This window comes from Ideonella flava (genome assembly GCF_051857595.1).
In the GTDB taxonomy this organism is placed as follows: Bacteria; Pseudomonadota; Gammaproteobacteria; order Burkholderiales; family Burkholderiaceae_C; genus Ideonella.
Genome location: NZ_JBPZHD010000017.1, coordinates 1 through 199,043 on the forward strand (window position 1 = coordinate 1; position 199,043 = coordinate 199,043).

The 199,043-nt window shown below is 69.5% G+C and carries 186 protein-coding genes, 14 tRNA genes, 3 pseudogenes and 1 riboswitch; of the genes and pseudogenes, 109 read left to right on the forward strand and 94 right to left on the reverse strand.

Annotated features, from left to right (window positions below):
- The 37 genes from ACS5PM_RS29705 to ACS5PM_RS29885 form a co-directional block, all read left to right on the forward strand.
- Positions 1 to 127 (forward strand): EF-Tu C-terminal domain-related protein (locus ACS5PM_RS29705; RefSeq protein WP_445683271.1); only part of this gene is annotated, 127 nt, incomplete at its 5' end.
- Positions 128 to 140: 13 nt separating this feature from the next.
- Positions 141 to 452: a 30S ribosomal protein S10 gene (rpsJ, locus tag ACS5PM_RS29710; protein ID WP_019561663.1), complete on the forward strand. Its 312-nt coding sequence runs from the start codon at positions 141 to 143 to the stop codon at positions 450 to 452.
- 170 nt (positions 453 to 622) lie between these two features.
- The gene (rplC, locus tag ACS5PM_RS29715) at positions 623 to 1,318 is read left to right on the forward strand and encodes a 50S ribosomal protein L3 (RefSeq protein ID WP_439391613.1); all 696 of its coding nucleotides are present in this window, start codon (positions 623 to 625) and stop codon (positions 1,316 to 1,318) included.
- 5 nt (positions 1,319 to 1,323) lie between these two features.
- Positions 1,324 to 1,944: a 50S ribosomal protein L4 gene (gene rplD / locus ACS5PM_RS29720; RefSeq protein ID WP_439391614.1), complete on the forward strand. Its 621-nt coding sequence runs from the start codon at positions 1,324 to 1,326 to the stop codon at positions 1,942 to 1,944.
- On the forward strand, positions 1,941 to 2,273 hold the full coding sequence (gene rplW / locus ACS5PM_RS29725; RefSeq protein ID WP_439391616.1) for a 50S ribosomal protein L23: 333 nt from the start codon (positions 1,941 to 1,943) through the stop codon (positions 2,271 to 2,273). The genes rplD and rplW overlap by 4 nt, the downstream gene beginning before the upstream one ends.
- A gap of 3 nt (positions 2,274 to 2,276) precedes the next feature.
- Entirely contained in the window at positions 2,277 to 3,101 is an 825-nt protein-coding gene (gene rplB / locus ACS5PM_RS29730; protein ID WP_439391617.1) for a 50S ribosomal protein L2, read from the forward strand.
- A gap of 11 nt (positions 3,102 to 3,112) precedes the next feature.
- Positions 3,113 to 3,388 carry a 30S ribosomal protein S19 gene (gene rpsS, locus ACS5PM_RS29735; RefSeq protein WP_329718949.1) on the forward strand — a complete coding sequence of 92 codons (276 nt, stop codon included), beginning with the start codon at positions 3,113 to 3,115 and terminating at the stop codon, positions 3,386 to 3,388.
- 12 nt (positions 3,389 to 3,400) lie between these two features.
- Entirely contained in the window at positions 3,401 to 3,730 is a 330-nt protein-coding gene (gene rplV / locus ACS5PM_RS29740; RefSeq protein WP_439391618.1) for a 50S ribosomal protein L22, read from the forward strand.
- A 9-nt stretch (positions 3,731 to 3,739) separates the two neighbouring features.
- Complete coding sequence (gene rpsC / locus ACS5PM_RS29745) at positions 3,740 to 4,609, forward strand: 30S ribosomal protein S3 (protein ID WP_439391619.1); 870 nt, start codon at positions 3,740 to 3,742, stop codon at positions 4,607 to 4,609.
- Positions 4,610 to 4,611: 2 nt separating this feature from the next.
- A complete protein-coding gene (gene rplP, locus ACS5PM_RS29750; RefSeq protein WP_374674020.1) occupies positions 4,612 to 5,028 on the forward strand; it encodes a 50S ribosomal protein L16 in 417 nt (138 codons plus the stop codon).
- A gap of 15 nt (positions 5,029 to 5,043) precedes the next feature.
- Entirely contained in the window at positions 5,044 to 5,244 is a 201-nt protein-coding gene (gene rpmC, locus ACS5PM_RS29755; RefSeq protein ID WP_439391620.1) for a 50S ribosomal protein L29, read from the forward strand.
- Positions 5,241 to 5,516, forward strand: a complete 276-nt coding sequence (gene rpsQ, locus ACS5PM_RS29760) for a 30S ribosomal protein S17 (protein WP_439391621.1) — start codon at positions 5,241 to 5,243, stop codon at positions 5,514 to 5,516. The genes rpmC and rpsQ overlap by 4 nt, the downstream gene beginning before the upstream one ends.
- Positions 5,517 to 5,644: 128 nt before the next feature.
- Complete coding sequence (locus ACS5PM_RS29765; RefSeq protein WP_439391622.1) at positions 5,645 to 6,157, forward strand: peroxiredoxin; 513 nt, start codon at positions 5,645 to 5,647, stop codon at positions 6,155 to 6,157.
- A gap of 222 nt (positions 6,158 to 6,379) precedes the next feature.
- Positions 6,380 to 6,748 carry a 50S ribosomal protein L14 gene (gene rplN, locus ACS5PM_RS29770; protein WP_439391623.1) on the forward strand — a complete coding sequence of 123 codons (369 nt, stop codon included), beginning with the start codon at positions 6,380 to 6,382 and terminating at the stop codon, positions 6,746 to 6,748.
- A gap of 29 nt (positions 6,749 to 6,777) precedes the next feature.
- Positions 6,778 to 7,095 (forward strand): 50S ribosomal protein L24, encoded by a 318-nt coding sequence (gene rplX / locus ACS5PM_RS29775; RefSeq protein WP_439391624.1) that lies wholly within the window; start codon positions 6,778 to 6,780, stop codon positions 7,093 to 7,095.
- An 11-nt stretch (positions 7,096 to 7,106) separates the two neighbouring features.
- Complete coding sequence (gene rplE / locus ACS5PM_RS29780; RefSeq protein ID WP_439391625.1) at positions 7,107 to 7,673, forward strand: 50S ribosomal protein L5; 567 nt, start codon at positions 7,107 to 7,109, stop codon at positions 7,671 to 7,673.
- A gap of 8 nt (positions 7,674 to 7,681) precedes the next feature.
- Positions 7,682 to 7,987 carry a 30S ribosomal protein S14 gene (gene rpsN, locus ACS5PM_RS29785; RefSeq protein ID WP_439391626.1) on the forward strand — a complete coding sequence of 102 codons (306 nt, stop codon included), beginning with the start codon at positions 7,682 to 7,684 and terminating at the stop codon, positions 7,985 to 7,987.
- Positions 7,988 to 8,011: 24 nt separating this feature from the next.
- Complete coding sequence (gene rpsH, locus ACS5PM_RS29790; protein ID WP_329718967.1) at positions 8,012 to 8,407, forward strand: 30S ribosomal protein S8; 396 nt, start codon at positions 8,012 to 8,014, stop codon at positions 8,405 to 8,407.
- 26 nt (positions 8,408 to 8,433) lie between these two features.
- Positions 8,434 to 8,967, forward strand: a complete 534-nt coding sequence (gene rplF / locus ACS5PM_RS29795) for a 50S ribosomal protein L6 (RefSeq protein ID WP_439391627.1) — start codon at positions 8,434 to 8,436, stop codon at positions 8,965 to 8,967.
- Between the two features lie 11 nt (positions 8,968 to 8,978).
- On the forward strand, positions 8,979 to 9,338 hold the full coding sequence (rplR, locus tag ACS5PM_RS29800) for a 50S ribosomal protein L18 (RefSeq protein ID WP_439391628.1): 360 nt from the start codon (positions 8,979 to 8,981) through the stop codon (positions 9,336 to 9,338).
- A gap of 25 nt (positions 9,339 to 9,363) precedes the next feature.
- The gene (rpsE, locus tag ACS5PM_RS29805; protein ID WP_439391629.1) at positions 9,364 to 9,882 is read left to right on the forward strand and encodes a 30S ribosomal protein S5; all 519 of its coding nucleotides are present in this window, start codon (positions 9,364 to 9,366) and stop codon (positions 9,880 to 9,882) included.
- Positions 9,883 to 9,905: 23 nt separating this feature from the next.
- On the forward strand, positions 9,906 to 10,091 hold the full coding sequence (gene rpmD / locus ACS5PM_RS29810; protein WP_324157748.1) for a 50S ribosomal protein L30: 186 nt from the start codon (positions 9,906 to 9,908) through the stop codon (positions 10,089 to 10,091).
- A 25-nt stretch (positions 10,092 to 10,116) separates the two neighbouring features.
- Positions 10,117 to 10,548 carry a 50S ribosomal protein L15 gene (rplO, locus tag ACS5PM_RS29815; protein WP_439391630.1) on the forward strand — a complete coding sequence of 144 codons (432 nt, stop codon included), beginning with the start codon at positions 10,117 to 10,119 and terminating at the stop codon, positions 10,546 to 10,548.
- A gap of 42 nt (positions 10,549 to 10,590) precedes the next feature.
- Positions 10,591 to 11,901: a preprotein translocase subunit SecY gene (gene secY, locus ACS5PM_RS29820; RefSeq protein WP_439391631.1), complete on the forward strand. Its 1,311-nt coding sequence runs from the start codon at positions 10,591 to 10,593 to the stop codon at positions 11,899 to 11,901.
- 33 nt (positions 11,902 to 11,934) lie between these two features.
- A complete protein-coding gene (gene infA, locus ACS5PM_RS29825; RefSeq protein WP_439391632.1) occupies positions 11,935 to 12,153 on the forward strand; it encodes a translation initiation factor IF-1 in 219 nt (72 codons plus the stop codon).
- A gap of 38 nt (positions 12,154 to 12,191) precedes the next feature.
- A complete protein-coding gene (gene rpmJ / locus ACS5PM_RS29830; protein ID WP_058933616.1) occupies positions 12,192 to 12,305 on the forward strand; it encodes a 50S ribosomal protein L36 in 114 nt (37 codons plus the stop codon).
- Positions 12,306 to 12,340: 35 nt separating this feature from the next.
- On the forward strand, positions 12,341 to 12,706 hold the full coding sequence (rpsM, locus tag ACS5PM_RS29835) for a 30S ribosomal protein S13 (protein WP_439391634.1): 366 nt from the start codon (positions 12,341 to 12,343) through the stop codon (positions 12,704 to 12,706).
- 34 nt (positions 12,707 to 12,740) lie between these two features.
- The gene (gene rpsK / locus ACS5PM_RS29840) at positions 12,741 to 13,145 is read left to right on the forward strand and encodes a 30S ribosomal protein S11 (protein ID WP_341426776.1); all 405 of its coding nucleotides are present in this window, start codon (positions 12,741 to 12,743) and stop codon (positions 13,143 to 13,145) included.
- Between the two features lie 198 nt (positions 13,146 to 13,343).
- Positions 13,344 to 13,967 carry a 30S ribosomal protein S4 gene (rpsD, locus tag ACS5PM_RS29845; RefSeq protein ID WP_439391636.1) on the forward strand — a complete coding sequence of 208 codons (624 nt, stop codon included), beginning with the start codon at positions 13,344 to 13,346 and terminating at the stop codon, positions 13,965 to 13,967.
- A gap of 150 nt (positions 13,968 to 14,117) precedes the next feature.
- Positions 14,118 to 15,104: a DNA-directed RNA polymerase subunit alpha gene (locus ACS5PM_RS29850; RefSeq protein ID WP_439391637.1), complete on the forward strand. Its 987-nt coding sequence runs from the start codon at positions 14,118 to 14,120 to the stop codon at positions 15,102 to 15,104.
- Between the two features lie 117 nt (positions 15,105 to 15,221).
- On the forward strand, positions 15,222 to 15,617 hold the full coding sequence (gene rplQ / locus ACS5PM_RS29855; RefSeq protein WP_439391638.1) for a 50S ribosomal protein L17: 396 nt from the start codon (positions 15,222 to 15,224) through the stop codon (positions 15,615 to 15,617).
- A gap of 58 nt (positions 15,618 to 15,675) precedes the next feature.
- Positions 15,676 to 17,688, forward strand: coding sequence for a protein-disulfide reductase DsbD (gene dsbD, locus ACS5PM_RS29860; RefSeq protein ID WP_439391640.1), 2,013 nt, complete (start codon positions 15,676 to 15,678; stop codon positions 17,686 to 17,688).
- Positions 17,689 to 17,718: 30 nt separating this feature from the next.
- A tRNA-Met gene (locus tag ACS5PM_RS29865) sits at positions 17,719 to 17,795 on the forward strand.
- Between the two features lie 206 nt (positions 17,796 to 18,001).
- Positions 18,002 to 18,328, forward strand: a complete 327-nt coding sequence (gene yajC / locus ACS5PM_RS29870; protein ID WP_439391641.1) for a preprotein translocase subunit YajC — start codon at positions 18,002 to 18,004, stop codon at positions 18,326 to 18,328.
- An 80-nt stretch (positions 18,329 to 18,408) separates the two neighbouring features.
- Entirely contained in the window at positions 18,409 to 20,301 is a 1,893-nt protein-coding gene (gene secD / locus ACS5PM_RS29875) for a protein translocase subunit SecD (RefSeq protein ID WP_439391642.1), read from the forward strand.
- A 36-nt stretch (positions 20,302 to 20,337) separates the two neighbouring features.
- Entirely contained in the window at positions 20,338 to 21,378 is a 1,041-nt protein-coding gene (gene secF, locus ACS5PM_RS29880) for a protein translocase subunit SecF (RefSeq protein WP_439391643.1), read from the forward strand.
- A gap of 40 nt (positions 21,379 to 21,418) precedes the next feature.
- Entirely contained in the window at positions 21,419 to 23,905 is a 2,487-nt protein-coding gene (locus ACS5PM_RS29885) for a DUF1631 family protein (RefSeq protein WP_439391644.1), read from the forward strand.
- Positions 23,906 to 23,921: 16 nt separating this feature from the next.
- Here ACS5PM_RS29885 and ACS5PM_RS29890 read toward each other — a convergent pair whose 3' ends face one another.
- The 3 genes from ACS5PM_RS29890 to ACS5PM_RS29900 all read right to left on the reverse strand — a co-directional run bounded on the left by ACS5PM_RS29890 (position 23,922) and on the right by ACS5PM_RS29900 (position 26,865).
- The gene (locus tag ACS5PM_RS29890; protein ID WP_439391843.1) at positions 23,922 to 24,401 is read right to left on the reverse strand and encodes a Smg family protein; all 480 of its coding nucleotides are present in this window, start codon (positions 24,399 to 24,401) and stop codon (positions 23,922 to 23,924) included.
- Positions 24,402 to 24,492: 91 nt separating this feature from the next.
- Positions 24,493 to 25,629, reverse strand: coding sequence for a DNA-processing protein DprA (gene dprA, locus ACS5PM_RS29895; protein WP_439391646.1), 1,137 nt, complete (start codon positions 25,627 to 25,629; stop codon positions 24,493 to 24,495).
- 75 nt (positions 25,630 to 25,704) lie between these two features.
- Positions 25,705 to 26,865, reverse strand: a complete 1,161-nt coding sequence (locus ACS5PM_RS29900) for a LysM peptidoglycan-binding domain-containing protein (protein WP_439391844.1) — start codon at positions 26,863 to 26,865, stop codon at positions 25,705 to 25,707.
- A gap of 279 nt (positions 26,866 to 27,144) precedes the next feature.
- On the opposite strand from ACS5PM_RS29900, the gene def reads away from it, so the two are divergent.
- The 10 genes from def (at position 27,145) to pyk (ending at position 37,562) form a co-directional block, all read left to right on the forward strand.
- Positions 27,145 to 27,660 (forward strand): peptide deformylase, encoded by a 516-nt coding sequence (gene def / locus ACS5PM_RS29905; RefSeq protein WP_439391648.1) that lies wholly within the window; start codon positions 27,145 to 27,147, stop codon positions 27,658 to 27,660.
- Positions 27,661 to 27,674: 14 nt separating this feature from the next.
- Positions 27,675 to 28,631: a methionyl-tRNA formyltransferase gene (fmt, locus tag ACS5PM_RS29910; RefSeq protein ID WP_439391845.1), complete on the forward strand. Its 957-nt coding sequence runs from the start codon at positions 27,675 to 27,677 to the stop codon at positions 28,629 to 28,631.
- A gap of 76 nt (positions 28,632 to 28,707) precedes the next feature.
- A complete protein-coding gene (htpX, locus tag ACS5PM_RS29915; RefSeq protein ID WP_439391649.1) occupies positions 28,708 to 29,568 on the forward strand; it encodes a zinc metalloprotease HtpX in 861 nt (286 codons plus the stop codon).
- A gap of 74 nt (positions 29,569 to 29,642) precedes the next feature.
- Positions 29,643 to 30,056: a hypothetical protein gene (locus ACS5PM_RS29920; RefSeq protein ID WP_439391651.1), complete on the forward strand. Its 414-nt coding sequence runs from the start codon at positions 29,643 to 29,645 to the stop codon at positions 30,054 to 30,056.
- 83 nt (positions 30,057 to 30,139) lie between these two features.
- Positions 30,140 to 30,886 carry an AzlC family ABC transporter permease gene (locus tag ACS5PM_RS29925; protein WP_439391652.1) on the forward strand — a complete coding sequence of 249 codons (747 nt, stop codon included), beginning with the start codon at positions 30,140 to 30,142 and terminating at the stop codon, positions 30,884 to 30,886.
- Between the two features lie 19 nt (positions 30,887 to 30,905).
- Positions 30,906 to 31,235: an AzlD domain-containing protein gene (locus ACS5PM_RS29930; RefSeq protein ID WP_439391653.1), complete on the forward strand. Its 330-nt coding sequence runs from the start codon at positions 30,906 to 30,908 to the stop codon at positions 31,233 to 31,235.
- Between the two features lie 59 nt (positions 31,236 to 31,294).
- A complete protein-coding gene (locus ACS5PM_RS29935; protein WP_439391846.1) occupies positions 31,295 to 32,491 on the forward strand; it encodes a phosphoglycerate kinase in 1,197 nt (398 codons plus the stop codon).
- A gap of 13 nt (positions 32,492 to 32,504) precedes the next feature.
- Positions 32,505 to 33,614, forward strand: a complete 1,110-nt coding sequence (locus tag ACS5PM_RS29940) for a glycoside hydrolase family 5 protein (protein ID WP_439391654.1) — start codon at positions 32,505 to 32,507, stop codon at positions 33,612 to 33,614.
- Between the two features lie 132 nt (positions 33,615 to 33,746).
- Entirely contained in the window at positions 33,747 to 36,050 is a 2,304-nt protein-coding gene (locus ACS5PM_RS29945; RefSeq protein ID WP_439391655.1) for an NADP-dependent malic enzyme, read from the forward strand.
- Between the two features lie 81 nt (positions 36,051 to 36,131).
- The gene (gene pyk / locus ACS5PM_RS29950; RefSeq protein WP_439391656.1) at positions 36,132 to 37,562 is read left to right on the forward strand and encodes a pyruvate kinase; all 1,431 of its coding nucleotides are present in this window, start codon (positions 36,132 to 36,134) and stop codon (positions 37,560 to 37,562) included.
- 166 nt (positions 37,563 to 37,728) lie between these two features.
- Here pyk and ACS5PM_RS29955 read toward each other — a convergent pair whose 3' ends face one another.
- Positions 37,729 to 38,748 (reverse strand): STAS-like domain-containing protein, encoded by a 1,020-nt coding sequence (locus ACS5PM_RS29955; RefSeq protein WP_439391657.1) that lies wholly within the window; start codon positions 38,746 to 38,748, stop codon positions 37,729 to 37,731.
- Positions 38,749 to 38,987: 239 nt separating this feature from the next.
- Here ACS5PM_RS29955 and fba point away from each other — a divergent pair, with 239 nt between their 5' ends.
- From fba to ACS5PM_RS29970, 3 genes are all read left to right on the forward strand, one after another.
- Positions 38,988 to 40,052: a class II fructose-bisphosphate aldolase gene (gene fba / locus ACS5PM_RS29960; RefSeq protein ID WP_439391659.1), complete on the forward strand. Its 1,065-nt coding sequence runs from the start codon at positions 38,988 to 38,990 to the stop codon at positions 40,050 to 40,052.
- A gap of 62 nt (positions 40,053 to 40,114) precedes the next feature.
- Positions 40,115 to 41,026 (forward strand): phosphoribosylaminoimidazolesuccinocarboxamide synthase, encoded by a 912-nt coding sequence (locus tag ACS5PM_RS29965; protein ID WP_439391660.1) that lies wholly within the window; start codon positions 40,115 to 40,117, stop codon positions 41,024 to 41,026.
- 14 nt (positions 41,027 to 41,040) lie between these two features.
- Positions 41,041 to 42,147 carry a hypothetical protein gene (locus tag ACS5PM_RS29970; protein WP_439391662.1) on the forward strand — a complete coding sequence of 369 codons (1,107 nt, stop codon included), beginning with the start codon at positions 41,041 to 41,043 and terminating at the stop codon, positions 42,145 to 42,147.
- 324 nt (positions 42,148 to 42,471) lie between these two features.
- Here the strand turns inward: ACS5PM_RS29970 and ACS5PM_RS29975 are convergent, their stop codons facing one another.
- The gene (locus ACS5PM_RS29975; protein ID WP_439391663.1) at positions 42,472 to 43,440 is read right to left on the reverse strand and encodes a tetratricopeptide repeat protein; all 969 of its coding nucleotides are present in this window, start codon (positions 43,438 to 43,440) and stop codon (positions 42,472 to 42,474) included.
- Between the two features lie 117 nt (positions 43,441 to 43,557).
- Between ACS5PM_RS29975 and purE the strand changes: the two genes are divergently transcribed.
- From purE to ACS5PM_RS30005, 6 genes are all read left to right on the forward strand, one after another.
- Entirely contained in the window at positions 43,558 to 44,022 is a 465-nt protein-coding gene (gene purE / locus ACS5PM_RS29980; protein ID WP_439391847.1) for a 5-(carboxyamino)imidazole ribonucleotide mutase, read from the forward strand.
- Complete coding sequence (locus ACS5PM_RS29985) at positions 44,019 to 45,200, forward strand: 5-(carboxyamino)imidazole ribonucleotide synthase (protein WP_439391664.1); 1,182 nt, start codon at positions 44,019 to 44,021, stop codon at positions 45,198 to 45,200. The genes purE and ACS5PM_RS29985 overlap by 4 nt, the downstream gene beginning before the upstream one ends.
- 7 nt (positions 45,201 to 45,207) lie before the next feature.
- Positions 45,208 to 46,206: an L-threonylcarbamoyladenylate synthase gene (locus ACS5PM_RS29990; protein WP_439391666.1), complete on the forward strand. Its 999-nt coding sequence runs from the start codon at positions 45,208 to 45,210 to the stop codon at positions 46,204 to 46,206.
- Between the two features lie 41 nt (positions 46,207 to 46,247).
- Complete coding sequence (locus ACS5PM_RS29995) at positions 46,248 to 47,225, forward strand: SGNH/GDSL hydrolase family protein (protein WP_439391668.1); 978 nt, start codon at positions 46,248 to 46,250, stop codon at positions 47,223 to 47,225.
- 131 nt (positions 47,226 to 47,356) lie between these two features.
- Positions 47,357 to 48,448, forward strand: a complete 1,092-nt coding sequence (locus tag ACS5PM_RS30000; RefSeq protein WP_439391669.1) for an SGNH/GDSL hydrolase family protein — start codon at positions 47,357 to 47,359, stop codon at positions 48,446 to 48,448.
- A 32-nt stretch (positions 48,449 to 48,480) separates the two neighbouring features.
- On the forward strand, positions 48,481 to 49,152 hold the full coding sequence (locus ACS5PM_RS30005; RefSeq protein ID WP_439391671.1) for an OmpW/AlkL family protein: 672 nt from the start codon (positions 48,481 to 48,483) through the stop codon (positions 49,150 to 49,152).
- A 67-nt stretch (positions 49,153 to 49,219) separates the two neighbouring features.
- Here ACS5PM_RS30005 and ACS5PM_RS30010 read toward each other — a convergent pair whose 3' ends face one another.
- Positions 49,220 to 50,755 (reverse strand): D-alanyl-D-alanine carboxypeptidase/D-alanyl-D-alanine-endopeptidase, encoded by a 1,536-nt coding sequence (locus tag ACS5PM_RS30010; RefSeq protein ID WP_439391673.1) that lies wholly within the window; start codon positions 50,753 to 50,755, stop codon positions 49,220 to 49,222.
- Between the two features lie 105 nt (positions 50,756 to 50,860).
- On the opposite strand from ACS5PM_RS30010, the gene tsaB reads away from it, so the two are divergent.
- Genes tsaB through ACS5PM_RS30025 form a run of 3 tightly spaced genes read left to right on the forward strand, consistent with a single transcriptional unit; the run spans position 50,861 to position 52,907 of the window.
- Positions 50,861 to 51,598 carry a tRNA (adenosine(37)-N6)-threonylcarbamoyltransferase complex dimerization subunit type 1 TsaB gene (gene tsaB, locus ACS5PM_RS30015; RefSeq protein ID WP_439391675.1) on the forward strand — a complete coding sequence of 246 codons (738 nt, stop codon included), beginning with the start codon at positions 50,861 to 50,863 and terminating at the stop codon, positions 51,596 to 51,598.
- Positions 51,595 to 52,107 (forward strand): ribosomal protein S18-alanine N-acetyltransferase, encoded by a 513-nt coding sequence (rimI, locus tag ACS5PM_RS30020; RefSeq protein WP_439391677.1) that lies wholly within the window; start codon positions 51,595 to 51,597, stop codon positions 52,105 to 52,107. Before tsaB ends, rimI begins: the two co-directional genes overlap by 4 nt.
- Positions 52,104 to 52,907, forward strand: a complete 804-nt coding sequence (locus tag ACS5PM_RS30025) for a uracil-DNA glycosylase (protein ID WP_439391678.1) — start codon at positions 52,104 to 52,106, stop codon at positions 52,905 to 52,907. Before rimI ends, ACS5PM_RS30025 begins: the two co-directional genes overlap by 4 nt.
- Before the next feature lie 134 nt (positions 52,908 to 53,041).
- Here ACS5PM_RS30025 and ACS5PM_RS30030 read toward each other — a convergent pair whose 3' ends face one another.
- Together ACS5PM_RS30030 and ACS5PM_RS30035 are read right to left on the reverse strand one after the other, a co-directional pair.
- A complete protein-coding gene (locus tag ACS5PM_RS30030) occupies positions 53,042 to 53,551 on the reverse strand; it encodes a GNAT family N-acetyltransferase (RefSeq protein WP_439391680.1) in 510 nt (169 codons plus the stop codon).
- 49 nt (positions 53,552 to 53,600) lie between these two features.
- Positions 53,601 to 54,305: a cytochrome b/b6 domain-containing protein gene (locus tag ACS5PM_RS30035; RefSeq protein ID WP_439391682.1), complete on the reverse strand. Its 705-nt coding sequence runs from the start codon at positions 54,303 to 54,305 to the stop codon at positions 53,601 to 53,603.
- Between the two features lie 130 nt (positions 54,306 to 54,435).
- On the opposite strand from ACS5PM_RS30035, the gene ACS5PM_RS30040 reads away from it, so the two are divergent.
- Complete coding sequence (locus tag ACS5PM_RS30040) at positions 54,436 to 54,900, forward strand: c-type cytochrome (protein ID WP_439391684.1); 465 nt, start codon at positions 54,436 to 54,438, stop codon at positions 54,898 to 54,900.
- A 60-nt stretch (positions 54,901 to 54,960) separates the two neighbouring features.
- Here the strand turns inward: ACS5PM_RS30040 and ACS5PM_RS30045 are convergent, their stop codons facing one another.
- The 9 genes from ACS5PM_RS30045 to ACS5PM_RS30085 all read right to left on the reverse strand — a co-directional run bounded on the left by ACS5PM_RS30045 (position 54,961) and on the right by ACS5PM_RS30085 (position 63,466).
- Positions 54,961 to 55,629 (reverse strand): DUF1223 domain-containing protein, encoded by a 669-nt coding sequence (locus ACS5PM_RS30045; RefSeq protein ID WP_439391686.1) that lies wholly within the window; start codon positions 55,627 to 55,629, stop codon positions 54,961 to 54,963.
- A gap of 119 nt (positions 55,630 to 55,748) precedes the next feature.
- Positions 55,749 to 56,684, reverse strand: a complete 936-nt coding sequence (gene egtD, locus ACS5PM_RS30050; RefSeq protein ID WP_439391688.1) for an L-histidine N(alpha)-methyltransferase — start codon at positions 56,682 to 56,684, stop codon at positions 55,749 to 55,751.
- Positions 56,681 to 57,958: an ergothioneine biosynthesis protein EgtB gene (egtB, locus tag ACS5PM_RS30055; RefSeq protein WP_439391689.1), complete on the reverse strand. Its 1,278-nt coding sequence runs from the start codon at positions 57,956 to 57,958 to the stop codon at positions 56,681 to 56,683. The genes egtD and egtB overlap by 4 nt, the downstream gene beginning before the upstream one ends.
- 378 nt (positions 57,959 to 58,336) lie before the next feature.
- Positions 58,337 to 59,062, reverse strand: a complete 726-nt coding sequence (locus tag ACS5PM_RS30060; RefSeq protein ID WP_439391690.1) for an alanyl-tRNA editing protein — start codon at positions 59,060 to 59,062, stop codon at positions 58,337 to 58,339.
- Positions 59,063 to 59,076: 14 nt separating this feature from the next.
- A complete protein-coding gene (locus ACS5PM_RS30065; RefSeq protein ID WP_439391692.1) occupies positions 59,077 to 59,673 on the reverse strand; it encodes a superoxide dismutase family protein in 597 nt (198 codons plus the stop codon).
- A 64-nt stretch (positions 59,674 to 59,737) separates the two neighbouring features.
- Positions 59,738 to 60,583, reverse strand: coding sequence for a PhzF family phenazine biosynthesis protein (locus tag ACS5PM_RS30070; RefSeq protein WP_439391694.1), 846 nt, complete (start codon positions 60,581 to 60,583; stop codon positions 59,738 to 59,740).
- Complete coding sequence (locus ACS5PM_RS30075; protein WP_439391696.1) at positions 60,583 to 61,818, reverse strand: aminotransferase-like domain-containing protein; 1,236 nt, start codon at positions 61,816 to 61,818, stop codon at positions 60,583 to 60,585. The genes ACS5PM_RS30070 and ACS5PM_RS30075 overlap by 1 nt, the downstream gene beginning before the upstream one ends.
- The gene (locus ACS5PM_RS30080) at positions 61,815 to 62,537 is read right to left on the reverse strand and encodes an aspartate/glutamate racemase family protein (protein WP_439391698.1); all 723 of its coding nucleotides are present in this window, start codon (positions 62,535 to 62,537) and stop codon (positions 61,815 to 61,817) included. The genes ACS5PM_RS30075 and ACS5PM_RS30080 overlap by 4 nt, the downstream gene beginning before the upstream one ends.
- On the reverse strand, positions 62,534 to 63,466 hold the full coding sequence (locus ACS5PM_RS30085; protein WP_439391700.1) for a DMT family transporter: 933 nt from the start codon (positions 63,464 to 63,466) through the stop codon (positions 62,534 to 62,536). The genes ACS5PM_RS30080 and ACS5PM_RS30085 overlap by 4 nt, the downstream gene beginning before the upstream one ends.
- Positions 63,467 to 63,562: 96 nt before the next feature.
- Between ACS5PM_RS30085 and ACS5PM_RS30090 the strand changes: the two genes are divergently transcribed.
- The 3 genes from ACS5PM_RS30090 (at position 63,563) to ACS5PM_RS30100 (ending at position 66,611) form a co-directional block, all read left to right on the forward strand.
- Complete coding sequence (locus tag ACS5PM_RS30090; RefSeq protein WP_439391701.1) at positions 63,563 to 64,987, forward strand: aminotransferase-like domain-containing protein; 1,425 nt, start codon at positions 63,563 to 63,565, stop codon at positions 64,985 to 64,987.
- A gap of 25 nt (positions 64,988 to 65,012) precedes the next feature.
- Positions 65,013 to 65,783 (forward strand): hypothetical protein, encoded by a 771-nt coding sequence (locus tag ACS5PM_RS30095; RefSeq protein ID WP_439391702.1) that lies wholly within the window; start codon positions 65,013 to 65,015, stop codon positions 65,781 to 65,783.
- 144 nt (positions 65,784 to 65,927) lie between these two features.
- Entirely contained in the window at positions 65,928 to 66,611 is a 684-nt protein-coding gene (locus ACS5PM_RS30100) for a hypothetical protein (RefSeq protein WP_439391704.1), read from the forward strand.
- Here ACS5PM_RS30100 and ACS5PM_RS30105 read toward each other — a convergent pair.
- Both ACS5PM_RS30105 and ACS5PM_RS30110 read right to left on the reverse strand, forming a co-directional pair.
- Positions 66,608 to 68,569, reverse strand: coding sequence for an aminotransferase class I/II-fold pyridoxal phosphate-dependent enzyme (locus ACS5PM_RS30105; protein ID WP_439391705.1), 1,962 nt, complete (start codon positions 68,567 to 68,569; stop codon positions 66,608 to 66,610). The two genes, ACS5PM_RS30100 and ACS5PM_RS30105, sit on opposite strands and share 4 nt — an antisense overlap.
- A gap of 130 nt (positions 68,570 to 68,699) precedes the next feature.
- Positions 68,700 to 69,860: a benzoate/H(+) symporter BenE family transporter gene (locus tag ACS5PM_RS30110; protein ID WP_439391708.1), complete on the reverse strand. Its 1,161-nt coding sequence runs from the start codon at positions 69,858 to 69,860 to the stop codon at positions 68,700 to 68,702.
- A gap of 49 nt (positions 69,861 to 69,909) precedes the next feature.
- Between ACS5PM_RS30110 and ACS5PM_RS30115 the strand changes: the two genes are divergently transcribed.
- Positions 69,910 to 71,184 carry a M16 family metallopeptidase gene (locus tag ACS5PM_RS30115; RefSeq protein WP_439391710.1) on the forward strand — a complete coding sequence of 425 codons (1,275 nt, stop codon included), beginning with the start codon at positions 69,910 to 69,912 and terminating at the stop codon, positions 71,182 to 71,184.
- On the opposite strand, the gene ACS5PM_RS30120 is transcribed toward ACS5PM_RS30115, so the two are convergent.
- Positions 71,181 to 73,070 carry a potassium transporter Kup gene (locus ACS5PM_RS30120; protein WP_439391713.1) on the reverse strand — a complete coding sequence of 630 codons (1,890 nt, stop codon included), beginning with the start codon at positions 73,068 to 73,070 and terminating at the stop codon, positions 71,181 to 71,183. The genes ACS5PM_RS30115 and ACS5PM_RS30120 overlap by 4 nt on opposite strands.
- A 153-nt stretch (positions 73,071 to 73,223) precedes the next feature.
- Here ACS5PM_RS30120 and ACS5PM_RS30125 point away from each other — a divergent pair, with 153 nt between their 5' ends.
- On the forward strand, positions 73,224 to 77,009 hold the full coding sequence (locus ACS5PM_RS30125) for a glycosyltransferase (RefSeq protein WP_439391714.1): 3,786 nt from the start codon (positions 73,224 to 73,226) through the stop codon (positions 77,007 to 77,009).
- Here ACS5PM_RS30125 and glmU read toward each other — a convergent pair.
- The 6 genes and pseudogenes from glmU to ACS5PM_RS30155 form a co-directional block, all read right to left on the reverse strand.
- Positions 76,966 to 78,342: a bifunctional UDP-N-acetylglucosamine diphosphorylase/glucosamine-1-phosphate N-acetyltransferase GlmU gene (gene glmU, locus ACS5PM_RS30130; RefSeq protein WP_439391715.1), complete on the reverse strand. Its 1,377-nt coding sequence runs from the start codon at positions 78,340 to 78,342 to the stop codon at positions 76,966 to 76,968. The genes ACS5PM_RS30125 and glmU overlap by 44 nt on opposite strands.
- A 59-nt stretch (positions 78,343 to 78,401) precedes the next feature.
- The gene (locus ACS5PM_RS30135) at positions 78,402 to 79,898 is read right to left on the reverse strand and encodes a cytochrome ubiquinol oxidase subunit I (protein ID WP_439391716.1); all 1,497 of its coding nucleotides are present in this window, start codon (positions 79,896 to 79,898) and stop codon (positions 78,402 to 78,404) included.
- Between the two features lie 149 nt (positions 79,899 to 80,047).
- Positions 80,048 to 80,674: a DUF4136 domain-containing protein gene (locus ACS5PM_RS30140; protein ID WP_439391718.1), complete on the reverse strand. Its 627-nt coding sequence runs from the start codon at positions 80,672 to 80,674 to the stop codon at positions 80,048 to 80,050.
- A gap of 31 nt (positions 80,675 to 80,705) precedes the next feature.
- Positions 80,706 to 81,665 (reverse strand): tRNA 2-thiocytidine(32) synthetase TtcA, encoded by a 960-nt coding sequence (gene ttcA / locus ACS5PM_RS30145; RefSeq protein WP_439391719.1) that lies wholly within the window; start codon positions 81,663 to 81,665, stop codon positions 80,706 to 80,708.
- Positions 81,666 to 81,673: 8 nt separating this feature from the next.
- Positions 81,674 to 82,066, reverse strand: coding sequence for a dihydroneopterin aldolase (locus tag ACS5PM_RS30150; protein WP_439391849.1), 393 nt, complete (start codon positions 82,064 to 82,066; stop codon positions 81,674 to 81,676).
- A gap of 72 nt (positions 82,067 to 82,138) precedes the next feature.
- A pseudogene (locus tag ACS5PM_RS30155) lies at positions 82,139 to 83,005 on the reverse strand (NAD(P)/FAD-dependent oxidoreductase); the annotation flags it as partial.
- A 34-nt stretch (positions 83,006 to 83,039) separates the two neighbouring features.
- Between ACS5PM_RS30155 and ACS5PM_RS30160 the strand changes: the two are divergent.
- Positions 83,040 to 84,152, forward strand: a complete 1,113-nt coding sequence (locus ACS5PM_RS30160; protein WP_439391720.1) for a class I SAM-dependent methyltransferase — start codon at positions 83,040 to 83,042, stop codon at positions 84,150 to 84,152.
- On the opposite strand, the gene ACS5PM_RS30165 is transcribed toward ACS5PM_RS30160, so the two are convergent.
- The 6 genes from ACS5PM_RS30165 to ACS5PM_RS30190 form a co-directional block, all read right to left on the reverse strand.
- The gene (locus tag ACS5PM_RS30165; RefSeq protein WP_439391721.1) at positions 84,153 to 85,382 is read right to left on the reverse strand and encodes a multifunctional CCA addition/repair protein; all 1,230 of its coding nucleotides are present in this window, start codon (positions 85,380 to 85,382) and stop codon (positions 84,153 to 84,155) included.
- Positions 85,379 to 86,380, reverse strand: a complete 1,002-nt coding sequence (locus ACS5PM_RS30170) for a complex I NDUFA9 subunit family protein (protein ID WP_439391722.1) — start codon at positions 86,378 to 86,380, stop codon at positions 85,379 to 85,381. Before ACS5PM_RS30170 ends, ACS5PM_RS30165 begins: the two co-directional genes overlap by 4 nt.
- Before the next feature lie 42 nt (positions 86,381 to 86,422).
- A complete protein-coding gene (locus ACS5PM_RS30175) occupies positions 86,423 to 88,477 on the reverse strand; it encodes a lytic transglycosylase domain-containing protein (protein WP_439391724.1) in 2,055 nt (684 codons plus the stop codon).
- Positions 88,478 to 88,539: 62 nt separating this feature from the next.
- On the reverse strand, positions 88,540 to 89,220 hold the full coding sequence (locus tag ACS5PM_RS30180; RefSeq protein WP_439391726.1) for a glutathione S-transferase family protein: 681 nt from the start codon (positions 89,218 to 89,220) through the stop codon (positions 88,540 to 88,542).
- A gap of 27 nt (positions 89,221 to 89,247) precedes the next feature.
- A complete protein-coding gene (locus ACS5PM_RS30185) occupies positions 89,248 to 89,928 on the reverse strand; it encodes a glutathione S-transferase family protein (RefSeq protein WP_439391728.1) in 681 nt (226 codons plus the stop codon).
- 96 nt (positions 89,929 to 90,024) lie between these two features.
- A complete protein-coding gene (locus tag ACS5PM_RS30190) occupies positions 90,025 to 90,996 on the reverse strand; it encodes a LysR family transcriptional regulator (protein WP_439391729.1) in 972 nt (323 codons plus the stop codon).
- Between the two features lie 106 nt (positions 90,997 to 91,102).
- On the opposite strand from ACS5PM_RS30190, the gene ACS5PM_RS30195 reads away from it, so the two are divergent.
- Positions 91,103 to 91,546 carry a DUF2917 domain-containing protein gene (locus ACS5PM_RS30195; RefSeq protein WP_439391730.1) on the forward strand — a complete coding sequence of 148 codons (444 nt, stop codon included), beginning with the start codon at positions 91,103 to 91,105 and terminating at the stop codon, positions 91,544 to 91,546.
- Here the strand turns inward: ACS5PM_RS30195 and ACS5PM_RS30200 are convergent.
- A pseudogene (locus ACS5PM_RS30200) lies at positions 91,531 to 91,791 on the reverse strand (TfoX/Sxy family protein); the annotation flags it as partial. The gene ACS5PM_RS30195 and the pseudogene ACS5PM_RS30200 overlap by 16 nt on opposite strands.
- A 200-nt stretch (positions 91,792 to 91,991) precedes the next feature.
- Positions 91,992 to 92,951 carry a porin gene (locus tag ACS5PM_RS30205; RefSeq protein ID WP_439391731.1) on the reverse strand — a complete coding sequence of 320 codons (960 nt, stop codon included), beginning with the start codon at positions 92,949 to 92,951 and terminating at the stop codon, positions 91,992 to 91,994.
- Between the two features lie 241 nt (positions 92,952 to 93,192).
- On the opposite strand from ACS5PM_RS30205, the gene ACS5PM_RS30210 reads away from it, so the two are divergent.
- From ACS5PM_RS30210 to ACS5PM_RS30235, 6 genes are all read left to right on the forward strand, one after another.
- Positions 93,193 to 93,783: a 5-formyltetrahydrofolate cyclo-ligase gene (locus ACS5PM_RS30210; RefSeq protein ID WP_439391851.1), complete on the forward strand. Its 591-nt coding sequence runs from the start codon at positions 93,193 to 93,195 to the stop codon at positions 93,781 to 93,783.
- 117 nt (positions 93,784 to 93,900) lie between these two features.
- Positions 93,901 to 95,049 carry a galactonate dehydratase gene (dgoD, locus tag ACS5PM_RS30215; protein ID WP_439391732.1) on the forward strand — a complete coding sequence of 383 codons (1,149 nt, stop codon included), beginning with the start codon at positions 93,901 to 93,903 and terminating at the stop codon, positions 95,047 to 95,049.
- Positions 95,049 to 95,987 (forward strand): 2-dehydro-3-deoxygalactonokinase, encoded by a 939-nt coding sequence (locus ACS5PM_RS30220; protein ID WP_439391734.1) that lies wholly within the window; start codon positions 95,049 to 95,051, stop codon positions 95,985 to 95,987. The genes dgoD and ACS5PM_RS30220 overlap by 1 nt, the downstream gene beginning before the upstream one ends.
- A gap of 15 nt (positions 95,988 to 96,002) precedes the next feature.
- Positions 96,003 to 96,671, forward strand: a complete 669-nt coding sequence (locus ACS5PM_RS30225; RefSeq protein ID WP_439391735.1) for a 2-dehydro-3-deoxy-6-phosphogalactonate aldolase — start codon at positions 96,003 to 96,005, stop codon at positions 96,669 to 96,671.
- A 20-nt stretch (positions 96,672 to 96,691) separates the two neighbouring features.
- A complete protein-coding gene (locus ACS5PM_RS30230) occupies positions 96,692 to 97,594 on the forward strand; it encodes an SMP-30/gluconolactonase/LRE family protein (RefSeq protein ID WP_439391736.1) in 903 nt (300 codons plus the stop codon).
- Positions 97,595 to 97,754: 160 nt separating this feature from the next.
- A complete protein-coding gene (locus ACS5PM_RS30235) occupies positions 97,755 to 98,711 on the forward strand; it encodes a LysR substrate-binding domain-containing protein (RefSeq protein ID WP_439391737.1) in 957 nt (318 codons plus the stop codon).
- Between the two features lie 63 nt (positions 98,712 to 98,774).
- On the opposite strand, the gene ACS5PM_RS30240 is transcribed toward ACS5PM_RS30235, so the two are convergent.
- The 5 genes from ACS5PM_RS30240 to ACS5PM_RS30260 form a co-directional block, all read right to left on the reverse strand.
- Positions 98,775 to 99,386, reverse strand: a complete 612-nt coding sequence (locus ACS5PM_RS30240; RefSeq protein ID WP_439391738.1) for an OmpW/AlkL family protein — start codon at positions 99,384 to 99,386, stop codon at positions 98,775 to 98,777.
- 209 nt (positions 99,387 to 99,595) lie between these two features.
- Complete coding sequence (gene metF / locus ACS5PM_RS30245) at positions 99,596 to 100,450, reverse strand: methylenetetrahydrofolate reductase [NAD(P)H] (RefSeq protein WP_439391739.1); 855 nt, start codon at positions 100,448 to 100,450, stop codon at positions 99,596 to 99,598.
- Between the two features lie 7 nt (positions 100,451 to 100,457).
- Entirely contained in the window at positions 100,458 to 101,234 is a 777-nt protein-coding gene (locus tag ACS5PM_RS30250) for a TlyA family RNA methyltransferase (protein WP_439391740.1), read from the reverse strand.
- A 110-nt stretch (positions 101,235 to 101,344) separates the two neighbouring features.
- A complete protein-coding gene (gene ahcY, locus ACS5PM_RS30255) occupies positions 101,345 to 102,778 on the reverse strand; it encodes an adenosylhomocysteinase (RefSeq protein WP_439391741.1) in 1,434 nt (477 codons plus the stop codon).
- Between the two features lie 89 nt (positions 102,779 to 102,867).
- Positions 102,868 to 102,943, reverse strand: a riboswitch (S-adenosyl-L-homocysteine riboswitch).
- Positions 102,944 to 102,954: 11 nt separating this feature from the next.
- Entirely contained in the window at positions 102,955 to 104,181 is a 1,227-nt protein-coding gene (locus tag ACS5PM_RS30260) for an aminotransferase class V-fold PLP-dependent enzyme (protein WP_439391742.1), read from the reverse strand.
- A gap of 37 nt (positions 104,182 to 104,218) precedes the next feature.
- On the opposite strand from ACS5PM_RS30260, the gene ACS5PM_RS30265 reads away from it, so the two are divergent.
- Complete coding sequence (locus tag ACS5PM_RS30265; protein WP_439391743.1) at positions 104,219 to 105,034, forward strand: HAD-IIB family hydrolase; 816 nt, start codon at positions 104,219 to 104,221, stop codon at positions 105,032 to 105,034.
- 4 nt (positions 105,035 to 105,038) lie between these two features.
- Here the strand turns inward: ACS5PM_RS30265 and ACS5PM_RS30270 are convergent, their stop codons facing one another.
- Entirely contained in the window at positions 105,039 to 106,139 is a 1,101-nt protein-coding gene (locus tag ACS5PM_RS30270; protein WP_439391744.1) for a DNA glycosylase AlkZ-like family protein, read from the reverse strand.
- Positions 106,140 to 106,220: 81 nt separating this feature from the next.
- On the opposite strand from ACS5PM_RS30270, the gene purT reads away from it, so the two are divergent.
- Positions 106,221 to 107,423: a formate-dependent phosphoribosylglycinamide formyltransferase gene (purT, locus tag ACS5PM_RS30275; protein WP_439391745.1), complete on the forward strand. Its 1,203-nt coding sequence runs from the start codon at positions 106,221 to 106,223 to the stop codon at positions 107,421 to 107,423.
- Between the two features lie 10 nt (positions 107,424 to 107,433).
- Here the strand turns inward: purT and ACS5PM_RS30280 are convergent, their stop codons facing one another.
- Together ACS5PM_RS30280 and metK are read right to left on the reverse strand one after the other, a co-directional pair.
- Positions 107,434 to 108,084 (reverse strand): c-type cytochrome, encoded by a 651-nt coding sequence (locus ACS5PM_RS30280; protein ID WP_439391747.1) that lies wholly within the window; start codon positions 108,082 to 108,084, stop codon positions 107,434 to 107,436.
- 277 nt (positions 108,085 to 108,361) lie between these two features.
- A complete protein-coding gene (gene metK / locus ACS5PM_RS30285; protein WP_439391749.1) occupies positions 108,362 to 109,540 on the reverse strand; it encodes a methionine adenosyltransferase in 1,179 nt (392 codons plus the stop codon).
- 228 nt (positions 109,541 to 109,768) lie between these two features.
- Between metK and ACS5PM_RS30290 the strand changes: the two genes are divergently transcribed.
- Both ACS5PM_RS30290 and ACS5PM_RS30295 read left to right on the forward strand, forming a co-directional pair.
- The gene (locus tag ACS5PM_RS30290) at positions 109,769 to 110,629 is read left to right on the forward strand and encodes a lysophospholipid acyltransferase family protein (RefSeq protein WP_439391751.1); all 861 of its coding nucleotides are present in this window, start codon (positions 109,769 to 109,771) and stop codon (positions 110,627 to 110,629) included.
- Positions 110,630 to 110,642: 13 nt separating this feature from the next.
- Positions 110,643 to 111,539 (forward strand): LpxL/LpxP family acyltransferase, encoded by an 897-nt coding sequence (locus tag ACS5PM_RS30295; protein ID WP_439391752.1) that lies wholly within the window; start codon positions 110,643 to 110,645, stop codon positions 111,537 to 111,539.
- A gap of 302 nt (positions 111,540 to 111,841) precedes the next feature.
- Here ACS5PM_RS30295 and ACS5PM_RS30300 read toward each other — a convergent pair whose 3' ends face one another.
- On the reverse strand, positions 111,842 to 112,486 hold the full coding sequence (locus tag ACS5PM_RS30300) for a YdeI/OmpD-associated family protein (RefSeq protein WP_439391753.1): 645 nt from the start codon (positions 112,484 to 112,486) through the stop codon (positions 111,842 to 111,844).
- Between the two features lie 68 nt (positions 112,487 to 112,554).
- On the opposite strand from ACS5PM_RS30300, the gene dapF reads away from it, so the two are divergent.
- Genes dapF through ACS5PM_RS30315 form a run of 3 tightly spaced genes read left to right on the forward strand, consistent with a single transcriptional unit; the run spans position 112,555 to position 115,083 of the window.
- Positions 112,555 to 113,442 (forward strand): diaminopimelate epimerase, encoded by an 888-nt coding sequence (dapF, locus tag ACS5PM_RS30305; RefSeq protein WP_439391754.1) that lies wholly within the window; start codon positions 112,555 to 112,557, stop codon positions 113,440 to 113,442.
- Entirely contained in the window at positions 113,439 to 114,134 is a 696-nt protein-coding gene (locus ACS5PM_RS30310; RefSeq protein WP_439391755.1) for a DUF484 family protein, read from the forward strand. The genes dapF and ACS5PM_RS30310 overlap by 4 nt, the downstream gene beginning before the upstream one ends.
- A gap of 7 nt (positions 114,135 to 114,141) precedes the next feature.
- Positions 114,142 to 115,083, forward strand: coding sequence for a tyrosine recombinase XerC (locus ACS5PM_RS30315; RefSeq protein ID WP_439391756.1), 942 nt, complete (start codon positions 114,142 to 114,144; stop codon positions 115,081 to 115,083).
- Between the two features lie 82 nt (positions 115,084 to 115,165).
- On the opposite strand, the gene ACS5PM_RS30320 is transcribed toward ACS5PM_RS30315, so the two are convergent.
- Complete coding sequence (locus ACS5PM_RS30320) at positions 115,166 to 115,738, reverse strand: hypothetical protein (RefSeq protein WP_439391757.1); 573 nt, start codon at positions 115,736 to 115,738, stop codon at positions 115,166 to 115,168.
- 149 nt (positions 115,739 to 115,887) lie between these two features.
- On the opposite strand from ACS5PM_RS30320, the gene ACS5PM_RS30325 reads away from it, so the two are divergent.
- The 6 genes from ACS5PM_RS30325 to cfa all read left to right on the forward strand — a co-directional run bounded on the left by ACS5PM_RS30325 (position 115,888) and on the right by cfa (position 122,159).
- The gene (locus ACS5PM_RS30325; protein WP_439391759.1) at positions 115,888 to 117,225 is read left to right on the forward strand and encodes a M48 family metallopeptidase; all 1,338 of its coding nucleotides are present in this window, start codon (positions 115,888 to 115,890) and stop codon (positions 117,223 to 117,225) included.
- Positions 117,226 to 117,361: 136 nt separating this feature from the next.
- Positions 117,362 to 117,709, forward strand: coding sequence for a GntR family transcriptional regulator (locus ACS5PM_RS30330; RefSeq protein WP_439391761.1), 348 nt, complete (start codon positions 117,362 to 117,364; stop codon positions 117,707 to 117,709).
- A 95-nt stretch (positions 117,710 to 117,804) separates the two neighbouring features.
- On the forward strand, positions 117,805 to 118,683 hold the full coding sequence (locus tag ACS5PM_RS30335) for an ABC transporter ATP-binding protein (protein WP_439391763.1): 879 nt from the start codon (positions 117,805 to 117,807) through the stop codon (positions 118,681 to 118,683).
- Between the two features lie 10 nt (positions 118,684 to 118,693).
- Positions 118,694 to 119,557, forward strand: coding sequence for a hypothetical protein (locus ACS5PM_RS30340; RefSeq protein WP_439391764.1), 864 nt, complete (start codon positions 118,694 to 118,696; stop codon positions 119,555 to 119,557).
- 58 nt (positions 119,558 to 119,615) lie between these two features.
- Positions 119,616 to 120,797 (forward strand): class I SAM-dependent rRNA methyltransferase, encoded by a 1,182-nt coding sequence (locus ACS5PM_RS30345; protein WP_439391765.1) that lies wholly within the window; start codon positions 119,616 to 119,618, stop codon positions 120,795 to 120,797.
- A 153-nt stretch (positions 120,798 to 120,950) separates the two neighbouring features.
- Positions 120,951 to 122,159 (forward strand): cyclopropane fatty acyl phospholipid synthase, encoded by a 1,209-nt coding sequence (gene cfa / locus ACS5PM_RS30350; protein ID WP_439391767.1) that lies wholly within the window; start codon positions 120,951 to 120,953, stop codon positions 122,157 to 122,159.
- A 16-nt stretch (positions 122,160 to 122,175) separates the two neighbouring features.
- On the opposite strand, the gene ACS5PM_RS30355 is transcribed toward cfa, so the two are convergent.
- Positions 122,176 to 123,636, reverse strand: a complete 1,461-nt coding sequence (locus tag ACS5PM_RS30355; RefSeq protein WP_439391768.1) for a hypothetical protein — start codon at positions 123,634 to 123,636, stop codon at positions 122,176 to 122,178.
- The gene (locus tag ACS5PM_RS30360; RefSeq protein WP_439391770.1) at positions 123,636 to 124,928 is read right to left on the reverse strand and encodes a prohibitin family protein; all 1,293 of its coding nucleotides are present in this window, start codon (positions 124,926 to 124,928) and stop codon (positions 123,636 to 123,638) included. The genes ACS5PM_RS30355 and ACS5PM_RS30360 overlap by 1 nt, the downstream gene beginning before the upstream one ends.
- 192 nt (positions 124,929 to 125,120) lie before the next feature.
- Here ACS5PM_RS30360 and ACS5PM_RS30365 point away from each other — a divergent pair, with 192 nt between their 5' ends.
- Together ACS5PM_RS30365 and ACS5PM_RS30370 are read left to right on the forward strand one after the other, a co-directional pair.
- Positions 125,121 to 125,813 (forward strand): response regulator transcription factor, encoded by a 693-nt coding sequence (locus tag ACS5PM_RS30365; RefSeq protein WP_439391771.1) that lies wholly within the window; start codon positions 125,121 to 125,123, stop codon positions 125,811 to 125,813.
- Entirely contained in the window at positions 125,813 to 127,924 is a 2,112-nt protein-coding gene (locus tag ACS5PM_RS30370; RefSeq protein ID WP_439391772.1) for a sensor histidine kinase, read from the forward strand. Before ACS5PM_RS30365 ends, ACS5PM_RS30370 begins: the two co-directional genes overlap by 1 nt.
- Here the strand turns inward: ACS5PM_RS30370 and ACS5PM_RS30375 are convergent.
- Positions 127,921 to 128,418, reverse strand: a complete 498-nt coding sequence (locus ACS5PM_RS30375) for an Lrp/AsnC family transcriptional regulator (RefSeq protein ID WP_439391774.1) — start codon at positions 128,416 to 128,418, stop codon at positions 127,921 to 127,923. The two genes, ACS5PM_RS30370 and ACS5PM_RS30375, sit on opposite strands and share 4 nt — an antisense overlap.
- Before the next feature lie 127 nt (positions 128,419 to 128,545).
- Here ACS5PM_RS30375 and glmS point away from each other — a divergent pair, with 127 nt between their 5' ends.
- The 6 genes from glmS (at position 128,546) to ACS5PM_RS30405 (ending at position 133,375) form a co-directional block, all read left to right on the forward strand.
- Positions 128,546 to 130,381 (forward strand): glutamine--fructose-6-phosphate transaminase (isomerizing), encoded by a 1,836-nt coding sequence (gene glmS / locus ACS5PM_RS30380; protein ID WP_439391775.1) that lies wholly within the window; start codon positions 128,546 to 128,548, stop codon positions 130,379 to 130,381.
- Positions 130,382 to 130,461: 80 nt separating this feature from the next.
- Positions 130,462 to 130,857 (forward strand): YybH family protein, encoded by a 396-nt coding sequence (locus ACS5PM_RS30385; RefSeq protein ID WP_439391777.1) that lies wholly within the window; start codon positions 130,462 to 130,464, stop codon positions 130,855 to 130,857.
- A gap of 132 nt (positions 130,858 to 130,989) precedes the next feature.
- A complete protein-coding gene (locus tag ACS5PM_RS30390) occupies positions 130,990 to 131,412 on the forward strand; it encodes a VOC family protein (protein ID WP_439391779.1) in 423 nt (140 codons plus the stop codon).
- Between the two features lie 103 nt (positions 131,413 to 131,515).
- Complete coding sequence (locus ACS5PM_RS30395) at positions 131,516 to 131,761, forward strand: hypothetical protein (RefSeq protein ID WP_439391781.1); 246 nt, start codon at positions 131,516 to 131,518, stop codon at positions 131,759 to 131,761.
- A 182-nt stretch (positions 131,762 to 131,943) separates the two neighbouring features.
- Complete coding sequence (locus ACS5PM_RS30400; protein WP_439391782.1) at positions 131,944 to 132,315, forward strand: VOC family protein; 372 nt, start codon at positions 131,944 to 131,946, stop codon at positions 132,313 to 132,315.
- Positions 132,316 to 132,439: 124 nt separating this feature from the next.
- The gene (locus ACS5PM_RS30405; protein ID WP_439391783.1) at positions 132,440 to 133,375 is read left to right on the forward strand and encodes a Tim44 domain-containing protein; all 936 of its coding nucleotides are present in this window, start codon (positions 132,440 to 132,442) and stop codon (positions 133,373 to 133,375) included.
- Positions 133,376 to 133,402: 27 nt separating this feature from the next.
- Here ACS5PM_RS30405 and ACS5PM_RS30410 read toward each other — a convergent pair whose 3' ends face one another.
- Positions 133,403 to 134,308, reverse strand: coding sequence for a LysR family transcriptional regulator (locus tag ACS5PM_RS30410; RefSeq protein ID WP_439391785.1), 906 nt, complete (start codon positions 134,306 to 134,308; stop codon positions 133,403 to 133,405).
- Between the two features lie 125 nt (positions 134,309 to 134,433).
- Here ACS5PM_RS30410 and aspA point away from each other — a divergent pair, with 125 nt between their 5' ends.
- From aspA to ACS5PM_RS30430, 4 genes are all read left to right on the forward strand, one after another.
- Positions 134,434 to 135,846, forward strand: coding sequence for an aspartate ammonia-lyase (aspA, locus tag ACS5PM_RS30415; RefSeq protein WP_439391786.1), 1,413 nt, complete (start codon positions 134,434 to 134,436; stop codon positions 135,844 to 135,846).
- 91 nt (positions 135,847 to 135,937) lie between these two features.
- Entirely contained in the window at positions 135,938 to 137,251 is a 1,314-nt protein-coding gene (locus ACS5PM_RS30420) for a dicarboxylate/amino acid:cation symporter (RefSeq protein ID WP_439391787.1), read from the forward strand.
- Between the two features lie 34 nt (positions 137,252 to 137,285).
- Positions 137,286 to 138,743, forward strand: coding sequence for a cysteate racemase (gene cuyB / locus ACS5PM_RS30425; protein ID WP_439391788.1), 1,458 nt, complete (start codon positions 137,286 to 137,288; stop codon positions 138,741 to 138,743).
- Between the two features lie 126 nt (positions 138,744 to 138,869).
- Positions 138,870 to 140,117 carry an MFS transporter gene (locus ACS5PM_RS30430; protein ID WP_439391789.1) on the forward strand — a complete coding sequence of 416 codons (1,248 nt, stop codon included), beginning with the start codon at positions 138,870 to 138,872 and terminating at the stop codon, positions 140,115 to 140,117.
- Positions 140,118 to 140,124: 7 nt separating this feature from the next.
- Here ACS5PM_RS30430 and ACS5PM_RS30435 read toward each other — a convergent pair whose 3' ends face one another.
- The 44 genes and pseudogenes from ACS5PM_RS30435 to rtcR form a co-directional block, all read right to left on the reverse strand.
- A complete protein-coding gene (locus ACS5PM_RS30435) occupies positions 140,125 to 141,312 on the reverse strand; it encodes a hypothetical protein (protein ID WP_439391790.1) in 1,188 nt (395 codons plus the stop codon).
- Between the two features lie 72 nt (positions 141,313 to 141,384).
- Positions 141,385 to 142,644, reverse strand: coding sequence for a DEAD/DEAH box helicase (locus ACS5PM_RS30440; RefSeq protein ID WP_439391791.1), 1,260 nt, complete (start codon positions 142,642 to 142,644; stop codon positions 141,385 to 141,387).
- A complete protein-coding gene (dbpA, locus tag ACS5PM_RS30445) occupies positions 142,641 to 144,071 on the reverse strand; it encodes an ATP-dependent RNA helicase DbpA (protein WP_439391792.1) in 1,431 nt (476 codons plus the stop codon). The genes ACS5PM_RS30440 and dbpA overlap by 4 nt, the downstream gene beginning before the upstream one ends.
- A gap of 40 nt (positions 144,072 to 144,111) precedes the next feature.
- Positions 144,112 to 146,859 (reverse strand): response regulator, encoded by a 2,748-nt coding sequence (locus ACS5PM_RS30450; RefSeq protein WP_439391794.1) that lies wholly within the window; start codon positions 146,857 to 146,859, stop codon positions 144,112 to 144,114.
- A gap of 1 nt (position 146,860) precedes the next feature.
- Positions 146,861 to 147,850: a substrate-binding domain-containing protein gene (locus ACS5PM_RS30455; RefSeq protein WP_439391796.1), complete on the reverse strand. Its 990-nt coding sequence runs from the start codon at positions 147,848 to 147,850 to the stop codon at positions 146,861 to 146,863.
- Positions 147,851 to 147,952: 102 nt separating this feature from the next.
- Positions 147,953 to 149,461, reverse strand: a complete 1,509-nt coding sequence (locus tag ACS5PM_RS30460) for a DUF6519 domain-containing protein (protein WP_439391797.1) — start codon at positions 149,459 to 149,461, stop codon at positions 147,953 to 147,955.
- 25 nt (positions 149,462 to 149,486) lie between these two features.
- Entirely contained in the window at positions 149,487 to 151,685 is a 2,199-nt protein-coding gene (locus tag ACS5PM_RS30465; protein ID WP_439391798.1) for a hypothetical protein, read from the reverse strand.
- Entirely contained in the window at positions 151,682 to 154,882 is a 3,201-nt protein-coding gene (locus ACS5PM_RS30470; protein ID WP_439391800.1) for a putative baseplate assembly protein, read from the reverse strand. Before ACS5PM_RS30470 ends, ACS5PM_RS30465 begins: the two co-directional genes overlap by 4 nt.
- A complete protein-coding gene (locus tag ACS5PM_RS30475; RefSeq protein WP_439391802.1) occupies positions 154,882 to 157,389 on the reverse strand; it encodes a putative baseplate assembly protein in 2,508 nt (835 codons plus the stop codon). Before ACS5PM_RS30475 ends, ACS5PM_RS30470 begins: the two co-directional genes overlap by 1 nt.
- Before the next feature lie 17 nt (positions 157,390 to 157,406).
- Complete coding sequence (locus ACS5PM_RS30480) at positions 157,407 to 157,763, reverse strand: GPW/gp25 family protein (protein WP_439391803.1); 357 nt, start codon at positions 157,761 to 157,763, stop codon at positions 157,407 to 157,409.
- A gap of 9 nt (positions 157,764 to 157,772) precedes the next feature.
- Positions 157,773 to 158,120 carry a hypothetical protein gene (locus ACS5PM_RS30485; protein ID WP_439391804.1) on the reverse strand — a complete coding sequence of 116 codons (348 nt, stop codon included), beginning with the start codon at positions 158,118 to 158,120 and terminating at the stop codon, positions 157,773 to 157,775.
- Positions 158,121 to 158,128: 8 nt separating this feature from the next.
- Complete coding sequence (locus ACS5PM_RS30490) at positions 158,129 to 158,665, reverse strand: phage baseplate assembly protein V (protein WP_439391805.1); 537 nt, start codon at positions 158,663 to 158,665, stop codon at positions 158,129 to 158,131.
- A gap of 70 nt (positions 158,666 to 158,735) precedes the next feature.
- Positions 158,736 to 159,863: a hypothetical protein gene (locus ACS5PM_RS30495; protein ID WP_439391806.1), complete on the reverse strand. Its 1,128-nt coding sequence runs from the start codon at positions 159,861 to 159,863 to the stop codon at positions 158,736 to 158,738.
- A gap of 21 nt (positions 159,864 to 159,884) precedes the next feature.
- Positions 159,885 to 160,208: a LysM peptidoglycan-binding domain-containing protein gene (locus tag ACS5PM_RS30500; protein WP_439391808.1), complete on the reverse strand. Its 324-nt coding sequence runs from the start codon at positions 160,206 to 160,208 to the stop codon at positions 159,885 to 159,887.
- A 15-nt stretch (positions 160,209 to 160,223) separates the two neighbouring features.
- The gene (locus ACS5PM_RS30505) at positions 160,224 to 160,877 is read right to left on the reverse strand and encodes a hypothetical protein (protein ID WP_439391809.1); all 654 of its coding nucleotides are present in this window, start codon (positions 160,875 to 160,877) and stop codon (positions 160,224 to 160,226) included.
- Between the two features lie 221 nt (positions 160,878 to 161,098).
- On the reverse strand, positions 161,099 to 161,917 hold the full coding sequence (locus ACS5PM_RS30510) for an eCIS core domain-containing protein (protein ID WP_439391810.1): 819 nt from the start codon (positions 161,915 to 161,917) through the stop codon (positions 161,099 to 161,101).
- Positions 161,918 to 161,921: 4 nt separating this feature from the next.
- Positions 161,922 to 164,906 carry an eCIS core domain-containing protein gene (locus tag ACS5PM_RS30515; protein ID WP_439391811.1) on the reverse strand — a complete coding sequence of 995 codons (2,985 nt, stop codon included), beginning with the start codon at positions 164,904 to 164,906 and terminating at the stop codon, positions 161,922 to 161,924.
- Positions 164,903 to 165,190 carry a hypothetical protein gene (locus ACS5PM_RS30520; RefSeq protein WP_439391812.1) on the reverse strand — a complete coding sequence of 96 codons (288 nt, stop codon included), beginning with the start codon at positions 165,188 to 165,190 and terminating at the stop codon, positions 164,903 to 164,905. The genes ACS5PM_RS30515 and ACS5PM_RS30520 overlap by 4 nt, the downstream gene beginning before the upstream one ends.
- Positions 165,187 to 167,316 (reverse strand): ATP-binding protein, encoded by a 2,130-nt coding sequence (locus ACS5PM_RS30525; protein WP_439391813.1) that lies wholly within the window; start codon positions 167,314 to 167,316, stop codon positions 165,187 to 165,189. The genes ACS5PM_RS30520 and ACS5PM_RS30525 overlap by 4 nt, the downstream gene beginning before the upstream one ends.
- A gap of 73 nt (positions 167,317 to 167,389) precedes the next feature.
- Entirely contained in the window at positions 167,390 to 168,709 is a 1,320-nt protein-coding gene (locus ACS5PM_RS30530) for a Pvc16 family protein (RefSeq protein ID WP_439391814.1), read from the reverse strand.
- A gap of 813 nt (positions 168,710 to 169,522) precedes the next feature.
- Positions 169,523 to 170,278: a T4 family baseplate hub assembly chaperone gene (locus ACS5PM_RS30535; protein ID WP_439391815.1), complete on the reverse strand. Its 756-nt coding sequence runs from the start codon at positions 170,276 to 170,278 to the stop codon at positions 169,523 to 169,525.
- 30 nt (positions 170,279 to 170,308) lie between these two features.
- Entirely contained in the window at positions 170,309 to 170,833 is a 525-nt protein-coding gene (locus ACS5PM_RS30540; RefSeq protein ID WP_439391816.1) for a phage tail protein, read from the reverse strand.
- Positions 170,834 to 170,847: 14 nt separating this feature from the next.
- On the reverse strand, positions 170,848 to 172,437 hold the full coding sequence (locus tag ACS5PM_RS30545) for a phage tail sheath family protein (RefSeq protein WP_439391817.1): 1,590 nt from the start codon (positions 172,435 to 172,437) through the stop codon (positions 170,848 to 170,850).
- Between the two features lie 210 nt (positions 172,438 to 172,647).
- Entirely contained in the window at positions 172,648 to 173,784 is a 1,137-nt protein-coding gene (locus tag ACS5PM_RS30550; RefSeq protein WP_439391853.1) for a slipin family protein, read from the reverse strand.
- A 275-nt stretch (positions 173,785 to 174,059) separates the two neighbouring features.
- Positions 174,060 to 174,125, reverse strand: a tRNA-Lys gene (locus tag ACS5PM_RS30555).
- 192 nt (positions 174,126 to 174,317) lie between these two features.
- Positions 174,318 to 174,881: an HNH endonuclease gene (locus ACS5PM_RS30560; RefSeq protein WP_439391819.1), complete on the reverse strand. Its 564-nt coding sequence runs from the start codon at positions 174,879 to 174,881 to the stop codon at positions 174,318 to 174,320.
- A gap of 58 nt (positions 174,882 to 174,939) precedes the next feature.
- The gene (locus ACS5PM_RS30565; RefSeq protein ID WP_439391820.1) at positions 174,940 to 176,142 is read right to left on the reverse strand and encodes an RtcB family protein; all 1,203 of its coding nucleotides are present in this window, start codon (positions 176,140 to 176,142) and stop codon (positions 174,940 to 174,942) included.
- Between the two features lie 53 nt (positions 176,143 to 176,195).
- A tRNA-Glu gene (locus ACS5PM_RS30570) sits at positions 176,196 to 176,270 on the reverse strand.
- A 79-nt stretch (positions 176,271 to 176,349) separates the two neighbouring features.
- A pseudogene (locus ACS5PM_RS30575) lies at positions 176,350 to 176,436 on the reverse strand (SEC-C metal-binding domain-containing protein); the annotation flags it as partial.
- Between the two features lie 116 nt (positions 176,437 to 176,552).
- A tRNA-Leu gene (locus tag ACS5PM_RS30580) sits at positions 176,553 to 176,637 on the reverse strand.
- 27 nt (positions 176,638 to 176,664) lie between these two features.
- Positions 176,665 to 176,735: transfer RNA gene (locus tag ACS5PM_RS30585), tRNA-His, on the reverse strand.
- Positions 176,736 to 176,758: 23 nt separating this feature from the next.
- Positions 176,759 to 176,834: transfer RNA gene (locus tag ACS5PM_RS30590), tRNA-Pro, on the reverse strand.
- A 161-nt stretch (positions 176,835 to 176,995) separates the two neighbouring features.
- A tRNA-Asn gene (locus tag ACS5PM_RS30595) sits at positions 176,996 to 177,072 on the reverse strand.
- A 1-nt stretch (position 177,073) separates the two neighbouring features.
- Positions 177,074 to 177,159: transfer RNA gene (locus ACS5PM_RS30600), tRNA-Cys, on the reverse strand.
- 9 nt (positions 177,160 to 177,168) lie between these two features.
- A tRNA-Ser gene (locus tag ACS5PM_RS30605) sits at positions 177,169 to 177,244 on the reverse strand.
- 6 nt (positions 177,245 to 177,250) lie between these two features.
- A tRNA-Arg gene (locus tag ACS5PM_RS30610) sits at positions 177,251 to 177,330 on the reverse strand.
- Positions 177,331 to 177,336: 6 nt separating this feature from the next.
- Positions 177,337 to 177,411, reverse strand: a tRNA-Phe gene (locus tag ACS5PM_RS30615).
- A 5-nt stretch (positions 177,412 to 177,416) separates the two neighbouring features.
- Positions 177,417 to 177,506, reverse strand: a tRNA-Ser gene (locus ACS5PM_RS30620).
- A 19-nt stretch (positions 177,507 to 177,525) separates the two neighbouring features.
- Positions 177,526 to 177,601, reverse strand: a tRNA-Asp gene (locus ACS5PM_RS30625).
- 269 nt (positions 177,602 to 177,870) lie between these two features.
- Positions 177,871 to 177,945: transfer RNA gene (locus ACS5PM_RS30630), tRNA-Gly, on the reverse strand.
- 202 nt (positions 177,946 to 178,147) lie between these two features.
- A complete protein-coding gene (locus ACS5PM_RS30635; RefSeq protein WP_439391821.1) occupies positions 178,148 to 178,501 on the reverse strand; it encodes a hypothetical protein in 354 nt (117 codons plus the stop codon).
- Between the two features lie 3 nt (positions 178,502 to 178,504).
- A complete protein-coding gene (locus ACS5PM_RS30640; protein WP_439391822.1) occupies positions 178,505 to 180,322 on the reverse strand; it encodes a vWA domain-containing protein in 1,818 nt (605 codons plus the stop codon).
- The gene (locus ACS5PM_RS30645) at positions 180,309 to 181,385 is read right to left on the reverse strand and encodes an AAA family ATPase (RefSeq protein WP_439391823.1); all 1,077 of its coding nucleotides are present in this window, start codon (positions 181,383 to 181,385) and stop codon (positions 180,309 to 180,311) included. Before ACS5PM_RS30645 ends, ACS5PM_RS30640 begins: the two co-directional genes overlap by 14 nt.
- Positions 181,386 to 181,520: 135 nt before the next feature.
- Positions 181,521 to 183,125, reverse strand: a complete 1,605-nt coding sequence (rtcR, locus tag ACS5PM_RS30650; protein WP_439391824.1) for an RNA repair transcriptional activator RtcR — start codon at positions 183,123 to 183,125, stop codon at positions 181,521 to 181,523.
- A gap of 187 nt (positions 183,126 to 183,312) precedes the next feature.
- Between rtcR and ACS5PM_RS30655 the strand changes: the two genes are divergently transcribed.
- The 3 genes from ACS5PM_RS30655 to rtcA all read left to right on the forward strand — a co-directional run bounded on the left by ACS5PM_RS30655 (position 183,313) and on the right by rtcA (position 187,661).
- Positions 183,313 to 184,911, forward strand: coding sequence for a vWA domain-containing protein (locus ACS5PM_RS30655; protein WP_439391826.1), 1,599 nt, complete (start codon positions 183,313 to 183,315; stop codon positions 184,909 to 184,911).
- 437 nt (positions 184,912 to 185,348) lie between these two features.
- On the forward strand, positions 185,349 to 186,569 hold the full coding sequence (locus ACS5PM_RS30660; protein ID WP_439391827.1) for an RtcB family protein: 1,221 nt from the start codon (positions 185,349 to 185,351) through the stop codon (positions 186,567 to 186,569).
- A 51-nt stretch (positions 186,570 to 186,620) separates the two neighbouring features.
- Positions 186,621 to 187,661 carry an RNA 3'-terminal phosphate cyclase gene (gene rtcA, locus ACS5PM_RS30665; protein WP_439391828.1) on the forward strand — a complete coding sequence of 347 codons (1,041 nt, stop codon included), beginning with the start codon at positions 186,621 to 186,623 and terminating at the stop codon, positions 187,659 to 187,661.
- Between the two features lie 6 nt (positions 187,662 to 187,667).
- Here rtcA and ACS5PM_RS30670 read toward each other — a convergent pair whose 3' ends face one another.
- Positions 187,668 to 188,135, reverse strand: coding sequence for an Lrp/AsnC family transcriptional regulator (locus ACS5PM_RS30670; RefSeq protein ID WP_439391830.1), 468 nt, complete (start codon positions 188,133 to 188,135; stop codon positions 187,668 to 187,670).
- A gap of 192 nt (positions 188,136 to 188,327) precedes the next feature.
- Between ACS5PM_RS30670 and ACS5PM_RS30675 the strand changes: the two genes are divergently transcribed.
- From ACS5PM_RS30675 to ACS5PM_RS30690, 4 genes are all read left to right on the forward strand, one after another.
- Entirely contained in the window at positions 188,328 to 190,367 is a 2,040-nt protein-coding gene (locus tag ACS5PM_RS30675; RefSeq protein ID WP_439391831.1) for an aminotransferase class V-fold PLP-dependent enzyme, read from the forward strand.
- Between the two features lie 15 nt (positions 190,368 to 190,382).
- Positions 190,383 to 191,567: a pyridoxal phosphate-dependent aminotransferase gene (locus tag ACS5PM_RS30680; protein WP_439391832.1), complete on the forward strand. Its 1,185-nt coding sequence runs from the start codon at positions 190,383 to 190,385 to the stop codon at positions 191,565 to 191,567.
- A gap of 24 nt (positions 191,568 to 191,591) precedes the next feature.
- Positions 191,592 to 192,155 carry a DUF6647 family protein gene (locus ACS5PM_RS30685; RefSeq protein WP_439391834.1) on the forward strand — a complete coding sequence of 188 codons (564 nt, stop codon included), beginning with the start codon at positions 191,592 to 191,594 and terminating at the stop codon, positions 192,153 to 192,155.
- A 106-nt stretch (positions 192,156 to 192,261) separates the two neighbouring features.
- The gene (locus ACS5PM_RS30690) at positions 192,262 to 192,579 is read left to right on the forward strand and encodes a hypothetical protein (RefSeq protein WP_439391835.1); all 318 of its coding nucleotides are present in this window, start codon (positions 192,262 to 192,264) and stop codon (positions 192,577 to 192,579) included.
- A 6-nt stretch (positions 192,580 to 192,585) separates the two neighbouring features.
- Here ACS5PM_RS30690 and ACS5PM_RS30695 read toward each other — a convergent pair whose 3' ends face one another.
- Positions 192,586 to 193,545, reverse strand: coding sequence for a GlxA family transcriptional regulator (locus ACS5PM_RS30695; protein WP_439391836.1), 960 nt, complete (start codon positions 193,543 to 193,545; stop codon positions 192,586 to 192,588).
- A gap of 112 nt (positions 193,546 to 193,657) precedes the next feature.
- Here ACS5PM_RS30695 and ACS5PM_RS30700 point away from each other — a divergent pair, with 112 nt between their 5' ends.
- The 4 genes from ACS5PM_RS30700 to ACS5PM_RS30715 are packed head-to-tail and all read left to right on the forward strand — an operon-like array spanning position 193,658 to position 198,271.
- Positions 193,658 to 193,966, forward strand: coding sequence for a putative quinol monooxygenase (locus ACS5PM_RS30700; protein ID WP_439391838.1), 309 nt, complete (start codon positions 193,658 to 193,660; stop codon positions 193,964 to 193,966).
- A 32-nt stretch (positions 193,967 to 193,998) separates the two neighbouring features.
- Entirely contained in the window at positions 193,999 to 195,699 is a 1,701-nt protein-coding gene (locus ACS5PM_RS30705; RefSeq protein WP_439391840.1) for a RecQ family ATP-dependent DNA helicase, read from the forward strand.
- A gap of 43 nt (positions 195,700 to 195,742) precedes the next feature.
- Positions 195,743 to 197,596 carry a type IV pili methyl-accepting chemotaxis transducer N-terminal domain-containing protein gene (locus ACS5PM_RS30710; protein WP_439391841.1) on the forward strand — a complete coding sequence of 618 codons (1,854 nt, stop codon included), beginning with the start codon at positions 195,743 to 195,745 and terminating at the stop codon, positions 197,594 to 197,596.
- 9 nt (positions 197,597 to 197,605) lie between these two features.
- Positions 197,606 to 198,271, forward strand: coding sequence for a response regulator (locus ACS5PM_RS30715; protein ID WP_439391842.1), 666 nt, complete (start codon positions 197,606 to 197,608; stop codon positions 198,269 to 198,271).
- The last annotated feature ends 772 nt before the right edge of the window (positions 198,272 to 199,043 follow it).

A 199,043-nucleotide genomic window follows, 5' to 3' on the forward strand; every position in this document is an offset into this window, starting at 1 on the left:
CGGCGACAACGTCAGCATCACCGTCAAGCTGATCGCCCCGATCGCGATGGAAGAAGGCCTGCGCTTCGCCATCCGTGAAGGCGGCCGCACCGTCGGCGCCGGCGTCGTGGCCAAGATCATCGCGTAAGGCGGGCTGCACCATGCAAAAGCAAAAGATCCGCATCCGCCTGAAGGCTTTCGACTACAAGCTGATCGACCAGTCCGCGCTGGAGATCGTCGACACCGCCAAGCGCACCGGCGCGATCGTCAAGGGCCCAGTGCCCCTGCCGACCCGCATGCAGCGTTTCGACATCCTGCGTTCGCCGCACGTCAACAAGACCTCGCGCGACCAGTTCGAGATCCGCACGCACCAGCGCCTGATGGACATCGTCGACCCCACCGACAAGACCGTCGACGCGCTGATGAAGCTGGACCTGCCGGCAGGCGTGGACGTCGAGATCAAGCTGCAGTAAGCAAAGCTGCGCCGCGAGGGCGGCGGTTGTGGGGCAGCCCGCATCTGCTATACTCGCGAGCTTTCCTGGAAGCCGGGTGACGATCTCGTTACCCGGCTTTCCATTCGTCAGCCCGGCCAATCGATGTCGGGTCGTGTAAACCGGCCCTCCCCATGAGGGCGGAGAAAACCATGAGTCTTAGCAATCGCCTCGGATTGCTGGGCCGCAAGGTGGGCATGATGCGCGTGTTCACGGACGACGGCGACGCCGTTCCCGTGACCGTGCTCGATGTGTCCAACAACCGCGTGACCCAGGTCAAGACCGTTGAGACCGACGGCTACAGCGCCGTCCAGGTGGCGTTCGGTGCGCGCAAAGCCTCGCGCGTGTCCAAGCCTGAAGCTGGCCACCTCGCCAAGGCGGGTGTCGAAGCCGGCGAAATCCTGAAGGAATTCCGCGTCGACGCCGACGTCGCAGGGCAGTACCAGGCCGGTGCGACCGTTCCCGTCACGCTGTTCGCCGCGGGCCAGAAGGTCGACGTGCAGGGCACCTCGATCGGCAAGGGCTACGCCGGCACCATCAAGCGCCACAACTTCAGCTCGCAGCGCGCGTCGCACGGCAACAGCCGTTCGCACAACGTGCCCGGCTCGATCTCGATGGCGCAGGATCCGGGCCGCGTGTTCCCGGGCAAGAAGATGACCGGCCACATGGGCGACGAGACCGTCACCACCCAGAACCTCGACGTGATCCGCATCGACGAAGCCCGCCAGCTGCTGCTGGTGCGCGGCGCGGTGCCGGGCGCCAAGAACGGCCATGTGGTCGTGCGCCCCGCCGTCAAGGCCCGCGCCGCCAAGGGCGGCGCTGACGCGGCCGTCAAGAAGGGAGCCTAAGCGCTATGCAACTCGAGCTCCTGAACGAACAAGGTCAGGCCACCGCCAAGGTGGATGCGCCCGACACCGTGTTCGCACGCGATTACAACGAAGCGCTGGTTCACCAGATCGTGGTGGCCTACCAGGCCAACGCGCGCCAAGGCACGCGCAAGCAGCTGACCCGCGCCGAAGTCCATCACTCGACCAAGAAGCCGTTCCGCCAGAAGGGCACCGGCCGCGCTCGCGCCGGCATGACCTCGTCGCCGCTGTGGCGCGGGGGCGGTCGCATCTTCCCGAACACGCCTGACGAGAACTTCTCGCACAAGGTCAACAAGAAGATGTATCGCGCCGGCATGGCCGCGATCCTGTCTCAGCTGGCCCGTGACGGCCGCCTGGCGGTGGTCGATTCGCTGACCGTCGAGGCGCCCAAGACCAAGCTGCTGGCCCAGAAGTTCAAGGCGATGGGCCTCGACTCGGTCATGGTCATCGCCGACCAGGTCGACGACAACCTGATCCTGGCTTCGCGCAACCTGGCCAACGTGCTGGTCGTCGAGCCGCGCTACGCCGATCCCCTGTCGCTGGTCTTCTACAAGAAGGTGCTGGTGACCAAGGCCGCGATCGAGCAGCTCAAGGAGATGTTCGCATGAGCACCCGTATCAATCCCGGCCCGGTGAAGGCCAGCGAGGGTCGCCTCGCCCAGGTGCTCGTGGCCCCGATCGTGTCCGAGAAGGCCACGCAGGTCGCCGAGAAGCACAACCAGGTGCTGTTCAAGGTCCTGCGCGATGCCACCAAGCCCGAGATCAAGGCCGCTGTCGAGCTGCTGTTCAAGGTCGAGGTCGAGGCGGTGTCGGTCGTCAACGTGAAGGGCAAGGTCAAGCGCTTTGGTCGATCCATCGGCCGTCGCGACCATGTCAAGAAGGCTTATGTCTCGCTGAAGGCGGGCCAGGAGCTGAACTTCTCCGGGGAGGCTGCGTAAGCCATGCCAGTCGTCAAAGTCAAGCCAACTTCCGCCGGCCGTCGCGCCGTCGTGAAGGTGGTGCACCCGCATCTGCACAAGGGTGATCCGGAAGCCTCGCTGCTGGAGCCTCAGAAGCAGAACGCCGGCCGCAACAACAACGGTCACATCACCACCCGCCACAAGGGCGGTGGTCACAAGCACCACTATCGCGTGGTCGACTTCAAGCGCAACAAGGACGGGATTCCCGCCAAGGTCGAGCGCATCGAGTACGACCCGAACCGCACGGCGCACATCGCGCTGGTGTGCTACGCCGATGGCGAGCGCCGCTACATCATCGCCCCGCGCGGTCTTGAAGTGGGGTCCACCATCCTGAGTGGCTCGGAAGCTCCGATCAAGGCGGGCAACACGCTGCCGATCCGCAACATCCCGGTGGGTTCGACCATCCACTGCATCGAGATGCTGCCGGGCAAGGGTGCCCAGATCGCCCGCTCGGCCGGCGCATCGGTCACGCTGATGGCCCGCGAAGGCACGTACGCGCAGGTCCGCCTGCGTTCCGGTGAGGTGCGCAAGATCCACATCGACTGCCGCGCCACCATCGGCGAGGTGTCGAACGAAGAGCACAACCTGCGCCAGTACGGCAAGGCCGGCGCCATCCGCTGGAAGGGCATCCGCCCGACCGTGCGCGGCGTGGCGATGAACCCGGTGGATCACCCGCACGGCGGCGGCGAAGGCCGTACCGGCGAGGGCCAGGCCCCGGTGTCGCCGTGGAACACGCTGACCAAGGGTTACCGTACGCGCAACAACAAGCGCACGCAGACGTTCATCGTCTCGCGCCGCAAGAAGTGAGGCCGTAGAACATGGCACGTTCACTCAAGAAGGGTCCGTTCGTGGACCACCACCTCCTGGCCAAGGCCGACAAGGCCGTGACCACGAAGGACAAGAAGCCGATCAAGACCTGGTCGCGTCGCTCGACCATCCTGCCCGACTTCATCGGCCTGACCATTGCCGTGCACAACGGCAAGCAGCACGTGCCGGTGTATGTGACGGACCAGATGGTCGGCCACAAGCTCGGCGAGTTCGCCCTGACCCGTACTTTCAAGGGTCACCCGGCGGACAAGAAGGCCAAGAAGTAAAGGAACACGACGATGGAAACCAAGGCAATCGTTCGTGGTGTTCGCCTGTCAGTCGACAAGGGCCGTCTGGTGGCGGATCTGGTCCGCGGCAAGAAGGTCGACCAGGCGCTCAACATCCTGAACTTCACTCAGAAAAAGGCCGCCGGCATCGTCAAGAAGGCGCTGGAGTCCGCGATCGCGAACGCCGAGCACAACGACGGCGCCGACATCGACGAGCTGAAGGTCACGTCGATCTACGTGGAGCAAGGCACCACGCTGAAGCGTTTCTCGGCCCGAGCCAAGGGCCGCGGCAACCGCATCAGCAAGGGCACCTGCCACATCTACGTGACCGTGGGGAACTGAAGGAAGACCATGGGACAGAAAATCCATCCGACCGGCTTCCGACTGCCCGTCACGCGCGCCTGGGCGTCGCGCTGGTACGCGTCGAGCCGCAACTTCGCCACGATGCTGGCCGAAGACCTGCAGGTGCGCGATTACCTGAAGACGCGCCTGAAGAATGCCGCGGTCTCGCGCATCCTGATCGAGCGCCCCGCCAAGAACGCCCGCATCACGATCTTCTCGGCTCGCCCGGGCGTCGTGATCGGCAAGAAGGGCGAGGACATCGAGAACCTGAAGGCCGAACTGACCCGCCGCCTGGGCGTGCCGGTGGCCGTGAACATCGAGGAAGTGCGCAAGCCTGAAATCGATGCTCAGCTGATCGCCGACTCGATCACCCAGCAGCTGGAAAAGCGCATCATGTTCCGCCGCGCCATGAAGCGTGCGATGCAGAACGCGATGCGCCTGGGCGCCCAGGGCATCAAGATCATGTCCGCCGGCCGCCTGAACGGCATCGAGATCGCCCGTACCGAGTGGTATCGCGAAGGCCGCGTGCCGCTGCACACCCTGAAGGCCGACATCGACTACGGCTTCTCGGAAGCCAAGACCACCTACGGCGTCATCGGCGTCAAGGTCTGGGTCTACCGTGGCGATCGCCTGGGTGCCGGCGAAGCCCCCGTGGCCAAGCCCGAGGGCCAGGAAGAAGAGCGTCGCCCGCGTCGTCCGGCCCGTCCGGGCGCCCCGACCGGCCGTGGCCGTCCGGGCGGCGACCGTGGTGACCGTGGCGCGCCGCGCCTGGGAGCCGACAAGCCTGCCGAGGGCGCTGCCCCCGGCGCTCCGGCGGTCAAGCGCGTGCGCAAGGTCGCCGCGCCTCCGGCTGCCGGCGGCGAAGGCAAAGGAGAATAAGCATGCTGCAACCAGCACGTCGCAAGTTCCGCAAGGAACAGAAGGGCCGCAACACCGGCGTCGCCACCCGTGGCGCCAACGTGTCGTTCGGCGACTTCGGTCTGAAGGCCACCGAGCGTGGCCGCCTGACCGCACGCCAGATCGAAGCGGCTCGTCGTGCCATCTCGCGCCACATCAAGCGCGGTGGCCGCATTTTCATCCGCATCTTCCCGGACAAGCCGATTTCGCAGAAGCCGGCCGAGGTCCGCATGGGCAACGGCAAGGGCAACCCCGAGTACTACGTGGCCGAGATCCAGCCCGGCAAGGTGCTGTACGAGATCAACGGCGTTCCGGAAGCGCTGGCCCGCGAAGCGTTCACGCTGGCGGCCGCCAAGTTGCCGCTGCGCTGCACCTTCGTGGCGCGCCAGATCGGCGCCTGAACGAGGACATAGCACATGAAAGCATCTGAACTGCGCGCCAAGGACGTCGCTGCGCTCGAGAAGGAGGTCGCCGATCTCCTCAAGGCGCACTTCGGCCTGCGCATGCAAAAGGGTACCCAGCAGCTGTCGAACACGGCGACGCTGGGCCAGACCCGTCGTGACATTGCCCGCGCCAAGACCATCCTGGCCGAGAAGAAGAAGGGGGCTGCGAAGTGACCGAAGCTCAAGCGACCACCAAGAACACCCGCACCCTGGTCGGCAAGGTTGTCAGCGACAAGCGCGCCAAGACCGTGACCGTGCTGGTGGAGCGCCGCACCGCGCATGCGCTGTACGGCAAGATCGTCGGCCATTCGCGCAAGTACCACGCCCATGACGAAAAGGGCGAGTACCACCTGGGCGACACCGTCGAGATCGCCGAGTCGCGCCCCATCTCCAAGACCAAGAGCTGGGTCGTGACCCGCCTGGTCGAGAAGGCTCGCCTGGTCTGAACGCCACGCCACCCGGGCCGGCGGGGTCTTGACGACTTTCGCCGAGCCGATGCGGCCGGACGCTGGAATACTGGCGCCCGGCCGTTGTTCTTGATGGCCCTGCTCACCACCCGTTCGAGGAGATCACCATGATCCAGGTCGGAGACAAGCTGCCCGCCGGCACGCTCAAGGAATACGTCGAGGTCGAAGGCAATGGCTGTTCGATCGGCCCCAACGCCTTCGATGTCCAGAAAGAGGCGGCCGGCAAGACGATCGCGCTGTTCGCCCTTCCCGGGGCCTTCACGCCCACCTGTTCGGCCAAGCACGTGCCGGGCTACGTCGAACAGGCCGACGCCCTGAAGGCCGCGGGAGTGGACGAGATCTGGTGCGTGTCGGTCAACGACGCCTTCGTGATGGGCGCCTGGGGTCGCGATCAGAAGACCGCCGGCAAGGTACGCATGATGGCCGATGGAAGCGCCGACTTCACACGCGCGCTGGGCCTGGAGCAGGACCTGTCGGCCGGCGGGATGGGGGTGCGAGCCAAGCGCTTCTCGATGCTGGTGGTCGATGGCGTCGTCAAGACGTTGAATCTCGAGCAGCCCGGCAAGTTCGAGGTGAGCGACGCCTCCACGCTGCTGGCGCAGGCGCGCGAGAACCGCTGAACTTTCGCCCGCGCTGAATTGATCCCGGGAGGCTTGACAAGCCCTCGGGAATACGCTGATAATTTAAAGCTTCGCCGGCTTTCGGCTTGCACGCTCGTTGCAAGGGGAAAGCCGGATCCGCCCCAAGCAGGCGCTTTCAGCTTCTGAAGGCAACTGACGGGCCCAAGACTGCTCGACTCACCTGATCTCTCGCGGGTGTGACGAGACAAGTTGGGGACACAAATGATCCAAATGCAAACGCGACTTGACGTCGCTGACAACACGGGCGCGAAGTCCGTCATGTGCATCAAGGTGCTGGGTGGTTCCAAGCGCCGGTATGCAGGCATTGGCGACATCATCAAGGTGTCGATCAAGGAGGCTGCGCCGCGTGGTCGCGTCAAGAAGGGCGAGATCTACAACGCAGTGGTCGTTCGCACCGCCAAGGGCGTGCGCCGCCAGGACGGGTCGTTGCTGAAGTTCGACGGCAATGCCGCCGTGCTGCTGAATGCCAAGCTGGAGCCTATCGGCACCCGCATCTTCGGCCCGGTCACGCGCGAGTTGCGCTCCGAGCGCTTCATGAAGATCGTGTCGCTGGCCCCGGAAGTGCTCTGACGCACCCGCGACAGTAAAGGACAAACGCGATGAACAAGATTCGCAAGGGCGACCAGGTCGTGGTGCTGACGGGCCGTGACAAGGGCAAGCGCGGCACCGTGACCGAGCGCGTGGATGCAGACCACATCGTGGTCGAGGGCGTCAACGTGGTGAAGAAGCACGTGAAGCCGAACCCGCTCAAGGGCACGACCGGCGGTGTGGTCGACAAGACGATGCCGATCCATCAGTCGAACGTCGCCATCTGGAATGCCGCGGCCGGCAAGGCCGACCGCGTGGGCATCAAGATGGGCGGCGAAGGCAAGAGGGTCCGCGTCTTCAAGTCCAGCGGCGAAGAGATCAAGGCCTGAGGAGCGCGAGCATGAGTCAACAGCAAAAAGCCGCGATCGTCGCGCGCCTGCAGGCCTACTACCAGGAGAAGGTGGTGCCCGACATGATGGCCAAGTTCGGCTACGAGTCGGTGATGGAAGTGCCGCGCCTGACCAAGATCACGCTGAACATGGGTGTCAGCGAAGCCGTGGCCGACAAGAAGGTCATGGACCACGCCGTCGGAGACCTGACCAAGATCGCCGGCCAGAAGCCCGTGGTCACCAAGTCCAAGAAGGCCATCGCCGGATTCAAGATCCGCGACGGTGTGCCCATCGGATGCATGGTCACGCTGCGCGGTGCGCGCATGTTCGAGTTCCTGGATCGTTTCGTCACCGTCGCGCTGCCGCGGGTGCGTGACTTCCGCGGTATCTCCGGTCGCTCGTTCGACGGCCGCGGCAACTACAACATCGGCGTCAAGGAGCAGATCATCTTCCCGGAAATCGAGTACGACAAGATCGACGCGATCCGGGGGATGAACATCTCCTTCACGACCACCGCGAAGACCGACGACGAGTGCAAGGCGCTGCTCGCTGCGTTCCGCTTCCCGTTCAAGAACTGAGGTGACCTGTGGCTAAAACCTCTCTGAAGCAGCGCGAAGACAAGCGTGAAAAGCTGGTCGCCAAGTACGCGAAGAAGTATGCCGAGCTGAAGGCGATCATCGACGACGCCAAGAAGTCCGACGACGAGCGTTATGCGGCCCGCCTGGAGCTGCAGAAGCTCCCGCGCAACGCCAACCCGACCCGCCTGCGCAACCGTTGCGAGTTGACCGGTCGTCCCCGCGGCACGTTCCGCAAGTTCGGTCTGGCCCGCAACAAGATCCGCGAGCTCGCCTTCAAGGGCGACATTCCTGGCGTGATCAAGGCCAGCTGGTAATCGAGGCGACAAGGAGAAAACACCATGAGCATGAGTGATCCTATCGCCGACATGCTGACCCGCATCCGCAACGCGCAAGCCGTTGAGAAGACCTCGGTGACCATGCCGGCGTCCAAGCTCAAGGTCGCGATTGCGCAGGTGCTGAAGGACGAGGGTTATATCGACACCTTCGCCGTCAAGGGTGACAGCGGCAAGAACGAACTCGAGATCGGCCTGAAGTACTACGCCGGCCGCCCCGTGATCGAGCGCATCGAGCGTGTGAGCCGCCCGGGCCTGCGCATCTACCGCGGTCGCGATGCGATCCCGCAGGTCATGAACGGCCTCGGCGTCGCCATCGTCACCACGCCCAAGGGTGTGATGACGGATCGCAAGGCGCGTGCCGCCGGCGTCGGTGGCGAAGTGCTGTGCTACGTCGCCTGACGACGCCATAAGGAAGGAATCGAGCAATGTCCCGCGTTGGAAAAATGCCGATCACCGTCCCGCAAGGCGTGGACGTGAAGATCACCGCTGACCAGATCACCGTGAAGGGCGCCAACGGCACCCTCGTGCTGCCCCTGGGCGCGCTGGTGACGGTCAAGCTGGAAAACGGTTCGCTGCAGTTCGCTCCGGCCAATGACTCTTCCGAGTCGAACGCCATGAGCGGCACGGTGCGCGCGCTGGTGGCCAACATGGTTAACGGCGTGGCTAAGGGTTTCGAGAAGAAGCTGAACCTGGTCGGCGTGGGCTTCCGCGCCCAGGCCCAGGGCCAGAAGCTGAACCTGCAGGTGGGCTTCTCGCACCCGGTGGTCAAGGAGATGCCTGCTGGCATCACCGTGGCGACGGCGACGCCCACCGAGATCGTGATCAAGGGCGCCGACCGCCAGGTCGTCGGCCAGATCGCCGCCGAAGTGCGCGCCATCCGCCCCCCTGAGCCCTACAAGGGCAAGGGCATCCGCTACGCCGATGAGCGCGTGGTCCTGAAAGAGACCAAGAAGAAGTAAGGAGCGACACCATGCTGAACAAGAAAGAGCAGCGTCTGCGTCGCTCGCGTCAAACGCGCGAGCGCATTGCGAAGCAAGGCGTCGCCCGTCTGACGGTCTTCCGCTCGAACCTGCACATCTACGCACGAGTGATCTCGGAAGACGGCACGCACGTGGTCGCCTCTGCCTCGACGGCCGAGAAGGACTTGCGCGAGCAACTGTCCGGCAATGGCGGCAACGCCGCCGCCGCGGCCCTGGTGGGCAAGCGCATCGCCGAGAAGGCGAAGGCGGCTGGCGTCGAGAAGGTCGCGTTCGATCGCGCCGGTTTCGCCTACCACGGCCGCGTGAAGGCGCTGGCCGAGGCCGCGCGCGAAGCCGGTCTCCAGTTCTGATCACGAGCGGCGAAGGAATAGCAACATGGCAAAGTTTCAACCCCGCATTCAGGACGAAGGCCGGGACGATGGCCTGAAGGAAAAGATGATCGCGGTCAACCGCGTCACCAAGGTCGTCAAGGGCGGTCGCACGCTGAGCTTCGCGGCGCTGACCGTGGTCGGTGACGGCGATGGCCGCATCGGCATGGGCAAGGGCAAGGCCAAGGAAGTGCCGGTGTCAGTGCAGAAGGCCATGGAAGCGGCTCGCCGCGGCATGGTCAAGGTGGCCCTGAAGAACGGCACGATCTTCCACAAGGTGGAAGGCGAGCACGGTGCCGCCAAGGTGCTGATGGCGCCGGCGCCGGCGGGTACCGGCATCATCGCCGGCGGCCCGATGCGCGCGGTGTTCGAGGTGATGGGTGTGACCGACATCGTGGCCAAGAGCCACGGTTCGACCAACCCGTACAACATGGTGCGCGCCACGCTGGACGCACTGAAGCGCTCGACCACGCCGGCCGAGGTCGCCGCCAAGCGCGGCAAGACGGTTGAAGAGATCTTCAACTGATCGGCCAGGCAGGAGAAACTCGAATGACCGACGCCAAGAAGACCCTGAAGGTCAAGCTGGTCCGCAGCCCGATCGGCTGCAAGGCCTCGCACCGGGATACCGTGCGCGGCCTGGGCCTGCGCAAGCTCAACAGCGAGCGCGTGCTGGAAGACACCCCCGCGGTGCGCGGCATGATCAACAAGATCGCCTACCTGGTGCAGGTGCTTTGAGCGCCTGAGCAGACGAGGACAAGACATGCAACTCAATTCGATCAAGCCGGCCACCGGGGCCAAGCATGCCAAGCGCCGTGTCGGCCGTGGCATCGGCTCTGGCCTGGGCAAGACCGCCGGTCGTGGCCACAAGGGCCAGAAATCCCGTGCGGGTGGCTTCCACAAGGTCGGCTTCGAAGGCGGCCAGATGCCGCTGCATCGCCGCCTTCCCAAGCGCGGCTTCAAGTCGGCTCAGCTGAAGTTCAACGCCGAAATCACGTTGTACGAGCTGCAGACGCTGGGCGCCGATGAGGTGGATCTGCTGACGCTCAAGCAAGCCGGCCTGGTTGGCGAGCTGGTGAAGCACGTCAAGGTGATCAAGTCCGGCGAGCTGAGCAAGAAGGTCGCGCTCAAGGGCATCGGCGCCACGGTCGGGGCCAAGGCCGCGATCGAGGCCGCGGGTGGCTCGCTGGCCTAAGGGCTGGCTGCTTCGCTAACGACTCGAAGGACACCCACCCTCGTGGCAACCTCCCCGAATCAGCTGGCCAAGTCGGGCAAGTTCGGCGACCTGCGTCGCCGGCTGGTCTTCCTGCTGCTGGCGCTCGTGGTCTACCGGATCGGTGCGCACATTCCGGTGCCCGGCATCAATCCGCAACAACTGCAGGCGCTGTTCCAGGGCCAGCAGGGCGGCATCCTGAACCTGTTCAACATGTTCTCGGGTGGCGCGCTGTCGCGGTTCACGGTGTTCGCGCTGGGGATCATGCCGTACATCTCGGCCTCGATCATCATGCAGCTCATGAGCTACGTGGTGCCGAGCCTGGAAGCGCTGAAGAAGGAAGGCGAGTCGGGTCGACGCAAGATCACGCAGTACACGCGCTACGGCACGCTGCTGCTGGCGGTGTTCCAGTCGCTGGGAATCGCGCTGGCGCTGGAGGGCTCTTCGGGCCTGGTGATCACACCGGGCTTCGGCTTCCGCGTGACCGCGGTGGTGAGCCTGGTGGCCGGCACGATGTTCCTGATGTGGCTGGGTGAACAGATCACCGAGCGCGGATTGGGCAACGGCATCTCGATCCTGATCTTCAGCGGGATCGCGGCGGGCCTGCCCAACGCCATCGGAGGCCTGTTCGAGCTGGTTCGCACCGGCGCGATGAGCATCATCGCCTGCCTGTTCATCATCGCGATCGTGATCGGCGTCACCTTTGCCGTGGTGTTCGTCGAGCGTGGCCAGCGCAAGATATTGGTCAACTACGCCAAGCGCCAGGTCGGCAACAAGGTCTATGGCGGCCAGTCGTCGCACCTGCCACTGAAGCTGAACATGTCTGGAGTGATCCCGCCGATCTTTGCGTCGTCGATCATTCTGCTGCCCGCGACGATCGTCGGATGGTTTGCCACCGGCGAAGGTCTGCGCTGGTTGAAGGACATCTCCGGCGCCCTGTCGCCGGGACAGCCGATCTATGTGCTGCTGTACGCCGCGATGATCGTGTTCTTCTGCTTCTTCTACACGGCCCTGGTGTTCAACAGCCGCGAGACCGCCGACAACCTGAAGAAGAGCGGTGCGTTCATCCCGGGCATCCGCCCAGGGGAGCAGACCGCCAGGCACATCGACAAGATCCTGTCCCGACTCACCCTTGCCGGCGCGATCTACATCACGATGGTGTGCCTGCTGCCGGAATTCCTGGTGCTCAGGTACAACGTGCCCTTCTACTTCGGTGGGACCTCCTTGCTCATCATCGTGGTGGTCACGATGGACTTCTGGGCGCAGGTGCAGTCTTACGTGATGAGTCAGCAGTACGAGTCGCTGCTGAAGAAGGCGAATTTCAAGGCCAGTTGACCGCGCTCGAGCCGGCTGCCACCAGAACCAAAAATGTCGAAAGACGACGTCATCCAGATGCAGGGCGAGATTCTCGAGAACCTGCCCAACGCCACCTTCCGTGTGAAGCTGGAAAACGGGCATGTGGTTCTCGGGCACATCTCGGGGAAGATGCGCATGCACTACATCCGCATCCTTCCGGGCGACCGGGTGACTGTCGAACTGACCCCGTACGATTTGAGTCGCGCTCGGATCGTTTTCCGCGCAAAGTGAACAACGTCCAGAGCGTTTGAACCCTCCAGGAGAAGACCATGAAAGTCTCGGCCTCGGTCAAGAAGATGTGCCGCAACTGCAAGATCATCCGCCGCAACGGCGTGGTTCGCGTGATCTGCACCGACCCGCGCCACAAGCAGCGTCAGGGTTGAGCCACCACGGCTGACAGCGAATCGAAGGAAGCACAATGGCACGTATTGCTGGTATCAACATTCCGCCGCACAAGCACGCGGAGATCGGCCTGACGCACATCTACGGCATCGGCCGCACGACGGCGCAGCAGATCTGCGACGCGGTCGGCATCGCCTACTCGAAGAAGGTCAAGGACCTGACCGACGGCGACCTGGAGAAGATCCGGGAAGAGGTGGGCAAGCTGACGATCGAAGGCGACCTGCGTCGCGAAATCTCGATCAACATCAAGCGACTGATGGATCTGGGCTGCTACCGCGGCTTCCGCCATCGCCGTGGCCTGCCGATGCGCGGTCAGCGCACCCGCACCAATGCCCGTACCCGCAAGGGTCCGCGCAAGGGTGCAGCCGCGCTGAAGAAGTAATCCGCCGTCCACGGACTAGCAAAGAGAACACAACATGGCCAAAGCACCTGCCAACACCGCCGCGCGGCGTGTGAGCAAGAAGATCCGCAAGAACGTCGCGGATGGCATTGCCCACGTGCACGCCTCGTTCAACAACACGATCATCACGATCACCGACCGCCAGGGCGGCGCGTTGTCGTGGGCCTCGTCGGGCGGCCAGGGTTTCAAGGGTTCGCGCAAGTCGACCCCGTTCGCTGCCCAGGTGGCCGCCGAAGTCGCGGGCCGCGCTGCCCAGGAGCAGGGCATCAAGAACCTGGACGTGCGGATCAAGGGCCCGGGTCCTGGACGCGAATCCTCGGTACGCGCGCTGGCGTCGCTGGGCATCCGCATCAACTCGATCTCGGACATCACCCCGATCCCGCACAACGGTTGCCGCCCGCAGAAGCGCCGCCGCATCTGAGCTTTGGCGGGGCCGAACGGGCTCTGCTACAATCGAGAGTTTCCCGAATGCCGACCGCGAAGAAATTCGCGGCCGGTTCTTCGTCTTCCGAAGCCCACCGTCTGAGCGCACTAAAAAACATTCGCCAGACTCGCGCGCCGGCCCGGCATTCGCCAGGCCACCGGGCGCGTCAGCAACACACCTGACAAAGGACATACCGTGGCACGTTACCTTGGGCCCAAGGCCAAGCTGTCCCGCCGTGAAGGCACCGACCTGTTCCTGAAGAGCGCCCGCCGCGCCATCAGCGACAAGGCCAAGTTCGATTCCAAGCCCGGCCAGCATGGCCGCACTTCCGGCTCCCGCACCTCCGATTTCGGGCTGCAGCTGCGCGAGAAGCAGAAGGTCAAGCGGATGTATGGCGTGCTGGAGCGCCAGTTCCGTCGCTATTTCGCCGAGGCCGAGCGCCGCAAGGGCAACACCGGCGCCAATCTGCTGGTGCTGCTGGAATCGCGTCTCGACAACGTCGTCTATCGCATGGGCTTCGGCTCGACCCGCGCCGAGGCCCGTCAGCTGGTTTCGCACAAGGCGCTGACCGTCAACGGCGAGGTGGTGAACATCCCGTCGTACCAGGTCAAGGCGGGTGACGTGGTCTCGATTCGCGAGAAGTCCAAGAAGCAGCTTCGCGTGGCGGACGCCCTGAAGCTCGCCGAGTCCATCGGCCTGCCCGACTGGGTCCAGGTCGACGCCTCGAAGATGGAAGGCACCTTCAAGAAGGTGCCGGATCGGGACCAGTTCGGTGCCGAGATCAACGAATCGCTGATCGTCGAGTTGTACTCGCGTTGATGCCGTTTTCGGTGCATGCATCCGTTGGGGATGCGTGCGGCCAACGCCGCCGCGGCAAGCCGGTTCCGCGGCGGTTCCCTCGCGCTCCGGTGTGGTCCGTCAGCCTTATCGGTGTAACGAGCCGAGGGTATTGAGAGGAACAGGACTTACATGCAAACCAATCTGCTGAAACCCAAAGCCATCGTTGCGGAGCCGCTGGGCGGCCACCGCGCCAAGGTCACGCTCGAGCCTTTCGAGCGCGGCTACGGTCATACGCTCGGCAACGCGCTGCGTCGCGTGCTGCTGTCGTCGATGGTGGGTTACGCGCCGACGGAGGTGACGATCGCCGGCGTGCTGCACGAGTACTCGACGGTCGACGGCGTGGCCGAGGATGTCGTGCACATCATGCTGAACCTCAAGGGCGTGGTCTTCCGCCTTCACAACCGCGACGAAGTCACGCTGGTGCTGCGCAAGGAAGGCGAGGGCCCGGTCACCGCGGCTGACATCCAGACGCCGCACGACGTCGAGATCGTCAACCCTGAGCATGTCATCGCCAATCTGGCGCAAGGTGGCAAGCTCGACATGCAGATCAAGGTCGAGAAGGGTCGCGGCTATGTGCCCGGCAACCTTCGCCGCTACGGCGATGAGCCGACCAAGTCGATTGGTCGCATCGTGCTGGATGCCTCCTTCTCACCGGTCAGGCGCGTGAGCTATGCGGTCGAGAATGCCCGCGTGGAGCAGCGCACCGACCTCGACAAGCTGGTGATGGAGATCGAGACCAACGGCGCCATTTCGCCGGAGGAAGCGATCCGTGCTTCGGCCAAGATCCTCGTCGAGCAGCTGGCCGTCTTCGCGCAGCTGGACGTGGGCGACATCGCCACCTTCGACCAGCCGGCCAAGAGCTCGGCGGTGTTCGATCCGATCCTGCTGCGTCCGGTCGACGAGCTGGAGCTGACGGTGCGTTCGGCCAATTGCCTGAAGGCCGAGAACATCTATTACATCGGCGACCTGATCCAGCGCACCGAGACGGAACTGCTCAAGACGCCGAACCTGGGCCGCAAGTCGCTCAACGAAATCAAGGAAGTGCTCGCCTCGCGTGGTCTCACGCTGGGTGCTCGCCTTGAAAACTGGCCGCCTCAAGGCCTGGATAAGCGCTAAGCAGGAAAGACGGCGGCGAGCGCCGTCAAAGAAGCCGGCCGCCCTGACGGGTGGCCACTGTGCACCCCCTGGTACCTGATACGGCCAGGGGTTCAATAAGGAAAGGAAAGCACCACCATGCGTCACCGCAACGGACTCCGCAAGCTCAACCGCACCAGCGAACATCGCGCCGCGATGCTGCGCAACATGTGCGTCTCGCTGCTGCAGCACGAGGCCATCAAGACCACGCTGCCCAAGGCCAAGGAATTGCGCCGCGTCGTCGAGCCGCTCATCACGCTGGGCAAGCAGCCCACGCTCGCGAACCGCCGCCTGGCGTTCGCCCGCCTGCGCGACCGCGACATCGTGACCAAGCTGTTCAACGAGCTCGGCCCTCGCTACCAGACCCGCCCGGGCGGCTACACGCGCATTCTCAAGATGGGCTTCCGCGTTGGCGACAATGCGCCCATGGCCTTCGTCGAGCTGGTGGATCGGCCCGAAGTGTCGACCGAAGCCGCCGAGGCGACGGCCGAATAAGCGCTCAGGCAGCCTTGCTGCGCGAGACACCCTGAAAGGGCCAGCGACGCTGGCCCTTTTGTTTTGTGCCTGCAGGGCGCTCACAAGGTGCCTCAGGCAGACCGCGGCGGCACGGAACCACCGGGCGCCGCAGCCTCTCTGTAGAGACGACATGATTCGACCGCTGAATTCGCCTGGCACTCCATTCCGCCTGCTGAGCTGGGTGCTGCTCTGGGCTGCTCTGATGTTTGGCGCCATGTCCGCGGCCCGGGCTGCCGATGACTTCCTCGAACCGGAGGTGGCGTTCCCCCTCGAGGCGAAGGCGGCTGGCCCGAAGGAGATCCTGCTGGCTTTCCGGACCGTTCCGGGCTACTACCTTTACCGCGAGAAGTTTCGCTTCACGGCCGCGCAAGCCACTCTCGGCGATCCCGTGCTGCCCCCTGGGCAGGTGAAGTACGACGAGAACTTCCAGAAGAACGTCGAGACGTACCACGGCCCCTTGGAGATCCGGTTGCCGGTGAGCGCCGCCGCGGCGGGGGGATTCACCGTCGACGTGGTTTCGCAGGGATGTGCTGACGCCGGCCTGTGCTATCCACCGCTGACCCGTCAGGTACGTGTTTCGCTCGCAGGATTCGGCGGGACGGGGCAGGCCACGCTCGTGGCCGCCAACGATGCGCCGTCCGCCACGACGGCCGTGCAGGCATCGCCCGGATTGCTGCAGTCGGCCATCCGGAATGCAACCTCACCTGAAAGCCAGGTGCTCGCGAATTCGCAGCCCGGCACGCCATCGAATGACGGAGACCGGGTCCAGCGCGTGCTCCAGAGCGGCTCCTGGTGGACGGCCGTCGGGGCTTTCTGGTTGATGGGGCTGTTGCTGGCCTTCACGCCCTGCGTGTTGCCCATGCTGCCGATCCTGTCGTCCATCCTGACCGGCGGAGCCGCCGTTTCACGCCGCCGCGGCTTCGCGCTCGCCAGCTCGTATTCGCTTGGCATGGCGTTGGTCTACACGGCCCTGGGGATTGCCGCCGGACTGGCCGGCGAGGGCCTGGCGGCGGCGCTTCAGAAGCCGGCCGTCCTGACGGCCTTCGCCGCCTTGCTCGTGCTGTTCTCGCTGTCGATGTTCGACGTCTACGAACTTCGCCTGCCTTCAGCGCTCTCCACCAGGCTCGATGGCGCCTCGCGCCGCTTGCCCGGCGGCCAGATGGCCGGTGTGTTCCTGATGGGTGGACTGTCGGCGCTCATCGTGAGCCCTTGCGTCACGGCGCCGCTGGCGGGTGCCTTGCTGTTCTTGAGCCAGACCCACGATGTGACCCTGGCCGGCAGTGCGCTGTTCGCCCTGGCCGTGGGGATGAGCACCCCGCTGCTGCTTCTCGGGGCCTCGGCGGGCGCCTGGCTGCCGCGCTCGGGCGCGTGGATGCATGCAGTCAAGCGCTTCTTTGGACTGGTGCTGCTGGGGGTCGCGCTGTGGGTCGTCCAGCCTGTGCTCGCCGTGTCTGTGGGGCTGGCGCTGTGGGGCGGCCTTCTGCTCATGGGCGGCTTCATGCTCAGACCGTTCGACCCGAACCCGCACAGCGGAGCGCCCCGCGTGTGGCTTCAGCGGGCACTGGGCGTGGCGGCTTTGGCCTGGGGTGTGATGCTGCTGGGTGGCGCCGCTTCAGGCGGACGTGATCCGTTGCAGCCGCTGGCCCATCTCGCGCGCCTGGGAGAGTCCGCGCGGGGCGATGCAGGGATGGCGGGACTCGACTTCGTCAAGGTGGCTACCGTGGCCGAGCTCGACGTGCACTTGCAGCGTGCCGACCGCCCGGTGATGCTGGACTTCTATGCCGACTGGTGCGTCTCGTGCAAGGAGATGGAGCGCTTCACGTTCAGCGACCCGGCCATCCGTGCGCGGCTGTCCAAGGCGCTGCTGCTCAAGGCCGACGTCACGGCCAATTCACCGGACGACGTGGCGTTGCTCAAGCGCTTCCATCTTTTCGGCCCGCCGGGGACGATCTTCTTCGCCGCCGGCGGCCAGGAGCTTCCCGGCGTGCGCGTGATTGGCTTCCAGAACGCAGAAAAGTTCAGTGCCACGCTCGATGCGGCTGGCGTTTAGAAAACTCTGTGCTATAGTCCGTCTTTCTGTCGCGGGGTGGAGCAGTCTGGTAGCTCGTTGGGCTCATAACCCAAAGGTCGCAGGTTCAAATCCTGCCCCCGCAACCAGTTTCATGCAGCCCGAGCCGGCTGCGCGTCCAAGCCCTCCCTGCCCCGTGTAGCGAGGGCTTGATCGTTTCTGGGCCTGCCTCCTGTCGGTCGCGGGTTTGTCCCAGGTCTTCGCTGCCCGATCGCCGCTTGATTGGCCGTCAAGGCACCACAACTACAATGCCGCGCCGTCAACCGGCCGCACACTGAAGAGAAGGAAGATTCCTGTGTTCATCTCCAACGCCTACGCCCAGGGCACCACCGCCACCGCCGGTGGCGCGGCCAGCAGCCTGATGCAATTCCTGCCGCTCGTGCTGATGTTCGTGGTGCTGTACTTCATCATGATCCGCCCGCAGATGAAGCGGCAGAAGGAGCACAAGGCCATGATCGACGCGCTCGCCAAGGGCGACGAGGTGGTCATCGGTGGGGGCGTGATCGGACGCGTGGCCAAGATCGGCGACAGCGTGCTGCACGTCGAGGTTGCCAAGGACGTCGAGGTCCAGGTCCAGCGCTCGTCCGTGGTCCAGGTGCTGCCCAAGGGCACCTACAAGTAAGCCCGACCAGCGGCGGCGCCTGCGCCTGCCGCCTCGCGCGCACCCGCGGGTCATCCCCGGCCCCGGCAAGAAAGCTCGACATGAATCGATACCCCTTGTGGAAGTACCTGCTGCTGGCCTTCGCGCTGGTGGTGGGCCTGGTCTATACGCTGCCCAACTTCTTCGGCGAGGCGCCGGCGGTGCAGGTCTCCAGCGGCAAGGCGACGCTCAAGGTGGATGCTTCGCTGGCCGGGCGGGTCGAGCAGGCGCTGCAAGCCGCCGGGATCAAGCCTGATTTCGTGCAGTTCGAGGGCAACTCCGTCAAGGCGCGCCTGGCCGACACGGACACCCAGCTCAAGGCCAAGGACGCGCTCAACAAGGCCTTCAACACCGATCCGAGCGATCCTTCCTACATCGTCGCGCTGAACCTGGTGTCCCGCTCGCCGCATTGGCTGGCCCGACTGCACGCCTTGCCGATGTACCTTGGACTGGACCTGCGAGGCGGCGTGCACTTCCTGATGCAGGTCGACATGAAGGCGGCGCTCACCAAGAAGGCCGAGTCGGTCGCCGGGGACATCCGCAGCACGCTGCGAGACAAGAACATCCGGCACGCGGGGATCAACCGCGAGGGCAATGTCGTCGAAGTCCGCTTCCGCGATGCAGAAACCCGCGCCGCGGCGCTGCCCGTGCTCAACGACAGTCAACCGGACATTGTCTGGGCGGATGGCAATGCCTCGAATGGCGACCTGCTGCTCAGCGGCTCGCTCAAGCCCGAGGCGGTGCGCCGCGTCCAGGATGCCGCGCTCAAGCAGAACATCACCACGCTTCACAACCGCGTCAACGAGCTCGGCGTGGCCGAGCCGGTGATCCAGCAACAAGGCGCAGACCGGGTCGTGGTGCAGCTGCCAGGGGTGCAGGACACGGCCAAGGCGAAGGACATCATCGGCCGCACAGCGACTCTCGAGCTGCGCATGGTCGACGATTCGGTCGAGGCAGCTGCCGCCGCAGCAGGTGGAGGGCCGGTGCCCTACGGCACGGAGCGCTATGTCGAGCGTGGCGGCGGTCCGCTGATGGTCAAGCGCCAGGTGATCATCACCGGCGACAGCCTGAGCGACGCCCAGCCGGGCTTCGACGACCACCAGCAACCGGCAGTGCACCTGACGGTCGATGCCAAGGGCGCGCGGATCATGCGCGATGTTTCTCGCGAGAACATCGGCAAGCGCATGGCCATCCTGCTGTTCGAAAAGGGCAAGGGCGAGGTGGTGACGGCGCCGGTGATCCGTGGTGAGCTGGGTGCGCGCTTCCAGATCTCGGGTCGCATGACCACCCAGGAAGCCAACGACACGGCCCTGCTGCTGCGCGCCGGCTCGCTGGCCGCGCCCATGGAGATCATCGAAGAGCGCACCATAGGCCCGAGCCTGGGCGCGGACAACATCGCCAAGGGCTTCGCCAGCGTGACCTACGGCTTCGCCGCGATCGCCGTCTTCATGTGCCTGTACTACCTGCTGTTCGGCATGTTCTCGACGCTCGCGCTCGCCTTCAACCTGCTGATGCTGATCGCGGTGCTGTCGATGCTGCAGGCCACCCTGTCGCTGCCGGGCATCGCCGCCATCGCGCTGGCGCTCGGCATGGCCATCGACTCGAACGTGCTGATCAACGAGCGGGTGCGAGAGGAGTTGCGCGGCGGCGCCTCTGCCCAGGCGGCCATTTCCGCGGGCTACGAACGCGCCTGGGCGACCATCCTGGACTCGAACATCACCACGCTCATCGCGGGCCTGGCGTTGCTGGCATTCGGCTCCGGCCCCGTGCGCGGCTTCGCGGTCGTGCACTGCCTCGGCATCCTCACGTCGATGTTCTCTGCCGTGATGTTCTCGCGCGGGCTCGTCAACCTCTGGTATGGCCGCCAGAAGAAGCTCAAGGCGGTCTCGATCGGCCAGGTGTGGCGCCCGGATGGCGCGCCGGCACCTGCCGGCGAAGCCGCCGACAAGGCCTGAACGGCGCGCGACGAGAAGCTCTCACAAGGGTCCACCATGGAATTCTTTCGTATCCGGCGCGACATCCCGTTCATGCGGCACGCGCTGGTGTTCAACATCGTCTCTGCCGTCACCTTCCTCGCCGCGGTGTTCTTCCTCGCCACGCGGGGCCTGCACTTCTCGATCGAGTTCACCGGCGGCACGGTTTCGGAGATCCACTACGCGCAGACCGCCAACCTTGCCCATGTGCGCGAAGCCGTCGACAAGCTCGGCTTCGGCGAGGTGCAGGTGCAGAACTTCGGCACCTCGCAGGACGTGATGATCCGCGTGCCGGTGCGCTCGGACGTGAAGCAGGCGGAAGTGGCCCAGCGCGTCTTCGATGCACTCTGCGCAGCCGAACAGGGCCAGGTCGCAACCAAGGCCGTGACCACGCCCAAGGGCGAGTCGATCACCCGGCCATCCTGTACCAAGGCCGACGGCAGCGAGCCGTTCGAGCTGGCCCGAACCGAATTCGTCGGACCCTCTGTCGGCGCCGAGCTGGCCCAGGACGGCGCCAAGGCCCTGGCCTGCGTGGTGATCGGCATCATGATCTACCTGGCGATCCGCTTCGAGTGGAAGTTCTCGGTCGCCGCCATCATCGCGAACCTGCACGACGTGGTGATCATCCTGGGCTTCTTTGCCTTCTTCCAGTGGGAGTTCTCGCTCTCGGTGCTGGCGGCTGTGCTGGCGGTCCTGGGGTACTCGGTGAACGAATCGGTGGTGATCTTCGACCGGATCCGCGAGGCCTTCCGCAGGTACCGCAAGATGACGACCCACGAGGTGATCGACCACGCGATCACCTCGACGATGAGCCGCACCATCATCACCCACGGCTGCACGCAGATGATGGTGCTGTCGATGCTGATCTTCGGCGGCCCGACGTTGCACTACTTCGCGGTCGCGCTCACCATCGGCATCCTGTTCGGCATCTACTCTTCGGTCTTCGTCGCCGCGGCCATCGCGATGTGGCTGGGTGTGAAGCGCGAAGACCTGATCAAGTCCGGCCCGGCCAAGGAAGGCGGCGATCCGAACGATCCGAACGCCGGAGCGGTGGTGTAGAGTCAAAGCTCACTACTGACCCGCCTGTCCCGCCGCCCACATGCCTTCATCTTCGGCCCAGACGAGTCTCCTCGACCAAGCGCGACTGTATTTCGCTGAACGTCTGGTGAAGGAATTCCAGCCCTGGCTGGACGCTGCGATGGCAGGGGCCCAGGCGCTGAACGAGAAGACAGCGGAGCGCACCGTCGCCCAGGCCAGGCGCGACATGCTGCAGGACGTGATGCGCAACGGCAGCCAGTGGCCGCGCAGGCTGGCCGAGCGGGTTCAGAAGCAGGTGGCCTCGGGCAGTGCAGTGCAGGCCTCGGCGGCTGCGAACGGGCCGGCCACGCTGAGCGGTGCGCTCGATCTGAAGCTGGTCGACGATGACGAGATCCAGCGGGAGATCCTGATCTCGCGCCTTGCCCAGAGCATGCTCGACAAGGGCATCTGGGAGTTCAACGCCCTGCGCGCAAGACTCACCTCGCTGTCCCAACTGCCTGATCTTGAAGCGGGCGACCTGTTCCGCCCGCCGGTCCTGGCCGAATGCGTGATAGACGCCTGGACGCAGGCCGGCCTCGCACTTGAAAGCTGGCGCGGACTTGAAGAGTACCTGGTCAAGGCCTGCTCCAAGCCGATGGAGGCGGTCTGGCAGGAGACCAACAAGTGGCTGGTCGAGCGCGGCGTGTTGCCCGAGGTCGACTTGCGCGGCGCGATCCGCCGCTCCGATGGCAGTTCCACATCGCCCGGCGGACTGACGCCTGAGCCGGATCCCGCCGCCACCCGCGGCGGCGGAGCGAGCACCCGCTTTGGCGACACCTCGGTGGCCTCCGCGCCCATGCCGACGGCGACCGGACGGTCCAGCGTCTATGGACCCACGGGGCACGGTGGCATGGGCGGTGGGCCGACCCGGCCCGCTGGAGCGGGAGCGGCTGGTCCGGCAGCGGGCAACGATCCGTTTGGTGGGGGGCCCCGTCCGCCGCAGAGCATCCTGCACGGCCACAGCATCGAAGACGAGACCCGCATGATGACCCGTCCGGCGGCCGGCGCTTCGGCGCGCGCGGACGTCGTGCTGGAGCATTTCTCCGAGGTGATGGAGCGCCATCTGCCCGGCTTCCGCGACACCGCTCACGCGCGTCCCGCGTCGGCACGGCTGTCGGAGGCGATGGCCAAGGCGCAGCAGCGCCTGGTGGAGCAGGCCGGCGGACCGGCCGGCGACGGAGCCATAGCAGGGGGCGCGGCTGCCGGTGTCGGTCCGGCGCCGGAGATCCTCCTGCAGGAGCTGCGCGATCGACAGGCGGCGCTGAAGGCGGCAGCCAGCACGCCGGCCGAGCGGGCCACCGTGGAACTGGTGGCGCTGCTCTTCCAGGCCATCCTCACCGAGGAGCGAATCCCTGCCCAGCTGCGGGTGTGGTTCGCTCGCCTGCAGATGCCGACCCTGCGGGTGGCCATCGCCGAGCCCGACTTCTTCTCCACTGCCGACCACCCGGCCCGCCGGCTGATCGACCGGATGGGAGCCTGCGTCATGGGCTTCGAGGGCGGGGCCGAGGTCCTGGGCACGCCGCTGGAGACGGAAATCAAGCGCGTGGTCCAGGTGGTGGAGGCCTTTCCCGACACCGGGCGACGTGTCTTTCAGACCGTGCTCAACGAGTTCGAGAAGTTCCTCGAGGGCTATTTCCGCGAGCAGAACGAGAAAAGCCGCGCCGGTGTTTCGCTGGCCCAGCAGGTGGAGCAGCGGGAAACGCTGGCCATCCAGTACACCATCGAGCTGCGCAAGCTGCTGGGCAACGTCCCGGTGCACGAAGGCATCCGCGAGTTCATGTTCCACGTGTGGGCCGACGTGCTGGCCACGGCCGCGGTGCGCCACGGGCCGCAGAGCGACCAGGTCAAGACCGTCCGCGCAGCCGCCAGCGAGTTGCTGTGGACGGCCAGCGCCAAGACCAATCGCGAGGACAGGGCCGAGGTGATCCGCCGCGTGCCGCCGCTGCTCACGACCCTGCGACAGGGCATGGCTTCCGTCGGCCTGGCCGCGGAGAAGCAGGACAAGGCGATCAAGTCGCTCAACTTGGCGCTCACGGCTGCCTTCAGTGCACGCGCCACCGCGATCACGGCCCAGCAACTGGACGACCTCAAGCAGCGGCTGGAGATGATCGAGGAGCTGCTGCCGGAAGAAGACGTCGAGATCGACGAGAGCTGGGTCCTCGACAGCAGCAGCCACCAGCACGAGGGCCTCGAGATCGTGGCCGACGGCGGATCCATGCCGAGCCCCGCCATGCTGGAATGGGCGGCTGAACTGCAGTTGGGGGCCGCCTTCACCCTGGACCTTCGCGGGCGGCAGTTCTCGGTGCGCCTGGTCTGGCAGGGGATGAGCCGGCAGCTTTCGCTGTTCTCGGCGGCCGACGGGCGCTGCGTGTTGTTTCAGAAGGCCCGACTGGCGGCCTTTCTGCAGGCCGGTTTGCTGGTGCCTTTGCAGGACGAGTCCCTGACCGTCGCCGCCACCCGCAGCGCCATCGAGAAGATCAAGGCCGATCCGGCACGGCTGCTCGCCTGACCGCGGCGCGATCCGCTCAGTGAATCAGCCGGTCTTCCGGTGCGACGAAGAGCTCGTCCAGGATGAGCGCGTCCGGCTCCGCGCCTAGGCTCCAGAAGACCATCAGGACGATGATCTTCAGGTCGTCCAGCGGGAGCGGGCCCGCGCCGACCGCCGCGGCTCGATCGATCACCATCTCGCGCAGCGGCGCGGTGAGCACCCCGGCGGATTCGAGGAAGCTGATGAAGCCGATCGACTCTTCGCCGAGCAACTCCTGCTCTTCGGGCAAGTAGATGCGGACGGCCGAGGCCGACTGCGCCAGCGGCGCCGCCGGCGCGCCCGCCTCGGCGCTCAGTTCGTCGGTGCGCAGTGCCAGGCCATCAAGCCAGTGCAGCGCCTCCTGGATCTCGTCCGATTCGAAGCCGACCGCCGAGAGCTTGCGCGTGAGCTGCTCATGGTCGGGGCACGCGTCGGGCCGCCAGTAGTTTTCGTACAGGTAGACCAGCACGTCGAACATGATGGGCTGACTATACCCGAGCGCCTTTGCCCGGGTCGGGAGCATTTGGCGGCCTTGGGGCCCAGTTCGATGCCGTCTGGCCGGGCTCGGCTCAAGCGGCCGCACGGCGCTGGAACAGGCCGCCGGGCAGCCGCGCGATGCGCCCGTCGAGCTCCAGTTCGAGCAGTCGGGCCTGCAGTTCAGCGACGGGCCAGCCGGTCCGGTCCGACAGGGAGTCCGTCGTCACTGGATCGTGACCCATGGCGGCCAGCACCGGATCCTCGCGCCCCGTCGGGGCGCCAGCGGAAGGCGCCGGCGCTGGCGCCGCGGGCCAGCGCAGCTCGTGCAGGATGTCATCCGCGGTCTCGACGAGCTTCGCGCCCTCCTTGATCAGGCGATGGCAGCCGCGCGATTGCGGGCTGTGGATGGATCCGGGGATGGCGAACACATCGCGGCCGCATTCGACGGCCAACCGCGCCGTGATCAGCGAGCCGGATTGCACGGCGGCCTCGACCACCAGCGTGCCCATCGACATCCCCGCGATGATGCGGTTGCGGCGCGGGAAGTGCTCCTTCAGCGACTCGGCGCCGAGCATGAACTCGCTCAGCTGCAAGCCGGCGCCATCGACCAGGCGGTGCGCCAGCGCATGGTGGCGCTTGGGGTAGACCCGATCCAGGCCGGTACCGACCACGGCGATGGTGCCCCCCGTGCCCCCCGCGGCGGCGCCCTCCAGCGCGCCCTCATGGGCCGCGCCGTCGATGCCCAGGGCCAGCCCCGAGACGATCACCAGGCCGGCTTGCGCGAGATGGGCCGCAAAGGCCCGGGCATTGTCCAGCCCGGCTGGGGTGGCGTGGCGGCTGCCCACGATGGCCAGCGACGGGCGCTCCAGCAGGGACAGCCGGCCGTGGCCATAAAGCAGCAGCGGCGGGTCGGCCGTCTGCAGAAGGGCGGTGGGGTAGGTGGGATCGCCCAGCGTGACGACATGGCGACAGGTGGGGTCCTCCGCCAACCACGCCCGGGTGCGCGCGAAGGTCTCGTCCGGGTTGAGGGCGGGATTCAACAGCGCCTGGCTCGCGGCCAGGCCCGCGACCTCCCGCCAGGCACCGGGACCAGCTCCGATGGCCGCTTCGGGAGAGCCGAACGCGGCCAGCAGGCGGCGTGCTGCGCCGGGAGACAGGCCCGGCGAGTGCACCAGGCCCAGCCAGGCGAACAGCTCGTCGTCAGACAAGGGATGGGCGGCAGTGGGCATGCGGCAATCGAGGGTGGCAGCCGTCCCCCGCAACGGTGGCTCGCGGGCCCCGCGCCAGCCGGCGCGGGACGACCCTTACGGCTCGGTGAACAGATCGCCGGCGGAGACCGGGTCCTTCACCTGCAGGATCAGCGCATAGGACACGCGCTCGAACACCCGGAAGACGAACAGGAGGCCGTGACGTTCGTCCGGCAGGCGGATCATCGGCTTGGCCGCGTCGGTGGTGTCGACCCGCTGCGTCCCGGCGCGCCACAGCGCCAGCACGTGGCCGCGCTCAACGCCGTCGCGGGCGCCCCGGTTGATCGAGACGATCTGGTTCTGGCCGGCGTTGAGCCCGTCGCCGTAGACGGAGATGATGCGCCCGGACATCGGGCCGCCCGGCGAGTGCGGCGCGAAGGCCTCGACATCACGGGCGGGCGCCGGCGACAGGCGGTCGCCTATGTTGGCTTCCTCGCGCAGGTTGGTGATGGTGATCGTGGCCGGCACGATCTCGCTCTTGCCGTCCGGCAGGGCGCGGATCTCGCCGGGACGTGTGTACTCGGCGGTGCCGACGAAGTGCGCCTCGAAGCCGAGCAGCTCGTTGGTGGTCGGGTCGATCAGCGGCTTGGGCTCACGGAAGAGCTGCCAGTTGCGGGCCGCCGAAAGATCGCCGCGCACGTAGGCGTTCTCGCCCTTCGAGACCAGGACCCGCCCCTCTTGCGTGGCCACCACGCGGGGTGCCGTCTCCAGGGTGTTGGAGTCGAGCACGATGGCGTCGTTGAGGAACGGGCCGATGAGGTGCATGGGCACCGAGGCGATGGCGTCGTCGGGCAGCGGCTCGGCCCGCACGCGTGGTGACAGCTTGCCGTCCTGGGTCTCGACCGGCTTGCCCAGGCGCAGGCGCGCGCGGTCACCCGTCTTGTCCAGATAGAGGACCTGCCCAGGATAGATCAGGTGCGGATTGCGGATCTGGTCGAGGTTCATGCCCCAGAGCTCGGGCCAGCGCCACGGGGTCTTGAGGAAGATCTTCGAGATGTCCCACAGGGTGTCGCCGCGCTTGACGGTGTAGCTGTCAGGGGCGTTGGGGGCCAGCTCGGACAGTGGCACGCCGGCTTCAGCCACCTGCTGGGCCGTGGAGCGCTGGCCCGGCGTGACCGGCCACGTCGCGGCGCCGGCCGATACGGCCGCGAAACCCAGACTGAAGGCCACGACCCAAGAGGAACGACGCAAGAGGGGCTGGCGGACAGTTCGGCTCATCATGAATGGACACTCCCGGGCGACGAGCCGGAAATCTGGGGCGATGCAACAATTCCGGCCGGGCGCTGGGGCAGCCACCCTTCGGTCACCGCCTAACCAGTTCGCTCAGCCGAGCGAAAACTTGAGAAAGCTCGGCAAATTCTGCCTCTAAATCCTTGATACCGTAAACAAACTTGGCCGCGTGTCGCAACCCTTTGTCACGACAAACGGCACTATTTGTGGTGTCGCGTTGACAAACCGGGGCAAGCCCCGAGCTGAATTCCGATCCTCATTCTTCCCATGGCCCTGCTTCCCATCCTGCGCTACCCCGACCCGCGCCTGCACACCGTCGCCACCGCCGTGGCCGAGGTCGACGAACAGGTTCGGCAGCTCGTCGACGACATGCTGCAGACCATGTACGAGTCCGATGGCGTCGGCCTGGCGGCCACGCAAGTGGACGTTCACCGACGCGTGATCGTGATGGACACCTCCGAGCAGCGCGATCAGCCGCGGGTGCTGATCAACCCGGAACTGGTGAAGATCAGCGACGAGATGATGGTGGGCGAAGAGGGCTGCCTGTCCGTGCCGACCATCTACGACGCCGTGCCCCGCCACGCCCGGGTGACGGTGCGGGCGCTCGGCCGTGACGGACAGCCCTATGAATTCGACGCCGAGGGCCTGACGGCGGTCTGCGTCCAGCACGAGATGGATCACCTTCTCGGCAAGGTCTTCGTCGAATACCTCAGCCCGCTCAAGCGCGAGCGCATCAAGACCAAGATGCTGAAGAAGGCGCGCGAAGAGCAGAAGGCGCGATGAGCGAAGAACGGCCGATGCGCGTCGCCTTCGCGGGCACGCCTGATTTCGCGGCGGCCGCCCTGGCTGCCATCCATGCCGCGGGCCATACGATCCCGATCGTCCTCACCCAGCCGGATCGGCCGGCCGGGCGAGGCATGAAACTCACCCCGTCCCCGGTCAAGAAGTTTGCGCTGGCTCACGGGCTAGACGTCGCGCAGCCTCAGGGGCTGAAGCTGGACGGCAAGTACGCCACGGATGCCCCTGCGGCGCGGGCGCAGCTCGAGGCCGCAGCGCCCGACGTGATGGTGGTGGCCGCCTATGGGCTCATCCTGCCGCGCTGGGTGCTGGAACTGCCGCGCCTGGGCTGCCTGAACATCCATGCGTCGCTGCTGCCGCGCTGGCGCGGCGCCGCCCCGATCCATCGCGCGATCGAGGCCGGCGACGCCGAATCCGGCATCACCATCATGCAGATGGACGAAGGGCTCGACACGGGCGCCATGCTGGCCCTCGAGCGCGAGGCCATCCGGCCGGACGACACCACGGGCCGTCTGCACGACCGACTGGCCGCGCTCGGCGCCCGGATGATCGTGCAGGCGCTGGCCGACGCGGATGCGGGCCGACTGGTGGCCACGGCCCAGCCGCCGCAGGGCGTGACCTACGCCCACAAGATCGACAAGGCCGAAGCGGCGATCGACTGGAGCCTGCCGGCGGCGACCATCGAACGCCGGGTGCGCGCCTTCAACCCTTTCCCCGGCGCCAGCTTCGAATCCGGCGGCGAGACGATCAAGGTCTGGCAGGCCTCGCTACGTCCTGATCTCGTGGGGCCGGCGGGGCGGGTGCTGCAAGCCGACGGCCAGGCCCTGGTGGTCGCCTGCGCGGACGGCGGCCTCTCGTTGCTGGAGCTCCAGAGACCCGGGGGCAAGCGCCTGCCGGCGACGGCCTTCATGCAGGCGCGGCCCGGGCTGGAAGGCTGCGACCTGCAGCCCCATTGAACTCCCGACCCGCCGCCCGCATCTGACCCAGTAACGTGACTGATGCGCGCCAACGCGGGCGCGAGGAATGCCATCCATGTTCAATCTGCTGAAGACCGCCGTCCTGATGGCGGCCATCACCGCCCTGTTCATGACCATCGGCCGGCTGATCGGCGGGCACCAGGGCATGGTGTTCGCGCTGGTGCTGGCACTGGGCATGAATTTCTTCAGCTACTGGTTCTCGGACAAGCTGGTGCTGCGCATGTACAACGCGCAGGAGGTCGACGCCCAGAGCGCGCCCCAGTTCTACCGGATGATCCAGGAGCTGGCACAGCGCGCCGAGCTCCCTATGCCGCGCGTCTACCTCATCGAGGAGAACGCGCCCAACGCGTTCGCCACCGGCCGCAATCCGGCCCACGCCGCCGTGGCGGCCACCACGGGCATCCTGCGCGTGCTCAGCGAGCGCGAGCTGCGCGGCGTGATGGCGCACGAGCTGGCGCACGTGAAGCACCGCGACATCCTCATCTCGACCATCAGCGCGACCATGGCCGGCGCCATCTCGATGCTGGCCAACTTCGCGATGATCTTCGGCGGCCGGGATGACGAAGGTCGCCCGGTCAACCCGATCGTGTCCATCCTGGTGATGATCCTGGCCCCGCTGGCGGCCAGCCTGATCCAGATGGCCATCAGCCGGGCCCGCGAATTCGAGGCCGACCGTGGCGGCGCCGAGATCTCGGGCGATCCGCAGGCGCTCGCCTCGGCCCTGCAGAAGATCCACCGCGTGGCGCAGGGCGTGCCGCTGGAGACCACCGAGCGCCACCCCGAGACGGCCCAGATGATGATCATGAACCCGCTGTCCGGACGCGGCATCGCGGGCCTGTTCTCGACCCACCCGAGCACCGAAGAGCGCGTGGAACGCCTGCTGGACATGGCGCGGGCGGGCGCTGCCAGGGCCTGAAGGGGCGCGCTCAAGTCCGCCAGGCGGCGGCCGATAAGACAGGCAGTCCCACGTCCGACGAAAGCCTGCCCGCCATGCGCCGCCCGCCTCCTGCCCTCGTAGCCATCCTGGCCGGCATGCTGCTGGCCGGCTGCGACCTGCTGGGCATCGAGGGCGCCAGCGCGGTGGCCGAACGCCGGGCGGCCGAGGGCAAGGCCATCGGTGCGGCGTGCCGCAACGCGGCCCGCGCGATCGAGGACTGCTACACCCTGAACAGGAAGGCCGACAAGGCCGCCATCTACGCCGGCTGGCGCGAGATGGACGACTACATGCGCGAGAACAAGCTCGAGCCGGTGCCGCCGCAGCTGACGCCGGAGGTCGCGCGCAGCAGCGCCAAGAGCGAAGAAGAAGCCGGCGACGAGGGGGGCAAGTCGGACCGCAAGGCCGCTGCGAGCGCCGACGTCAAGGAAGCGCGCGCCGGCAGCAAGAAGGCGACGAGCACCCACTGACCGGGTCATGCCCTGCAAGGGTGCAGATCCCGCCGGCAACTGTGCAGGCGGGATGGGTGAAAACCCTAGGCGACAATCGCGGGATGCCCGATCCCGCCTCCAGCGCCCCCGTTTGGCGCCACCCCGCGTTCCGCGACGGTGCGCGTGAGATGACTGGCATCGCGCTGGGCCTCGGGGCCTGGGGCCTGGTGACCGGGGTGGCGATGGTGAAGACCGGCCTGGGCATCCCGCTGTCCGTGCTGATGTCCCTGATCGTCTTTGCCGGCAGTGCACAACTCGCCTCGCTCCCGCTGATAGTCTCCGGCGCGCCGATCTGGGTCGTGTGGGCCACGGCCGCCTGCGTGAATCTGCGCTTCGTCATCTTCAGCGCGAGCTGGCGACCCTATCTTGCCGAGCTGTCGCTGCGCCAGCGGATGATGTACGGCTATTTCACCGCCGACCTGAACTACGTGATGTTCATGCGGCGCTACCCCGAGCCGAGGCCGCACCCCGACCAGGGCCCGTACTTCTGGGGCGGCGTGAGCGTCAACTGGGTCACCTGGCAATTGATGTCGATGCTGGGCATCGCCCTGGCCGACCGGATCCCCACCGAATGGGGCCTGGGCTTCGCCGGCACGCTCGCCTTGCTCGGACTGACGGGTTCGCTGCTTTCCGACCGCGCCACGTGGATCGCCGCCGCGGTGGCGGGTTGTGCCGCCGTCGCGGCCTTCGCGCTGCCGTTCAAGCTCAACATCGTCGTCGCCATCGCGGCGGCCGTCGCCATCGGCATCCTGATGGACCACTTCTCGCCGGCTCCCGCGCCTGCGGTCAAGCTGGAGAAGCAGCCATGAGCAGGGCCAAGGGGGCCGCATGAACGGCTGGGAGGCGGTCATCGCGATCCTCGGCCTGGGCGTGATCACGCTGGTGACGCGTTCGTTCTTCCTGCTGCCCGAGCGCGAGGTCTCCATCCCCGCCTGGCTGCGCGAGGCCTTGCGATACGCGCCCCTGGCCGCGCTGGTGGCGGTGGTGGTGCCCGAGGTCATCATGAGCCAGGGGCACCTCATCGGGACATGGCAGGATGCGCGCCTGTACGCAGCCGCCGCCGGCGGTCTGTGGTACTGGTGGCGCCGTGGCATCCTCGGCACCATCGTCTGCGGCACCGCGGTGCTGCTGGCCCTGCGCTTCGGTCTGGGCTGGTAGGGCTCCCGCGGTGGCGCACGCCAGCCGGATCCCCTCCCTCTCACGAAGACACGACCATGATGAAAGTGTTCCGCTTCTCCGACCTCATTGCCCAGGGCCAAGTGCAAGGCAAGCGCGTGTTCATCCGCGCCGACCTGAACGTGCCGCAGGACGATGACGGCCGCATCACCGAGGACACCCGCATCCGCGCCTCGGTGCCCTGCATCCGGATGGCGCTCGATGCCGGCGCGGCGGTGATGGTCACCAGTCACCTCGGCCGGCCGACGGAAGGCGAGTTCAAGCCCGAGGATTCGCTCGCCCCCGTGGCTGCCCGCCTGGCCGAGCTGCTGGGCCGCGAAGTGCCGCTGGTCGCGAACTGGGTCGATGGCGTCAGCGTGGCGCCGGGGCAGCTGGTGATGCTCGAGAACTGCCGCTTGAACAAGGGCGAGAAGAAGAACAACGAGGAGTTGGCAAAGAAGATGGCCCGGCTGTGCGACATCTTCGTCCACGACGCTTTCGGCACCGCGCACCGCGCCGAGGCCTCCACCTACGGCATCGCCCAGTTCGCCCCCGTGGCCTGCGCCGGCCCGCTGCTGGCCGCCGAGATCGATGCCATCGGCAAGGCCCTGGCCGATCCCAAGCGGCCGCTGGTGGCGATCGTCGCCGGCTCCAAGGTGTCGACCAAGCTCACCATCCTGCAAAGCCTGGCGAAGAACGTCGATGGCCTGGTCGTCGGCGGCGGCATCGCCAACACCTTCATGCTGGCCGCCGGGCTCCCGATCGGCAAGAGCCTGGCCGAGCGGGACCTGCTGGGCGAGGCCACGGCCGTGATCGAGGCGATGAAGGCGCGCGGCGCCGAGGTCCCCATCCCCGAGGACGTGGTGGTCGCCAAGGCCTTTTCCGCCGACGCGCCGGCCACGGTGAAGGCCGCGGCCGACGTGGCAGAAGACGACCTCATCCTCGACATCGGCCCGAAGACCGCGGCTCGCCTGGCCGACAAGCTCAAGGCCGCCGGCACCATCGTCTGGAACGGCCCGGTCGGCGTGTTCGAGTTCGATGCCTTTGCCAAGGGCACCGAGGCCATCGCCCGTGCCGTAGCCGACAGCCCGGCCTTCAGCATTGCCGGCGGTGGCGACACGCTCGCTGCGATCGCCAAGTACGGCATCGAGAAGGACGTGGGCTACATCTCCACCGGCGGCGGAGCCTTCCTCGAGGTGCTCGAAGGCAAGACACTGCCGGCCTTCGAAATCCTGGCGAAGCGCGCTGCTGAAGCCTGAACCGCTGGCGCTGATGGCGCCGCGCCGGATCATCGGGCTGTTGCTGGCCTGTGCGCTGGCCACGAGCGGGTGGGCCGCCGAGCCCGCGGCCGGCGTGATCGGCGTCCAGGCCGGCAGCACGCAGCTGCTGCGCGACTGCAAGCCCTGGGTGCCGAGGGGCCTGTCGTTCTTCGGCCGCCTGGTGCCCCGCTCGCGCGAGGCCGATCCGAGCACCGCCGCTGCGCGGGAGCGTTTCGATGCCGAGGCGCTGCCCTTGGCCCAGGCCCTGGGCGCCGACGTGATCCGGCTGCAGATCGGCCAGCCTTTCCTCGACCCGCAGTCGCCCGAGCACGATCCCGCCTACCTGGGCGAAGTGAAGGACGCCGTGGCCGCGGCGCGGCGCGGGGGCTACAGCGTCATCCTCTCGCTCCAGTGGGAAGGGCGGACCGGCGTGAAGCCGGTGGAGATGTTGCCGAAGTCCTCTGCGCTGCGGGCTTGGGTGGCGGCGGCGCCGGTCTTCAGCGGTGACCTGGGCATCGCTTTCGAACTTTTCAACGAACCGGCCAGTCCACCCGAACCTGGCCCCGGCATGTGGGAGGCCTGGCGCGCCGGCCACCAGGCCCTGATCGACGCGCTGCGCCGCCAAGGGGTGCGCAACCTCCTGATCGTCGATGGCCTTCGGGGGGCGGCCCGCCTGGACGGCGCCCCTGTGCTGGTCGATCCGCTGGGTCAACTGGCCTACGCCGTCCACCCGTACTTCGGGCAGGAGGACAACTCACCCGCCGGCTGGGACCAACGCTTCGGCCGCTTCGCTGCCAGCCACCCGGTGATCGTGACCGAATGGGGCCATGCGGCGCGCCAGTGCGAGCGCGGCGGGCCGGACCGGGTCGAAACGCTGCTGGATTACCTCGCCGAACGACGCATCGGCGTGATCGTCTATGGGGCGGACGAGCGCCACAGCCGGCTGTCCAGCGGCGCGCCGACGCAGCCGGCCTGGTCGAGCTACCGCAATCGCCCCTGCACCGGCGGTGCGGCCGGCCCGGGCGAACTGCTCAAGAGCTGGTTCGATCGCCAGGCCGAGCAAGCCGTGAAGGCGGCGGCCGTTTCGCCTGCCGCGTGCGCACGGCCGCAGCCGGCACGCTGACCGCCAAGGCGCCGGCACGCCCTACTGGCATCGAGGCATGCCGATCGTGCATGCTGTGGGGATCACGGACGCGGCCGCGCCGCCTGGCCGGTACGCTGCCGTCCCTCCAGCAAAGACGAGAGACAGCACGCCATGGGCAACGCCTTGACCCCCGCCGAACAAGCCCTGCGCGACGCCGCGCTGGATTACCACCGCACTCCGACTCGCGGCAAGATCGCCGTGACGCCGACGAAGCCGCTGTCCAACCAGCGCGACCTGTCGCTGGCGTATTCGCCCGGCGTGGCCTATGCCTGCCTGGCCATCGAGGAGGATCCGGCCAAGGCGGCCGACTACACCTCGCGCGCCAACCTGGTCGGCGTGGTCACCAACGGCACTGCGGTGCTGGGCCTGGGCAACATCGGCCCCCTGGCCGGCAAGCCGGTGATGGAGGGCAAGGGGTGCCTGTTCAAGAAGTTCGCGGGCATCGACGTGTTCGACATCGAACTCGCCGAGACCGACCCGGACAAGCTGGTCGAGATCATCGCCGCGCTCGAGCCCACGCTGGGCGGCATCAACCTCGAGGACATCAAGGCGCCCGAGTGCTTCTACGTCGAGAAGAAGCTGCGCGAGCGGCTGAACATCCCCGTCTTCCACGATGACCAGCACGGCACGGCCATCATTTCCAGCGCGGCCCTGATCAACGGCCTGGAGCTGGTGGGCAAGCAGATCGGCGAGGTCAAGCTGGCGGTTTCGGGCGCCGGCGCCGCCGCCATCGCCTGCCTGGACCTGATGGTCAGCCTGGGCGTGAAGCCGGCCAACATCTTCGTCTGCGACTCCAAGGGTGTGATCCGCGAGGGCCGCAGCGACAGGCTGGACGAATCCAAGCAGCGCTACTGCCAACGCACCGAGGCCCGCACGCTCGCCGAGGTGGTGGCCGGTGCCGATGTCTTCCTCGGCTGCTCGACCGCCGGCGTGCTCACGGCCGAGATGGTCAAGACCATGGCCGACCGGCCCATCATCCTGGCGCTGGCCAACCCCGAGCCTGAGATCCGGCCCGAGCTGGCCAAGGCCGCGCGGCCGGATTGCATCATCGCCACCGGCCGTTCGGACTATCCGAACCAGGTCAACAACGTCCTTTGCTTCCCCTACATCTTCCGCGGCGCGCTCGACTGCGGGGCCACCCGCATCACCGAGGAGATGAAGCGGGCCTGCGTGCACGAGATCGCGGCCCTGGCCAAGGCCGAGACCAGCGACGAGGTGGCGGCGGCCTACGCCGGCCAGGAGCTGAAGTTCGGCCCGGACTACCTGATCCCCACGCCGTTCGACGCTCGCCTGATCCTGCGCATCGCGCCCGCGGTGGCGCTGGCGGCCGCCGAGTCCGGCGTCGCGACGAGGCCGATCACCGATGCGCAGGCCTACCGCGAGCAGCTGACGAAGTACGTCTACCAGACCGGCATGTTCATGCGCCCGGTGTTCCTCGCAGCCAAGGCCAAGCCGGCGCGCGTGGTCTACGCCGAGGGCGAGGATGAACGCGTGCTGCGAGCGGTGCAGGTGGTGTCGGACGACGGACTGGCCAAGCCCATCCTGATCGGCCGGCCCAACGTGATCCAGATGCGTATCGAGCGCGCCGGCCTGCGGCTGAGGCCCGGCGTCGACTTCGAGCTCGTGAACCCCGAAGACGACCCTCGCTATCGCGCCTGCTGGGAGGATTACCACCGGCTGATGGGCCGCGACGGCATCTCGCCCGAGATGGCCAAGTCGGCGCTGCGCCGCTCCAACACGCTGATCGGCTCGATGCTGGTGCGCCGCGGGGAGGCGGATGCGCTGCTGTGCGGGCTGGTCGGTCGCTTCGACCACCACTTCGACCATGTGAAGGCCGTGCTCGGCGCGCGCCCAGGCTCCGGCACCATGGCGACGATGAACGCGCTGATGCTGGACGAGCACACGCTGTTCATCGCCGACACCTTCGTCAACGATGAGCCGACGGCCGAGCAGCTGGCCGAGATCGCGCAGATGGCGGCCGAGGAGATCCAGCGCTTCGGCATGCCGGCCAAGGTGGCCTTCCTCTCGCACTCGATGTATGGCTCCTCGACCCGCGCTTCGGCCAGGCGCATGCGCGCGGCGCGTGAACTCTTCGTGCAGCGCTGCCCCGGCATCGAGTGCGACGGCGAGATGCAAGGCGACGCGGCGCTGTCGGAAACCATCCGCCGCGCGGTGCTGCCCGAGACCACGCTGACCGGCTCGGCCAACCTGCTGGTGCTGCCCAACATCGATGCCGCGAACATCCTGTTCAACGTGCTGAAGATGACCGGCGGCCACGGCGTGACGGTGGGGCCCATCCTGCTCGGGGCGGCGGCGACGGCGCACATCCTCACGCCGTCGGCCACCATGCGGCGCGTGGTCAACATGACCGCCCTGGCGGTGACCGACGTGGCGGCGGCACGTGCAGCGGGTTGATGGCGGTAACTGAACGGTAACCGGAAGGCCTCCGGCCTGCCGATAATCGCCGGCTTGCACCGACCCGGAGAACTACACGCCATGTCCCGCGCCACCAAGATCGTCGCCACCCTCGGCCCGGCCTCCAGCGACCCCCTCGTGCTGGAGCGACTGTTGCGAGCCGGAGTCGACGTCGTCCGGCTGAACTTCAGCCACGGCACGGCACAGGACCACATCGACCGCGCGGCCCTGGTGCGCGAGTGCGCCGCACGCGTCGGCAATCCGGTGGCGCTGATGGCCGACCTGCAGGGCCCGAAGATCCGCGTCGGCAAGTTCGCCGGCGGCAAGGTCATGCTGGAGAACGGCGCCCGCTTCATCCTGGATGCCGGACGGGCCGAGCCGGGCGACCTGGACGGCGTGGGCCTGGACTACAAGGAGCTGCCGCGCGACACCAAGCCCGGGGACACCCTGCTGCTCAACGACGGCCTCATCGTGCTGACCGTCGAGCGGGTGCTGGGCGAGCAGGTCCACACGATCGTCAAGGTCGGCGGGATCCTCTCCAACAACAAGGGCATCAACAAGCAGGGCGGCGGCCTCACCGCGCCGGCCCTGACCGCCAAGGACATGGAGGACATCAAGACTGCGATGAGCTTCCAGTGCGACTACCTGGCGGTGAGCTTCCCGAAGAACGCGACCGACATGGAGATGGCGCGCCAGCTGGCCAACGTGGCCGGCGAGCCCTGGCGCCACAAGCCGGCCATGATCGCCAAGATCGAGCGCAGCGAGGCGATCCCGCACCTCGAGGCCATCCTCAAGGCCAGCGACGGCATCATGGTGGCGCGAGGCGACCTGGCGGTCGAGGTCGGCAACGCCGCGGTGCCGGCGCTGCAGAAGAAGATGATCCGCATGGCCCGCGAGCTGGACAAGATCACCATCACCGCCACGCAGATGATGGAGTCGATGATCCTCGCGCCGGTGCCTACGCGCGCCGAGGTGAGCGACGTGGCGAATGCGGTGCTCGACGGCACCGATGCGGTGATGCTGTCGGCCGAGACGGCCGCCGGGAAGTACCCGGTCGAGACGGTGGAGCACATGGCGCTGATCGCCTACGAGGCCGAGCGGGCCGAAGAAGTGCAGCTCGACGCCGACTTCACCAACAAGCGCTTCGGCCGCATCGACCAGTCGATCGCGATGGGTGCCCTGTTCACCGCGCACCACCTGGGCTGCCGGGCCATCATCGCGCTGACCGAATCCGGCTCGACCGCGCTGTGGATGAGCCGGCACAACATCCGCGTGCCCATCTACGGGCTGACGAGCCAGGAGCGTACCCAGTCGCGAATGGCTCTGTACCGCAACGTGCGGCCCATTCTGATGTCCAACTACACCGACCGCGACCAGGCCCTGGCCGCGGCGGAGAAGGTGCTGGTCGACCGCGGCGTGCTCAAGCCGGGCGACACCTACGCGATCACCTGCGGCGAGCCCATGGGCTACCCCGGCGGCACCAACATGCTCAAAGTCTGTCGAGTGAACTAAGGGGCGCGCGAAGCGCCGCCCACTTCCACCCCTCGCCAGGTCTGCGCCGCCTTTCCGAGCGCGCGCAGCGCCGCTCCCACCCAGGGCGTGCGCGGATCCGGCTTCGCCGGTCCGCTGCGCGAGCCCCTCGGGGGGCAGGCCCCGGAAGGGGCCGTGGGGGCCTACGTCAGGCGGCTTGGGCGAGGTCGATCATGGCGGTCACGCGCGGGCTGGCGTTCCTGACGACCAGTTGCACGGCGGACTGGTTGCGGCCGAAGACGCGGAAGAGTTCGTCGGCGAAGCCCTGGCCGATGTGGTCGATGCCGGTGAAGTCGAGTTCGGCCTGCTTGAACTCGGTCAGGCGGGAGGCCACCCGGCGCGCCTGCGCCCGTGATTCGAGGCCGGTGTCCTCGGTGACGATGAGCCGCAAGGGCAGGGTGGTGCGCTCGATCGAGTAGTTGCGAGCGTCCAGGCTGGCCGAGCGCATCACCTCGTCCAGCGTGCGCGTGGTGTCCAGCGCGATGGCGAGATAGATGGCGCTGCCCTGCTGGCGCATCGCTCGGCCCTGCTTCCAGCTGTGCGCATCCCACTCGCGGTGCTGGAAGGCGAAGGCATTGGCGTGCAGGTCGAACACGTCGGCCAGGCGCGAGGTGAAGTACAGGCCGCGGCCGGTGTGGCGCTCGGGCGCGCTGCTCAGCTTGCCTTTGGAAAGCTCCAGCATCGCCATCGCCGGATCCTCGATCTCGAAGCCCTCGCGGATCTTGTCGAACAGGCCCCGGCCATCGTCGGACACCAGCAGCTGCAGGTGGGCGGGCGTCTGGCGCATCGAGACGGTGACGGACTGGCCTTCGCTGTGGTCGATGGCGTTGTTCAGCAGCTCGGTGAAGGCGTGCTGCGCCATCTGTCGCACGTTCCTGGGCAGATCGAAATGGGGCGCGAAATCGCGTGACCAGGGCAGGTCCTCGTCCAGGCCGGCCAGCGGGTAGCGCACGACGATCTGGCGCAGCCTGCCGGGCGCGAAGCGGACCTTGCGACCTTCGCCCGCGGCCTGCAGCCAGCCCAGCTCGACCAGCTGTTTCACCAGGCTGCGGGCCTTGCCCGGGCCGCAGCCGGCACGTTCGGCCACGGCCTTGACCAGGTCGGCGGGCCGCTCCTGGACGAGGCGGGTGATCCAGGTGGTGACTTGGGCGAGTTCGATTCGGGCCATGTCGGGAGTTCTCAGCATTTCCAGAGCTGACAGTGTTGATTCATCGGGCGCAAACTGGAGCCGGAAAAGCGCCGGCTTTGCCCGCCAATTGCGCGCCGCCGGCGGCCCGGGCGGGTGGCACGGCGGCTGCTTGGCCCCCCAGGGCTGCCGAGGGGTGGCCGGTAGAATCGACGCCAGTTACGGCGCGGTTACATCGGCCAGCGCCGGCTCAGGTTCCACCACTGCCACCGAGGAAGACCATGCCTCTCGTTTCCATGCGCCAGCTGCTGGACCATGCCGCCGAAAACGGCTATGGCATCCCGGCCTTCAACGTCAACAACCTGGAGCAGGTGCAGGCCGTGATGACGGCCGCCGCCGAGGTCGGCGCCCCGGTCATCCTGCAGGCGAGCGCCGGTGCCCGCAAGTACGCCGGCGAGGCCTTCATCAAGCACCTCATCCAGGCCGCGGTCGAGACCTGGCCGCAGGTCCCGCTGGTCATGCACCAGGACCACGGCCAGAGCCCGGAGGTCTGCCGCGGTGCGATGGCCCTGGGCTTCGGCTCGGTGATGATGGATGGCTCCCTGGAGGCCGACGGCAAGACCATCGCGAGCTACGACTACAACGTCGACGTCACGAAGAAGGTCGTGGAGCTGGCGCACGCGCAGGGGGTCACGGTCGAAGGCGAGCTCGGCTGCCTCGGCTCGCTGGAGACCATGAAGGGCGACAAGGAGGACGGCCACGGCACCGAGGCGACGATGACGCACGACCAGCTGCTGACCGACCCGGAGCAGGCGGCGGACTTCGTCAAGCGGACCCAGCTCGACGCCCTGGCCATCGCCATCGGCACGAGCCACGGGGCCTACAAGTTCACCCGCAAGCCCACCGGCGACATCCTCGCCATCGGCCGCGTGAAAGAGATCCACAAGCGCATCCCCAACACCCACCTGGTGATGCACGGCTCCTCTTCCGTGCCCCAGGATCTGCTGGCGCTGATCAACCAGTACGGCGGCAAGATGAAGGAAACGTACGGCGTGCCGGTCGAGGAGATCCAGGAGGCCATCAAGCACGGCGTGCGCAAGATCAACATCGACACCGACATCCGGCTGGCGATGACCGCCGCGGTGCGCAAGTTCATGGCCGAGAACCCCGACAAGTTCGATGCCCGCGAGTGGCTCAAGCCCGCGCGCGAAGCCGCGATGAAGATCTGCAGGCAGCGCTACCTCGAGTTCGGCTGCGAGGGCCAGGCGGCGAAGATCAAGCCCATCCCGCTGACGGACATGGCCACCCGCTACTCGCGCGGGGAGCTGGCGCAAACGGTGGTCTGACGGTCGCCTGACGCCCTGCCGGCGAGACCTACAATCGCCGGCCTCATTTCTCACTCGGCGCCATGACACCCTCGCTGCTCCAGAGTTCGCTGCATTCCCTTCCCCTGCTGGCGCGCGGCAAGGTGCGTGACAACTACGCGGTCGGCTCCGACCGCCTGCTGATGGTGGCCAGCGACAGGCTGTCGGCCTTCGACGTCGTGATGGGCGAGCCCATCCCCGGCAAGGGCGAGCTGCTGACGAAGATGGCCCTGTTCTGGTTCGAGCGCCTCGCCCACGTGGTGCCCAACCATCTCACCGGCGAGGCGCCGGAGTCGGTGGTCGCGGCGGACGAGGTCGAGCAGGTGCGTGGCCGCTCGATGCTGGTCAAGCGCCTGAAGCCCATCCCGGTCGAGGCGGTGGTGCGCGGCTACCTCGCCGGCTCCGGCTGGGCAGAGTACAAACAGTCTCAATCGGTGTGCGGCGTGGCGCTGCCGCCGGGTCTGACCAACGCAGCGAAGCTGCCCGAGCCGATCTTCACGCCCGCCACCAAGGCCGAGATGGGAGAGCACGACGAGAACATCTCGTTCGAGCAGATGGCCGCGCAGATCGGCCGGCCGCTGGCCGAACAAGTGCGCGACACGGCGATCCGCCTCTACACCGAGGCCGCCGCCTTCGCGCTCGCCAAGGGCATCATCATCGCGGACACCAAGTTCGAGTTCGGCCTGGACGAAGACGGTCGCCTGACGCTCATGGACGAGGTGCTGACGCCCGACTCCTCGCGCTACTGGCCGGTCGAGGGCTACGCCGAAGCCGTGAAAGCCGGTGCCAACCCGCCCAGCTACGACAAGCAGTTCGTGCGCGACTGGCTGGAGCAGGCCACCGTGGACGGCCGGCCCTGGGCCAAGAAGGCGCCGGCGCCGGCGCTTCCGCCCGAGGTGGTGCAGCGCACCGCCGCCAAGTACCAGGAGGCGTTCGAGCGCCTGGCTGCCGCCTGACGCCCGAGCCGACCATGGTCTCGTCCCGCCTCATCGAGCGCCTGGACGGCGCCATCACGACCGCTGCCGAGCCTTTGCAGCGCGAATACCTGAAGGCCGAGCGCGCCGGCGCGATGGCCCGCCTGGGCTTGCTTGCCGATGCGCGCTTCGCCCTGTCGGGCCTGCGCACGCAGAACCAGCGCCACAAGGACACCCTGCTCGCGGCGTGGATCCACCTGGTCGATGGCCAGATCGAGCACTTCGACACCATCTCGCCCCTCGCAGCGGCGAAGTTCCAGCGGGCGTTCGAGCTGGCCGAGTCGATCGGCCATGCCTCGATGCAGGCCGCGGCGTCGGCCTGGCTGGCGACATGCGCCTTCAACGCCTCCGACTGGCTGGCCTTGACCAAGCATGTCGGGAATGCGCTTCGCCTGGCTGAACCCGACCAGCACTCCGCGCGGGCACGCGCCGGCCTGGTGCTGGCCGACACCTTCCGCTGCGCTGGAGACGATGCCAACTCGCAGACCTGGTACCTGCGGGCGCGGGCCCACGCCAGTGCCGATGGCGACAGCTCGATGATCAGCGCGATGCTGCACAACATCTCGTCGATGCGCTCGGGCCAGGTGGCCCTGGCCGACGCCTTCGGCCGGGGGGATCTCGACCAGGCTCGCAAGGGGTTGCTGGAGGCGGAGTCGACGGCCAACTACGACTGGGGCACCGGCGTCGCTTCGCTGTCCACCCTGGTGCCGGTGATCCGCGCGCAGTTCCTGGTCGTGCTGGGCCGATACGATGAAGCGGCTCGCCTGTTCGACGACCACCTGGGCCGGGCGAGCCAGGAAGGCATGGCCCATCGCGAGCCGCGGCTGCTGGCCGACCGGGCGTGGTGCCACGTGCGGCTGGGCCGGGTCGCCAACGCTCTGGCTGACAGTCGTGCGGCAGAAGCCGGGGCGGGCACCCAACGCGACGCCGATGACCGAGCCGCCACCTTCGCGCGCCTGGCCAGGATCCATCGCCACGGCGGCCGGGATGGACTGGCCGAGGGTCTGCAGCAGCGGGCCGACGAAGCGCTCGCCGAGCATGAGGCCGAGCAGGCGCGGATCCGTTCCGCGCTGCAGGACATGCTGGCGGAACTCGGCAGCTAGGCGGGAGCCCTCCGCCCGGCGCCGGTCTCAAGCCAATGTGGCTTTGCCACTTGGCTTGATCCCTGGGGGCGGGAATGACGCAGTCATTTCCCTGGGGGGGGTGTCAGCCAATGTGGCTTTGCCACTTGGCTTGATCCCTGGGGGCGGGAATGACGCAGTCATTTCCCTGGGGGGGTTGTCAGCCAATGTGGCTTTGCCACTTGGCTTGATCCCTGGGGCCGGGAATGACGCAGTCATTTCCCTGGGGGGTTGTCAGCCAATGTGGCTTTGCCACTTGGCTTGATCCCTGGGGGCGGGAATGACGCAGTCATTTCCTTGGGGGGCTCAGAACAGCGCCATGCTCAGCTTGCGCCGGTACTGGTCCAGCACCGGGTCGGCAGCGGGGGCTGCGGCGGCCTTGCCCGTCAGCTCCAGGGTACCCTTGGCCGCGGCTGCGCCGGCGTCGCCCTTGGCGGCCGGGCGGGTCATGAGCTCCAGGATGGCGACGTAGGTCTTGCGCGCCAGCTCCTGGTTCCAGGACTTGTCGCGCATCAGGATCTCCAGCAACTCGTCCATCGCCCCGGTGTACTGGCCCTGGGCGAACAGCGTCTGGGCGCGTTCGAAACGGGCATCGAAGTCGCGCTTGTTGGCGGCAATGGCGGTGTCCAGCTCGGCGATCGGCCTGGCCCGAGGGGCCGATTCGCAGGCCTTCAGCCAGTGCTCGATCGCGGCATAGCGGGCATCGAGCATGGTCTTGCTCGCCACGGGCTCGAAGGCCGCGCGGGCTTGCGCGGTGCGTGCCGGGTCGAAGGCTGCTTCGGTCAGCAGCAGCTTCAGGTAGTCGATGCGGGCGGCGTCGTTGGCTGGATCGATCGCCACCGCCTCCTGCAGCTTGGCCAGCGCGGCGTCTATGTCACCGCCGTCGGCGAGCAGGGCCTCGGCCTCGGCGACGTCGGCATCGGATTCCAGGGCGTCCTCGCTGGGAACATGCTTGTCGAGGAACTGGCGGATCTCGCTTTCAGGCAGCGCACCGACGAAGCCGTCGACCGGTTGGCCCTGGTTGAACAGCACGCAGAACGGGATCGATCGCACCCCGAAGGCCTGGCTCAGCTGGCCCGCGATCTCGGGCTGCTCGTCACTGTTGAGCTTGGCCAGCAGGAAGCGGCCGCCATACGCCGTCTCGAGCTTTTCGAGGGTGGGGCCCAGCGCCTTGCAAGGGCCGCACCAGGGCGCCCAGATGTCCAGCAAGACCGGTTGCTGCAGCGAGGCCTCAACCAGCTCCGCCTCGAAATTCTGAAGGGTGATGTCGATCATGTCGGAATGTGAACTGAGGGCGAACCGTCCAGTAACAAGCGGGCCCGTAAAATCCCGCCTTTGCCGTGATCCGGAGCCTGGAAGTTGAACGCCGCTTCGCCCGTGGTCGGCATCGTGATGGGGTCATCCAGTGACTGGGACACCATGCAGGCCGCCGCACAGATTCTCGCCGAGTTCGGCGTCACCCACGAAGCCCGTGTGGTGTCCGCCCACCGGATGCCCGACGACATGTTCGCCTATGCCGAGGCCGCCCAGGGCCGTGGGTTGAAGGCCATCATCGCCGGCGCCGGCGGGGCGGCCCATCTGCCCGGTATGCTGGCCGCCAAGACGGTGGTGCCGGTGCTGGGCGTGCCGGTGGCCTCCCGCCACCTGCAGGGCGTCGACTCGCTGCACTCCATCGTCCAGATGCCCAAGGGCATCCCGGTGGCCACCTTCGCCATCGGGAACGCGGGCGCGGCCAATGCCGCGCTGTTCGCGGTGGCCATGCTGGCCAACGAGGACGCCGCGCTGCGCGAGCGCCTGGTGGCCTACCGCGCGAAGCAGACGGAGCTCGCGCGGGCCATGAGCGCGGACCTGAAGTGAGCGCCCTGCAGCCCCTGTTGCCCGGTGCCACGCTCGGCGTGATGGGCGGCGGCCAGCTCGGCCGCATGTTCGTCCACGCCGCGCAGGCCATGGGCTACGCCACGGCGGTGCTCGATGCCGATCCGATGAGCCCGGCGGGCCTGGTGTCACACCATCACTTCCAGGCCGCGTACACCGACACGGCAGCACTGGCCGAGCTGGCCCGCGTGGCCGATGCGGTGACCACCGAGTTCGAGAACGTGCCGGCCCAGGCCCTGCGGGTGCTGGCGGCAACGCGCCCCGTCTCGCCGGCCGCCGGTGCGGTGGCCATCTGCCAGGACCGGGCCCAGGAGAAGGCGCATTTCACCCGTGCCGGCGTGCCTTGCGCGCCGCATGCAGTGATCGATTCGAGCGCCGCCCTCGAGGCCGTGGACGCGGCGCTGCTGCCCGGGATCCTCAAGACGGCCACGCTGGGGTATGACGGCAAGGGCCAGGCGCGAGTCGGTGATCTGGCCGAGCTGGCGGATGCCTGGCAGCGGCTCGGGCGCGCCCGCTGCGTGCTCGAGCAGCTCATGCCGTTGCAGCGGGAGCTGTCGGTCATCGTCGCCCGCGGCGCCGACGGCCAGGCCGTGACCTTCCCGGCCCAGCAGAACCTCCACCTCGACGGCATCCTGGCCGTCACCCAGGTGCCGGCACCCGACGTGCCGGCGGCATTGGCGGAAGAGGCGGCGCGCTGCGCGAAGGCGATCGCGGAATCCATGGCCTACGTGGGCGTGCTTTGCGTCGAGTTCTTCGTCGTCGAAGACGGGCACGGTGGGCGGCGGCTGGTGGCCAACGAGATGGCGCCGCGGCCGCACAACTCGGGCCACTACACCATCGACGCCTGTGACGTGTCGCAGTTCGACCTCCAAGTGCGCTGCATGGCGGGCCTGCCATTGGTGGAGCCACGCCTGCACTCGGCGGCCGTGATGCTCAACCTGCTTGGCGACCTCTGGTTTCCGCCAGGCGAGAGCACGCAGCGCACGCCTGCGTGGGCCGAGGTGCTTGCCCTGCCGGGCGCTCACCTGCACCTGTACGGCAAGTCGCAGGCGCGCCCGGGCCGCAAGATGGGCCACCTGACCTTCACCGGCGCCACCCCCGAGGACGCGCGAGCCATGGCACTGCGTGCCTGCGTGCTGCTCGGCCTGCCGCCGTTCTGATCCACCGATGCCTATCGTCGACGGCCACGACCCCCGAGCCCTGGAGCACGCGGCCCGCGCGCTGGCCGCTGGCGAGCTCGTGGCGCTGCCGACGGAGACCGTCTACGGCCTCGGTGCCCGTGCCGACGACGATGCCGCCGTGGCGCGCATCTTCGCGGCCAAGGGGCGTCCCGCCGACCACCCGTTGATCGTCCACGTGCCCGATGCGCAGTCGGCGCAGGCCTTTGCGGCCACCTGGCCCGAGCGGGCGCGCCGCCTGACCGAGGCGTTCTGGCCGGGGCCGCTGACGGTCATCGTGCCGCGCGCAGCGGGCCGCGCGGGCGCGGCGGCGGGCGGGCAGTCCACCATCGGCCTGCGCTGCCCGGCGCATCCGGTGGCGCATGCGCTGCTCGTCCAGGCGGCGGCCCTCGGCGTGTCGGGGATAGCCGCGCCGAGTGCCAACCGCTTCGGCCGCGTCAGCCCGACCCAGGCCGCGCACGTGGCCAGCGAGTTCGGGCCCGGGCTGCTGGTGCTCGACGGGGGGGCCTGCCAAGTGGGCATCGAATCGGCGATCGTCGACTGCAGCCGCGACCGCGCCGTGCTGCTGCGCCCGGGCACGCTCCCTCGCGAGCGGCTGGAGGCCGCGCTGGGCGGTGAACCGCTGGCCGACCGCGATGCCGATGCGCCCCGGGCCTCGGGCACCCTGGAGGCGCATTACGCCCCGCGCGCCAAGGTGCGCCTGATGGACGCCGGCGCGCTTCGGGCGGCGCTTTCGGTGCTCGGTCCGGTGCGCGCCGGGGCCACTGCACCCGTGGCGGTATATTCACGCACCGTCCACCCGCTGCCTGCGGGCGTCCCGGGGCGTGCAATGCCGGCTGACGCCGCCGCCGCCGCCCGGGCCTTGTTCACCGCGTTGCGCGAGCTCGATGCCTGCGGCACGCCCTTGATCTGGATCGAAACCCCGCCGTCCGACTCCGACTGGGATGGCGTGCGGGACCGCCTTCAACGTGCCGCCGCCGCGGGTTGACAGCCCAACTGCCCGGTGCCCTCACTCCCCTGACCCTGACCATGAGCAAGACCCCCCAATCGCCGGCCCGCCGTGCCCACCGCCGCGTCCTGCACTTCGCTGCCGTGGCCGCGCTCGGGCTGGGCCTGCTGGCCGGTTGCGGCGGCAGCACCAGCACCGTGGATGCCTTCATTCCGGGCCGCTTGCTGGTCTTTGGCGATGACCTGAGCACGATGACCAGTGACGGCCGCAAGTACACCGTCAATGCCGCCGACGAGAACGGCCTGCTGCAGTGCCAGTTGAACCCGCTGTGGGTTCAGACCCTGGCCGCGCAATACGCCATGGTTTTCGCCGAGTGCAATCCGGACAACCAGGGCAACCCGAAGGCCAAGATGCTGGCCGCCGCCGGCGCCACGACGGAAGACATGGCCACCCAGATCCGCACCTTCACTTCCAGCGACAGCATCCAGCCGGACGATCTCGCCACCGTGCTGGTCGGCATGAACGATGTGCTGCAGGCCTACGCCACCTGGCCTTCCGAAAGCGAGGACGTGCTGATCGCGCTCATGGAGGATGCCGGCGCCCGCGCCGCGCAGCAAGTCAACGAGCTCGCCGGCTCCGGGGCGCGGGTGCTCGTCAGCACCATGCCCGACTTGGGCCAGTCGCCGTTCGCCAAGGCCGAGGCCCTGGAGAAGGGCGATGTTGCCGCCGCGGTGTTGAGCCGGATGTCCACCGCCTTCAACCGCAGCCTCCGGCTGAATCTGCTGAACGACGGCAGCAAGCTCGGCCTGTTGCTGATGGATGACCTGATGCACGGGATGGTCCGCGTGTCCGCGGGCTATGGCCTGTCCAACATCGACACCCCGGTCTGCGAAGACAGCGCGCCTTTGCCGGACTGCAACAGCCTGACGCTCGTCAGCGGCGATCCCACGCCCACGGCCTCGAACTACCTCTGGGCGGACGCGACGCGGCCGTCTCCGGTGCCGCAACACTACCTCGGCATCCAGGCCATCACGCGGGCGCGGAACAACCCCTTCTGAGCGCACGCGGCGCCTGCTGTCAGCGCCTCGCCACACGCAGGGTTTGCCCCGGCGTGGGCGAGAAAACCTGCCTCGTATAGTCGTCTGCATTAAATCGAACGGTCGTTCGATTTTTTTTCAACGAGGTGGGCATGAAGAGATTTCATCCGTCATGGGTGGCCGCGGCCGCGGCTGCTCTGTTGGTGGCGTGCAGTGGCGGCGGCGAGGGCGACCAGTCGCCCCGCGTGACCTACGGCAAGCTGGTGACGTTCGGCGACAGCCTGAGCGACGTGGGCACCTACAACGTCGGCATCGTCGCGACGATGGGCGGGGGTCGCTACAGCATCAACACCGGCGATGCGCTGAACTGGACCGAACTGCTGGCGACCACGCTTGGCGTGGATCCGCTGTGCCCGGCGGAAACCGGTCTGAACTCTGCCGCCGAGCTGGGCGGCCCAGTGGCGACGGTCGACCATGCCGGCTGCTACAGCTATGCGCAAGGCGGCGCACGCGTGACGGACCCGGTGGGCCCGGGCAATGCCGCACTGCTGGCGCTGGGCGATCCGTCAGGGGCGCTGGGGCAGCTGACCAAGCCGGTGGTCTCGCAGATCGCGGCCCACCTGGCCGCTTCGGGCGGCACCTTTGCACCCGATGACCTGGTGACTGTGCTGGCTGGTGGCAACGACCTGTTCATGAACGTGGCCACCTTCCAGGCGATGGTCGCCGGCGGTGTGCCGGTCGAGGACGCCACCGCCGCCGTCGTGGCGAACATGCAGACGGCTGGCACCGAACTGTCGGGTTATGTCAAGACCGAGATCGTCGCGAAGGGGGCCACCCGTGTGGTCGTCGTGAACGTGCCGGACATCGCCATCACCCCGTCCTTCCTGGCCGAGCCGGACAGCCAGCCGCTGGTCGAGGCCATGGTGCAGGCCTTCAATGCCGCGCTGGCCACCGGCCTGAGCGGCACCGAGTCCACCGTGCTCCAGGTGGATCTGTATTCCACCTCCAGGGACCAGGCCGCCAACCCGACGCAATACGGCCTGACGAACGTCACCACGCCGGCCTGCGACCTGGCGGGGGTGCTGGCCGAGCTGCCGACTTCGCTGGTGTGCACCACCGACACGCTGGTGGCCGGTGTGACCGAGACCTGGGCCTTTGCCGACACGGTGCACCCCACCCCGTACGGCTACAAGCTGATCGCCCAGCTGGTCAACATCGAGATGGCCAAGAAGGGCTGGCTGTGAGCCGGCCGCGCAGCAACAAGGACATTGCCACCATGAAGAAGAACCTTCGTTCGGCGCTCGCCTGCGCTGCCCTTGCCGTGGCCGCCTCGCCTGCGATGGCGCAGGAAGCGGGCACGGTTGCCGTCAAGTTCGGCTACAACCAGATCGTGCCCCAGGTCAGCAGCGGCGACCTCTCCGCGCCCAGCCTGCCGGGCACCAAGGTCGACGTGAAGGAGGCCGGCGCGCCCATCCTGACGCTGACCTACATGTACTCGTCCGACGTCTCGTTCGAGCTGTACGCGGGCCTGCCCTATGAGCATGACATCGTCGGCGACGGCGCCATCAAGGGCGTGGGCAAGATCGCCAGCGTGCGGCAGGTTTCGCCGACGCTGTTCGGCCAGTACCGCTTCCTGGAGAAGGAGGCGACGTTCCGGCCCTACGTCGGCCTGGGCCTGACCTACGTCTACCACTATCACGAGGAAGGCAGTGCCGCGCTGACGGCCCTGACCAACCCGGGCGGCGACCCGACGCTGATGGAGACCGACGACGCCTGGGGCCTCTCGGCGCAGATCGGCGCGACCTTCAAGATCGACCGCAACTGGTTCGTCGACGCCTCGTTCATCAAGACCTACGTCAAGACCACGTCGCACCTGTCGACCGGCCAGTCGATCGAGACCAAGCTCGACCCCATGGCCTACAACCTGTCCATCGGCTACCGTTTCTGACCGCCCGCTCGCGAGGGCCCTCGAAGGCGGCGGCACCGGGTGCGGTGCCGCCGCCTTTCTCATGGGCTCATTCGCGCGGCGGCCTCGGTGCGCCGCGGATCACCCACTGCACCAGCGCATCCAGCGCCGGCCGGGCCGCTGCCGCCTGAGGGTGGTTGACGAGCGCGACCAGCACGTAGCGCCGGCCGTCGTCCGAAAGCACGTAGCCGCCCAGCGCCGCCACGTCGCGCAGTGAGCCGGTCTTGAGGTGGGCGCGGCCCACCGAGGCCGTCGAGCGACGCAGGGTGCCGTCCGTGCCGGTGACGGGCAGGGAGCTGACCAGCTCCGGCATCACGCCGCTGGCCCACGCGTGTTGCAGCAGGCGCGCCAGCAGCTGGGCGCTGACACGCGCGTCTCGCGAAAGGCCCGAGCCGTTGTCGATCACCGTGGCCTGGGCGGCCGCCTCGCCGAAGCGGGAGGTGAGCCAGGCCCGAAGTGCGCTTCGCGCGTCATCGGGGCGGATCGCCGGGGCCGGCAACGACGGGGCGGCCCAGGAGGCGGCACTGGCCGCGGGAAGCGGCGGGCCCGGCGGGATCACCGCGTGGGCCGTCGAGGGCGCGGCCAGGCTGAGGAACAGCTGCTCGGCCATGACGTTGTTGCTGAACTTGTTGATGTCGCGCACCACCTCGGCCAGCGGCGGCGACGCCAGTTCGAAGGCCAGGCGCGCGTTCGAGGGCACGGGACCGTCGCGTACGGCGCCGCCCAGGCGCCCTCCCAGATCTCGCCACAACTGCTCGACGAGCCGGGCGTCGTACGCCTGGGGATCGGCCGCCGCCAGGGGCCAGCTGCGCTCGCCGCAGGCGGCCGGGTAGCTGCCGGCAAAGCGCACCCGCAGCGGGTCGGCCAGCTCGGCCTTCAGGCCGGTGCGCCAATCGTCGCAGGGGCCGCCGGCCAGCGGCACGCTCGCGTCCACCAGGACACCGGCCAGCGCCGGCTCCACGGCGACGCGGGCGATGCCTGCGGCCGGGTCCGGCACGAAGCTGTAGCTGACCGACTTGAGGTTCAGCAGCAGCGCGTCGGGTTGCACGTTCTGCGGTTTGTAGGGCTCGTTGTCGAACTCGGCCGGCAGGCGCGTCGGTGGCGCGAAAAAGGCGTGGTCCAGCACGATGTCGCCACGCACCTCCCGAACGCCCGATTGCTGCAAGCGCCGAAGGGCGAGCCACAGGCGCTCCACGACGAGCTTGGGGTCGCCGCGGCCCTGGATCGCGATCGAGCCGTCGAGCACGCCCTCGCGCGAAAGCGCACCGCTGAGGAACACGGGCGTGGTCCAGGTCCAGGCCGGGCCGAGCTGGTCGAGCGCCGAATAGGTGGTGATCAGCTTGAAGACCGATGCCGGATTCATCGGCTGGACGGCGTTCCAGGCCAGCACCTCCCTGCGCGTGCCGGCCTCCTGCACCACCACCGCCATGGCGCTGGCGGGCAGCTTGGCGCGCTGCAGTGCGGCCTCCACGTCGGGCGGCAGATCGACGGCTGTCTCGCGCGCCGAAACGGACACGCAAGAGGCAGCGATGACCATCCCCGCCAGGGCGCGCAGGGGGGCTCGGCAGGCAGGCGGGAGACGCATGGCGCCATGTTCGCACGGCTACACTTGCCCGATGTCCGCCCTCTACCGCCTCGCCGCCCGCACCTGCGCGCCGATGCGGTGGCCCGCGGTGACGGAGCCGGGGGCATGAGGCTGCTGGCGCTGGACACCGCCACCGAGTCGATGGCGGTGGGCCTGGCCGATGGTGCGAACCATTCCGTCCTCAATGCCGAGGGCGGGGCGCTGGCATCCGAGACCCTGATCCCCAGCGCGCTGGAGCTGCTGGCGCAGCGCGGCCTGGCCCCGCGGGACCTGAACGCCGTGGCCTTCGGCCAGGGGCCCGGCGCCTTCACCGGCTTGCGCACAGCGGTGTCTGTGGCACAGGGCCTGGCCTTCGGTATCGGCTGCCCGGTGCTGCCGATCGACAGCCTGCTCATCGTCGCCGAGGACGCCCGAGCCCAGGCGCTGGGTGCCGATGGCGGCGAGCCGTTCGAGGTCTGGGTCGCGATGGATGCGCGCATGGACGAGGTCTACGCCGCCGCCTACCGGCATGACGGCCGCACCTGGCAGATTCGCCGGGCGCCGGCCCTGTATGACCTCGCCACCCTCGCGGCGCATTGGCAGGCCGAAGGCGGGCCGGCGCAGGTGGCCGGGAGCGCGATCGAGGCCTTCGTCGAGCGACTGCCCTGGGGCTCGGCGAGGCGGTGGCCCCGCTGCGCGGATCGTGCCGGCGCGCTGTTGCGCCTGGCGTGCGCCGCCTGGCTCGGCGGGCGCGGTGTCCCGGCCGAGCGCGCTCTGCCGGTCTACCTGCGCGACAAGGTGGCGCTGACCACCGCGGAGCGTGTCGCTGCACGTGCAGCGCCGAGCGGCGGAGGCGGCGCGTGAAGGCAGGCTCCAGCGAATCCCGCGCGCACCCGACTCAGTCCGTGGGTGAGCGGCGCATGACCGTGGCGGATGTCGACGACGTCATGGCAGTCGAGCTTCAGGCCTATCCCTTTCCCTGGTCGCGCGGCCATTTCACCGATTCGCTCGCCGCGGGCTACCTGGCCCAGCTTCGCCTCGCCGGCCGCGAGCTGATCGGCTACTACGTCGCCATGCCCGGGGTCGACGAGCTTCATCTCCTGAACCTGACGGTCGCTCCGGCGCACCAGGGGCGTGGCCACGCGCGCGCCCTGCTGGCCCATCTCGCGCAGGCGGCGCAATCGCTGCAGGCTGCGCAGATCTGGCTCGAGGTCCGCGAAAGCAACACCCGGGCGCGCCTGCTCTACGAGCGCTGGGGCTTCGAGACGGCGGGCCTGCGCAAGTCCTACTACCCGGCGGCCTGCGGGCAGCGCGAGCATGCGCTGGTGATGCGCTGGGCGGTGCCTGCTGCCGGCGAGGGCTGGCTGGCATGAGCTGGACCGACCGGCAGCGCTCGATGCTGCGGGCCATGGGCCTGGCCGTCTGGACGCCATCGATCGGCGAAGCGGAGCCCGAGCCAGGCCCGCCGCAAGCGCTCGCTTCCGAAGCCGCGCCGATCGACGTGCCGCCGAGGTCGGTTGCGGCCTCGCCGACGATGGAAAGACCGCCCCGCGCAGCGCCCAGGGAAGTCGAGGTCATCGACCTGGCCGGCGCCGATGCGGGCGGCGTGGCGAGCATGGACTGGCCGACTCTTCGCGCCGCGGTCTCGGCATGCCGGGCTTGCGCCCTGTGCGAAAGCCGCACGCAGACGGTGTTCGGTGTCGGGCATCCGCAAGCCGACCTGATGGTGGTGGGCGAGGCCCCGGGCGAGCAGGAGGATCTGAAGGGCGAGCCTTTCGTCGGCCCGGCCGGGCAGCTGCTGGACGCGATGCTGCAGGCGATCGGCCTGTCACGGCGGGAGGGCCCGCCCGAGCAGCAGGTCTACATCGCCAATACGCTCAAGTGCCGCCCGCCGCGCAACCGCAACCCCGAGCCGGCCGAGCTGGCCAAGTGCGAGCCCTTCCTGCGCCGGCAGCTCGCCCTGGTGCAGCCGAAGGTCATCCTCGCGATGGGGCGTTTCGCCGTGCAGCAGCTGCTGGGCTCGGACGAGGCCGTCGGCCGCCTGCGCGGCCGCATCCACACCTACGAGGGCGTGCCGCTCGTGGTCACCTACCACCCCGCCTACCTGCTGCGGCAGCCCTCCGACAAGGCCAAGGCCTGGGAAGACCTCTGCCTGGCGGCGAGCTTGCTGTAGCAGAGAGACATCCCGGGTCAACCCCCTATTCGCGGGCCGAGTGCCGGGCCGCTCCCAAGCTGGCCCGCATCCCCTCGGGGGATCGGCCGACGTACTCGTCGGGCGAGGGGCTCCAATGAACACGACCGGGGGCGTCACCAGCGCGTGGTCGAACCCTGAAGCTCCGCCTTGAGGTAGTGCGCCCCCGGGATGGGGTTGTAGTAGTAGGGCGGGATCTCCTCGAAGCCGAGCGTGGCGTAGAGCTCCCGGGCCGCCTCCATGTCGTCCAGGGTGTCGAGCAGCATCACCGAATAGCCGGCCTGCACGGCGTGATCCAGCAGGGCCTCCGCCAGCAGGCGGCCCAGGCCGAAGCGGCGGAAGGCGCGCCGGACGTACAGCCGCTTCATCTCGCAGGCGTTGGCGTAATCCACGTCGGACAGCGGCCGCATGGCGCCGCAGCCGGCCAGTTCGCCGTCCACGTAGGCGAGCAGCAGCGTGCCGCCCGGCTCGGCATAGTCGCCCGGCAAGCCGGCCAGTTCGGCATCGAATCCCTGAAAGCACAGGTCTATGCCCAGGGACTCGGCGTACTCGCTCAGGATTTCGCGCGTGGCCGCCAGCGCTTCGGGGCTGTCGGGCCGGGATAGCCGGATCTCGGGGGTGGGCATGCCGTGCGGCGGCGTCGTGGGGAATGGGAGTTTAGGGCCGTTGGCGCGGCTACCCAAGACCCGCGACCCAGGTCGCCAGCGCGCCGCAGGCGATGACCAGGAGGATCGCCAGCAGCCGCGTCCCGGCGCTGTCGGTGCTGGGCGGCGTGCCGGCGGGCAGCAGCTTGTCGCCCGTCCACATCGGCCGCAGCAGCGCCCGGTGGCGGACCAGGACATGCCAGGCGATCGCGGCCAGGTGCAGGCCGATCCACGCCCAGATCAGCCAGCGACCGAAGGCCTTGTGCCAGTGAGTGGCCAGGCTCGCCGTCGAACTGGCCACGAAGCGGTTGAGCGGCCCGGTGGTGGCGATCTCGTCATCGGCCACCAGGCCGGTGGCGACCTGCGCTGCCAGCAACAGCAGCAAGGCGAACACCGAAAGGCTGCCCAGCGGGCTGTGCCCGACGTCGAAGCGCTCCTCGGCCAGCGGCCGGCCGCGAAGATAGCGTGCGAAGGCTGACGGCGAGTGGACGAAGCTCCTGAAGCGCGACCAGCGTCCGCCGACCATTCCCCAGAGCAGCCGGAACAGGATCAGCGCCCCCACCGACAGGCCGAGGCGCATGTGCCACGCCAGGGCATGGCCGCCGATCGGTCCGGTCAGGAGCAGGCCGATCACGGCCGCGGCCAGCAGCCCGTGGAAAAGGCGGGTCGGCAGATCCCACACGCGAATCGGCGTCACGGCCGGGGGCTGCGGTGCGGGCTCTTCGACGGGCGGCATGGGCCGTGACCATAACCCGGCCCGTCGCACGCTGCGCGGCGGCCTGGAGGTTTCCCTGGAGATGGAATACGACGGGCGCCGCAGGCGTACACGGGCATCCATCCACCCAGTCCCATTGGAGAACGCGCCCATGAATCGTCTCGTCTCGGCCGCCGCCACGGCGGTGGTCGCCGCCATCGGCCTCGGCACCGTCCTTCCGGCCGCCGCCCAGTTCCAGAAGCCGGAGGATGCGGTGAAGTACCGCAAGGCGGCGATGACCGTGATGGCCACCCATTTCGGCCGCATCGCCGCGATGGCCAACGGCAAGGCGCCATTCGACCCCGCGGCCGCGCAGGCGAACGCCGAACTGGTGGCGGTGTTGTCCAAGCTGCCCTTTGCCGGCTTCATCGAGGGCACGTCGAGCGGCGACACCAAGGCCAAGTCCGAGATCTGGAGCGAGCCGGACAAGTTCAAGGCGGGCGCCAGCAAGATGCAGGAAGACGTCGCCAAGCTCAACGTCGCGGCCAGGACCGGCAACCTCGAACAGATCAAGGCGGCGGTCGGCGACGTGGGCAAGAGCTGCAAGAGCTGCCACGACAACTACCGGAAGGAGTGAGCCTTTCCGGGAAGTCCGCGGCGGCAGGGTGCGCACGGTGAGCGATCGTCGCTCACCTTGCTAGCAACCCGGTGCGTATGCCAGCGCGAGCTGTCGCGCCGCCAGTGGCCGGCCGCCTGCTCCGTCCGTCAGCACGAACACCGCCTGTGCGGAATGGCCGGCAGACGCCGCGGGCACCGACCAGCGTCGCTCGGTGGCGGAGTGGGCGGCCCAGGCCGCGACGGGTTCGTATCGGCGCACCACGTGCTCGTGCCGCAGGGCTCGGCCGGCGTTCTCGCCCCGGCCGACATGGCTCGCGTGGCCATCCTCGACCAGCGCCCAATAACCCGCCAGCCGGATGGTGCCGGGCGCTGGCCCGATCTCGGCCACCAGCTGCTGGCCGTCGCGACGCAGGTCCAGGCGGGGCGCATCGGCCGGCAGGGCGTTCGACGCCCCGGCCGGCCACACCGAGGGCTTGAGCTGGCGCCAGCCGGGGAAGTCGCGTCCATTGGCGACGACCTGCGGCGTGTAGACGAAGCGGGCACCGCTGGCCGACTGGATCTGGCGCTGGCGGGCGGTGTAGGCCGCATCGCCGAAGCGATCGGCCCAGCCGAGGTCGTCCCAGTAGTCGACGTGGAAGGCCAGGGCCAGCACCGAGCCATCGGTGGGCAGGCCGGCGATCCATTGGTCGGCCGGCGGGCAGGAGCTGCAGCCTTCGGAGGTGTAGAGCTCGATGACGGCCGCAGGCACCTTCGATGGCGCTGCGGGGCAGGCGGGCGCCGCGTGGGCACCGGCGGCGAGTGCCAGTAGAAGAAGCGGAGCGAGCGATGGACAGGCCATGCGTCTTGGTCGCCCCGCCTGGCGCTGCCTTACACGGCCGGTCGCAGCCAGTGGATGGAGAACCAGCGGCGCGAATCCACCCACACCGCCTCGGGCCGGAAACCGGCCGATTCGGCCAGGCGCTGGAAGCCCGCGACGGTGTACTTGTAGGAGTTCTCGGTGTGGATGCTCTCGCCTTCCTGGACGGGCAGGGCATGGCCGCAAAGGTGCACCACCTGGTCGCACCGGCTGACGAGGTGCATCTCGATGCGTTGCAGCGGCGGGTGGAAGAACGCGCTGTGGGCCCAGCGGGCGAGGTTGAAATCCGCGCCCAGTTCGGCATTGGCGCGCGCCAGCAGGTTGCGATTGAAGCGCGCCGTCACGCCCTGCGCATCGTTGTAGGCCGCGTGCAGGAGGTCGGGCTCCTTGACCAGGTCCACCCCGATCAGCAGCCCGCCGTCGAGCCAGCGGGCCATGCGCGCGAGCAGCGGGCCGGCCTCGTCGGGCTCGAAGTTGCCGATCGAGCTGCCGGGGAAGAAGCCCACGCGGGGGCCGCGCGCCGCGGGCAACACGAAGTCCTGGGTGAAATCGAGCGCCACCGGGCGCACGAACAGGCCGGGGCGGTCGCGTTGCAACTGCGCGGCGCTGGCGTGCAGGTGCTCGGCCGAGATGTCGATGGGCAGCAGGCCGGCCGGTCGCTCCAGGGCATCGAGCAGCAGCCGCACCTTGCGCAGGCTGCCGGCGCCGAACTCGACCACCTCGGCGCCGGGGCCGATGCGGCGCGCGATGTCGTCGGCGTGGCGGTCCAGCAGGCCGAGCTCGGTGCGTGTCGGGTAGTACTCCGGCAGCTCGCAGATCGCATCGAACAGGCGCGAGCCCTCGGTGTCGTAGAACCACTTGGGCGAGATGCGGTGCGGGCGGCGCGTGAGCGCCTCCTGCATGGCATGGGCGAATTCGCTGGCGCAGGTATCGGGCGATGGTTTCATGGCTCGAGGTCACGCGCCAGGCGCAGGCCGCTGAACTGCCAGCGTGCCCCGGGCGGGAAAAAGTTGCGGTAGGTCAGGCGGGCATGCCCGGGCGGAGTGGCACAGCTGCTGCCTCGCAGCACCAGCTGTCCCACCATGAACTTGCCGTTGTATTCGGCCACCGTGCCGGCCCAGGGCTTGAAGCCTGGGTAGGGGTCATAGGAGGAGCGCGTCCATTGCCAGACGGCGCCGAAGCATTGCGGGTCTGCCGCGCTGCCCCGCGGGCCCGGCACCAGCGGGCCGGGGGATGAAGACGGCGTGGCGCCCCAGGCCCGAACCGCCGCTTCCCACTCGAACTCGGTGGGCAGCCGGGCGCCGGCCCAGGCGGCGTAGGCCGCCGCTTCGTAGAAGCTGAGGTGCGCGACCGGGGCGTCCGGCCGTCTCGGCTGCTCGCCATGGAGGCCGAACTCCCGCGCGCCATCGCGCCAGTACGGCGGCGCCTGCCACCCCTGGGCCTGCACGAGGGCCCAGCCGTCGGACAGCCAGAACTCGGGCCGGCGGTAGCCACCGTCTTCAATGAAGGCCTGGTAGTCGCGGTTCGTGACGAGTTGCCGCGACAGGGCGAAGGGGGCCAGCTTCACCGGATGGCGCGGACCTTCGTTGTCGAACGCGAATCCGCAGCCCGCCTCATGGCCGATCTCGACATCGCCGCCGCGGCAATCCCACCATCCGGTCTCGGTGGGTTCGATGCGCGAAACCGGGGGCGCAGGAGGTGGCGCGTAGGCCGGTGAAAGAGGGCTGAGCGACAGCAGGTGCAGGATGTCCGTGAGGATCAGCTCCTGGTGCTGCTGCTCATGATGCAGCCCCAGCTCGACGAGCGGCGCGGCCTGCCGCCAGGTGTCCTCGTCCGCCCCGCGGACCAGGGCTTGCAAGGCTTCATCGATGTGGCGGCGGTAGGCGAGGACTTGAACCAGCGACGGCCGGGTCAGCAGCCCGCGCTGAGGCCGCGGATGGCGGCTGCCCAGGCTTTCGTAATAGGAGTTGAACAGCTTTGCAAAACGTTCGTCGAAGGCTCGGTACGACGGCGCAAAGCGCTGCAGCACCACCGCTTCGAAGAACCAGCTGCTGTGCGCCAGGTGCCATTTGGTGGGGCTGGCATCCGGCATGGATTGCGCCTGCTGGTCCTCGGCCGAGAGCGGCTGGGCCAGGGCCAGCGTGTGGGCGCGGACGCCCTGCAGCCGATCGGCCAGCGCGGCGCGGGATGCAAAACGATCGGTCGGCGATGTCGGCTGCATGACGGCCCGATGGGATGGCGGGGGAACGCGCAATGTAGTGTGCGCCAGCCCGGCCGTCGACCACCGTGGTTCGGGGCTGCTGACAACGGCGTGGCAGCAGATGGCGTGCCTGACTGATGCCCCCACGGCCCCTGCCGGGGCCTGCCCCGCGAGGGGGCTCGCGCAGCGGCGGAGATGAGGCCCCCACGCCCCCTGCCGGGGGCTGCCCCCCGTGGGGGCTCGCGCAGCGGACCGGCAGAGCCGGATCCGCGCACGCCCTGGTAGGGGCGCCCGCGCGCCTATGCGAAGCCCAGGACGACCCTGCGGGTCATCGCGCTCTTCTTTTGGCGTTGGCCGGGTTGCCGAAAGAAGGCGCGGCCGATGGCCGGCTGGGCTTTGCTAGGCAAACCCCAGGATGACCCTGCGGGTCATCGCGCTCTTCTTTTCGATCTTGGTGACGATGACGGGGCCGATGTCGGCGGTGTTGCCGACGTGGGTGCCGCCGCAGGGTTGGAGGTCGACGCCCTCGATCTCGACGAGGCGGACGCGGCCGCTGCCGCGGGGAGGTTGCACGCTCATGCTGCGCACGAGTTGCGGGTTGGCGTCGAGTTCGGCTTCGGTGATCCAGCGCGTGGTCACCGGCCGCGCGGCGGCGACGAAGCGGGCCAGGCCTTCGGTGAGGGCCTGCCTTTCGAGCGGCTCGCTCATGTGGAAGTCCAGTCGGGCGTACTGGGCGGTGATGGAGCAGCCGTCCACCGGATGCGGCACCAGGGCGCACAGCAGGTGGGTGGCGGAGTGGAAGCGCCGGTGGGCCCGCCGGCGGTCCGCATCGATGCGGGCGACGAGGGGTTCGCCCGGCGCCAGGTCGGCGGCCTGCGCGGGGTCGGCCAGCAGATGCAGGATCTGACCAGGCTCGGGGCCCTTGCGCGTGTCGGCGACCGCCAGCTGGCGCCCGTCCGCCAGCACCAGCCAGCCGGCATCCCCGGCCTGCCCACCACCTTGTGGGTAGAACACCGTGCGGTCCAGCTGCACGGCACCGTCACCCGCTGCCGTCACCACGGCTTCGCACTCCAGAAGGTCCGCGTCCTCGCGGAACAGCTCTTCGGTCGCGGGCGGGGCGCTCATGCCGCTGACGCGGATCAATAGCCCGCGATGACACCGCAGGCGATGCGGCCGCCGGAGTTGCCGGTGGGCTGGGTGGCGTAGTCGTCGGGGTTGGCGTGCACGATCACCGCGTGGTCGACGACGCTCGTCGGGCCGGCCGTGACCGTCGGGCCGGTGAGCGTGAACTTGACGTCGGCCACGCCGTTGGCATCGGCCTTCAGCGCCGGCATGTCGCCGGCATGGTGGGCGCTGGTCTGCGGCCCGTGGGGCTTGCCGTCGGGGTTGAAGTGGCCGCCCGCGCTGGTGCCGTCGGCGCTGGCGCAGTCGCCCTTTTCGTGGATGTGCACGCCATGCTCGGCACCCGGCTTCAGGCCGCTCACATGGGCATGGACCATCACCTGGCCGTCTCCCATCTGGTGGAACACGAACAGGCCGCGCGCCGTGTTGCCCTGGGTGGGCGTGAGCGAGGCCACGGCGACCTTGCCCTTCATGCCCATCATCATGTGCTCGCCGTCCATGCGGCCGCCCATCTTGTCGTCGCCCATGCCCTTGTGGTCATGGCCCGGCGAGGCGCAGGCGGCGAGCAGGAGGGCAGGCACGGCGGCGGCAAGGGTCAGGCGGAATCGCTTCATGGTCGGGGCTCCTCTGGGGTTGTTGGAACTGGGGCCCGACTGTAGGCGCGAAGCCGCCCCGGCGCTACAGGCGCACCGTGCCTTCGATGCAGGGCGCGACGTCGCCGCCCACCCACACGGTGTCGCCTTCTTTGGCGATGTGCACGCGACCGGCGCGGCCCATCGCCGTGCCCTGGGCGGCCACGTACCGGGAAGGGGCCAGCCCTTCACCGATCAGCCACTGCGCCAGGCTCGCATTCAGGCTGCCGGTGACCGGATCCTCCTCGATGCCGATGGGTGCGGCGAAACCACGCACCTCGAACTGCGTGTCCGCAGCCCCGGCGCCGTCCTGTGCCGCCACCAACCCGACCTTGGCCAGCGACTTCAGCCGGCCGTGGTCGGGCGTGAGCGAACGCAGCCGCGTGGCGCTCGTCACCCGCAGGCCGAGCCACTTCGGCCCGTTGTCGAGCCAGCACGCGGCCAGCAGATCCGAGGCCGGCAGGCCCAGCGCCTCGATCACCTGCGCGAGCAGGCCGTCGTCCACCGGCTCACGCTTCAGGGCCGGGGCGGCGAAGGCGAGGCGAGCGCCGTCGCGCCGCACGTTGACGAGGCCCACACTGCACTGCTGCACGACCTGGCCCTGGTGCTTCGACCTCCCGCCAGCAGCCAGCCACGCGTGGCAGCTGCCGAGCGTCGGATGGCCGGCGAAGGGCAGCTCGCCACCGGGCGTGAAGATGCGGACGCGGTAGTCCGCACCTTCGTCGGTCGGCTTCAGCAGGAAGGTCGTCTCGCTGAGGTTCGTCCAGCGCGCGAAGGTGGCCATCTCGGCATCGGACAGGCCGTCGGCCTCATGGACGACCGCGAGCGGATTGCCGCGCAGCGGCGTCGCGGTGAAGACATCGAGTTGGGAGAATCTGCGTTCGCGGCTCATCAGGGGGTCGCTTCCTCGAGTTCTTCGTTGAGATGTCGCTTGAGCACGCGGCCCAGCGCCGAGACGGCGGTCTCGATGTCCTGCGGCGAAAGCGTGACGAAGCTCAGTCGCATGGTGCGCACATCCGGCGCGTGGGCGAAGAAGGCCTCGCCCGGCACGTAGGCCACGCCCGCGGCCACGGCCTGCTCCAGCAAGGCCATCGCATGGCAGCCCTCGGGCAGGCGGACCCAGAAGAACATGCCGCCCTGGGGCGCGGCGTACTCGCTGCCCTGCGGAAGGTGCCGTGCCAAGGCCTGGGCCATGGCGTCGCGCTGGGCCTTGTAGCGGGCGCGGATGGTGGGCACGTGCTGGTCGAGGAAGCCGTCCTTGATGACCTGGTGCACCACGCGCTGGTTGAAGCCGGGCGTGTGCAGGTCGGCCGCCTGCTTGGCCTGCAGCAGCTTCGGATAGAGCTCCGGCGGCGCCACCACGTAGCCCAGGCGCAGGCCGGGGGCCAGCACCTTCGAGAAGGAGCCGAGGTAGATCACGCCCTCGGGCCAGCGCGCGGCCAGCGGCGCAGGCGGGGCCTCGTCGAACCAGAGATCGCCGTAGGGGTTGTCCTCGACCAACGGAACGCGCGCGGCCTGCGCGGCGGCCACGATGGCCTGGCGGCGCGCCTCGGGGATCACGCGGCCGGTGGGGTTCTGGAAGTTGGGCAGCACGTAGGCGAAGCGAGTGCCGGGCGCATCGTGGGGCAGTTGTTCGATGGCCTCGGCGAGCGGGCCCGAGCTGTCGCTGGCCAGGCTCTTGAAGATCGGCTCGTAGGGTGCGAAGGCCTGCAGGGCGCCGAGGTAGGTGGGCGTTTCCACGGCCACCGGCGCGCCGGCGTCGACCAGCACCTTGCCGACCAGGTCCAGCCCCTGCTGCGAACCGGTGGTGATCAGCACCTGGCCGGCCGTGACCTGCTGCCCCTGGCGCGCGAGGGCGCCGGCCACCCACTCGCGCAGCGGGCCGAAGCCCTCGCTGGCGGCGTACTGCAGGGCCTCCTTCGGCGTGTCGGCCAGCACCTTGGCGGTGGCTTCGCGCATGGCCTCGATCGGGAAGGTCTCGGGCGACGGCAAGCCACCGGCGAGCGACAGCACGCCCGGCTGCTCGGTGACCTTGAGGATCTCGCGGATGATCGAGGGGTTCATGCGGGCGGCGCGCTGCGCCAGGGCCCACACGCTGGCGGGATGGTTCTTCATGGTGTCGTTCATGGGGTGGTTTCCTCGAGCATCCATTGCACGGCCTCGTGAGCATGCAATGCGGTGGAGTCGAACAGCGGGAGTGGCCAGCCGTCCGGTTCAGGGGGGTGATCGGGAGGCGTCAGGAGCGTGATCTCCGTGCAGCCCAGGATGATGGCCTCGCAGCCGCGGTGCGCCAAGCCGGTCATGATCTCGCGGTAGCGCTCGCGCGAGTCGGGCCGGACGCTGCCACGGCAGAGTTCGTCGTAGATGATGCGGTGCACGTCCTCGCGTTCGGCGGCATCGGGCACCACCGTTTCGACGCCGTGGTGCTCGGCCAGGTGGCCGCTGAGGAAGCTGTCTTCCATCGTGAAGCGCGTGCCCAGCAGGCCGGCGCGCCGGCAGCCGGCGGCACGCAGGGCGCGGCCGGTGGCATCGCCGATGTGCAGCAGTGGCAGTCCGGCGGCTTCGCGCACCGGGCCAGCCACCTTGTGCATCGTGTTCGTGGCCAGCAGCAGGCCCTCGGCGCCGGCGGCGCGCAGTTGGCGCGCGACTTCACCGAGACGGGTTGCCGCGGCGCCCCACTCGCCCGCACGTTGCCAGGCCGCGATGGGCGCGAAGTCGACGCTGGCCAGGCGCAGTTCGGCGCTGTGCAGCCCGCCCAGGCGGGCCGCCACGCCCTGGTTGATCAGGCGATAGTAGACCTGGGTCGATTCCCAGCTCATGCCGCCGAGGAGGCCCAGCGTCCTCACCGGCCGGCCCTCGCGGCCGATCGCACCGGCAGGCGCCGCCCGAGCACCACGACGCCCAGCACCGCGAGCGCGAAGCCGAGGGTCGCGGGCTCCAGCCGTTCGCCCAGCACCGGCACCGCGAAAAGCAGGGCGAGGAAGGGCTGCAGCAGTTGCACCTGGCTGACTCGCAGGGTGCCGCCGAGCGCCAGTCCGCGATACCAGGCGAAGAAGCCCAGCCACATCGAGAACAGCGTGACGTACGCGAAGCCGCCCCAGGCCGCGGTAGAGGCCGGCTCCGTGGGCCACCAGGCCCAGGCGAGCGGCGCGGTCAGCGGAAGGCTCAGGGCCAGGACCCAGGAGATGACCTGCTCGGCCGGCCGCTCGGCCGCCACGCGGGCGCCGGCGACGTAGCCCCCCGCCGCGCTGGCGACGGCCAACAGCAGCCAGCCGTCGGCCATGCTGAGCGCACCACCGCCTTGCTGCCAGGCAAAGGTCAGCACCAGCGCGCAGCCCAGCAGGGCGCAAGCCCAGAAGCCGGTGGACGCTCGTTGGCGCAGGGCCCAGGCCGCAACCGCCGCGGTGGCCAGGGGCAGCACACCCGTGACGACGGCCGCGTGCATCGCCGGCACCTCGCGCAGCGCGAGGGCGATGCCCAGCGGGAAGCCGATCACGGTGCCCAGCGCGCTGAGCAGCAGCGCCGGCAGTTCGCGCCGGGTGGGCCGGGGCGCGCCGGTGATCCCCAGGTAGACGAGGCTGAGCAGGCCGGCCCCGGCCGCGCGCCCGGCCGTGACGAAGGCCGGCGGCAGCTGCGGCGCTTCGGACGGGCCGACCGCCAGCCTCGTCATCGGGAAGGTGAGCGCGAAGATCACCACGCCCAGCGCGCCCAGCCACAGGCCACGGCGGGCCGCGTGGTCGTCCGGCAAGGCTGTGGCGGTGGGCGCTCGTGTCATCTGGACAGTCTAGGCGGCCGACCAGTACAGTGCCGGTACAGATCGCCTGTGCACGATCCGGATCTGTACTGTTGACCTCACCGACACAGCCTCGCCATGAACGCCCGCGATACCCAGGCCCTGACCCGCGCCGCCGGCGCCACGCTGACCGAGCAGCTCGCCGCGCAGTACGGCGAGCGCATCCGGCATCGCCTGCTCGCGCCCGGAGCGCGCCTGCCCTCGGTGCGCGAGTGCGCGCGGCGCCACGGCGTCAGCCCTCACACCGTGGTGGCGGCCTACGACCACCTGCTGGCCCAGGGTCTGGTGGAGGCGCGGCGACAGCGCGGCTTCTTCGTGCGGGAGGCGGCTCGCTCGCCGGTCGCTGCCGAGATCCCCGCGCAAAAGGTGCCCGGCGTGACGGGCCATCGCGTCGCGCCGGTCGATGCGACGGCGCTCATCCGCGGCATGTTCCATGGCGTGAGCGACCTGCCTGCGCCCGGCCTGGGCACGCTGCCGCCGGACTGGCTGGACCTGCCGCTGCTCGCCAGCGCGCTGCGCCGCGTCCTGGCCCACGGCGACGCTGCACTCGCGCTGCAGTACGGCCAGCCGGCCGGCGACATGCGCCTGCGCGAAGCCCTGGCCGTCAAGCTGGCCGACTTCGGCGTGCGGGCCCGCGCGGCGCAGATCGTCACCTCCACCGGTGCCACTCATGCGCTGGACATCGTCTCGCGCGCCCTGCTCACGCCAGGCGACGCGGTGCTGGTGGACGAGCCCGGCTGGGCGGTGGAGTACGCGCGTCTCACGCAGCTCGGCATGCGCCTGTTGCCTGTACCGCGCGGTGCCGACGGGCCGGACCTGGACGTGATGGCCACCCTCGCCCGCGAGCACCGGCCGCGGATGTACGTGACGGTGTCAGTGCTGCACAACCCGACCGGCAACTCGCTCGGGCTCGGTCACGCGCACCAGGTGCTGAAGCTGGCCGAGGCGCACGACTTCCGCATCGTCGAGGACGACACCTATGCCCACCTCGCGCCGGCCCACCTGCCGCGCCTGGCGGCCCTGGACGGCCTGCAGCGCACGCTCTACGTGAGCGGCTTCTCGAAGATCCTCACGCCCAGCTGGCGCGTGGGCTACGTGGCCGCGCCGCCCGAGCTGGTCGAGCGGCTGATCGACGTGAAGCTGCTGTCCACACTGACCACGCCGGCCGTGCTGGAGCAGGCCGTGGCCCACTGCCTGGAGCAAGGCAGCCTGCGCCGCCACGCGGAGCGCGTGACCACCCGCCTGGACGGCGCCCGCCACCGCAGTGTGCAGCTCGCGCAGGCCCATGGATGCCGCTTCGTCACGCCACCGCAGGGTCTGTTCGGCTGGGTCGACACCGGCGTGGACACCGAGCCGCTCGCGCAGGCCCTGCTGGACCGTGGGTGGTTGCTCGCGCCGGGGCATCTTTTCCACGCGACTCGACGCCCCAGTACGCTGATGCGAATCAACTTCGCGACCTCGCAGGATGCGCGCTTCTGGCGGGCGCTGGACGAAGCAAGGTAAAACCTCGTACCAACAAGGAGGCAGCATGAGACAGATGACCTGGATGGTGGCCGTGCTCGCGGCCGCGGCGCTGGCCGCGTGCGGTGGCGGCGGTGGCGATGACAGCGGGGACGACGGCACGGGCCTGGTGCCCACCCCGCCCGCGCTGGGGGCCACCCTGGCCGCCGACGCGACCACGCTTCGCCCTCTGGTGCCCGGCGCCGTGTGGCAGTACAGCGGCACGAACGCCTCGGGCGGCTCGTACGAGAACACCGTGAGCCACGCCAGCGCGACGCCCGGCGTGACGGAGACCGGCACCAACACCTTCGACACCGGCGCCGGCAGCGTCCATGTGGTCGCCGTGAACGGCAGCATCCTGCAGCCCGATCCGGAAGACGTCGACGGCGACGGCGTGGCCGACGTGTCGAACCTCGTCGAGTTGCGCTCCCCCGTGCGCGTGAACGACCAGATCGTCGCCTTCGACGAGCGCATCCCGAACCTGGTGCCCGACGTGGACGGCGACGGGCGGGCGGAGTTCTTCGACCTGGCGATCTACAGCCGCGTCATCGGCGCGGAGGACGTGGCGCTCGAAGGCCTGCCGACCCAGAGCGCCGTTCGCGTCGACCACATCGTGATCGGCCGAGTGGTGCTCTCCAAGGACGGCACCAAGCTGCCCAGCGTGAGCTCGACGCAGTCCATCTGGTATGCGCCGGACCTGGGCATCGTGCGCCGCCGTCTGGATGCGCCTTCCGACGATGGCCTCAGCCGCGAGGTGACCGACGAGCGCTTGACGGGGTGGTCGGGCCTGCCCGGGTGAGTGGGTGAGCGAGGGCTCGCCGAAGTCCTTTAAAGTCCCCCGCTGATCGGGAGGGGGATTCCAATGAAGACGTTCTGGCGGGCCGCCATGGCAGCCACAGCGGCCGCGACCATTGCCGCTTGTGGCGGAGGCGGTGAAGGGCTCATGCCGCCACCACCGCCCCCGGGCGCGACGCTGAACGAGGACGCCGCCGTGCTGCGGCCGATGCAACCGGATTCGACTTGGACGTACGAAGCGGAGTCGTCCAGGCGGCCCGCCAAGTGGCGCATCCAGGTTTCCCAGAGTGCCTTGAACGAAGGTGTCAGCGAGACGGCCCGGACATCGGATGGCGGCGTCTCGTACCACCCGCTGGCCTATCGCCACGGCGATGTGGTCCAGTACGACGGCTGTGAACTGTTCGGGGGCATGACGACCTGCGATGAGTGGGCCGAGCTCAGATCGCCGGTGCAGGTCGGCGACCAGATCGAACTCGTCGATGTCGACGAATACAGCGCAGCCTTCGGGACCCGCGGGATTCCCTCCCGCTTGGAGTACGTCGTCTACCGGCGCGTCGTCGGCGAAGAGCTCGTGAGCCTGCCTGAGCTGGGGAGCGTTCGGGCCGTCCGTGTCGACACGGTGCTGCGGCAACGGATCACCGAAGTCGCTGGCCAGGGGCAGCAGTGGCTGGTCGACGCGACGGCTTCGGCCTGGTATGCACCTGGTATCGGCATCGTGCGCCGCCACTTCGACGTGGCGACGTCCAGGTTCGGTTCAGGCTGGACCGAGGATCAGCGGCTCATGTCGTGGCACGTGGCGAATCCGACATCGGCCACCACGAATCCGCGTTAGCGCGCCGGCAGCGCCGCGCGCTCCTCGTCGGTCAGCACCCGCAGGTGCATCTCGCCGTCCACCAGCGCGAGGCCGTGCAGGTCGATCGACTTCTGGGTCTGCAGCAGGCGCACCAGATACGCCACGATGCCGGCCTCTATCACCTGGCCCGGCACCAGCACCGGGATGCCCGGCGGGTAGGGGACGATCTGGTCGCAACAGACCTGGCCGGTGAGCGCGGCGTTGGGCTGGCCGTTGTCGTCCAGCAGCGGCAGGCGCACGCCGGCTTCGTAGAACGCATCGCGCGGCAGGCAGGCCAGGGTGGTGAAGCGCGGGGCCTCGGGCACCCGGGCGTGGGCGCGCGGACTGCGCTTTTCCTTGGCCAGGCGCAGCATCGCATCGAACAGGCGTGAAACCTTGCTGCGCGTGGTGCCGATGGTCAGCAGCAACGTCAGCGTGTTGTGCGTGTTCTTCTCGACCTGGATGTTGTAGCGGCCGATCAGCTCGTCGCGCAGCTCGTCGGCCGAGTAGCCGCTTTGCGAGATGTCGATGGTGAGCTTGGTGGGGTCGAGCCGGATGCCGTCGCCCTTGACTTCGTCAGGCAGCAGGTCTTCGAGCTCGAGCACACGGAAGGCGCCGGTCGCATCGATCTTCTCGCGCAGTTCGTGGGCGAACTTCAGCGAGCGGTCGAGCAGGCGGTAACCCTCCATGACCGCCTGCTTGCGCGCCACGTCCAGGCTCGCGATCAGGTTGTATTGCGGGCTGGTCGACGCGTGCATGTTGAAGTTCTCGCGGAACAGGTGGTCGTCGAACGCGGGGTCGTTGACGTGCACCATGCTGGCTTGCGAGAAGGCCGACAGGATCTTGTGCGTGCTCTGCGTGGCGTAGTCGGCGCCGCACTCGAGGGCGGTGGGCCGCAGCTCGGGATGGAAGCGCGCATGGCCGAACCAGGCCTCGTCGATGATGACCTTGATGCCGGCGGCGTGGGCCATGGCGATGATGGGCTTGAGGTCGTAGCGCAGGCCGTCGTAGGTGCAGCTGGTGAGGATCAGCACCTTGGCGTCCGGGTGCTCCTCGATCGCGCGCGTCAACGTGGCCTTGGGGACCGGGCCGAAGATGCCGTAGTGGCGGTTGACCGATGAATCGAGGTAGACCGGCCGCGCGCCCGACAGGATCACGCCGTGGTGGACAGACTTGTGGCAGTTGCGGTCCAGCAGCAGCTTGTCGCCCGGCGCCAGCAGGGTCTGGAAGATGACCTTGTTGGCGGTCGAGGTGCCGTTGGTGGCGAAGTAGGTCTTCCTCGCGCCGAAGGCCTTGGCGGCGAGCTTCTGCGCCTGCGCGATCACGCCGGTCGGGTGCAGCAGCGAATCGAGCTCGGGCACGCTCACCGAGAGGTCGGCGCGCAGCATCTGCTCGCCGACGAAGTCGTAGAAGTCGCCCACCCAGGGACTGCCCTTGAAGGAATCGCCGCCACCGTGGCCGGGCGTGTGCCAGCTGTCCTTGGCCTGCGCGACATAGGCCTTGAGCGCGTCGTAGAAGGGCGTCTCGGCCTTCTGGGCCACCTCGGCCGCGATGATGCGGAACCAGCCGTTGTAGTCGTGCTCGCCGCGGAAGAAGTAGCCGTCGACCGCATCGCTGGCCAGCTGCTCGACCAGCAGCTTGTCGGCGTCGTCCTCCAGGACCATGTACAGCGAAAGCTCGGGCCGCGACTCGATGATGCGCTGCGCCTCGTGCACGGCGGTGCGGCCGGCCTGGCCGCTGTCGCGCGCGCCATGGTCGATCAACACGACCTGCAGGTCGGCCTGCCTGGGCGTGGTGGCCAGCACCACTTGTTCCGCGCTGGCATCGCACGGGCAGCCCACCGCGAGCAGGCCAAAGGGATTGGGCAGGCGGGCCGCCGCCGCGTTCAGGCCCAGCACGACCTGGGCGCGCCATTCCTCGTCGGCACTGACGACGAGCACGTGGGTGGCTGGGGTCATGGCAGGGGTCCTCTCCTTAGGCTCCGCGACTCGACGCGGCGCGAAACCCGACAGTGTAGGCAGCGCGTCGCCGACGAATATTCGGATCGGCCCGGCCGCTGCCGACGAAGCTGCGGCGCGACCGGTTGTGTCAGCGCCGCCGCTGGAAGGCCAGCGCCACCGCCCCGGCCCCCACGCCCCAGAAGGCCGAGCCGATGCCGGCCAGCGTCAGGCCCGACAGCGTGACGATGAAGGTCAGCAGCGCGGCGTCGCGGTGGGCTTCGTCCTTCAAGGCCGTTGCCAGGCCGCCGGCGATGGTGCCCAGCAGCGCGAGGCCCGCCACGCCGGCCACCAGCTCGGCGGGAAAGGCGGCCAGCAGCCCGGCCACTGCGCCGCCGGCCAGGCCCAGCGCCATATAGAACACGCCGGCCATGGCGGTGGCGGTATAGCGCCGCGCCGGATCCTCGTGGGCCTCGCGGCCCATGCAAATGGCGGCGGTGATGGCGGCCAGGTTCAGCGCATAGCCGCCGAAGGGTGCGAGCAGCAGGCTCGCCAGGCCCGTGGCGCCGACCACCGGCGAGACCGGCGTGTCGTAGCCGGAGGCGCGCTGGGCCGCCACGCCCGGCAGGTTCTGCGAGGCCATGGTGACGACGAAAAGCGGCAGGCCGACGCCCATCAAGGCGCTCACGCTGAAGGCCGGCATCACGAACACCGGGGATGTCCAAGCCAGCGACACGTCCTGCAGGTGGATGCGGTTCTGCAGGGCGGCGATGACGATGCCGCCGGCCAGCACCCCAGGCACCGCATACCGCGGCCACCACCGGCGGCCGGCCAGGTAGACCAAGGTCATCGCGATGACGAGCACCGGTGCGCCCTGCGCCGCCTGCACCGCGTTCAGCGCGAAGCGCGCCAGCACCCCGGCCAGCAAGGCGGAAGCGATGGCCATCGGGATCCGGCCTATGACACGCTCGAACAGGCCCGAGTAGCCGGCCAAGGCGATCAACAAGGCGCAGACGATGAAGGCGCCGGTCGCCTCCGGCAGCGTCTGGCCCTGGGTGGCGGCGATGAGCGCGGCGCCGGGCGTCGACCAGGCGGTGAGCACCGGCTGCCGGTACCACAGCGACAGGCCCAGGGTCGTGAGGCCCATGCCGAGCCCCAGCGCCCACATCCACGAGGCCGTCTCGGCCGGGCCCGCCCCCAGGGCCCTGGCCGCCGCGAAGACGATCGCCACCGAACTGGTGAAGCCCACCAGCACGGCCACGAAGCCGGCCACCACCGCCGACAAGGACAGGTCTTTGATCAGGTTGCGCATGGGCGGCGAGGATAGACGGCGCGGCCTGCGCTTAAGCTTGGCGCCGAACATGACGACACACGACACCGACACCACCGTCACCACCCTGCCCAACGGCGTGCGCGTGCTGACCCTGAGCCTGCCGCAGCTCGACAGCGCCTGCGTCAGCATCTTCGTGCAGACCGGCAGCCGCAACGAGGGCCGCCGCCTTTCCGGCATCAGCCACGTGGCCGAGCACATGGCGTTCAAGGGCACCAGCCAGCGCAACTGCCAGCAGATCAACCTGGACGCCGAGCGCCTGGGCGCCGAGGTCAACGCCCACACCGACAAGGATCACACGGCCTACCACATGCGTGGCCTCGCCGAGCACGCGCCGCTGTTCGTGCGCATGCTGGGCGAGATCGTGCGCGACTCCAGCTTCCCTGCCGACGAGCTCGAACGCGAGCGACAGGTCATCCTGCAGGAGCTGGCCGAGGTGGAGGACGATGCGTTCGACACCGCCTTCCAGCTCTTCGACAAGGCCTGCTGGGGCGATCACCCGCTGGCGCAGCCGGTGATCGGCCGCCGCAAGACGATCGAGGCCTTCCAGCGCGAGCAGCTTCAGGCCTACGTCACCCAGCAGTACACCGGGGCCAACCTCGTGGTCGCGGCCGCGGGCCGGGTGGACCACGAGGCGATCGTGCGCGAGGCCGAAGCCGCTTTGGGCAGCATGCCCCGCGGCGAGCCGAACCGTGTCGTCGCGCCGGCCTTCGAAGGCGGCGTGGGCCTGAAGCGCATCGCCGGCCACCAGCAGTCGCATGTCGTGATGGGCTATCCCGCGCCACCGGTGACCGAGCCCGCCCACGTGGCCCACCAACTGGCCTCCGCCGTGCTGGGCGAAGGCATGAGTTCGCCGCTGATGGATTCGCTGCGCGAACGCCTGGGACTCGTCTACTACGCCGCCTGCTCGGCCGACCTCGACGACCTGACCGGCCAGTTCGTCATCGAGGCCTCGATGGCCCCGGCCAACCTGCCGGCCTTCGCCGACGAGGTGCAGCGCCTGCTCGCCGCGCACGCCGGCGCCATCGACCCGATGCACCTGGAACGCGCCCGCAACCAGATCGCGGTGCGCCGGCTGCAGACCTGGGAGCGGCCCGCGCGCCGGCTCGAGGACGCGGTGCTCGACCTCTTCGCCTTCGGCCGCGTGCGTTCACGCCAGGAGCGGCGCGAGGCGCTGCACGCCGTCACGGCAGGCGAGGTGAGGGAAGTCTTCGAACGCCTGCTCGCCGGCCCCATCGCTGTCGGCGCCGCCGGCAGGCTGCCCAAGGCCGCCGCAGATCGCCTGCACGCCTTGGCCGGAGGCTAAATCTCTACCTTTGCCCCCAGCTCCACGATCCGGTTGGACGGGAGCGCGAGGAAATCCGCCATGTCTGCCGCGTTGCGGTGCATGCTGGCAAAGAGCTTCTCTCGCCACATCGCCATGCCGTCGTTGCCGAAGGTGGGGATGACCGTGTCGCGGCTGAGGAAGTAGCTGGTGTCCATCTCGTCCAGCGGCACGCCGCGGCCCTCGAGCAGGCGCAGGGCCTCGGGCATGTCGGGGTCGTTCTTGAAGCCGAAGTTCAGGGTGATCTGCCAGCAGTCGTGGCCCAGCGGCTCCATCTTCAAGCGCTTGTCGAAGCCTATCCACGGCACTTCGTGGTGCTTCACGTGCACGAACAGGTTGTGCTCGTGCAGCACCTTGTTGTGCTTGAGGTTGTGCATCAGCGCGTTCGGCGCCAGCCCCTCCTCGGCGACCAGGAACACGGCCGTGCCGGGCACCCGCACCGGCGGGCTGACGAAGACGGCCTCCAGGAAGCTCTTCAGGTCGATGGCTTCGTCGCGCACCCGCTCGTGCATGATGGCCCGGCCCTGGCTCCAGGTCAGCATCAGCACGAACATGCCGGCGCCGATGACCAGCGGGAACCAGCCGCCGGCCAGCAGCTTGAGGGTGTTGGACAGGAAGAAGGTGACGTCGATGACGAAGAAGAAACCGGTCGCCAGCAGGCACAGCGCGAGGGGGTAGCGCCAGCCGTAGCGCACCACGAAGAAGGTCATGACCGTGGTGATGGTCATGTCCATCGTCACCGCGATGCCGTAGGCCGAGGCCAGGTTGGAAGAGCTCTTGAACAGGGCCACCGCCAGCACGATGAAGGTGAACAGGCCCCAGTTGATGAAGGGCACGTAGATCTGCCCGGTGTCGCGCACCGAGGTGTGACGCACCGCCATGCGAGGCAGGATGCCCAGCTGGATGGCCTGCTTGGTGACCGAGAAGGCGGCCGAGATCAGGGCCTGCGAGGCGATCACCGTGGCGGCCGTGGCCAGCACCACCAGCGGCAGCCGCAGGCTCTCGTGCGCCATCAGGTAGAACGGGTTCTCCACCGCCTCGGGGTAGCCGAGGATCAGGGCGCCCTGGCCGAAGTAGTTCACCACCAGCGCCGGCATCACCAGGCCGTACCAGGCGATGCGGATCGGCCGGCGGCCGAAGTGGCCCATGTCGGCGTACAGGGCTTCGCCGCCCGTCACGCAAAGGACGACCGCACCCAGCGCGATGAAGGCGACCCGCGGCTGGGAGTAGAAGAAGACGACGGCGTACTCGGGGTTCAGCGCCACCAGCACCCCCGGGTTGTCGATGATGTGGGGCAGGCCGAGCGCGATGAGCGCGAAGAACCAGATCAGCGTGATGGGGCCGAAGAAGCGCCCTATGCCGCCGGTGCCGAAGCGCTGGACCGAGAACAGGCCCGTCAGCACCAGCAGCGTGATCGGGATCACCCACTCGTGCATGCCCGGCGCGATGACCTGCAGGCCCTCGACCGCCGAGAGCACCGAGATGGCCGGCGTGATCACCCCGTCGCCATAGAAGACCGCCGTGCCGAACAGCCCGACCACCATCAGGCCCTGGCGCAGCTTGGGCTTCTCCCGCACGGCAGTGGTGGCCAGCGCCAGCATCGCTATCAGGCCGCCTTCGCCGTTGTTGTCGGCCCGCAGGATCAGCAGCACGTACTTCAGCGAGACGATGATGGTCATCGTCCAGAAGATCAGGCTCAGCACGCCCAGCACGTTGACGGGAGTCGTCGGGACGTGACCGGCGTGAAAGACTTCCTTCAGCGCGTACAGCGGGCTGGTGCCGATGTCGCCATAGACGACACCCAGGGCGGCCAGGGTCAGCGAAGCAAGCGCCGGCAGCGAGCGGTCGGCGGGGGCGGAGTGACTCAAAAGCGTGTCGGGGGCGCGGCCGGACCGCGGGACCGCGTATTGTGCGCGCCGTCCCGGCCCGGCCACCGAAATGGCCGAGAATCGATTCGACTCACCACTGAACGCCCGTCCGAGCCCACGAGGCGCGGTTGCACCTGGGGCCCACGGAGTGCCATGCCCGCCGACACCTCCACCACCCCGAATCCACTGTCTCCCGCCGCCACGCCTCCTGCCGTCGCCGCGCCCCGGCTCGTCGTCGAACGGCTGGCCGGCCTGCAGGTCGTCGGCTGGGCCTTCGACCCGGCCGCCCCGGGGCACGAGAAGCTGCAGCTGATTTGCGGCCACCAGGTCTTCGAACCCGTGGTCAGGCGCCTGCCACGGGCGGACGTCGCGCGAGCACTGGGGACCGCGCCTGAACTGCCCCTGGGCTTCGAGCTGGAGTGGCCGCTCGAGGCCTGGGCCCCTTTGGCGGAGCCTGACGCCACCTTCGGCCTGCGTCTGGGTGAGTCGGGCACGCTGGTGCAACCGGCCTGGCGGCCCAGCGCGGCCGGGCTGAGGGCCTGGCTGGGCGCCGTGCCGCCGGAGGCTGCCGTGCCGCCCGCCCTGCAGGCGCATCTGGACGAGGCCGAGCGTCACGCCGCCACCTCCGGTTCTGCAGCCGAGGCACCGCCTCCCCTGCGCTGCCACGTCGAGGGTTGGAATGGCCTCACGCTCGCCGGCTGGCTGGCCGATACGCCCGAAGCGCCCGAGCCGCTGCGGCTGCGTTGCGGCGACCAGCGGCACGAAGTCCTGCTCAGGCGGGTCTCCCGGCGCGACGTCAGCGATCGCTTCCGCCTGCCCGACGAGCACGTCGGCTTCGAACTCGAGGTGCCCGGCACCCTGTGGCGCCAGGCCGGCGAGGCCGAGGAACTGGAATTGCAGCTGGAGGCCCGCGGCGGGCCGGTCGGCCCGGTGTGGACGCTGGCCCGGCGCGAGCTGGCCGGACGGCTGGAAGAGGCGCTCGCCCTGACCGACCCGCAGCAGCGCAGCCACCAGGCGCTGCTGGCCATGGAACACCTCGCCTGGGCCGGCGGCCTCGACGGCATCGACGAAGCGGCTCGCCAGGCGCTGGAGGTGCTCGCTGCGTCGGCTGGCGCGGCGGCGTGGCTCCATGCGGATCCCGCCACGCTCGCGCCGCCGGAGCCGGAGCAGCGCACGCCGTTCCGCATCGCGCCGCGGGGCCGGCTCGGGCGGTGGCTGCAGCAACCGGGAAATGCAGAACGGGCGGTGGCCTCGCTGCTGTGGATGCGCCGCCATCCTCGGCTGGAGCGCCTGGCCACGCGCTGGGAGATCATGCTCACCCTCGCCACCGGCCTGTTCGACAAGCACTGCTACGACGAGCAGATCAGCCCCGCCGAGCGCCACGGCGCTCCGGCCCTGCGCCACTACGTCGAGCAAGGCGACGCCCGCTCGCTGGTGCCCATGCAGCTGTTCGACGCCCGCCACTACACCGGCCAGTTGCCGGGGCGCCGTCACCCAGGCATCAACCGCCTGCTGCACTACGCACTTGTCGGCCGGCGGCAGGGCTCGAGGAATGAAGCGCCGCTCCCGAGTTCCTCGACCCCCTCGGGGGGCGGGGCGTCGCTTGCGACGGCCCAGGGGGCACTATCCCCGTGCGCCTGGTTCGATCCGGGCTACTACCTGGCCCGCAATTCGGATGTTCGCGAAAGCGGCGTCGATCCGCTGATCCACTTCGTGCACTGGGGCTGGAAGGAGGGCCGGCGGCCTGCGGCACGCTTCGAACCCACCAGCGGCGCGCGGCTTTCGCTGCTGCAGCGCCTGTCGGCGGCCGGTCTGGAGGCCAAGCGACCGATCGATCCGCTGAAGCGCTACCTGCTCGACGGCCTGCCGGCTGGCGCGCGGCCGCTGGAGGCCGGGCTGCTGCCCTGGGCGGTGCCGGCGCGACTGGATGGCCGCGATTACCTCGAGCGGGAACCCTGGCGCGGCCTGCCCAAGCCAGCCGCCTCGCCACGGGTCGACGTGATCGTGCCGGTCTACGCCGGCGCGCAAGAGACGCTGCGCTGCCTGTGGAGCGTGCTGAGCGCCCCCTGCGCGACGCCCTTCGAGCTGGTCGTGATCGACGACTGCAGCCCCGAGCCGGCGCTGTCCGCGCACCTGCGCGAGCTGGCGGCGCTGGGCCTGGTCCGCCTGCTGGTCAACGAGCACAACCAAGGGTTCGTCGCCACCGTCAACCTCGGCCTGGCGCTGCACGCCGATCGTGACGTGGTGATCCTCAATTCCGACACGCGGGTGCATGCCGGCTGGCTGGACAGGCTGGTCGCGCATGCCGAGGCCGAGCCGCGCGCCGCGTCCATCACGCCGCTGTCGAACAACGCCACCATCTGCAGCTATCCGCGCATGCTCCACAGCAACTGGGAGAAGCTGGAGGTGGACGATGCGGCGCTGGACGAGCTCGCCGCGCAGGCCAATGCCGGCCGCCACGTCGAGGTGCCGACGGGTGTGGGGTTCTGCATGTGGATGCGCCGCTCGGTGCTGCAGCAGATAGGCACGCTGGACGTGGAGCGCTTCGGCCGCGGCTACGGAGAGGAAAACGACTGGTGCCTGCGCGCCGGCACGGCGGGCTGGAAGCATCTGGTGGCGACCGATGTCTACGTGCTTCACCAGGGCTCGGTGAGCTTTGCCGGCGAGGCCAGCGAGCGCACGCGTGCCGGGCTGGCAGTGCTGGCCGAGAGGCATCCGGAGTACCAGCCTCGCATCCAGGCCTGGATCGGCGAAGACCCCGTGGGCGAAGCCCGTGCGCGGCTGGATGCGGCGCGCCTGAAGCGTGCGGCGGAACTGCAAGCCGGCCGGGGCGTGGTGCTGATGGTCAACCATGCCCGGGGCGGCGGCACCGCGCGCCACGAGGCCGAGGCCGCCGGCAAGCTCGGCGCCGAGCGAGGCCTGGGGGTGGTCGCGATGCGGCCTTCGCGCCGCGCCGGGTGTGTGACGCTGGGCACCTTGGCGGGCAGCTTGGACCTGCCTTCGCTGCAGGCCTTGCCCTTGCTGGCCACCACCGGCGCGCAGCCGCTTTCGCCGCAGCTCGTCGAGTTGCTGGGCCTGTTGAACGTCAAGGAGGTGCATCTGCACCACCTGGTGGACTTCCCGCCCGGCCTGCGCGACCGGCTGGCTTCGCTCTGCGCCACGCTCGGCGTGCCGCTGCAGGTCACCCTGCACGACTACCACTTCATCTGCCCGCGCATCAACCTCGTCGACGCCAGCGGACGCTACTGCAGCGAACCCGACCGCGACACCTGCAACCGGTGCCTGCAGCGCGATGAGCTCGGCCGTGCCTCCGGCCGCATCGGGCCCTGGCGCGCAGGGCACGGTGAGCTGCTCAGGCAGGCGGCCCGAGTGATCGTGCCCGACCGCGACGTGGCGGGCCGCCTGTCGAACTACTTCCCCACCGTGCGGGTGCAGGTCGAGCCGCACGAGCCGCTGCACCTGCCCGCGCAGCGCCCGCCACGAGGGGCATTGCGCGAGGTGCTCGTCATCGGCGCCCTCAGCCAGGTCAAGGGTTTCGACGTGCTGCTGGGACTCGCCAGGAGCCGCGCCGCGGCCCACTCCGGCCTGCGCTTCACCCTGCTGGGCTATTCGCCCGACGACGCCGCCTTGAAAGACGCCGGCGTGCAAGTGCTGGGCCGCTACGAAGACACGACGCTCGCTGCTCGCATCGAGGAGCTCGCGCCGGACCTCATCCTGCTGCCTTCGGTCTGGCCCGAGACTTTCTGCTACGTGCTGACGCCGGCCGCCGAATCGGGCCGCCCGATCGCGGTTTTCGACCTCGGCGCCCAGGCGCGCCGCCTGAAGGAGGCGGGCGCCGACGCGATCTACCTGCCTGTCGAGCTGGCGGCGCAGCCCGAGGTGCTCGTCAAGCTGATCACGGCTTCTTTTTCGTCGGACGGGACCAGCCGGCGAGCGTGACCTGCCTGGCGCGGGCGACCGTGAGTTGCCCCGCCGGCGCGTTCTTGGCGATGGTCGAGCCGCCACCGATGGTGGCGCCTTCGCCGATCGTGATGGGCGCGACGAGGACGCAGTTGCTGCCCACGTGCACGTCGTTGCCGATGACGGTGCGGTGCTTGTTGGCGCCGTCGTAGTTGGCCGTGATGGAACCGGCGCCGTAGTTCACTCGTTCGCCGACCGTGGCGTCACCCAGGTAGGCGAGGTGATTGGCCTTGGCGCCCTTGGCGAGCGTGGCGTTCTTCACCTCGACGAAGTTGCCGATGTGCACCTCGTCGCCCAGCACGGCACCGGGCCGCAGGCGGGCGAACGGGCCGACGAGCGCGCCGGCGCCCACCTGCACGCCGGCCGCCTCGCCGTCGATGTGGGTGAAGGGATGGATCACCGCGCCGGCCGCGATGCGCGCGTTGCGGATCACGCAGTTCGCGCCTATGCGGACGTCGTCGCCTAGCTCGACTTCGCCCTCGAACACGCAGTTGACGTCGATCTCGACATCGCGGCCGTGCCGCAGGGCGCCTCGCACATCGAAGCGCGCGGGGTCGGCCAGACGCAGGCCGGCGCTCATGTAGGCATCGGCCTGGCGCCGCTGCAGCCGGCGCTCGAGATCCGCCAGCTGGGCCGGGCTGTTGACGCCCAGCACCTCGGTCTCGTCGCGGGCCGCGGTGGCCACGACCGCCACGCCTTCGGCGACGGCCATCGCGACGATGTCGGTGAGGTAGTACTCGCGCTGCGCGTTGTCGTTCTTCAGCGCCGCCACCCAGCGCTTGAGCATCGCGGTGGGCGCGGCCATCATGCCGGTGTAGACCTCGCGCAGGGTGCGTTGCTCGGGCGTTGCGTCCTTGTGCTCGACGATGGCGCGAACCGACTCGCCGTCACGCACGATGCGGCCGTAGCCGGTGGCGTCGTCCAGCGTGACGGTGAGCAGCGCCAGGCGCTGGCCGCCGCAGGCCGCGGCGAGCGCGGCAGCGGTGTCGGTGGCGATCAGCGGCACGTCGCCGTTGAGGATGAGCGTGATGTCGGCCGCATCGTCGAGCGCCGGCACGGTCTGCAGCACGGCATGGCCGGTGCCGAGCTGCGGTTCCTGCCGCACGCAGGTTCCCGCGTCGCCGACGAGCTGCTCGACCCGCTCGGCCCCATGACCGGTGACGACCACGCAGCGCGCCGGCGCCAGCGGGGCGACGCGGTCGAGCACGTGTTGCAGCAGGGGGCGGCCGGCCAGCTTGTGCAGGACCTTCGGCGTCGCCGAATGCATGCGGGTGCCCTTGCCCGCGGCCATGATGACGACGTTCAACGCCATGAAGATCTCCGTCCTGGAAGTGCGGAGCCGGCACTGGGTGGCCGGCTCGAAAGGACGGATTATCGAAGGCTGGGGCGAGGCACCCGCAGGCTCGGCCAAGGCAGCGGCCCGGGGCCGCGACGCCACAGCCACACGGCACCGCAGGCGAACAGGATGCCGAGCAGCACCAGCCCGGCGAGTCGGCCCGCGACTGGCCACACTCCGACGGCAACGGCCTGGGGCACCGCGGCCTGGGCCGTCAGCAGCTGGCCGTGGACGACCCAGGGCTGGCGCCCCATTTCCGCGACGACCCAGCCGCTCAGCGTGGCGATCCAGGGCAGCGGGGCGCAGGCGATCAGCCAGAACGCGGTGCGCCGGCCTGGCGCGCCGGATTCCAGCCGCAGCCGTTGGCGCCACGCCAGGGCGAGCACGCCGAGCAGTGCCACGCCGATGGCGGCCATCAGGCGGAAGCTGGCGAAAAGGACGGGCACATCGGGGCACGCCAGGCGCGCCGCCAGGTCCAGCCGGGTGTCCTGCGACAAGCGCGGCCAGTCGGCGGCGTGCCGGCGCGCGGCCTGCTGGTACAGACCGCGCCACGGTGCCAGCGCGCCTGGCGCATCGGGCTGAAGGGAAAGGCGGATCTGCTGCCGGGCCTGGGCGATCGACTCGACCAGCCCGGCAGGCGGCGGGCCGCCCACCAGCAGGCCCATGCCCCGCGGCAGCTCGAGGGCGACATGGTTGACTTGCGTTGCCGCGTCGGGCCAGGCCCACAACACCAGCGCGTCGTCATCGGTCGTCCAGTGCGCTTCCATCGCTGCGAACTTCATCGGCTGATGGCGAGCGACGTCGAGAGCACTCTCGTGGCCTGTGTACAGCGTCGCGACGATGCCTGCCAGACCCAGCCCGATGCCCAGCCGAAGCGACACGCGGGCCACGGGCAGATGGCGGCCGGCGCGCAGGTAGCCCCCCGCGGCGGCCAGGATGAAGAAGGCCCCGGTGACCACGCTCGCCCCGAGCGTGTGAGCGATCTTGCCGTGCGCATGGGGGTTGGCGAAAACCTCCGCCAGCGAGGCGAGCCGTGCGCCGCCGGCCTCGAACGAAACGCCCACGGGATGCTGCATCCAGGCATTCATCGTGAGGATGCCGGCGGCCTGCGCCACCATGGCCAGCAGCAGCATCACGCTCAGGCTGAAGCGCGTTTTGGCGCCGAGGCTGCCGCCGAGCAGGCTCAGCACGGCCACCAGAGTCAACATCAGCGGCGCGATCCAGCCCTCCAGGGCCATGACAGCGGCCAGCACCTCCTGCGCGTGGTCCACGTAGCCGGGCCAATGGGCCTGCAACTGCCAGCGCAGCGGGTAGCCGGTGGCCATGCCCACCAGCCAGGCCAGCACGAAGAACCGCCGCCAGAACCGCGCGGCCTCGGCCCACGCGGCCACGCCGGTACGCACATGCGCGGCCTCCATCAGGCACAGCGCGAGAGCGAGCCCGAGCGTCAAGGGCACGAACAGGTAGTGGATGCTGGCCGACACGCCGAATTCCAGGCGTGCCAGGACCATCGCGAAGGCTTCGGCGGTCATCGTCTCGAGGGCAGGGACAGGGCGAGGGAAGTCTGGAACTTCCGCCCCTGGCCCACTCTCGCGATGAACCGCGCCGCGCCCCGTCAGATCGGGGCAGCGGACAACACGCCGTTACCCGGCGCCTCTACAACCGGCGCGATCGCTGCCGGCTAGGGCAACTGGACCGCCACGTCGTGCGCCTGGTTGTTGGACTGCGGGAAGTCCTTCAGCGCCGCGGTGAACATGGCGGCTATCAGCGCCGGGCTGCCCGCCGTCAGGCCGTCGCTGCGGGCGCGGGCCTCGTACAGGGCCTGGCCCGAGGCGCGGTCGCGGATCAGCATGCCGACCTCGCGCTGGTAGTCGGATTCGGTCCGCCAGCGCCAGCCGCCGGCCCACCGGGGCGACCAGGCGTACGGCCCCCAGCCCGGGCCTATCCAGCGGCCGCCATAGGGATGCCACCACCACGGATCGTCCCAGGGCGGATGGTCGTAGCGGGTCACGCGGGCGCCGATCTGCACCACCACGTCGGGCGCGGCGCCTTCGGGGGCCGGCGTGAAGCCCGCGGACTGCAGGGCCTGCTGGGCGCCTTGCTCCACCTCCTGCTGCTGCGGGCTGGGGTTCTGCTGCGAGGGCAGGCGCTCGATGACGTAGGTGCCTGCGGGGCGGCCGGCGGGCCAGTCGCCGTAGCTGCTGACCTCGCTGGTGACGGACTTCATGGCGGCACAGCCCGCCAGCAAGGTGGCCAGCACGACCGAGGCGGCGGCCAGGACAGCGGAAGAGCGGCTTGCGGTGGACATTCGGTCACCCCCTCGAAAAGGGCAGAGCAAATCAGATGCCTTTGAGATCCCAGCGCACGACCTGGGGTTCCGGCGCTTCGGTTGCCGAAGGTGAAGTTCCGCAGCCTTCCTCCTCGTCCTCGTCGAAGGCCTTGTCCCCCGCCGGATCCGGGCGGCCGGTGGCGCGCAGGGTCTCGAAGGGGTAGAGCGAGCGGTCCATCATGTGCGACAGCGTGATGTTGCCCATCGCGCTGAACATGTTGTCTATGCGGCCCGGGTAGAGCCTTTCCCACTCGCGGATCATCTTCTTGGTCTGCACGCGCTGCAGGTTCTCCTGGCTGCCGCACAGGGTGCAGGGAATGATGGGGAACTGGCGGTGCGCGGCCCAGCGCTCCAGGTCGGTCTCGGCCACGTAGGCCAGCGGGCGGATCACCACGTGCTCGCCGTTGTCGCTGACCAGCTTGGGCGGCATGCCCTTGATGCGCGAGCCGAAGAACATGTTCATCAGCAGCGTGACCACCATGTCGTCGCGGTGGTGGCCGAGCGCGATCTTGGTCGCGCCCAGCTCCTTGGCCACGCGGTAGAGGATGCCGCGCCGCAGCCGCGAGCACAGGCTGCACATGGTCTGGCCCTCGGGGACCAGCTTCTTCACGACCGAGTAGGTGTCCTGCGTCTCGATGTGGAAGGGCACGCCCCGCGAGCGCAGGTAATCGGGCAGCACCTCGGCCGGGAAGCCGGGCTGCTTCTGGTCGAGGTTGACCGCCACGATCTCGAAGCGAATGGGCGCGCGCTGCTGCAGGTTGAGCAGGATGTCCAGCAGCGAGTAGCTGTCCTTGCCGCCCGACAGGCAGACCATCACCTTGTCGCCGTCCTCGATCATGCGGAAGTCGCCGATCGCCTGGCCGACCTGGCGGTGCAGGCGCTTGCTGAGCTTGTTGGTCTCGAACGCGGCCTTCTTCCCGGCAGCGGAGGTGGAGGCCTGGGCCTCGGTCGTCGTGGTGCTTGTGTCCATGGTCGTCGTCACCACACGCCGGCGTCGCAGCGGATGGCGACCTCGCAATCGTCAAAAATTTCGAGCTTGGCCACGCGGATGCGCACGCCCAGCACGCCGGGCAGGCGCATCAGCCGCACGCAGAGCTTGGCCAGCAGCGATTCCAGCAGATCGGTGTGCTCGGCGGTGCACTCGTCGATGATGATCTGGCGTACCTTGCGGTAGTCCAGCACGTGGCCGATGTGGGCGTCGCGCGCGAGCGCCGGCTGCTCGCCGAGGTTGAGCTCGGCGTCGACCTGGATGGGTTGCGGCGCGGTGCGCTCGTGGGCCAGCACGCCGAGGTTGGCACCGAAGCGCAGGCCCGACAGTTGCAGGATCTGGCTGTTGAGGGTCGAAAGCGGCGCCTTGGCGCTGGCCTGCACCCGGCCGCCGGAATCGGCGCCCAGCCAGGCGGCCAGCTGCTTGGCCACCTGCACGCCATCGGCCAGGGCCGTCTGCACGCAGGGATGCCATCGCCCGCTGGCATCGCCGGCGACGAACACGCCGAGCTGATCCGCTCCCTGCCCCGCCGGCAGGAGGGCGTGCCGGCCGGCCAGCGCCTGGTTCAGCTGGTCCCAGGCAGCGGGTTCGGGCTGATAGCCGAACAGGACGGCGGCGGCGTCGAAGTGCTCCAGGCCGAAGGCCGCGGATTCGGCCTCGATGCCACCGCCCGGTGCGGGCCGCAGCGCGACCGGCAGCGCGGTGTGGCGGCGTTGCACGATGTGATCCCCATGCGGCGCCAGGGCCCGGACGAGATGCGCCTGGCCCCGCCAGTCGTCGCGCGTCCACAGGGTGACCTGGTGGCCGCGGCCGGCGAGGTAGGCCGCGTTCTCGAGCGCGTTGTCGCCTCCGCCCAGCAGCAGGATGCGGCACGGCAGCATGTGCTCCCTTCGTGCCGTCAATCCGCTGGCATCCATCACCGCGGCACCGGTGCCGAAGTAGACATCCGGCCGGACGGCCCGCATGCCGGTCGCCAGCACAAGCGCGCGGGCTTGAAGCGCCGGGCCTGCGTGCAGATTCACTCGCCAGGACCCGTCGGCTCGCTCCACGCCGGCCACGGTGACACCCAGATGCCATTCGATCCCGGGCTGCTGCCGCGCGTGTGCCGCCAGCCGCTCGCCCACCACCTGCAAGGGTGTCGACGCGTGACCCAGTACCCAGTCCTGCGCGAAGGCCATGCCCGCCAGCGTGGCGCAAGGCTCCGCACCTCGCTCGACGACCGCCACGCGCAGGCCGGTCTGGGCCGCCCAGGAGGCCGCGCTGCAGCCGGCCGGGCCGGCGCCGACGATCACGGCATCGAGGGGCGGGGGGGAGGAATCCATGGGGGGCGAGCCTGGCGCTTCCTACAATCCAGCGATGCAGGAACGCAAACCAGGCAGTGTATCGGGCGACCCGATGATGGAGCGCCTGCGCTCGGCGGTGGACGAGTCCGGCGGCTGGCTGCCCTTCGACCGCTACATGGCCATTGCGCTGTACGAGCCGGGCCTGGGCTACTACGCCAGCACGCGCCCCAAGCTCGGCCGCATGCCCGCCGACGGCAGCGATTTCGTCACCGCGCCCGAGCTCTCGCCGCTGTTCGGCCGCGCCCTGGCGGCCCAGGTCGCACAGGTGCTGGAGGTCACCGACACCGAAGAGGTCTTCGAGTTCGGCGCCGGCACCGGCGCCCTGGCCGAATCGGTGCTGGACGGCCTGGCATCCATGGGCCATGCCTTCGTGCGCTACACCATCGTCGAGCTCTCGTCGGAACTGAAGGCGCGCCAGCAGGCCCGGCTCGCCCGCTTTGGCGACAGCATCCAGTGGGCCGAACGCTGGCCGGAGGCCATGCGGGGCGTGGTGCTCGGCAACGAGGTGCTCGACGCGATGCCGGTGCAGCTGCTGCGCTTCGACGGAGAGCGCTGGGCCGAGCGCGGGGTCGGGTGGCAGGACGGCCACCTCGTCTTCGCGGACCGCCCGAGCGAGCTGAGGCCGCCCCACGAGGGACCGTTCCTGCCCGGCACCGTGACCGAGATCCACGCCCAGGCGGAAGCCTTCGTCGCCACGCTGGCTGGGCAGCTGGCCGCCGGCGCCGCCTTCTTCATCGACTACGGTTTTCCCGAGGCCGAGTACTACCACCTGCAGCGCACCGGCGGCACGCTGATGTGCCACCGCGCGCACCAGTCGGACACGGATCCGCTGGAGGACCCGGGCCAGAAGGACATCACCGCGCACGTCAACTTCACCGGCATCGCCCTGGCCGCGCAGGACGCCGGCCTGGAAGTCATCGGCTACACGAGCCAGGCCCGCTTCCTCGTCAACTGCGGCATCGCGCCGCTGCTCGAGGCTGCCGACCTGCGCCAGCGCGCCCTGGCGCAGAAGCTCATCACCGAACACGAGATGGGCGAGCTGTTCAAGGTCATTGCGTTCGCCACGCCGGGCCTGGCGTTCGAGCCGATCGGCTTCGCTGAGGGCGACCGGCTGCACCGGCTCTGATCAGGCCGTGGCCAGCGCCTCGGCAACGGCTCGCGCGCGAGCCTGGTGAATGGCCTGCGCGATCTCGTCGCCCTGGGCGCCCCGGGCCAGCGCGGCCTGGGCGATCGGGGCCGTGGGCATGCCGGCGGCGGCCTCGAAGACCCGGGTCAGCAGCGCGCGGCTCGGGTAGTCGCGATCCTGCAGCCCGAGCCGGCCGCGTGCGTCGATCTCGCACGCGAGCAAGGCCTGTGCAAAGCGCTCGGGGCGGCGGAAGGCATCGCAGCGTTCGACCAGGCGAAGCAGCGCGGCCGGGCCGCATTCCGTCGCGCGGTGGATGTTGGTGTGCTCCCTGGCCACCAGGGCCGCCAGTTCGGTGCACTCGGTCGGGGCCTTGAGCCGCGCCGCGACGTCCCGCGCGAGCTGCTCGCTGCGCCCCTCATGGCCGATGTGGCGAGGCCACTGCTCGGGCGGCGTGGTGCCTTTGCCGAGGTCGTGGCAAAGGCAGGCGAAGCGCACCGGCAGCGCAGCCTCCATCGACGCGGCCTGGTCCATCACCAGTTCGAGGTGATGTCCGGTGTCGACTTCCGGATGGTGCTGCTCGGGCTGGGGCACGCCGTAGAGCCGATCGACCTCCGGCAGCAGCCGGGCCAGCGCCCCGCCTTCGCGCAGCACCTGCAGCATGCGGCTGGGGCGCGGCTCCATCAGGCCGATGGCGATCTCCTGCCACACCCGTTCGGGCACCAGGGCGTCCACCTCGCCGGCCTCGACCATCTGCCGCACCAGGGCCATGGTCTCGGGCGCGATCGTGAAGTCGTGGAAGCGGGCGGCAAACCGCGCCAGGCGCAGGATGCGAACGGGGTCTTCGGCGAAGGCTTCGCTGACGTGGCGTAGCACCCTGGCCTCCAGGTCGCGCTGGCCGCCGTAGGGATCGATCAGCGCCCCGTGCTCGTCCTTGGCGATGGCGTTGATGGTCAGGTCGCGGCGGCGCAGGTCGTCTTCCAGCGTGACACCCGGATCCGCGTGCACCACGAAGCCGCGGTAGCCCGGCGCGGTCTTGCGCTCGGTGCGGGCCAGCGCGTGCTCCTCGTGCGTCTGGGGGTGGAGGAAGACCGGGAAATCCTTGCCGACCGGCAGGTAGCCTGCGGCCGTCATCGCTTCGGGTGTCGAACCGACGACGACCCAATCCTGGTCGTTCACGGGCCGGCCCAGCAAGGCGTCGCGCACCGCGCCTCCGACGATGTATCGCCTCATCGGCTTCGCGACCGCAACTCGGCCATGTGCGTTGCGGGGCTGTGTTGATGGAGGATCCCCGGCGCGACAGCGGCCAGCGGGGTGGGCCGGATGGCGAGGGCCTCGAGTCCTTCAGCTCCTTCGTGCGCGATGTTGGGCACCTGAAGGGACGCCAGGTTGTCACGCGTGAGCAGCGGCTCGCCGGGCAGCCACTCCATCAGCCAGGCCTGCAACCGGGCCATCGCCGGCGACAGGGGCAGCACTGGGCGCGGGTGTCCGCTGAATTCGCCGGCCAGGCGAACGAGCTCGGCCAGGGTCATCTCCTGCGGGCCGGCGCATTCGTACGTCCGTCCGATGGTTTCGGGGTGCGCCAGGCTTCGCCTCACCGCCTCGGCGACATCGTCCACCCACACCGGCTGCAGGCGCGCATCCGCAGCGGCCAGCGGGATCACCGGCGCCGTGCGTTGCAGCGAGGCGAAGAGGTTGAGCAGGTGGTCGTCGGCGCCGAACATCAATGAAGGCCTGAGGATGGTGAAGTCCAGGCCCGATTCGCGGATGACCGCTTCGCCCGCGGCCTTGCTGCGCAGGTAGCGGGACGGCGCATCAGGCGAGGCGCCCAGCGCGCTGACGTGCACCACCCGCCGCACCCCTGCCCGGCGGCAGGCGGCCACCAGGCGGCGGGGCAGCTCGGCATGCGCCTGCTCGAACTCGCGCTCGCTGCCGTGCAGGATGCCCACCAGGTTCACGACGGCGCTCGCGCCTTCGATGAGCCGGCTCAGCACGCTGTCTTCGTGCAGGTCGGCCTCGACGACGTCGATTCGCGGCAGCGCGCCCAGCGACGCCAGGCCCCGAGCCATGTGCCGCGTCGGGACCAGGATCCACGGTCCGTCATCGTGGCCCGGGCGGCACAGGATCTCGCCCAGCGCGCGGCCCAGGAAGCCGCTGCCGCCCAGGATCAGCCAGTAGCCCGGCGGCGGCGCGACGCCGGCCGCGAAGCGGATTTCTGCAGGTTCTGCCATGACGGAGTTCCTCTGCCCTTCGCAGCGAGGGCACCAAGCACTTCAGGGCAAATCCGGGTCCGGCAGCGGGGCACTGGCCGCGCGCGGCCCGATCGGCGCGCCCAACCGGGCCTTCAGCGAGGCGGGCTTGCCACTGATGAGGCTCGCGTAGACGGTGGCATTGGTCAAGACTTTCTTGACGTAGTCGCGCGTCTCGTTGAAGGGGATGTTCTCGGCCCAGATCGCAGGCTCCATCGCCGGCCCCTCGCGCCAGCGGCGCGGGCGGTTGGGGCCGGCGTTGTAGGCGGCCGCGGCCATGGGTTGCGAGCCGTCGAGGTTGTCGAGCACGAGCTTGAGGTAGGCGGTGCCGAGCCTGAGGTTGGTGTCGCGGTCGGTGAGCATGGCCGGCTTGAAATCCACGCCGATCTTCTTCGCCGTCCACTTCGCCGTGGCCGGCATGATCTGCATGAGGCCCGACGCGCCGACGCTCGATCGCGCATCCATCACGAAGCGCGATTCCTGGCGGATCAGGCCGTAGACGTAGGCTGGGTCGAGGTCGATGTCCCTGGCCTTGGCGATCACGTCGGCGCGCATGGGCTGCGGATAGCGCTGCTCGATGTCGATCTCGGCCTTGGTGCGCTCGCTGGTGTTGATGCAGCGGTCCCAGATCTCGCGCTCGCAGGCCAGCTGCGCGGCGGCCAGCAGCTCGCGGTCGCTCATGCCGATGAGGGTGAAGTTCCACTCGCGCACGCCCTCGTTGCGCAGCCCGGCGCCGATCATGCCCAGCGCGCGTTGCAGACCGGGCAGGGCTCGCGCCGCCGACCGCTCGGTGTCGCTGGGCGCGGTGCCGCGGGCCGGCAGCGGCTGGATCTGGCCGAGGTCCTCGGCGGCCAGCAGGCCGTAGAAGTGCAGCTGGCCCGCCAGGCCGGCGAGCATCTGCTGCGCTTCGGCGCGCGTGGCATCTCCCGCCTCGCCGGGCTTGGCCAGGGCCTGGAGCGCGCGGGCCCGCCAGTACTGCCATGTCGGGTCGTTGCGCTCGGTCGCGCTCATCGCATCCATCGCGCGCTGGGCCAGGCGCCAGCGATCGGGCTGGCCAGCGGCCTGGCGCAAGGCGGCGCGGGCGAGCCAGCCGAGCGTCTCGTCGCTCCAGTCGGGCGCGGCGCGGTCCTTCTTCGCCAGGGTGTCCCAGGCATTGCGGCTGTAGGTCACGGCTTCCGGCTTGAGAGCCAGCGCGGCCTGCTTCGCCAGCTGGGCCCAGGCCCAGGCGCCGTGCTCGGCGCCCAGCGCGCCCGCCCATCGATCGTCCAGCAGGCGGGCGGTGGTTTCGGTGTCGTTGGCCGCCATGCGAGCCAGTGCGAGCGAGGCCAGCTCGATGCGCAGGTGGCCGATGTTGCTGGCCCGGGTCGCGAGGTATCTCGCGGGGTTGTCGAACAGCTCGTTGACCGCTTTGGCGACCGAGTCGCCCAACAGGCCCGCGGTCTGGCGGGCAAGCTGCACGCGGTTCATCTCGGTGGCGTATCGCAGCTTGCGCAGCACCTCGTCGGTTGCGATCAGCTTGGCGTCGAACATCGTCTGGCCCAGGAGCTGGCAGCCCTCGTCGGGCTCGCGCTGGGCCATCCAGGCCTTCAGGCCGGTCTCGCGGATGTCCTTGTTCGCCAGGAAGTCGGCAACCAGCCCGTAGCAGCTGACCTGGCGGTCATCGTTCATCCTGAAGCGGGGCAAGTCCCGCGAGAAGGCCTCCCAGTCGCGCCGGTGGCCCACCTCGAGCAGCCAGTCGTTGCGCAAGCGATCCTCGACGTAGCTGCCGGGCCAGCGTTGGTAGAAGGCCTCGACCTCCTCGCTGCGGACTTCGCCCAGGCGGTTCGTCAGCTCCCAATAGTCGACCCAGGGTGCGAGCGGATGCCGGGCGTCCTGCACCTGCGCGCGCAGGTTGGCCAGGCGCACCTTGTCCTTCTTGGCGAAGGCGTCGCGGGCGGCGCGGATGGGGTCGTCACGGTCCTGGGCGGACGCGGGAGAGGGCAGGGCGAGGGCGCAGCACAACAGGGCCGCGCCGGTCAGTGCGCCCGCCATGGCTGGGGCCCGGCGCAACGCGGCGCGCACAGTGGAAATCCAGGGCATCCGGGCAATGTACCGCAGCCCTCCCGCATCCCTGCGTGAAGGGCTGGGCACGACTGGCGCCATCAACGCGTGCTGCGGTACGGCTCGTTGAAAGACAGGAAATCCTTCTCCTTCAGCGCGTCGGTCACCCACGCTTGCACGCCCGCACTTGCCCACACGCGCTGGGCCCACGCGGAGGCCACGGTGGGCAGCGACAAGCCATAGGTCCGCGTGCGGGCGACGACCGGCGCGAAGTAGGCATCGGCCCAGCTGAACTCGCCGAAGAGGAAGGGCCCGCCGGAGCTCGCGAGGGCGTCGGACCATGCAGCTGCCAGGCGATCCAGGTCGGCCTGCACCCCAGGCTGTTCGGACAGCGCTCGCCGGCCCACCTCGGGCAGAGAGGCCTCGATGTTCATCGGGCAGGCCTGGCGCAGGGCGCCAAAGCCTCCGTGCATCTCGGCGCACAGGCTACGCGCGCGGGCACGCGCCCGAGTGCCGCGAGGCCAGAGGGCGTGCTGCGGAAACTTCTCGGCCAGGTACTCGCCGATGGCGAGCGTGTCCCAGACGGCAAAGCCATCGTCGACCAGCACCGGCACCGTGCCGGCGGGCGAGACTTCCGCGAGGCGCTGCTTGAACTTCGAGCCGGGCTCGAAGCCGTCGATGCGAATCAACACCTCCTCGAACGGGATGTCGAAGTGCCGCAGTGCGACCCAGGGGCGCATGGACCAGGAGGAGTAGTTCTTGTTGCCGATGTAGAGCTGCATGGATGACATGGTTTCGCAGAGGGCTGGTCAGCGTGCAGTACGGTACGGTTCGTCGAAAGCGACGAACTGCTTTTCTTCCAGCGCATCGGCCACCCAGGCCTGCACGGCGGTCGTCGTCCAGACCCGCTCGGCCCATGCAGAGGCCGCCGGCGGCAAGGGCAACACGAACGTCCTGATGCGGCTGACCACGGGCGCGAAATAGGCATCGGCCAGGCTGAACTCGCCGAACAGGAAGGGGCCGCCCGACTCGGCCAGGGCGTCGGTCCAGGCCTGGACCAGACGTGCCAGGTCGGCCCGCATGGCTGCGTCCTCGGCCAGCACCCGCTGGCCGATGTCGGGCATGGAGGCCTCGATGTTCATCGGGCACGCGTTGCGCAGGGCGCGGAAGCCGCCGTGCATTTCCGCGCACAGGCTGCGTGCGCGGGCCCTGCGCTTGCTGTCACGCGGCCACAAGGCGTGCTCGGGGAACTTTTCGGCCACGTACTCGGCAATGGCCAGGGTGTCCCAGACAGCGAACCCGTCGTCGACAAGAACCGGCACCGTCCCGGCCGGCGAGACCTGAGCCAGCCGGGTCTTGAAGGGCGACGTGGCCTCCATGTCGTCGAAGCGCACCATCACCTCTTCGAAGGGAATGCCGAACTGGCGCAGCGCGACCCAGGGCCGCATGGACCAGGAGGAATAGTTCTTGTTGCCGATGTAGAGCTGCATGGCGGAGTGTCAGGAGCGTTGGATGGCCCGCCATGCTAGGCGGGATCGGCCCGCGGATGGATGCGATGTGCTGATGGCGGCCATGCGGACCGCGCATCAGGCTTTCTCTTCGCCGATGGCTCGCCGCGTCTCGGCCGCATGCCGGCGCACGTAGTCGATCAAGGCGGCGAGTTCGGGGCGCGGCGCGCGGCTGCCTGTTGTGTCCAGCGTCACCAGCCAATAGGCGAAGGGCGACGCCAGCCGCAGTTTCGTGCCGAAAGGTTCGACCAGCTCGCCGCGTGCCAGTGCGTCGTGGACCATCGGCAGCCAGGCCAAGCCCACGCCCTGGCCGGCCAGGACCGCCTGGATCTGCTGGTGGTTGAAGTTGACGCTGTACCAGCGCCGCGGCTCCAGGTGCGTCAGCCCCTGGGCGGCCAGCCAGGCCGGCCAGGCCAGGGCCTGGGCGCTGGGCGTGTGGTCCTCCACCTCGACCAGCGTGTGCAGGGCCAGGTCGGCCGGCTGCTTCAGTGGCGGCGCGTCGCCGCGGGCGATGGCATCCGCCATGCGGGCCCCGACGACCGGCGTGAGCAACTCGCCGAACATCCGCTCCGCGCCGGGCGGCGCGTGCTCGGGCCGGCAATGGCGCAGCAGCAGGTCGAGGTCCGGATCCTCCACGTCCGCCAGGCGATCGGTGGCCGACAGCCGGATGTCTATGCCCGGATGCTCGCGCTCGAAGTCCGACAGCCGCGGCATCAGCCAGAGCGTGGCGAAGGACGGAAAGGTCGACAGGCTGATCTGCGCCCGCCCCTGGGCGATGCGGATCTGCCGCACGGTGGCGTCCAGCCGACCCAGCATGGGCTCCACGGCCCGTAACAGACTCACGCCGGCGCCCGTCAGTTCGACCCGGCGCGTGCCGCGGTTGAACAAGGGGGTGCCGAGGTCCTCTTCGAGGGCCTTGATCTGTCGGCTGATGGCCGGCTGCGTCAGGTGCAGATCCTCGGCCGCGGCGCTGAAGGACAGCCTTCGCGCGACGGCCTCGAAGCTGCGCAGATAGTCCAGCGACAAAGGCCTGGAACTTGGTTTATTCATAACGAAATGAGATCAATCCAGGTCTTCGAAAGCATTGGTGCAAACCCGGTGAGCCGCGCATGATGCAGCGCATCGGGAAACGTTCCCGGACGACAGGAGATTGATGATGAGCACGCATTCCTTCGCTGCCTTGTCCCTGCCCCAGCTGGGGGCCCCCAGCAGCCTCGCCCTGCCGGGCGTGCGCCGCTGGGTCGCGGCCGAAGCCGGCTGGATCGCCGTGCAAGCGGGCCGCGCCTGGCTGACGCGCGATGGTGACTTCGACGACCATGTCCTGGCCACCGGCGAGAGCCTTTGGCTCGAACGTGGCGATGCGGTCACAGTCGAGGCGTGGCGGCAGGGCGAGCCGGCCTGGCTGGCCTGGCGGCCGCAGCCCTCTCAGCCCTTGGCGCTGGTCTTCGCAGGCCGTTTGGCCCGGGCCGTCGCGCGCGGCGCCCGTGGCCTGGCCGGCCGCTTGCTGGTCCTGGCCCGCAGTGCCGAAGCCAGCGCCCGCCGCGCCCAGGGCAGCATCTGCGCCGGCGATTCCATCGCCTCCGCCGGCGCGCTCCAGTAACTCATCGCCACGTGCTGGCCGTCGGCCGCCCGGTATTCGAACGGGCGACATCCGGCGGCCTCGAACGCAGGGCGGCTGTCGCCGTCCGTCTTCAGGTACAGGTCTTCACCCACGATGATGGCGATGAAGACCTCGTCCACATAAAGCCCCCATCCGCCGAACATGCGCTTGACGCGCACAGCGCCGAGCGGCGCGAGCAGTTCGCTGCTCCAGGCAACGATCTCGGGGGCGGGTGAGGCGGCCATTCGCGCCGCAGTGTAGGCAAGTCAAGCCGGCGAGGCTCGAGTCGCTCCCCGACGGATCCCGGAGACAAAAAAAGGGCCTCCCTTTCGGGCGGCCCCAATATCTCGCGTGGCATGCCTCACGCCGCGTCCCCACGCGGCAGCACGACGGAGATCTCTGACAAGCGCGGCGGGAATCGTCGCCGCTGCCGCCCGATCGGCGATCAGAAGTTGTGCTTGATGCCGAAGTCGTAACCGGTCTTCTTGTAGTTGTCCGGAATGTCGTCTCGGCCTTCGTGCACCACGTCAGCGTAGACGGTGGTGCGCTTGGACAGGGCGTAGTGGTAGCCGATGGCGACCTGGCGGTCCAGGATCACGTCGGTGTCCTTGTTCTTGAGCTGGCCGAAGCTGGCGCGCAGCTGGCCCTGGCCGATCGGCGCGGTGGCCGAGACCAGCCAGGACTGGCGCTTGTCGTCGCTGCCGTCGTGACCGGTGCCGAAGAAGGCGCCGACCTTCACCATGCCGAAGTCGTAGCTGCCGTTGATGCTGGCCCAGTAGTCTTCCTCGGCGGCCGGGTTCTCGTAGCCGACGCCGATCACGATCGGGCCGTTCGCGTACGAGCCGCCCAGGCTGTAGGGCTTCTTGGTGCCGGTTCCGGTGGCCGGGGTGTTGCCTTCGGCTTCAGCGACCTGCGCGGCGGCGGTGAAGCCGGCGATGGCGAAGCGATAGTTCACCGTGTTGCTGTAGCGGGTCGTGCCGATGCGGCCGTTCACGATGCTGCCGTTGGAGGCGACCGTGTCGGTGCCCCAGGGGTCGGCCACGCTCTGGCTGTAGGTGTAAGCCGGGTTTTCGTCACGGCCGAGCCACACGCGGCCGAAGGTGCCCTCCAGGCCGACCAGCGAGCGGCCTTCCCAGAAGCGGGTGGTGGACTGCGTGCCGTCGTCGGCGTTGAAGCGATGCTCGAGCTGGAAGAAGGCCTTCAAGCCGTCGCCCAGGTCTTCGTTGCCTCGAAAGCCCAGTCGGCTGCCGGAGCCGTTGCGGACTTCCTTGTTGTCGACTGCGTCGGCTTGCTGCGCCAGCGAAAGGTCGACGCGGCCATAGACAGTGACGGAGGATTGGGCGAGGGCGTTTCCGCCGAGGGCCGCGAGCGCCAGCGCGATCGGGGCCAGGGTACGGGTGTGCACGGACATGGTTCCTAGGTTGCGGATCGGTTTCTGGAGCCGCGACTCTAGGTAGTTACCCGGGCGCCACCAACGCGTGGCCCGCAAACGCTCCATTGCCAAATCAGCAATAACGCGTCATCTGCAGGTCGTGATCCTTGCCAAGTCCTTGATGATCAAGGCGAGTCGGCGGGGCAGGAATGGCGCAGCACCGGGGCTTCGAGAGCGGCACAATCGGATGAACGTCTCGTCCGCGCCACAGACCATGAGCCTGCCCTTCAAGCTGAACCTCGAACCCTCGCGCGACAAGGCCGTGCTGCGCAAGCAGTTGCAGGCCGAGCGCATGGCCCTGCTGGACCGCCACCAGCGCGCCGCGCATCTGCAGGAGGTGCTGCAGGTGTGGCTGATCAGCCGCAAGGAGCAGACGATAGGGGCCTACTGGCCGATCAAGGGCGAGTTCGACGCGCTGCCGGCGCTGTACCGCTGGAGCGACGGCCACGAGGACAGGCGCATCGGCCTGCCCGTGATGGACCGAGAGACCAAGCAGCTGCGCTTCCACGTCTGGTATCCGGGCTGCCCGATGGAGGAGGACGCCTACGGCATCCCCAAGCCCAAGGACACCGAGGAGTTCCATCCCGAGCTGCTGCTCGTGCCTTGCGTCGGATTCGGGCCGGCCGGGGTGCGCCTGGGCTACGGGGGCGGCTTCTATGACCGCACTCTGGCGGCGCTGCAACCACGTCCGGCCACGGCCGGCCTCGCTTATGCGCACGGCTACGTGCCCTGGCTCGAGCCCGAGCCGCATGACATGCCGCTGGATGCGCTGCTGACCGAGGACGGCGTCGTCTGGGAGCGCTGAGGCCGGCGTGGGCGGCCTTGGCTGCCTCACGGTCGCGAGGAGCTATATCGATATCACATACCAATGCCGTGAAACGGCATTTCCGCGGCAGGCGGCGCCGGTCTACCCTCGCGCCCCATGAAGATCACCAAGCTCACCACCTACCGCGTCCCGCCGCGCTGGATGTTCCTCAAGATCGAGACCGACGAGGGCATCGTCGGCTGGGGCGAGCCGGTCGTCGAGGGCCGGGCGAAGACGGTGGAGGCGGCCGTGCACGAGCTGGCCGACTACCTGGTCGGCCAGGACCCGCGCCGCATCAACGACCTCTGGCAGGTGATGTACCGCGGCGGCTTCTACCGCGGCGGGCCGATCCTGATGAGCGCCATCGCCGGCATCGACCAGGCGCTGTGGGACATCTTCGGCCAATCGATGGGCGTGCCGGTCTACCAGCTGCTGGGCGGACGGGTACGCGACCGCATGAAGACCTACTGCTGGGTCGGCGGCGACCGGCCGGCCGAGGTGGTCGAAGGCATCCGCCGCGCCCGCGAGCTGGGCTTCGACACCTTCAAGATGAACGGCACCGAGGAGTTCGACATGGTGGCAAGCCACGCCGCTGTCGATGCCGCGATCGAGAAGTTCGCGCAGATCCGCGCGGCCTTCGGCAACACGGTGGACTTCGGCATCGACTTTCACGGCCGCGTCGCGCTGCCGATGGCCAAGGTGCTGCTGCGCGAGCTGGAGCCGCTGCGGCCGCTGTTCGTCGAGGAGCCGGTGCTGGCCGAGCAGGCCGAGGCTTATCCGCGGTTGGCCGAAGCCACCTCGATCCCGCTGGCGGCCGGCGAGCGCATGTTCTCTCGCTTCGACTTCAAGCGCCTTTTCGCGACCGGCGGCATCGCCATCCTGCAGCCCGACCTCTCGCACGCCGGCGGCATCACCGAGTGCGTGAAGATCGCGGCGATGGCCGAGGCGCATGACGTGGCGCTGGCGCCGCACTGCCCGCTGGGGCCGGTTGCGCTCGCGGCCTGCCTGCAGGTCGACCTGGTCTCGCACAACGCGGTGTTCCAGGAGCAGAGCATGGGCATCCACTACAACAGCGATGCCGAGCTGCTGGACTACGTGAAGAACCGCGAGGACTTCGCGGTGAAGGACGGCTACGTCGCGGCCAGCGAGCGGCCGGGCCTGGGCGTGGTGATCGACGAAGAGGCGGTCATCGAAGCGAGCCAACGCGCCAAGGACTGGCGCAACCCCGTCTGGCGCCATGCCGACGGCAGCGTCGCGGAGTGGTGATGGCCGACGCGAGGCTGCTGGCCGTCGACTGGGGCAGCACCCGGCTGCGCGCCTACCTGCTGGGCGCCGATGGGGCAGTGCTTGACACGCGGGCGAGCGAGGCGGGCGCATCGACCCTCGGCGCGGGCGCCGGAGGATTCGAAGCGGCACTGCAAGCCGTGGCCAACGACTGGCTGCGCGAGCACCCCGGCTTGCCCTCCGTGGCCTGCGGCATGGTTGGCAGTGCCCATGGCTGGCGCGAGGCGCCGTATGCCGAGTGCCCAATCGAGCTGGCCGGGCTGCACGCGCACGCGGTGAGCGTTCCCTGGGCCGGCGGCGAGTTGAAGATCCTGCCGGGCCTGAGCTGCCGCGAAGCGGACGGCACGCCCGACGTGATGCGGGGGGAAGAGACGCAGATCGCCGGCGTGCTGGCGCAGCGCCCGCAGGATGCGGCCGATGCGATGCTGGTCCTGCCCGGCACCCATTCCAAGTGGGCGCGATTGCAAGGCGGCCGGGTGATGAGCTTCGCCACCCGCATGACCGGCGAGTTGTACGCCGTGCTCCGCCAGCACTCGGTGCTCGGCCGGCTGATGACCACGCCATCGCGTGACACCTCCGACCACACGGCCTTTGACAAAGGCGTGGCCGCCGCGCAGCGCAACGGCGGACGCGACCTCGCACACCAACTGTTCGCCACCCGCACGCTGGGCCTGTTCGGCCTGTGCCAGGCCGACGATCTGGGCGACTTCCTGTCGGGTCTGCTCATAGGCCACGAACTGGTGGCCGGCCTCGCACAGGCCGACCCACGCCGGCCGCTGGTCCTCGTCGGCGAGCCCGCGCTTTGCGAGCGCTATCGCCGCGCCCTGCAGCAGCTCGGCCGCGAGGACGTGAGCCACATCGATCACACGGCGCCAGCCGGCCTGTGGCAGCAGGCGCTGTCGGCCGGCTGGGTGCACTGAACCGGAACCCTCTTCATGTCCAACCTGCCTGACCGCGACCCCGGCCCTGTGCCGTCCCCTCGCCTCGAAGCCGCGATGGCCAGGCTGCCGCTGGTGGCCATCCTGCGCGGGCTCACGCCGCAAGAGGCGCCGGCCATCGGCCAAGCGCTGGTCGATGCCGGCTTCAGCCTCATCGAGGTTCCGCTGAATTCCCCGCGGCCTTTCGAATCGATCGCAGCCTTGCGCGCGGCGCTGCCGGCCGAGGTGCTGCTGGGCGCCGGCACGGTGATGACCATCGAAGAGATCGCGGCGTTGCAGGCCGCCGGCGGCGAGCTCGTCGTGATGCCGCATGCCGACACGGCGTTGATCCGCGCCGCGAAGGCTCAAGGGCTGCTGTGCATTCCCGGTGTGGCCACGCCTACCGAGGCCTTTGCCGCGCGCGCGGCCGGTGCCGATGCGCTCAAGCTCTTCCCGGCCGAGGCCTTGCCGCCGCCGGTGCTCAAGGCCTGGCGCGCGGTGTTGCCGCCGGCCTTGCGCGTGCTGCCCGTGGGCGGCGTGACGCCCGAGAGCCTGGCTGCCTGGCGCGCTGCCGGGGCCGGTGGCGCGGGCCTGGGATCGGCCTTGTATTCGCCTGGCCGCAGTGCGGCTGAAGTGGCGGTCCGTGCACGTGCTTTCGCGCAGGCCTGGCACGGCCAGGCCGGATGACTCATCGCGAACGTCTGTCCATGTCGATCATCGAATCCAACGAAGCCGTCGCCAGCCTGGCGCTGCAGGCGCGGTGCACGCTCGGCGAGGGCGTGCTGTGGGATACGGCACGCCGGCGCTGGCTGTGGACGGACATCGAGGCATCCTGCCTGTGGCGCTGGGCCGGCCCGGGGCACGCGCCCACTCGCTGTGCGCTGCCGGACAGGCTGGGCTCCTTCGCCCTGTGCCGTTCCGGCCGGCTGCTGCTCGGCCTGGCCAAGGGCCTGGCGTGGGGGCGGGAGCAGGGCGAGCGGATGGAGATCTCGCCCCTGGTGCCGGTGGAAGCCGCCGAGCCGCGCACCCGCATCAACGATGGCCGCACCGACCGCCAGGGCAACTTCGTCTTCGGCACCTTCAACCAGTCGCCGGAGCGGCGGCCGATCTGCGGCTTCTACCAGTTCTCGCGACGCCATGCCCTGCGCCGCCTGGCTCTGCCGGCCGTGGCGATCGCCAACAGCATCTGCTTCAGCCCCGACGGGCGCACGATGTATTTCACCGACACCGCGCAGGGCCGCATCCTGCAATGCGACTACGACGCCGATGCGGCGAAGGTCGCGAACGTGCGCGAGTTCGCGCGGGTCACCGGGGGCGGTCCGGACGGCTCCATCGTCGACGCCGAAGGCTGCCTGTGGAACGCGCAGTGGGGCGCGGGCCGCGTCGTTCGATACGCCCCGGACGGCGAATGGCTGATGTCGGTCGGCCTGGCCGCGCCGCACGCCAGCTGCCCGGCCTTCGGCGGCGAAGGGCTGCACGACCTGATGATCACCAGCGCCCGCGCCGAGATGGACACGGCCGCACTCGCCCGCTCGCCGGAATCCGGCAGCTTGTTCCACTTGCACTTGCCCGGCGTCACCGGCCTGGCGGACGCCTTGTTCGAAGACTGATCGACGCAGCGGCCGGCCGCAGGAGCTTGCCTATACTGACTCGTTCCTGGCCAGTGCCGTGGGACGTTTCATCCATGCGGCCGACATCCTCATCGACGACAGGCGTTCGCCGCCGTACCACGAGTGAACTCCAGCGGATGAGGCGTCCGCGCCGGGCCCCATGACCGATCCGCGATCCGACCGCTTCATCCGCTCGCGCCTGAAGACGCGTCACCTGGTGTTGCTCAAGGAGCTCGGCCAGCACCAGTCCATCCTTCGCGCGGCCGAGGCGGCGAACCTGACCCAGCCGGCGGCGTCCAAGCTGCTGTCGGAGCTGGAACAGACGCTGGGCGTCACGCTCTTCGAGCGGCTGCCTCGCGGCGTGGCACCCACCTGGTACGGCGAGGTCATGATCCGCCGCGCGAGCGCTGCGCTGGCCGAGATGAGCCTGGCGCACCAGGAGGTGATGGAGCTGCTGTCCGGCATGACCGGGCGAGTCGCGATAGGCACGGTGCTCACGCCGGCGACGTCGCTGCTGCCGCAGGCCGTGCAGCGGCTCAAGGCGCGGCACGAGCGCCTGCATGTGGCGATCGAGGTCGACGCCAGCAAGCCGCTGGTCGAGCGGCTGCGGGCCGGATCGCTCGACATTGTCATCGGCCGCATCCTCGATCCTTCGGTGGCCGATGAGCTGGTCTTCGAGCCGCTGGCCGAAGAGCCGCACCGTCTCGTCGTGCGCGCCGGGCATCCGCTGTGCGCCTGCGAAGGGATGGGCGTGCAAGAGCTGGTGGACCAGGGCTGGATCCTGCCGCCGGCGGGGAGCATCCTGCGGGATCGCCTCACGGCGATGTTCGTCTCCCACGGTCTCGACATGCCGGCGCGCACGGTCGAGACGGCGGCCCTGCCGGTCACGCTCGCCTTGCTGGCCGGTGGCGACATGGTGGCCGCGTTGCCGCAGGAGGTGGTGCGTGCCCAATTGGCGGCAGGGGTGCTCGACGTGCTGCCCTTCGACCCCCGCCTCACCCTGGACGCCTACGGGCTCGTGACCCGCCGCCAGCACGCGCTGTCGCCTGGGGCGCTGGCCCTGCTGGAGGTCCTGCGGGAAGTGGCCGCCACACGACCGCTCAACCCGCTTTCCTGAGGCGCCGGCGCGAAGAATGTCCCGTCGGCCCGGCTCGCGCCGATCCGGGGCCGGCCAGCGAGGTCAGAACCGCTTGCCGACGCCGATGCTGGCCAGCCAGGGGTTGATCTTGAAGTCACCGGCCTTGACGCCGAAGGACGACACCTCGGTGCCGATCTGCACCTTCTTCACGTCCACGTTGATCAGCCAGCCGCCGCCGATGGGCACGTCGGCGCCGATCTGCGCTGCCAGGCCGAAGCTGTCCTTCTTCAGTGAGGGCTGCAACTGGGCCTCGACGGCGGGATCCCAGCTCACGTCCGAGATGTGCGTGTAGTTCACCCCCAGGCCCACGTAGGGCCGCCAGCCGCCCAGGCCGATGAAGTGGTACTGCGCGGTGAGCGTGGGCGGCAGGTGCTTGAAGCTGCCGATCTTCGCGCCGCCGGACCTCACGTCCTGCTTCTGCGGGTAGGTGAGGATCAGCTCCAGTGCGAAGCTGGGGTTCAGGAAGTAGCTGATGTCGACTTCGGGAATGACCTTGTCGTTGATCGACAGGTCCAGGCCGGTCGAGTCGTCGTTCTGCGAAGTCAGGCTGACGGCGCGGGCGCGGACGATCCAGTCGCCCGTGTCCTGGGCCTGCGAGGCCAGCGGGACGAGCGTGGCGGCGGCCACGGAGAGCGCGATGAGAGGGCGCTTCATGATGGGAACACTCCTTCTGGGTTGCAATGGACATGGCGCTTGGGCCATGTCGCCATTGCATCGAAAGAGCGCCTTGCGGCCCTTGCCGTCCCGCAAGCGGATCCGGCATAACCCGCAACAGCCGCGGTGCCTTGATCTGGCTTAAGAAGGGCTGTCGCCGCGCGATGCGGCGGCGCCACAGCGCGGCAGGCGATACCCGAGCACGGTGCTCAGAGACCCAGCCGGCGGCAGACCTCGAGCGTGAGCGCGCTCTGGTTCAGCGTGTAGAAGTGCAGGCCCGGGGCGCCGCCGGCGATCAGCCGCTCGCACAGCCGCGTCACCACGTCCAGCCCGAAGGCACGGATGGACGCGGTGTCGTCGAGGAAGCCCTCCATCTTCAGCGCCGCCCAGCGCGGGATCTCTATGCCGTCGCGCGCGGCGAACTGGGCGATGCGCGCGTAGTTGTGGATGGGCATGATGCCCGGCACGATGGGCACGGTGACGCCCATCGCCCGCACCTCGTCGACGAAGTGGAAGTAGGCGTCCGGGTTGAAGAAGAACTGGGTGATCGCCGAGGTCGCGCCGGCCTGGACCTTGTCGACGAAGAACTGCAGGTCGCGGCGGGCATAACGCTGCTGCGGGTGGTACTCGGGGTAGGCCGCGACCTCGATGTGCCAGTCGGCGCCCTGCGTCTCGCGGATGAAGGCCACCAGTTCGGAGGCGAAGCGGAACTCGCCGGCGGTGGCCGTGCCGCTCGGCAGGTCGCCGCGCAGCGCGACGATCCGCCGGATGCCCTGGGCGCGGTAGGTGGCGAGGATCTCGGCGATGCCTTCGCGCGTGGAGCCGACGCAGCTCAGGTGAGGCGCGGCCTCATGGCCGAGGGCCGCGATGTCGCGCACGGTGGCCAGGGTCTTTTCGCGCGTCGAGCCGCCGGCGCCATAGGTGACGCTGAAGAACTCCGGCTTCACGGCGGCGAGATCCTGCACCACGGTCTTCAGCTTCTCGCTGCCGACGGGGGTGTTGGGCGGGAAGAACTCGAAGCTGATCGGCACGCGCTTCGGTTCGGGGCGGGAAGTGTCGGTCATGGTCGGATCAGGTCGGGGTCACTGGGGAGGAGGCCAGTCGCGCCTCGATGAAGAACTCGCGGTTGCCGTCGCCGCCGGTGGTGGGGCTGTCGCGCCAGGCCACCACCTCGAGCCCGATGCGGCCGCAGGCCTTGCGCAGGCGGGCCTCGACGTGGCCGTAGGCGGAGGCGTCCTTCACGAGGCCCTTCTTGCCGATGTCGACCGGCTGCAGCTCGAACTGGGGCTTGACCAGCAAGAGCAGCGTGCCGGTCGGTGCCAGCAGGAGGGTCAGCGCGGGCAGCACCAGGGTCAGGGAGATGAAGGACAGGTCGCCCGTGATGAAGTCGAAGCCGGCCGCCGGCATGGCGGCGCCGATCTGCTCACGGGTCAGCGAGCGCGCGTTGACGCCTTCCAGCGCGGTGACGCGCGGGTCGGCCGCCAATCGCGGGTGCAACTGGCCGTGGCCGACATCGACGCCCACCACGTGCGCCGCGCCGGCGGCCAGCAGCACGTCGGTGAAGCCGCCGGTGCTCTGGCCCACGTCGAGCGCCACGGCGCCGGTCAAGGGCAGCCCGCTTTCGCGCAGAACGCCCTCGAGCTTCAGGCCGCCGCGCGATGCCCAGCGCAGCTCGGCATCGTCGGTCAGCTCGATCTCGCAGCCTTCGGGCAGGTCTTCGCCGGCCTTCTTTGGCACCAGCCAGCCTTGCGGCCCGAGCCAGCGCACGGCGCCCCGATCGATCAGCCGCTGGGCGGCCGACCGGCTGGGGGCGAGGCCCTGTGCAACTAGGAGTTGGTCAGCGCGCATCCGCGTCTCGGTGCTCCCGCGCTACCAAGCGGCTGCCGCGGATCCGGCTTTGCCGGGCCGCTGGCTGCGCCCCTCGAGGGGGAGCGCCGCAGGCGCTACGGGGTGGGTCGTCAATACCTGTAGGTGTCCGGCTTGTAGGGGCCGTTCTTGGACACGCCGATGTAGGCCGCCTGCTCGTCGGTGAGCACGCTGAGCTTGGCGTTGAGCTTCTTCAGCTGCAGCCGCGCGACCTTCTCGTCCAGGTGCTTCGGCAGCACGTAGACCTGGCCGACCCGGTAGGCCTCGGGCTTGGTGAAGAGCTCGATCTGCGCGATCGTCTGGTTGGCGAACGAGCTGGACATCACGTAGCTCGGGTGGCCGGTGCCGCAGCCCAGGTTCACCAGGCGGCCCTTGGCCAGCATGATGATGCGCTTGCCGTCCGGGAAGATGATGTGGTCGACCTGCGGCTTGATCTCTTCCCACTGGTACTTCTCGAGCGAGGCGATGTCGATCTCGTTGTCGAAGTGGCCGATGTTGCAGACGATGGCCTGGTCCTTCATCTTCGCCATGTGGTCGTGGGTGATCACGTGCTTGTTGCCGGTGGCGGTGACGAAGATGTCGCCCTGCGAGCAGGCGTCGTCCATGGTGACGACGCGGTAGCCCTCCATCGCGGCCTGCAGGGCGTTGATGGGGTCGATCTCGGTGACCCACACCTGGGCCGACAGGGCACGCAGCGCCTGCGCCGAGCCCTTGCCCACGTCGCCGTAGCCGGCCACGACGGCGATCTTGCCGGCGACCATCACGTCGGTCGCGCGCTTGATGCCGTCGACCAGGCTCTCGCGGCAGCCGTAGAGGTTGTCGAACTTGCTCTTGGTGACGGAGTCGTTGACGTTGATGGCGCGGAACAGCAGCGTGCCCTTGGCGCTCATCTCGTTCAGGCGGTGCACGCCGGTGGTGGTCTCTTCGGTCACGCCGATGATCTGGGCGCTCTTGCGGGTGTACCAGGTGGGGTCGATGGCCAGCTTGCCCTTGATGGCGGCATACAGCTCGCGCTCTTCCTCGCTGCCCGGGTTGGCCAGGACGCTGGCGTCTTTCTCGGCGCGCTGGCCCAGGTGCATCAGCAGCGTCGCGTCGCCGCCGTCGTCCAGGATCATGTTGGGGCCTTCACCCTCGGAGCCGGCGTTGCCGAACTCGAAGATGCGATGGGTGTAGTCCCAGTAGTCCTTGAGCGACTCGCCCTTGTAGGCGAAGACGGGGGTGCCGCGGGCGACGAGCGCCGCGGCGGCGTGGTCCTGCGTCGAGAAGATGTTGCACGAGGCCCAGCGGACCTGCGCGCCCAGCGCCTGCAGCGTCTCGACCAGCACGGCGGTCTGGATCGTCATGTGCAGGCTGCCGGTGATGCGAGCGCCCTTCAGGGGCTGGCTGGCGGCGAATTCCTCGCGGATTGCCATCAGGCCGGGCATCTCGGTCTCGGCGATGTTGATTTCCTTGCGGCCCCAATCGGCCAGGCCGATGTCGGTGATGGCGTGGTCCGCGGCGGCGGGCTTGAGAACGGCTGCGTTCATGGCAATGACTCCGGTCGGTCGAAATGGGAGCGACCCGCAAGGGCGACGAGACGATGGAGCCTGGTAGGCACGCATCACCACGCAGTTCATGCGGGTGAGCGCCGTTGCAAATGTGGAGTTCCGAGCCTGGGGCCGGTAGGCGGCCTTGCAACGCTCCTCGGAACGAGGGACGGATTCTAACCGCCGCGAAGGCGCGAGTCGATGACGGATGCCACGCGCTCGATGTCCTCGTCGTCGTTGTAGGCCTGGGCCGAGATGCGCCACCAGAGCGCCTCGTCGATGGCCAGGATCTGCGCCTCGATCGAGTGCTCGAACAGCAGCCAGTCCTTCAGTGCTGTCGCCGCAGCGGCGCCATGGCCCAGCGCCGGCGGCAGCGGCACGCTGACCATGCTGCCGACCATCCGGCGCGGTGTGAGCCAGGGCAGGTTCCAGCGTTCGCACAGGCGCTCCGCTGAACGCCAGGCCAGCCCGTGGTTGTGAGCCCACAGGGCCTCACGGCCGCCCAAGGCCTCGTCGATGAAGGCCAGGCCCGCTGGCGCGCACAGGTAGGGCGTGGGGTCGCTGGTGCCGACCCAGTCGAACTCGGCATGCCAGCCCAGGCCCGAGCCCCAGGAGGTGACGGTGGGATGCAGATCATCGCGTCGGGCCGGCGCAGCCCAGAGCACGGCACAGCTGCGCGGTGCGAAGGCCCACTTGTGCAGGTTGGCCGCATAGAAATCGACGCCCAGCGACGGGATGTCGACCGGGACGGCGCCGGGTGCATGGGCGCCATCGGCCAGCACCGCCACGCCGCGTGCGCGGCAGACGGCAGCCATCTCGGCAAGCGGCATGAGCAGGGCGGTCTCGGGGCTCACGTGGTCCAGCACGGCCAGGCGGGTGCGCGGCGTGAGCGCGGCCTCGACGGCGGCCACCAGGGCGGCGGCATCGGCGCCCGGAAAGGGCAGCGCTGTCGTGCACACGGTCGCTCCGGCGCGAGCCGCATGGTGTGCCGCGGCGCGCGCCACGCCGCCGTAAGTCCGGTTCGTCACCAGCACCTCGTCGCCTGCGGCGAGGCGGAAGGACGACAGCACGGCATTGGCGCCGGTGGTGGCATTGGCCACGAAGACCAGGTCGTCCCCGGTCACGCCGAGCCAGGGTGCGACGGCGGCGGCCGCGGCCCGCAGGCGCTGGCGCGGCCGCCCATCCGGCCCCGCACCACCCGGCTGGCCCTGCACGCCAATCGGCGTGATCTCCCGCAACAGCATGCGGGCCGGGTGACGCTCGATCTCGTCGCGCAGCGCAGCCTGCGCGGCCAGCACTGCGAGCGGGGTGGCGCCGACCGTGCCGTGGTTGAGATAGGTGGCGGCCGGGTCCAGGCTCCACAAGGGCAGCAGGCTGCGACCGAAGCGTGGCGGGGTGTGCATGGCGGGCGATTTCAGCACGCATGGGACACTGCCCGCCATGCCCGATCCGACCGCGACGCCCTTGCCGGGCGCCACGCCCTGGTCGCAGGTCCCGCGCGCGCGGCTCGTCCGTATCGCCGGCCTGCTGACCGACATCGACGACACCTTGACGCGCGACGGCGCGATCGAGCCGGAGGCGCTCTCGGCGCTGCGGTCGCTGGCGGATGCCGGCGTGCCGGTCATCGCCATCACCGGCCGCCCGGCGGGCTGGAGCGAGCCCTTCGCGCTGGCCTGGCCGGTGGCGGCGATCGTGGCCGAGAACGGTGGCGTGATGCTGCGCCGTGATGCTCAAGGCCGGCTGCGGCACGATTTCGCTCAGGTGCCGGACGAGCGGGAGCGCAACCTCGCCCGGCTGCGAGACGGCGCCGCCGCCGTGCTACGCGAGGTGCCCGGCGCCACGTTGGCCCGCGACAGCGCCGGCCGCCTGACCGACATCGCTATCGACCACAGCGAGTTCGAGCACCTGCCGCCGGCCCGGATCGACGAGGTCGTCTCGGTCATGCAGGCCCACGGCTTGAACGCGACCGTCAGCTCCATTCACGTCAACGGCTGGATCGGCGAGCACAGCAAGTGGACGGCCGCCGCGTGGGCCGTCGAGGAAGTCGTCGGCCGCTCTTTCGAGCCGGGGGACTGGCTCTACGTCGGCGATTCGACCAACGACCAGCTGATGTTCGAGCGAGTGCCGCTGTCCGTCGGCGTGGCCAACATCGCGCGCTTCTGGAGCGAGCTCATCGTCAAGCCGGCCTACGTGACAGCCGGCGAGCGCGGGCGAGGCTTTGCCGAGGTCGCTGCTGCGCTGCTCGCGGCGCGTTGAACGCTCAGCCTTCCAGCCCGAGGAAGTCCGACAGCCGTTGACGCTCCTCTTCCAGCGCGCGGCGGAAAAGTGGGTCGCGCGGCGCGCGGCCGCTGACGTATCCGCTGTCGATCGCGAGCCGCTCGTTCTTCACCGAGGCGTTGGCCCAGCCGATGACCTCGTCGCGCCACATCAGTGGCAGCGCGTAGTAGCCCAGCTGCCGCTTCGGCGCCGGCGTGTAGGCCTCGAAGCGGTAGGCCCAGCCCCAGAAAAGCTCGAAGCGCCGCCGGTCCCACACGACCGGGTCGAAGGGCGCGAACAGGTGCACCCGCTCGGGCACCTGGTGGCGGCGCGACGACGGGTTCTCGCCGGCGGGCCAGTACCAGTCGATGCCATCCAGCTTCGTCCGGGCCAGGCGCTGCTTGGCGCGCGCCAGGGCCGCGGCGCGCTCGCCGCGCCACTGCGGCGCGCCGCCACCCATCAGGCTGGCCAGGTAACCGAGGCTGGCTCCTGGCAAGGGCGCGTACTTGGCCACCACCAGGTCCAGCAGGGCGTCGACCCGGGCGCTGACCTCCGCCGGGTCGCTCACCGCCTCGTGCGGCTCGCGCGCCGCATAGACCCGAACGCCACCGTCGCGGCGCGCCACGCGAAGGAGGCCGCGGTAGTGCATGCCATCCAGCAGCTCGGTGCTTGCGCGCGAAGAGCCGCCGAACCAGTTGCGCGTGCGGCCATGGGCGAAGTGATCGTCGACCTCTTTGGGATGCACCTCGCCGCGCTCTCGCACGAAGGCGAGCACCTCGTGCGCCTGCTTCCAGCGCGCGTCCGTCCAGGCGTGGCGCGGCGTGCGCGGGTGCATGAGTGCCAGGTGGCGCGCGGGCAGGAAGCCGTAGTTGACGAAGTGGTCCTCGTCGATGGGCAGGCGCGGATAGCGGCGTTCCAGGTCGCCGGCGGTGTAGTCCGTCACGCGGTGGCGCAGCGTCAGGTCCTGGGCGCGGGCGGGGGCGCGGATCGGGTCGGCCTGCACGAAGCCGAGCTTCTCGATGGCGCGCGGCAGGGTCGTCGGCGTGAAGAGGCTGCGGGCGATGGCGTAGCGGCGCAGGTCGTCGAGAGTCGAGGCGCGAGGCATGGCCGATGATGCCTCCGGTCGGGGGCGGCCGTGGCCGGCGGCGACAATGCCGGATTCCATTGCCGAAGATCAGGCCGACCGATGAAACCACTGGGAACACCGTTGTCGCCCGCCGCCCTGCGCGTGATGCTGTTGGGTGCGGGCGAGCTGGGCAAGGAGGTGCTGATCGCGTTGCAGCGCCTGGGCGTCGAGACCATTGCCGTCGACCGCTACGAGAACGCCCCGGGGCAGCAGGTGGCGCACCACGCGCACACCATCGCGATGAGCGACCCGGCGGCGCTGCGTGCCCTGATCGAGGCCGAGCGGCCCGACCTGGTGGTTCCCGAGATCGAGGCCATTGCGACCCCGGTGCTTCAGGAGCTCGAGGCCGCCGGCACGGTGCGGGTCATCCCGACGGCACGGGCCGCGCGCCTGACGATGGATCGCGAGGGCATCCGCCGCCTGGCCGCCGAAACGCTCGGCCTGCCGACCAGCCCGTACCGCTTCTGCGATTCGCTGGCCGAACTGCAGGCGGCCATCGATGGCGGGATCGGGTATCCCTGCATCGTCAAGCCGGTGATGAGCAGCTCCGGCAAGGGCCAGAGCAAGATCGACGGCCCGGCGGACGTGGCCAAGGCCTGGGACCACGCCATGGCCGGTGGCCGGGTCAGCCACGGCCGGGTGATCGTCGAGGGCTTCATCGATTTCGACTACGAGATCACGCTGCTCACCGTGCGGGCGAAGGCCGCGGGCGGCGAGGTGCAGACGCAGTTCTGCGAGCCCATCGGCCACGTGCAGGTCAGCGGCGACTATGTCGAAAGCTGGCAGCCGCAGCCGATGTCATCCGTGGCGTTGCAGCGGGCTCGCGAGATCGCGGGCGCCGTCACCGGCGACCTGGGCGGCCAGGGTCTTTTCGGGGTCGAGCTCTTCGTCAAGGGCGACGAAGTCTGGTTCAGCGAGGTGAGCCCGCGCCCGCACGACACCGGCATGGTGACCATGATCACCCAGTGGCAGAACGAGTTCGAACTGCACGCCCGGGCCATCCTCGGCCTGCCGGTCGACACGACGCTGAAGAGCCCCGGCGCCAGCGCCGTGATCTACGGCGGCGTCGAGGCGCAGGCGGTGGTGTTCGACGGCGTGGCCGAGGCCCTGGCGGTGCCGAACTCGGAGCTGCGCCTGTTCGGCAAGCCCGAGAGCTTCGTCAAGCGCCGCATGGGTGTGGCGCTGGTGCACGACGCCGACGTGGACACGGCGCGCATCCAGGCCAAGAAGGCCGCCTCGCTCGTGCGCCCGCGCAAGGCCTGAGCGCGCCCGCCTACAGCGACTGAAGGTAGGCGGCCACCGCCTTCATCTGCACGGGGCTCATGTGGGCGGCCTCGGCCCTCATCAGCACCCCGTGCGGGCGCAGGCGGCTGCCGAAGCCCTTGAGCTGGGCGTACAGGTAGTCGGCGTGCTGGCCGGCCAGGCGAGGGAAGCCGGCGGCGCCCTCGGCGTGCTCTCCATGGCAGCTGGCGCAGGCACGCACGCCCTTGGCCGGCAGGCCGTTGTCGAAGATGTCGCGTCCGGCGCGCAGCACCGCCGGACTGGCCTTGCCGTGGCCTGCCAGCGGCGTCTGGGCGCTGTAGTAATCGGCCAGCGCCTGGATGGTGTCGTCATCCAGCAGGGCCGAGACCCCCCACATGTAGGCCTGCGTTCCCGCTTCGGACCGTTGCTGGGCGCGGAAGTCCTTCAGCTGGCGGGCCAGGTACATCGGCATCTGCCCGGCGAGTGCCGGATAGGCCGGGTTCTGGCTGCGGCCGCCGTCGCCGTGGCAGGCGGCGCAGACATGGACGGCGCGGCGCGCGAGGTCGCTGCCGTTGGCCATGTCCTGCGCCTTCGCCGGCGTCGCCAGCGCCAGCAGGGCTGCCATGGCGATGGTCGCAATGCGGGCCGGCAGCAGGGTCGGTGAGATAACGCCTGGGTGCATGAGTCCTCCATGGGCAGGGCGCGGCGAGGGGCCGCACGGAGTTGACATGCAAGAAGCAGGGCGCGGAAGGGCCGGGCGGACGTCGGCGTACCGGGCGTTTGACCCTCGTCAAACGGGCGCCGTGTTGGCCCCGTGCGAGAGGCCCCGGGGCGCCGGCCGGTATGTTCACGTGGGCGGCTGCACTGCCCACTGTGTCTCGGGCGCGAGGACAGTGTGTGTCGCCAGGTGGGCAACAAAAAGGGCGCCAGAAGGCGCCCTTGTCGTGACCAGGCTGGCTTCAGCGCCCGATGGCTGCACGCAGCTCGGCCACCTTGTCCGTGCGTTCCCAGCTGAACTCCGGCTCTTCACGCCCGAAGTGTCCATAGGCCGCCGTCTTGGCGTAGATCGGGCGCAGCAGGTCCAGCATCTGGATGATGCCCTTGGGGCGCAGGTCGAAGTGCTCGTTCACCAGGGCGGCGATCTGGTCGTCGGGGATCACGCCAGTGCCCTCGGTGTAGACCGTCACGTTCATCGGGCGCGCCACGCCGATCGCGTAGGCGACCTGGATCTGGCACTGGCGCGCCAGGCCGGCGGCGACGATGTTCTTGGCCACGTAGCGGGCGGCGTAGGCGGCGGAGCGGTCGACCTTGGTGGGATCCTTGCCCGAGAAGGCGCCGCCGCCGTGCGGGCAGGCGCCGCCGTAGGTGTCGACGATGATCTTGCGGCCGGTCAGGCCGCAATCGCCTTGCGGGCCGCCGATGACGAAGCGGCCGGTCGGGTTGATCAGGAACTTGGTGTCCTTGAGCCACTCCTTCGGCAGCACCGGCTTGATGATCTCCTCGATCACGGCCTCGGTGAACTCGGGCTTCATCTTGGCGCCGTCGCTCATCTCCGGCGCGTGCTGGGTGGACAGCACCACGGTGTCGATCGAGTGCGGCTTGCCGTCGACGTAGCGCATCGTCACCTGGCTCTTGGCGTCCGGCCGCAGGAAGGGCAGCCGGCCATCCTTGCGCAGTTGCGCCTGGCGCTCGACGAGCCGGTGGGCGTAGTAGATCGGCGCGGGCATCAGCTCGGGCGTCTCGTCGCAGGCGTAGCCGAACATCAGGCCCTGGTCGCCGGCACCTATGTTCAGGTAGTCGTCGCTCGCACGGTCCACGCCCTGGGCGATGTCGTTGGACTGCTTGTCGTAGGCCACGAGGACGGCGCAGCCCTTGTAGTCGATGCCGTACTCGGTGTTGTCGTAGCCGATGCGCTTGATGGTGTCGCGCGCGACCTGGATGTAGTCGACGTTGGCCTGGGTGGTGATTTCGCCGGCCAGCACGACCAGGCCGGTGTTGCACAGCGTTTCCGCGGCGACGCGCGACAGCGGGTCCTGCGCGAGGATCGCGTCCAGGATGGCGTCGGAGATCTGGTCGGAGACCTTGTCGGGATGGCCCTCCGAGACCGACTCGGAGGTGAAGAGATAATCGTTCGCCACGTTCAATTGCTTCCGGTTGCTGGTCCGAGGAGAAGCCGGGTTCGGCTTGGCGTCGTCCTCACTTGGCAACCTGTCAAGAGCGGCGAACGCTTTAGCGGAATTTGGGCCAGCCATTCTGAACGATCGGCCGGGCGGGCATCGGTTGAAAACCGCCCGCGTCGCCCCGCAAGTTGTCCTGTTAACTCGGCGACAGGCCCGATTGTATAAAAGACTGCCCCACGCTCACCGATGATGCTTCTGCTGCGCTGGCTCTCGCGCTGGCCCCTGGCCTGGCTGCACGCGCTCGGCGCGGTGCTGGGGTGGCTGACCTGGGCCTTGTCGCCGAGCTACCGGCGGCGCCTGGCGGCCAATGCTTCGCTGGCCGGAGTCAGTGCCGCCGAGCGCCGGCGCTCGATAGCCGAAGCCGGCCGCCTGGTGGCCGAGGTGCCGTGGTTGTGGCTCATGCCCGAGGGCGAACGCCTGGGCGGCCGGGTGCGATGGCAGGGCGAGTCGCTGATAGAGGACGCGCTGGCCGCCGGCCGCGGCCTGCTCCTGCTGACGCCGCACCTGGGCAGTTTCGAGGTGGCGGCCCGGGCGGCGGCCGAGCGCTTCGACAAGCCCATCACGGTGCTGTACCGGCCGGCGCGCAAGGCCTTCCTGCGCCGGCTGGAGGAAACGGCCCGGGCGCGGCCGAACATGGCCACGGCGCCGGCCACCCTGGCGGGCGTAAGGCAGATGCTGCGCGCGCTCAGGCGTGGCGAGATGGTGGGTTTGCTGCCCGACCAGGTCCCGCCCGAGGGCCAGGGCGTCTGGGCGCCTTTCTTCGGCCAGCCGGCCTACACGATGACCCTGGCCGTGCGACTGGCGCAGCAGACGGGGGCGGCGATCGGCCTGGCCTGGTGCGAGCGGCTGTCGCACGGCGCCGGCTATTCGATCCACCTGGCTCCGCTGGCCGAGCCGCTGCCGGCCGACCCGGCCGACGAAGTGGAGGCAGCCCGCGTCATCAATGCCTCGATGGAAAAGGCCATCCGCGCGCTGCCCGGCCAGTACCTCTGGGGCTACAACCGCTATAAATCGCCCCGCCGGCTGCGAGCCGGCGAAGCGGCCTGAAGGAGTTCGACGCATGTCCTGGTGGGAGCGCGCTGCGGCGCGCGTGGTGCTGGCGCTGCTGTGGCTGGTGCATTGGTTGCCTTTGTCTGTGCAGGCCGGCCTCGGCCGTGGCGTCGGTGCCCTGCTGTATGGCCTCGCGCGGCGGCGCCGGCGCATCGCCGAGCGCAACCTCGAACTGTGCTTTCCGGCCTGGCCGGCCTCCCGGCGGGCGGCGGTCCTGCGGGATCACTTCGGCTGGCTGGGCCGCAGCCTGGTGGAGCGGGGCCTGCTGTGGTGGGGCTCGGGCGAACGGCTGAGGCGCCTCATCCATGTCGAGGGCGATGTGGATTTCGCCGAGAAGCACGACGGCCCGGTGATGTGGCTGGTGCCGCATTTCATGGGGCTCGACGTGGCGGGGATGGCCTCGCAGCTTTTCCAGCAGCGGCGCGTGGCGTCGATCTACCAACGCCAGAGCAATGCCGTCTTCGACGTGCGCATGCGCGCGGGCCGGCTGCGCTTCGGCAACGCCGAGATTTTTTCGCGCCACGAGAAGGCGCTGCCGCTCGTGCGGGCGATCAAGCGCGGCGCGGTCTTCCTCAACCTGCCGGACATGGACTTCGGCGCCAAGGACGCGGCCTTCGTCCCCTTCTTCGGCGTGCCCGCCGCGACGCTGCTGGCGCCGGCGCGCATGGCCGCGAGCATGGGCCTGGCCGTGCAGCCGGTGATTGCCGAGATGCTGCCCGGCGGCGAGGGCTATCGCGTTCGCTTCCTGCCGGCGTGGCGGGACTTTCCGGGCGCGGACGACGAAGTGGCCGCCACCCGCCGGATCAACGCCTTCATCGAGGGCGAGATCGAGCGCCTGCCGGCCCAGTACCTGTGGGTGCACAGGCGCTTCAAGACGCGGCCCGAGGGCCAGGCGAAGCTGTACTGAGCGGGAACGCCGCCAGGGCCCGGACTGCGCTCAGCCGGCCCCTGGGGGTTCAAGCAAAGTGGCGGAGCCCCTTTGCTTGAGAAGTTTGCAGCTGGAAAGGGGCCCTCGTGTTTCTTCCCTGGGGAGGTGCCCGAGAAACCGGCCGCGGCGGAGAAAACCACCGGGCCGGCCGCGATGACAGCGGATGTGACCCATTGTTCGCCTCGACCCGCCGGCCCGACACTGTCAAACCTGACAGGGTCCCTCCACAAATTGCGCAGGGTGTCCGCCAACGGGCTGGGCGTGACCCGCCCCTGGGGTGCTCAGCAGTTCTCGTACTTCCAGTTCCGCCGCTTGCCTTCTGCCAGCCATTCGAGCGCCTGGGCGAGGCGTCTGGCGCGGGTGTCCTCCCGCTTGGCCTCGACGAGCCAGTCCACGTACTCGCGCTGCTGGCCCGGCGCCAGGGCGTTGAAGTGGGCGGCTGCCGTCGGATGCTGCTGCAGCGCGTCGCGCAGGAACCCGGGCACTTCCACCGGCGGTCTGGGCTCGGTCGAGCGGCGGTGGCTTCGCGGCGGCGCGCCCGAGTCGATCAGGGCGATGGCTTGGCGGACCATGGACTGGAGCCGGGCCGCGGCCGGCAGGTCGGCCGGGCCGGTCAGGCGCCCGAACTGGCCCATGGCCTTGCCGGACTTCGGCGCGGCGGCGAGCTGGTCTCCCTGCCAGAACCCGAAGGTCGCATGCGCCTTGAAAGCCGCCATGCCGGCGAGCAGGCGGCCGCCGTACAGGAAGTACGGCATGCCCCATTTGATGGACTCCACGATGCCCGGATGGGCAGCGTGCACCTGCTCGCGCAAGCTGGCGAGCAGCGGCCGCGCGAAAGGCGCGGCCTTGGCGATGTAGGCGTCGACCCGTGGATCGCGGGTGGCAGGGTCGGTGGTCCGGCGGCTGGCGCTGGCGGCGGCGGGCATGCAGAGGATTGTGGGCACGGCCCGCCGGCCGGCAAGCGGGCCAGCCCCAGCGCCGATAATCCGGCCCCATGCGTGTTCGCTTCACCAAGATGCAGGGCGCGGGCAACGACTTCGTCGTGCTCGACGCCACCTCCGCGCCGTTGCCGCTGGACACCGCCCAGCTGCGGCGCCTGGGCGACCGGCGCTTCGGCGTCGGCGCCGACCAGATCCTCGTCGTCGAGCCCAGCCCGCGCCAGGGCGTGGACTTCCGTTACCGCATCTTCAACGGCGCCAGCGGGGCCGAGGTCGAGAACTGCGGCAACGGCGCCCGCTGCTTCGTGCGCTACGTTCGTTCGCACGGCCTGACCGACCGGGACACGATCCGGGTCGAGACCATGAACAACCTGATGGAGTTGCGCCAGCAGCCCGACGGCCGCGTGACGGTGGACATGAATCGTCCGATCTTCGACCTGGCCCGGGTGCCTTTCGATGCCACCGGCCTGCAGCCGCGAGAGCAAAACGGCTTCGCCCTGTGGCCTCTGGACCTGCCCGACGACCGGCGCGCTCGCCGCTCCTCCGGCACACGCCAGGTCGAGGTGGCCGTGCTGTCCATGGGCAACCCGCACGCGGTGCTGCGGGTCGACAACGTCAACGAGGCCCCGGTGGGCGAACTCGGGCCTTTGATCGAGGTGCATCCGCGCTTCCCGCGCAAGGTCAACGTGGGCTTCATGCAGGTGCAGTCGCGCTCGCGCATCGGCCTGCGGGTGTTCGAGCGGGACGCCGGCGAGACCCTGGCCTGCGGCACCGGATCCTGCGCCGCGGTGGTGGCCGGCATCCGCCTGGGCTGGCTCGACGCCAAGGTCGATGTCGAGACCCGCGGCGGCCTGTTGACCATCGAGTGGGCCGGTGGAGCCGAAGACTCGGTGCTGATGACCGGCCCGGCCGAAACCGTCTTTGAAGGAGAGATCGAGCTGTGACCAACACGACCATCGGCGTGCAAGGCATCACCGAAGACGACATCGCCGCCTACCTGGCGAACACGCCGGGCTTCTTCGAGCGCCACGCCGAGCTGCTGGCGAGCGTCCAGCTGGCCAGCCCGCACGGCGGCCGGGCCGTCTCGCTGCAGGAGCGGCAGATGGACATGCTGCGCGAGCGCATCAAGGGCCTGGAGCGCCGCATCATCGAGATGATCCGCGCCGGCCACGACAACGAGGCGCTGGTGCACAAGATGCATCGCTGGACGCGCGCGGTGATGCTGGCGCGCAGCGCCAGCGTGCTGCCGCAGGTGCTGATCGAGGAGCTCAAGCACGAGTTCATGGTGCCGCTCGCCGCGCTGCGGGTGTGGGGCGTGGCGACGGCGCATACCGGCCTGCCGTGGGCGCAGCCGGTCAGCGAGGACCTCAAGACCTTCACGGCCAGCCTGGCGGGGCCCTTCTGCGGCCTGAACTCGGGCTTCGAGGCCGCGCAATGGCTGGCCGCCGAAGGCACGCCGGCCCAGTCGATCGCCCTGGTGCCGCTGCGCCTGGGCGCGGCCAGCGGCGAGTGCTTCGGCCTGCTGGCCCTGGGATCGCCCGATGCGTTGCGATTCCAGAGCGACATGGGCACCGAGTTCCTGCAGCAGATCGGCGACCTGGCCAGCGCCGCGCTGGCGCGCCTGCTGCACGACTGACGAGCGAATGACCGGCGAAGCGGCCCTGCTTCCCGAGCCGGCCGAGCGCTATCTCGAGCACCTGCGCACCGAGCGCCGTGTCGCCGCTCGCACGCTGGTGCTGTACACCGATGCACTGACGCGCCTGACGAGCGGGGCCGCGTCCTTGTCGCTCCCTTTGCAGGCCCTGCAGCCGCACCACGTGCGCATGTTGATGGCCCGGGCCCACGCGGGCGGCCTCGGTTCACGCAGCCTGTCGCTGCAGTTGTCGGCCTGGCGTGGCTTCTACCGCTGGTGGGGTCGCCAGGGGGGGGTCAAGCTCAATCCGGTGGAGGGCGTCCGGGCGCCGAAGGCCGCCAGGCCGCTGCCGAAGGCGCTGCCCGTCGACCAGGCCGTGGCGCTGGCAGCCCACGCGCCCGAGGCGGGCGACGAGTGCCTGCGCGCGCGGGATCATGCGATCGTCGAGTTGCTCTACGGCAGTGGGCTGCGGGTGGGCGAACTGGTCGGCCTCGACGTGCGGGCCAGTGATTCGTCGGCCGGCTGGGTCGACCTGGCCGATGCCAGCGCCCAGGTGCGCGGAAAGGGCTCGAAGTGGCGCAGCGTGCCGGTGGGCGGGGCATCGCGTGAAGCACTGGCGGCCTGGCTGGCGGTGAGACACGAGGTGGCCTCGGCCGGCGAGCCGGCGCTGTTCGTCAGCCAGCGGGGCACGCGGCTGTCGGCCAGCCAGGTTCGCTCCCGGCTGAAGGCGCTGGCGCTGCAGGCGGGGTTGCCGACTTCGGTGCATCCCCACATGCTTCGCCACAGCTTTGCCTCGCACCTGCTGCAGTCCAGCGGCGACCTGCGCGCGGTGCAGGAGCTGCTGGGCCACGCGAACATCTCCACCACCCAGGTCTACACCCGGCTGGACTTCCAGCACCTGGCCAAGGTGTATGACGCCGCGCATCCGCGGGCGAAGAAGAAGTCCGGCTGAGTTATTAGGGCCCCTACGCCGCCTGCGGCGCCGGTCCCCCAAGGGGATCAGTCGCCTTGGGGCGATTCGGCGGCGACTGGGCCTATTTGCCGCTGATCGAATGCACGAGCGTGATGTGGCTGCCGTTGTCGCCGCCGGCGGCGACGTCGATGGTGATGGACTCGTTCTTCTTGCCGTACACGATGGACAGCTGCAAGCCCTTGTCGTCGCGCGCGGTGTCTATCACCGTCACGCCTTCGCCGCTGCGGCCCTTGAGCTGCTCGCGGTACCACTTGGCCACGTCCTGTGGCGAGGCGCTGCTGTCGAGCTCCAGCGAGGCCATCTGGACCTCGCCGTTGCGGATGCGGGTGCCGCCGTTCTCGGCCGGCTTGGCCCCGGGGTAGAAGGGCAGGCCGAGCTCCTTCTCGTCCAGCTTCGCCGAGCCCATCTCCATCTTGTAGCTCTTGCCTTCCTTGTCGGTGCCTTCGACGGTGGCGCCGCCTTGCGAGAGGTCGACCTTCGCGCTGCCGCCGTCCTTGGTGATCTGCGACTCGATCATCTTCTCGGTCGCCTTCTCCGTGGCCTTCTCGGTGGCGACTTCACCCACCTTGCCGCAGCCGGACAGGGCAAGCGCGGCGATCAGCGTGGCAAGGGCATGGCGGTGCAGCGTGGGCATCGGGTCGGTCTCCTGGGTGGTCGGGCCTGGATTGTCAGACGATCAGGCGGCGCCGCTGGCCAGTGGCGGACCTGAATCTAGGGACGGGCCGGCTCGGGTGGGCGCGGGCAACTTTCCGCACAATCGCGCCGACTTCACGGGAGGATTTCATGCGATCGATCTGGTGCTGTCGAGCGTGGCTGGCGGCCGCCTTGCTCTTGACGGGGGCGACCGGCGCTCAGGCCGCCGAGCCGGCCGCGCCGACGCCGGTTGCCGCGCCGCACTTTCCAGTACGAGCCGTCGACGAGGCCTGGCGTGCCGCCCTGCCCGCAGACCCTGAACAGGCGACGCGCGCGTACCTCGATCGCCTGTCCCCCGAAGCCCGTGCCCGCTCGGATGCCTACTTCGAAGGCGGCTACTGGCTGATCCTGTGGAACACGCTGCTCGGCCTGGCGATAGGCGCCGCATTCCTGTGGACTCGCCCTTCGGCCGCGGTGCGCGACTGGGCGCGCCGCGTCGCGCGGCCGCGTCCCGTGGCTGATGCCCTGTACGGCGCCTTCTACGCGGCCGCCAGCTGGCTTCTCTCCCTGCCCCTCACCGTCTACCAGAACTTTGTGAGAGAACACGCCTACGGCATGGCGACGCAGGATTTCGGCGCGTGGTTCGGCGAACAGCTCATCGCACTGACGGTCTCCGTGATCGTCTCCGCGCTGGTCGTCCCGCTGCTGTATGCGGTGCTCAGGCGCACCGGCCCCCGCTGGTGGATGTGGGGCAGCGGCATCGCCACCGGCGTGGTGGCGCTGGGCATGCTGGTCGGGCCGGTCTGGATCGACCCGCTGTTCAACACCTACAAGCCGGTGGAGGACGGCCCGATCAAGCGCGCCGTGCTGGCCATGGCGCGCGCCGATGGCGTGCCGGCCGACGATGTCTACGAGTTCGATGCGTCGCGCCAGACGACGCGCGTCAGCGCCAACGTCTCCGGCCTGGGCGGCACCGCGGCCATCCGCTTGAACGACAACCTGCTGCGCCGCGCCAGCCCGCCCGAGATCCGCGCGGTGATGGGCCACGAGATCGGTCACTACGCGATGCACCATGCGGTGAAATCGCTCGCGATGCTGGCCATCGTCCTGTTCGTCGGCTTCGGCATCTCGGCCTGGGCGATGCGGCGGTTGCTGGCCCGCTGGGGCGGCCGCTGGCAGCTGCCGGCCGGGCCCGAAGGCGTGGCCGACGTGGGCTCGCTGCCGCTGCTGGCGGCGGTGCTCGGCCTGTACCTGTTCTTCGCGACGCCGGTGCTCAACACCATCATCCGCACGATGGAGGCCGAAGCCGACCTGTGGTCGCTCAACCTCGCCCGCGAGCCGCACGGCCTGGCCGAGTCCATGCTCAAGCTCGCCGAGTACCGCAAGACCGAGCCGGGGCCGATCGAGGAGTTCATCTTCTTCGACCACCCGAGCGCGAAGAGCCGGATCCTGATGGCGATGCGTTGGCGGGAGCAGCGGCTGCCCTGACGACGGCGGTGCGGCGGCCGCAGGCCCCTGCCTGCAGTTCGTCGCCCGATCCTGCAGCCCGTCGCAGCGGCCGGGACAGGCTGCGGATCGCCCTCTACAGTGTCTTACATCACTAAGACACCTAAGGGGTGAGCACATGCCTACCTGGGACGACCGCCAGCCGATCTACCGGCAACTGGCTGACCGCCTGGCCGGCGCCCTGCTCGACGGGGAGCCGCCCGAGGGCGAGCCGATGCCGTCGGTGCGGGCGCTGGCCGCGCAGTACATGCTCAATCCGCTGACCGTCGGCCGCGCCCTGCAGGCCCTGGCCGATGATGGCCTGCTGGACAACCGCCGCGGCCTGGGCCTTTTCGTGCGCCAGGGCGCCCGGGAGCGCCTGCTGGCCCTGGAGCGCCAGCGCTTCCTGGAGCAGGAGTGGCCCATGTTGCGAACGAAGTTGCGGCGCCTGGGGCTGCAGATGGATGAACTGACATGGGAGGCCTGACGGTCCCCGACGCTCCCTTCCGGTCGCTGCCCCCGAGCGGGCTCTTGCAGCAGCCCGGCCAGGCCGGTTCCGCGCAAGACCTTGGAGAAAACGAAATGACGACGAAAGACACTCTTATCCACGCCCAGGGCCTGAGCCTGCACTACGGCAAGAAGCTCGCGCTGGACCAGCTGAACTTCTCGATCGCCAAGGGCCGCGTGGTCGGGCTGCTGGGCCACAACGGCGCCGGCAAGACCTCGCTGATGAAGGCGATGGTCGGCCTGCACGACCACGAGGGACGGCTCGACGTGCTGGGCCTTGAACCGCAGCGCGACCGCGTCAAGCTGCTCAACGAGGTGACCTACATCCCGGACGTGGCGATCCTGCCGCGCTGGGCGACGGTCGAGCAGCTGATCGAGCTGATGACCGGCCTGCACCCGAAGTTCTCCGCCGAACGCGCCCGTACCCTGCTCAAGCGCACCAGCGTGAAGACGACCGACAAGATCAAGACGCTGTCGCGCGGCATGGTGGTGCAGACCCACCTCGCGCTGATCGCGGCCGTCGATGCGCGGCTGATGATCCTCGACGAGCCCACGCTCGGCCTGGACGTGCTCAGCCGCAAGGCCTTCTACGAGATGCTGATCGACGAGTGGTGCGACGGCGAGCGCAGCGTGCTCATCTCCACCCACCAGGTGGAAGAGATCGAAGGCCTGCTGTCGGACGTGATGATGCTCAACGAAGGCAAGCTGGTACTCGACATCCCGCTGGACCAGATCGACGACCGCTTCGTCGCGCTCAGGCACGACCCGCAGGCCGCCGAGGCGATCGCCGCCGCGCATCCGATCCTGCGCTACCGGCAGCAAGGCGAGTCGGCGGCCCTGTTCGACGGCGCGCCGCCAGCCCACGTCGCCTCGTTGGGCCAGCGCATGCGTCCCAGCCTCGTCGACCTGTTCGTCGCGCTGACCCGCGCGCCCGAGATCAACCCCCAGCGCTGAGGACCGAGCCATGCAAACTTTCAAGACCCTGCTCCAGCGCGAATGGATGCAGCATCGCTTCGGCTGGCTGCTGCTGGGCGTCGTGCCCTTCGCCATCATGGTGCCGTTGATGAGCTTCGGCACCATCCAGTTCGGCGACGGTTCGCCCCCGCCCGCGGGCATGGTGACGCTGATCGTCGCCATGGGCTACATCTTCTTCCTGCTCGTGCTGGCCGGCGGAGCGGTGGCGATCCAGGCGCCGGGCCTCGCGCGGCGCGACTGGCAGGACCGCTCCGTCGAGTTCTGGCTGTCACTGCCGGTGGGCCACGCGCAGGCCGTCGGTGCGACGGTGCTGATGCATCTGCTGGTGATGCCCCTGCTGCTGCTGGGCCTGGCCGCCGCCGGCAGTCCCGTGGCGGGCCTGATCGCCGAGGCGCGAGTCCATGGCGTCGCGTCGCTGGCCCAGGTGCCGTGGGCGATCGTCGTCACGGTGTTCGTGGCCGGCATCGCGCGGCTGGCCCTGGGCATCGTCCTGGCGATGCTCTGGCTGTCGCCGCTGCTGCTGGGCGCCATGGCCGCTTCGGCCTGGCTCAAGCGCTGGGGCGTCCCGGCGCTGGCCGCGGTACTCGGCCTGGGCGGGCTGCTGCTGGCCAAGGGCTACGACCAGCCGATCGTGCTTGACGTGATCGGCAACGTGTTCCACAACGCGGCGCGTGCCATGGCGCCCATCAACTTCGACGACAAGGTGGCTCCGACGTTGAATCTGCTGCCCGGCATGCTGGGGCGCGATGCGCTCGATACGCTGGCTGAGCTGGCCCAGCCGCAGTTTGCCGCCGGCCTCGTGGTGGCCGCTGCCTGCTTCGCCCTGCTGGTCTGGCGGCGCGCCAGGGCCTAGGGGCGCCGGCGTAGGCAGGTGAGACGGGCGGGCCCCAGGTCGAGGTGACAATCGCTGCATGAAAGTGATACGCCTGCGAGAAGGCAAGGAACGTTCGCTGTTGCGCCACCACCCGTGGGTGTTCGCCGGCAGCATAGACAAGGGCCACGCGGATGCCGGCGAGACGGTGCGGGTGGAATCCCACGATGGCCGCTTCCTTGCCTGGGCCGCCTACTCCCCCAGCTCCCAGATCCGCGTGCGGGCCTGGACCTTCGACGAGAACGAGCGTGTCGACCACGCCTTCTTCAAGCGCCGCATAGGCGCCGCCGTGGCCCTGCGCCAGCGCCTGAATGTCGAAAGCGATGGCGTGCGCCTGATCCACGGCGAGGCCGACGGCCTGCCCGGCCTGGTGGTCGACCGCTACGGCGACCTGCTGTCGGCCCAGTTCCTGTCGGCCGGCACCGAGCGCTTCAAGAACACCATCGCTGACGTGCTGCTTCAGCTCACCGGCTGCACCCGGCTGTACGAGCGTTCGGACTCTGGCGTTCGCGGGCTCGAGGGCCTCGCGCCGGTCACCGGCTGGCTGCGCGGCGAGGGTGAGACCGAGGTGACGATCCGCGAACACGGCTGGCGGCTGACGCTCGACGTGCACGAAGGCCACAAGACCGGCTTCTACCTCGACCAGCGAGACAACCGCGCACGGCTGGCCGACTGGGTGCGGCGCTTCGGCTGCAAGCGGGTTCTGAACTGCTACAGCTATACCGGCGGCTTCAGCGTGGCCGCGCTGGCCGGCGGGGCCGAAGAGGTCGTCAGCGTCGACTCCTCGGCCCCGGCTCTGCAGCGCGCCCAGGCGCACGTGACCCTGAACGGACACGACCCGGCGCGCCACCAGGCTCTGGACGCCGACGTGAACACCTACCTGCGCGAGGCCCTGCAACGCGGCGAGCGCTTCGATGCCATCGTGCTGGACCCGCCCAAGTTCGCGCCCACGGCGGCCCATGCCGAACGCGCCGCCCGCGCCTACAAGGACATCAACCGACTCGGCCTGAAGCTGCTGGCGCCGGGCGGGCTGCTGCTGACCTTCAGCTGCTCCGGCGGTGTCGGCGCGGAGCTGTTCCACAAGATCGTCGCCGGCGCGGCCATGGATGCGGCGGTCGACGGGCCCATCCTGGCTCGCCTGGAGGGCGCGCCCGACCACCCGACCACGCTGATGTTCCCCGAGGGCGAATACCTCAAGGGCCTCGCCATCCTGAAGCATTAGGTTTCGCATCGGGCCTGCCGTTTGCCGGGGCCTACCCGTCCAGAGGGCCGGCGATTTCTCCTGCGCGCCATCGGCCCATTGGCCGGGGGTCTTGCTGGCTTGCGCCGACTCACGCAAAGTTCACGCACCCCTTTCAGAGGAGTGGCGAGCAGCATGGATGCGGTCAACCTGGCGGGCAACAACACGGGCACCGGAGTGGAGCGGAGCAGGCGGCGAGGGGCCCCTGCACGCGAATGGTTCGAAAGACTGCTGGCGCGGGCCGACATCCGTGTCAACGGCGACCGGCCCTGGGACATGCAGCTGATCGGGCCCGACGTGCCCGAGCGGGTGCTGGGGCAGGGCACGGTCGGACTCGGCGAAAGCTACATGGATGGCGACTGGACGGCCGACCGGCTGGACCAGTTCTTCCACAAGCTTGTGCGCGCCCAGATGACGCTCGGCGACCAGGCGCCCCTCTCGGGCACCCGTCCCCCTGTCTGGCACCTGCTCAAGGCGCGTTGGCTGAACAGGCAGACCCGGCGTCGCGTCTGGGAGGTGGCCCAGCGCCACTACGACCTCGGCAACGACTTCTACGAGGCCATGCTCGACGCCCGCATGACGTACACCTGCGGCTACTGGTCGGCCGGGGCCCGCACCCTCGACGAGGCCCAGGAGGCCAAGCTGGAACTCACCTGCCGCAAGCTGGGCCTGAAGCCCGGCATGCGGGTGCTGGACATCGGCTGCGGCTGGGGCAGCTTCATGAAGTACGCTGCGCAGCGGCATGGGGTGACCTGCGTGGGCGCCACCGTCTCGGCCGAGCAGGTGGCGCTGGGGCGCGAACGCTGCGCCGGCCTGCCGGTCGAATTCATGCTGCAGGACTATCGCGACCTGCCCGGCAAGACCGGGCGCTTCGATCGCATCGTGAGCCTGGGCATGTTCGAGCACGTCGGCCACAAGAACTACGGCGCCTTCATCGATGTGGCCGCGGCGCTGCTCGAGCCCGACGGCCTGTTCCTGCTGCACACCATCGGACGTAACGAGCAAGGCGAAGGCACCGACCCCTGGATAGACAAGTACATCTTTCCCAATGGCGAGCTGCCGACCGTCGCGCGGCTGGGGCGGGCCTGCGAGAAGCGCTTCGTCGTCGAGGACCTGCACAACTTCGGGGCCGACTACGACCGCACGCTGATGAGCTGGCACGCCAACGTCGAGGCGGCGTGGCCGCGCTTCAAGGAGAGGCTGGGCGAGCGCTTCCACCGCATGTGGAGCTACTACCTGCTGTCCTGCGCCGGCGCCTTCCGGGCGCGCGACATCCAGCTGTGGCAGTGGGTGCTCTCGCCCCATGGCGTGCCGGGCGGGTACCGGCGTCCGACGCTGGCCTGAGCCCTGTCCTGGAGCCCTAGCGCAGGCTGACCGTCCCCCGTTTCCAGCCCGCGTCCTGAAACCGCTGGAACGCGGCCAGGATCTGAGGCGTGCTGGCGAACTTGTCCGTCGTGAGCGTGGGCAGGCGGGCGACTTCGAAGCGGCGGCTCCAGCGGCCCTCGGTACGCGACTCGCGGGCCAGCAGCAGCCGGGGATCGGCACCGGTCACGTAACCGGCGTACTCCACGTAGCCCATGTCGGCGCCCAGCGGGTTGCCCGGCGCCGGAGGCAGCACCTCCAGCGTCCAGGTTCGATCGGCCTGCAGGCGGATCACCCACAACTCGCGCCAGGTCGCCAGCGGCTGCACCGCCACGGTGAGCAGGCTGCCGCCCGGGTCGGTGCTGGCCGAGTTGAGCCACACCACGCCCCAGGTGCAGCGGCGCAGCAGCGGCTGGCGGGCATCGTGCTGTGCGTCGACCAGCAACAGGCAGGTCTCGCCGGGTTCGCCGGCCTGCTGGATCAGCGTCGGGCGGCGCGCAATGTCCGGCGTGCCGGTGGGTGCCGGCGCCGCGGCCCAGCGCGAGGCCCCCACGCGGATGGCCGCGTCGTTGTACTCGGCCTGGTCCTCCTCGATGAGCTCACCGGCACGCACGCCCGCGAGCTCGTCCAGCGCGCGTTGGCCCGCTGCCTGGGCACCCTCGCTGCTGCGTGCCTGCGCGAAGGCAAGCGAGGCCCAGACGCCGGCGCGGCGCAGCCGCAACTTGTTCAGGGTCCACTCGGGCAGGACGGCCTGGGCGGCGGGCGACATCTTGTCCAGCACCTCGGCGCGCCAGCGGTCGTGCGCCTCGCGCTCCGCGGGTTTCAGCGTCGGGTCGAGGCAGTCGTGGCGCGTCAGGCCCAGCACGGCGCGAGCCTGCTGTTCGGGCGTGGCTTGCGCCATCGCCAGCACGCGGCGAAAGGCCTCGCCGTCGTAGCACAGCTGCACCGCCCCTTCGCGCTCGAAGCTGGTCCAGCGCACGCCGTAGGCACCAACACCGTCCAGGTGGGCGGAAAGGGCCATGCTCGGCGTGACGGTGTTGTTGCGGCCGGAGGCCCGACGTGCCAGTCGCTCGGCCATGGTGCCGATCGCGTCGAAGGCTTCAGGGCCGATCTCGCGCGCCGGGGCCGCCTTGAGGTAGGCCGCGGCGTAGGCGATGCCCAAGGCCTCGGAGCCCGGCGAGTCCTTCACGAAACGCAGGATGGCGAGCAACTCGGGCGCGTCGGCCTCACGCGCTTCGGTCACGCGCACCTGGCCGGCCTTGACGTAGCCGCCGCGCTCGCGCTGGTGGTCCCAGACCTGCAGATAGCCCAGGCGCTCGCCGCGCACCTCCAGCGCGTTCCCCTGCCAGAGCTGGGCCTGGGCCGGGGCGCTGTCGGCGGGCGAGGCGCGCAGCGAGGTGGCGTCCTGCGTCACGATGGCCAGGCTGGCGAGAGCCGCCAGGGTGGTGGTGGCGATCATCACTGCACCTCGCTGTCTTCGTTGCCGGCGGCGGGCGTGGCGACGTCGGCCTTGGCCTGAGTGCCCAGCAGCGTCGAGCCGATGAAGCCGCCGTCGGCCGGGGGCGGCGCGATGATGACCTGCACCTTGTCCGACAGCTTGTCGGCCAGCGTCTTCTGGATCAGCAGCGGGTGGCGGGTGATGAGCGCACCTTCGCGCGCCATCTGCTCGCTGTTGGCCAGGCCGACCTTCTGCAGCCGGTAGGCCTCGGCGTCCGCCAGCTTCTGCCGCGAGTCCGCCTCGCCCTGGGCCTCGATGCGGCGCGCCTGGGCGCTGGCCTCGGCTGATTTCACGCGGGCTTGCTTGTCGGCCTCGGCTTCGAGCTGGCGCTGCTCGATCTGCTTTTGCTTGAAGGGCAGCACGTGCTTCATCGCCTCTTCCTGGGCGCGGGCGGCGATGAGCTGCTCCTTGGCGGCGGCCTCTGCCTGCTTCTCGCGGCGCACGCCCTCGGCCTGCGCCTCCAGGGCGGTCTGCTCGACCTGCTTCTCCTTCAGCACCAGCGTGAAGCGCATCTTCTCGGCTGCCAGCTCCTCGGCCAGCAGGCGGTCCATGCCGCGGCGGTAGTCCTCCGGGAGATCCACCTTGCCGAGCGTCACGCCCTTGAGCACCAAGCCGTCGGCGGCCAGGCGGGGCTTGAGTTCGGTCTCTATGGCCTGTTGCAGCTCGGCCCGCTTGCTGGAGAAGATCTCGCGCACCGTGTAGCGCGCCATCACCTTGTAGATCACGCCGTTGATCGCCGGCTGCACGATGTCGGCGCCGAGGTCGTTCGGCAGGTTGCCGACCACGGTGGCGACGCGGGCCGGGTCTAGCGCATAGCGCACCGAGAGGTCGACGCCGAGCGACAGGCCTTCGACCGACTGGAAAGGCGATTCGCCATCGGCCTTGAGGCTGGCCACCGGGCGCCAGACCTGGTCGCGCAAGGCAAGCTTGCGCAAGGTGTGCAGCCCGGGGAGCACGAGGGCGCTGCCTTCGCCCAGCTGAGTGGAGCCGCCGGTCAGGCGGTTCGAGCGCACGCCGACTTCGCCGTGCTCGATGCTGGCCAGGGGCGGGTTCTTCCACAGCACCCAGGCGGAGGCGATCGCCAACCCAGTCACCAGCAGCACGGTGCGCGAGGAGTGCAGGGCGCGCGCGGCTTGCGTCGCGCTGCGACGGGCCGTGATGGATGCGGCCCTCGCGATGCGGGTCAGGCGGGTCTTCCAGCCGCGGGCCGGTTCCGGTTCTTCGGGGGTGCTCAGGTCGGTGTCGTCTTGCATGGTGGTCCTCGAGTCTTTCGGGTGTGGCCGTCGCGTTCGTCGCTGCGGCATGCCGGCCATTCTTCGGACTGACCCCAGAGCAAGCGAGAGCGGCGCGCACCCAGTTCGCTCACGCCTGCGGAAGAAAGCTTCACACCGCGCGATCTAGCCGCTCGGGATAATCCCGCCCAGCAGTTCATACGGAGTGGATCGATGTTGAGAGTGGCCGTCATCGAGGACGACCAGCCGACCAGCCAGCAGTTGTGCGGCTGGATAGCGGCGGCGCGTCCCGGGATCCGGATCGACACCTGGTTCACCCGTGACGACGCCGAGGCCGCGCTCGAACGCGAGCGCTACGACCTGGTGGTGCTGGACATCGAGCTCGGCCGCGAGCGCAACGCCGGGGTGGCCATCATCAATGCGATCAACAAGCGCCACGCGGGCACGCCGGTGCTGGTGGTCTCGGCCATGCCGGCGGCCATCTACCGAAGCATCATGAAGGCGCTGGACGCCTGGGACTACCTTCAGAAGACGACCTTCGACGAGGCCGACTTCGTCGAGACCTTCCTCGACATCCTTCGAGCCACGCGAGACAAGGCCGTGCCCGCGGCGCCTGTCACAGCGCGCGAGGAACTGCTGCTGGACCCGCTGCGCCAGGGCGCCGCCATCTGGCGCGGCCAGCGCGTGAACCTGCCGCTCACGGCCCAGCGCATCCTGGCGGCCCTGTACCAGCGGCGAGGCGAGGTGGTGAGCTACGAAGACCTCTACCAGGTCGTCAAGAGCGGCCGCAACCGCGACAACATCCGCAAGCACGTCAGCACCATCCGGGATGCCTTCCGCGAAATAGATCCCCAGTTCGACGGCATCGCCAACGTGCCGATGCGCGGCTTCCGCTGGGCGCCTTGATGGCCTGGCCGAGCCGGCTGCGAGGTGTAGAGGCCCTGCTGCCCACCCGCATCCCCCTGCGGCTGCGGGTGTTCTTCCGCGGTGTGTTCGTGCTGCTGGCGCTGGCCACGGTGGCGCTGGCCGGCTTCGTCCTGCGGGAGGAGAAGGAGCTGGGCCTGCGCGCCTACCGCGAGGGCTTCGGCAAGACCAAGGAGCAGATCGTCTCGCGGCTGAGGCATCCCACCGGGCAGTTGGCGTTGCTGAACCCGGACGCCCGGCGCGGCGCCGTCACGCCGCTGCATCCGGTGGTGCTGCCCTTCTCGGCGATCGACTTCGACGACAAGGCCAAGGTGCAACAGGCGGTCGAGATGGCCGGCTGCGGCGTGCAGTACGGCGACGGCTCGACGCTGTGCGTGGCCATCGGCAGCAACCCCCTGGCCGGCGGCTTCATCTACGCGGTCGGCGGTTTCGCCACGGGCGAGCTGGTGCCCAAGCCGCCAGGCGTGCGGGATCTGGGCATCGCGCACCGCATTCGGGTGGAGGTGACGATGCGCGGACAGTCCTGGCGCTGGCTTGCACCCTATGAAGGCGCGGCTGATGCGAGCGGCGCCCAGCGGGGCCGCCTGACCGGCTTCGCCGAAGAGGCCGACGGCACGCTGGCGCTCAAGCCGGTGCGCGACTTCCGCGGCTGGCTCTGGCAGGACGCGCGATGCGTCGACGGGCAGACCGGCGAAGACTGTCCGCGCCGCGCCTTCTATTCGGTCCGGCTGCCTATAGAGCTCTTTCGAGACGAGTTGCAGCTGCGTCGCCACGAGATCGTCTGGCCACCGGCGGATCTCGGCCGCATCCTCGTGCACCTGCAGGTGCTGGCGCCCAGCGGCGCGACGCTGTTCGACAGCAACCAGCCCGATGCGACGCCGCCCTTCGGCCTGCCCGACCTGCAACCGCTGCTCTTGCCCGGCGAAACGCTGCGCCTGTCGAAAGCGAGCGCCCAAGGCGACACCGAGCTCGCTCTGATGCAGGGCGGAGAGCCGGCCGACGCGCCGGCGCCCTCGGCGTGGGACCGTTTCACCGCCCACCTCATCCGCCGCCTGCCGGTGGACGGCTACGAGCAGCCGCTGGTGGCGCAGGACACGATCGCCACGCCGCTGGGCCGCTACGAGCTCACGCTGACCGGCGACGTGCGCAGCGTCAATCGAACCCTCGGCCGCGTGGCGGCGCGCGTCGGCTGGATCGTGGTCGCCATGCTGGCCGCCATCGTGCTCGCGTGGGCCGCGATCGAGCTGCGCATCGTGCGGCGCATCACGCTGCTGACGCGCCGCGCCGCGGCGGTCCGGCGCGGCGTGCAGAGCTTGAAGGGCGGGCTCGAGGATGAGGTCCGGCTCGACGTGACCGACCTGCGTGGCGGCGACGAGCTGGGCCTGCTGGCCGGCACGCTGGCCGAGCTGCTCGAGCGGGTCAATGACGACGTGCGGCGCGAGCAGATCCGCACCGCGCAGGAGCGCGAACAGTGGCACGCCGTGGGCCACGAGATCATGTCGCCGCTTCAAAGCCTGCTGGCCTTGCACTCCGACGAGGGCGATTCGAGCCACCGCTATCTGCGCCGCATGCAGCAGGCGGTGCGTGTGCTCTACGGCCAGGCCTCGCCCACCGAGGCCTTCGAGGCGACGACCCTGCCGGTGCAGGCGCTGGACGTCGACGAGTTCCTGCGACACGTGGCCGACAACGCGCCGCATGCCGGCATTGCCGAGGTGCGCTATGCGAGCGCTGACGTACCCTGCCTGGTGCGCGGCGACGCCTATGCGCTGGAAGACGTGGTGACCCACGTGTTGCGAAACGCCGATCGCTACCGCCCACCAGGAACGGCGATCGAGATCGGCCTCGCGCACGAAGAGGGCGGCGTTGCCGTCACGATCCACAACCAGGGCGACCCGATCCCCGAGGCGCTGATCGGCCGCATCTTCGAGTACGGCGTTTCCGACGCGGCCGGCGAGGCGGGGGCCGACCCCGCCCATCGCGGCCAGGGCTTGTTCGTGGCGCGCACCTACATGGCCAAGATGGGCGGCACGATCGAGGCTCGCAACGAGGTGGCGGGCGGCGTGAGCTTCGTGCTCAGAATGGCGCGAGCCTAGCTGGCGAGTTCAGGGCCCTGCACCCGCGGTTCGAACTTGGCCCGCTTGAGCGCAAAGAAGGTCTTCACGTTGCGCACGTTCGCGTCCTGCGTGAACAGCCGCTGCGTGAGCGCGTGGAAGGCCGGCATGTCGGGGGCCCAGGCGACGAGCACGAAGTCCGGGCCGGGCGAAACCCGCCAGCACTGCTGAACCGCCGGGTCCGGGACGGCCCGCGCCTCGAAGGCCGCCTGGTGCTCGTCGCCCTGGCGATCGAGCGTGATTTCGCAGATGGCGGATAGGCCGCGGCCGGCCAGGCGAGGGGCGAGAAGGGCGGTGAAGCGCTCGATCACGCGGGCCTCTCTCAGGCGCTTGACCCGGCGCAGCGCGGTCGCGGGCGAGACCTGGGCCGCCTCGGCCAGCGCGTGGTTCGTGAGGCTGGCGTCGGCTTGAAGGAGGTCCAGCAGGCGCCAGTCCAGGGCATCTAACGCGATTGAATCATCCAATTTTGCAGGCATGGAGAAAGATTACTTCATTCTGTCAGTGTGGAGAATGAATATTGCAGATTGGGCAAATATTTGGAAGCATTGTTCTGTTCCCCAAGCCTACGATCCCGGCATTCCCCCCACGAACGAGCAAGACATCATGTGCGGCATCGTCGGCGCGGTCAGCGCCCAGAACATCGTCCCCATCCTGGTCCAGGGCCTGCAGCGGCTGGAGTACCGCGGCTACGACTCCTGCGGCGTGGCGGTCCATCAGGATGGCGCGCTGCGCCGTAGCCGTTCCACCGCGCGGGTGGCCGACCTGCTGGCGCAGGTCGAGCATGACCACGTGGCCAGCGGCACCGGCATCGCTCACACGCGCTGGGCCACGCATGGCGCGCCGGCGGTTCACAACGCCCATCCGCACTTCTCGCGCGAGCGCATTGGCCTGGTCCACAACGGCATCATCGAGAACCATGACGATCTGCGCGACGAACTGAAGGCCAGGGGCTACGTCTTCGAGAGCCAGACCGACACCGAGGTCATCGCCCACCTGGTCGACCACCACTACGAAGGCGACCTGTTCGAGGCGGTGCAGCGCACGGTGCAGCGCCTCAAGGGCGCCTACGCGATCGCCGTGTTCTGCCGCGACGAGCCGCAACGCGTCGTCGGGGCTCGCGAGGGCTCGCCCCTGGTGCTCGGGGTCGACGAGGCCAGCGGCGCGCGCTACCTCGCCTCCGACGCGATGGCCCTGGCCGGCGTGACCGACCGCATCGCTTATCTCGAGGAAGGCGACGTGGTCGACCTGCAGCTCGGCAAGCACTGGGTCGCCGCGCGAGACGAACGGGGTCAGTTCCGCCCGGTGACGCGGGAGGTGAAGACGGTGCAGGTGGCCAGCGGCGCCGCGGAACTGGGCCCTTACCGGCACTACATGCAGAAGGAGATCTTCGAGCAGCCGCGCGCCGTGGCCGACACGCTCGAAGGCGTGCAGGGCATCACCCCGGAGCTTTTCGGCGATGGTGCCTATGGCGTCTTCAAGGACGTGGATCGCGTGCTCATCCTGGCCTGCGGCACCAGCTACTACGCCGGCTCGACGGCCAAGTACTGGCTGGAGAGCATCGCCAAGATCCGGACCGAGGTCGAGATCGCCAGCGAATACCGCTACCGCGAGAGCGTGCCCGACCCGCGCACCCTGGTGGTCACCATCAGCCAAAGCGGGGAGACGGCCGACACGCTGGCGGCGCTCAAGCACGCGCGCTCCCTCGGCATGCAGCACACGCTGACCATCTGCAACGTGGCCACCAGCGCGATGGTGCGCGAATGCTCGCTGGCCTACATCACTCGCGCCGGCGTGGAAGTGGGGGTGGCCAGCACCAAGGCCTTCACCACCCAGCTGGCGGCTCTCTTCCTGCTCACGCTCGCGCTCGCCCAGGTGCGGGGCCACCTCAGCGAAGAGCAGGAGGCCGCGCACCTCAAGGCCATGCGCCACCTGCCCGTGGCGCTGCAGGCGGTGCTCGCGCTGGAGCCGCAGGTCATCGGCTGGGCCGACGCCTTTGCCCGCAAGGACAACGCGCTCTTCCTCGGCCGCGGGCTGCACTACCCGATCGCGCTCGAAGGCGCCCTGAAGCTCAAGGAGATCAGCTACATCCACGCCGAGGCCTACCCGGCGGGCGAGCTCAAGCACGGCCCGCTGGCCCTGGTGACGGCCGAGATGCCGGTCGTCACCGTGGCGCCGAACGACACCCTGCTCGAGAAGCTCAAGAGCAACCTGCAGGAAGTGCGCGCCCGCCGCGGCGAACTCTTCGTCTTCGCCGATGCCGACACCAGGATCGAACCCGGCGAAGGCATCCACGTCATCCGCATGCCCGAGCACTACGGCCCTCTGTCACCCATCCTTCACGTGGTGCCGCTGCAGCTGCTGGCCTATCACACGGCTTGTGCGCGGGGGACGGATGTGGACAAGCCGCGCAACCTGGCAAAGAGCGTGACGGTGGAGTGAGGGGCGGCAGCCTTCATTCATCAACCAGCGCCTGCGATGGAAACTTGGATCCCGACCAACGCCATCCCAGGAGATTTGATTTGGACGCCCAGGAAGCCGAGATCCGCGAGCTGATCGCCGACGCGCAGAGGTACCAGTTCGACGTCGCCGAGCTGATGAAGCTGCATGACGACGATGCGGTCGTCGTCAACATGGCCGGCCGCCGGCTGTTCGGCAGGAAGGCCTTCCAGGAGGCGATGGAGCAGGCGCTGTCATCGGCTCTGCAGCATGTGCCCACCGTCACCGAGATCGATCGGGTGCACTTCGTGGCGCCCGGTTGTGCCGTGGTCTCGTGCACCAAGACCGTCCACGACCACCGGCTGGAGGCCGACCGGACAGCGTTGCCGGGCAGCGTGGGCCTGATGACCTACGTCCTCGTGCGCAAGCTCGACCGCTGGGTCATCGCCTCGGCGCAGACCACCCCGCTGGCGCGCTAGCTTGCCGAGCGGACCGCCGCGGCCTTGGTGATGCGCATGGCCCGCTGGATTGTCGAATCGGGCCCCACTCGTTCGTCGTCCGGTTGAAACGTCCCGCCCGGGGCGCCGCCCTCCGCCAACCAAGGAAACCCCATGACCAAGATGATCTTCGTGAGCCTGCCCGTCACCGACCTCGCGGCCTCGATCGTCTTCTACCAGGCGCTGGGATTCCAGCGAAACCCGCAGTTCAGCGACGACTCGTCCGCCTGCATGGTGTGGAGCGAGGCGATCTACGCGATGCTGCTCACGCACGCCAAATGGCGCACCTTCACCGATCGGCCGCTTCCGCCGCCCGGGGCCACTTCGGTGATGCTGTCGCTGTCCATGGACAGCCGCGAGGCTGTCGATGCGATGAACCGCGCCGCAGCAGACCACGGGGGCCAGGCCGATGTGAATCCTGTGCAGGAGCTGGGCTTCATGTACAGCCGCGACCTCGCCGACCCCGACGGGCACCTGTGGGGACCGTTCTGGATGGATCCCGCGGCAATCCCGCCCTCGGACGCCAAGGCGGGATGAAGTGGTTCCGGGTGACGCCTTCCTACAGTCTCTTGCCCAGGGGGCCTACATCGCATGCGGGTGAGCGGCCGTAGGCTGTGATGGCCATCACCGGAGATTCGCCATGACCACACCCCAGTCGCCCGCCAGCCCCAAGGACCAGCGTGAGGCGTTGCTCGATTCGCAGCGTCGCGCCAACGAGGGCCAGCCCCGCAACTTCAAGGAAGACGCGCTTGCCGACAAGGTGATCACCGTCGAGCCGGACGGCACGGGGCCGACGCCCACGGGAACGTTCGACGCCGACGCGGACCAGGCGCTGGGCTCAGGCAACGATGAGGGGCTGCCCCAAGGCAAGCCTGGTCAGCCCTGAGCGGCGCGCAAACGCATCCGCCCCCACCTCGCCGGCGGACCGCGACAGCGGTTCGGGCGGCGTCGACATCACCCTGATACAGGTGAGACGCGCGGAAGACTCCCGAAGCCGCAGCAGGCAGCGACACTGCCGCCGTCTTCCACCCGCGGCCGCGCGCCGGCCTGCACCCATCAGGAGAACCCATGTTTGACCACGTCAAGTTCGGCGTCGGCGACTACGCCGCGAGCAAGGCCTTCTATCTCAAGGCGCTCGAGCCGCTCGGCGTGACGGTGGTCTCGGAAGGGGCGCCGAGCTACGGTGTCGAGCTCAGCCCCCCGGAAGGCAAGGTTTCGCTGTGCCTGTTCCAGACCGAAGAGAAGCCAGCGCATCTGCACATCGCCTTCTTGGCGGAGAGTCGCGCGCAAGTCGATGCCTTCTACCGCGCGGCCCTGGAGGCGGGCGGCCAGGACAACGGTGCGCCCGGTCTGCGGCCGCACTACCACGCGAACTACTACGCCGCCTTCGTCATCGACCCGGACGGGCACAACATCGAAGCGGTCTGCCACCGCGCCTAGCCTTCATCGGATCATTCCCGCTGCAAGGCTGCCAAGAAGTTGTCTGCCAGGCGCTCTTCACCTATTGCCCTTTTCGTGTTCTCCCCCATATGAGGGGCGTCGCCCCGTGCAATGAAAGTGCAGCATGAACCGAATCCTGATCACCCTGTGTGTGGCCCTGGCCGGGCTGAGTTTCGTGGCCGCCGACGCCCAGGCCGGCCGCCTCGGGGGTGGCCGCACCTCGGGCATGCAGCGCCAGGCCCCGCCGCCACAACCCGCCCAGGCTGTTCCGGCCAAGCCGGCCGCGACACCCGGCACCCCGGCCGCGGGCGCCGCCGCCGTACCGGCCACCCCGCCGAAGCGTTCGTGGCTGGGCCCGATGGCCGGCATTGCGGCCGGTTTGGGCCTGGCCGCCTTGATGAGCCACCTCGGATTGGGCGCCGAGTTCGGCAGCCTGCTCACCATGGTGCTGTTCGCGGTGGCGGGTGTTTTCCTGGTGCGATTCCTGCTGCGGCGATTCGGGCCCGGCGCGGTGAACCGCAACACCCTGTCGGCCCCTCAGGGCTTGCAGTACGCCGGGGCTGAGTTCGCGGGCGCCCCCTCCCGGCCGGCGAGTACGCCAGCGTTCGGTTCGGGCGGCACCGCTCAGGGGGGCTCCCAGACGAACCTTGCGATGACACCCGCGGTCGCGTCCATCAGCCTGCCTCCGGGCTTCGATGGCCCGGCCTTCGAACGCATCGCCAAGCTCATCTTCATCCGGATGCAGGCCGCCAACGACGCCGGCAACCTGGACGATCTGCGCCAGTTCGCCACGCCCGAGATGTTCGCCACCTTCAGGCTCGAGTTGCAGGACCGCAAGGGGATGGCCCAGCAGACCGACGTCGTGCAGCTCGATGCGCAGGTGCTGGACTTCGCTCAAGAAGCCGACCGCCAGATCGTCAGCGTGCGGTTCCACGGGCTGATCCGCGAAGAGAAAGAGGCGTCGGCAGCACCGTTCGATGAGGTCTGGCACCTCGTCAAGCCCGTCGACGGCAGCCGCGAATGGGCCATCGCGGGGATTGCGCAGACCGCCTTGGCCTGACGGACCCAGATTCATCCCGGCGGCCGCTCACTTCCTGGCGAGCAGCTGCTCCCAGATCCGCTCGACCATGTCGTTGCCGCGATCGGCCGAGCGGTACAGCCGCACCTCCAGTTCGCAGGACCATCGGGATGAGCCGGCCGCCACCAGGCGCCCCTCCTTGACCTCGCGCGTGGTCGAGGTCTGGGGCAGCCATCCGAGTCCGTGCCCGGCCACCACCATGGCCTTGAGGGCCTCGGCCATGTGGGTGTCGAAGCGCCTCGTCAGGTGGAACGGCTCGCCGGCATTGAGCAGGATCATCTCGACGACCTGGCCGAGGTAGGCCCCGGACGAATAGGACAGGAACGGCACGACATCGCCGGCCCGGCCGGGCAGCTTGAACCTCGGCGCCCCGCTGGGCAGCGGCGCGGAGAACGGCGCCATGCGTTCGGTCGACAGCGTCAGGTGAGGGAAGCGCTTCGAATCCAGCAGCACCGGCAGCTGCGGGTGGTGATAGACGAGCAGCAGGTCGGTTGCACCCTCGGTGAGGGCCAGCGCGCCGTCGGCGACGTTGACCGCATTGACGTGGGCCAGGACGTCGCCGAGCCCAGCACGCAGCTCGTTGAGCCACTGCGGGAAGAAGGTCACCGACAGCGTGTGCGCGACGGAGAAGCGAATGAGGCTCTCGGCCACCGCCGTCTGCCCCCGCAGCATGGCGCGCATGTCGTAGGTGCGACGCAGCATGTCGATGGCGAATTCGCGAAAGATCCGGCCCGACGCGGTCAGCTGGACGCGCGCTCCACCGCGGCGATCGACGAGCTCGACGCCCAGCCATTCCTCCAGGGCTTGGATGTGGCGGCTGAAGGTCGGCTGGGAGACGTTGCGGCGCTCCGCCGCCCTGGCGAATCCCTTCGCGTCGGCCAGGCTGAGGAAATCCTCTATCCATCTGATCTGCATGCTGGGCCTCCGGTCTGATCCGGAAAATCATCGCGAATCATGCGAATTGTGAATCAACACATTGGATTCACGGGGTGCGACCGTAGTATCCATGCACTTTTCGCAAACAGCGTACGCGAGGCAGCATGGCAGGCACACGAATCGAACACGACCTTCTCGGCGACCGGGAGGTGCCCGGCAACGCCTACTACGGCGTCCACACGCTGCGTGCGGTGGAAAACTTCCCCATCAGCGGGATCCAGGTCTCGGCCTATCCGGACCTGGTCAATGCGCTGGCTGCCATCAAGCAGGCGGCGGCCCGCACGAACCAGGAGCTGGGGCTGCTCAGCCCCCGGCTCGCCGAGGCGATCGAGCGTGCTTGCGAGGAGGTGCGCAACGGCCGTGCACACGACCAGTTCGTGGTCGACGTCATCCAGGGCGGCGCCGGCACTTCGACCAACATGAACGCCAACGAGGTGATCGCGAACCTCGCCCTGGAGCTGCTCGGGCACGAGAAGGGCCGCTACGACGAGCTGCACCCGAACGAGCACGTGAACATGAGCCAGAGCACCAACGACGTCTATCCGACGGCGCTGAAGGTCGCTGGCTATGTGGGCGTGCAAGGCCTGATCGAGGCGATGCAGGTGCTGCGCACGGCGTTCCACGAGAAGGCGGTGGAGTTCGCCGACGTGCTGAAGATGGGCCGCACGCAGTTGCAGGACGCGGTGCCCATGACCGTGGGCCAGGAGTTCTCGACCTATGTCGTGATGCTGGACGAGGACATCCTGCGCTTGCGCGAGGCCTCGCAACTCATCCTCGAGATCAACCTCGGCGCCACGGCCATAGGCACGGGCATCAACGCCCATCCCGACTACGCCAAGAAGGTGTGCGAGCACCTCGGGCGCATCACCGGCATCGGCTTCCTGACCGCGCCCAACCTGGTGGAGGCCACGCAGGATTGCGGCGCTTTCGTGCAGCTGTCGGGCGTGCTCAAGCGCGTGGCGGTCAAGGTCTCCAAGGTCTGCAACGACCTGCGGCTGCTGTCCTCGGGGCCGCGTGCCGGCCTGGGCGAGATCAACCTGCCGCCGATGCAGGCCGGCTCTTCGATCATGCCCGGCAAGGTGAACCCGGTGATCCCCGAGGTCGTGAACCAGGTGGCCTTCGAGGTCATAGGCAACGACCTGACGATCACCTTCGCCGCCGAGGCGGGGCAGCTGCAGCTCAACGCCTTCGAGCCGATCATCGCGCACAGCCTGTTCAAGAGCGTGAGCCACCTGCGCGCGGCGCTGCTCACGCTGGCCGAACGCTGCGTGCGCGGCATCACCGTCAACCGCGAGGCCCTGCGCCACAGCGTGCAGAGCTCGATCGGCCTCGTGACCGCCCTGAACCCGTACATCGGCTACGTCAATGCGACGCTGATCGCGCAGGAGGCGCTCGTCACCGGCGCCAGCGTCTACGACCTGGTGATCCAGAAGCAGCTGCTGACGGCGCAACAGCTCGACCAGATCCTGCAGCCCGAGGTGCTCACGCAGCCGCGCGTGCAACTGAGCCTGCAGTAGTCGGCCACTTGCAGGGGCCGAAGAGCCCTTCCCAGGACGGCGCCGGCCTGGCGCCCCCCTTTCGCTCGCCCGCCGGGCATGGAGACAAACCGTGAAACTCAACAAACTGACCACCTGGATAGGGGTCGCGCTGGTGCTCGGCATCGGCGCGGGCTACGTCTGCCACTCGATCGCGCCCGATGCGGCCTCGGCCAAGGAGATCGGCAGCTACTTCAGCGCCGCGGCAGACATCTTCCTGCGCCTGGTGAAGATGATCATCGCGCCCCTGGTGTTCGCGACGCTGGTGAGCGGCATCGTGGGCATGTCCGACGGCAAGAGCGTGGGGCGAATCGGCGGGCGGGCGATGGGCTGGTTCGTGAGCGCGTCGCTCGTCTCGCTGTTCCTCGGCCTGATGTGGGCCAACCTGCTGGAGCCGGGCAAGGCCATGAACCTGCCGCTGCCCGACGCGCATGCGGCCACCCACCTCAAGACCTCGTCGCTGAACTTCAAGGACTTCATCGTCAACGTCTTCCCCAAGAGCGTGTTCGATGCGATGGCGTCCAACGCGGTGCTGCAGATCGTGGTGTTCTCGCTGTTCTTCGGCTTCGCGCTGCGGGCGGTGCGGGATCGAGCGGGCGAGGCCATGGTGTCGGCGATCGACGGCCTGGTGCACGTCATGATCAAGGTGACCGACTACGTCATGCTGTTCGCGCCTATCGGCGTGTTCGCGGCGATCGCGGCGGCCATCACCGTGCAGGGGCTCGGCGTGCTGGGCACCTTCGCCCGGTTCATCGGCAGCTTCTACGTGGGGCTGTCTTCGCTGTGGCTCGTCCTCGTGCTGGCCGGCTACTTCGTGCTCAAGGGGCGCGTGTTCCGCCTGCTCGGCCTGGTGAAGGAGCCGACCCTGATCGCCTTCTCGACCGCCAGCAGCGAAGCGGCCTATCCCAAGACGATGGAGCAGCTCGAGAAGTTCGGCGTCAAGAGCGAGGTCACCGGCTTCGTGCTGCCGCTGGGCTATGCCTTCAACCTGGACGGCTCGATGATGTACCAGGCCTTCGCGGTGCTCTTCGTCGCCCAGGCCTACGGGGTCGACATGTCCTTCGCCACGCAGGTCTCGCTGCTGCTGTTCCTGATGATCAGCAGCAAGGGCATGGCGGGCGTCTCGCGGGCCTCGCTCGTGGTGGTCGCCGCAACGCTGCCGATGTTCGGCCTGCCCGAAGCCGGCCTGCTGCTGATCATGGGCGTGGACGTGTTCCTGGACATGGGCCGCACGGCGACGAACGTCATCGGCAACAGCCTGGCCACCTCGGTCATCGCCAAGTGGGAGGGCAAGCTGGCCGGTGAAGGGCAGACGCACGAGCCGCCGGCCGCCCCGAGTGCCGTGGAGGTACCGGGCCGCCTTCGCGCCCTGGAGCCGGCGGCCTGACGCGCCCGCGGCTTCGCACCTGAAGGATCGCGTCTTGCAGTTCACCAACCCGCCCTGCCGCTTCGGCATCGTCGGCGGCCTGGGCACGCTGGGCCCGGCCGACCTGTTCTTCAAGCTGGCGCAGGCCTTGCCTGCCGTGCCGGGCGAGGGCCAGACCGGCCTGGTCTTCGAACAGCGGCCGTTTCACGAGGGGCTCGAGCCCGGCGCGGCCCATGCGTCTCAGAGCGGGCGCAAGCTGTACGTGTTCGACCTGCTGCGCAGCTACGAGGCGCGCGGCGCGCAGGCAGTGCTGCTGCCGTGCTTCTTGAGCCACACCTTCCTGGCCGAACTGCAGGCCGAGGTGAAGATCCCCGTCGTCGACATGATGGCCGCGGTCAAGAGCGACATCGAGCGCCGGCACCCCGGCGCGAGGCGCATCGGGGTGCTGACCTCCAACCATGTCCGCGCGCAGCGGCTGTTCGAGCGCTACTTCGAGGTGCCGCGATGGCAGCTCGTCTACCCGGGCGAGCAGGCGCAGCAGGACTGCGTGATGGCGGCGATCTACGGGCCCGAGGGCCTCAAGGCGGGGCAGCTGAGCGCCGACTCGGTGGAACTCCTGGCGAGCGCTTGCCGCGACCTCGCGCAGCAGGGTGTAGACCTCATCGTGCCGGGCTTCGCGGAGATCCCGGCGGTGATCGAGGCGCTGCGCAGCCGGGGCTTCCAGCTGATCGACACGAACCAGGCGTATGTGCGTGCTGCGCTGTCGCACAACCGCGCGGAGCCGGGTCCGATCAAGCTGGGCGTCGTGGGCGGCGTCGGGCCGGCGGCCACGGTGGATTTCCTCGGCAAGCTGGTGAAGAACACGCTGGCCGGCAAGGACCAGGACCACATCAAGGTGGTGGTGGAGCAGAACCCGCAGATCCCGGACCGCACCGCCCACCTGGTGGGCGATGGAGCGGATCCGACGGTGTCGCTGTACTCGACGTGCAAGCGGCTGGAGGCGGCGGATGCGGCGCTGATCGCCATCCCGTGCAACACGGCGCACGCCTTCGTCGAACGCATCCAGCCCTACCTCTCGATCCCGATCATCAGCATGCTCGAGACGACGGCCGGGCACCTGCGCGAGCACCTGGCGCCCTCCGCGAAGGTGGGGCTGCTGGCGACGACGGGGACAGTGCAGAGCGGCCTGTATGCCGAAGCCCTCGCGCGCGTCGGCTTGGACCTCGTGGTGCCCGACGCCGACCATCAGGCGCTGGTGATGTCGGCCATCTACGGGCCGGCGGGCGTGAAGGCCGGCTTCACGTCGGGACCGTGTGCGTCGCAGTTGCAGGCCGCCCTGGTTCACCTGGCCGATCGCGGGGCGCAGGCCGTCATCCTGGGCTGCACGGAGCTGCCGCTGGTCGTGGCGGCGAACGAAGCGCTGGAGCTTGGTGGCCGCCAGGTCCGCGTCGTCGACCCGACCGAGCTCCTGGCCCGCCGATGCGTCAGCCTCGCGCTCGCGTCGCCTGCGTGATCGATCGTCACCGCATCCTTGGGGGCAGATCGCTTCGGGCGTGAAAAAGGGCGCCATGATGCGGGCGGCTGTCGAGACAAGCGCCCCCGAATCGATTCAAGGCGCGTCCTCTTCTGAAAGGCCTGAATGCTCCTGGACATCGGCCCGTTGCGCCACAACACCGCCTTCCGGCGCTTGTTCGCGAGTCAGTTCATCTCGGGCCTGGGCACCATGGTCAGCTACGTGGCCGTGCCCTGGCAGCTCTATGAGCTGACGCACTCCAACGCGCAGGTGGGCCTGCTGGGGCTGGTGCAGCTCGTGCCGGTGGTCCTTTGCGGGCTGCTGGGCGGCGCGGTGGCGGATCGGGTGGATCGCAAGCGGCTGCTGATCGCGTCCGAGGCGCTGATGGCCCTGTGCCTGGCCGGCCTGCTGGCCAATGCGTTGAGCTCCGCGCCCAGCGTGCTGGCGATCTACGCGCTCGTGGCCGTGCTGCAGGGGGCCAGCGGCTTCCACCGTCCGGCCCTGGAGGCCCTGACGCAGAAGCTGGCGCGTCCCGAGGAGTTCGCCGCCGTCGCCGCGCTGTCCTCGGTGCGTGGCACGGTGGGCATGGTGGCCGGCCCGGCGCTGGCGGGGCTGCTGCTGGCGCGCTGGGGCGCGGTGGGTGCCTATGTCTTCGACTTCTGCACCTTTGCCGCGGCGCTGTTCTTCATCGCTCGAATCCCCCGCTCCGCCGTCGGAACGCTGGCTGAATCGGGCGAGCGCCCGCACCTGCTGGCCGACCTGGCCGAGGGCTTGCGCTTTGCCTGGGCGCGGCCCGAGTTGATGGGCACCTACATCGTCGACATCGTCGCGATGGCCTTCGCCTTCCCGGTGGCCCTGTTCCCGGCCATGGCCGCGGCGGATGGGCGCACCGAGTCGGTGGGCTGGCTGCTGTCGGCGATGTCGGTCGGGGCCCTGGCCATCGGCCTGTTCAGTGGATGGACCGGCCGCGTCACGCGCCACGGCCGCGCCGTCGTCATCGCGGCGGCCGTCTGGGCGCTCGGCATCGTCGCGCTCGGCTTCGCGCCCAGCCTGGCGCTGGGCCTCGCGTGCCTGGCCGTGGCCGGTGCGGCCGACATGGTCAGCGGCGTGTTCCGCGGCACGATCTGGAACCAGACCATCCCCAACGCGCTGCGCGGCCGGCTCGCCGGCATCGAGATGATCAGCTACCTGACCGGCCCGCTCGTCGGCAACGCGCGCGCCGGCTTCATGGCCGATGCCTGGGGCGTGTCGGCCGCCATCTGGACAGGCGGCGCGATCTGCCTCGCCGGGGTCATCGCCACGGGCTTCGCCCTGCCGCGCTTCTGGGCCTATCGCAGCACCCAGGAGCGAGCGACCGAAGCCGTGGCGGCGTAAAGACCCTTCAGAGCGACTTCAGGTACTGCTCGAGATCCGCGACCTCCTCGGCGTTCAGGCCCAGGCTGCGTCTCGTGTTGTAGACCTCGACGACATCGGCGAGCGTCGCTGCCGAACCGTCGTGCAGGTACGGCGGGTGCTGCCAGGCGCCCTTCAGCGGGGAGGTTCGGTACATCTTGGTCGCCGACCGGGCGGCATAGCTCGGCGTCTCGGGCTCGGCGACCGAGTCCGACGGCGGATGCAGCTTCTGGTTGGCATCCGTGAAGAGCGTGCCGCTGTGGCAGGTCATGCATTGCGCCTGGCCTTCGAAGAGCAGCTTGCCTCGCGCTGCCGCGGCCGTGTCGAAGCTGCCGGCCGGGGCCGCGGGCGCGGCGAGCGACAACTGATAGGCCTGCAGCGCAGGCAGCTTGCTGCTGACCAGGTCCTGGGCTCCGTTGGTGATGGTCAGCGACAACCTCTGATCGGAGAAGGTCCCCAGCCCGCCCATCTGCGTCACGGCGACATAGCGGTTCCAGTACGCGATCTCGTCACCGTCCCCGGTGAAGGTGATCTTGTGGATGTCGGCCAGGCCATAGGCGGGCGGGATGACGACCGGCTTGCTCAGCCCGTCGACGTTGAACCGGGGGTCGTACCTGCCCTTGCCCCAGGAGTTGAAGACGGCCTTCTCGGCGTCGGTGAGTGCGGGCGACAGGGCGATGATCGCGCCCGGGTCCAGGTCCCGGTTCGGCCAGCCGTCCAGCCGCTTGCCCATGCCTGCGGCGAAGGAGTTGTCGACCGTCGAGTGGCACAGCGCGCAGGTGATGCCGACCCGCTTGAGTTGGTCGACGTTGTTCACCGTCTCGACCTCGCCCTTCATCCCGACGATGGCGTTCAGCTTCAACAACGCGACGGTCGTCGCCGGGCTGGTGAGGTCGACGCTGCCGTCCGTTATGCCGTCCTTCAGGGACTGAGGCAGCGCATCCGCATCGACCTTCAAGCCGACCGCCAGCGCGGTCGTCGGGTCGACCGAGGTGGCGATGACCTCGTGCATCCTCAAGGTGTCGGTCCACTTGGCTTCGTCGCCGAAGGTGTCGAAGCGGAAGATGTCCTTGCCCTGGGCGATCAGCGCCTGCCGATCCTCATCGTCGTCATCGCCTCCGCAGGCGGTCGCCATCACCGCCAGCACGCCCCACATTGCCGCCAGCACGGGTTTCATGTCTGCACTCCTTGCCATGGTGTCGAGGCATGGATGGCACGAGACCCGATCCTGTTCCGCCCCGGCCGGGGCTCAGGCCTTTCCCGCCGCGGCGGCTTCCCGCAGCTTGTCCTTCTTGCTCTTGCGACGGCCCTTGATGCCGCCTTCCGGCGGCGACGCGGGCAGGGCGGCTTCCCCCGGCTCGAAGCCTGCGACCCGTTCGCGGGGCACGCGCTGGCCCTGGCGCTTCTCGATCAGCCGGAAGTGCGCTTCGCTCGCCGCGGTGACGAAGCTCACGGCCAGGCCGGTGGCGCCGGCGCGGCCGGTGCGGCCTATGCGGTGGGTGTAGTCGGTCGGCGAACGAGGCAGGTCGTAGTTGACGACCACCGGCAGGCCGGGGATATGCAGGCCGCGGGCGGCCATGTCGGTGGCCAGCACGACGCGCAGGGCGCCGCTGTTCAGCTCGGCGAGCACGCGGGTGCGCGCACCCTGGCTCAGGTCGCCATGGAACGCAGCGGCCGCCAGGCCGGCGCGGCGCAGCTTGTCGGCCACGTGCTCGCTGGCGTAGCGCGTCGCCACGAACACCAGCACGCGCGGCCACTGGCCCTGCTCGATCATGTGCCTCAACAACGGCGTGCGCTGCGCCGTGTCCACCTCCACCGCGTGTTGCTCGATGGCGGGCGGCTCGTCGCCGGGCGTGGCGGGCATCTCCACGCGGACGGGATCGTGCAGCAGGCCGTCCGCCAGCTGCTGCACCGCCGGCGGGAAGGTGGCCGAGAAGAACAGGCTCTGCCGGCGTGGGGGCAGCAACGCCGTGAGGCGGGCGAGCTCCTCGGCAAAGCCTTCGTCCAGCAGGCGGTCCGCCTCGTCGAGCACCAGCAGGTTGACGTCGTCCAGCTTGACCGCGTTTCGCTCGACCAGGTCGAGCAGGCGCCCCGGCGTGGCCACGACCACCTCGGCCCCGCCGCGCAAGCCCATCATCTGCGGGTTCACCGAGACGCCACCGAAGACGACGGCCACCTTCACCGGATCGGCCAGGTGGACGGCCAGGGCGCGGATCGTCTCGCCGACCTGCGCGGCGAGCTCGCGCGTGGGCACGAGCACCAGCGCGTAGGTGCGGCGCCACGCAGGGCGCCAGGTGTCGAGGGCCTGCAGCAAGGGCAACGCGAAGGCGGCCGTCTTGCCGGAGCCGGTCTGGGCGCAGCCGACGATGTCGCGGCCCTCCAGTGCGAGCGGGATGGCCGCGGACTGGATGGGCGTCGGCGCGACATACCCGCGCTGCGATGCCGCGCGCACCAGGGCCGCGGACAGGCCGAGCTCGGCGAACGGTGAACTGGCAGCCGGCAGCTTCACAGGCGGCGCACCTTCACCGAGCGCCCCTTCACCTTGCCGGCGTTCAGCCCGCGCAAGGCCTTCTCGGCCACGTCCGGCCGCACGGCCACGTAGGTCGCGAAGTCGTTGACGTCGATCTTGCCTATGCAGGCAGCATCCAGGCCGAGGTCCTTGGTGAGCGCGCCAAGGACGTCGCCCTTGCGGATCTTTTCCTTGCGGCCGCCGAGGATCTGCAGCGTGACCATGGGCGGGCGCAAGGGCCCGCGCGAGGCGTCGTCCTTGGAGGCGGCGGCCTTCAGCTCGGCCAGCGGATGCCAGACGCTTTCGCGGCCCTGCATCTCGTCGATGCGGCCGACGCGACCCATCTCGTCCATGCTGGCCAGGCTGAAGGCCTGGCCGGATTCGCCGGCACGCCCGGTGCGGCCCACACGGTGGGTGTGCACCTGCGCTTCGGGCGTGATGTCGACGTTGATCACGGCTTCGAGGCGCGCGATGTCGAGGCCGCGCGCGGCCACGTCGGTGGCCACCAGCACGCTGCAGCTGCGGTTGGCGAACTGCACCAGCACCTGGTCGCGGTCACGCTGGTCGAGGTCGCCGTGCAGCTCCAGCGCCACGATGCCCTCGGCCTGCAGCACCGCCACCAGGTCCCGGCACTGCTGCTTGGTGTTGCAGAAGGCCAGCGTGCTTTCCGGGCGGAAGTGGTTCAGCAGCAGGCCCACCGCGTGCAGGCGTTCGTCTTCCTGCACCTGGTAGAAGCGTTGCTCGATCTGGCGGGCGTCGTGGCGCTCGGCCAGCTTCACCTCCTGCGGGTCGCGCAGGTAGCGCGCCGCGAGCTTGGCCACGTCGTCGGGGTAGGTGGCGGAGAACAGCAGGGTCTGGCGTTGCGTCGGCGGCGGGCAGTGCTGCGCGATGGCGGCGATGTCGTCGGCGAAGCCCATGTCCAGCATGCGATCGGCTTCATCGAGAACGAAGGTGTTGAGGGCGTCCAGCGCGAGCGATTCGCGCGTCAGGTGGTCGAGGATGCGACCCGGCGTGCCGACCACCACGTGGGCGCCATGGGCCAGGCTGGCGAGCTGCGGGCGCATGGTGGCGCCGCCGCACAGCGTGAGCACCTTGATGTTGTCCTCGGCGCTGGCGAGGCGGCGGATCTCCTGCGAGACCTGCTCGGCCAACTCGCGCGTGGGGCACAGCACCAGCGCCTGCACCGCGAAGCGCCGCGGGTTGAGGTTCGCCAGCAGCGGCAGCGTGAAGGCGGCGGTCTTGCCGCTGCCGGTCTTGGCCTGGGCGATCAGGTCCTTGCCGGCCAGCGCCAGCGGCAGGCTGGCCGCCTGGATGGGGGTCATGTGCTCGTAGCCCAGGCGCTGGAGGTTGGCCAGGACGTGGTCGGCGAGGGGGAGGGTCGAGAAAGCGGGGCCGGTCAGGGGCGCGCCGGCAGGAGATGCGGTCATCCCCCGATTGTCGGTCCCCGGCCCGTGCGGTCGACCAGCCTCATCGCGACAGCGCCGCCGGCGTGACCGGCGCCTTGCGGATCCAGCGGGCCAGAGTAGCGAACAGCTCGTCCACGCGGATGGGCTTGGCGATGTGGTCGTTCATGCCGGCTTCGATGACCTTCTCGCGGTCGCCCACCATGGCGTTGGCGGTCATCGCGATCACCGGCAGGTCGCGGCCGTGGGGCAGCTGGCGCAGCGCCCGCGTGGCCGCATAGCCATCCATCACCGGCATCTGGCAGTCCATCAGCACCAGGTCGAAGGTGTCGTGCTCCAGCAGGTCGAGGGCCTGCCGGCCGTTGTCGGCGGTGGTCAGCACGATGCCCGCGTCGCCCAGCAGGTCGCTGGCCAGTTCCTGGTTGATCGGGTTGTCCTCGACGAGCAGGACGCGCGCCCCGGCCAGGCTGCGGCGGTGGGCGTTGAGCGACTCCTCGTGGCGTTCGGCACGCGGGGACAGCCGGCCCGGCAGTTGCAGCGCGCCGAGGAAGCTGTCGAGCAGCGTCGACGGCGTCACCGGCTTGGTCAGCGTGGCGGCGGCGCTGAGGTGCTCGGCGGTCAGGCGGCGCGCCACCTCGTCGCGGCTGAAAGCGGTCAGCATCAGCACGGCCGGCAGCGGGTGATGAAGCTCCACATGCGACAACCTCGCCAGGCAGCCGACCCCATCCAGGACCGGCATCTTCCAGTCCAGCAGCAGCAGCTGGAACGGCCGGTCCTGGGCATCGGCCTGGGCGATCGCCTGCAATGCCGCGTCGCCGTTGGGCACCGCCACCGGGCGCAGGCCCATGGCGCTGGTCATGCGCACCAGCAGCTCGCGGGCGACGTCGTTGTCGTCGGCGATCAGCACCCGCATGCCGCGCAGGTCCTCGACACGCTCGGGCGGCATCGCCGGCGACGCCTGTGGCCGCAGCCCCAGGCGGGCAGTGAAGCGGAAGCGGCTGCCGCGGCCCGGCTCGCTGTCCAGCTCGATCTCGCCGCCCATCATGTGCACCAGGTGGCTGCTGATGGCCAGGCCCAGGCCGGTGCCGCCGTAGCGCCGGCTGGTCGAGGAGTCGGCCTGCGAGAAGGGCTGGAACAGGCGCTGCTGCTGCTCGGGCGAGATGCCGATGCCGCTGTCGCTCACCTCGAAGCTCAGCAGCACGTCGTCGGGGTTGCGCTGCACTTCCTCCACCGCGACCACGATCTCGCCGTGGTCGGTGAACTTCACCGCGTTGTTGCCGAGGTTGAGCAGCACCTGGCCGAGGCGCATCGGGTCGCCCACGAGCGCCGTGGGCAGGTTTGCCGCGAGCTCGAAGACCAGCTCCAGCCCCTTGTCCTCGGCTTTCATGCCGATCTGGGTGGCCAGGTCGTCCAGCACGTCGGCTAGGTCGAAAGGCACGTTTTCCATGTCGAGGTGTCCTGCCTCGATCTTCGAGAAATCGAGGATGTCGTTGATGATGCCCAGCAGCGATTCGGCCGAGCGGTGGACCTTCTGCACATAGTTGAACTGCTGCGGGCTCAGGCCGCTCTGCAGCGCCAGGTGCGACATGCCGAGGATGGCATTCATCGGCGTGCGGATCTCGTGGCTCATGTTGGCGAGGAAGTCGCTCTTGGCCCGGTTGGACACCTCGGCCTCGTGGCGCGCCTGCCGGTCCGCCTCGGCCTGCTTGCGCTCGGTGATGTCGACGACGAAGGCGACGCCGCGGTTGCGCGAATCGGCGAGGAAGGCCGCGCCTATGAGCACCGGCACCAGGCTGCCGTCCTTGCGGATGTAGTGCTTCTCGTAGGTCTGGCAACGGCCGCTGAGCTCGAGCTGCTCGCGCGCGATGCGGTCGGCCTGAGCGTCCTCCGGCGGCGTCAGGCGCGCCCAGTTGACCTGGCCGGCGTCGAAGTCCTCTCGGTTGTAGCCGACGATCTCCAGGAAGGCCTCGTTGGCCTGCTGGATCTCGCCCGACAGGTCCCAGAAGAACACGCCGATGATGCTGGATTCGACCAGCCGGCGCAGCCCGGCCTCGCTGGCCTGCAGCGCCTGCCGGGCCTCGTGCTGCTCGCGCGTGCGCTGCTCTATGCGTTCGCCCATGACATTGATGCCGTGCTGCAGCCGGCCGATCTCGTCGTTCGCCTCGATGGCGGGCATGCGCACGCCGATCTCGCCCTGCTCGATGCGGTTCACGCAGCGCTGGGCGACCTCCAGGCGCCGCGTCAGCCAGCGGCCGAACAGGCTGACGGCGATCGCGTTCAGGCACAGCGCCGCGAAGGTGATCCCGCCTATGGACCGCATGAGCCTGAACATGGCGGAATGGATCTCGTTGCGCGACACCGCCACGCCCACCAGCCAGTCGATGGGTCGCAGGGTGTGGAAGACGGACATGCGCGGATCGCCGCGGTAGTCGTACTCCAGCGAACCCGTCCCGCGGCGGATCATCTCGTCGACGAAGTCATATCCGACCCGGTCGCCCATCGCGTAGCGCGGGTGGTAGACGATGCGGTTGTCGTTCTTCTCGACGATGAACAGGCTGGCCGAAGCGAAGCCTTCGTGCTGGCGCAGCCGCTCCAGCTGCGCCGCGGCCTCCTTGCTGGCGGCGACCACGCCCGAGCGGTTGAGCTGCTGGCGGATGGCCTGCGTGGCCGTCTGCAGCTCCAGCTGCATCGCGCGCTCGTAGGACCGGCGCTCCGAGGCCTCGATGAAGAACAGCGTGGCCCCCAGCACCGCTGCAGTCATGACGAGGATGACGGCCAGCGACAACAGGTTCAGGCGTGTCGCGATCTTCACGTCAGAACCTGAACTGGTCGACGTTGTCCTTCGTGAAGACCAGCACCGGCAGGGTCACCTGCAGGCTGGTCGCGTCCTGGCGCGGCGTGAAGCTGCCGAGCGTGCCGGCCTTGAACGGCTGGCCGGCCTTCATGCCGCCCAGCAGCAGCTGGCGCGCGCTGTAGACGGTGAGGTAGCCGTGGTCAGGCGCGTTCCACAGCAGCACGCTCCTGACGGTGCCGTCCTTCAGGAACTCGCGCATCTGGTTGGGCGTGGAGTTGCCGACCACCGCGATCTTGCCGACCCGGCCGGCGTCCCGCACCGCCCGCGCCACGCCCGGCAGGTTGGGCGCGCCGAGGGCGACGATGGCCTTGAGGCTGGGCAGCGAGGCGAGGTAGTCCTGGGCGATGCGATGGGCCTCCTCGGTGCTTTCGCCGGCCGGGCGCACGTCGACGATGCGAAGGCCGGGATACTTCGCGTAGATCGTGCGCTTCATGGCGTCTATCCAGCTGGTCTGGTTGGGCGCGGTGAAGCTGGTGGTGACGATCGCGATGTCGCCCTTGGGGCCGATCTCCTTCGCCACGGCCTCGACGAGCTGGCTGCCGAAGGCCTCGAAATCGACCAGGTTGACGAAGAACTCGCGGCGGTTGGTGTCGCCGTCCCAGCTGATGACGTGGATGCCGGCCTTCTGCGCCTTCTCGATCACCGGCGCGATCTCGACCGGGTCGTTGGCGGCCACGGCGATGAGGTCGGGCCTGGTGGGGATGAGCCGTTCGATGAGCTCGATCTGCCGCTCGACCTGGTCCTGCGCGGGGCCGGTCCAGGTGACGGCGACATCCGGCAGCTCCTTGGCCGCCGCGTCGATGCCGGTCTTGACGGCGTCGTAGTAGGCGATGCCGACCAGCTTGGGGATGATCACGATGCGCCAGGTGCGCTGGGCTCGCACGGGCAGGGCGGCCAACGAAGGCAGCAGCGCGGCGGATAGTACGAGCGTCCTGCGCAGTCTCGACATGCTTCGCCCCAGGGGCCGCTGCATGATGCGCCAACCGGCCGCCTTGTCAATCAAGGGCCTGCCCGGGGGCTAGGGGGAGGAGAGAAGTTCGAGCCGCCCGCCTCAACGCTCCTTGGGCCGACGCTTGGCGTGCCGGGTCGCTCCGGCGGCGGCCACCGCCTGGCGGGGCGCTGCCGCCACGCGCCGCGCGCCCGGCCGCAGGGCCACACGATCGCGCGCGGGCGGCTCGGGCAGCACACAGTCCACCTGGGCCAGGCTCAGGCAGCGCCGGCAGGCCCGGCTCAGGGCCGGCGCGCCGTCGGCATTCACGCCCAGCAGGCCCAGCGGCGCATAGGCGTGCAGGATGCCCAGCGGCGGCTGGAACGCCCCGTCGGTGCCGCGCGGCGGCCATTCGATGCCCTGCGTCGCCACGCGCGCCGGGATCAGCCAGTAGTCGCCGCTGCGGTAGCGGCCGCCGGCCTCGAAGGCGACCTGGAGGCCGTCCTCCAGGTCCAGCCACGTCAGGGGGCTGCCGGCGGATTCGACGACCGGCACGGCACCTTCGTCGAGCGCCACCAGGTCGCTGCTGCGCTGGTCCCAGCGCCGCAGCCGGGGATGGACGAGGGTCTCGGACCAGGCCGGCAGCACGCCGCCCGGCACGCTCGCCATGTCGACGACGAGGTGATCGCCTTCGACCGTGGCGATGCGCACCAGTGTCCCCGGTTCGTTGGACAGCTCCAGCGCGTCGTGCGAGAGCTCGACCCAGTCGCCCGCGCCGAAGCCGCGGCTGCTGGCGACCGTCAGCGCGACGGCGTCGCCCTGCGAATCCGTGCCGAGCCAGCGCGTGGCCACGCTGCCGTTCTCGCGCGACCACTTGAAGCTCGCGCCGCCGGGCGCTCCGGCCGCGCCGCCGCGGTGCACCTCGACCCGGTACAGGTGGTTCTCGGCACCCCGGTAGGCCGCGCCAGGCGAGACGATGCAGGGGTCGCTGTAGGCCGCGCGCGGGTCGAGTTGCGCGGCCAGGCGGGCCGTGCCCAGGCGGGGCAGCGAATCCATCGGCGTGCCGCAGGTGTCGCGGTTGTCGTTCGGGTCGCCCCAGGCCTCCCGGTCCCACGGCAGCGCCTTGACCTGCCACACGACCTGCGCGCGGGTGCAGGTGTCCGGCCCGCCCAGTGCCACTTCGCGGATGGCGTCGTCCTCGATCCAGCTCACGTGGCGCTCCCACACGTCGAGGTAGAGCCAGAACGGCTGGTCGGGCGAGGGCTGGCGCAGCCAGGCCAGCAGGGCGTCGCCGCCCTCGTTGTTCACAGGCGGCGCGGGCGTCCAGTCCGGCTGCTGGGCGTAGTCGACCCAGTCCTCGTTCTCGCACAGGATGCCGTCGACGTAGTAGTGGCCGGGGCCCACCAGCAGCGCGGTCGGGCTGGCGCCGGTGTCCAGGCTGAGCGAGAAGCCGCCGTCGGGCGGGCCGCCGGCGGGTCCGAAGAGGTCGCGCGTCAGCGCCCGCAGATGGCGCAGCAGCAGGGCCGAGGCCTCGTTGCTGTCGGCATCCAGGGTGACGCGGCCTTGCTGGTGCAGCACCTGGCTGTAGTGCTTGCGGGCATCGATGCCGAAGCGGGTGAAGTCGCCTTTCATGGCCGGGTCTCCCTTGCGTGACAAGTCAATTCGCGAACAGCAGGCCGACGTGCATGCCGGCCGGCGTGGATTGGGCGAGGCGCGCGCGCAGGTTGGCCGCGCGCTGGGGCTGGAACAGGTCGTGCCAGGCGCCCATCTCGGATTCGTCGTCCGCACCGCACGCAATCTCCGGTGCGCCGTCTTGCCCGAGTTGGGCATAGGCCGGGCGGCCGTAGCGCTCGTCGGTGAACTGCGGCCTCAGGCGCAGCTGCTCGCTGGCGATGGCCTCGAGCAGACGATCCCCCGGCGGCTGCCGGCGCTTGAGCGCGGCGATGGCCTCGTCGGGCTGGCAGCGGTAGCGCCGCGGCGTGCGGCAGCCGCAGGGCACGTAGCAGAAGCGCATGCACCCGAGCTGGCGCCGCGCCACGTTGACGCAGCCGGTGAACAGGCTGTTCTCGGCCAGAGCGATGGCATGCGCGTCGACGATGCCGAAGACGGTGGTGTTGCGCAGCGTCAGCGTCGCGTGCGCAATGCCGTCGCCCGCACCGGCGATGGCCTGGCGCTGGTCGGCGGTGGCATCGACGATGCTGTCGCGGATCGACAGGGGAATCGGGTCCGCGCCCACCTCGTCCTCGGTCACGCGGAGGCTGCCCACGATGCTGTGCGAGATGCGCACCTCGGCCCTGAGGTGGTCGATCTCCAGGCTGGGCTCGGCGGGGCGGCGCGGCGTGCAATCGCCGGCCAGGGCCCAGCCGGGCACCAGGGTGCAGTGGCGGATGGCGACCTGCGCTCCGCAGATCTCCTGGACCTGCGCACCGCCCTCGCCACGGCCCTGCACCCGCAACGGCCGGCCGGTCACCAGCAGGCCGTCGAAGCTGATGCGGCTGCGCTCGCCCAGCGTGACCGAGAGCGAGTCGGGCAGGTCGGTCTGCCAGTCGATCAGGCGCAGCACCGGCCGGGTGCGTTGGGCCGCGCGCAGCTGCAGCGACTGGCCATCGGCCAGCGTGATGGACAGCGGCTCGACGAACACGCCGCTGTGCCCAAGCTCGATGACCGCGTCCTCCGGCTGCTCCTCGCGCCAGCGCGCCAGCGCATCGCCGATGCGGTGGAACTCGTAGCCCTCGCCCTCGCCGACGCGGTAGAGCGTGAACGGCCCGGCCGGCGTGAGCAGCGGGCGTTCGTATTCGCCGCCGCCGATGCAGGCGGGCGTGCCGTAGCGGTAGCTCACCCGCACGCCCTTGCGCGGCAACTGGCCGGGCGGGAAGGCGATGCGGCCGAGCACCGGGTCCACCGCGACCTGGCCGGGCAGCGGCTCGTAGGTCCAGCCGCTCAGGTCGGCCGGGACGATCTGCGCCAGCGGCACGATCGCGCCGGCCGGCGCGCCGGCCCAGCCGTCGGCGCGGATCGCCAGGCTCAGGCCCTCGCCGTAGTAGGCACCCGGATCGGCATCGAAGGCATGTCGGCGGATGGCCGCGGGGACGTTCAGCTCCTCGGCGACGTGGCTGGGGTCGGCCTCGGGTTGCGGCGCCACGAACAGCGGCGCGTCCTGCCCCAGCACACTGAAGGTGAAGCAGTGGGGCCCCACCTCCTCGATGCAGCAGGCCGGCGTGTCGGTGACCGGCAGGCTCAGCAGTCGCCAGGCGAACACGCCCACCGAGGGGATGTTGAAACGTCCGACGGCGCGGTGCGAATCGATGCGCCGCACGTCCACCGCGTGCGCCAGTGTGTCGAAGGGGCCGCCCAGGCGGTCCAGCGCATCGGCGTCGCGCAGGTCGGCCACGCGATGGCGATCGGGGTAGAGGTGGTCGAGGTGCTGGTGGCGGCCGAGCAGGGCGTAGAACTCCACTGCCCGCGCCGGCCAGCCGGCCACGTCCCGCGCCAGGCGCTCCAGCAGGGCCAGCGTGCCGCGGGCGCGGCGGTGGGCGATGGTGTGGGCCACCTCACGCCGAGGCACCAGCACCCGCGCCTGCTCGCAGGCCGGGGCGTCCGCCGGCAGGCCGGCTTCGGCCACCGGCTGCCAGCCGATGAGCTCGCCGAGGTAGGGCACGGCCCAGTCGTCGGCCGTCTCGATGAACCAGTTGTCGTAGAGCCGCTCGATGTCGTCCTCGACGACGTTGACCTGCTCCGCGATCACGCGCAGCAGGGCCTTGAGCGGATAGCCGCGCTCGGCATCGCGCGTGCGGTGCACGGTGGGCAGCAGCGCGTACAGCCGGTCGGCGCGGGCGGTGTCGGCGGTGGTGTTCATGACAGCGGGTTGAGGATGAGGGTGTCGGGGACGGCGGGCGTGAAGACCGCCAACTGGGCAGGCCGCAGCACGCCGCGCTCGCCGCCGCCGGGGAAGGCGACCACGTCGGGCGGCAGGCCGGTGCCCGGCAGGCCCTGGCGCCCCGCCTCGCCGCCCTCCAGCAGCGAGCGCACGGCGCGGGTCACCTCGGCCTGGGTGACGAGTGCCCGGCTGCCGTCGGCCCGCGCGGTCTTCTCGGGCACGGCGCCGAAGGCCTCCAGGTCGACGTAGGACACGCCGCGAACGGCCTGGATGGCGCCTATCACCTCGGCCGTGCAGACGCCCTGGCCGAGGGCCCGCGCACCGAAGCCGAAGCGCCGCAGCAACTCAGCGCGGATGGCCGCGGCCACCGGCTCCCATTCGTAGTCCGGCAGGATGGCCACGTTCGCCGACAGCACCAGCACCAGCAGCTCGCGCGGCATCACGCGCACCGGCAGGTCGGGGTCGCCGAGCTCGCGCAAGGCGGTCGTGAGGTGGCGCATCAGGTCCCCGGCCGGGTCAATGGGTGCGTCGTCGACGCCGGCGATGGTCAGCAGCACCAGCTCGCGCCGGCCGTCGCTGGTGCGCAGGGCCGAGGCCTTGGCGATGCCGGCGAAGCGGCGCGAGAAATCGGCGTGGTCCTGCACCGAGACCAGGCGGTCCAGCGCGGCGACCGCCAGCGGCGCGTTCTCGCGCGCCAGGTCACGGTCCTCGCGGTTCGCGCCGCCCGACGCGCGCAGCGGGTTGATCACCTCCTTCACGCCCAGCGGCCGGCTGGCGAGCAGGCTGATCTGGCGGGCCTTGACGTTGCCCGGCGCGCCTATGCCGTTGCGATAGATGGCGCGCAGGTTCTGCACGCCGGTGGGCAGACGGGCGCCGTGCTGGCCATCGCCGAAGACGATGCGCGTCGTGCCTTCGTCGTCGGTGCGGGTGACGAAGCCGCGGTCCTTGGGGCCGAGCCAGGCGAGAGAGGGCGCTTCATGCCATTTCACGCCGTCGACCTCGACCGACAGCGTGCTTGCCGCACCCTCGACGGTGGGCGCGGAGACGAAAGTCAGCGGCGGCTGCTTGAGCGCGAAGGTCTGCAGGGCCTGGGTGGCGTCGCCGCTGCCGAGCAGCTCGTGGCGTGTCTCACCATGGGTGGCATGCACCACGTTGCCGTAGACCTTGAGCGTGGCGCGCTTGTAGCGGTAGGCGCTGCGCGTGGCCAGCTGCAGCGTGGTGTGGATGCGGTCGCCGGCGAGCTTCTCGTTGAAACCGTGCACGAGGCTGGCCACCATCATCAGCTCGGCCGCCTGCACGCCCTGCACGCCCTCGATGTCGGTGCGCTCGCCCTGCAGGATCACCCAGCGGCCCGAGGCCAGCTCCTGGTGCAGCGCGGCCAGCTCCACGCGCAGGCCGCCGCCGCCATCGTCGGGCAGGCTGCCGACGTCGTCCTCGATCGATTCTTCGGCCAGCTTCAACGGCACGCTCTGGGCCCAGACCTGGGTGGCACGCAGGACGGCCATGTCGTTGGGCTCGTTCGCGCCGCGCGGCGGCACGCGGGCGTCCCACCACTCGTCGTCCAGCTGCAGGTGCGTGGTCTTGCCGCTGATGCCGTAGGCACTGCGCTGGGCGGTGGTGGCCTGCCGCACGGTGTAGAGGCGCTGCCCCGGCTCGTCTTCGTCCATGCGCCGCACCAGCACGTAGCTGCCAGCGGTGATCTCGCTGTGCAGCTGGTCGAGGAACATGCCGTCGGTGGACTCGCGGTCCAGATTCCATTCGGTCCACTCGTCCTGCGGCGGCACGTTGCCGTCGGTCACGCGCACCAACCGCGGCACGGAAGCACCGAACAGCGCTGCGCTCGTGCGCAGGACGAACACGCCGACGAGCGCGGCCGCGGCCACGTTCTCGCGCGCCCCGGACCAGGCCCGGTAGTAGCTGTCGCGCAGCGGCGGCGCGAAGCCGAGCAGCATCTGGGGTGCGGTGTCGGCGCCGGGCGCGAACGCGCGGCCCAGGTCGCGCCGCAGCCGCAGGCTGTTGGCGGCCTGCAGCACGCGCGGCTTGAGCAGGCTGCCGACGAAGTCGTCCGGCGTGACCGGCGGCGGGGGCGGCGGGCCGGAGCCGGGCACTTCGAGCAGCTCGTCGATGGCGCCGCGCATCTGTTCGATCAGCGCCAGAACGGGCGGCGAGATGCCGCCGCCGCCGTCGCCATCGGTGCCGGCGTTCTCGATCCGCCCGGCCCATGCTCGCGGGTCGGCGCTGCCGGGGTCCACCGGGGCTTCGCGCAGCACCTCGCCGGCCATGGCGATGGCCTGGGCGGTGTAGAAGTCCGCGCCTTCGAGGAAGGGCTCCATCGCCTGCACCAGCGCCACCAGCAGGCCGATGGTCAGCGCGAGCTCGTCGGGTACCGGGTCGAGGCGCACGATGGAGCGCCCCGCGACGTCCGGCCCTTCGGTGGAGCGCACGCTGCGCAGCACGGCCAGGCTGCCGTCCTCGGCGAACAGCAGCATCAGGGGGTCGCCCGCGCGCAGGCCGTTGACGCTGTCGCTGACCACCACGCGGTCCACCAGCAGCGCGGTGCTCAGGGTGATGTCCTGCGGCCGCGTCAGCCGCACCTGCAGGTTGTTCCACTCGCGCCGGGCCTCGAGGTCTTCGCTGGTCTCGAAGGCTTGCGGCGTCTCGCCCGGGCCGGGCAGGCTTTGCGCACGCGCGCCGGTGGCGATGACGGTCGGCTCGATCTGGTTGTCGTCCAGCGTGTAGGCGAGGTAGACGCTGGAAGCCACGCCGGGGCGCAGGGTGTAGCCCACCAGGCGGGCGAGCTCCAGCACCGAGCGCCGTTCGGTGGCGGTGCGCAGGTAGCCCTCGTTGGCGATGCGCTCCTGGTAGAAGCTCAGCAGGTCGGCCACCGAGGCCCAGCCGTCGAGCAGGGCGATGGAGAAGTCGCTGCGGTCACGCGTGGCCAGGGCCTGCAGCGGGCGGAAGGTCTGCGGCGTCTGCCCGTCGCCCGCCACGCCGTCGACCTCCATCGTGGCCAGCCTCGCCTTCATCGTCTCGAAGAAGCGGGCGTGCGTGCCGACGCGCCAGGCCAGTTCGGGCAGGCCGGGGCGGTTGTGGATGGTCGCGGGCGTCAGTGCTTCGGTTCCGGCGCAGCAGCCGCAGGGCAGGGCGGTGGCGCCGCAGTGCGAGCAGGAGTTCATCACAGGCCTCCTTCGACGCTGATCGCGATCGCGCCGCGCTCGGGGTGGTTCGGGTCGTTGGCCAGTTCGGCGATCTCGTCGGGCGCCAGGGCCAGCAGACCGCTCGCGATCTCGCCGTTGGGCGGCTGGCCGTGACGATGCAAGGCCAGCACGCGCACGCACAGCACGCCGGGCACGGCCATCGCCTCGGCCACGATGCGCGACAGGTGGATCGCCTGTCCGAAGGCTTGCCGGTCCGCGGCGAAGAAGCCGCCGGACTGGCCGACGAAGCGCGCCAACAACGCGGCCTTGAGATGGCCGCGTTCGTAGCCCGGCTTGGCGCAGGCCTGCAGCGAGAGGAAGACCGGCACGCGCCTCGCCGGCCGAATACGCAGGTCGTGGCCCATGCGGCGGACGCGGTACAGGGCCGCCTGCACGTCGGGGGCTAGCGAGGGGTCTTCGGCATGGCGCTGCCAAGGGTCGAGCGCGACGTCGGCCTCGTACCAGCTGCCCGTCCAGACCAGCGCGGCCTGCGCGCCCTGCAGCCGCGCATCCTGGCGAGCGATGTCCGCATAGTCGGCGGCGGTGATGGCCCGCGCAAGGGTCCGGCGGAAAGCCGTGGGCGCGAGCTCGCGCGCCTGCTCGATGGGCTCGGCATCGGTGCCGCCTTGCGCGGGCAGCGGATTCCAGGGCGTGAAGGTGACGCCGTCGAGCACCTGGCCTTTGACGACGATGAACGTGATGGCATTGGCGCCCACGTTGCCGGCCGTGCCGTTGCCGGTGCGGTAGTGCGCCTGCAGCAGACCGCCGGGCGGCGGCCGGCGGCCGAGTTCGCCGTCGCCGAAGCGCAGGCGGGCCACGCCTTCGTTGTCGATCTCGGCGACGACGTGGCGGTCGTCCGGGCCGCTGTCCAGCAGGTCGGGTGCGGCGCTCCAGCGTGCACCGCCTTCGGCCTCGCCGAGCCACAGCGCGGGCAGGGCGTTGCGCGGGTCCTGCGAGAGGGACCGCGCAGCCGCGAGGGTCCTCGCGGGCGGCGTCTCGGCATGGGTCAGCGGCAGGCCGGCCAGGCGGGGGCGGAAGGGCAGCGGGCGTGGCTTGACCTCCGACGGCTCGCCTACGCAATCGCAGCAGGCTTCGCCGGTCGTCCACGGCACCGGGCCCAGCGTCTCGCCGGGCTGGCGGCGGCCGTGGTCGACGAGCACGATGTTCCCCAAGGCCATCGACACGTCGTCGAGCCAGGCGCACTCGGGCGCACTGCCGATGGCCGACAGGCACAGCGCGAAGGGCAATGCGTCCTCACGACCCCAGCGGACGCGCACGAGGGGCGTGGGCCGCGTCCCGGGGAACTCGCCGCCGCCCACGGCCAGCGGGAACAGCGGATCCTCGTCCGGCGTGACCTCGGTCAGGCGCACGGCCCAGCGCCGCGTGGGGTCGGCATCGGCGGGCAGCCCGGTGCGCGGGCCGCGCAGCTCGGCCAGCACCAGCACGTCACCCACCGCGAGCTGCAGCGTGCGCGAGCCGTCGGCCCGCCAGGCGTCGCGCAAGGTCGCGCCTGTCGATCCTGCAGCGAGGCAGCACGAGCGCTGGCCCCAGGTGTAGAAGCCGATGCGGTGGTGCGCGGCGCGGAACACGATCGTCTGCGAAGCATCGGCTACGCAGGGCTCGAACCATTCGTACGACGAGGGCGCGACACCGGCCAGGTCTTCGGGCCGCACGAGGCGCGGGCGCTCGCCCAGGTCTTCGCGCCAGGGTGTGACGAAGGCCAGCTGCCCGAAGGCCAGCGGCGGCGTGTCCACGTCGACGCCGACCTGTACCCAGGCGCGGGCATTGCAGCCTTCGTGCAGCCGGTAGTCCACCAGCCTCGCGTGGCGCCGCACCGAGATGCGCTGGCGGGCCGTGCCGAGGTAGGCCTCGGTGCCCACCGCGTCCTGCTGGTAGCTGAGGTAGTCGCCGACATAGGCGAGCAGCTCGACGAGGGTGAGGCCGAGGTCCGGCACGTGGCGCTCGCGCCAGGCGGGCACCAGCAGGGCCAGGCGATCCAGCAGCAGCTGGCGCAGGGTCTCGTAGTCCTTGGCGAGGTAGTTCGGCCGCGGCTCGTCGGCAGCGGGCGAGGCGCAGTCGCAGGCCGGGCGGCAGTCGAGGTCGCTCGCGCAGTCGATGCGGAAGCTGAATCCGGCGCTGGCGTAGTGCGGGTCTATGCCTTCGATGTCGACCAGCCGCAGCGTGTAGCGCGAGCGGTCGCCTTCTCGGTCCACGCGGATCAACAGCGCGTCGTCATGCGTGGGGTCGGGATCGACGAGAGGGTCGACGTCGACGATGCGCAGGTCGCGGATCACGTCGCCCCCGTCGATCGCCAGGTGGCGCGGCAGGTCGGGCGAATCGGCGCTCAGCTCGGGCGGCAGCTTGCCGAGGAAGTAGGCGCGCAGCGTCAGCGGGTCGTCGCCGATCTCGACGTAGTCCAGCCCGTTGCGGCCCGCCGTCTGGCGCACCACTTGGCGGCGCAGGTCGGTTGAGCAGGTGGTGTCCATGCGAGTTCCTTCCGGCTTCACAGGCCGCGCTCGAAGCGGGCCGTCGTCGCCTGGCCGGTGGCCCTGATGACGTAGGCCAGGTCGATCACCAGCCGAGCGTCGTCGGCGGTCACGCTCAGGTCGCTGACATCGATCACGTCGCCGAGCCACAGCTGCAGGGCGGCCTGCAGCGTGAACTGCACCGTGGCCGCCAGCTCCGGGCTGTTGGGCGCGAACACCAGCTGCATCACGCCGCTGCCGAAGTCCGGCCGGTTCACGCGCTCGCCGTGGTTCGTGAAGATGAGCTGCTCGATCAGGTCGCGCACGTGCTCGTCGATGGACGCTTCGGCCGTTCGGCCTCGGGCGTCGTAGTGCAACGGAAAGTCGATGTCCATCGTCGGCTCCTAAGTGGCGAACACGCGGGGCTGCATGAAGACCACCAGCGGCGGGCCGTTGGGCGCCTGCTCGGGGCTCAGGCACAGGCCCTGGCCCGGCCCGGGCGCGGGCTGCACCAGTGCCGGCTGGCCCATCACCAGCACGCGCGCGGCGGGCATCAGCCACTTGACCGTGAGGCAGGGCTGGGGTTTGGGGCCCGGCACGGTGAAGGGGCAGCCGGCCACGGTGATGAGGCTGGCCATCGTCGCCACCGGCTGGCCGCCGACCAGCACGCGCGGCTGCACCGGCGGGATCTGCGCCGGGATGCCGTGGGTGCAGTTCATGACCGCGCCGGTGTGCAGCAGGAAGCCGGGCATGGCGGCTCCTAGGTCACCGTGAGGGCGCCGAGATTGAAGTCGATGGTCGGCCCGACCATCGTCATCGTGGCGCCCTTGCCGTTGCTGATGTAGATGCCCGAGTCGTTGACGACGATCATCGCCCCCGTCGTGCTCTTGAGGATGATGCCGCCGCTTACCGGCGAGGGCGGCATGTCGCTGATCAGCAGCATGTGCTGCAGCAGCGACTGGATGCAGATGTTCGGGTCGGCCGGGTTGCCGGCCAGGGCCAGCGGCGGCACGTCGCCGCTCGCCACGCGGCAGCCCGTCCAGATCGGGCGGTCGGGATCGCCGTTCTCGAACTCGACCCACACGCCGGCGCCGATGGGCGGCACCATGTAGACGCCCATCGGCGGCCCCGGCGGGCCGCCCAGCGGCGTGCAGGCCTCGCACCAGCTGGAGGGCACCGGCCCGAGCACGTCGGGCACGATGCAGATGATGCGGCCCCGCAGCTCCGGGTCGACGTTGAGCGTCACCACCCCGCGGTACTTGCCCCAGAACTTGCGCTGCGGCGACGATTCGCTCATGTGTGCACCCTTCGGCCTGCGGCCGGTCCCGCCTGGCGGGAATGAGCCCCTTCGGGCGGCCGTGCATGGCTCATACCACTAACCTCGGCGTGTTGGAGATGAGCCCGTCGCGGCTGAGCTCGAAGTTCTGCTTGAACTCGCCGCGCTTGAGCGAGTGGGTCACGCTGTTGACGTAGTACAGGCCGTCGTAGGCCAGGCCGCCGCCGCGCACGCCGACCAGCATGCGGTTGCGCAGCACGCCGCCGTAGCGCAGCACGTCCAGCGAGCCGCTCACGCTGATCGCATCCGACGAGCGCGCCAGGATGCCCAGCACCCGGTTGAGCACGCTGGGCATCTCTTCGGCGCTCATGTAGTCGGGGAACTCGACCTTGGCCGGCGGCGTGGGGCGCAGGCCGAGCGGCGGCTTGAACAGGTTGATGTTGGGCACCGGCACGACGATGGGCACGCGGTTCTTCACCGGGTCGAACATCGTCACCACCACCACCTTCTTGGCCAGGCCGTCGAGGCTGAAGTGCAGCGACTCGACGTTGGTGTGCGCATCCATGTTCACGCCCAGAGCCTTCTGCGGCACGGGGATGCGGATGTCCGGCCCCCAGTAGGCCAGGCTCTGGCCGGGCAGCGGGCCCGGCTCGACGTAGAAGACGTAGCCGCAGCGGTCGGCGAGCAGCTTCAGGTATTGCAGGTCGGTGCCCTGTTGCGCCGGTATCTCGTGCGAGGGCATGGGCACGTCGTCGATGAACGGCGGCACGGCCAGCGGCACGATGCCGAAGGCCGCGTACTTGGCGAGGATGGCGTAGACCCGCGCGATCACCGGCATCCCGGGGTAGCGCATGAAGGGCATCTCGACCACGTCCATCAGCACGCCCAGGTCCTCGCCGGTGACGGTGAGGGTGGACTGGCCGGGCTCGCTGCTGGGGGTGAGCTCCTGGCGGGTGACGATGCCGTCCATCAGCACGTGCGGCCGCCCGCCCAGCGTGACGGCGATGATCACGCGGGTGGTCATCGGGTCGAAGTACGCGGCCGGCAGCAAGGTGTTCAGCAGCGGCGACTGCTTGCCGACGGCGAAGGTGATCTGGAAGCCGCTCTTGTCCTTGCCGCTGGTGACCTGCACCGATTGCACGGCGTCGACCACGGCCTTGGGCGCCGGCACCGGCAGCAGCGGTCCGATCATCAGGCTGAGGTGGATGCCTTGCAGCATGGTCGTGCGTCCTGTGATGGCTCAAGCCTGCGGCGCGCCCGGGATGCCCTCGGGCAGCGGGATGCTGAGGCGCCGGCCGGGCTCGGCGGTGAGCTCGTCGGGGCGCATCGCGTCGTTCGCGTCGCACAGGCGCCAGAAGGCCAGCGGGTCGCCGAGCGTGGCGGCGGCGACGAGGTCGATGCGCTCGCCGGCCTGCACGACGTGCGTCGTCAGCGTCGCGAAGCGGCTGCTGGCCGGCACGAAGCGACGCGCCAGGTAGACCAGCTGGGAGCCGTCGGCCGCCTCGAAAGTCTTGACCGGCGTGTCGTAGTAGCGGCTCGTGGGCGAGAAGCTGAAGTTGGCCATCGGGGGTTCCAGGTCTCAGGGGATGCCGTTGATGCCGAGGGTGGCGAAGCTGCCGGCCGCCGAGCCAGCGGCGAGCTGTTCCTTGGCCCGCAGGTACGTCATGAACAGGTTGCCGCCCTTGGCCTCGAAGCCGAGGTCGTCGACGGTGAGCACGCGCATGCCCAGGCTGACCCGGGCCCGCATCGGGTTGAGGTGGGCGTCGAAGGCCTCCTCGGTGATCGACAGCTCGGTGATGCGCACCGGCACGATGCGCTTCGGGCCGAAGACGAACAGCGGCAGCGGCGCTAGCGCGGGCGCGATCTCCAGCGAGCCTGCCGAGGCTTGAGCATTGGCGGCCAGCAGCGCGCTGCTGCGCGGATGGACGATGGTCTCGAGCGCGGCCAGCTGCGGATGCAGGCCGGCGTCGTTGGTCTTCGCGTCGTCGGCTTCCATCGCATCGGTGGCATCGATCTCCACCTCGACCTTGATCGTCTCGACCGGGGGGCCCTTCAGGCGCAGCGCCTCGACGTGGTCCCCGCCGTCCTGCCCCACGCCCTTGATCTGCAGGCTGCGGGTCAGCGTGTCCGGGTTGTATTGCAGCGCGATGATGCGCAGCACCGCACCGGTGGTGGCATCGGTGAGCACGATGCCGCCGCGCAGCAAGCGGGGGGAGCCCGGGAAGGCGCTCATTTCAGTTGCTCCCCCCGCGCTTCGACCCGCGACGCAGGAAACCGACCGAACCAAGGGATTTGCGCGGATCCGGCTTTGCCGGTCCGCTGCAAAAGCCCCCTCGGGGGGGCGAGCCGGGACATGAACAGTCCAGTGGACTGTTCGTGCCTGGCTCGCGGCCGGGCCACTGGCCCGGCGCGGCCTGCAAGGCGCGGACCGGAAGGGAGCGTGGGGGTTTCATTTCAGAACTTCCAGGTCTTGCGGATGAACGGCGTCTGGAAGCCGCCCGGGTGGGCGCGGTCCCATTGCTGGTTCATGCGGTCCCAGGAGTTGGGGTTCTCGCGGCCGAAGCGATCGTCGAGCTGCCGGCCTATGCCGAGGTTGACGATGTCGTCGCGCGTGAAGGGGCCGAGCTTGAAGTCGCGGCCGATGCCGAACAGGGCCAGCTGCTCCTCGATGCGCCGCGCCTCGCGCTCGATCTCGGCGGCATCGCGCAGCGTCAGGCGCTGGCCGTGGCTGGTGAAGCGTTCGCGTTGGCTCAGCCAGTCCACCGGGCCGGGCGTGCCGAGCGTCAGTTTCGGCGCCGGGCTGGCCGGCGGCTGGGGCGGCTTTTCCTTGTCGTCGACCGGATCGCGGTACACGCCGGGATCGGCACCACCGAGCGAAGCCGCGTCGACACGGCCCCCTGCCGCCACCGTGTTCGCGGCCTGGTGTGCGTGGTGCTCGGCCGCGGCTGGCGTGCCGCTGCCCTGGCGCTGCTGCGCGACGTGGGCCAGTTCGTGCGCGATGAGCCTGGTGCCGTCGCTCGTGCCCGGCCGGTAGCGGCCCGGCGCGAACACCACGTCTTCGCCGGTGGTGAAGGCTTTGGCACCCAGGGCCGTCGCGGCCCGCCCGGCCTGGGCATCGGTGTGCACGCGTACCGAGCTGAAGTCGGTGCCGAAGCGCGACTGCATGGTCCTCAGCGTGGGCGCGTCGAGCTGCGAGGCGCCCGTGCTTCGTGCCCGCACCGGTGGCGCGGAAGCAGGCGAGGAGCGGGTTCGGGTCTGGCGGGAAAAGCTCATGGCATCACCTCGAAGGGGCCAGGGTGTCGACCTCGGCGTCGAAATAGCGCTTGGTGTTGGCGTCCTTGTCGGCCAGCTTGGCGCCCTGGCCGCGCGAGTCGGGGGCGTAGTAGGTGGCGTAGGCCTCGGCGAACCACTCGCCCGGGGCCCTGAACTGGTAGTCGGACACCCGGCGCGAACGGGCCTCGTGGCGGTAGCGGACCCACTCGCCGGGGTAGCTGCGCTGGTAGACGTGGTCCCCCAGGTGCTCGCCGCCGCCATCGGCCAGGAACCAGGGCGAGTTCATGCCGATGCCGACGGCTGGCAGCGCCCGGTCGTTGCGCACCCGCTTCTGCGTCGGCTTGGGCAGGCCGGCGAACCAGGGCAGGCGGCCGATGTTGTCCACGAGCGTGTCGGCGTTCGGCCGCTGCAGCGTGGCGGCGATCTGCGTCTCGACGTCGCTGCGCTGCTGCGGGGCCAGCGCGGTCTTGATGGCGCCGTTGGAGTCCTCGACCATGTCGTGCGCGCAGTCCAGCGGTGGCCGGCCATAGCTCTTCCAGCCGCCGCGCTCCGGCTTGGCGGCCTCGGGGCCGGTGCTGAAGCCCAGCTGCTGGTCCACCGCGTGGCCGGTCTCGTGGATCAGCGTGCCGGGCAGGTTGGACACGGGCGGCGCCGCGGCGCTGCCGGGCTGCGGCTTGATCTCCTCGCGGTTGACGCTCAGCTCCTGCAGGCCGCCCTGGTACGAGCCGGCGACGATGGCCTGGCGGTTGGCATCCAGTGCGGTGGGCTTCTGCGAGAACTGGCCCAGGCGCAGCAGCTGGGCGTTGTGCGCGGTGTGGGCATCGGGCAGCTTGTCCAGCGTGAGGTAGGTCTGGCGCAGCTTCCCGGCATCCCAGGCCGCCGGTGTGCGGCCCGGGTCGGTCGTGGGGCCCACGGTGAGGTCGAAGCGCGTCTCGGCGGCCAGCGTCAGCAGGTCGATGGCCGAGCCCGGCAGGTCGTCCACGATGTCGCGCAGGATGGCCTTCTGCCGGCCGGTCAGCGCCCCGCGCGTGAGCGACGCGATCCACGGCCGGATGTGGCGTTGCAGTTGCGACCCGGGCGCGTTGTCGATCAGCCGGCCCAGGCGCTTCGCCGCGTGAAGCTGGTGCAGGAACTCCTCGCGCCGAGACTCGGGCAGGGTGGCGAAGAGGTTGAACACGCGGGCCACCTCGGCATCGGTGATGGCCCAGTCGAACAGGCCGTAGTCCAGCTGCTCGGTCGCATGCGGCATCAGGCCCGCGGGCCCGATGGCGGCGATGACCCGCTGGTAGACGTCGCCCTTCTTGTCCTGGTCGGGCAGGTTGTCCAGCAGGCGGCCGACGTATTTGGCGCCCAGGCGCTTGATTTCGCCTTCCAGCTTGTCGGCCGGGATCTTGCCGAGCAGGGCGAGCGAAGCGCGCGCCTCGGCATCGGTGATGGCCCAGTCGGTGAAGCGGTACGACAGCTTGTGCCGCACGTCGTCGATCACGTCGCGTTGCACGGTGCCGCCGGCGCGGCCGACGCCCTGCTGCACGACGTGGGTCAGCTCGTGCGCGAGCAGGCGCTGGCCGGCCTCGCTGCCCGGGTCGTAGGCGCCGTGGCCGAAGACCACGTGGTGGTCGACGGTGTAGGCCAGCGCATCGACCGAGCGAGCCGAGCGCGCCGCCTGGGCATCCACGTGGACGCGCACGTCGCCGAAGTCGTGGCCGAAGCGCGGCTCCATGAAGGCGCGCGTCGCTTCGTCCAGAGGCCGGCCCGGCGAGCCGAGCACCTGGTCGACGAGTGCCGGTGCTTCGGTGGGCTCGCCGGCGGCGGCCGGGTCTTCGCGCCGCTGCATCAGCGTGTCCTCGGTCTCGCCGTCGCCCCACGGGTCCCAGCTCGCATCGTCGAGCGCCGGCGCGCCGACCTTGCCGGCGGGGGCGGGCTTCGCGCCGGCCTCGCCGCAGTCCTTGATGATCTCGCTAGACGGGTGCTTGGCCTGCCCCACCTCGGGCAGGCTGCTCTCGGTGACGAAGGCGCGGACGAACTTGCAGTCGTCCTCCGCGCGCGGCTCGCGGGTCATCGGCCTGGGCTCGTGCCATTTCATGCGGTCGCGGATGAGCGACTTGCGCGCCAGGCAGGCGAACTTGCCGAGCCAGTCTCCGGGGGCGACGCCCACGGCGCGCGTCACGGCCTTTTCGGCTGCGGCCTGGCTGGCAAAGCTGCGCTTGCCGGCCAGGGCGTTCACCGCGTCCGCATAGCGCTTGAGCGAAAGGTCGAAGGCAAGCTGGAAGTCGCTGCAATGGTCCAGCTCGCCCTCGCGGATCTTGTCGGCACCCTTGGCGGTGATGGTCCACCGGATGGGCTTCTTGCCGGAGGCGCACACGCTGCGGCCGTCGCCGCCGATGAAGTGGGCCTCGCCCTCGAAGAAGGTGTCGGCCGCGGTGAAGACCGAGGGGATCTTCGGCAGCGCGGCGCTGGTGGGCTGGATCGGGACGCCGCCCTTGACCGGCTTCGTCGTCACCTCGGGGAGGGTGGCGGCGCTGGCGTCCAGCCGGGTCAGGCCGAAGTCGTTGGTGGAGGTGCCGGGCTGTTTCAGGTAATCGGCGCGCTTGTGGCCCTGAGGGTCGCAGGTCGCCACCGTGGCGGTGGTGCCGGCGGGCTGATCCGCGTCGGTCTTGCCTTCGGGGGCGGGCTCGGGCGACTTCGGTGGCGCGTCGGGTGTCGGCCCGTCGCGTTGCACGGCCGGGCCGGCGCGCGAGATCGCTGGCGCCGCTCGATCACCGCGCAGCACGCGCTCGGCCGTCTGGTCGGCCTCGCGTTCCAGCGGGTCGTCATGACGGCCGACGCGCAGCTTGGCCTGCACCGCGGGCCGGCGCTTCTTGCCGCACTCGGGGCAGTTGCCGCCGAAGAGCGTGCTGCCTGTGCCGCAGGCGCAGCGGCGCTGCAGCAGGCCGCTGCGCGAGGGCGTGGCCGTGCCGCGTGCGGGAGGCTGCAGCGCGCGGGTGCTCATCGCCGCGGCTCCGTTTGCAGGGCGCCGGCGACGTGGGTGCCAAGGCTTTGGCCGAGGCCGGCGGCGTCGAACCCGCTCGTCAGGCGCAGGTCGCTTGCGCGCAGTCGCTCGACGGCTCCGCCGACGGACAGCGATCCCAGTCCCGTGACAGCCAGTCGGGCGGCGAGTTCGCCTTGCAGGGCGGCCTGCAAGGCGGCGCGGCCGCGGCCGTCCAGCTTCAGCCCCGCCAGCACCGCTTCGTCCAGCACCAGGCGGGCTATGTGAACGGTGAGCGGCCCGTTCACCTGAACTCTCCTTCGTGGACCGGCTTGTCGAGCTTGCGCAGCTCGCGCCGAACGGCTGCGAGCAGCGTCGCCTGCGAGACCGGCTTGCCCTGCGCCGCGGCCTCGAAGGCCGCGTTCAGCGCGGCGCTGTGGATGTTGCCGCCGCTGAAGTTGAAGCGCGCGAGCCGGGCGAAGTCGATCTCCGCCGCGCGTGGCACCCCGGCCGGCAGGGCCTGGCGCCACATGCGTTGCCGCTCGGCCGGGCCCGGGTAGGGGAAGTTCACGACGAAGCGCAGCCGGCGCATGAAGGCCACGTCGAGCGCGGTCTTCAGGTTGGTCGCCAGGATGGCCAGGCCCGAGAACGCCTCCATGCGCTGCAGCAGGTAATTGATCTCGATGTTGGCGTAGCGGTCGTGGCTGTCCTTGACCTCGCTGCGCTTGCCGAACAGCGCGTCCGCCTCGTCGAACAGCAGGATCGCGCCGCCCTGCTCGGCCGCATCGAACAGCCGGCGCAGGTTCTTCTCGGTCTCGCCGATGTACTTGCTCACCACGGCCGACAGGTCGATCCGGTAGAGCGCCAGCTTCAGCTCGTTGGCGATGACCTCCGCGGCCATGGTCTTGCCGGTGCCGCTTTCGCCGGCGAACAGCGCGCTGATGCCCAGCCCGCGGTTCATGCGGCGCGCATAACCCCACTCCTCGTGGACGCGATAGCGCTGGCGCACCTGCTCGGCGATGCGGCGCAGAAGCTGCATCGCCTCGTCGGAAAGCACGAGGTCGTCCCAGGTGGCGCGGGCGTCGATGCGCTGCGCGAGCTGGTCCAGCCGCGGGCGGGTGTGGAGGCAGCAGGCGGTCCAGAGGCGGTCCAGCACCTCGGAGTGCTCTGCGGGCTCGGCGCCGATGCCGGCGAGTGCCACGGCACGATCGATGTCACGCCGGGCCAGGTCGAATTGGCCGGCGAACACGGCGGCGGACGGCGAGGCCTCGTCGGCGCCCAGCAACGGTTCGAGCGTGGCCCGCCAGGCCTCGTGCTGCTCGGCCGTCGTGGGTCGCTCCACCTCGATGGCGATCGCGTTCTTCAACGGCTTGGCGGGGGGCTCGCGCAGGCTCACGAAGAGCAGGCCGAGGGGACGGTCGACGAAGGCGTGGAAGGCTGCCGCCGCGTCCGCGCCGGCAGCGTCGAGCTCGTCAGCCTCGAGGTGCAGCGCGATGGGCAGCAGCAGGCACTCGCGCTGCCACAGGCGGGCCAGGTGCTCGATGTCGGCCCGCGCGGTGGGCAAGGTGTCCAGCGACAGGCGGTAGAGATGCCGGCCCAGGTCGGCGCCTACTGCGCGTGCCACGTCGAGCTTGCTGGCGGTATCTCGGCCCAGCAGGGTGACGACCGGCGGGCTCGCCCCTTGGTCGAGGGCCTGCAGTTGCTGAACGGCCCGCGTGGCCGCTGCCTGCTGAGAAGGCGCGAGCGGCGGCGCTTCGGCCTCGGGCGGATCGATCTGCAGCAGCGCGGCCAGGCGCTCGTCGGGCGCATTCAGCCCCTTGAGGTAATGCACGATGCGCTCGTCGGCCCGCAGCGCCGCGGCCGTCAGCGGCGTGGCTCCGGGCTGGCTCACGTCGATCAGGTAGGCGTAGCGCAGCGGGCGGTGCGGCGACAAGGCCTCCCAGCGGGGGTCGTCGAACAGCTGCAGCGCCAGGGCGAAGTTCGGCGCGCCGATGGAGCCCGCGCCCTGCACGGCGGCGATCAGCGAGGCGATGGAGGGGTCGAGCTCGACGGCGGCGCACAGCAGCAGCGTGTCGGCCTCGAAGTCGCTCAGGCCCAGTCGCTGCGACAGCATGACGAGCGCGGGGGGCGGGTCCACCTGCGCGGCCTCGGCGCGCCGCGCGGCGGCCTCTTCCAGGGCTTGCGGCGGCAGGGCCATCGAGGGCAGGGCGGGGGCGTTGGACACGAGCAGCGGCTGCGTGCCGGGCGGGGTCTGTCCGAAGGCGAACCAGCGCTTGCCCGCCGCCGCTTCGGGCGCGGGGGCGGCAGCCGTCGGCGAGGCTGGTGGTGGGGCCGGCGGCACGCTGGCCTCGGCCAGTCGCTGCAGCTTCAACCGCAGCCATTGCAGCGAAGCCGCGAGGTAGCGGTTGTTGTCGGCGAGCCAGGTGTCGCTCATGGCTGCACCCCACGGACTGCGGCCGGGCCGGCCCAGCGGGAATGAGCTTCGACGGGCGGCCGGGCGAAGCTCATCACGCCACCTGCAGGGTCTGGCCGGGGTCGAACTCGGGGCGCGGCGGCGTGCCGCCGAGCCGCACGGGCAGGCTGTCGATGCCGTCGACGCGCAGCCGCAGCACGAAGGCGCCGGCGGCCTGGCCGGGCACGTTGAAGTGCAGGCGCGTGGGCTGGGCGGGGTCGCCCGGCGTGTCGATGCTGGCCGGCACCAGCTCTCCGCCGGCCAGCAGCAGGCGCACCCCGGCATGCTGCAGCGGGCGCAGACGCGGCACGCAATCGACCACGAGGTCGATCGGGTCGCCCGGGGCGGCGTTGAGCGGCGAGGCGCTGATGCGCGGCGCCAGCGCGATCGGCACGGCATTGGTCGACCAGGTGGGCTGGCCGGCCTGCGTGACGCGCAGGGACACTGTGTAGACACCGATGCCCCAGTCGGCAGCGGCGTTTCCATCTTCGGTCACCGTGGGCAGGTGCACGCGCCTTTCCGCGGGCGTGTTGCCAGCGGTGAGCGGACGCTCGAGCGTGATGCCCAGCCGGCCGCAGTCGAACGCGGCCGACAGCGTGGCTTCGCGTTGCAGGCCGCTGCCGACCAGCAGGGCATCGTCGCCCAGCTGCAGCGCCGGCCACAGCGGCGACAGTGCGTTGCGCACCGCCTGCAGCACCGGCGCGGGGGCGGCGAGTGCCGTCGGCCCGCGGTCGCCGGGGCCGCGCTGCAGCACCGGCAGCGGTGCGCGCACCGGGCCGTTGGCCTGGATCAGCACGACGGAAACGATGTAGACCATCGATGGCCGCCAGCGGGCCTGCATCGCGGTCCACAGCTTCGACAGCTCGTCGGCGCCCAGGTAGTTGGGCGCGATCTTGATCAGCTCGACCTGGTCCGCCAGGTCCTCGGCCGACAGCGTGCCGAAGATGCCGGGCACGACGTCCCCGTCGACGGGGGGCGGCGCGCCCAGCACGGTGCGCAGCTGCTGGCGCGTCAGCATGGGCGTTTCGTGCAGCAGCTGCATCGCGTAGCCGAGCAGGATCTCGGCGTTCAGGTCCTGCGTGCCGTAGGCGGTGACGAGGTAGTGCAGGTCCAGCGCCAGCGGCGGGTTGCTGGTGCGCTGGCCGCGCCCGTCGCGCGAGGGCAGGTCGGCGTTGCGCCAGCCGAGGTTGGGCGTGACCTGGTAGAGGAAGACGTTGAGCAGGTTGGTCTCGTTGTTGCCGGTGTTGATGCGGTCCGGTGCCTGCGCGGTGACGCTGAAGCTGCCCAGCGGCGACAAGTCGTGGTTGAGCAGCCCGTCGTTGAGCAGGTCCTTCAGCGCGGCGGTGACGCCGGCGATGGCGAGGGCGCCGCTCACGTCTGCCCCCTACGGCCTGCGGTGCTCATCGCCGGCTCCCCCGTTCGCGCAGGTACTGGTCCAGGCCCAGGCGGGGTGCGTTCGAGCGAGCGCGCGGCGCGGGGGACGGCGCGGCCACGGCGCGGATTTCGATGCGGCCTATGGTCACTTTCACCGGCGGCGGCGCGCTCGCGATCTGTGGTGGCTGGGGCGCGGGTGCGGGGCGGTGGACAGCGATGCGAGCCGGCGTGGGCCAAGGCGATGGCGCAGCGGCAGGGCGCGCGGGCGCGGAGGGCGCGGAGGGCGCTGGGTGTGTCGTGGCACTGCGCGAGATCACGGGCTCCACGGCAGTCGGCGGCAGCACGGCGTCTCGTGATGTGGCGTTCCGCGGCGCTGCAGGGGTGGGCGTGCGGCGTGGCGGCGCGATGGACTGGGCGGTGCTCTGCGATGCCGATGCCCCTCGCGCCTCGGAGGCAGACGATGGGCTGGCTTGCCTGTGGACGCGAAGTTCAGCCGCGGCCACGGGCGCATTGACGATGCGGACGGAGTGATCGATCCGAGGCACGACGACGTGGGGCCGCGCAAGAGAAGTCGGCCCGTCCGCCGCAGCCCCGACGCGGGGGGATTCGCCGTGTCTCCTCGATCCGGACGGCGACGGTTCAAATGCAGCAGGCACCACGGCCTGCGCGGCCGCGGCCTCGTCGATCTCCACCGCCGCAGCGTCCCCCGCCGACTCGAACAGCGCGGGCTGGCGCCGGCGCAGGGTCGGCTCAGCTGGCGATACATGCTCGAGCAGACGAGCCAGGTGCCCGGGGCCGAGGCGTGCCGGGCCGCTCATGCCTGCACCATCGCGAGATAGCGACGCCGCCGTGAAGCGCCCAGCGCCAGCACCTCGGGCTCGGTCCAGCCGTAGGCGCAGGCGAGCGTGTGCACCTCGGCCAGCGTGCGCTCGGCCCAGTCGTCGAGCTCGTCCCACAGCTGCGCGGCGATGTCGAAGCGGCGTTCGAAGGCATGGCCGCAGGCGGGGCAGCCGAGCGCTACGCGCACGTCGGCAGCAGGGTCGCGCCGCGCCATGTCCTGCTGCAGCTCGTCGATGACGGCAACGGGCAGGTCGCCGGCCTGCACGGGCCGGCCGGCGTGCCGGGCTTGCAGCAGGCAGCGCTGCAGCAGGAGTGCGATGGCCTCATCGGCGGACGCGGCCTCCCGCGCCGCCATCGCCAGGTCCTCCATGCCGGGCAGGCGGTAGGACAGTTCGTAGCCCTCGCATTCGAGCCGTGGCGGCTCATCGCCATCGAGGCTGGGCTCGGTCCGCAGGTCGGTGGTCCGCAGCGAAAGCTCGAGCACCTCGCCGCAGGCCGGGCAGTCGGCGAGCAGCTCCAACGACGGCCCGAACAACGCCTCGTGCAGCAGGAAGAGCCGCGTCTCGCGCACGCCCAGCGGCACGGTGTCCCACTCGTCCGGCCCGATCTCGGGCCAGGCCAAGCCGAGCAAGGCATCGGCTCGCCGCGGCAGGGCCAGCGGCTGCGCGGCCTCCCAGGCCTGCAGCAGGGCTTGCGCGTCGAGCCCCTGTCGGGCGTGAAGCGGAGTCATGGGCCACCTGCGGCGTGAAGGCTCGGTCACTCACGCCGGCTCGGTGAAGCTCGGCTCGGCGGGCTCGGGCACCTCGGTGTCGCGCACCCAGCCTTCGTTCTCGAGCTTCAGGTGCTGGATGGCGATGGCGTTCGCGTTCGCGTCCAGGTCCGGCAGGGCCTGGAACTCCGACACCCAGCAGCGGAAGACCTTGTAGGCGATGGCGAGCTGGCCGCCCTCGTTGTAGACCTCGATGATGAGGTCCTTGCGGAAGTCCTTGAGCGAGCTCTCCGAACCCAGGCCGGCACCGAAGTTCCAGACCTTGTTGGCCCACTGCTCGAACTCCTTGTCGTGCGTGACGCCGCGCTCCAGCGTGATGGCCTCGAACTCGGTGCGGCCCGGCGACTTGCGGCTGCTGCTCGGGTCGCCGCCATCGCGGTGCTTGACGACCTCGGTGGTGCGCTTGAGCGCGCTCACCTTGCACACGCCGGCCACGTACTTGCCGTCCCACTTGACCCTGAACTTGAAGTTCTTGTAGGGGTCGAATCGCTGGGCGTTGACGGTGAACTGTGCCATGGTCGCGCTCCTTGTCAGACGTCGATCTGCCCAGCCATCTGCTGCAGCTTGATGATCACGAACTCGGCCGGTTTCAAGGGGGCGAAGCCGACCACCACGTTGACGATGCCCAGGTTGATGTCGTTCTGGGTGGTGGATTCCTTGTCGCACTTGACGAAGTAGGCGTCGCGCGGCGTGCTGCCCTGGAAGGCGCCCTGGCGGAACAAGTTGTGCATGAAGGCGCCGACGTTCAGCCGGATCTGCGCCCACAGCGGCTCGTCGTTGGGCTCGAACACCACCCACTGCAGGCCGCGGTAGAGGCTCTCCTCGATGTACAGCGCGGTGCGTCGCACCGGCACGTACTTGTATTCGTCGGCGAGCAGGTCGGCGCCGCGCATCGTGCGGGCGCCCCAGGCCACGGTGCCGATGATGGGGAACACGCGCAGGCAGTTCACGCCCAGCGGGTTGAGCTGGCCGTTCTCCTCGTTGGTCAGGCTCACCGCCAGGCCTTGCGCGCCGGACAGCGCGGCATCGACCCCGGCCGGCGCCTTCCAGATGCCGCGGTTGCTGTCGGTGCGGGCCATCAGGCCGGCGATCGCGCCGCAGGGGGCGAAGGTGTCAGGCTGGCCGTCGCGGGCCGGATCGGCCTGGCGCATGCGAGGGAAGAACAGTGCCGCGTTGCGGGCCCGCTCGCCTGTCAGGCCCAGTGCCGTCAAGGCTGCGTTGTTGTCGGCCACGATCTCGTTGGCCGAGCCCCAGTCGGCCGGCGCGTCGACGATCAGCATCGCGCGGCGGCGCACGCAGAAGTCCAGCGCCGCGCTCAGGACCTCGGGCGCGGTGTCACCCTCGCGCGTGTCCGGCGGGATGCAAAGAAGGTTGAACAGGTCGACCCGCTGCAGCGCGAAGAGGCCGCTCTTGTCCGCTTCGCTGCCGAGGTAGGTGGTGGCCTCCAGAGGGGCGCTGTCGACGGCGGCCGTGCCCACCGGGGTCGAGGCGTTGTCGTCGGTCCAGATCGTCTTGCCCGCGGCGGGGTCGCCATGCTTGGGCGGCCGGCTGTCGCGCGGCAGCGGCGTGCTGGCGGCCACGCGCAGCAGGGCCGATTCGTTCTCGAGCACGCGGTCGACGCGGCGCGGGCTTTCCTTGGTCGTGACGTTGAGGAAGGTCTCGATGGCGCCGCTGCCGCTGCGCACCGTGAGATTGAACAGGTCCGTCGCGGCCAGCCCGTAGCGCGCCGCGATGTCGGCCGAGACCTTGTCGTCTATGCGCACGCGCAGGCCGTTGGCCCAGCTGCCGCGCGAGGCGGCCTGCAGGTCGAGGTTGGTCAGCGCGATGGCGGCGGTGTCGTTGGCGTCCTCGCCCGCGGCCTGGTACAGCCGCACGATGACGGCGCTCGCGCCGCCGTTCTGGAAGAAGTCGCGCACCGCATAGCTCAGGGGATAGGCCGGATCGAGGCCACCGAACTGGCGCTGGAAGTCGCCGAAGGAGTGCGCGATGGTCGGCGCATCGGTGCCCATGGCCGTGCGGCCGATGAAGGCGGTGATCGACGTGGCCACCCCGGTGATGGTGCGCACGCCACCGGGCAGCTCTTCGACGTAGACCCCTGGGAACGAGACGGCGACTGGCATGTTGGGCTCCTCGCGCAATGAGCCCTCACTGTCTGGCCCGCACGGGCTCGTCGCATCCCCTAGCTCCCGGAGCCGGAGGCCTGATTCAGGGGCCCCTGGTCGTGGGGTGGTGCACGGGGGTACTGTTCAAAAACACAGTATCATCCGCGCTCGCAGTTGCCTCAGGGCACTTCGGGAGCCGGGGCGAATCCCGGCTCCCCTTCTTTTCGCTCAGCGCAGCTTCACCAGGCCGTTGAGCACCTGGTCCAGGCCACCGAAGACCGAGATCTTGTCGATGCGCTCGGCCACGCGCTCCAGCGTCTCCAGCTCCTTCATGCGCAGGGCGACGGGGCTGCCCTCCATCACCTTGGCCGTGTTGAGCAGCGAGCGCGTCGCCGCGGTCTCCTCGCGTCGGCGGATCACATTGGCCTCGGCCGCCTTCTCGGCCTCGACCACCTGGGCCAGGATGGTCTTCATCTCGCCCGGCAGCACGATGTCCTTCACGCCGACCCCATCCAGCACCATGCCGTGGTCGGCCAGCCGGGCCGCGACGTGCGCAGTGACGACCTCGTCGATCACGGTCTTGTTGCCGAGCAGTTCGTCGAGCGAGCGCGTGCCCACGGCGGCGCGCAGGCCGAACTGCAGCTCGCGGTAGAGGTGATCCGCCGGCTTCTGCAGCTGGGTGTAGGCCCGCAGCACATCAGTGAAGCGCCAGGTGGCCGCCAGATTCAGCCGCAGTGCGACCTTGTCGCGGGTCAGGATCTCCTGGCCCGTGACCTCGAGCGCCTGCAGGCGCAGGTCCACCAACTCGACCGAGACGTTGCGGTTGAACTTCCAGAATGCGTACGAGCCGGGCGGCAGCAGCCGCTCGACGCGGCCGTCGATCCACAGGATGCCGGCGCCGTGCTCGGGCACCTGCACCTGCAGCACGCCGGCCAGGCCGGCAACCGCGCGCGGACGCAGCTGCGTCTGGACCAGACGCGCCGCGAGGGTCGCCGGCACCTCGGCCGAGGCGCCGATGTCGATCACCTCGACCTTCACGTCGACCAGGCCGTTCTTCCAGTACAGGCGCCGCGTGGCCGGCGGCAGCAGCTCGACCAGCACGCCGTTGTCGCTGCGCAGGCCGACCTGCTGCTCGTTCAGCTCCACCCGAACGAACTCCGACTCGACCACCTCGGGCTCCCTGGCCATCAGGTAGTCGGCCAGGCCGTGGCTGAAGGCCGGCTGTTCGAGCGCGAAGGTCTCGACGCGCAGCCGGTCCCGCCAGCTGAACAGGCGGTGCTCGCCGGCTTGCAGCACGCGCTCGAAATCGCCATTGCGCAGCAGCAGGCCGCGCTCGTTCTTCTTCACGGTGACACGCTTGAACATCATGGTGTCCCTCTCTTTCTTCACTGTGGAATGGGTGCCGTTACAGCACGGCCGTGGGCGTCGGATGCCAGGGCCCGGGCCCCACGGCGTACCGCCTCCGTCTGCCTCCCAGCCAGTCGAAGGGGTGGACCGCGGGCGCGAAGCCCCGCTTGCCCGACGCTCGGGCGGCCGCGCTGATGACCCAGGGGCTTGGCACCTTTCGGCACCCTGCCCGTGGTTCACGTTCGGCGTGGTCTTGCGACCGTTTGGGACACTGGGTTTTCAGGCCAGCTTTGTGGAGCAGGAGTCGAACCTGCGACCTACGGATCAAGGATCCGCTGCTCTACCCGACTGAGCTATCCAGTGGTCGGTGATCCGGGGCTTGAACCCGGTGGATGAGCCAACCTCATCACCGTATCAACCGCTTCCAGCAACGCGGCATGTGCGTCGACGACGAGCCCTTTGACATCGGGCCCGGCCACCGCACACCGGCGGGGTGGTACCCCCAACCTGTGAGCGTTTGCCTTCCACGGCAGACTCGTGGGCGCCCGAGCTCAGCTCAGGCGCGATCCCTTCGGCAGGCGCGAGGCCAGCCAATCATGCACGTCGGCGCGGATGTGCCTGCCTTCGAGCAAGAAATCCTCGAAGCGGCTGGGCACGTACGGCAGGTACAGCAGCGGCATGCCCGCCTCTTCCGGCGTGCGGTCGGCCTTGCGACCATTGCAGGCGCCGCACGCGGTGACCAGGTTCATCCAGGTCCAGCCGCCACCGCGCGATTCGGGCACGATGTGTTCGCATTGCAGATCCCGTTCGTGAAAGTGCTGGCCGCAGTAGGCGCAGGTGCACCGGTCGCGGCGAAACAGCTTCAGCTTCGCCACCGAAGGCGTCACGTCGAACAGGTTGATCCGCGGCGCGCCTCGCAGCGCGACGATCGGATGCACCTCGATCAGCGATTGGCGGCCGGTGGCCGCGTTGGTGCCGCCACGCAGCGTCGTCAGCGGCCTTTCGCCATCGGTCCACGCGACCGTGCCGGTGGCGTAGTGCGAAGCTGCCTGTTCCAGCGTGATCCAGCGCTGCGGCGTGCCTTGAATGTCCAGTTGCAGTACATGCTGGTGCATTGGTGTTCTCCTCTCCTTCAGCTTTTGTCTCGGCTGAAGGAGCGCACCAGCGGCTCCTTCAGCCTTTCACACACAGGACCTGCTTGAGCGTGTGCTCCACGCTCACCAGGTCCGCTTGCGCGGCCATCACCGCGTCGATGTCCTTGTAGGCGCCGGGGATCTCGTCCAGCACGCCTTCGTCCTTGCGGCACTCGACTCCGTCGGTCTGCGCCGCCAGCGCTTCCAGGTCGAACAGGCGCTTGGCCGCGCCACGCGAGTGGCGGCGACCGGCACCGTGCGAACAGGAGCAGTACGCCAAGGGGTTGCCCTTGCCGCGCACGATGTAGCTCTTGGCGCCCATCGAGCCCGGGATGATCCCGAGCTGGCCTTCGCGTGCGCTCACCGCCCCCTTGCGGGTGATCCACACCTTCGCGCCGAAGTGTTCTTCGACGGTCGCGTAGTTGTGGTGGCAGTTGATCGCTTCCTTCGTCGAGCCGATCTCGCGGCCCAGCGTTTCGCGCAGGGCGCGCATCACGCGGAACAGCATCAGGTCGCGGTTCAGCGCCGCGTAGTCCTGCGCCCATTGCAAGGCCTCGACGTACTGGTGGAACTCGGGCGTGCCTTCGTTCAACCAGGCCAGGTCACGGTCAGGCAGCCCGACGCCTGCTTTCACGCAGGCTTCGCGTGCCATGCCCACAGCCGCTTCGCCGATCGTCTTGCCAATGTTGCGCGAGCCCGAGTGCAGCATCACCCACACCGCGCCGGCCTCGTCCAGGCACAGCTCGATGAAGTGGTTGCCGCCGCCCAGCGTGCCGATCTGCTTCCAGATGCGGCGCGCATCCAGCGAGCCGAGCACTTGCAGGATCGAGAGCTTCTCGAAGCGCACGAAGAGCGCATCCATGCGCTGCTTCAGCACCTTGCCATGCGCGGCCTCGTGCGTCGGGTTCACTTCCTTGTCGTGGGCCGCGAAGCCCACCGGCACCAAAGCCTCGATCGCCGAACGCACCGCGGCCAGGCTGGCTGGCAGATCGTTCGCGGTCATGTCGGTGCGCACCGCGCACATGCCGCAGCCGATGTCGACACCGACCGCGGCCGGGATGATCGCGCCGCGGGTCGGGATCACCGAGCCCACGGTCGCGCCCTTGCCCAGGTGCACGTCCGGCATGATGGCCACGTGGCCCGCCACGATGGGCAAGCCGGCGATGTTCCGGATTTGAGAAAGCGCCTGGTGGTCGACCTCGACGCCCTCGGTCCATCCCTGGACGTTCTTCATCAGCTCCATGGCTGTGCTCCTTGTTGTTGTTCGTGGTGTCCGGTCGCCCACGGGAAGAGAGTTGGTATCTCGTACGGGAATCGAACCCGTGTTTCGACGTTGAAAGCGTCGTGTCCTGACCGTTAGACGAACGAGACGTGGTGAAGGCGGATCAATCGCGGAAGTAGTGGTCGCGCACAGATCCGTCAAAAGCAACCGCTGCGCAGGCAGCAGCGCTTGAAAGCTGAGCGCAGATCCGCAGGGGCACGGATCGTTGCGGCCGAGCTTCTCCAGAAGCTCTTTGTCGCCGCGCACCGTGCGCATGCCGCGCTTCACGCCGGTTTCCGACGGGAAGCCTTTGCGCCGCTTACTGGTGACCTCGAAAGCAGGCTTGCTGGTCTTGCTTGTACTTCTTCACGATGTTCTCTCCTTGCTGGAAATGGTCCCCTCGGCCCGGGTCGAACGGGCATGCCTCTCGGCCACGGCTTCTGAGACCGTTGCGTCTGCCATTTCCGCCACGAGGGGGTTGTTGATGGAATCGATGCGCTCAGGGGTGACCGGTCGGAATCGAACCGACACCAGTGGGACCACAACCCACGGCTCTCCCATTGAGCTACGGCCACGCCTGAGCGCACCTTGGAGGGATTGGTCTCGGTGGTCCGGATCGAACGGACGACCTCATGCTCCCGAAACATGCGCGCTGCCTGCTGCGCTACACCGAGACGATTGAATGGTCCCCGCGGGTGGGCACGCTCAACGCCCTTGGACGTTGGACGTGACGAAGTCACGGGCCGAAGGCCGCGGGCATCGCCCGCGCATCCACCGACCCCCGCCTTATCAAGACGGTGCTCTACCACTGAGCTACGCGAGGTTGTTTGAAAGTTGGCTCCCCGACACGGGTTCGAACCGCGGACCTTCCGGTTAACAGCCGGACGCATCTACCTGCTGAGCTATCGGGGAATGGACTCGGAAGCTGGAGTTGAACCAGCGAGGGCTTGCGCCAGCGGATTTGCAATCCACCGCCTTCGACCACTTGGCTATTCCGAGATGAATGGTTGGCAAGCACGCACGGAGTCGAACCGCGAACCGTCGGATTTCGAATCCGATGCTCTGCCCATTGAACTACGCGCTCTTTGAATGGCGCCTCCTGCACGACTCGAACGTGCGACCTCCGGCTTCGTAGACCGGTGCTCTGAAATCCTGCTGAGCTAAGGAGACATGAACTGGTGTCGCGAGAGGGCATCGAACCCCCGCACCCGGCTCTTCAGACCGGTGCTCTACCTGCTGAGCTATCGCGACTTGGTTGGCGGAGAGCACAGGACTCGAACCTGTGCGGCGCTTGCGCACCGGCTTCGACTTAGCAAGCCGACCCCTTACCGCTCGGGCAGCTCTCCCGCTTTTCTTGTTGAAAGGTGGCGCCCCGTGCGGGACTTGAACCCGCGGCTTCCGGCTAGACAGGCCGGCACTCTGGCCACTGAGTTAACGAGGCATGAAGGTTCCGGTGACGGGTTCCGGTGCCGCCCAATCGTTGCGGCCGATTTCCACCCTCGAAGCGTGAGCTCGACGAGGGCTTGCAGATTCATACGTCCCATGAAATCTCATCGCGGTTGTGCTCCAGCGCGAGGGCGGATCGCCGCCAAAGCGCTGACTCGCTGCACGACGCGGGCGTCCCCGCGGCGCACATCCCGGCCGCCCCTGCACTTCGTGGGGCGCTTGCATGACCGTGGTGCCGAAGCACACCCGCCATGAGATGTCTGGTGGAGCGGATACCGGGGATCGAACCCGGGGCCTCGACCGTGGCATGGTCGCGCTCTTCCACTGAGCTACATCCGCTTGAATGCAAGGACGCGCCACTCTCGGTGAGCAGCAGTCCTCGCGGCAACTTGTTAAAGAGCAGTCCGGCATGCCGTTGCGTGCCGGGGCGGCCCACTGGCCACCGGTTGTGCAGGCCCCGAGAGGCATGCGAGAAACAAAAAAGCCCGGATCCTTGTGGAATCCGGGCCTCGACATGAATTCGAGAGTTGAAGGTGTGCGCCTACGCGCCTCCCTCGCCCGGTGGCAACCAATCCTCATGACCCAACGACCCATTGAGGGCTCGCAGACTTGGGTCGGCTTGCCGCTGCTTCATCGCGACGACCGACTTGCCAAAGCCGACACGCACGAACGCACACTGGCCCGAAAGGGTCAGCGCGTGGTGGGTGATGTGGCCTAGGGATGTCACGATGAAAGCTCTGGAAATGTGGGTCTGGAATCGGTGGGTTGCGGCCGGCGTGGCTGCAACGAAGCCCGGACTGTAAAGACTCTTCACTTCTGCGTCAAGCGCGCCTGCAAGCTTTTTGTCGCCTGTCGTTGCTTGCGAAGCACACGTCGCCACGTCACCAGGCGTCATGGGTCAAGTCATCTGAAAGACAGGCTTGTGCGTGCGAAACGGCAGGCGGCCGCCAGGCGACAGCAGGAAGGCGTGGTCACGGCCGACGGTGAGGTCCGGCTCGCACAGGCCGTCGGTGATGACGAGAATCGGGCATGCCGGCGGAAAGTCAGCGCGTGTTTCCAGCAGCCTGATGGCGGGCTGCAGGACGGTGCCGCCGCGTCCGCGCACCGAGATCCGGCCCGCGAGAGACGCGATCGCGACGTAGCCTTCGTCGTAGGGCACTGCATCGCAATAGACCAGCCGGACCTGCTCCACGCCCTGCGCCTGGGAGTAGCTCACCACCGCTCCCAGGGCCTTGCCGAGCTCGTCGCGTTGCATCGATCCACTGGTGTCTATCACTACGCCAAAGGTGTGGGTGGCGCGTTGCTCTTCGGGCTCGACATGGCGCGGTCGCGGCATTTCCGGCGTCGCCGACTGGCGACGGGAAGGTCTGGCATAGGTGCGGTGCCGCTCGGGCAGTGGGAACCGCATCTGGATCCACTCGGCCAGTCTGGCTTGCCACGGAATCGGCGGTTGGTCGAGCGTGCGGATCGCTTCGACGAGGCCGGCCGGCAGGTGGCCGCGTCCGGCCGCCTGGTGATAGTCCAGGCCGTGCAGCAGTGCGCGGCGGCAGAACTCCTCGCGGTCGGTGAAGTAGCGCCCGGGCGAGTCTTCGAGCAGGTCGCAGTCGTCGCCGCGCAGGGTGCTCAACCGGCGCCGCACGCGCAGGTCCGCAGCCAGCCGCAGGTAGATGTCTTCGGCCGACCAGCCGCGCAGGTCTTCGTCGTACAGCAGCCCGGCGTCGGGCGGCGCACCGAGGTTCATCGACACCAGCCAGTCGTTGATGACGAAGTCGCAGGCGACGTTCCACAGGTAGCGGTCGCGCCCTTGCCGCCGGCTGCCATGGCACAGGCCCGCGTGCAGCACCTCGTGCGCCACGACGAACTTCGCGGTTTCGAAGGTCAGGCTGCGCGCCGGGTTGACGTAGATCTCGCCGAGCCCGATGTTGATCGCCGCGATCTGGATGTCCATGCGGCGGCAGACCTCGGCGTCTTCGACCAGGTCGAACTGGGTCAAAAGCGAGCCGAGCAGCGGGTAGTGGTTGATGAGCCAGCGCTTGGCTTGCGCGGCGGGGCTGTTGGCCGGGCTGCGCGTCCTGTCGCCGAGGTTGGCTTCGTGCCGGACTTGCAGCGCGCGCTTGGCGTTGTCGACCATGGCCTGGGCGAACACCTGCTCGTGGTCGATGGGCTGCTGGCTGCCGATCGACCACCGTGTGGCCGGTGCGCCCGGGCGCATCAGTGGCACGACGGGTGATCGGGTGAGCGTCCAGTCGCCGGCCAGCGCTTCGTTCGAGGGCTCGGACTGCAGGCGCGCGACGATCTCGTCCAACGGCAGCCGACCCCATTGCAGCAGCTCCGGCGGCAGGTCCATCTGCTCGGGCAGTTCGCCGACTCGCAGCGACTGCCACCAATGCAGGGCCGCCAGCTGGGCCGCCAGGTCGGAGATCGGCGACGGGATCTTCAATCGCTGCGGTGCGCCGAGAGCGAAGACGAGCGTGGCCAGGGACAGCACGCCCAGCCATTGGTTCTCTCCGAGCCGAAGGGAGTCGTCATAGTCGACCGTCGACGTGCCCACGATCTGGCAATAGGCACGCGGGGCCACCTCGATGGACGAGTACCTCGATGGCGCACGGAAGGCGAGCTCGCGGGCCACCGGCCCCAACAGGTAGTGCGTCTTCAGTCGGCCCAGAGCCAGCTCGTGGGCCGGCAGTTTCCGCTGTGCCTGTCTACTTTTGCTCATGGGCGGCCTTCTGCTCCAGCAGCCGCGGCAGTTCCTTCGCGATGTCGAGCACGAACCAGTCGGGCACACGGGCGCCCGACTCGTTCTCGGTCAGCACGAGTTGCGCGAGCTCGCCGTCGATGCGGGCCAGGGTCTTCAGCGCCGACTTCGCCGATTGCGACAGCTCGCGTGCATCGCGGCTGAGCTGCGCCTCGCGTGCGGGCAATTCCTTGATCAGGGTGTCGCGCAGGCTCTGCGTGAGGAAGTAGGTCAGGTCGCGGTCTTCGGGCGCAGCCGGCCAGGGCTCCTCGCCCTTGAGGATCTTGTGTACGCTGAACTTGTTGCGGATCTGCTTCAGGAAGGCCTTGAAGCCGATCGCGTGGTCGCGGGTCAGGCAACCGAAGAGCAGCGCGTCGAGCTGGTCGGCCTGGATGTCTTCGCCGAAAGAATGCAGTGCGTCGCTGACGCAATGCCAGCTGCGGGGCGTGGAGAACGGCTCTTCCCTCGCCGGCGGCACCTCGGTGGAGAGCTGGGTGGGCCGCGAGCGAACATAGTCGAGCACCCACGGATGGATGCCGTGCGACTGGGCCCACTCCAGCCACTCGCGGTGCGAAGCCTTCAGGTGGATGTGCACCATCCGGTTCACGAGTGCGCTGGGCATCTGCTTCGCGAGCGCGGCGTCGTGGGCCCGGTTGCCGGCGCCGATGATGACCGAGCCGGGCGGCAGCCGGTACTCGCCGATGCGCTTGTCCAGGATCAGGCTGTAGAAGGCTTTCTGGATCTCCTGGCTGGCGATGTTCAGCTCGTCGATGAACAGCACGAACTCGCGATCACGCACGATCATGGCCGGCGGGTAGAAGCGGCTGACCTGCCCGTCGATGCGGGGAATGCCGATCAGGTCCTCCGGTGCCAGCTGGGAGCCCAGCAGGGCGACGCATTCCAGGCCCAGCTGGTGGGCGAACTGATCGACGAGCGAGCTCTTGCCCACGCCGGGCGGACCCCAGATGAACACGGGGCGCGAAGGCGCGACATTGAGCAGGAACTCGTGGACCTGCTGGATGGAAAGAGTGACCTGTGACTGCACGTTGTTGTCCTTGGCGCCTGCACGTCCATCGTTGTATGAGAAGGGGCGCAGGCGAAAGGCGAATTTTCACGCAGCCATCCGCGGAAGGTAAAGACTATTTACTTTTGATGGCGCCGCCTTCCTGCAGGCATGAGGTCAGCCCGCAACGGCGTCCCAGCTCAACCCGTGCTTGTGCAGGTACTTGCGCAGCCGGTCCGCATCGTTGACGACGCTTCGCTGGGTGCGAGAGCGGTGGAAGAGCTTGCGCCCCGCGGCCGACAGCGTCTTCGACTCCCGACACACGCGGACCACCGATTCGAGCTGCAGCCGGTCGAAGAGGTCCATGGCTTCGAGTGCCTCCTCGCCGATGAGCGAATCGAGCCGCAGGGTGCCGACCGTGGCAGCGTCCGCGCCGGCATGCTGCCAATGCCAGCGCAGCCGCTGCAGCTCGGCCTCCACCAGGGCGGTAGAGATGCGCCCGCCATCGGCCAGGGTCGCCAGCCGCGTGACGCTGGCCGACAGGTCGCGGAAGTTGCCGGCCCACACGGCCTCGGGCGACTGGGCGAAGCGCAGGTACAGCGCCTTGGCCTCGGCGTTGAAGCGCACGGCGCGGCCCGACTCTGCCGCCGCGCGGGCCAGCAGGTGCTCGATGTTCGGCTCCAGGTCTTCCGGGCGTTGCGCCAGGCCGGGCAGGGTGTACGACCAAAGGTCGATCCGCGCGTACAGATCCTCCCGGAAGCGCCCGGCCGCCACGTCGATGCGCAGGTCGCGGTTGGTGCCGGCGATCAACTGGAAGTCGCTCGTCACCTCACGGTCGCTGCCCATCGGGAAGAAGCGCTTCTCTTCGACGGCCTTGAGCAGCATGGCTTGCTCGTCCAGGCCGAGTTCGCCGATCTCGTCGAGGAACAGCACGCCTTCGTGTGCGGTGCGAAGCAGGCCGGCGCGGTCCGCCGCCGCGCCGGTGAAGGAGCCTTTCTTGTGGCCGAAGAGTGTGGAGGCCGCGCCGTCGCCCTGCAGCGTCGCGCAGTTGACTTCGACGAACTCGCCCTTCATTTCGTGGCGGGACTTCTTCAACTCGAACATCCGCCGCGCCAGGTGAGATTTGCCGGCGCCCGTGGGCCCGGTCAGCAGGATGGGCGCGCGCGAGCGGACGGCGACCCGCTCGATCTCGTCGATCAACGCATTGAAGCGCTTGTTGCGCGTGGCGATGCCGCTCTTGAGGAAGTCCACCGCGTTGCGCTGCTCGGCCTCGAAGCGCTTGGCCAGCGCGTCGTAACGCGACAGGTCCAGGTCGATCAGCGCGTAGTTGCCCGCGTTGCCCTGCACTTGCTTCTTCGGCGGGGAGGTCTGACACAGCACGCCAGGGATGGACCGCGACTCCACCAGCAGGAACATGCAGATCTGCGCCACGTGCGTGCCGGTGGTGATGTGGGCCCAGTACTGCTCGCGCTCGGGGTTGAAACGGTAGCGGCGGGCCCAGTCGTACAGCGCGGCATAGACCTCGCCGAAGTCCCAGGGGTCGGCGATGGCCATCTCGACTCCCTTCACCTCGGTGTCGGGCGAGACGGTCGCGATGTCCTGCGTCACCCGCTCGGCCAGGGCCCGATGCTGCGGCGTGTAGATCAGCTCGAGCCGGTGCACCAGCAGGTCTTCGTGCTGGGCCAGCGAGACGGTCGGGCGCCATTTCTCCCACCGCCCGGCGCCCTGGCCCGAATCGAGCTGGGTGCCGAGAAAGCCGATGACGACAGTCTTCTTGGGCATGGCAATCCAGATAAGGAACTAGCTTCAATGCTAGCAGCGGGTGGATTCCGGATCGGCGACCGGCACAAGGATCTCCGGCGGCCTAACGAAATAAGTCCTTTGAAATCAAGGACCTGATCGGTTTTCAGCCGGCGGCGCGGCGGGGCTGGCACGGCCGTTGCGATAGACAGGGCAAGAAGAACGTTGAATGCAAGAGGAGAGACTCATGGTCAACACGCAGCTGTTTCATTCGAGCAAGGGCGCGCTGCTGCCCCAGGCGAAGGCCACCAACCACCAAGGCGCGCCGGCCTATGCGCTGAGCCCGCGCCACCACCTCGCGCAGCTGGCGGCCACGGGTTGCCTGAGCCAGACCTTCTATGCGAACGCCGAAGCCCAGCTCGACCAGGTGCTGGCGCTGGCGCAGCAGGTGGATCCGGCCTTCGTGGCGAAGACGGCGGTCTACGCCCGCTCGGCCGGCCACATGAAGGACATGCCGGCGCTGCTGGCCGCGACGCTGGCGGTGCGTGATGTCGCGCTGTTGAACGATGTGTTCGGCCGTGTGATCGACAGCGGCAAGATGCTGCGCAACTTCGTGCAGATCGTGCGCAGCGGGGCGGTGGGCCGCAAGTCGCTGGGCTCGCGTCCGAAGAAGCTGGTCCAGCACTGGCTGCTGAACGCCAGCGAGAAGCAACTGCTGGCCGCTTCAGTGGGCAACGCGCCTTCGCTGGCGGACGTGGTGAAGATGGTTCACCCGAAGCCGGTCGAGGCGTGGCGTGCGGCGTGGTTCGCCTGGTTGCTCGGCAAGCCCTTCGTCGAGGCCGAACTGCCGCCGACCACGCGGGCGTTCGAACGCTTTAAGCGTGGCATGGCGCTGGGCGTGGCTTCGTCGATGGACGTGCCGCAGGTTCCGTTCCAGATGCTGACCGCGCTGGAGCTGAGCACCGCTCAATGGGCACAGATCGCCCGTGCCGGTTCGTGGCAGATGGTGCGTCAGAACCTGAACACCTTTGCCCGCCACGGTGTGTTCGGTGTCCAGGGCATGGCCGAGGCGATCGCGGCGAAGCTGCGTGACCCGCAGGCCGTGGCGAAGGCGCGCGTGCTGCCGTACCAGCTGATGTCGGCTTTCGTGGCGACCGGCGATGCGGTGCCGGCGATCGTTCGTGATGCGCTGCAGGACGCGATGGAAGCGGCGCTGGCCAACGTGCCGGCGTTCGATGGCCGGGTGGTCGTGTGCCCTGATGTGTCGGGCTCGATGAGCTCGCCTGTGACGGGTCACCGCGGTTCGGCGACGTCGAGCGTGCGCTGCATCGACGTCGCGGCCCTGGTGGCGGCGGCGGTGTTGCGCAAGAACCCGTCGGCGCGGGTGATGCCCTTCGAGCAGGCGGTGGTGAAGCTGGCCCTGAACCCGCGCGACTCGGTGATGACCAACGCGAAGGCGCTGGCGTCCATCGGTGGGGGGGGAACAAACTGCAGCGCACCGCTGGCCTGGTTGAACTGGGAGAAGGCGGAAGCGGACGTGGTGATCCTGGTCTCGGACAACGAGTCGTGGGTCGATGCGCGCCGCCACGGGGCGACGCAGACGATGCGCGAGTGGGCTGAGCTGAAGCAGCGCTGCCCGCAGGCGAAGCTGGTCTGCATCGACATCCAGCCGCACGGCACGACGCAGGCCGCGGAGCGTGCCGACATCCTGAATGTCGGTGGCTTCTCGGACGCGGTGTTCACGCTGGTGGCGCAGTTCGCCCAAGGGCAGACCGGCGCCGATCACTGGGTCGGCGAGATCGACAAGGTCTCGTTGAACGTTCAATGAAGATGAAAGTCACTGGGAGGTGAGGACGGCGCCGCAGGCGAATGCACACAGGAGTACAGCGCCCCATGGCCACGCGGGCCCGCCAGCCCGCAGCCGGGTCACCGGCCGGCCGCTCTTGTGAATCTGGTCGCTTGCGGCGCCCATCCAAACCGATCGACGGCTGTCGGGTGGCGAATGCTTGGTGTGGACTACATCTTGTCCCGATCAAGGTCTCACCATTTCTCTCGTCGCCACCCGAGAGCCGTTGAAGAGAAGTTTTTGATGTCGCGCTGCGAATGCAGATGGAACTACAGACTCTTAATCTCGTGGTCGCGGGTTCGAATCCCGCCGGTCCCATATCAGGGGGGCCGTAGCTCAGTTGGTAGAGCACGACGTTTCATCGAACCTTGTCGCGGCGAGGCATCTCCAAGCAGGATTGAATCGAGAGAGAGAAAACCATGGAACAGAAGAACTACAACGTGGAAGAAGTCGCCGGCGGCGTGCCGGTGAAGATGTGGACGCGCGGCGTGCCCGTCGAGGACGAGGCCAAGCGCCAGCTGTCGAACGCGGCCCGCCTGCCCATCGTCTTCAAGCACATCGCGGCCATGCCGGACGTGCACCTGGGCATAGGCGCGACCGTCGGCTCGGTGATCCCGACCGTCAAGGCCATCATCCCGGCCGCGGTCGGCGTGGACATCGGCTGCGGGATGATCGCCTGCAAGACCACGCTGCGCGCCGAAGACCTGCCGGACAACCTCGGCCCCTTGCGTTCGGCCATCGAGCGCGCGGTGCCGCATGGCCGCTCGCCGGGCGCGCGTGATCCTGGGGCCTGGGGCAAGATCCCCGGCGCCGTGGACACGGCCTGGTCGCAGCTGGAGCCCGAGTTCACCGAGCTCTGCCGCGACTACCCGAAGCTGGAGAGGACCAACCACCGCAACCACCTGGGCACGTTGGGGACCGGCAACCACTTCATCGAGGTCTGCCTCGACGAGGAGGGCGCCGTGTGGTTCATGCTGCACTCGGGTTCGCGTGGCGTGGGCAACGCGATCGGCACCATGTTCATCGAGCTGGCCAAGCAGGATGCGATGCGCAACAACGCCAACCTGCCGGACCGCGACCTGGCGTACTTCGAGGAAGGCGCGCGCTACTTCGGCGACTACGTGCGGGCGGTGAGCTGGGCGCAGAAGTTCGCCAAGCTGAACCGCGAGGTGATGATGCGCCGCGTCATCGAGGCGGCCAAGACGGTGCTGCACAAGAGCTTCCAGAGCCACATCGAGGCGGTGAACTGCCACCACAACTACGTGCAGAAGGAGCGCCACTTCGGCGAGGACGTGTTCGTGACCCGCAAGGGCGCGGTGAGCGCGAAGCAAGGCGAGCTCGGGATCATCCCGGGCAGCATGGGCGCGCGCAGCTACATCGTGCGCGGCAAGGGCAACCCCGAGAGCTTCGAGAGCTGCTCGCACGGTGCCGGCCGCACCATGAGCCGCGGCGAAGCCAAGCGCCGCTTCACGCTGGCCGACCACCGTGCGGCGACCGAAGGCGTCGAGTGCCGCAAGGACAAGGACGTGATCGACGAGATCCCGATGGCCTACAAGGACATCGACGCGGTGATGGAGGCGCAGAAGGACCTGGTGGAGGTCGTGCACACGCTCAAGCAGGTGGTCTGTGTGAAGGGTTGACCGCCGCTTGCGGGGTTACCGCAAGTCAACACAAGAACAAGAGAGGGAATCATGATCGAACTGGACGGCTCGCACGGCGAAGGCGGCGGCCAGATCCTGCGCACCGCGCTGGCCTTGTCGATGTGCACGGGCCAGGCGCTGCGCATCGCGAACATCCGCGCGAAGCGCGCCAAGCCGGGACTCATGCGCCAGCACCTGGCCTGCGTGAAGGCGGCCGGCCAGGTGAGCGCGGCGGCGGTCACCGGCGCCGAGCTGGGCTCGCAGTCGCTGGTGTTCACGCCGGGCGCGGTGAAGGCCGGCGACTACGACTTCGCGGTGGGCAGCGCCGGCAGCTGCACGCTGGTGCTGCAGACCGTGCTGCCGCCGCTCATGCTTGCGGATGCGCCGAGCACGCTGCGGCTGTCGGGCGGCACGCACAACCCGATGGCGCCGCCGTTTCACTTCCTCGCGCGCAGCTTCGCGCCTTTCGTGCGCCGTTGCGGTGCCGGGCTGGACCTCAAGCTGCAGCGACTGGGCTTCTACCCCGCAGGCGGCGGAGTAATCGAAGCCCTCGTGTCGCCGGCGGCCGAAGGCCTGCAGCCTTTCGACCTGACGGAGCGCGGGGCGCTGCGCGAGGCCTTTGCCGAGTCGCTCGCGCCGGCGCTGCCGCGCAGCGTGGCCCTGCGCGAACTGCAGGCGGTGGGCCAGGCGCTGGGCTGGTCGGGCGACCAGCTGCGAGCGCCCGGCGTGCGGCAGGACGAAGGGCCGGGCAATGCGTTGATGGCGACGCTCGCCTATGAGCACGTGACCGAGGTGGTGACGAGCTTCGGCGAGAAGGGCATCAGTGCCGAGCAGGTGGCCGCGCAGCTGGCGCGCGAGGTGAAGGCCCACGAGCAGTCCAACGGCGCGGCGGGCGTGCATCTGGCCGATCAGCTGGCCCTGCCTCTGGCGCTGGCCGTGGCGGCGAGCGGCCGGCCCGCGCGCTACAGCATCACCGAGATGACGGAACACACGCGGACGAACTTCGGCGTGATTGCACGCTTCCTGCCGGTGTCCTTCGACGTCCGGCCCGCGGAACGGCACCTCGTGGTCGAGCTGAACCGGCGCGGCTGAAGGCCCTCAGCCGATGTAGCCCAGCGGCAGGGCGGTGGTGTACTTGATCTCCTCCATCGCGAAGCTCGAGCTCACGTCGGCCAGGTCCAGGTTGGAGGTGAGCCGCTTGTAGACGGTGTCGTAGGCGGCGATGTCGGGCACCACCACCCGCAGCAGGTAATCGACCTCGCCGCTCATGCGGTAGAACTCGACCACCTCGGGGATGCCCTCGACCGTGGCCCGAAAGCTGTCGAACCATTTCTGGTTGTGGTGGCGCGTGCGCACCGTCACGAACACGGTGACCGGCACGTTGACCGCCTTGCGGTCGACCAGCACGACCTGCTTCTGGATCACGCCGGCGGCCTTCAGGCGCTGCACGCGCCGCCAGCAAGGCGTGGTGGAAAGGCCGATGCGCTCGGCGAGTTCGCTGACCTGCAGCTCCGCATCGTCCTGCAGCAACGCCAGCAGTTTCTTGTCGATCGCGTCGAGATTCATGGGGTCGCCCGGCGGTCGGCCGCAGCCGGCCGACGCTCCAGGGTGCAAATCGTTTGCGGGTGGTCGGTCAAACGCCGGTTTCGAAGCAAGCTCATTCCAGAATCTTCCATCAAATAAGCACAGCTTGCTACGGCTTGATCGATACGATCAACGGCGTTCTACGTCCTCACATGCTTCGGGGAAACGCCGACCATGGAAATCTACCTCGACGCCAATGCCACCACCCCCGTGCTGCCCCAGGCCCAGGCGGCCGCGCTGGCCGCGATGGCCAGCGACTTCGGCAACCCCAGCAGCATCCACAGCACCGGCCTGAAGGCCAAGGCGACGATCGATTCGGTGCGCGCCAGCGCCCGCCGCGTGCTGGGCGCTCCGACGGGGCGCCTGATCTTCCTCAGTGGCGCGACCGAGGGCATCCAGACGGCGGTGCTGTCGGCTCTGACGGCCTTGAAGCAGCGCCGCAAGCAAGATCCCGGCACGGCGCCGAGCCTGCTGCTGTACGGCGCCACCGAGCACAAGGCCGTGCCCGAGGCCCTGCGCCACTGGAACGCCTTGCTCGGCCTGGACCTGACGGTGCTCGCCATCCCGGTCGGTCCGGACGGCCGGCACGACCTGGCCTGGCTGCGCGAGCACGCGCCGCGCGCCGGTCTCGTCTGCACCATGGCCGCGAACAACGAGACCGGCGTGATCAGCGACCTCGACGGCATCGCCGCCACCCTGGCCGGCAGCCCGGCGCTGTGGATGGTCGACAGCGTGCAGGCGCTGGGCAAGCTGCCACTGGCGCTGCTGGAACGCGGCATCGACTATGCGCCGTTCTCCGGCCACAAGCTGTATGCCCCCAAGGGCATAGGCCTGCTCTACGTGCGCGAAGGCGCGCCGTTCATGCCGCTGATGGCCGGCGGTGGCCAGGAGGGCGCGGCGCGCTCGGGCACCGAGAACATGGCCGGCATCGCCGCCATGGGCGCGGTGCTGGCGGCGCTTGAGGAGGGCCGCTGCTTCCGCCCGTCTGCCACGCTCCACGGCTACCGCGCGCGCCTGGCTGCCGCGCTGGAAGAGGCCTTCCCCGGCCTGCAGTTCAACGCGCCGGCCGCGCACACCCTGCCGACGACGCTCAACTTCTCGGTCCCGGGCTGCAGCGCCCGGTTGCTGCTGGACCTGTTCGACGCCGCCGGCGTGCGCGTCAGCGGCGGCTCGGCGTGCGGCGCGTCCAAGGCCCTGCCCAGCTTCGTGCTGCAGGCCATGGGTCTGCCGGCCTGGCGCACGGCCTCGGCCGTGAGGCTGTCCTTCGGCCCGGCGGCGGACGAGGCCTTCATCGACGAGGCCTGCGCCCGCATCCGCGCCTGCGGCCAGGCCCTGCGCGAAAGCTGCCAGGGTCTCGCGGCGGGGAGTGCCGAGACGGCCGATGGCGTGGTGCGCTGGCTGGCCGACGGCGGGTGCTGCCATGTGGTGGCCGACCGCCGGAGCGGCCGCTGCGTCGTGATCGATCCGCAGCCGGAGATCGTCGAGCGGCTCGTCTCGTGGTTGCGATGCCAGCGCTTGAACGTGGCCGCGGTGCTGCGCACCGGTGCGCCTCGCGACGACGGCATCGAAGCGGCAGCAGCGATCTTGCGAAGCGCGTTCTCCGTGATCGCGACCGACGGGCCGATCCGCCTGGGCGAGCGCCGGCTGGCCCCGTTGCGCATGAAAGGCGATGCGATCGGCTTCGTGCTCGACAACGGCCTCGGCCCGCGGCTGGCCTTCGTGCGGGATGCAGCAGGCGTGCCGAAGGACGGACTGGCCGCTCTCGAACCCGAGGACCTCGTGGTCTGCACCCACGATCCCCACAACCGGCTGGCACGGCGCGTCGGCGATGAGCACGGCGACGCCGGCGAAGTGGGCGACGAATGGGCGATCGATGCGCCCGCGCTGCATCGGCTGCTTGATAACGAACCCTCCGCGCGCCTGATCGACGTGCGCGAGGCCTACGAGCAATGCCTGGGCGCCGGCCTGGCGCTGGGCGGCCAGGCCGTGCCGCTGTCCTGCGTGCTGGACGCACTGCCGGGCTGGCTGGCGCTTCCGGCGAACACGCCGCTGGTCTTCTTCTGCCGCAGCGGCAACCGCAGCGGCCAGGTGGCGCGGGCGCTGCGCCGCCTGGGGCATGCCCGTTCCTTCAGCCTGGCCGGGGGACTGGCCTTGTGGCCGCACGCTGCCCAGGAGGTGGCGACCCTCGACGAGCGGATGCCCGCCTGGGAGTGACGCCAGAATCGGCGCATGACGATGAACGACTCTCCCCAGGTGGCCGCCCGCGAGGCCGTGCGCGCGCTGCGGCCTTCGCAGATCCGCGAAGTGGCCAATGCCGGCTTCGGCCTGCCCGACGTGCTGGCCTTCTGGTTCGGCGAGTCCGACCGAGTGACGCCCGCCTTCATCCGCGAGGCGGCCGCAGCCGCGCTGGCCGATGGCGCCACCTTCTACTCGCCCAACCTGGGCATCACGCCGCTGCGCGAAGAGCTGGCCCGCTACGTGAGCCGCCTGCACGGGCCGACGCGGATGGAGCACATCGCGGTCACCAGCTCGGGCGTGAGCGCGCTGATGCTGGCCACGCAGCTGGTGGCCGGCGCGGGCGACCGGGTCGTGGCCGTCACACCCCTGTGGCCCAACCTCGTCGAGATGCCCAAGATCCTGGGCGCCACGGTGGAGACGGTGCCGCTGCACTGCGGCAAAGACGGCTGGGTGCTGGACGTGGGCCGGCTGCTGGCCACGCTCACGCCCGGCACGCGGGCGTTGCTGGTCAATTCGCCCAACAACCCCACCGGCTGGGTGATGAGCCGCGAAGACCAGCAGACGGTGCTGGACCATTGCCGCCGCCACGGCATCTGGATCATCGCTGACGAGGTCTACGAGCGGCTGCACTACCCGCCCGACGGGCGAGTCAGCAATGCGCCGTCCTTCCTCGACCTGGCCGGCCGCGACGAGCGCGTCATCGGCGTCAACTCGTTTTCCAAGGCCTGGCTGATGACCGGCTGGCGCCTGGGCTGGCTGGTGGTGCCCGAGTCGCTGATGGGCGACCTGGGCAAGCTGATCGAATACAACACCTCGTGCGCGCCGGTGTTCGTCCAGCGGGCCGGCATCGCGGCCCTGCGCGAAGGCGAGGCCTTCGTCGAGCAGCTCGTGGGCGAACTGCGCGCCTCGCGTGACCATCTCGTCGGCGCCCTGTCGAAGCTGCCGGAGGTCGAGGTGAAGGCGCCGCCCGGCGCGATGTATGTCTTCTTCTCGTTGCCGGGTGCGGGCGAGAGTCTTGCCCTTTGCAAGCGCCTGGTCCAAGAGGCGCACCTGGGCCTGGCGCCGGGCAGCGCCTTCGGGCCCGAAGGCGAAGGCTATGTGCGTTGGTGCTATGCCTGCGATCCGGCGCGGCTCGATGCCGGCGTCGAGCGTCTGGGGGACTGGCTGGCACGCTGAGGAAGAAGCGAAAGGTGGCGGCGCATGGGTGGCGCGTGGGTCATGGTCCTGACAGCGGCGGCCGCCGCCTCCGCCGTCCCCGCTGACGACCGGCACGCCGCTATCGACGATGAGCTCGCTGCCGACCTGATGGCCTGGGCGAGCCGGCTGTCCGGACTGGCGGACCTGCAACCCGGCCGGCCGCCGGCGCTCGTGCCCCTGTCGGCCGGGGACATCGCAGCCGAGGTCTGCCCCGACAGCCCGACCGGCTGCCGCTCGCTGGTGGCCGTCTACGACACCGACAGGCATCGCGTGCTGTACCGCAGCAGCCTGGACATGCGGGATCCGACCGACCAGTCGTTCATCGTCCATGAGCTGGTGCACCACCTGCAGTTCCTGCACCGTGGCGAGTCGATCTTCGCCAGCTGCCAGGCGGTCGTCGAGACCGAGCGGCAGGCCTATTCGGCACAGAACCGCTACCAGAGCCATTTCAGGCAGTGGCAGCGCATGGGCGAGGTGATGCACTTCATGCATTGCGACGCCTCGTCCGGCCAGGGCGAGCCGGTGCTGCATTTCGGCGGCTCGCCCGCCGGCCCCCCCGACCGCTGAACCGGGCCATTGAGCCGGATCACCGGGCCTGCGGCACCGCTTTTCGGCGAACTGCGGCCGAGGCGCTTGAGGGAACCTCGTGGCTGTTGACTGCCCCGAGTTGCCGATGTCCGCCATCCCCTCTTCCGGCCAGACCCTTTACGTGCTCGACCTTGCCCATCGCCTGCAGCTGATGGAGGCCGGCCAGGAGCCCATGGACGCCGTCGCCTACAGGCTTTTCGCCAAGCGCCTGCGCCAGGCCCTGGCCGGCTGTCCGCTGGCGCGCCTGCCCGACGACCACACCCAGCCGCCGGCCCTGGCCGAGGCGCTGGCCAACCGCTACTTCACCGAACACGGCCAGTTCGAGGACCGGCCGAAGATCGCCGCGTCGGCCGGCCGCCTGTTGATGCGCCTGCAGCGCCGCAGCCGCACCGGCGGCCGCTGAGCCTGCTCAGCGCGCCCGCAGCTCCCTCACCCCGCGCCCCAGCCGCTTGCGCAGCAGGCTGCGCAGCGTGACGCCGTCGGCATAGCCGACCTCGGCCGCGATGGTCTCTATGTCCGTCGGTGTGGTGCGCAGCAGGTGCAGCGCCCGTTCCACCCGCAGGTCCTGGAAGTAGGCCAGCGGCGACTTGCCGAGCACCGCCTCCAGACGCCGCTGCAGCGTGCGCTTGCTCGTCGCCAGCGCATCGGCCGCGGCCTCCAGCGAGAAACCCTGGTCCAGCCGCGCGCGGGCCCAGCGCTCGAAGCGCTGCACGAGCGGGTCGGCATGCGCCAGGTGGTCGGGGATCATGTACGCGGCCTGGGGAGGCCGCGCATCGACCAGCAGGTAGCGAGCCACGACGGCGGCCAATTCCGGGCTGGTCTGGCGTACCAGCCACAAGGCGAGATCGAGGTGGCCGATGGTCGCGCCGGCGGTCACGAAATCGCCCGAGGGCACCAGCATGCGGGATTCGTCGAGCTTCACCCGGGGGTAGCGCTGGCGGAACAGCGGGCCGAGCCACCAGGAGGTGGTCGCCTCCTGGCCATCGAGCAGGCCGGATTCGGCGAGCAGGAAGCCGCCGATGCAAGCCGCCGCGATGCGCGAGCCGGCTCCGTGCCACGCCCGCACGGCGACCACCGCGTCCCGCGTGTCGGCCCTCTCCAAAGCGGGCACCAGCGTGTCGGGCCTCTTGGTGTCCGGAGCGGGCAGCACGACCCAGTCGGGCGGCACCAGCGAGGCGGCCGCCTGGACGGGAATCTGCAGGCCGTGAGCCGTTCGCACACGGCGCCTCACCCCGGCCACCGTGACTTCGAAGCGGGGGATCTTCAGGCCCTGCGTCGCGGCGAGTTCGTTCGCGGTGGCGAAGGTGTCCATCACCGCGGCCAGGCCGGTGTCGAACACCCCTTCGATCGCGAGAACAGTGAGTCGCATGGCGCAAATGATATCGAAGCTGTCATTCGCGACAATTTACCCCCAGGTCTGACGCGACCACACTGGCAGCGGTCGGGAATGCCGACGCCCCCAACGCCAAGGAGAGATTTCGATGATCAAGGTTGCCCTGTTCGCCCGCCTCCAAGCCAAGCCCGGCAAGGAGGCCGAAGTCGCCCAGTTCCTGCACGCCGCACTCGCCATGGCGCGCGACGAATCGACCACGCCGATCTGGTTCGCCCTGCGGATCTCGTCCAGCACTTTCGGCATCTTCGATGCCTTCCATGACGAGGCCGATCGGCAGAAGCACCTCGACGGCCCGATCGCCCAGGCCCTGATGGCGAAGGCGCCCGAGCTGTTCGCCAGCCCGCCGTCCATCGAGGCCATCGAGGTGCTGGGGCTGAAGAACAGCGGCACGGCCTGAAGCCACGGCGGCGCGGGCGCGCCGCTTGCCGAATGCGCGGCGTGCCTGACGCCCGTGCCCTTGACCGTCGCATCGCGCAGACCCTGCGCTCCGTCTTCGGGCTGAAGGCCTTGCGGCCGGGGCAGCGCCAGGTGATGGACCGCGCCTTGAGCGGCCGGTCCACGCTGGCCGTGATGCCCACCGGCGCGGGCAAGTCGCTGTGCTACCAGCTGCCGGCCTGCCTGATGGAGCAGGGCCGCACGCTGGTCGTCTCGCCACTGATCGCGTTGATGAAGGACCAGTGCGATCGCCTGAACGCGCTGGGCGTGCCGGCGGTCCGGTTGCACAGCGGCCTGGACGCCGACACCACCGCGCAGGCCGAGGCGGCGCTCGCCGACGGCAGCGCGCGCATCGCCTTCGTCACGCCCGAGCGGCTGGCCGATGCTGAAACACTGCCTCTGCTATCGGGACATCCCACCGCGCTGCTGGTGGTCGACGAGGCGCACTGCATCTCGCAATGGGGCCATGACTTCCGCCCGGCCTTCCTGGAGATCGGCCCGGCCTGCGCGGCCCTGGGCAAGCCACCGGTGCTGGCCCTCACCGCCACGGCAACCGACGAGGTGGCCGCCGACATCGCGCAACAGCTGCACATCCCCCGCGAGGGCGTGCTGCGCTCCGGCAGCTACCGGCCCAACCTGCACTACCGTGTCGAAGTTTTCGCGAAGGACGAAGACAAGGGCCCGAGGCTGGTGGCGCTGCTGAAGGCGCAAGAGGGCGCGGGCATCGTCTACGCCGCCACCATCAAGGCGGCCGAAGCGGTGCACGAGCTGCTGACGGCCGCAGGCATCGACGCGGGGCTGTACCACGGTCGCCTGCCGGCCCGGCAACGCAGCGCAGCCCAGGAGGCCTTCATGGCGGGTACGCCCCGTGTCATGGTGGCGACCAACGCCTTCGGCCTGGGCATCGACAAGGCCGACCTGCGTTTCGTCATGCACTACCAGATGCCTTCGGGCCTGGACGCCTACTACCAGGAGTCCGGCCGCGCGGGCCGCGATGGCGAGCCGGCGCTGTGTACGCTGCTCTTCCTGCGCGGCGACAAGGCCGTCCAGCAGTTCTTCCTCGCGGGCCGCTACCCGGGGCGCGAGGAGCTGGGCGCGCTGTACGACACGCTTGCCAAGCCGCCGCCCAACAATGGCGGCTGGACGCTCGCGGCGCTTCAGCAGGCGCTGTCCATGCCGCGACCCAAGCTGCAGGTGGCCCTGAACCTGCTGCGCCGGCAGGGCGTGCTGTCGCAGGACCGCAGGGGCCGCCTGCAGCTGCGCCGCCGCGGCCTGGATGCGGGCGCGCTCGATGCGCTGGCCGCGCTGTACGAGGAGCGCCGCGGCGAGGACCAGGCGCTGCTCGAGCAGATGGTCTTCTATGCGCAATCCGGCTGGTGCCGCTGGCGGGTGCTGCTCGAGCACCTGCAGGCCCTGCCACCGGGCTTCGACCGCTGTGGCCATTGCGACAACTGCGCGAGCCTGGCGAAGCACCTGCGTGACCAGGCCGAGCGGCCCGACGAGCCCGACGCCGCCACGCCGGCGGCCCGTGCAGCCTTCGAAGCTGGCGACGAAATTCGCGTGCGGCGCTATGGCCGCGGCCGCGTGGTGGCGGCGGACGCCTTGCAGGTCGACGTCGAGTTCGCCAACGGCGAGCGCCGCTGCTTCCTGCCGGACTGGGTGGCGCCGCTGCGCCCGGGGCGGCGCCCGGCTTGACCGACATCAAGCCGGCCCGGGCAGGCGCTGCCTACAGTCCGCCATGCCCACGCGGACCCTGGCCTCCAAGCTCGTCGCGACCGGCGCGGCCTTCCTGTCGGTCGCGCTGCTGTCGATCGCACTCACGCTCTGGGTGACGTGGCAGCTGGAAGGCGGTGCCGCGGCGGTCAACGAGGCCGGGCGCCTGCGCATGATGAGCTGGCGACTGGCGGCCGAGAGCACCGCGCACTCGGCGCCCCTGGCCGCACGAATCGACCAGATGGATTCGACGCTCGCCCTGCTGCGCCACGGCGACCCCGCCCGGCCCTTGTTCGTGCCCTGGCACCGCGAGGTGCACGAGGCCTTCGCGGCGGTCCAGGGCGATTGGACGGGCGTGCGCGCTGCGGTGCTGCGCCACGAGGTGGCCGACTTCGGGCAGGTCGCGCGAATGGTCGAGCACGTGGACGTCTTCGTCTCGACCATCGAGGAGCGCCTGTCCTTCTGGACCAGCCTTCAGCGCGGCTTCCAGCTGACGATGATCGGCCTGGCGGTGGCCGGCGCGGTGCTCATGCTCTACGCTAGCCACCTGCTGGTGCTGGACCCGCTCAAGCGCCTGGCCGCGGCTGTGGACCGCGTGCGGGCCGGCGACTTCGAGACCCGGGTGGACGACTCGCGGCAGGACGAATTCGGCCAGCTCGCGGGCGGTTTCAACGCCATGGCCGCGCGGCTTCAGGCGCTGTACCGCAGCCTCGAAAGCCGCATCGAGGAAAAGACCGCGAGCCTGGAGCAGAAGCGCGAGCGGCTCGCCGGCCTTTACGAGCTGAGCAACGTGGTGGCCGGCGCCGAGGACCTGCCCTCGCTGGCCCGCGGCGTGGCGCGCCAGGCGCGCAGCCTGGCCCGCGCCGATGCGGTGGCCGTGCGCTGGGTGGGCGAGGCGGGGGAGCGCTTCGTTCTGCTGGGCCATGACGGGCTGCCGCCGGCAATGGCCGAGGCCGAGCATTGCATCGCGTCCAAGGACTGCCATTGCGGCCTGCCGGCGGGTGCCGCCGCGGCGCCGCGCGCCATCGCCATCCACCCCGTCGCCACTGCTGGCCTGCCGCATTGCGGCCAGGCGGGCTTCGCCACGGTCATGACCGTCCCGGTGCGCCTGCACCAGCGCCTGCTCGGCGAGATCGACTGCTTCTGGCGCGAGCCGATCGAGCCGGCGCAAGAGATCCGCTCGCTGCTGGAGATGGTGGCCAGCCACCTCGCCGGCGGCATCGAGAGCCTGCGCGTGAGCGCCGCCGAGAAGGAGGCCGCCATCGCCGCCGAACGCACGCTGCTGGCGCGCGAGCTGCACGATTCCATCGCCCAGTCGCTGGCCTTCCTGAAGATCCAGGTCCAGCTGCTTCGGGGTGCGCGCCGCAAGGGCGACGAGGCGGCGGCCGAACGCATCGTCGACGAGCTCGACACGGGGGTGCGCGAGTGCTACGGCGACGTGCGGGAGCTGCTGCTTCACTTTCGTACCCGCACCGACGTGGAGGACATCGCCCAGGCGCTGGCGACGACGCTGCAGAAGTTCCGCCACCAGACAGGCATGGACGCGACGCTGCAAGTCGATGGCGACGGCATTCCCTTGCCGCAGGACGTGCAGGTGCAGGTGCTGCACGTCGTGCAGGAGGCGCTGTGGAACGTGCGCAAGCATGCCCATGCGACGCACGTCCGGCTCAAGATCCATCGCGGCCCGGGCTGGCGCTTCGAGGTCGAGGACGACGGCCAGGGCTTCGACCCCGAGGCCGATGCCGGCGAGGGTCACGTGGGCCTGCGGATCATGCGCGAGCGTGCCTCTCGCATTGGCGCGCAGGTGCAGTGGCAGTCGGCTCCGGGGCAGGGCACGCGCGTCGTGCTGAGCGTGGAGCCCGAGGCCGTGCCGGCCTGAAGGAAAAGCATGACATCCCCCATCCGCCTGCTCGTCGTCGACGACCACACGCTCTTTCGCCGCGGTTTGATCGCGCTGCTGTCGCTGGATGGCGAGGCGCTCGAAGTGGTCGGCGAGGCCGCCAATGCCAGCGAGGCCCAGCGCCGCGCGGCCGAGTTGCAACCTGACCTCATCCTGCTCGACAACCACCTGCCCGGCGTGCGCGGCATCGAGGCGCTGCCCGACCTGCAGCGGGCGGCGCCCCGTGCCAAGGTGCTGATGCTCACCGTGAGCGAGGACGAAGACGACCTGGCCGCTGCGCTGAAGGCCGGCGCCAGCGGCTACGTGCTCAAGACCATCGAGGGCGACGCGCTCGTGGAGGCGATCCAGCGCTGCGTGCGCGGCGAATCGGTGGTGAGCCCGGAGCTCACGACCAAGCTCATCGGTGCCTTGCGTTCCGCCTCGCAGCCTGAGCTCGTTGCCCCTCCCGTGGACCCGTTGTCGGCCCTGTCGCCTCGCGAACGCGAGATCGTCCAGCTGGTGGCCAACGGCCTGTCGAACAAGGAGATCGCGCGGTCGCTGGACATCACCGAAGCGACCGTGAAGATCCATGTGCAGCACCTGCTGCGCAAGCTGAACCTGAAGTCGCGGGTGCAGGCGGCGGTGTTCGCGGCGGGGTGTGGGGTGGTGGGGTGAGTCCCGCCGGGGGCGGCTGCCGTCCCTGATCCGCAGTCCAGACCGGCCTGTTCGGATTGAACTCTCCAAACCGTTCGGGCTGAGTCCCCATCCGGGCTGAACTCCCCATTCCGTTCGGCCTGAGTCCTACCCCGTTCGGCCTGAGTCCCACTCCGTTCGGCCTGAGCCCCCACCCCGTTCGGGCTGAGCCTGTCGAAGCCGGCGCGGTGCGATGCCCTTGGCCAGGTGGAGATGAATGGGCCCTTCGACAAGCTCAGGGTGAACGGAGGCGGGGTCCGTTCGGCCTGAGTCCCCACCCCGTTCGGGCTGAGCCTGTCGAAGCCGGCGCGGTGCGATGCCCTCGGCCAGGTGGAGATGAATGGGCCCTTCGACAAGCTCAGGGTGAACGGAGGTGGGGTCCGTTCGTGCTGAGTCCCTACCCCGTTCGGGCTGAGCCTGTCGAAGCCGGCGCGATGCGATGCCCTTGGCCAGGTGGAGATGAATGGCCCCTTCGACAAGCTCAGGGCGAACGGAAGTGGGGTCCGTTCGGGCTGAGTCCCCACCCCGTTCGGGCTGAGCCTGTCGAAGCCGGCGCGATGCGATGCCCTTGGCCAGGTGGAGATGAATGGGCCCTTCGACAAGCTCAGGGCGAACGGAAGTGGGGTCCGTTTGCAGTGGTCCAATCCGTCCGGACACCTCGATAGGGAGCTCAATCCCGAGAGGTCCCGACTGAGATGACAAAGACAAGACGTACGTTTGACGCGGCGTTCAAGCTGCAAGTGGTGCGCATGGT

Coding starts and splice junctions, on each gene's coding strand:
- ACS5PM_RS30435 (WP_439391790.1), bottom strand. CDS start 141,312: ATGAAACCCGTGCTGGCGGCAATGTGGGGCGTGCTGGCGGTGATGGCG.
- ACS5PM_RS30295 (WP_439391752.1), top strand. CDS start 110,643: ATGTCCTGGTGGGAGCGCGCTGCGGCGCGCGTGGTGCTGGCGCTGCTG.
- ACS5PM_RS30680 (WP_439391832.1), top strand. CDS start 190,383: ATGACGATGAACGACTCTCCCCAGGTGGCCGCCCGCGAGGCCGTGCGC.
- ACS5PM_RS30640 (WP_439391822.1), bottom strand. CDS start 180,322: ATGAGCAAAAGTAGACAGGCACAGCGGAAACTGCCGGCCCACGAGCTG.
- ACS5PM_RS30470 (WP_439391800.1), bottom strand. CDS start 154,882: ATGAACTCCTGCTCGCACTGCGGCGCCACCGCCCTGCCCTGCGGCTGC.
- ACS5PM_RS29885 (WP_439391644.1), top strand. CDS start 21,419: ATGCCTTCATCTTCGGCCCAGACGAGTCTCCTCGACCAAGCGCGACTG.
- egtB (WP_439391689.1), bottom strand. CDS start 57,958: ATGCAGCCGACATCGCCGACCGATCGTTTTGCATCCCGCGCCGCGCTG.
- rplD (WP_439391614.1), top strand. CDS start 1,324: ATGCAACTCGAGCTCCTGAACGAACAAGGTCAGGCCACCGCCAAGGTG.
- ACS5PM_RS30540 (WP_439391816.1), bottom strand. CDS start 170,833: ATGGCACAGTTCACCGTCAACGCCCAGCGATTCGACCCCTACAAGAAC.
- ACS5PM_RS30090 (WP_439391701.1), top strand. CDS start 63,563: ATGAACGCCCGCGATACCCAGGCCCTGACCCGCGCCGCCGGCGCCACG.
- ACS5PM_RS30025 (WP_439391678.1), top strand. CDS start 52,104: ATGAGCTGGACCGACCGGCAGCGCTCGATGCTGCGGGCCATGGGCCTG.
- rpsE (WP_439391629.1), top strand. CDS start 9,364: ATGGCAAAGTTTCAACCCCGCATTCAGGACGAAGGCCGGGACGATGGC.
- ACS5PM_RS30390 (WP_439391779.1), top strand. CDS start 130,990: ATGACCAAGATGATCTTCGTGAGCCTGCCCGTCACCGACCTCGCGGCC.
- ACS5PM_RS30560 (WP_439391819.1), bottom strand. CDS start 174,881: ATGCACCAGCATGTACTGCAACTGGACATTCAAGGCACGCCGCAGCGC.
- rplV (WP_439391618.1), top strand. CDS start 3,401: ATGGAAACCAAGGCAATCGTTCGTGGTGTTCGCCTGTCAGTCGACAAG.
- rplR (WP_439391628.1), top strand. CDS start 8,979: ATGCTGAACAAGAAAGAGCAGCGTCTGCGTCGCTCGCGTCAAACGCGC.
- cfa (WP_439391767.1), top strand. CDS start 120,951: ATGGATGCGGTCAACCTGGCGGGCAACAACACGGGCACCGGAGTGGAG.
- ACS5PM_RS30315 (WP_439391756.1), top strand. CDS start 114,142: ATGACCGGCGAAGCGGCCCTGCTTCCCGAGCCGGCCGAGCGCTATCTC.
- rpmJ (WP_058933616.1), top strand. CDS start 12,192: ATGAAAGTCTCGGCCTCGGTCAAGAAGATGTGCCGCAACTGCAAGATC.
- ACS5PM_RS30250 (WP_439391740.1), bottom strand. CDS start 101,234: ATGCGCGCTGACCAACTCCTAGTTGCACAGGGCCTCGCCCCCAGCCGG.
- ACS5PM_RS29970 (WP_439391662.1), top strand. CDS start 41,041: ATGGTCTCGTCCCGCCTCATCGAGCGCCTGGACGGCGCCATCACGACC.
- ACS5PM_RS30395 (WP_439391781.1), top strand. CDS start 131,516: ATGACCACACCCCAGTCGCCCGCCAGCCCCAAGGACCAGCGTGAGGCG.
- ACS5PM_RS30325 (WP_439391759.1), top strand. CDS start 115,888: ATGCGATCGATCTGGTGCTGTCGAGCGTGGCTGGCGGCCGCCTTGCTC.
- rpsM (WP_439391634.1), top strand. CDS start 12,341: ATGGCACGTATTGCTGGTATCAACATTCCGCCGCACAAGCACGCGGAG.
- fba (WP_439391659.1), top strand. CDS start 38,988: ATGCCTCTCGTTTCCATGCGCCAGCTGCTGGACCATGCCGCCGAAAAC.
- ACS5PM_RS29990 (WP_439391666.1), top strand. CDS start 45,208: ATGCCTATCGTCGACGGCCACGACCCCCGAGCCCTGGAGCACGCGGCC.
- ACS5PM_RS30485 (WP_439391804.1), bottom strand. CDS start 158,120: ATGCCCGGCTTCCTGCTGCACACCGGCGCGGTCATGAACTGCACCCAC.
- rplC (WP_439391613.1), top strand. CDS start 623: ATGAGTCTTAGCAATCGCCTCGGATTGCTGGGCCGCAAGGTGGGCATG.
- ACS5PM_RS29925 (WP_439391652.1), top strand. CDS start 30,140: ATGCCCGATCCCGCCTCCAGCGCCCCCGTTTGGCGCCACCCCGCGTTC.
- ACS5PM_RS30040 (WP_439391684.1), top strand. CDS start 54,436: ATGAATCGTCTCGTCTCGGCCGCCGCCACGGCGGTGGTCGCCGCCATC.
- ACS5PM_RS30060 (WP_439391690.1), bottom strand. CDS start 59,062: ATGAGCGCCCCGCCCGCGACCGAAGAGCTGTTCCGCGAGGACGCGGAC.
- ACS5PM_RS30140 (WP_439391718.1), bottom strand. CDS start 80,674: ATGTCCACCGCAAGCCGCTCTTCCGCTGTCCTGGCCGCCGCCTCGGTC.
- ACS5PM_RS30460 (WP_439391797.1), bottom strand. CDS start 149,461: ATGAAAGGCGACTTCACCCGCTTCGGCATCGATGCCCGCAAGCACTAC.
- ACS5PM_RS30545 (WP_439391817.1), bottom strand. CDS start 172,437: ATGCCAGTCGCCGTCTCGTTCCCAGGGGTCTACGTCGAAGAGCTGCCC.
- ACS5PM_RS30410 (WP_439391785.1), bottom strand. CDS start 134,308: ATGCAGATCAGATGGATAGAGGATTTCCTCAGCCTGGCCGACGCGAAG.
- ACS5PM_RS30010 (WP_439391673.1), bottom strand. CDS start 50,755: ATGCGTCTCCCGCCTGCCTGCCGAGCCCCCCTGCGCGCCCTGGCGGGG.
- ACS5PM_RS30185 (WP_439391728.1), bottom strand. CDS start 89,928: ATGCAGCTCTACATCGGCAACAAGAACTATTCCTCCTGGTCCATGCGG.
- ACS5PM_RS30220 (WP_439391734.1), top strand. CDS start 95,049: ATGGCCGACGCGAGGCTGCTGGCCGTCGACTGGGGCAGCACCCGGCTG.
- ACS5PM_RS30270 (WP_439391744.1), bottom strand. CDS start 106,139: ATGCCTCGCGCCTCGACTCTCGACGACCTGCGCCGCTACGCCATCGCC.
- secD (WP_439391642.1), top strand. CDS start 18,409: ATGAATCGATACCCCTTGTGGAAGTACCTGCTGCTGGCCTTCGCGCTG.
- ACS5PM_RS30705 (WP_439391840.1), top strand. CDS start 193,999: ATGCGCGGCGTGCCTGACGCCCGTGCCCTTGACCGTCGCATCGCGCAG.
- ACS5PM_RS30660 (WP_439391827.1), top strand. CDS start 185,349: ATGGAACAGAAGAACTACAACGTGGAAGAAGTCGCCGGCGGCGTGCCG.
- dprA (WP_439391646.1), bottom strand. CDS start 25,629: ATGCCCACTGCCGCCCATCCCTTGTCTGACGACGAGCTGTTCGCCTGG.
- ACS5PM_RS30115 (WP_439391710.1), top strand. CDS start 69,910: ATGACGACACACGACACCGACACCACCGTCACCACCCTGCCCAACGGC.
- rplP (WP_374674020.1), top strand. CDS start 4,612: ATGCTGCAACCAGCACGTCGCAAGTTCCGCAAGGAACAGAAGGGCCGC.
- ACS5PM_RS30065 (WP_439391692.1), bottom strand. CDS start 59,673: ATGAAGCGATTCCGCCTGACCCTTGCCGCCGCCGTGCCTGCCCTCCTG.
- ACS5PM_RS29920 (WP_439391651.1), top strand. CDS start 29,643: ATGCGCCGCCCGCCTCCTGCCCTCGTAGCCATCCTGGCCGGCATGCTG.
- ACS5PM_RS30695 (WP_439391836.1), bottom strand. CDS start 193,545: ATGCGACTCACTGTTCTCGCGATCGAAGGGGTGTTCGACACCGGCCTG.
- rpsS (WP_329718949.1), top strand. CDS start 3,113: ATGGCACGTTCACTCAAGAAGGGTCCGTTCGTGGACCACCACCTCCTG.
- ACS5PM_RS30510 (WP_439391810.1), bottom strand. CDS start 161,917: ATGAGCTTTTCCCGCCAGACCCGAACCCGCTCCTCGCCTGCTTCCGCG.
- metF (WP_439391739.1), bottom strand. CDS start 100,450: ATGACCGACACTTCCCGCCCCGAACCGAAGCGCGTGCCGATCAGCTTC.
- ttcA (WP_439391719.1), bottom strand. CDS start 81,665: ATGGACACAAGCACCACGACGACCGAGGCCCAGGCCTCCACCTCCGCT.
- ACS5PM_RS29995 (WP_439391668.1), top strand. CDS start 46,248: ATGAGCAAGACCCCCCAATCGCCGGCCCGCCGTGCCCACCGCCGCGTC.
- aspA (WP_439391786.1), top strand. CDS start 134,434: ATGGCAGGCACACGAATCGAACACGACCTTCTCGGCGACCGGGAGGTG.
- ACS5PM_RS30165 (WP_439391721.1), bottom strand. CDS start 85,382: ATGAGGCGATACATCGTCGGAGGCGCGGTGCGCGACGCCTTGCTGGGC.
- ahcY (WP_439391741.1), bottom strand. CDS start 102,778: ATGAACGCAGCCGTTCTCAAGCCCGCCGCCGCGGACCACGCCATCACC.
- ACS5PM_RS30260 (WP_439391742.1), bottom strand. CDS start 104,181: ATGCACACCCCGCCACGCTTCGGTCGCAGCCTGCTGCCCTTGTGGAGC.
- ACS5PM_RS30000 (WP_439391669.1), top strand. CDS start 47,357: ATGAAGAGATTTCATCCGTCATGGGTGGCCGCGGCCGCGGCTGCTCTG.
- ACS5PM_RS29975 (WP_439391663.1), bottom strand. CDS start 43,440: ATGATCGACATCACCCTTCAGAATTTCGAGGCGGAGCTGGTTGAGGCC.
- rplQ (WP_439391638.1), top strand. CDS start 15,222: ATGCGTCACCGCAACGGACTCCGCAAGCTCAACCGCACCAGCGAACAT.
- ACS5PM_RS30300 (WP_439391753.1), bottom strand. CDS start 112,486: ATGCCCGCCGCCGCCAGCGCCAGCCGCCGGACCACCGACCCTGCCACC.
- rplB (WP_439391617.1), top strand. CDS start 2,277: ATGCCAGTCGTCAAAGTCAAGCCAACTTCCGCCGGCCGTCGCGCCGTC.
- ACS5PM_RS29955 (WP_439391657.1), bottom strand. CDS start 38,748: ATGGCCCGAATCGAACTCGCCCAAGTCACCACCTGGATCACCCGCCTC.
- ACS5PM_RS30180 (WP_439391726.1), bottom strand. CDS start 89,220: ATGCAGCTCTACATCGGCAACAAGAACTACTCCTCCTGGTCCATGCGC.
- ACS5PM_RS30190 (WP_439391729.1), bottom strand. CDS start 90,996: ATGAATAAACCAAGTTCCAGGCCTTTGTCGCTGGACTATCTGCGCAGC.
- ACS5PM_RS30550 (WP_439391853.1), bottom strand. CDS start 173,784: ATGTTCAAGCGTGTCACCGTGAAGAAGAACGAGCGCGGCCTGCTGCTG.
- ACS5PM_RS30480 (WP_439391803.1), bottom strand. CDS start 157,763: ATGGACATCGACTTTCCGTTGCACTACGACGCCCGAGGCCGAACGGCC.
- rplF (WP_439391627.1), top strand. CDS start 8,434: ATGTCCCGCGTTGGAAAAATGCCGATCACCGTCCCGCAAGGCGTGGAC.
- fmt (WP_439391845.1), top strand. CDS start 27,675: ATGCGCGTCGCCTTCGCGGGCACGCCTGATTTCGCGGCGGCCGCCCTG.
- ACS5PM_RS30195 (WP_439391730.1), top strand. CDS start 91,103: ATGAGCACGCATTCCTTCGCTGCCTTGTCCCTGCCCCAGCTGGGGGCC.
- egtD (WP_439391688.1), bottom strand. CDS start 56,684: ATGAAACCATCGCCCGATACCTGCGCCAGCGAATTCGCCCATGCCATG.
- dapF (WP_439391754.1), top strand. CDS start 112,555: ATGCGTGTTCGCTTCACCAAGATGCAGGGCGCGGGCAACGACTTCGTC.
- ACS5PM_RS30535 (WP_439391815.1), bottom strand. CDS start 170,278: ATGACTCCGCTTCACGCCCGACAGGGGCTCGACGCGCAAGCCCTGCTG.
- rpsC (WP_439391619.1), top strand. CDS start 3,740: ATGGGACAGAAAATCCATCCGACCGGCTTCCGACTGCCCGTCACGCGC.
- htpX (WP_439391649.1), top strand. CDS start 28,708: ATGTTCAATCTGCTGAAGACCGCCGTCCTGATGGCGGCCATCACCGCC.
- ACS5PM_RS30240 (WP_439391738.1), bottom strand. CDS start 99,386: ATGAAGCGCCCTCTCATCGCGCTCTCCGTGGCCGCCGCCACGCTCGTC.
- ACS5PM_RS30005 (WP_439391671.1), top strand. CDS start 48,481: ATGAAGAAGAACCTTCGTTCGGCGCTCGCCTGCGCTGCCCTTGCCGTG.
- ACS5PM_RS30655 (WP_439391826.1), top strand. CDS start 183,313: ATGCAAGAGGAGAGACTCATGGTCAACACGCAGCTGTTTCATTCGAGC.
- rplE (WP_439391625.1), top strand. CDS start 7,107: ATGAGTCAACAGCAAAAAGCCGCGATCGTCGCGCGCCTGCAGGCCTAC.
- ACS5PM_RS30355 (WP_439391768.1), bottom strand. CDS start 123,636: ATGATCGCCACCACCACCCTGGCGGCTCTCGCCAGCCTGGCCATCGTG.
- ACS5PM_RS30710 (WP_439391841.1), top strand. CDS start 195,743: ATGCCCACGCGGACCCTGGCCTCCAAGCTCGTCGCGACCGGCGCGGCC.
- ACS5PM_RS29930 (WP_439391653.1), top strand. CDS start 30,906: ATGAACGGCTGGGAGGCGGTCATCGCGATCCTCGGCCTGGGCGTGATC.
- ACS5PM_RS30465 (WP_439391798.1), bottom strand. CDS start 151,685: ATGAACACCACCGCCGACACCGCCCGCGCCGACCGGCTGTACGCGCTG.
- ACS5PM_RS30495 (WP_439391806.1), bottom strand. CDS start 159,863: ATGCTGCAAGGCATCCACCTCAGCCTGATGATCGGACCGCTGCTGCCG.
- ACS5PM_RS30235 (WP_439391737.1), top strand. CDS start 97,755: ATGACCGATCCGCGATCCGACCGCTTCATCCGCTCGCGCCTGAAGACG.
- ACS5PM_RS29765 (WP_439391622.1), top strand. CDS start 5,645: ATGATCCAGGTCGGAGACAAGCTGCCCGCCGGCACGCTCAAGGAATAC.
- pyk (WP_439391656.1), top strand. CDS start 36,132: ATGTCCCGCGCCACCAAGATCGTCGCCACCCTCGGCCCGGCCTCCAGC.
- ACS5PM_RS30515 (WP_439391811.1), bottom strand. CDS start 164,906: ATGAGCACCCGCGCGCTGCAGCCTCCCGCACGCGGCACGGCCACGCCC.
- ACS5PM_RS30105 (WP_439391705.1), bottom strand. CDS start 68,569: ATGACCCCAGCCACCCACGTGCTCGTCGTCAGTGCCGACGAGGAATGG.
- ACS5PM_RS30715 (WP_439391842.1), top strand. CDS start 197,606: ATGACATCCCCCATCCGCCTGCTCGTCGTCGACGACCACACGCTCTTT.
- tsaB (WP_439391675.1), top strand. CDS start 50,861: ATGAGGCTGCTGGCGCTGGACACCGCCACCGAGTCGATGGCGGTGGGC.
- ACS5PM_RS30400 (WP_439391782.1), top strand. CDS start 131,944: ATGTTTGACCACGTCAAGTTCGGCGTCGGCGACTACGCCGCGAGCAAG.
- ACS5PM_RS30085 (WP_439391700.1), bottom strand. CDS start 63,466: ATGACACGAGCGCCCACCGCCACAGCCTTGCCGGACGACCACGCGGCC.
- rpsK (WP_341426776.1), top strand. CDS start 12,741: ATGGCCAAAGCACCTGCCAACACCGCCGCGCGGCGTGTGAGCAAGAAG.
- ACS5PM_RS30500 (WP_439391808.1), bottom strand. CDS start 160,208: ATGGCCAACTTCAGCTTCTCGCCCACGAGCCGCTACTACGACACGCCG.
- ACS5PM_RS30170 (WP_439391722.1), bottom strand. CDS start 86,380: ATGGCAGAACCTGCAGAAATCCGCTTCGCGGCCGGCGTCGCGCCGCCG.
- ACS5PM_RS30225 (WP_439391735.1), top strand. CDS start 96,003: ATGTCCAACCTGCCTGACCGCGACCCCGGCCCTGTGCCGTCCCCTCGC.
- ACS5PM_RS30125 (WP_439391714.1), top strand. CDS start 73,224: ATGCCCGCCGACACCTCCACCACCCCGAATCCACTGTCTCCCGCCGCC.
- rpmC (WP_439391620.1), top strand. CDS start 5,044: ATGAAAGCATCTGAACTGCGCGCCAAGGACGTCGCTGCGCTCGAGAAG.
- ACS5PM_RS30505 (WP_439391809.1), bottom strand. CDS start 160,877: ATGAGCGCCTTCCCGGGCTCCCCCCGCTTGCTGCGCGGCGGCATCGTG.
- ACS5PM_RS30345 (WP_439391765.1), top strand. CDS start 119,616: ATGAAAGTGATACGCCTGCGAGAAGGCAAGGAACGTTCGCTGTTGCGC.
- purT (WP_439391745.1), top strand. CDS start 106,221: ATGAAACCACTGGGAACACCGTTGTCGCCCGCCGCCCTGCGCGTGATG.
- rplN (WP_439391623.1), top strand. CDS start 6,380: ATGATCCAAATGCAAACGCGACTTGACGTCGCTGACAACACGGGCGCG.
- ACS5PM_RS30430 (WP_439391789.1), top strand. CDS start 138,870: ATGCTCCTGGACATCGGCCCGTTGCGCCACAACACCGCCTTCCGGCGC.
- ACS5PM_RS29935 (WP_439391846.1), top strand. CDS start 31,295: ATGAAAGTGTTCCGCTTCTCCGACCTCATTGCCCAGGGCCAAGTGCAA.
- ACS5PM_RS30265 (WP_439391743.1), top strand. CDS start 104,219: ATGCCCGATCCGACCGCGACGCCCTTGCCGGGCGCCACGCCCTGGTCG.
- ACS5PM_RS30290 (WP_439391751.1), top strand. CDS start 109,769: ATGATGCTTCTGCTGCGCTGGCTCTCGCGCTGGCCCCTGGCCTGGCTG.
- ACS5PM_RS30685 (WP_439391834.1), top strand. CDS start 191,592: ATGGGTGGCGCGTGGGTCATGGTCCTGACAGCGGCGGCCGCCGCCTCC.
- rplO (WP_439391630.1), top strand. CDS start 10,117: ATGCAACTCAATTCGATCAAGCCGGCCACCGGGGCCAAGCATGCCAAG.
- infA (WP_439391632.1), top strand. CDS start 11,935: ATGTCGAAAGACGACGTCATCCAGATGCAGGGCGAGATTCTCGAGAAC.
- ACS5PM_RS30675 (WP_439391831.1), top strand. CDS start 188,328: ATGGAAATCTACCTCGACGCCAATGCCACCACCCCCGTGCTGCCCCAG.
- ACS5PM_RS30700 (WP_439391838.1), top strand. CDS start 193,658: ATGATCAAGGTTGCCCTGTTCGCCCGCCTCCAAGCCAAGCCCGGCAAG.
- rtcR (WP_439391824.1), bottom strand. CDS start 183,125: ATGCCCAAGAAGACTGTCGTCATCGGCTTTCTCGGCACCCAGCTCGAT.
- ACS5PM_RS30370 (WP_439391772.1), top strand. CDS start 125,813: ATGGCCTGGCCGAGCCGGCTGCGAGGTGTAGAGGCCCTGCTGCCCACC.
- ACS5PM_RS30360 (WP_439391770.1), bottom strand. CDS start 124,928: ATGCAAGACGACACCGACCTGAGCACCCCCGAAGAACCGGAACCGGCC.
- ACS5PM_RS30475 (WP_439391802.1), bottom strand. CDS start 157,389: ATGGACACCACCTGCTCAACCGACCTGCGCCGCCAAGTGGTGCGCCAG.
- rplW (WP_439391616.1), top strand. CDS start 1,941: ATGAGCACCCGTATCAATCCCGGCCCGGTGAAGGCCAGCGAGGGTCGC.
- secF (WP_439391643.1), top strand. CDS start 20,338: ATGGAATTCTTTCGTATCCGGCGCGACATCCCGTTCATGCGGCACGCG.
- ACS5PM_RS29890 (WP_439391843.1), bottom strand. CDS start 24,401: ATGTTCGACGTGCTGGTCTACCTGTACGAAAACTACTGGCGGCCCGAC.
- ACS5PM_RS30405 (WP_439391783.1), top strand. CDS start 132,440: ATGAACCGAATCCTGATCACCCTGTGTGTGGCCCTGGCCGGGCTGAGT.
- ACS5PM_RS29850 (WP_439391637.1), top strand. CDS start 14,118: ATGCAAACCAATCTGCTGAAACCCAAAGCCATCGTTGCGGAGCCGCTG.
- ACS5PM_RS30070 (WP_439391694.1), bottom strand. CDS start 60,583: ATGAGCCGCGAACGCAGATTCTCCCAACTCGATGTCTTCACCGCGACG.
- ACS5PM_RS30095 (WP_439391702.1), top strand. CDS start 65,013: ATGAGACAGATGACCTGGATGGTGGCCGTGCTCGCGGCCGCGGCGCTG.
- dbpA (WP_439391792.1), bottom strand. CDS start 144,071: ATGACCGCATCTCCTGCCGGCGCGCCCCTGACCGGCCCCGCTTTCTCG.
- ACS5PM_RS30075 (WP_439391696.1), bottom strand. CDS start 61,818: ATGAACGACACCATGAAGAACCATCCCGCCAGCGTGTGGGCCCTGGCG.
- ACS5PM_RS30330 (WP_439391761.1), top strand. CDS start 117,362: ATGCCTACCTGGGACGACCGCCAGCCGATCTACCGGCAACTGGCTGAC.
- ACS5PM_RS30280 (WP_439391747.1), bottom strand. CDS start 108,084: ATGCACCCAGGCGTTATCTCACCGACCCTGCTGCCGGCCCGCATTGCG.
- ACS5PM_RS30365 (WP_439391771.1), top strand. CDS start 125,121: ATGTTGAGAGTGGCCGTCATCGAGGACGACCAGCCGACCAGCCAGCAG.
- ACS5PM_RS30100 (WP_439391704.1), top strand. CDS start 65,928: ATGCCGCCACCACCGCCCCCGGGCGCGACGCTGAACGAGGACGCCGCC.
- rpmD (WP_324157748.1), top strand. CDS start 9,906: ATGACCGACGCCAAGAAGACCCTGAAGGTCAAGCTGGTCCGCAGCCCG.
- purE (WP_439391847.1), top strand. CDS start 43,558: ATGGGGTCATCCAGTGACTGGGACACCATGCAGGCCGCCGCACAGATT.
- ACS5PM_RS30135 (WP_439391716.1), bottom strand. CDS start 79,898: ATGACCGCCGAAGCCTTCGCGATGGTCCTGGCACGCCTGGAATTCGGC.
- ACS5PM_RS30320 (WP_439391757.1), bottom strand. CDS start 115,738: ATGCCCACGCTGCACCGCCATGCCCTTGCCACGCTGATCGCCGCGCTT.
- rpsJ (WP_019561663.1), top strand. CDS start 141: ATGCAAAAGCAAAAGATCCGCATCCGCCTGAAGGCTTTCGACTACAAG.
- ACS5PM_RS30030 (WP_439391680.1), bottom strand. CDS start 53,551: ATGCCCACCCCCGAGATCCGGCTATCCCGGCCCGACAGCCCCGAAGCG.
- glmU (WP_439391715.1), bottom strand. CDS start 78,342: ATGGCGTTGAACGTCGTCATCATGGCCGCGGGCAAGGGCACCCGCATG.
- ACS5PM_RS30490 (WP_439391805.1), bottom strand. CDS start 158,665: ATGAGCGAATCGTCGCCGCAGCGCAAGTTCTGGGGCAAGTACCGCGGG.
- ACS5PM_RS30375 (WP_439391774.1), bottom strand. CDS start 128,418: ATGCCTGCAAAATTGGATGATTCAATCGCGTTAGATGCCCTGGACTGG.
- ACS5PM_RS30455 (WP_439391796.1), bottom strand. CDS start 147,850: ATGTCGAGACTGCGCAGGACGCTCGTACTATCCGCCGCGCTGCTGCCT.
- ACS5PM_RS29900 (WP_439391844.1), bottom strand. CDS start 26,865: ATGAGCCGAACTGTCCGCCAGCCCCTCTTGCGTCGTTCCTCTTGGGTC.
- ACS5PM_RS29940 (WP_439391654.1), top strand. CDS start 32,505: ATGGCGCCGCGCCGGATCATCGGGCTGTTGCTGGCCTGTGCGCTGGCC.
- ACS5PM_RS30340 (WP_439391764.1), top strand. CDS start 118,694: ATGCAAACTTTCAAGACCCTGCTCCAGCGCGAATGGATGCAGCATCGC.
- rtcA (WP_439391828.1), top strand. CDS start 186,621: ATGATCGAACTGGACGGCTCGCACGGCGAAGGCGGCGGCCAGATCCTG.
- ACS5PM_RS29965 (WP_439391660.1), top strand. CDS start 40,115: ATGACACCCTCGCTGCTCCAGAGTTCGCTGCATTCCCTTCCCCTGCTG.
- ACS5PM_RS30230 (WP_439391736.1), top strand. CDS start 96,692: ATGTCGATCATCGAATCCAACGAAGCCGTCGCCAGCCTGGCGCTGCAG.
- dgoD (WP_439391732.1), top strand. CDS start 93,901: ATGAAGATCACCAAGCTCACCACCTACCGCGTCCCGCCGCGCTGGATG.
- rpsH (WP_329718967.1), top strand. CDS start 8,012: ATGAGCATGAGTGATCCTATCGCCGACATGCTGACCCGCATCCGCAAC.
- def (WP_439391648.1), top strand. CDS start 27,145: ATGGCCCTGCTTCCCATCCTGCGCTACCCCGACCCGCGCCTGCACACC.
- ACS5PM_RS30525 (WP_439391813.1), bottom strand. CDS start 167,316: ATGAGCGACACCTGGCTCGCCGACAACAACCGCTACCTCGCGGCTTCG.
- ACS5PM_RS30035 (WP_439391682.1), bottom strand. CDS start 54,305: ATGCCGCCCGTCGAAGAGCCCGCACCGCAGCCCCCGGCCGTGACGCCG.
- ACS5PM_RS29945 (WP_439391655.1), top strand. CDS start 33,747: ATGGGCAACGCCTTGACCCCCGCCGAACAAGCCCTGCGCGACGCCGCG.
- ACS5PM_RS30670 (WP_439391830.1), bottom strand. CDS start 188,135: ATGAATCTCGACGCGATCGACAAGAAACTGCTGGCGTTGCTGCAGGAC.
- ACS5PM_RS30690 (WP_439391835.1), top strand. CDS start 192,262: ATGTCCGCCATCCCCTCTTCCGGCCAGACCCTTTACGTGCTCGACCTT.
- ACS5PM_RS30210 (WP_439391851.1), top strand. CDS start 93,193: ATGAGCCTGCCCTTCAAGCTGAACCTCGAACCCTCGCGCGACAAGGCC.
- rplX (WP_439391624.1), top strand. CDS start 6,778: ATGAACAAGATTCGCAAGGGCGACCAGGTCGTGGTGCTGACGGGCCGT.
- ACS5PM_RS30565 (WP_439391820.1), bottom strand. CDS start 176,142: ATGGAGCTGATGAAGAACGTCCAGGGATGGACCGAGGGCGTCGAGGTC.
- ACS5PM_RS30335 (WP_439391763.1), top strand. CDS start 117,805: ATGACGACGAAAGACACTCTTATCCACGCCCAGGGCCTGAGCCTGCAC.
- ACS5PM_RS30110 (WP_439391708.1), bottom strand. CDS start 69,860: ATGCGCAACCTGATCAAAGACCTGTCCTTGTCGGCGGTGGTGGCCGGC.
- glmS (WP_439391775.1), top strand. CDS start 128,546: ATGTGCGGCATCGTCGGCGCGGTCAGCGCCCAGAACATCGTCCCCATC.
- ACS5PM_RS30635 (WP_439391821.1), bottom strand. CDS start 178,501: ATGACGCCTGGTGACGTGGCGACGTGTGCTTCGCAAGCAACGACAGGC.
- ACS5PM_RS30160 (WP_439391720.1), top strand. CDS start 83,040: ATGCAGGAACGCAAACCAGGCAGTGTATCGGGCGACCCGATGATGGAG.
- ACS5PM_RS30175 (WP_439391724.1), bottom strand. CDS start 88,477: ATGCCCTGGATTTCCACTGTGCGCGCCGCGTTGCGCCGGGCCCCAGCC.